Annotated in this window: 209 protein-coding genes, 4 tRNA genes, 1 other RNA gene, 1 pseudogene and 1 riboswitch (2 of these 216 only partly in view); of the genes and pseudogenes, 84 read left to right on the forward strand and 131 right to left on the reverse strand. The window is 64.1% G+C overall.

All coding sequences use genetic code 11. The features are described 5' to 3' along the window. A protein-coding gene (locus PJ259_RS10995) for an NAD(P)/FAD-dependent oxidoreductase (protein WP_059315945.1) crosses the window boundary here: on the forward strand, window positions 1-148 show its end. It extends 1,145 nt beyond the left edge of the window; the window shows 148 of its 1,293 coding nt (coding positions 1,146-1,293); its start codon lies off the left edge, out of view; it ends in the stop codon at window positions 146-148. 62 nt (window positions 149-210) lie between these two features. Here PJ259_RS10995 and PJ259_RS11000 read toward each other — a convergent pair whose 3' ends face one another. Then, window positions 211-2,403, reverse strand: coding sequence for a DUF1631 domain-containing protein (locus PJ259_RS11000; RefSeq protein WP_271655765.1), 2,193 nt, complete (start codon window positions 2,401-2,403; stop codon window positions 211-213). A 286-nt stretch (window positions 2,404-2,689) separates the two neighbouring features. Between PJ259_RS11000 and nadC the strand changes: the two genes are divergently transcribed. Continuing rightward, window positions 2,690-3,538 carry a carboxylating nicotinate-nucleotide diphosphorylase gene (gene nadC / locus PJ259_RS11005; RefSeq protein ID WP_271655766.1) on the forward strand — a complete coding sequence of 283 codons (849 nt, stop codon included), beginning with the start codon at window positions 2,690-2,692 and terminating at the stop codon, window positions 3,536-3,538. 118 nt (window positions 3,539-3,656) lie between these two features. Further along, on the forward strand, window positions 3,657-3,878 hold the full coding sequence (locus PJ259_RS11010; RefSeq protein WP_059315947.1) for a hypothetical protein: 222 nt from the start codon (window positions 3,657-3,659) through the stop codon (window positions 3,876-3,878). A 201-nt stretch (window positions 3,879-4,079) separates the two neighbouring features. On the opposite strand, the gene purU is transcribed toward PJ259_RS11010, so the two are convergent. After that, complete coding sequence (gene purU / locus PJ259_RS11020) at window positions 4,080-4,931, reverse strand: formyltetrahydrofolate deformylase (protein WP_271655768.1); 852 nt, start codon at window positions 4,929-4,931, stop codon at window positions 4,080-4,082. A 298-nt stretch (window positions 4,932-5,229) separates the two neighbouring features. Here purU and mvaT point away from each other — a divergent pair, with 298 nt between their 5' ends. After that, window positions 5,230-5,613, forward strand: a complete 384-nt coding sequence (gene mvaT / locus PJ259_RS11025) for a histone-like nucleoid-structuring protein MvaT (protein WP_059315949.1) — start codon at window positions 5,230-5,232, stop codon at window positions 5,611-5,613. A 255-nt stretch (window positions 5,614-5,868) separates the two neighbouring features. Here mvaT and sbcB read toward each other — a convergent pair whose 3' ends face one another. Further along, window positions 5,869-7,323, reverse strand: a complete 1,455-nt coding sequence (gene sbcB / locus PJ259_RS11030; RefSeq protein WP_271655769.1) for an exodeoxyribonuclease I — start codon at window positions 7,321-7,323, stop codon at window positions 5,869-5,871. A gap of 106 nt (window positions 7,324-7,429) precedes the next feature. Here sbcB and PJ259_RS11035 point away from each other — a divergent pair, with 106 nt between their 5' ends. From PJ259_RS11035 to PJ259_RS11045, 3 genes are read left to right on the forward strand one after another with little or no spacing between them, the layout of a single operon-like run. Next, on the forward strand, window positions 7,430-8,623 hold the full coding sequence (locus PJ259_RS11035; RefSeq protein ID WP_237140534.1) for a DUF4350 domain-containing protein: 1,194 nt from the start codon (window positions 7,430-7,432) through the stop codon (window positions 8,621-8,623). Then, window positions 8,620-9,615, forward strand: coding sequence for an AAA family ATPase (locus PJ259_RS11040; protein WP_059315951.1), 996 nt, complete (start codon window positions 8,620-8,622; stop codon window positions 9,613-9,615). The genes PJ259_RS11035 and PJ259_RS11040 overlap by 4 nt, the downstream gene beginning before the upstream one ends. Then, complete coding sequence (locus PJ259_RS11045; protein WP_271655770.1) at window positions 9,612-10,424, forward strand: hypothetical protein; 813 nt, start codon at window positions 9,612-9,614, stop codon at window positions 10,422-10,424. The genes PJ259_RS11040 and PJ259_RS11045 overlap by 4 nt, the downstream gene beginning before the upstream one ends. Here PJ259_RS11045 and PJ259_RS11050 read toward each other — a convergent pair. Then, window positions 10,409-10,771 carry a PilZ domain-containing protein gene (locus PJ259_RS11050; protein ID WP_059316936.1) on the reverse strand — a complete coding sequence of 121 codons (363 nt, stop codon included), beginning with the start codon at window positions 10,769-10,771 and terminating at the stop codon, window positions 10,409-10,411. The two genes, PJ259_RS11045 and PJ259_RS11050, sit on opposite strands and share 16 nt — an antisense overlap. Before the next feature lie 56 nt (window positions 10,772-10,827). Next, the gene (locus tag PJ259_RS11055; protein WP_059315953.1) at window positions 10,828-11,214 is read right to left on the reverse strand and encodes a tetratricopeptide repeat protein; all 387 of its coding nucleotides are present in this window, start codon (window positions 11,212-11,214) and stop codon (window positions 10,828-10,830) included. A gap of 338 nt (window positions 11,215-11,552) precedes the next feature. Between PJ259_RS11055 and pyk the strand changes: the two genes are divergently transcribed. Next, complete coding sequence (gene pyk / locus PJ259_RS11060; RefSeq protein WP_059315954.1) at window positions 11,553-13,004, forward strand: pyruvate kinase; 1,452 nt, start codon at window positions 11,553-11,555, stop codon at window positions 13,002-13,004. A 115-nt stretch (window positions 13,005-13,119) separates the two neighbouring features. Here the strand turns inward: pyk and PJ259_RS11065 are convergent, their stop codons facing one another. Beyond that, window positions 13,120-13,290: a hypothetical protein gene (locus PJ259_RS11065; protein ID WP_271655771.1), complete on the reverse strand. Its 171-nt coding sequence runs from the start codon at window positions 13,288-13,290 to the stop codon at window positions 13,120-13,122. A gap of 124 nt (window positions 13,291-13,414) precedes the next feature. Between PJ259_RS11065 and PJ259_RS11070 the strand changes: the two genes are divergently transcribed. Further along, window positions 13,415-16,030 (forward strand): DEAD/DEAH box helicase, encoded by a 2,616-nt coding sequence (locus PJ259_RS11070; protein WP_271655772.1) that lies wholly within the window; start codon window positions 13,415-13,417, stop codon window positions 16,028-16,030. A gap of 87 nt (window positions 16,031-16,117) precedes the next feature. On the opposite strand, the gene PJ259_RS11075 is transcribed toward PJ259_RS11070, so the two are convergent. Then, the gene (locus tag PJ259_RS11075) at window positions 16,118-16,585 is read right to left on the reverse strand and encodes a phosphate-starvation-inducible protein PsiE (protein ID WP_059315956.1); all 468 of its coding nucleotides are present in this window, start codon (window positions 16,583-16,585) and stop codon (window positions 16,118-16,120) included. 319 nt (window positions 16,586-16,904) lie between these two features. Between PJ259_RS11075 and PJ259_RS11080 the strand changes: the two genes are divergently transcribed. Next, entirely contained in the window at window positions 16,905-17,711 is an 807-nt protein-coding gene (locus PJ259_RS11080) for a SirB1 family protein (RefSeq protein WP_271655773.1), read from the forward strand. Window positions 17,712-17,741: 30 nt separating this feature from the next. On the opposite strand, the gene PJ259_RS11085 is transcribed toward PJ259_RS11080, so the two are convergent. The 3 genes from PJ259_RS11085 to PJ259_RS11095 form a co-directional block, all read right to left on the reverse strand. Next, the gene (locus tag PJ259_RS11085; protein WP_271655774.1) at window positions 17,742-18,431 is read right to left on the reverse strand and encodes an LrgB family protein; all 690 of its coding nucleotides are present in this window, start codon (window positions 18,429-18,431) and stop codon (window positions 17,742-17,744) included. Then, window positions 18,424-18,807, reverse strand: a complete 384-nt coding sequence (locus PJ259_RS11090; RefSeq protein ID WP_059315959.1) for a CidA/LrgA family protein — start codon at window positions 18,805-18,807, stop codon at window positions 18,424-18,426. Before PJ259_RS11090 ends, PJ259_RS11085 begins: the two co-directional genes overlap by 8 nt. 112 nt (window positions 18,808-18,919) lie before the next feature. Continuing rightward, window positions 18,920-19,369, reverse strand: coding sequence for a flavodoxin (locus PJ259_RS11095; protein ID WP_059315960.1), 450 nt, complete (start codon window positions 19,367-19,369; stop codon window positions 18,920-18,922). A 220-nt stretch (window positions 19,370-19,589) separates the two neighbouring features. Between PJ259_RS11095 and PJ259_RS11100 the strand changes: the two genes are divergently transcribed. The 4 genes from PJ259_RS11100 to PJ259_RS11115 all read left to right on the forward strand — a co-directional run bounded on the left by PJ259_RS11100 (window position 19,590) and on the right by PJ259_RS11115 (window position 21,586). Beyond that, a complete protein-coding gene (locus tag PJ259_RS11100) occupies window positions 19,590-20,150 on the forward strand; it encodes an antibiotic biosynthesis monooxygenase (RefSeq protein WP_271655775.1) in 561 nt (186 codons plus the stop codon). A 93-nt stretch (window positions 20,151-20,243) separates the two neighbouring features. Then, window positions 20,244-20,942 carry a dihydromonapterin reductase gene (gene folM / locus PJ259_RS11105; RefSeq protein ID WP_271655776.1) on the forward strand — a complete coding sequence of 233 codons (699 nt, stop codon included), beginning with the start codon at window positions 20,244-20,246 and terminating at the stop codon, window positions 20,940-20,942. Between the two features lie 15 nt (window positions 20,943-20,957). Further along, entirely contained in the window at window positions 20,958-21,251 is a 294-nt protein-coding gene (locus PJ259_RS11110; protein ID WP_059315963.1) for a DUF1244 domain-containing protein, read from the forward strand. Beyond that, window positions 21,248-21,586 carry a HopJ type III effector protein gene (locus PJ259_RS11115; protein WP_271655777.1) on the forward strand — a complete coding sequence of 113 codons (339 nt, stop codon included), beginning with the start codon at window positions 21,248-21,250 and terminating at the stop codon, window positions 21,584-21,586. The genes PJ259_RS11110 and PJ259_RS11115 overlap by 4 nt, the downstream gene beginning before the upstream one ends. 59 nt (window positions 21,587-21,645) lie before the next feature. On the opposite strand, the gene lpxC is transcribed toward PJ259_RS11115, so the two are convergent. The 17 genes from lpxC to rsmI all read right to left on the reverse strand — a co-directional run bounded on the left by lpxC (window position 21,646) and on the right by rsmI (window position 40,042). Then, the gene (gene lpxC / locus PJ259_RS11120) at window positions 21,646-22,560 is read right to left on the reverse strand and encodes a UDP-3-O-acyl-N-acetylglucosamine deacetylase (RefSeq protein ID WP_059315965.1); all 915 of its coding nucleotides are present in this window, start codon (window positions 22,558-22,560) and stop codon (window positions 21,646-21,648) included. Between the two features lie 109 nt (window positions 22,561-22,669). Further along, on the reverse strand, window positions 22,670-23,851 hold the full coding sequence (gene ftsZ / locus PJ259_RS11125; RefSeq protein WP_271655778.1) for a cell division protein FtsZ: 1,182 nt from the start codon (window positions 23,849-23,851) through the stop codon (window positions 22,670-22,672). A 54-nt stretch (window positions 23,852-23,905) separates the two neighbouring features. After that, window positions 23,906-25,150, reverse strand: coding sequence for a cell division protein FtsA (gene ftsA, locus PJ259_RS11130; RefSeq protein ID WP_007162051.1), 1,245 nt, complete (start codon window positions 25,148-25,150; stop codon window positions 23,906-23,908). A 16-nt stretch (window positions 25,151-25,166) separates the two neighbouring features. After that, entirely contained in the window at window positions 25,167-26,021 is an 855-nt protein-coding gene (locus PJ259_RS11135) for a cell division protein FtsQ/DivIB (protein WP_059315967.1), read from the reverse strand. A 65-nt stretch (window positions 26,022-26,086) separates the two neighbouring features. Next, window positions 26,087-27,502 carry a UDP-N-acetylmuramate--L-alanine ligase gene (gene murC, locus PJ259_RS11140; RefSeq protein ID WP_217265999.1) on the reverse strand — a complete coding sequence of 472 codons (1,416 nt, stop codon included), beginning with the start codon at window positions 27,500-27,502 and terminating at the stop codon, window positions 26,087-26,089. A gap of 34 nt (window positions 27,503-27,536) precedes the next feature. Next, window positions 27,537-28,607, reverse strand: a complete 1,071-nt coding sequence (murG, locus tag PJ259_RS11145; RefSeq protein WP_271655779.1) for an undecaprenyldiphospho-muramoylpentapeptide beta-N-acetylglucosaminyltransferase — start codon at window positions 28,605-28,607, stop codon at window positions 27,537-27,539. Further along, a complete protein-coding gene (ftsW, locus tag PJ259_RS11150) occupies window positions 28,597-29,796 on the reverse strand; it encodes a putative lipid II flippase FtsW (RefSeq protein WP_156429007.1) in 1,200 nt (399 codons plus the stop codon). The genes murG and ftsW overlap by 11 nt, the downstream gene beginning before the upstream one ends. Continuing rightward, window positions 29,796-31,139, reverse strand: coding sequence for a UDP-N-acetylmuramoyl-L-alanine--D-glutamate ligase (gene murD / locus PJ259_RS11155; protein ID WP_271655780.1), 1,344 nt, complete (start codon window positions 31,137-31,139; stop codon window positions 29,796-29,798). The genes ftsW and murD overlap by 1 nt, the downstream gene beginning before the upstream one ends. 5 nt (window positions 31,140-31,144) lie before the next feature. Beyond that, complete coding sequence (gene mraY / locus PJ259_RS11160) at window positions 31,145-32,227, reverse strand: phospho-N-acetylmuramoyl-pentapeptide-transferase (RefSeq protein WP_059315971.1); 1,083 nt, start codon at window positions 32,225-32,227, stop codon at window positions 31,145-31,147. Then, window positions 32,227-33,594, reverse strand: a complete 1,368-nt coding sequence (locus PJ259_RS11165; RefSeq protein ID WP_271655781.1) for a UDP-N-acetylmuramoyl-tripeptide--D-alanyl-D-alanine ligase — start codon at window positions 33,592-33,594, stop codon at window positions 32,227-32,229. Before PJ259_RS11165 ends, mraY begins: the two co-directional genes overlap by 1 nt. Beyond that, entirely contained in the window at window positions 33,587-35,056 is a 1,470-nt protein-coding gene (locus PJ259_RS11170; protein WP_271655782.1) for a UDP-N-acetylmuramoyl-L-alanyl-D-glutamate--2,6-diaminopimelate ligase, read from the reverse strand. The genes PJ259_RS11165 and PJ259_RS11170 overlap by 8 nt, the downstream gene beginning before the upstream one ends. Further along, a complete protein-coding gene (locus tag PJ259_RS11175) occupies window positions 35,053-36,741 on the reverse strand; it encodes a peptidoglycan D,D-transpeptidase FtsI family protein (RefSeq protein WP_420480522.1) in 1,689 nt (562 codons plus the stop codon). Before PJ259_RS11175 ends, PJ259_RS11170 begins: the two co-directional genes overlap by 4 nt. Window positions 36,742-36,800: 59 nt before the next feature. Further along, on the reverse strand, window positions 36,801-37,094 hold the full coding sequence (ftsL, locus tag PJ259_RS11180; protein ID WP_059315975.1) for a cell division protein FtsL: 294 nt from the start codon (window positions 37,092-37,094) through the stop codon (window positions 36,801-36,803). Further along, window positions 37,091-38,032 (reverse strand): 16S rRNA (cytosine(1402)-N(4))-methyltransferase RsmH, encoded by a 942-nt coding sequence (gene rsmH, locus PJ259_RS11185; RefSeq protein ID WP_271655783.1) that lies wholly within the window; start codon window positions 38,030-38,032, stop codon window positions 37,091-37,093. The genes ftsL and rsmH overlap by 4 nt, the downstream gene beginning before the upstream one ends. A 2-nt stretch (window positions 38,033-38,034) precedes the next feature. After that, a complete protein-coding gene (mraZ, locus tag PJ259_RS11190) occupies window positions 38,035-38,490 on the reverse strand; it encodes a division/cell wall cluster transcriptional repressor MraZ (protein ID WP_059315977.1) in 456 nt (151 codons plus the stop codon). A 288-nt stretch (window positions 38,491-38,778) separates the two neighbouring features. Further along, window positions 38,779-39,134, reverse strand: an RNA gene (rnpB, locus tag PJ259_RS11195) — RNase P RNA component class A. Window positions 39,135-39,196: 62 nt separating this feature from the next. Then, window positions 39,197-40,042, reverse strand: a complete 846-nt coding sequence (gene rsmI, locus PJ259_RS11200) for a 16S rRNA (cytidine(1402)-2'-O)-methyltransferase (protein ID WP_059315978.1) — start codon at window positions 40,040-40,042, stop codon at window positions 39,197-39,199. Between the two features lie 123 nt (window positions 40,043-40,165). Between rsmI and PJ259_RS11205 the strand changes: the two genes are divergently transcribed. The 4 genes from PJ259_RS11205 to PJ259_RS11220 are packed head-to-tail and all read left to right on the forward strand — an operon-like array spanning window position 40,166 to window position 43,519. Beyond that, a complete protein-coding gene (locus PJ259_RS11205) occupies window positions 40,166-41,953 on the forward strand; it encodes a penicillin-binding protein activator (protein ID WP_271655784.1) in 1,788 nt (595 codons plus the stop codon). Further along, window positions 41,950-42,324: a YraN family protein gene (locus PJ259_RS11210; protein WP_059315980.1), complete on the forward strand. Its 375-nt coding sequence runs from the start codon at window positions 41,950-41,952 to the stop codon at window positions 42,322-42,324. Before PJ259_RS11205 ends, PJ259_RS11210 begins: the two co-directional genes overlap by 4 nt. A gap of 32 nt (window positions 42,325-42,356) precedes the next feature. Next, the gene (locus tag PJ259_RS11215; protein WP_059315981.1) at window positions 42,357-42,950 is read left to right on the forward strand and encodes a phosphoheptose isomerase; all 594 of its coding nucleotides are present in this window, start codon (window positions 42,357-42,359) and stop codon (window positions 42,948-42,950) included. Continuing rightward, window positions 42,947-43,519: a BON domain-containing protein gene (locus tag PJ259_RS11220; RefSeq protein WP_059315982.1), complete on the forward strand. Its 573-nt coding sequence runs from the start codon at window positions 42,947-42,949 to the stop codon at window positions 43,517-43,519. The genes PJ259_RS11215 and PJ259_RS11220 overlap by 4 nt, the downstream gene beginning before the upstream one ends. Before the next feature lie 64 nt (window positions 43,520-43,583). Here the strand turns inward: PJ259_RS11220 and PJ259_RS11225 are convergent, their stop codons facing one another. Further along, complete coding sequence (locus tag PJ259_RS11225) at window positions 43,584-43,820, reverse strand: DUF2171 domain-containing protein (RefSeq protein ID WP_059315983.1); 237 nt, start codon at window positions 43,818-43,820, stop codon at window positions 43,584-43,586. A gap of 147 nt (window positions 43,821-43,967) precedes the next feature. Here PJ259_RS11225 and PJ259_RS11230 point away from each other — a divergent pair, with 147 nt between their 5' ends. After that, the gene (locus PJ259_RS11230) at window positions 43,968-44,621 is read left to right on the forward strand and encodes a sulfite oxidase-like oxidoreductase (RefSeq protein ID WP_059315984.1); all 654 of its coding nucleotides are present in this window, start codon (window positions 43,968-43,970) and stop codon (window positions 44,619-44,621) included. A 26-nt stretch (window positions 44,622-44,647) separates the two neighbouring features. Here the strand turns inward: PJ259_RS11230 and PJ259_RS11235 are convergent, their stop codons facing one another. Further along, window positions 44,648-45,052, reverse strand: a complete 405-nt coding sequence (locus PJ259_RS11235; protein WP_271655785.1) for a hypothetical protein — start codon at window positions 45,050-45,052, stop codon at window positions 44,648-44,650. Continuing rightward, window positions 45,049-46,269 (reverse strand): N-acetylmuramoyl-L-alanine amidase, encoded by a 1,221-nt coding sequence (locus PJ259_RS11240; RefSeq protein WP_271655786.1) that lies wholly within the window; start codon window positions 46,267-46,269, stop codon window positions 45,049-45,051. Before PJ259_RS11240 ends, PJ259_RS11235 begins: the two co-directional genes overlap by 4 nt. 279 nt (window positions 46,270-46,548) lie before the next feature. Here PJ259_RS11240 and osmE point away from each other — a divergent pair, with 279 nt between their 5' ends. The 11 genes and pseudogenes from osmE to PJ259_RS11290 all read left to right on the forward strand — a co-directional run bounded on the left by osmE (window position 46,549) and on the right by PJ259_RS11290 (window position 58,222). Then, window positions 46,549-46,887 carry an osmotically-inducible lipoprotein OsmE gene (osmE, locus tag PJ259_RS11245; RefSeq protein WP_059315987.1) on the forward strand — a complete coding sequence of 113 codons (339 nt, stop codon included), beginning with the start codon at window positions 46,549-46,551 and terminating at the stop codon, window positions 46,885-46,887. 193 nt (window positions 46,888-47,080) lie between these two features. Further along, a complete protein-coding gene (locus PJ259_RS11250) occupies window positions 47,081-47,602 on the forward strand; it encodes a hypothetical protein (protein ID WP_271655787.1) in 522 nt (173 codons plus the stop codon). A gap of 228 nt (window positions 47,603-47,830) precedes the next feature. Then, complete coding sequence (gene ilvD / locus PJ259_RS11255; RefSeq protein ID WP_271655788.1) at window positions 47,831-49,666, forward strand: dihydroxy-acid dehydratase; 1,836 nt, start codon at window positions 47,831-47,833, stop codon at window positions 49,664-49,666. Window positions 49,667-50,119: 453 nt separating this feature from the next. Then, window positions 50,120-51,313, forward strand: a complete 1,194-nt coding sequence (locus tag PJ259_RS11260; RefSeq protein WP_231356057.1) for a maltoporin — start codon at window positions 50,120-50,122, stop codon at window positions 51,311-51,313. A gap of 65 nt (window positions 51,314-51,378) precedes the next feature. Next, entirely contained in the window at window positions 51,379-52,407 is a 1,029-nt protein-coding gene (locus PJ259_RS11265) for a sugar ABC transporter substrate-binding protein (RefSeq protein WP_271655789.1), read from the forward strand. A gap of 103 nt (window positions 52,408-52,510) precedes the next feature. Then, on the forward strand, window positions 52,511-53,593 hold the full coding sequence (locus PJ259_RS11270; protein WP_059315992.1) for an ABC transporter permease: 1,083 nt from the start codon (window positions 52,511-52,513) through the stop codon (window positions 53,591-53,593). After that, on the forward strand, window positions 53,593-54,360 hold the full coding sequence (locus tag PJ259_RS11275; protein ID WP_085984308.1) for an ATP-binding cassette domain-containing protein: 768 nt from the start codon (window positions 53,593-53,595) through the stop codon (window positions 54,358-54,360). The genes PJ259_RS11270 and PJ259_RS11275 overlap by 1 nt, the downstream gene beginning before the upstream one ends. A 242-nt stretch (window positions 54,361-54,602) precedes the next feature. Further along, window positions 54,603-55,571 (forward strand): annotated as a pseudogene (locus PJ259_RS22900) (cache domain-containing protein); the annotation flags it as partial. Window positions 55,572-55,715: 144 nt separating this feature from the next. Next, window positions 55,716-56,429: a methyl-accepting chemotaxis protein gene (locus tag PJ259_RS22905; RefSeq protein WP_420480523.1), complete on the forward strand. Its 714-nt coding sequence runs from the start codon at window positions 55,716-55,718 to the stop codon at window positions 56,427-56,429. A 112-nt stretch (window positions 56,430-56,541) separates the two neighbouring features. Beyond that, the gene (locus PJ259_RS11285) at window positions 56,542-57,900 is read left to right on the forward strand and encodes a nucleobase:cation symporter-2 family protein (RefSeq protein WP_059315995.1); all 1,359 of its coding nucleotides are present in this window, start codon (window positions 56,542-56,544) and stop codon (window positions 57,898-57,900) included. A 121-nt stretch (window positions 57,901-58,021) separates the two neighbouring features. After that, entirely contained in the window at window positions 58,022-58,222 is a 201-nt protein-coding gene (locus tag PJ259_RS11290) for a hypothetical protein (protein ID WP_059315996.1), read from the forward strand. On the opposite strand, the gene PJ259_RS11295 is transcribed toward PJ259_RS11290, so the two are convergent. Continuing rightward, a complete protein-coding gene (locus PJ259_RS11295; RefSeq protein ID WP_271655791.1) occupies window positions 58,219-58,713 on the reverse strand; it encodes a DUF523 domain-containing protein in 495 nt (164 codons plus the stop codon). The two genes, PJ259_RS11290 and PJ259_RS11295, sit on opposite strands and share 4 nt — an antisense overlap. 32 nt (window positions 58,714-58,745) lie before the next feature. Further along, the gene (locus tag PJ259_RS11300; RefSeq protein ID WP_059315998.1) at window positions 58,746-59,378 is read right to left on the reverse strand and encodes a 2OG-Fe(II) oxygenase; all 633 of its coding nucleotides are present in this window, start codon (window positions 59,376-59,378) and stop codon (window positions 58,746-58,748) included. 178 nt (window positions 59,379-59,556) lie between these two features. Here PJ259_RS11300 and PJ259_RS11305 point away from each other — a divergent pair, with 178 nt between their 5' ends. Next, the gene (locus tag PJ259_RS11305) at window positions 59,557-60,294 is read left to right on the forward strand and encodes a DUF2059 domain-containing protein (protein ID WP_271655792.1); all 738 of its coding nucleotides are present in this window, start codon (window positions 59,557-59,559) and stop codon (window positions 60,292-60,294) included. A gap of 6 nt (window positions 60,295-60,300) precedes the next feature. Here the strand turns inward: PJ259_RS11305 and PJ259_RS11310 are convergent, their stop codons facing one another. After that, a complete protein-coding gene (locus PJ259_RS11310) occupies window positions 60,301-61,239 on the reverse strand; it encodes an alpha/beta hydrolase (RefSeq protein WP_059316000.1) in 939 nt (312 codons plus the stop codon). A 182-nt stretch (window positions 61,240-61,421) separates the two neighbouring features. Between PJ259_RS11310 and PJ259_RS11315 the strand changes: the two genes are divergently transcribed. From PJ259_RS11315 to PJ259_RS11330, 4 genes are read left to right on the forward strand one after another with little or no spacing between them, the layout of a single operon-like run. Then, window positions 61,422-61,892 carry a MarR family transcriptional regulator gene (locus PJ259_RS11315; protein ID WP_059316001.1) on the forward strand — a complete coding sequence of 157 codons (471 nt, stop codon included), beginning with the start codon at window positions 61,422-61,424 and terminating at the stop codon, window positions 61,890-61,892. Between the two features lie 3 nt (window positions 61,893-61,895). Then, the gene (locus PJ259_RS11320; protein WP_271655793.1) at window positions 61,896-63,350 is read left to right on the forward strand and encodes an efflux transporter outer membrane subunit; all 1,455 of its coding nucleotides are present in this window, start codon (window positions 61,896-61,898) and stop codon (window positions 63,348-63,350) included. A gap of 16 nt (window positions 63,351-63,366) precedes the next feature. Then, entirely contained in the window at window positions 63,367-64,578 is a 1,212-nt protein-coding gene (locus PJ259_RS11325; protein WP_059316003.1) for an efflux RND transporter periplasmic adaptor subunit, read from the forward strand. Between the two features lie 51 nt (window positions 64,579-64,629). After that, window positions 64,630-66,156 (forward strand): DHA2 family efflux MFS transporter permease subunit, encoded by a 1,527-nt coding sequence (locus PJ259_RS11330; RefSeq protein WP_059316004.1) that lies wholly within the window; start codon window positions 64,630-64,632, stop codon window positions 66,154-66,156. A 55-nt stretch (window positions 66,157-66,211) separates the two neighbouring features. Here the strand turns inward: PJ259_RS11330 and PJ259_RS11335 are convergent, their stop codons facing one another. From PJ259_RS11335 to PJ259_RS11345, 3 genes are read right to left on the reverse strand one after another with little or no spacing between them, the layout of a single operon-like run. Then, window positions 66,212-66,586 carry a c-type cytochrome gene (locus PJ259_RS11335; protein ID WP_271655794.1) on the reverse strand — a complete coding sequence of 125 codons (375 nt, stop codon included), beginning with the start codon at window positions 66,584-66,586 and terminating at the stop codon, window positions 66,212-66,214. Continuing rightward, window positions 66,583-67,395 carry a bifunctional DNA-formamidopyrimidine glycosylase/DNA-(apurinic or apyrimidinic site) lyase gene (gene mutM / locus PJ259_RS11340; RefSeq protein WP_271655795.1) on the reverse strand — a complete coding sequence of 271 codons (813 nt, stop codon included), beginning with the start codon at window positions 67,393-67,395 and terminating at the stop codon, window positions 66,583-66,585. The genes PJ259_RS11335 and mutM overlap by 4 nt, the downstream gene beginning before the upstream one ends. A 26-nt stretch (window positions 67,396-67,421) precedes the next feature. After that, window positions 67,422-68,246, reverse strand: coding sequence for an HDOD domain-containing protein (locus tag PJ259_RS11345; RefSeq protein ID WP_167348588.1), 825 nt, complete (start codon window positions 68,244-68,246; stop codon window positions 67,422-67,424). A 220-nt stretch (window positions 68,247-68,466) separates the two neighbouring features. On the opposite strand from PJ259_RS11345, the gene PJ259_RS11350 reads away from it, so the two are divergent. Then, window positions 68,467-69,006: a type 1 glutamine amidotransferase domain-containing protein gene (locus PJ259_RS11350; RefSeq protein WP_271655796.1), complete on the forward strand. Its 540-nt coding sequence runs from the start codon at window positions 68,467-68,469 to the stop codon at window positions 69,004-69,006. A 301-nt stretch (window positions 69,007-69,307) separates the two neighbouring features. On the opposite strand, the gene PJ259_RS11355 is transcribed toward PJ259_RS11350, so the two are convergent. The 8 genes from PJ259_RS11355 to PJ259_RS11390 form a co-directional block, all read right to left on the reverse strand. Further along, window positions 69,308-69,898, reverse strand: a complete 591-nt coding sequence (locus PJ259_RS11355) for an LON peptidase substrate-binding domain-containing protein (protein WP_059316009.1) — start codon at window positions 69,896-69,898, stop codon at window positions 69,308-69,310. An 88-nt stretch (window positions 69,899-69,986) separates the two neighbouring features. After that, complete coding sequence (locus PJ259_RS11360; protein ID WP_271655797.1) at window positions 69,987-70,694, reverse strand: PqiC family protein; 708 nt, start codon at window positions 70,692-70,694, stop codon at window positions 69,987-69,989. Window positions 70,695-70,779: 85 nt separating this feature from the next. Next, a complete protein-coding gene (gene parC / locus PJ259_RS11365) occupies window positions 70,780-73,032 on the reverse strand; it encodes a DNA topoisomerase IV subunit A (protein ID WP_059316011.1) in 2,253 nt (750 codons plus the stop codon). A 140-nt stretch (window positions 73,033-73,172) separates the two neighbouring features. Further along, on the reverse strand, window positions 73,173-75,071 hold the full coding sequence (gene parE, locus PJ259_RS11370) for a DNA topoisomerase IV subunit B (RefSeq protein ID WP_271655798.1): 1,899 nt from the start codon (window positions 75,069-75,071) through the stop codon (window positions 73,173-73,175). A 7-nt stretch (window positions 75,072-75,078) separates the two neighbouring features. Then, complete coding sequence (locus PJ259_RS11375) at window positions 75,079-75,687, reverse strand: YqiA/YcfP family alpha/beta fold hydrolase (RefSeq protein WP_271655799.1); 609 nt, start codon at window positions 75,685-75,687, stop codon at window positions 75,079-75,081. A gap of 84 nt (window positions 75,688-75,771) precedes the next feature. Beyond that, the gene (cpdA, locus tag PJ259_RS11380) at window positions 75,772-76,578 is read right to left on the reverse strand and encodes a 3',5'-cyclic-AMP phosphodiesterase (protein WP_423815105.1); all 807 of its coding nucleotides are present in this window, start codon (window positions 76,576-76,578) and stop codon (window positions 75,772-75,774) included. 139 nt (window positions 76,579-76,717) lie between these two features. Beyond that, window positions 76,718-77,173 carry a DUF1249 domain-containing protein gene (locus PJ259_RS11385; RefSeq protein ID WP_059316015.1) on the reverse strand — a complete coding sequence of 152 codons (456 nt, stop codon included), beginning with the start codon at window positions 77,171-77,173 and terminating at the stop codon, window positions 76,718-76,720. Beyond that, complete coding sequence (locus PJ259_RS11390; RefSeq protein ID WP_059316016.1) at window positions 77,164-77,784, reverse strand: NUDIX domain-containing protein; 621 nt, start codon at window positions 77,782-77,784, stop codon at window positions 77,164-77,166. The genes PJ259_RS11385 and PJ259_RS11390 overlap by 10 nt, the downstream gene beginning before the upstream one ends. A 198-nt stretch (window positions 77,785-77,982) precedes the next feature. Between PJ259_RS11390 and PJ259_RS11395 the strand changes: the two genes are divergently transcribed. After that, window positions 77,983-78,732 carry an RsiV family protein gene (locus PJ259_RS11395; protein ID WP_271655801.1) on the forward strand — a complete coding sequence of 250 codons (750 nt, stop codon included), beginning with the start codon at window positions 77,983-77,985 and terminating at the stop codon, window positions 78,730-78,732. 239 nt (window positions 78,733-78,971) lie between these two features. Here the strand turns inward: PJ259_RS11395 and cytX are convergent, their stop codons facing one another. Then, complete coding sequence (gene cytX, locus PJ259_RS11400; protein ID WP_271655802.1) at window positions 78,972-80,234, reverse strand: putative hydroxymethylpyrimidine transporter CytX; 1,263 nt, start codon at window positions 80,232-80,234, stop codon at window positions 78,972-78,974. Between the two features lie 441 nt (window positions 80,235-80,675). After that, window positions 80,676-82,553, reverse strand: coding sequence for a phosphomethylpyrimidine synthase ThiC (gene thiC / locus PJ259_RS11405; protein ID WP_271655803.1), 1,878 nt, complete (start codon window positions 82,551-82,553; stop codon window positions 80,676-80,678). 102 nt (window positions 82,554-82,655) lie between these two features. After that, a riboswitch (TPP riboswitch) is annotated at window positions 82,656-82,782 on the reverse strand. Between the two features lie 109 nt (window positions 82,783-82,891). Here thiC and PJ259_RS11410 point away from each other — a divergent pair. Next, window positions 82,892-84,388 (forward strand): TolC family outer membrane protein, encoded by a 1,497-nt coding sequence (locus PJ259_RS11410; RefSeq protein WP_271655804.1) that lies wholly within the window; start codon window positions 82,892-82,894, stop codon window positions 84,386-84,388. Here the strand turns inward: PJ259_RS11410 and waaA are convergent. The 3 genes from waaA to PJ259_RS11425 are packed head-to-tail and all read right to left on the reverse strand — an operon-like array spanning window position 84,334 to window position 88,643. Further along, the gene (waaA, locus tag PJ259_RS11415; RefSeq protein WP_271655805.1) at window positions 84,334-85,599 is read right to left on the reverse strand and encodes a lipid IV(A) 3-deoxy-D-manno-octulosonic acid transferase; all 1,266 of its coding nucleotides are present in this window, start codon (window positions 85,597-85,599) and stop codon (window positions 84,334-84,336) included. The genes PJ259_RS11410 and waaA overlap by 55 nt on opposite strands. Before the next feature lie 45 nt (window positions 85,600-85,644). Then, on the reverse strand, window positions 85,645-87,429 hold the full coding sequence (locus PJ259_RS11420; protein WP_271655806.1) for an IlvD/Edd family dehydratase: 1,785 nt from the start codon (window positions 87,427-87,429) through the stop codon (window positions 85,645-85,647). A 32-nt stretch (window positions 87,430-87,461) separates the two neighbouring features. Continuing rightward, window positions 87,462-88,643: a fumarylacetoacetate hydrolase family protein gene (locus PJ259_RS11425; protein WP_271655807.1), complete on the reverse strand. Its 1,182-nt coding sequence runs from the start codon at window positions 88,641-88,643 to the stop codon at window positions 87,462-87,464. Between the two features lie 108 nt (window positions 88,644-88,751). Here PJ259_RS11425 and PJ259_RS11430 point away from each other — a divergent pair, with 108 nt between their 5' ends. Next, window positions 88,752-89,699 carry a LysR family transcriptional regulator gene (locus tag PJ259_RS11430; RefSeq protein WP_271655808.1) on the forward strand — a complete coding sequence of 316 codons (948 nt, stop codon included), beginning with the start codon at window positions 88,752-88,754 and terminating at the stop codon, window positions 89,697-89,699. A 166-nt stretch (window positions 89,700-89,865) separates the two neighbouring features. After that, window positions 89,866-91,230: an MFS transporter gene (locus PJ259_RS11435; protein ID WP_271655809.1), complete on the forward strand. Its 1,365-nt coding sequence runs from the start codon at window positions 89,866-89,868 to the stop codon at window positions 91,228-91,230. Here the strand turns inward: PJ259_RS11435 and PJ259_RS11440 are convergent. Next, window positions 91,227-92,513 (reverse strand): MFS transporter, encoded by a 1,287-nt coding sequence (locus PJ259_RS11440; protein WP_271655810.1) that lies wholly within the window; start codon window positions 92,511-92,513, stop codon window positions 91,227-91,229. The genes PJ259_RS11435 and PJ259_RS11440 overlap by 4 nt on opposite strands. Window positions 92,514-92,738: 225 nt before the next feature. Then, a complete protein-coding gene (locus tag PJ259_RS11445) occupies window positions 92,739-93,623 on the reverse strand; it encodes a LysR family transcriptional regulator (protein ID WP_271655811.1) in 885 nt (294 codons plus the stop codon). Window positions 93,624-93,708: 85 nt separating this feature from the next. Between PJ259_RS11445 and PJ259_RS11450 the strand changes: the two genes are divergently transcribed. The 4 genes from PJ259_RS11450 to PJ259_RS11465 all read left to right on the forward strand — a co-directional run bounded on the left by PJ259_RS11450 (window position 93,709) and on the right by PJ259_RS11465 (window position 97,085). Beyond that, window positions 93,709-94,041, forward strand: coding sequence for a DMT family transporter (locus PJ259_RS11450; RefSeq protein ID WP_068383440.1), 333 nt, complete (start codon window positions 93,709-93,711; stop codon window positions 94,039-94,041). Window positions 94,042-94,102: 61 nt separating this feature from the next. Next, complete coding sequence (locus tag PJ259_RS11455) at window positions 94,103-95,278, forward strand: FAD-dependent oxidoreductase (RefSeq protein WP_271655812.1); 1,176 nt, start codon at window positions 94,103-94,105, stop codon at window positions 95,276-95,278. Continuing rightward, the gene (locus tag PJ259_RS11460; RefSeq protein WP_271655813.1) at window positions 95,275-96,090 is read left to right on the forward strand and encodes an aldo/keto reductase; all 816 of its coding nucleotides are present in this window, start codon (window positions 95,275-95,277) and stop codon (window positions 96,088-96,090) included. Before PJ259_RS11455 ends, PJ259_RS11460 begins: the two co-directional genes overlap by 4 nt. Before the next feature lie 98 nt (window positions 96,091-96,188). Then, the gene (locus PJ259_RS11465) at window positions 96,189-97,085 is read left to right on the forward strand and encodes a hypothetical protein (protein WP_059316030.1); all 897 of its coding nucleotides are present in this window, start codon (window positions 96,189-96,191) and stop codon (window positions 97,083-97,085) included. Between the two features lie 13 nt (window positions 97,086-97,098). On the opposite strand, the gene PJ259_RS11470 is transcribed toward PJ259_RS11465, so the two are convergent. After that, window positions 97,099-97,842 carry a TIGR00266 family protein gene (locus PJ259_RS11470; protein WP_271652900.1) on the reverse strand — a complete coding sequence of 248 codons (744 nt, stop codon included), beginning with the start codon at window positions 97,840-97,842 and terminating at the stop codon, window positions 97,099-97,101. A 204-nt stretch (window positions 97,843-98,046) separates the two neighbouring features. Here PJ259_RS11470 and PJ259_RS11475 point away from each other — a divergent pair, with 204 nt between their 5' ends. Continuing rightward, window positions 98,047-100,404, forward strand: coding sequence for an FdhF/YdeP family oxidoreductase (locus PJ259_RS11475; RefSeq protein WP_271652901.1), 2,358 nt, complete (start codon window positions 98,047-98,049; stop codon window positions 100,402-100,404). 299 nt (window positions 100,405-100,703) lie between these two features. Here the strand turns inward: PJ259_RS11475 and PJ259_RS11480 are convergent, their stop codons facing one another. From PJ259_RS11480 to PJ259_RS11510, 7 genes are all read right to left on the reverse strand, one after another. Further along, a complete protein-coding gene (locus PJ259_RS11480) occupies window positions 100,704-101,012 on the reverse strand; it encodes a chaperone modulator CbpM (RefSeq protein ID WP_017640778.1) in 309 nt (102 codons plus the stop codon). After that, window positions 101,012-101,956, reverse strand: a complete 945-nt coding sequence (cbpA, locus tag PJ259_RS11485) for a curved DNA-binding protein (protein WP_271652902.1) — start codon at window positions 101,954-101,956, stop codon at window positions 101,012-101,014. The genes PJ259_RS11480 and cbpA overlap by 1 nt, the downstream gene beginning before the upstream one ends. A gap of 64 nt (window positions 101,957-102,020) precedes the next feature. Then, entirely contained in the window at window positions 102,021-103,028 is a 1,008-nt protein-coding gene (locus PJ259_RS11490; protein WP_271652903.1) for a transporter, read from the reverse strand. 117 nt (window positions 103,029-103,145) lie between these two features. Continuing rightward, window positions 103,146-104,648: a lysine--tRNA ligase gene (gene lysS, locus PJ259_RS11495; RefSeq protein WP_059316036.1), complete on the reverse strand. Its 1,503-nt coding sequence runs from the start codon at window positions 104,646-104,648 to the stop codon at window positions 103,146-103,148. Window positions 104,649-104,716: 68 nt separating this feature from the next. Next, window positions 104,717-105,812 (reverse strand): peptide chain release factor 2 gene (prfB, locus tag PJ259_RS11500; RefSeq protein ID WP_271652904.1). Its coding sequence is split into 2 segments (ribosomal slippage): window positions 104,717-105,739 and window positions 105,741-105,812, totalling 1,095 coding nucleotides; the frame shifts between segments, so codons are not numbered across the junction. A gap of 99 nt (window positions 105,813-105,911) precedes the next feature. After that, the gene (locus tag PJ259_RS11505; RefSeq protein ID WP_059316037.1) at window positions 105,912-107,534 is read right to left on the reverse strand and encodes an MFS transporter; all 1,623 of its coding nucleotides are present in this window, start codon (window positions 107,532-107,534) and stop codon (window positions 105,912-105,914) included. Window positions 107,535-107,643: 109 nt separating this feature from the next. After that, window positions 107,644-109,317, reverse strand: a complete 1,674-nt coding sequence (locus PJ259_RS11510; RefSeq protein WP_271652905.1) for a GMC family oxidoreductase — start codon at window positions 109,315-109,317, stop codon at window positions 107,644-107,646. A gap of 146 nt (window positions 109,318-109,463) precedes the next feature. Here PJ259_RS11510 and PJ259_RS11515 point away from each other — a divergent pair, with 146 nt between their 5' ends. Beyond that, the gene (locus PJ259_RS11515) at window positions 109,464-110,366 is read left to right on the forward strand and encodes a LysR family transcriptional regulator (RefSeq protein ID WP_271652906.1); all 903 of its coding nucleotides are present in this window, start codon (window positions 109,464-109,466) and stop codon (window positions 110,364-110,366) included. 3 nt (window positions 110,367-110,369) lie between these two features. Here the strand turns inward: PJ259_RS11515 and PJ259_RS11520 are convergent, their stop codons facing one another. Then, on the reverse strand, window positions 110,370-111,071 hold the full coding sequence (locus PJ259_RS11520; RefSeq protein WP_271652907.1) for a tellurite resistance TerB family protein: 702 nt from the start codon (window positions 111,069-111,071) through the stop codon (window positions 110,370-110,372). A 192-nt stretch (window positions 111,072-111,263) separates the two neighbouring features. Between PJ259_RS11520 and PJ259_RS11525 the strand changes: the two genes are divergently transcribed. Beyond that, entirely contained in the window at window positions 111,264-111,734 is a 471-nt protein-coding gene (locus PJ259_RS11525) for a nuclear transport factor 2 family protein (RefSeq protein WP_271652908.1), read from the forward strand. A 37-nt stretch (window positions 111,735-111,771) separates the two neighbouring features. On the opposite strand, the gene PJ259_RS11530 is transcribed toward PJ259_RS11525, so the two are convergent. From PJ259_RS11530 to PJ259_RS22910, 14 genes are all read right to left on the reverse strand, one after another. Further along, a complete protein-coding gene (locus tag PJ259_RS11530) occupies window positions 111,772-112,875 on the reverse strand; it encodes an NADH:flavin oxidoreductase/NADH oxidase (RefSeq protein ID WP_059316042.1) in 1,104 nt (367 codons plus the stop codon). A gap of 299 nt (window positions 112,876-113,174) precedes the next feature. After that, a complete protein-coding gene (gene recJ, locus PJ259_RS11535; RefSeq protein ID WP_271652909.1) occupies window positions 113,175-114,896 on the reverse strand; it encodes a single-stranded-DNA-specific exonuclease RecJ in 1,722 nt (573 codons plus the stop codon). Further along, entirely contained in the window at window positions 114,896-115,435 is a 540-nt protein-coding gene (locus PJ259_RS11540; RefSeq protein WP_271652910.1) for a YaeQ family protein, read from the reverse strand. Before PJ259_RS11540 ends, recJ begins: the two co-directional genes overlap by 1 nt. A 186-nt stretch (window positions 115,436-115,621) precedes the next feature. Next, complete coding sequence (gene thrC, locus PJ259_RS11545; protein ID WP_271652911.1) at window positions 115,622-117,031, reverse strand: threonine synthase; 1,410 nt, start codon at window positions 117,029-117,031, stop codon at window positions 115,622-115,624. A 46-nt stretch (window positions 117,032-117,077) separates the two neighbouring features. Next, window positions 117,078-118,382 carry a homoserine dehydrogenase gene (locus PJ259_RS11550; RefSeq protein ID WP_271652912.1) on the reverse strand — a complete coding sequence of 435 codons (1,305 nt, stop codon included), beginning with the start codon at window positions 118,380-118,382 and terminating at the stop codon, window positions 117,078-117,080. Between the two features lie 107 nt (window positions 118,383-118,489). Then, window positions 118,490-119,215, reverse strand: coding sequence for a thioredoxin fold domain-containing protein (locus PJ259_RS11555; RefSeq protein WP_271652913.1), 726 nt, complete (start codon window positions 119,213-119,215; stop codon window positions 118,490-118,492). Between the two features lie 225 nt (window positions 119,216-119,440). Beyond that, the gene (gene xerD, locus PJ259_RS11560) at window positions 119,441-120,331 is read right to left on the reverse strand and encodes a site-specific tyrosine recombinase XerD (RefSeq protein WP_271652914.1); all 891 of its coding nucleotides are present in this window, start codon (window positions 120,329-120,331) and stop codon (window positions 119,441-119,443) included. Beyond that, a complete protein-coding gene (locus tag PJ259_RS11565; protein ID WP_059316048.1) occupies window positions 120,328-120,741 on the reverse strand; it encodes an acyl-CoA thioesterase in 414 nt (137 codons plus the stop codon). The genes xerD and PJ259_RS11565 overlap by 4 nt, the downstream gene beginning before the upstream one ends. A gap of 66 nt (window positions 120,742-120,807) precedes the next feature. After that, window positions 120,808-121,158: a 50S ribosomal protein L19 gene (rplS, locus tag PJ259_RS11570; RefSeq protein WP_007160957.1), complete on the reverse strand. Its 351-nt coding sequence runs from the start codon at window positions 121,156-121,158 to the stop codon at window positions 120,808-120,810. A 42-nt stretch (window positions 121,159-121,200) separates the two neighbouring features. Continuing rightward, entirely contained in the window at window positions 121,201-121,938 is a 738-nt protein-coding gene (gene trmD, locus PJ259_RS11575) for a tRNA (guanosine(37)-N1)-methyltransferase TrmD (RefSeq protein ID WP_059316049.1), read from the reverse strand. 3 nt (window positions 121,939-121,941) lie between these two features. After that, the gene (gene rimM, locus PJ259_RS11580; RefSeq protein WP_271652915.1) at window positions 121,942-122,478 is read right to left on the reverse strand and encodes a ribosome maturation factor RimM; all 537 of its coding nucleotides are present in this window, start codon (window positions 122,476-122,478) and stop codon (window positions 121,942-121,944) included. A 5-nt stretch (window positions 122,479-122,483) separates the two neighbouring features. Beyond that, window positions 122,484-122,732 (reverse strand): 30S ribosomal protein S16, encoded by a 249-nt coding sequence (rpsP, locus tag PJ259_RS11585; protein WP_059316051.1) that lies wholly within the window; start codon window positions 122,730-122,732, stop codon window positions 122,484-122,486. Window positions 122,733-122,981: 249 nt separating this feature from the next. Next, on the reverse strand, window positions 122,982-124,361 hold the full coding sequence (gene ffh, locus PJ259_RS11590) for a signal recognition particle protein (protein WP_059316052.1): 1,380 nt from the start codon (window positions 124,359-124,361) through the stop codon (window positions 122,982-122,984). A gap of 175 nt (window positions 124,362-124,536) precedes the next feature. Next, entirely contained in the window at window positions 124,537-124,623 is an 87-nt protein-coding gene (locus PJ259_RS22910) for a hypothetical protein (RefSeq protein ID WP_108582491.1), read from the reverse strand. Window positions 124,624-124,780: 157 nt separating this feature from the next. Here PJ259_RS22910 and PJ259_RS11595 point away from each other — a divergent pair, with 157 nt between their 5' ends. Then, a complete protein-coding gene (locus PJ259_RS11595; protein ID WP_059316053.1) occupies window positions 124,781-125,581 on the forward strand; it encodes a cytochrome C assembly family protein in 801 nt (266 codons plus the stop codon). A 188-nt stretch (window positions 125,582-125,769) separates the two neighbouring features. Beyond that, on the forward strand, window positions 125,770-127,074 hold the full coding sequence (locus PJ259_RS11600) for an MFS transporter (protein ID WP_271652916.1): 1,305 nt from the start codon (window positions 125,770-125,772) through the stop codon (window positions 127,072-127,074). 63 nt (window positions 127,075-127,137) lie between these two features. Here the strand turns inward: PJ259_RS11600 and purT are convergent, their stop codons facing one another. From purT to PJ259_RS11615, 3 genes are all read right to left on the reverse strand, one after another. Continuing rightward, the gene (purT, locus tag PJ259_RS11605) at window positions 127,138-128,319 is read right to left on the reverse strand and encodes a formate-dependent phosphoribosylglycinamide formyltransferase (RefSeq protein WP_271652917.1); all 1,182 of its coding nucleotides are present in this window, start codon (window positions 128,317-128,319) and stop codon (window positions 127,138-127,140) included. 21 nt (window positions 128,320-128,340) lie between these two features. Continuing rightward, the gene (locus PJ259_RS11610; RefSeq protein WP_059230141.1) at window positions 128,341-128,538 is read right to left on the reverse strand and encodes a DUF1289 domain-containing protein; all 198 of its coding nucleotides are present in this window, start codon (window positions 128,536-128,538) and stop codon (window positions 128,341-128,343) included. A gap of 77 nt (window positions 128,539-128,615) precedes the next feature. Then, window positions 128,616-129,203, reverse strand: a complete 588-nt coding sequence (locus PJ259_RS11615; protein ID WP_271652918.1) for a CoA pyrophosphatase — start codon at window positions 129,201-129,203, stop codon at window positions 128,616-128,618. Between the two features lie 127 nt (window positions 129,204-129,330). On the opposite strand from PJ259_RS11615, the gene PJ259_RS11620 reads away from it, so the two are divergent. Together PJ259_RS11620 and PJ259_RS11625 are read left to right on the forward strand one after the other, a co-directional pair. Further along, window positions 129,331-129,885 carry an NUDIX hydrolase gene (locus PJ259_RS11620; RefSeq protein WP_059316058.1) on the forward strand — a complete coding sequence of 185 codons (555 nt, stop codon included), beginning with the start codon at window positions 129,331-129,333 and terminating at the stop codon, window positions 129,883-129,885. A gap of 86 nt (window positions 129,886-129,971) precedes the next feature. Continuing rightward, window positions 129,972-130,445, forward strand: a complete 474-nt coding sequence (locus PJ259_RS11625) for a L,D-transpeptidase family protein (protein ID WP_423815097.1) — start codon at window positions 129,972-129,974, stop codon at window positions 130,443-130,445. Between the two features lie 238 nt (window positions 130,446-130,683). Here the strand turns inward: PJ259_RS11625 and PJ259_RS11630 are convergent, their stop codons facing one another. The 4 genes from PJ259_RS11630 to PJ259_RS11645 are packed head-to-tail and all read right to left on the reverse strand — an operon-like array spanning window position 130,684 to window position 134,134. Further along, window positions 130,684-131,838, reverse strand: a complete 1,155-nt coding sequence (locus tag PJ259_RS11630) for an ABC transporter ATP-binding protein (RefSeq protein ID WP_059316060.1) — start codon at window positions 131,836-131,838, stop codon at window positions 130,684-130,686. A gap of 10 nt (window positions 131,839-131,848) precedes the next feature. After that, window positions 131,849-132,508, reverse strand: coding sequence for an ABC transporter permease (locus PJ259_RS11635; RefSeq protein ID WP_271652920.1), 660 nt, complete (start codon window positions 132,506-132,508; stop codon window positions 131,849-131,851). Window positions 132,509-132,511: 3 nt separating this feature from the next. Beyond that, window positions 132,512-133,414, reverse strand: a complete 903-nt coding sequence (locus PJ259_RS11640; RefSeq protein WP_271652921.1) for a glycine betaine ABC transporter substrate-binding protein — start codon at window positions 133,412-133,414, stop codon at window positions 132,512-132,514. Between the two features lie 9 nt (window positions 133,415-133,423). Next, window positions 133,424-134,134: an ABC transporter permease gene (locus PJ259_RS11645; protein WP_271652922.1), complete on the reverse strand. Its 711-nt coding sequence runs from the start codon at window positions 134,132-134,134 to the stop codon at window positions 133,424-133,426. Window positions 134,135-134,853: 719 nt separating this feature from the next. Between PJ259_RS11645 and PJ259_RS11650 the strand changes: the two genes are divergently transcribed. From PJ259_RS11650 to PJ259_RS11665, 4 genes are all read left to right on the forward strand, one after another. Beyond that, window positions 134,854-135,045 carry a hypothetical protein gene (locus PJ259_RS11650; protein ID WP_156428972.1) on the forward strand — a complete coding sequence of 64 codons (192 nt, stop codon included), beginning with the start codon at window positions 134,854-134,856 and terminating at the stop codon, window positions 135,043-135,045. Window positions 135,046-135,358: 313 nt separating this feature from the next. Then, the gene (locus PJ259_RS11655) at window positions 135,359-136,408 is read left to right on the forward strand and encodes a glycoside hydrolase family 5 protein (RefSeq protein ID WP_271652923.1); all 1,050 of its coding nucleotides are present in this window, start codon (window positions 135,359-135,361) and stop codon (window positions 136,406-136,408) included. 297 nt (window positions 136,409-136,705) lie between these two features. Then, window positions 136,706-137,881: an acyltransferase family protein gene (locus tag PJ259_RS11660; protein WP_271652924.1), complete on the forward strand. Its 1,176-nt coding sequence runs from the start codon at window positions 136,706-136,708 to the stop codon at window positions 137,879-137,881. Between the two features lie 96 nt (window positions 137,882-137,977). Continuing rightward, window positions 137,978-139,561, forward strand: coding sequence for a peptide chain release factor 3 (locus tag PJ259_RS11665; RefSeq protein WP_059316066.1), 1,584 nt, complete (start codon window positions 137,978-137,980; stop codon window positions 139,559-139,561). A gap of 80 nt (window positions 139,562-139,641) precedes the next feature. On the opposite strand, the gene rmuC is transcribed toward PJ259_RS11665, so the two are convergent. From rmuC to recC, 4 genes are all read right to left on the reverse strand, one after another. After that, complete coding sequence (rmuC, locus tag PJ259_RS11670) at window positions 139,642-141,207, reverse strand: DNA recombination protein RmuC (protein WP_059316067.1); 1,566 nt, start codon at window positions 141,205-141,207, stop codon at window positions 139,642-139,644. Between the two features lie 73 nt (window positions 141,208-141,280). Continuing rightward, complete coding sequence (gene recD / locus PJ259_RS11675) at window positions 141,281-143,362, reverse strand: exodeoxyribonuclease V subunit alpha (protein WP_271652925.1); 2,082 nt, start codon at window positions 143,360-143,362, stop codon at window positions 141,281-141,283. Further along, window positions 143,355-147,017, reverse strand: a complete 3,663-nt coding sequence (recB, locus tag PJ259_RS11680) for an exodeoxyribonuclease V subunit beta (RefSeq protein ID WP_271652926.1) — start codon at window positions 147,015-147,017, stop codon at window positions 143,355-143,357. The genes recD and recB overlap by 8 nt, the downstream gene beginning before the upstream one ends. Continuing rightward, window positions 147,014-150,445, reverse strand: a complete 3,432-nt coding sequence (gene recC, locus PJ259_RS11685) for an exodeoxyribonuclease V subunit gamma (protein ID WP_271652927.1) — start codon at window positions 150,443-150,445, stop codon at window positions 147,014-147,016. The genes recB and recC overlap by 4 nt, the downstream gene beginning before the upstream one ends. A gap of 182 nt (window positions 150,446-150,627) precedes the next feature. Between recC and PJ259_RS11690 the strand changes: the two genes are divergently transcribed. Next, entirely contained in the window at window positions 150,628-151,125 is a 498-nt protein-coding gene (locus PJ259_RS11690) for a hypothetical protein (protein ID WP_271652928.1), read from the forward strand. A 13-nt stretch (window positions 151,126-151,138) separates the two neighbouring features. Here the strand turns inward: PJ259_RS11690 and yacG are convergent, their stop codons facing one another. The 5 genes from yacG to pilB all read right to left on the reverse strand — a co-directional run bounded on the left by yacG (window position 151,139) and on the right by pilB (window position 155,935). Continuing rightward, a complete protein-coding gene (yacG, locus tag PJ259_RS11695; RefSeq protein WP_007160931.1) occupies window positions 151,139-151,336 on the reverse strand; it encodes a DNA gyrase inhibitor YacG in 198 nt (65 codons plus the stop codon). Next, on the reverse strand, window positions 151,333-151,944 hold the full coding sequence (gene coaE, locus PJ259_RS11700; protein WP_271652929.1) for a dephospho-CoA kinase: 612 nt from the start codon (window positions 151,942-151,944) through the stop codon (window positions 151,333-151,335). Before coaE ends, yacG begins: the two co-directional genes overlap by 4 nt. Next, window positions 151,941-152,813 (reverse strand): prepilin peptidase, encoded by an 873-nt coding sequence (locus PJ259_RS11705; RefSeq protein ID WP_271652930.1) that lies wholly within the window; start codon window positions 152,811-152,813, stop codon window positions 151,941-151,943. Before PJ259_RS11705 ends, coaE begins: the two co-directional genes overlap by 4 nt. After that, window positions 152,813-154,030 carry a type II secretion system F family protein gene (locus PJ259_RS11710; RefSeq protein ID WP_271652931.1) on the reverse strand — a complete coding sequence of 406 codons (1,218 nt, stop codon included), beginning with the start codon at window positions 154,028-154,030 and terminating at the stop codon, window positions 152,813-152,815. The genes PJ259_RS11705 and PJ259_RS11710 overlap by 1 nt, the downstream gene beginning before the upstream one ends. 210 nt (window positions 154,031-154,240) lie before the next feature. After that, entirely contained in the window at window positions 154,241-155,935 is a 1,695-nt protein-coding gene (pilB, locus tag PJ259_RS11715; protein WP_271652932.1) for a type IV-A pilus assembly ATPase PilB, read from the reverse strand. A gap of 212 nt (window positions 155,936-156,147) precedes the next feature. On the opposite strand from pilB, the gene PJ259_RS11720 reads away from it, so the two are divergent. Together PJ259_RS11720 and PJ259_RS11725 are read left to right on the forward strand one after the other, a co-directional pair. After that, on the forward strand, window positions 156,148-156,585 hold the full coding sequence (locus PJ259_RS11720; protein WP_271652933.1) for a pilin: 438 nt from the start codon (window positions 156,148-156,150) through the stop codon (window positions 156,583-156,585). 42 nt (window positions 156,586-156,627) lie between these two features. Continuing rightward, window positions 156,628-158,082, forward strand: a complete 1,455-nt coding sequence (locus PJ259_RS11725) for an O-antigen ligase family protein (RefSeq protein WP_271652934.1) — start codon at window positions 156,628-156,630, stop codon at window positions 158,080-158,082. A gap of 317 nt (window positions 158,083-158,399) precedes the next feature. Here PJ259_RS11725 and PJ259_RS11730 read toward each other — a convergent pair whose 3' ends face one another. After that, window positions 158,400-159,398 carry an SDR family oxidoreductase gene (locus tag PJ259_RS11730; RefSeq protein ID WP_271652935.1) on the reverse strand — a complete coding sequence of 333 codons (999 nt, stop codon included), beginning with the start codon at window positions 159,396-159,398 and terminating at the stop codon, window positions 158,400-158,402. Between the two features lie 291 nt (window positions 159,399-159,689). Between PJ259_RS11730 and PJ259_RS11735 the strand changes: the two genes are divergently transcribed. The 6 genes from PJ259_RS11735 to cyoE all read left to right on the forward strand — a co-directional run bounded on the left by PJ259_RS11735 (window position 159,690) and on the right by cyoE (window position 164,942). Continuing rightward, window positions 159,690-159,765, forward strand: a tRNA-Thr gene (locus PJ259_RS11735). Window positions 159,766-160,171: 406 nt separating this feature from the next. Next, window positions 160,172-161,095 carry a ubiquinol oxidase subunit II gene (gene cyoA / locus PJ259_RS11740; RefSeq protein ID WP_059316077.1) on the forward strand — a complete coding sequence of 308 codons (924 nt, stop codon included), beginning with the start codon at window positions 160,172-160,174 and terminating at the stop codon, window positions 161,093-161,095. Window positions 161,096-161,098: 3 nt separating this feature from the next. Then, window positions 161,099-163,087, forward strand: coding sequence for a cytochrome o ubiquinol oxidase subunit I (cyoB, locus tag PJ259_RS11745; RefSeq protein WP_271652936.1), 1,989 nt, complete (start codon window positions 161,099-161,101; stop codon window positions 163,085-163,087). Window positions 163,088-163,090: 3 nt separating this feature from the next. Next, entirely contained in the window at window positions 163,091-163,705 is a 615-nt protein-coding gene (locus tag PJ259_RS11750) for a cytochrome o ubiquinol oxidase subunit III (protein ID WP_059316079.1), read from the forward strand. Continuing rightward, a complete protein-coding gene (cyoD, locus tag PJ259_RS11755) occupies window positions 163,705-164,043 on the forward strand; it encodes a cytochrome o ubiquinol oxidase subunit IV (RefSeq protein WP_059316080.1) in 339 nt (112 codons plus the stop codon). Before PJ259_RS11750 ends, cyoD begins: the two co-directional genes overlap by 1 nt. A 14-nt stretch (window positions 164,044-164,057) precedes the next feature. Then, window positions 164,058-164,942, forward strand: coding sequence for a heme o synthase (cyoE, locus tag PJ259_RS11760; protein WP_271652937.1), 885 nt, complete (start codon window positions 164,058-164,060; stop codon window positions 164,940-164,942). Between the two features lie 70 nt (window positions 164,943-165,012). On the opposite strand, the gene PJ259_RS11765 is transcribed toward cyoE, so the two are convergent. The 11 genes from PJ259_RS11765 to rluD form a co-directional block, all read right to left on the reverse strand. After that, window positions 165,013-168,927, reverse strand: a complete 3,915-nt coding sequence (locus tag PJ259_RS11765; RefSeq protein WP_271652938.1) for a pilus assembly protein — start codon at window positions 168,925-168,927, stop codon at window positions 165,013-165,015. Then, on the reverse strand, window positions 168,924-169,538 hold the full coding sequence (locus PJ259_RS11770; RefSeq protein ID WP_271652939.1) for a pilus assembly PilX family protein: 615 nt from the start codon (window positions 169,536-169,538) through the stop codon (window positions 168,924-168,926). The genes PJ259_RS11765 and PJ259_RS11770 overlap by 4 nt, the downstream gene beginning before the upstream one ends. Beyond that, window positions 169,535-170,323 (reverse strand): PilW family protein, encoded by a 789-nt coding sequence (locus PJ259_RS11775; RefSeq protein WP_271652940.1) that lies wholly within the window; start codon window positions 170,321-170,323, stop codon window positions 169,535-169,537. The genes PJ259_RS11770 and PJ259_RS11775 overlap by 4 nt, the downstream gene beginning before the upstream one ends. A gap of 3 nt (window positions 170,324-170,326) precedes the next feature. Continuing rightward, a complete protein-coding gene (gene pilV / locus PJ259_RS11780; RefSeq protein ID WP_271652941.1) occupies window positions 170,327-170,923 on the reverse strand; it encodes a type IV pilus modification protein PilV in 597 nt (198 codons plus the stop codon). Then, window positions 170,924-171,457, reverse strand: a complete 534-nt coding sequence (locus PJ259_RS11785) for a GspH/FimT family pseudopilin (protein WP_271652942.1) — start codon at window positions 171,455-171,457, stop codon at window positions 170,924-170,926. Between the two features lie 344 nt (window positions 171,458-171,801). Further along, a tRNA-Lys gene (locus PJ259_RS11790) sits at window positions 171,802-171,877 on the reverse strand. A 5-nt stretch (window positions 171,878-171,882) separates the two neighbouring features. Then, window positions 171,883-171,959 (reverse strand) — tRNA-Pro (locus PJ259_RS11795). 10 nt (window positions 171,960-171,969) lie between these two features. Then, window positions 171,970-172,045, reverse strand: a tRNA-Asn gene (locus PJ259_RS11800). Window positions 172,046-172,207: 162 nt separating this feature from the next. Beyond that, on the reverse strand, window positions 172,208-174,772 hold the full coding sequence (gene clpB, locus PJ259_RS11805) for an ATP-dependent chaperone ClpB (RefSeq protein WP_059316086.1): 2,565 nt from the start codon (window positions 174,770-174,772) through the stop codon (window positions 172,208-172,210). Between the two features lie 130 nt (window positions 174,773-174,902). Further along, entirely contained in the window at window positions 174,903-175,634 is a 732-nt protein-coding gene (gene pgeF, locus PJ259_RS11810; RefSeq protein WP_271652943.1) for a peptidoglycan editing factor PgeF, read from the reverse strand. Then, window positions 175,631-176,590, reverse strand: coding sequence for a 23S rRNA pseudouridine(1911/1915/1917) synthase RluD (gene rluD, locus PJ259_RS11815; protein ID WP_271652944.1), 960 nt, complete (start codon window positions 176,588-176,590; stop codon window positions 175,631-175,633). The genes pgeF and rluD overlap by 4 nt, the downstream gene beginning before the upstream one ends. Window positions 176,591-176,778: 188 nt before the next feature. Between rluD and PJ259_RS11820 the strand changes: the two genes are divergently transcribed. Beyond that, the gene (locus tag PJ259_RS11820; RefSeq protein ID WP_271652945.1) at window positions 176,779-177,804 is read left to right on the forward strand and encodes an outer membrane protein assembly factor BamD; all 1,026 of its coding nucleotides are present in this window, start codon (window positions 176,779-176,781) and stop codon (window positions 177,802-177,804) included. A 107-nt stretch (window positions 177,805-177,911) separates the two neighbouring features. On the opposite strand, the gene PJ259_RS11825 is transcribed toward PJ259_RS11820, so the two are convergent. Continuing rightward, window positions 177,912-179,534 (reverse strand): NAD+ synthase, encoded by a 1,623-nt coding sequence (locus PJ259_RS11825; RefSeq protein ID WP_271652946.1) that lies wholly within the window; start codon window positions 179,532-179,534, stop codon window positions 177,912-177,914. A 131-nt stretch (window positions 179,535-179,665) separates the two neighbouring features. On the opposite strand from PJ259_RS11825, the gene PJ259_RS11830 reads away from it, so the two are divergent. Genes PJ259_RS11830 through PJ259_RS11840 form a run of 3 tightly spaced genes read left to right on the forward strand, consistent with a single transcriptional unit; the run spans window position 179,666 to window position 182,815 of the window. Then, complete coding sequence (locus PJ259_RS11830; protein ID WP_271652947.1) at window positions 179,666-179,914, forward strand: PP0621 family protein; 249 nt, start codon at window positions 179,666-179,668, stop codon at window positions 179,912-179,914. After that, window positions 179,898-181,472 (forward strand): sensor histidine kinase, encoded by a 1,575-nt coding sequence (locus PJ259_RS11835; protein WP_271652948.1) that lies wholly within the window; start codon window positions 179,898-179,900, stop codon window positions 181,470-181,472. Before PJ259_RS11830 ends, PJ259_RS11835 begins: the two co-directional genes overlap by 17 nt. Window positions 181,473-181,474: 2 nt before the next feature. Next, window positions 181,475-182,815, forward strand: coding sequence for a sigma-54-dependent transcriptional regulator (locus PJ259_RS11840; protein WP_271652949.1), 1,341 nt, complete (start codon window positions 181,475-181,477; stop codon window positions 182,813-182,815). On the opposite strand, the gene thiO is transcribed toward PJ259_RS11840, so the two are convergent. Continuing rightward, window positions 182,816-183,919: a glycine oxidase ThiO gene (gene thiO, locus PJ259_RS11845; protein WP_271652950.1), complete on the reverse strand. Its 1,104-nt coding sequence runs from the start codon at window positions 183,917-183,919 to the stop codon at window positions 182,816-182,818. 88 nt (window positions 183,920-184,007) lie between these two features. On the opposite strand from thiO, the gene PJ259_RS11850 reads away from it, so the two are divergent. The 8 genes from PJ259_RS11850 to PJ259_RS11885 all read left to right on the forward strand — a co-directional run bounded on the left by PJ259_RS11850 (window position 184,008) and on the right by PJ259_RS11885 (window position 191,289). Further along, the gene (locus PJ259_RS11850) at window positions 184,008-184,541 is read left to right on the forward strand and encodes a GspH/FimT family pseudopilin (RefSeq protein WP_271652951.1); all 534 of its coding nucleotides are present in this window, start codon (window positions 184,008-184,010) and stop codon (window positions 184,539-184,541) included. Between the two features lie 101 nt (window positions 184,542-184,642). Continuing rightward, window positions 184,643-185,113, forward strand: coding sequence for a GspH/FimT family pseudopilin (locus PJ259_RS11855; RefSeq protein WP_271652952.1), 471 nt, complete (start codon window positions 184,643-184,645; stop codon window positions 185,111-185,113). Continuing rightward, complete coding sequence (gene pilV, locus PJ259_RS11860; RefSeq protein WP_271652953.1) at window positions 185,082-185,678, forward strand: type IV pilus modification protein PilV; 597 nt, start codon at window positions 185,082-185,084, stop codon at window positions 185,676-185,678. The genes PJ259_RS11855 and pilV (PJ259_RS11860) overlap by 32 nt, the downstream gene beginning before the upstream one ends. Next, complete coding sequence (locus tag PJ259_RS11865) at window positions 185,647-186,435, forward strand: PilW family protein (protein WP_271652954.1); 789 nt, start codon at window positions 185,647-185,649, stop codon at window positions 186,433-186,435. Before pilV (PJ259_RS11860) ends, PJ259_RS11865 begins: the two co-directional genes overlap by 32 nt. Beyond that, complete coding sequence (locus PJ259_RS11870) at window positions 186,432-187,001, forward strand: pilus assembly PilX family protein (RefSeq protein WP_271652955.1); 570 nt, start codon at window positions 186,432-186,434, stop codon at window positions 186,999-187,001. The genes PJ259_RS11865 and PJ259_RS11870 overlap by 4 nt, the downstream gene beginning before the upstream one ends. Before the next feature lie 9 nt (window positions 187,002-187,010). Further along, entirely contained in the window at window positions 187,011-190,514 is a 3,504-nt protein-coding gene (locus tag PJ259_RS11875; RefSeq protein WP_271652956.1) for a pilus assembly protein, read from the forward strand. Continuing rightward, on the forward strand, window positions 190,511-190,819 hold the full coding sequence (locus PJ259_RS11880; protein ID WP_271652957.1) for a PilY2 family type 4a fimbrial biogenesis protein: 309 nt from the start codon (window positions 190,511-190,513) through the stop codon (window positions 190,817-190,819). Before PJ259_RS11875 ends, PJ259_RS11880 begins: the two co-directional genes overlap by 4 nt. Then, window positions 190,816-191,289 (forward strand): type IV pilin protein, encoded by a 474-nt coding sequence (locus PJ259_RS11885; RefSeq protein ID WP_271652958.1) that lies wholly within the window; start codon window positions 190,816-190,818, stop codon window positions 191,287-191,289. The genes PJ259_RS11880 and PJ259_RS11885 overlap by 4 nt, the downstream gene beginning before the upstream one ends. A 22-nt stretch (window positions 191,290-191,311) precedes the next feature. Here PJ259_RS11885 and ispH read toward each other — a convergent pair whose 3' ends face one another. From ispH to murJ, 6 genes are all read right to left on the reverse strand, one after another. Further along, window positions 191,312-192,256, reverse strand: coding sequence for a 4-hydroxy-3-methylbut-2-enyl diphosphate reductase (gene ispH / locus PJ259_RS11890; protein ID WP_271652959.1), 945 nt, complete (start codon window positions 192,254-192,256; stop codon window positions 191,312-191,314). Window positions 192,257-192,290: 34 nt separating this feature from the next. After that, window positions 192,291-192,737: an FKBP-type peptidyl-prolyl cis-trans isomerase gene (locus PJ259_RS11895; protein ID WP_059316102.1), complete on the reverse strand. Its 447-nt coding sequence runs from the start codon at window positions 192,735-192,737 to the stop codon at window positions 192,291-192,293. After that, window positions 192,730-193,233, reverse strand: coding sequence for a signal peptidase II (gene lspA / locus PJ259_RS11900; protein ID WP_271652960.1), 504 nt, complete (start codon window positions 193,231-193,233; stop codon window positions 192,730-192,732). Before lspA ends, PJ259_RS11895 begins: the two co-directional genes overlap by 8 nt. Further along, a complete protein-coding gene (gene ileS / locus PJ259_RS11905; protein ID WP_271652961.1) occupies window positions 193,226-196,060 on the reverse strand; it encodes an isoleucine--tRNA ligase in 2,835 nt (944 codons plus the stop codon). The genes lspA and ileS overlap by 8 nt, the downstream gene beginning before the upstream one ends. Before the next feature lies 1 nt (window position 196,061). Next, window positions 196,062-197,009 carry a bifunctional riboflavin kinase/FAD synthetase gene (gene ribF / locus PJ259_RS11910; protein ID WP_271652962.1) on the reverse strand — a complete coding sequence of 316 codons (948 nt, stop codon included), beginning with the start codon at window positions 197,007-197,009 and terminating at the stop codon, window positions 196,062-196,064. A 90-nt stretch (window positions 197,010-197,099) separates the two neighbouring features. After that, window positions 197,100-198,638, reverse strand: a complete 1,539-nt coding sequence (murJ, locus tag PJ259_RS11915) for a murein biosynthesis integral membrane protein MurJ (RefSeq protein ID WP_059316106.1) — start codon at window positions 198,636-198,638, stop codon at window positions 197,100-197,102. 243 nt (window positions 198,639-198,881) lie between these two features. Here murJ and rpsT point away from each other — a divergent pair, with 243 nt between their 5' ends. Then, entirely contained in the window at window positions 198,882-199,160 is a 279-nt protein-coding gene (rpsT, locus tag PJ259_RS11920) for a 30S ribosomal protein S20 (RefSeq protein WP_059316107.1), read from the forward strand. A 96-nt stretch (window positions 199,161-199,256) separates the two neighbouring features. On the opposite strand, the gene proB is transcribed toward rpsT, so the two are convergent. From proB to rplU, 4 genes are all read right to left on the reverse strand, one after another. After that, on the reverse strand, window positions 199,257-200,375 hold the full coding sequence (gene proB / locus PJ259_RS11925) for a glutamate 5-kinase (protein WP_271652963.1): 1,119 nt from the start codon (window positions 200,373-200,375) through the stop codon (window positions 199,257-199,259). A gap of 15 nt (window positions 200,376-200,390) precedes the next feature. Then, on the reverse strand, window positions 200,391-201,602 hold the full coding sequence (gene cgtA, locus PJ259_RS11930) for an Obg family GTPase CgtA (protein ID WP_059316109.1): 1,212 nt from the start codon (window positions 201,600-201,602) through the stop codon (window positions 200,391-200,393). A gap of 265 nt (window positions 201,603-201,867) precedes the next feature. Continuing rightward, window positions 201,868-202,128, reverse strand: coding sequence for a 50S ribosomal protein L27 (gene rpmA / locus PJ259_RS11935; protein ID WP_059316110.1), 261 nt, complete (start codon window positions 202,126-202,128; stop codon window positions 201,868-201,870). Window positions 202,129-202,154: 26 nt separating this feature from the next. Further along, on the reverse strand, window positions 202,155-202,469 hold the full coding sequence (gene rplU, locus PJ259_RS11940) for a 50S ribosomal protein L21 (RefSeq protein ID WP_007160791.1): 315 nt from the start codon (window positions 202,467-202,469) through the stop codon (window positions 202,155-202,157). A gap of 399 nt (window positions 202,470-202,868) precedes the next feature. Between rplU and PJ259_RS11945 the strand changes: the two genes are divergently transcribed. Together PJ259_RS11945 and PJ259_RS11950 are read left to right on the forward strand one after the other, a co-directional pair. Beyond that, window positions 202,869-203,843 carry a polyprenyl synthetase family protein gene (locus tag PJ259_RS11945; protein WP_059316111.1) on the forward strand — a complete coding sequence of 325 codons (975 nt, stop codon included), beginning with the start codon at window positions 202,869-202,871 and terminating at the stop codon, window positions 203,841-203,843. 135 nt (window positions 203,844-203,978) lie between these two features. After that, on the forward strand, window positions 203,979-204,233 hold the full coding sequence (locus tag PJ259_RS11950) for a hypothetical protein (RefSeq protein WP_059316112.1): 255 nt from the start codon (window positions 203,979-203,981) through the stop codon (window positions 204,231-204,233). A 4-nt stretch (window positions 204,234-204,237) separates the two neighbouring features. Here the strand turns inward: PJ259_RS11950 and PJ259_RS11955 are convergent, their stop codons facing one another. The 6 genes from PJ259_RS11955 to PJ259_RS11980 form a co-directional block, all read right to left on the reverse strand. Continuing rightward, window positions 204,238-204,855, reverse strand: coding sequence for an FKBP-type peptidyl-prolyl cis-trans isomerase (locus PJ259_RS11955; protein ID WP_271652964.1), 618 nt, complete (start codon window positions 204,853-204,855; stop codon window positions 204,238-204,240). A 40-nt stretch (window positions 204,856-204,895) separates the two neighbouring features. After that, window positions 204,896-205,054: a DUF2256 domain-containing protein gene (locus PJ259_RS11960; protein WP_271652965.1), complete on the reverse strand. Its 159-nt coding sequence runs from the start codon at window positions 205,052-205,054 to the stop codon at window positions 204,896-204,898. A 90-nt stretch (window positions 205,055-205,144) separates the two neighbouring features. After that, window positions 205,145-205,450 carry a DUF6482 family protein gene (locus PJ259_RS11965; RefSeq protein WP_271652966.1) on the reverse strand — a complete coding sequence of 102 codons (306 nt, stop codon included), beginning with the start codon at window positions 205,448-205,450 and terminating at the stop codon, window positions 205,145-205,147. Between the two features lie 144 nt (window positions 205,451-205,594). Continuing rightward, entirely contained in the window at window positions 205,595-206,083 is a 489-nt protein-coding gene (locus PJ259_RS11970; protein ID WP_017640865.1) for a TIGR00645 family protein, read from the reverse strand. Between the two features lie 80 nt (window positions 206,084-206,163). Further along, complete coding sequence (locus PJ259_RS11975) at window positions 206,164-206,505, reverse strand: PA4575 family protein (protein ID WP_007160783.1); 342 nt, start codon at window positions 206,503-206,505, stop codon at window positions 206,164-206,166. 162 nt (window positions 206,506-206,667) lie between these two features. After that, window positions 206,668-209,112 (reverse strand): Lon protease family protein, encoded by a 2,445-nt coding sequence (locus PJ259_RS11980; protein ID WP_059316114.1) that lies wholly within the window; start codon window positions 209,110-209,112, stop codon window positions 206,668-206,670. A gap of 228 nt (window positions 209,113-209,340) precedes the next feature. On the opposite strand from PJ259_RS11980, the gene PJ259_RS11985 reads away from it, so the two are divergent. The 3 genes from PJ259_RS11985 to PJ259_RS11995 all read left to right on the forward strand — a co-directional run bounded on the left by PJ259_RS11985 (window position 209,341) and on the right by PJ259_RS11995 (window position 211,154). Next, on the forward strand, window positions 209,341-209,685 hold the full coding sequence (locus PJ259_RS11985; RefSeq protein ID WP_059316115.1) for a hypothetical protein: 345 nt from the start codon (window positions 209,341-209,343) through the stop codon (window positions 209,683-209,685). A gap of 69 nt (window positions 209,686-209,754) precedes the next feature. Beyond that, a complete protein-coding gene (locus PJ259_RS11990; RefSeq protein WP_059316116.1) occupies window positions 209,755-210,618 on the forward strand; it encodes an EamA family transporter in 864 nt (287 codons plus the stop codon). A gap of 41 nt (window positions 210,619-210,659) precedes the next feature. Continuing rightward, the gene (locus PJ259_RS11995; protein ID WP_271652967.1) at window positions 210,660-211,154 is read left to right on the forward strand and encodes a gluconokinase; all 495 of its coding nucleotides are present in this window, start codon (window positions 210,660-210,662) and stop codon (window positions 211,152-211,154) included. Window positions 211,155-211,171: 17 nt separating this feature from the next. Here the strand turns inward: PJ259_RS11995 and PJ259_RS12000 are convergent, their stop codons facing one another. The 9 genes from PJ259_RS12000 to PJ259_RS12040 all read right to left on the reverse strand — a co-directional run bounded on the left by PJ259_RS12000 (window position 211,172) and on the right by PJ259_RS12040 (window position 221,036). After that, the gene (locus PJ259_RS12000) at window positions 211,172-211,966 is read right to left on the reverse strand and encodes a thymidylate synthase (protein ID WP_017640870.1); all 795 of its coding nucleotides are present in this window, start codon (window positions 211,964-211,966) and stop codon (window positions 211,172-211,174) included. Between the two features lie 127 nt (window positions 211,967-212,093). Further along, a complete protein-coding gene (locus tag PJ259_RS12005; protein WP_059316118.1) occupies window positions 212,094-212,990 on the reverse strand; it encodes an ABC transporter permease subunit in 897 nt (298 codons plus the stop codon). Beyond that, window positions 212,987-213,895 (reverse strand): ABC transporter permease subunit, encoded by a 909-nt coding sequence (locus tag PJ259_RS12010; protein ID WP_059316119.1) that lies wholly within the window; start codon window positions 213,893-213,895, stop codon window positions 212,987-212,989. Before PJ259_RS12010 ends, PJ259_RS12005 begins: the two co-directional genes overlap by 4 nt. After that, window positions 213,892-215,046, reverse strand: coding sequence for a polyamine ABC transporter ATP-binding protein (gene potA / locus PJ259_RS12015; protein ID WP_059316120.1), 1,155 nt, complete (start codon window positions 215,044-215,046; stop codon window positions 213,892-213,894). The genes PJ259_RS12010 and potA overlap by 4 nt, the downstream gene beginning before the upstream one ends. Window positions 215,047-215,100: 54 nt before the next feature. Further along, a complete protein-coding gene (locus PJ259_RS12020; RefSeq protein WP_169853377.1) occupies window positions 215,101-216,159 on the reverse strand; it encodes a polyamine ABC transporter substrate-binding protein in 1,059 nt (352 codons plus the stop codon). Window positions 216,160-216,307: 148 nt separating this feature from the next. Further along, complete coding sequence (locus PJ259_RS12025; protein WP_059316122.1) at window positions 216,308-217,405, reverse strand: polyamine ABC transporter substrate-binding protein; 1,098 nt, start codon at window positions 217,403-217,405, stop codon at window positions 216,308-216,310. A gap of 105 nt (window positions 217,406-217,510) precedes the next feature. Next, a complete protein-coding gene (locus PJ259_RS12030; protein ID WP_231355976.1) occupies window positions 217,511-218,869 on the reverse strand; it encodes an aspartate aminotransferase family protein in 1,359 nt (452 codons plus the stop codon). A gap of 22 nt (window positions 218,870-218,891) precedes the next feature. After that, window positions 218,892-220,250: a glutamine synthetase family protein gene (locus PJ259_RS12035; protein ID WP_017640877.1), complete on the reverse strand. Its 1,359-nt coding sequence runs from the start codon at window positions 220,248-220,250 to the stop codon at window positions 218,892-218,894. Between the two features lie 36 nt (window positions 220,251-220,286). Beyond that, window positions 220,287-221,036: a gamma-glutamyl-gamma-aminobutyrate hydrolase family protein gene (locus PJ259_RS12040; RefSeq protein ID WP_271652968.1), complete on the reverse strand. Its 750-nt coding sequence runs from the start codon at window positions 221,034-221,036 to the stop codon at window positions 220,287-220,289. A 405-nt stretch (window positions 221,037-221,441) separates the two neighbouring features. Here PJ259_RS12040 and PJ259_RS12045 point away from each other — a divergent pair, with 405 nt between their 5' ends. After that, window positions 221,442-222,818, forward strand: coding sequence for a glutamine synthetase family protein (locus tag PJ259_RS12045; protein ID WP_007160769.1), 1,377 nt, complete (start codon window positions 221,442-221,444; stop codon window positions 222,816-222,818). 255 nt (window positions 222,819-223,073) lie between these two features. Next, a complete protein-coding gene (aguA, locus tag PJ259_RS12050; RefSeq protein ID WP_271652969.1) occupies window positions 223,074-224,171 on the forward strand; it encodes an agmatine deiminase in 1,098 nt (365 codons plus the stop codon). Between the two features lie 60 nt (window positions 224,172-224,231). On the opposite strand, the gene PJ259_RS12055 is transcribed toward aguA, so the two are convergent. After that, window positions 224,232-225,584, reverse strand: coding sequence for an OprD family porin (locus PJ259_RS12055; protein ID WP_271652970.1), 1,353 nt, complete (start codon window positions 225,582-225,584; stop codon window positions 224,232-224,234). An 840-nt stretch (window positions 225,585-226,424) separates the two neighbouring features. Next, window positions 226,425-226,709, reverse strand: partial view of a sensor domain-containing diguanylate cyclase gene (locus tag PJ259_RS12060; protein ID WP_059316127.1) — the 3' portion only. The gene runs 693 nt beyond the window's last position; the window shows 285 of its 978 coding nt (coding positions 694-978); its start codon lies off the right edge, out of view — the gene reads right to left on this strand; it ends in the stop codon at window positions 226,425-226,427.

A 226,709-nucleotide genomic window follows, 5' to 3' on the forward strand; every position in this document is an offset into this window, starting at 1 on the left:
GACCCTGGAAGGCTGGCTGGCGCGGACCTTCTATGTCTCGCTCTACCGGATGCACCAGGTCGCCCTCTATGGCCCACTGCGGGCCCTGGCGCTGTTTGCCGGCGATCACCTGAGACGCAAGACCGAGCCACGCCTGAAGCTGCACTGAGCCCTTGACTCAGGCATAAAAAAAGCCGTCCTTGGGACGGCTTTTTTCATTCCACAACCGCTTCAGGACGGCGACTGACCACGCAGGTTGCCGATCACCGAGGTCATGGCGCGATCGAACAGCAGGGCATCGTCGAGCAGCCGTACCCGGCCTTCCTGGTAATCCAGCGCCAGTTCCTCGCGAGTGCGATCCAGGACCTTCATGCCGGTGCGATTGACGAACACCAGCCGCCCCATGGGGCGAATGACCGCGGCCAGCTTGCAGCGCAACTTCTGCTCGACGTCGAGGATTTCCAGCCAGGCGCCAACCGACAGGTTATCCACCCACTCCAGGGACTCGGCGGTCAGGCCTGCGATCCGTTCGCCTGCCCGCGGCAGCTCGAAGGGTTCGTCGGCAGGGACCGGCGTCGGCGCGGCCGCCACCACATCCGGAGTCGCCGACGCTTCCGCCAGCTCGGGGCGCGTCTGCTGAAAGGTCTGTACGTGCAGGGACTCGAGCTCGGTGAAGAATTCAGAGGTGGAGAAGGGATCGAAGGCCGCGCTGGCCAGGCCTTCGCGCAAGGCCTTGAGCAGACCGGGCACCATTTCCAGCAGCCGCTGCCGTGAGGCCACGTCGTGGTGCGGCTGGATGCTCCAGATCAGATCGTCCATGGTCTTCAGGGCCGCGCGCCATTCGCTGGAGTCGTAGCCCTGCTTCAGGCAGGTCAGTAACAGCACCTGGCTCCAGGCCTCGCGCAACACGCGCTGCACGGCGCCTGGCAACTGATGCTCCTGCAGGCGCTGACTCAGCACGTGCTCCACCTGCAACCGGGCGATCTCGGCACGGGCCCGGCCTTCCTCGGCGTCACGGGTGCGCTGTTCCAGCAGCTCGCTACGGCGCTGTTCATCGCTGACATAGGCCATGAAGTCGGCCAGCAATTCGGCAAAGATTTCTGGATCGTCGACGAAGTCGCTCAACAGGCGCTGCACGATCTGCTCGATCTTCTGATAGAGACCGTCGCGCTGCAGATCGCTTTGTTCACCCCAGCCCAGGGAGGCCGCGGCGATCTCGTTGAGCAGGCGGCGCGCCGGATGGCTGCCACGGCTGAAAAAGGTCTTGTCGAGGACCGCCACCTTGAGCATGGGAATCTGCAGACGGGCGATCAGGGCCTTGAGCGAGTCCGGCAGGGTGAGGTCATCGAGAATGAATTCGAACAGCATCGCCACCAGATTGATGACGTCTTCGTCGACCTGCCCCACCACGCGCTTTCGACCCGAGCGCTCGCTGATGCGGCCCAGCGCCACGCCCAACTGCGCCTTCAGGTCGTAACCGTCCAGGGACTGACTGGATATCTGCTGTTGCAGGTGCGACAGCAGACGCATGAGGTCGTAGCTGGTGATGACCTGGCCATCGCCGGTCGCGGCGCCCTCGTCGCTGGCTCTTCCGCCCCCCAGGGTGGCACTGCCCGGGGATCGCAATTGGGCCAGCAGGCCCTGCAGGGTGCCGAAGAGCTCCTGACCATCGTCTTCGCTGTTGACGTGGGCCGACGTGCGCCCGCTGTACCCCTTGGACGAGCGGCCCGGTACCTGCTGCGGAATGGCCTTGAGCTGGGGCAGTACCCCGGCATCGACCAGTTGCCGATTGGATTCCGCGTACAGCTGACCAAGGCCATTGAGCACGAAGCGCTCGAACAGCTTGTAGATGATCAACTTGACCTTGATGTCGGTGTCGAGATCGCGGCAGGCCTCGACGAAGGCCTCGCACAGGCGGCGCGGTCCCAGGGGATGAGTCGCGTCATCCAGCTTGCTGGACAGCTGGGTGTTGAATCTGATGGTCAGGTGGCTGATGGCCATGGCGTTGTTGCTGAGCGCCTTGGCCACCATGGTGTCCACCGCCACGCTCTCTTCCAGGGCGTCGTTCTGCACCAGACTCAGGTCTTCGTAGGAGACGCTGTCCAGGCGCATCTCTGGCTTGCTGCCAACGAGATTGTTCAGCGCGGCGAAGCGTTCGAAATATTGCTGGAGAAAGCTGCGCTCGATGCTCTTGCGTCTCAGGCGCAGATCACGCATCGCTTCGAAGTAGAGGCTTTGTTCCTGGTTGCTGCCGGCCCGATCGGCCATTTCGAAGAGGGCATCGTCGGCATTGTCGAACAGCTGCTGCAAAGAGGTGTTGAGTCGCTGAGCGGCGCGATCCCTGACCGGTAAAAGCACAGCAGGCAATCGGGAAGAAGATTCCCCGAGCGCCTTGAAATGAACCACATTTACGTCGTTCTGCACCACCGCCTCCCACAACCGTCCTTGCGTTCGGCTGAATCGCGTTCCACTACAGGAGCATTGAACAACGTTGGCCGCCCTGGCCGCGAGGTGAAACGTTGTCGATGTGCCATTATTTGCTCTGCAACGGCATCGACCAATCGGCATCTGCGCAGTACATGACCGGGTTCACAAGGCACCTGTCAGCCAGCGCCTGCCCTTCGAATGATTCAACGTTGTCTATCTCAGATCGTCAACCTCCCCTAAAGTTGCCCGTCCGCTTCCTGCAGCCCCCTATCGGAGTCCCTCAATGTCCAGCGCTACCCTGTCCGATCTTGCCCAGGTCATCACTGAAAACGTCGCCGCAGCCCTGCGCGAAGACGTTGGCAGCGGCGATCTCACGGCGGGCCTGATTCCTGCCCAGCAGCACGCCCGGGCGCGCGTCATCACCCGAGAAGCGGCGGTCGTGGCAGGCAGCGCCTGGGTCGACGAGGTGTTCCGCGTCCTGGATCCGCAGGTGACCGTCAGCTGGCAGGTGGCGGATGGTGACCGGGTCGCCCCTGACCAGGTGCTGTTCGAACTCCAGGGGCCGGCGCGGGCCCTGCTCACCGGCGAGCGCAGCGCCCTCAACTTCCTGCAGCTGCTGTCCGGCACCGCCACCCGCTGCCGGCACTATGCCGACCTGGTACAGGACACGGCCGTGCGCCTGCTGGACACTCGCAAGACCCTGCCTGGCCTACGCCGCGCCCAGAAATACGCGGTCACCTGCGGCGGCTGCTACAACCACCGGATCGGGCTGTTCGACGCCTTCCTGATCAAGGAAAACCACATCGCCGCCTGTGGCGGCATCGCCCAGGCCGTGGATGCCGCTCGCCACTTGGCACCGGGGCGCCCGGTGGAGGTCGAGGTGGAGGATCTGCAGGAACTGGAACAGGCCCTGGCCGCGGGTGCGGACATCGTCATGCTGGACGAACTGAGCCTGGCCGACATGCGCACGGCGGTGGCCCTGACCGCCGGCCGGGCCAAGCTGGAGGCCTCCGGGGGCGTCAACGAAGACACCCTGCTCGGCATCGCCCAGACCGGCGTCGACTACATTTCCATCGGCACCCTGACCAAGGACGTCAAGGCGATCGATCTGTCGATGCGGATCCTCGCGTGAGCGGGATAGGCAAAGGGCGTCGCGGCGGCTAGACTCCGCAGCCGCGCCAAGCGCGCACCGGCTTCGAGCGGTCCCCGCGACCGCTCGCCCCTCGCGATACTCGAACAAGATCGAACCCGTGACCAAAGATCAACTGCGCGCTGAACTGGAACGCCAGGCCCAGCGCTATCAAGATGTCTACGGTGGCGAAATCGTCACCTACGCCGCTCAGCCCAAACCCGATCGCAAACCCTGGAAGAAGCGTCCTACCGTGCAGGACGAAGTATTCGCCTCGGAAGTGCGCAAGATCGCCGACCACAAGGCCAAGACCGCTGCCGAGGCGACCGCTCAGGACGACTGAGCGGAGCCTTTGGAATGCGCGTCATCTGGCGCTGCATCCGCGTGGCCTGCCGACGCCTGTAGCTGACGCCAGAGCGCGGCCGCTGCGCTGAAGTCCGCGCCGTCCTCGTCCGTCATGGCCTGCAGGTCATAGCGGGCGAGGCAGCCTTCGCCCAGGCGCGGCGGCGGCTCCGCAGTGCCGGGCGCCGCCTGGAGATCGCGGTCAGTCGAAGATGACGGTCTTGTTGCCATGAACCATGACCCGCTCTTGCAGGTGGTATCTCAGCCCGCGCGACAGCACCATCTTCTCGACGTCCTTGCCCAGCCGCACCATGTCCTCGACATTGTCTCTATGGCTGACACGTTCCACGTCCTGCTCGATGATCGGACCGGCATCCAACTCTTCGGTCACATAGTGGCAGGTGGCGCCGATCAGCTTCACGCCCCGCAGCGCGGCCTGGTGATAGGGCTTGGCGCCGACGAAGGACGGCAGGAAGCTGTGGTGGATGTTGATCACCTGATGGGCGTAGCGGGCGCAGAGATCGGGCGGCAGGATCTGCATGTAGCGCGCCAGCACCACGGTATCCGCCTGGTGCAGATCGATCAGCCGCGAGACCTCGTCGAAGGCCGGCTGCTTGTTGGCGGGATCGACCGGCACATGGAAAAAGGGAATACCGTGCCATTCGACCATGCTACGCAGGGTGTCGTGGTTGGAGATGACACAGGGAATCTCGCAATCCAACTCGCCGCTGTGCCAGCGGTGCAGCAGGTCCGCCAGGCAGTGGGATTCGCGGCTGGCCATGAGCACCACGCGCTTGCGCTGGGCCGAGTCGGTGATCCGCCACTGCATGGAGAACTCTCGCGCGATGGGCGAGAAGGCCTGGCGAAAACCTGCCAGATCGAAGGGCAGTGAATCGGCGCGGATCTCATGGCGCATGAAGAACCAGCCACTCTCCGTATCCGAATGATGACTCGCTTCGGTAATCCAGCCGTTATAGGTCGCCAGGAAGTTGCTGACCTTGGCCACGATACCTACCCCGTCCGGACAGGCGATCACCAGACGAAACGTTTGCATAGCACAACCTCGAGCGAAAAGGGGCTGCATTCTAGGCGCAGTCGCTGGCAGCGTCGAGCGGCGCCGGGCTCCGCACACAGGCCCCAGGAGACCAGTGGATAATCGAAAGCGGCCAGTCGTCACCTGACAAGTTCCATGGATATTCCGTTTAAAGTTGCAGGCGACTTGGCAAATCCATTAATGCCGCACTCAAATGACTAATGAACGCCTATATCCAAGACCGTTTACTTATCCCGATAGCCAATCTATGATTGCTGCAGACTTTCACCTCTGCATCATTTCAGAACAAAGGCCGTTTATGTCACTCATCAATGAATACCGCCAGACCGAAGAAGCCATCAAGGAACTGCAGGAGCGCCTGAAGTCGCTGCAACAGGATGACAAACTGCAGCGCGAACTGGAGTTCGAAAAGAAACTGCGTTCGCTGATGGGTGAGTATCAGAAGTCCCTGCGCGACATCATCGGCATTCTCGACACCGAAGCCAAACCCGCGCGTCAGGCTCGCACCAACAAGGCCAGCAACACTGCCACCCCCAAGCGTGCGCGCAAAGTTAAGCAGTATAAGAATCCGCACAATGGCGAAGTGATCGAAACCAAGGGCGGCAATCACAAGACCTTGAAAGAGTGGAAGGCCAAGTGGGGCTCCGACGACGTCGAGTCCTGGGCTACCCTGCTGGATTGATCGGAGAACGCCGGCTTGCCGGCGTTTTTCTTGCCTTCTTACCAGCGCTACGGCCAGTGCAGGGCCTCAGGCGCCAGCAATACCTGCTCCTACCCTGCGCACGTTCAGCAACCTGCTCAAACCTCCACCTACTCGTGCCCATTCCCTAGTCTGCCAGGGTGGCGAGCAGGATTAGGCAGATCACCTCATCGGTTTGCCGATCCAAGCCCTTTCTTTATCCGTGCTTCTCTTGATCGGTGACAAAGCGCCGCGACTTTAGGTCGCAGTGGTAACGTCGCTATCCAGTTGCTGAATCAGGCTGCGCACATGAGCGGACCAGGCATCGAGAATGGGTAGCACATCGACGGACACTTCAAGACGCAATTGTTCGCTCAAGGCAAGGAATTGACTACAGGTCATATGTCCTTGTCCGGCTTCGCTCAGCAATCGCTGCCGACAGAATTGCCGCCAGCGTATCCCCTCTTCCGCCGTCAGCAATTCAGGAAAGTTACGTGCGCGGTAGCGAAAGAACAGTTCCGGATGACGCTCATCCTGAAAGGCCCAGGTTCGAGTACCAAGTTGCTCGGCGGAACAATGACGAACTTGATCGCAGAGTTGCCGTTCCTCAGCCGCGATGAAACCGTCATACAGTCTTAGCTCGGCGTCCTGTTCCTGCTCGGAAAAACCGGATGGTTCGCTATAGATCGCCTGCACCTTGGGCTGCCAATTCGCACGCTGATCGAGAATCCGGCGAACGGTGCGCCAGACGGCGGCCAGATCGAACTGCAGGCGTTCCGTGTCCGCAGGACGCAGGACGCTGAAGGGCGCCAGGATCGGGCACTTGTTGATCTGCACCAGCTTGAGGGGGACCGGCAGTTCGCCTTCGGCGAGGGCATCGCGCCGAGTGTAGAGGCGCTGGCGCAGATTATCGGCATCGAGGTCGAACAGCGGATCCGGCGCTGCGCCGAGATCACAGACGATCAACGCGTTGCGGTTGACCGGATGCCAGGCCAGCGGCAGGACGGGAGCAAGAAAGTGACGCTCGGCGCTGAAGCGACCGGAGACATGCAGCAAGGGCTCGAGCAGACGAATGCGTGCGAGTGCCGCCTTCTTCTGACGCTGCGTCCAGAGATAGTCGTAGAGCCGCGGCTGGCGCTGCCTGACCAGCCGTGCCAGGGCGAGGGTCGCACGGACATCGGCCAGGGCGTCGTGCGCCTGGCTGTGCTCGATGCCGTTGGCCAGGGTCAACCGGTCGAGGCGCAGGGACAGCCGCTGGTTTTCCTCGGGCCAGGTGAGGCCCTCCGGGCGAAAGGCATAGACTGCCCGGATCAGGCCCAGCACATCCCAGCGACTGTTACCCTGCTGCCACTCACGGGCATAGGGATCGTGGAAGTTGCGGTACAGGCTGTGCCGCACCATTTCGTCATCGAAGCGCAGGTTGTTGTAGCCAACGGTGCAGGTGCGCGGGCGGCTGACTTCGTCATGGAGACGCTGCACGAAATCTCGCTCGCGCAGCCCCAGGCGCTGCAGGGTAGCCGGCAGGATACCGGTGACCAGGCAGGCCGAGGGATGCGGGAGGACATCCGGGCTCAGCTGGCAATGCAGATTGAGCGGTTCGCCAATTTCATTGAGTTCAAGGTCGGTACGAACCCCTGCAACCTGCAACGGACGATCCCGCCGCGGATCGATCCCCGTGGTCTCGAAGTCGTACCAGAAGATACTGTCAGTCACACCGCCCTCCTCTGGAATGGCCGCAGTCTAGCATCGCCAAGCGTCTTGCTCCCGATCGCCCGCACCCGCTAGGCTCTGGACTTATCCCCCTGTATTGCCACCACCCATGCGTTCAGTCGATCGGCTCTCCCTTCGCGCCAGATGCCGATTCATCGGTAGCCGCCTGAGCGTCGCGTTGTGGGCGCTGACGCTGTCCGCTGCCTGCCTCGCCCAACAGCCGCCCCTGTCCTGCCCGCTACCGCCACAGGCCGACAGCGGACCGGCCAGCCTGCGACTCATCCATCAGGCAGTCGACAGCCGCACCGCCCGCCAACTCGCCACCCAGCTCGCCGCAGCGAACGCGACCGATGCCGACCCGCTGTCCCTGGCGGCGGCCTATCTAAGCCACTTCGGTAGCCTGGTCCGGCGCAGCCGTCCCGAGCAGCTCGCCGAACTCCCAATGAGCGGGGGCGTGCGACTCTGGCTGGCCGGCAATCCACCGCTGTCGGAACAGGATGCCGAAAGGCTGCTGGACTGGGTCGCGTCGGGAGGGCGGCTGGTGGCCATTGCCGATGACAGCACCCTTGCCCTGACGGCGACCCTGGGCGTGCGCCCCATGCCGACCCGGGAGCTGAGTGGCGCCGCCCAGCCGATCATGGCGCTGCCACTCTGGCCCAATCTGACCCAGCTCTACCTGGCCGAGGACGATGCCCCTGCCTACCTGGGCTTCGACGACAGTCGTCATCTGTTCGATGTCGGCGATCAGGCGGTGGCCTGGGCGAGCAGCGCCAGCGCCACCCATCTGCTGCTGCTGCCCTGGGGCGACGGCAGCGTCACCCTGCTGTCGGATACCGAGCTCTGGAGCAACGCCCGGCTCCCTCAGTACGACAATGCCTGGTTGCTGTGGTACCTGACCCAAGGCGCGCCGGTGACCCTCGTTGCCCCGGCACCGCCCGTCCCCCTCTGGCTCGAAGTCCTGCAACGCGGCGGCCTGGCAGTCGTGCTACTGGGTCTGGCGCTGGCCTTCTGGTGGCGACAGCGGGAGACCCACCCTGCAGGGCGCGGGGCGGAGCTGATCAGCGTCCTGCAACGCGATATCCAGCGCGAGGTACAACGCCGCCGCCCGGAACTCGCCGACCAGGGGGTGGCCGAGCGCTGGCAATATCTCGCCCGCCTGAGCGGCCTGAGCACCCGGGTAGTGGGCGAAGCGATGCGTCCCAGCCCTGCGCGCCTATCCGGTCGAGACTTCACCCGCCGTGTCGCTCAGTTGCGCCACCTGCGCCTGGCCGTGCGTCCCACCGTTCTTGAGGAATCCCGATGACCGACACCTCCCCTTCCGACGCTGCCCCGGCGGACGCTGGCGAAACGGGCGTCAAGGCCCGCGCCCTGACCCGCCTGCAGGCCCTGCGCCAGGCCCTGCTCAAGGTGCTGCCGCAGCAGGATGCCGCCGTGGACGGATTGCTCGCCACCCTGCTGGCCGGCGGTCATCTGCTGCTGGAAGGCCCGACCGGGGCCGGCAAGACCCTCCTGGCCCGGACCCTGGCTGCCAGCCTGGAGGCCGGCTTCGCCCGATTGCATTGTCATCCCGCACAGAATCCGGCCGACGTGGCGGGCGAAATCGTCATGGACAGTGGCAGCGACAGCGCCCGTCTGCGCCGCGGACCGCTGTTCAACTCCCTGGTGCTGATCGAGGACCTGCACCGCGCGCCGGCCCCGGTCCTCACTCTGCTGGACGATGCCCTGCAGGGCCGCCAGCTGAGCCTGGAAGGCCGCCAGGTGCCTCTGCCCACGCCCTTCATGGTGATTGCCACCCGCGCGCCGGGCAGCGACCTGCCCCTGGCAATACGCGATCGCTTCCTGGTGCAACTGCGCCTGGAGTGGCCGGCCGAGCCTCAGGAGCTCGCCGCCTTGCGCCAGGCCGTACAACTGGGCCACGCCGATCCCTTGGAGGCGGCGGCCCTGCGCCCTCTGCTGCAAGCGCGGGACTTGCCAGCCCTGCAGCGCCTGGTAGCAGCCCTGCCGATAGCGGAGCCGGTGCTGGAGCATGCCTTGCGTCTGGTGCGCCTCACCCGGGAATGGCCAGCTTTCGAGCAGGGCGCCGGACCGCGGGCGGCGCAAGCACTGCTGCGTCTCGCCCAGGCCCAGGCCTTCCTGCGGGGCGGCGACAGCGTCGCCGCCGAGGATGTACGTACGCTGCTGCCCGCCGTGCTGCGGCCACGCCTGCGGCTGACGCCGGAGCGGGAATTCGAGGGTGACAGCCTCGACGGCCAGATCCTCAAATTGCTGGGACAGTGTCCGGCGCCGCGTCCATGATCGCGCGTCGCCACCTCCCGCTGGCGCTGGCCAGCCTGGCCCTGATCAGCCTGATCCTCGGTCTGGCCGCGCCACCGTCGTGGCAGGGACTGCCCGCGGCAGGCGCGGGACTGCTCCTGGCCGTTGCCTTGCTGGAGCGCCTGCGCCCACGCTGGCGAGGGCTAGGCCTCTGGCAACGTCCGCCGGCATGTCCTAGCCTGACCCAGGCACGGCGCCGCTCTAACACCACCCTGCACCTGCTGATCGCGAATCAGGCCCCGCACGGACAGACCGCCTGGCAAAGCGACCGCGACCAGGCCCTGGGCTTCTGGCAGAGTCTCGCGGCCAGTGGCAACGAGGTGCGCCTCTACGGCTTCGATCCCGAATTGCGCCTCGTCGCGGCGGCTACGCCAACCCGCGCACTGGACTCATCGGTCACCCTCGACCCTGCCTCGGGCCCGGCGGGCGATCTCAAGGCAGCACTGGCACGACTCTGCAGCCAGGCGCGAGCCGGCAGTATCCTGGTGGTGGTGGCACCACTGGAAGAAAGCACGGTGGACTGGCTTGCCCGGCTGGATCTGCAGCGACGCGGCCTGGCGCTCTGGCTGGTCGGCACCTCGCTGCGGCAAGTGGCGGAGCCCGGCGAGATTCGCGATTGGCGTAGCGCCTGGCGCTATGCCGAGGCCTGGCAGGCGCAGATCCGCAGTGAGCGACTGGCCGCGCGGCTAGGTAGACGGGGGATCCGCTGGCTAGCGGCCAGCGAAACGGCGGATCTGCACATCCGCCTGCTGCGACTCTGGGAAGACGACGGCCTTCAGATCGCCGACTGAGACAGGCGGCCGAAGGTGAAATAGTGCTGCAGCACGCCGATCAGTTCGGCGAATTCGGCCGGCGGCTCGGCGACGCTGAAGCCGGAATCGTAGTTGCCCGGGGTCACGTCTTCGTTGCTCCACTGGCAGCGAGCGTCGAAATCGACGAAGTGCAGCTGCCCATCCTGGCCTGGAATCTTCAGCCGAAGTTCGAAACTCGCGTTCACCAGCATGGGCAGCTGACTGATCATCAGGAGCCCTTCCCGGGAGATGTTGCCGATATAGCCCATGGGCTTGTCGGTGAAACGGTTGAACACCTTCAGGTAGTAGGGCAACTGATGGCGTTCGATACGACGATTCTGAGTCATGGTGCGATTCATCCTGCACACGGTAAAGCCACTTTACCGACAACGTCCTGGAAAGCTCAGCGCTGCGGTAGGTTTCGCACCGGTTGGGGCGTCGCAACGGCCGTTCCGCCATCTAGCCCCATTTGGCGCAGGGTGTCCAGTCGGGCCTGGGCCCGAAAGGCGTATTCACTGGCCGGATAGCGGGCCTGGATGAAACGATAGGTCTGGGCGGCGTCGCCGTACAGCTGCTGCTGCTCCAGGCACTGACCACGCAGCATGGACATCTCCGGCTGCAGCCAGGGCCGCGCCCGCCCCTTGCGCTCGGCCTGGGAGATCTGCAGCAGAGCGTTGGTGCAGTCGCCTTCGGCATAGGATTTGTAGGCGGCATCGAGATAGGAATTCATCGAAACGCTGGTACAGCCGGTGAGGCCGAGCAGCAGGAACAGGCAGAGATAAGGGCGCATGGAAAGTCCTCCTGTTCGCTAGATCGGCGCCGAGGCCAGCTTCTTGAGGCCAAACGACCATTGGTGTGACGAACCTGTAAAAAGCCGTCATGTGCTGGCCACTCGACGGCGCTACAATGAAGCGCGCTCCGTGTTCTACGTCGACTCGTCGCCGAGGACCTGTTCACCATCTCGCGAGCTAGAGGCAAACAAAGTGAAAATGCTTGAGGAAGCGAGTTTACGAAGGGTAAATGAGCACTCCGAGGGCATTTTCAACGTCGTTTGGCCGACGCGCAGCAGATCGTGAACAGCTTCTGAGGTGTCGACTCATGATTGCAATCCGCTAAAGGAAAGACTGCATGATTTATCGCCGTACCAAGATCGTCGCCACCCTAGGCCCGGCCAGCAATTCTCCGGAAGTCCTCGAGCAGCTCATCATCGCCGGCATCGACGTCGCCCGCCTGAACTTCTCGCATGGAACGCCCGACGAGCACCGTGCCCGTGGTCAGCTGGTACGGGATCTCGCCGCCAAGCACGGTCGTCACGTCGCCCTGCTCGGCGATCTCCAGGGTCCGAAGATCCGTATCGCCAAGTTCGTCAACAAGCGCATCGAACTCAAGGTCGGCGATCCCTTCCGCCTGTCCATCGCCCATCCCCGCACCGAAGGCACCGAAGAAGTGGTCGGCATCGACTACCCGGGCCTGGTCACCGACTGCCGCGTGGGTGACGAACTGCTGCTGGACGATGGCCGTGTGGTCCTGCGCGTAGAAGGCATGACCGCTACCGAACTGCACTGCACCACCTTGATCGGCGGCCCACTGTCCGATCACAAAGGCATCAACCGACGCGGTGGTGGCCTCACGGCGCCGGCACTGACCGACAAGGACCGCGAAGACATCAAGCTGGCTGCCTCCATGGAGGTCGACTACCTGGCCGTGTCCTTCCCGCGTGACGCCGAAGACATGAACGAAGCCCGGCGCCTGATGGAAGCCGCCGGCGGCAAGTCCTGGCTGGTGGCCAAGATCGAACGCGCCGAAGCCGTGGCCTGCGACGAAGCCCTGGACGGCCTCATCCATGCCAGCGACGCCGTGATGGTGGCCCGGGGTGATCTAGGTGTGGAAATCGGCGACGCCGAGCTGGTCGGCATCCAGAAGCGCATCATTTCCCACGCCCGTCGCCTCAACAAGGCAGTGATCACCGCGACCCAGATGATGGAATCGATGATCAGCAGCCCGATGCCGACCCGTGCGGAAGTCTCCGACGTAGCCAACGCCGTGCTGGATAACACCGACGCCGTGATGCTGTCCGCCGAGAGCGCCGCCGGCCAATACCCGGTGGAAGCGGTCAAGGCCATGGCGCGCGTCTGCGTCGGCGCCGAGAAGCAGCCCACCAGCAAGCTGTCCAGCCACCGCCTGGGCCAGACCTTCACCCGTTGGGACGAGAGTATCGCGCTGGCCTCCATCTACGTGGCCAACCACTTCCCCGGCGTGAAGGCCATCATCAGCCTGACCGACACCGGCTACACCCCGCTGATCATGTCGCGCCTGCGCTCCTCGGTGCCGATCTTCTCCTTCGCGTCCAGCCGCGCCACCCAGGCCCGCACCGCGCTGTTCCGCAACGTGCACACCATCCCCTTCGACCCGACCACCATGCCGGCGAACAAGGTGAGCCAGGCGGCGGTGGACGAGCTGCTCAAGCGCGGTATCGTCGAGCACGGCGACTGGGTGATCCTGACCAAGGGCGACAGCTACACCAAGCGTGACGGCACCAACACCATGAAGATGTACCGCGTGGGCGACCTGCTGGTCTGATCCCGCCACCGGTACTCGACCGGTGCCAACGACGAAAGCCCCGAACAGGTGACTGCTCGGGGCTTTTTCATGGGTAGGGCTAAAGGTCGCCTGGGATCGGCAAGAGCTGGCAGGCCTAGAAACCGCCAAAGGCGAGGTAGGCAAGGTGCAGGGCGGCTGCGCCCAGCACGCCCAGGCTGCAGACGATAAGGATGCAGCGCTGCAACGAGCGCAATCGCCCTTCTCGCCGGGCCTGCAGGCGGCTGGCCGTGATCAGGGCTACGCTGGCTAACGGTTGTTCACGCATCGTCCCACTCCTCACCCCATTAAATGCACTATATTCTCATTCTCACATAGATCAAGGGAGTCCGACGAGCGTCCGGCCGACTGTGGCAGAATAGCCGGTTTGGTGCGAACAGCCTGGGTGAACGATGGCGTTACGTTTCGAACGGCTCAAGTGGCAGGACTGGAAAGGCGCCTTCACGGAGCGCAACTACGAGCGCGGCCGGCGGCTGGCGCTGGATGGGCTGGTGCACCTGCGCTCGGCGGTCAAGGGCCAGCTCTATGCGGAGTGCAGCAGCCCAGCGGGGCCTGCCTATCGCCAGGCGATCAGCCTGCGCCCGGGTGAGACCGCCTGGCGCGTCGACGCTCGCTGTACCTGTCCGGTCGGCCGCAATTGCAAGCACGCGGCTGCCGCCCTCATCGAACTCGAACGGCTGCAGCGCAGCGAGGCCGAACTGCCGGCCACGCCGGTGGCCAATCCGGAGTTACCGCAACCGGTACTGACCCTCGGCAGCCATACCCAGATCGATTACGACCGCCATATCGGCAAGATGCGGCCCACGGTGCGCCATCGCGCCGCCCTGGCGTTCGCCTATGGCCCGCGGCGGCTGTTCGGCCCCCTGCCCCGCACCCCTGATTCCAGCTACCCCGCGCGCCAGCTGCAGGCGGAACAACGCTGGCGGCAGACGCTGCTTGACCATGGCCTGCGCCTGGCGACCCGGCGCAGCGCCGCGCTGCCAGACGACAGCGGCGAGATGTTCGAACTGCCCGACGACCCCGCCTGGCTCAGATTCGTGCAGCAGGTCATCCCCCGCCTGCGCGAGGCCGGCTGGCAGATCGAGGCTCACCCGGAATTCACCTTCGACCTGACGCCGGTAGAAGGCTGGTACGGCCATCTCCAAGAGGTGGAAGATCAGACCACCACCAGCGGTCTGTTCGACGTCGAACTGGGCATCCGCCTGGGCCAGCGCCGCGTCAGCCTGATTCCGTTGCTGATCGACGCCATTCGCCGCGAGCCTTCCCAATACGAGCCGGCGATGCTGGCCAAACGCGCCGACGACGAACCCGTCCTGCTGCGTATCGATCCACCACGCCTGGCGGGCCAGCAGGGCCGGGTGCAGCGGGTCGCCGTGCCCCTGGGCCGGCTCAAGCCAATCCTGCAGATCCTTGGCGAGCTCTATGCCACGGATCGCCTCACCAGCGAGCGGGCCCTGCGCCTGCCGCGCCTCGACGCCGCCCGCCTGGCGGAGCTGGATGAGCGCCTGCCGCTGGAATGGGAAGGCGGCGAACGCCTGAGAAGCTTTGCCGAGCGCCTGCGCAGCTATGCAGCCGAGCCGGTGGTCCTGCCCGACACCCTGCATGCCGAATTACGCCCCTATCAGCGCGAGGGCGTGGCCTGGCTGCAGGCGCTGCGGGAACTGGAAGTCGGCGGCATCCTGGCCGACGACATGGGCCTGGGCAAGACGTTGCAAACCCTGGCGCACATCCTCGTCGAACAGGCGGCAGGACGGCTGACCGCGCCGGCACTGATCGTCATGCCCACCAGCCTGATTCCCAACTGGCAGGACGAGATCGCCCGCTTCGCGCCTGGTCTGCGCGTACTGACCCTGCAAGGCAGCGCCCGCAGCAGTCGCTTCGACCGCATACCCGAACATGACGTGGTGCTTACCACCTACGCCCTGCTCCCCCGTGATGCCGAGCGCCTGGCCGACTATGACTTTCACCTGCAGGTACTGGACGAAGCCCAGTCGATCAAGAATGCCGCCACCAAGGCCGCTCAGGCGGCGCGACACCTGCGGGCCCGCCATCGCCTCTGCCTGACCGGTACGCCGCTGGAAAACCACCTGGGCGAACTCTGGTCGCAATTCCACTTCCTGATGCCCGGCTGGCTGGGGGACGAGAAAGGCTTCAAGCAGGCCTATCGCATCCCGGTGGAGCGCGAAGGTGATGTGCAGCGCCTGGCAGCGCTCAAGGCCCGGGTGCGGCCCTTCATGTTGCGCCGCACCAAGCAGCGGGTCGCCAGCGAATTGCCGCCCAAGACCGAGATCGTCCAGCTGGTCGAACTGAGCACGGCGCAACGCGAGCGCTACGAAGACCTACGGCTGCTGCTGGACGAACGCGTCCGCGCCGAGATCGCCCGTCAGGGGATCGGCCGCAGCCAGCTGCTGATCCTCGATGCCCTGCTGCGCCTGCGCCAGGTCTGCTGCGATCTGCGGCTGGTGCCCAACGAAGACGACAGCGTGGCCAAGCCCTCGGCGAAGCTGGCAGCCCTGAACGAAAGGCTCGACGCCCTGCTTCCGGGGGGCAGCCGCGTGCTGGTGTTCTCCCAATTCACCAGCATGCTCGACCTCATCGCTGCTGATCTCGACCAGCGCGGCATCGAGTACGTCACCCTGACCGGCGAGACCCGCGATCGGCGCACCCCGGTGCAGCGTTTCCAGAATGGCGAGGTACCGGTGTTCCTGCTCAGTCTCAAGGCGGGTGGCAGCGGTCTCAACCTGACCGCTGCCGACACGGTGATCCACTTCGATCCCTGGTGGAATCCGGCGGCCGAGCAGCAGGCCAGCGACCGTGCCTATCGGATCGGTCAGGATCGCCCGGTGTTCGTCTACAAGCTGATCGCCCGTGGCACCCTGGAAGAACGCATCCAGCAGCTACAGCAGGAAAAGGCGCGTCTCAGCGCCGGCATCCTCAGCGAGAACAGCGGCGACTGGCGCCTGACCGAAAGCGATCTGGCCCAGCTGCTGGCGCCGCTGGACCGCTAGGCTTCAGCCGGTTGGTCGTTCTGACGGCGCGGTACCTGGCTTGGCCAGCCGCGTCGCCAACGGCGAAGCGGATAGGTGCTGCGCACGCTACTTGTCGCCCTCGCCCACCACATCGCCCGTCGCATCGAGCACCTTGCTGGAAGGAAACTTGTTCGAAGCGACCCTGACCGCCAGCACCGAAAGCGACAGCAGAAAGATCCCACCGCAGAGATACAGCAGGCCGATATCAGGCGGCCGATGGTGCGACACATCGCCGATCAGATAGCGGGTCAGGGCGGTGATGGCGATGTAGAGCAGAAACCGGATGGGCAGGTGATTGGTCTTGAAGTAGATGCCCACCATGGCACCCAGCTCCAGATAGATGAAGAGCAGGAGAATGTCATCGATGCTGGCCTGCCCCTTGTCGACCATACCCATGAAGGCCATCACCGAGGCCCAGGCCGTGGCTGCCCCGATGGCGAACAGACCAAAGTAGTGGAAACCTTCCACCATCAGGTTGCCGAGCGAATTCGCCCCGTCATGCATGCGTTTGCGGCTGCTATCGGCCCATTTCATATACGCTTACTCCATTCAGGCACTGGGACTACCAGGCCTGCTAGCCAGCAGATCGCGGAAAGGTGTGAACTGGCAACGTCAGGTCGCTCTTGAAGAGAATGCCGACCCGGACGACCCGGCGATGACGCGTCCAATGGCTTAGCCATTCGCTCAGGGATTCGCCCATGCTGGAATTCCCGTTCTCAAGGCTGCTCTGGCACCAGCTCGCTCTTATAGCGAGAAGCCGGACGGTCGACCAGTGCGCGACTGTCGCAGACTGGACGGCCAGGCGCCGGCAGGCTAAAACCTGAGAGAAAGCCCAAAGGGCCTGGAGTCTATCTTGGAACCGCGTCTTTCTTGCCTCGCCTGCCTGGACCGGCCCGACCCTCGGCTGCTGGAAGCCGCGCTCTGGATCGCGGCTGAGCACCATCAGGAGGTCGATCCTCACGCCCTGCTGCATTCACTGGACGATCTGGCCCTGCACCTGCTCGCCACCCTGGATGGCGATGCCAGTCACTCCGAGCTTGCCCAAGAATTGTTACGACATTTGTGCGACGCCGGCTTTCGCGCGGCCGATTGGCCATTGAATCCGACCGCCGCCCTGCTCGACGAAGTCCTGACGCGCCGCCGCGGGCAGCCCCTATCGATCGCCCTGGTGGCACTGGAGCTGGCCCGGCGCTTGGAAATCGATCTGCAGGGCATCGGCTTTCCCGGCCATTTCCTGTTGCGCGTCCCGGGAGCGGATCACCTGCTCGAACCCTTCGGTGGGCGGCGCCTGTACATGAACGACTGCCGGCAGCTGCTGGTGGAGCAATTCGGCCCCGCCGCGCAACTGCAGGCGAGCTACCTGGCGCCACTGGGTCCGCGGCAGATGATGCAGCGGCTTTCGCGCAATCTGCGCGAATTGCATCGCCAGGGCGAGCAACCGTTGGCAGCGCTCAAGGATGCCCAGCGGGTCATTGAACTGGGGGCGGTAGGTGTCATCGATCACCTGGCGCGCGCCGATCTATATCGGCAACTAGAGTGCCCCCAGGCCGAGCGCTACGACCTGCAGCACGCCCTGCTGATCAGCGAAGACGAAACCGAAAGGGAGCAGGTGCGGCGGCGCCTGGAACAGCTCGGCGCGCCTTCCGCCACGCTGCACTAGGTTCCGCACGAAACGTCATCGACATCCGACCTAACCGCGCAGCAACCAGAGCACCAGCTGGGCCCCCAGCAGATTGCTCAGACCCGCCAGCACCATGACCAGCCCGGCCACGGTGCCCTCTTCCAGACCAACCTCGTAGGCCTTGCTGGTGCCCACGCCATGGGCGCCCATGCCGAACAGGGCGCCGCGGGCCAGCGCCGACTTGAGTGGCAACAGCTTGATCAGCAGGCTACCGAGGATGGCGCCACCCAGCCCGGTGATCATCACGAAGGCCGCGGTCAATTCGGGGACGCCGCCCACGGTGGCGGACATCGGCATGGCGAAGGGGGTGCTGATGGAGCGCGGCAGCATGGACAGCAGCACCCGGTCGTCCAGCAGCAGCAGCCGGGCCAGCAACCAGGAGCTGCCGATGGCCACGCCACTACCCACGCAGAGTCCGGCCAGCAGCGCCTGCCAGTAACGCGCCAGGAGCCGGCGCTGTTGCCAGATCGGCACCGCGAAGGCCACCGTCGCCGGTCCCAGCAGGGTGATCAGCCAACGGCTGTAGTGGGCATACTCGGCATAGCTCACCTGCTGCCAGAGCGTGGCGGCATAGAGCAGCACCGTGACGAAGATGATCGGACTGACCACATACCAGCGCAGACGCGCATAGAGCAGGCGGCTCACCACGTACCCGGCCACCGTCAGCAACAGCCAGAAGAGCCCGGGCAGATCAAGCATCGCGACGCCCCCGACGGCGGAACATCCAGTCCACGGTATAGGCGGTGGCGACCATGGTCAGTACGGTACTGAGCAGAATCGCCAGCAGAATGCGCACGCCCTCCTGCCGGAGCAGGGGGCCGTAATCGAGCAGACTCAGCAAGGCGGGAATGAAGAACAGCAGCATTTCGCCCAGCAGCAGGCGCACCCCATTCTGCAACCACTCGGGCTCGACGATGCGCGCGGCCAACAGCAACAGCAGCATGGCCAGACCTACTACACCGCCCGGTACCGGCAAGGCGAAGGAGGTCGCCAGCCAAGTACCGACGCCCCACAGCGCGCCCAATCCGCACAGCTCCAGAGCCAGGCGCAGATATCTATTCACCCAGGGCTCCATCTCAAATCATCATCAGGCGCTCAAGGATACCGAGGCTGAGGTGACGAGGACAGCCGACCGGGCCCAGCGGCGGGATCAGGGCGAGTAAAGCAGCTTTGCTCACTGGGCAAGATCAGCCCAGCGCGGCGATGACCTCGGCGATCCAGCCCTCGGCGTCTTCGTCCGGCGTCACCGTCTCGCTGGCATCGATGCGCAGCATGGGCAGCAACTCATGCAGTCCCAGCTCGGCGAACAGCTCCTGCATCAGCTCGCCACCGCCGCAATAGGTGTCGCCATAGCTGGAATCACCCAGCGCCAGCACGGCACCTGGCCGTCCCTGCCAGGGCGGCAGGCGATCGCGCAGCTGGAAGTACAGTGACTCCAGGTTGGCGGGCAGCTCGCCCATGCCCGTGGTGGAAGTGATGGCCAGCAGGGCCTCGGGCGCGAAGGCCTCCAGACTGGCGAGATCGGCATTCGGCTGGTGCCAGACCTCATGGCCCGCCGTGGCCAGACGCGCCTTCACCTGGCGCGCGATATCTTCCGCGGTGCCGTATACCGAGCCATTCAACAATGCGACTTTCATACAAACCTCTTGCGTGGAATCCCACCCAGTATGCCTGGCGCGACTGTCGTTGGCGCTCCGTCTGCGCCGCTGCTCCGCTGGCAACCACCGCTGCTGCCAAGGGTCTGAAGGCTTGTTATGCTAGCGCCGCCTGCTACCCCAGGCGTTTTCGCCACCTGCCCGCCTACCCGGCGGCGTGACGGCATCTGGCCTATCCGGCCTGATCGCCCGGAGTTAGAGCATGAATCAGCCTGTTACCCTCATGGTCGCGCGGCGCGTGGCGGCCGGCCAATACGACGCCTTTCTGGTCTGGTTGCGCGAAGGCGAAGCCCTGGCCACTGCCTATCCCGGCTATCTCGGTTCGGGTGTCCTGACCCCGCCACCGGGCGATAACCTGGTACAGATCATCTTTCGTTTCGCCTGCCCCCAGACCCTCGACGAGTGGGAACACTCGGACACGCGGCGCCTCTGGCTGGAGCGGGGCCAGGGACTGTTCGAAGCCCCCCAGGCACGCCGCGCCCAGGGCATGGACGACTGGTTCGGTGCCGGTATCCAGCCGCCACCGCGCTGGAAGCAGAGCATCGCCGTCTGGCTGGCGTTCTTTCCCATCTCGCTGCTGTTCAATGCCGCCTTCGGCGATCACCTCGCCCATCTGCCGTTGCTGCCGCGTATCCTGCTGAGCACCCTGATCCTCACCCCGGTCATGGTCTGCGTCTTCATTCCGCTGATTACCCGGGCGCTCAAGGGCTGGCTGCACAACGCCTCCTCGCGGACCAACGACTGGCGCAGCAGCGCCCGCTAGATCGCAAGGGATCGGCCTGCATCCTGACGAGCCGAATGCGTACAATGGCGGCCAGCCCTCTGGCCGCTTCGCTCATCAGGATCGGGTACCCTCATGTCCGCAACCCTTCCCCTTCTGGTCACCGGTGCCAATCGCCGCGTCGGTCTCGCCTTGACCCGCCGGCTACTGGCAGAAGGTCAGCCCGTCATCGCGGTCTACCGCGACGATCCGGGGCCCCTGCGCGACCTCGAAATCGAAGCCTATCAGGTCGATCTGGCGGAAGAGTCGCAGCGCGATCTCCTGCTGCAGCAGTTGCATGAACGCCACCGGGCATTGCGCGGTATCGTGCACAACGCCTCGGTCTGGGCCGAAGACAGCCTGGACAATCTACGCCTGCTCTATCGCCTGCACCTGGAAGCGCCCTACCACCTCAACCTGGGCCTGCAGGAGTTGCTGCTGGCTGCGCCGCGCGCCGACATCATACATATCGGTGACGACAGCGCGACCCGGGGCAGTCGCAATCACATCGGCTACGCCGCCACCAAGGCCGCCCTGCACAACCTGACCCTGTCCTTCGCCGAAGCCCTGGCGCCCACCGTTCGGGTCAACACCATCGCCCCAGGCCTGCTGATTTTCAAGGAAGGCGCAGACGAGGCCTATCGCCAGGCGACCCTGGACAAGGCGCTGCTGGATTTCGAACCCGGCGCCGAGCCTATCGTGGATACCGTGCTCTATCTGCTGTCGACCCAGTACGCGACCGGCAGCACCTTTACCGTCAACGGCGGGCGCCACCTGCGCCACGGCCGACGCTAGCAAGAGGAATCAGCCATGACCGAACAAGACCGCCTGGAACTGGAAGCCGCCGCCTTCCGTACCCTGGTCCAGCACCTGCGCAAGCGCACCGATGTCCAGAACATCGACCTGATGAACCTGTCCGGTTTCTGCCGCAACTGCCTGTCCAAATGGTACAAGGCCGCCGCGGATGACAAGGGCCTGGAGCTGAGTCTCGATGACGCCCGCGAAGCCGTCTATGGCATGCCCTATGCCGACTGGAAAGCCCAGCACCAGACCGAAGCCACGCCAGCTCAGGCAGCCGCCTTCCAGGAGCAGCAGAGCAAATGACCGACCTGTCCAGCTTTCGCGCCAGCCTGGCCAGTGGCGATCATACCTTCGCCGACACCCTGGCCTTTGTCACCGAGCACTACCACTACCAGCCTACCGCCTTTCGCAACGGTGACGTCGACAATGCCGCCGGCCAGAACGAAGGCTCCTGCAAGACCCTGGGGTTGGCCACACTCGAAGGCCTGAGCGATCAGGAAGCCCTGTTGGCCTTTGGCGAGCACTATCGCAGTGTGCTGCAGACGCCCGAGGGCAGCGACCACGCCAACATTCGCGCACTTCTCGCCAACGGCTTGGCCAAGGTGCACTTCCAGGGCGAACCCCTGAGTCGTCGCTAGGGTTTCTCGCGGCCATAAAAAAAGCCCTGCGGATGCAGGGCTTTTTTGTAGAACCGTGCTCAGACGGCAGCCGCGGGTCTCATATAGGAAATGGGTGCCAGACCGGAATCTTCGAAGGTGACCACTTCCCAGGCATCACGGTCGGCCAGCAGCGCACGCAGCAGACGATTGTTCATGGCGTGGCCGGACTTGTAGCCGCGGAACTCGCCGATGAGGCTCTTGCCGAGCAGATACAGGTCACCGATGGCATCGAGGATCTTGTGCTTCACGAACTCGTCTTCATAGCGAAGACCGTCTTCGTTCATCACACCCTTCTCGTCCACCACGATGGCGTTGTCCACGCTACCGCCCAGGGCCAGGTTGTGCGAGCGCAGGAATTCCAGATCGCGCATGAAGCCAAAGGTACGGGCACGACTGACTTCCTTGAGGAAGGAGGTGCTCGAAAAGTCCACCGAAGCTTTCTGGGTACGGTTGTTGACCACCGGGTGATCGAAATCTATTTCGAAGGTCACCTTGAAGCCATCGAAAGGCACAAAGGTGGCGCGCTTGTCACCGTCGACGACGGTCACTTCCCGCTTGATGCGAATGAACTGCTTGGGCGCTTCCTGTTCCTGCAGACCCGCGGACTGGATCAGGAACACGAAGGGGCCGGCGCTGCCGTCCATGATCGGTACTTCGACCGCGGACAGCTCGACGTAGGCATTGTCGATACCCAGACCGGCCATGGCCGACAGCAGGTGCTCAACGGTACCCACCTTGACACCGCTGTCACTGAACAGGTTGGTCGACATGGTGGTTTCACCCACGTTCTCGGCCCAGGCCGGGATTTCCACGACCGGATCGAGATCGGTGCGACGGAACACGATTCCCGTATCGACCGGAGCCGGCTTCAGGGTCAGGTAAACCTTCTCCCCCGAGTGCAGGCCTACGCCAGTGGCGCGAATGGTGTTCTTGAGGGTGCGTTGTCTAATCATGCCAGGGCCGCTCGGTCGCAGGGTGCGAATGGTGTTCAACGAAGTCGCGATGATAGCAGATGCGAAAATCGATGCCCACTAATCACACCCTGGCTTGTGATATACCCGATCAATCAGCCTGACGACGCAGGAAGGCCGGGATGTCCAGGTAATCCAGGTCGTCGTTGGGATTGACCTTGGTCGCCGCTGCCGAGCCGCCATGATTCTGGCTGCCACGACCGGAGCGCATCGAGGTCGGGTACTTGAGGTCGTCGTAGTTGACCGGACTCGCTTCCTGACGTGCAGCGGCCAAGGTCTGAGCGGTGTTGTCCACCACCTTGACCGGCTTCTCGATGCGCGCACCCAGGCCGGTGGCGACCACGGTGACATGCAGCTCGTCGCGCATTTCCGGATCGATCACCGCGCCGACCTTGACGGTGGCGTGCTCGGACGCGAAGTCCTCGATGATCTCACCCACGGCGGCGTATTCACCCAGGGACAGGTCTAGGCCGGCAGTGATGTTGACCAGGATGCCACGGGCGCCGTGGAGGTTGACGTCTTCCAGCAGCGGGTTGCGGATGGCCGCTTCGGTGGCTTCACGTGCACGGTTCGGACCGCTGGCGTGACCGGTACCCATCATGGCCATGCCCATCTCGCCCATCACGGTCTTGACGTCGGCGAAGTCGACGTTCATCAGGCCGGGACGCTGCATGATGTCGGAGATACCACGGACGGCGCCGGCGAGAACGTCGTCAGCCTTGGCGAAGGCAGCCAGCAGGCTGGCGTCCTTGCCCAGAATGGTCAGCAGCTTCTCGTTGGGGATGGTGATCAGCGAGTCGACGCATTCGGACAGGGAACGGATACCTTCGTCGGCGACCTGCATGCGCTTGCGGCCTTCGAAGGGGAAAGGACGGGTGACCACGGCAACGGTCAAGATACCCATTTCCTTGGCCACCTCGGCAATGATCGGCGCAGCACCGGTACCGGTGCCACCGCCCATGCCGGTGGTGATGAAGACCATGTCGGCGCCTTCGAGGACTTCGGCGATGCGCTCACGATCTTCCATGGCCGCCTGGCGGCCGATTTCCGGGTTGGTGCCAGCACCAAGACCCTTGGTGACACCCGGGCCGAGTTGCAGCACGGTACGGGATGTGACGTTCTTCAGGGCCTGGGCGTCGGTATTTGCACAGATGAATTCGACGCCTTCAACACCGCTTTTGACCATGTGGTTAACGGCGTTGCCACCGCCACCGCCCACGCCGATGACTTTGATCACGGCGCTTTGTGGAATGTTGTCTACGAGTTCGAACATGGTCCCCTCTCTTTCCTTTCGGATCTTCGCCTACTGCCGCGGTTTAATTGTGAATTACAAGTTGCCCTGGACCCAACGCTTCATGCGTTCCAGGACTGTGGATTTGGTTTCGCTGCTATATCCGCCAGAAACAACCGGCAGGGGATCGGTCTGCTTTTGCAAACCATAGAGCAACAGGCCGACGCCTGTGGAATAGATCGGGTTGCTGATTACATCAGTCAGACCCTTGACCGTCTGGGGCACCCCCAGGCGTACCGGCATATGGAAAATCTCTTCCGCCAGTTCGACCGCGCCTTCCATCTTCGCGGTACCACCGGTGAGTACGATCCCTGCGGGGATCAGATCCTCGTAACCACTGCGGCGCAGTTCCGCTTGCACCAGTGTGAATAGCTCATCGTAACGGGGCTCGACCACTTCCGCGAGGGCCTGACGCGACAATTCTCGCGGCGGACGATCACCCACGCTGGGGACCTTGATGGTTTCACCCGGGCCAGCCAGCTTTGCCAGGGCACAAGCATACCGAATCTTGATTTCTTCGGCATATTGCGTCGGGGTTCTCAAGGCCATGGCGATGTCATTTGTGACTTGGTCGCCAGCAATAGGTATCACCGCCGTATGGCGGATGGCGCCTTCGGTAAAGATGGCAATATCGGTAGTGCCGCCACCGATGTCCACCAGGCAAACGCCCAATTCCTTTTCATCATCTGTCAGCACCGAATAAGCCGAAGCCAGCTGCTCCAGAATGATGTCGTCAACTTCCAGTCCGCAGCGCCGTACGCACTTCTCGATGTTCTGCGCGGCATTGACGGCGCAGGTCACCACATGGACCTTGGCTTCCAGTCGGACGCCAGACATCCCCAGGGGCTCACGCACGCCTTCCTGGTTGTCGATCACATAGTCCTGGGCCAGGGTGTGCAACACGCGCTGATCGGCAGGAATGGCCACCGCCTGGGCGGCATCGAGTACCCGCTCGATGTCGGCGGGGCTCACTTCACGGTCGCGGATCGCCACGATGCCGTGGGAATTCAGACTGCGGATGTGATTGCCGGCAATGCCGACGAAGGCCGAATGGATTCGGCAACCGGCCATCAGCTGGGCTTCTTCGATGGCCCGCTGGATGGAGGCAACGGTGGATTCGATGTTGACCACCACGCCTTTCTTGAGCCCGCGCGACGGATGGGTGCCGATCCCGACGATCTCGATCTGACCATCGGAAGACACCTCGCCGACCAGAGCCACGACCTTGGAAGTGCCGATGTCGAGGCCGACGATCATCTTGCCGCTTTGCACGCTTGCCATAGTAAAAAACTTCTCCTCAATGCTTGGCCGGTTCGGTCACGGGGGTGGCAGCGATAGCGGGATCACGCCAGGCCACGGCCAGACCGTTCGGATAACGCAGATCGATCCGCGCGATATTGTCCATCTGTGCCTTGAGCACCTGATCGTACAGGCGCATGAAGCGCCGCATCTTTTCCACCAGCTGGTCGCGGCCGAACACCAGTTCCAGGCCCTGACCGGTGGTGAGGTACCAGCTGCCGCGCTCCTGCATTTCCAGGCGCGCCACGGTGTAACCGAGCGGCCGAAGCATTTGGCTGAACATCTGGTACTGCTGCATCACTTGCTGCTGGGCCCGCTTGGGGCCGTACAGTCGCGGTAGATTGTCATAGTTGGCCAGATCCTGTGGGGCAAAAGCCTCACCCTGGTTATTCAGCAGCGCCTCGTCACCCCAACGGGCGATGGGCATCTGCTCTTCCAGGCGGATGCTGATCTCGTCAGGCCAGACCCGACGCACCTCGGCATGGGCGATCCAGGGCATGGTTTCCAGTTCGTGGCGCATGTCGGCCAGGTCGACCTGGAAGAAGGTGGTACCCACGAAGGGAGCGATGCGCTGCTGCACCGCCCCCTGACTGATATAGGACAGATCGCCCTTGACGCTGACCTTGGCGATTGGCCGGTCGGCATAGGGCAACAGCTTCTGGGCCCCTTCGTAGGTGCCAAAGCCCAATCCCAGCAGCAGGAACGGCCAGAGGATGCGCTTGAGCAGGCCCAGGCTTGGGCGCGGCAGGCGCGTCGACAGCGGCTCTTCGGCGACCAGGCGACTGGCGCCCCGCTGCTCGACATTGCGCGAACGGCCGAAGCCGGGCTGGTTGTGACGTAGGGTGGCGACCAAGGTTCAGCCCTCCACGTGCGCGCCGGCAGCAGGAACTGCCAGCAATAGGTTGGATGGATGACGGCTCATGCCGAACTCCCGGCGGTCGCGGCGGTGGCGAACAGCGGGTGGTTGAGCAGTTGTGGCGCCAGCGCACCGATGTCGCCCGCGCCCTGGCACAGCAGGATGTCGCCTGGGCGCAGCAGCGGCTTGACCAGCGGGGCGATGTTGCTGCCACGCTCCACATAGATCGGATCGAGCTGGCCGCGCTGGCGAATGCTGTGGCAGAGCTGACGGCTGTCCGCCCCGGGGATCGGCTCTTCGCCGGCCGGATAGACTTCCATCAGCAGCAGGACGTTGGCATCGGCCAGGACCTGGACGAAGTCCTCGTAGAGATCTCGGGTGCGGCTGAAACGGTGGGGCTGATAGACCATCACCAGCCGGCGCTCGGGCCAGCCACCGCGTACGGCCTTGATCACCGCGGCGACTTCGCGCGGGTGGTGACCGTAGTCGTCGACCAGCATGACGCTGCCGCCAGCGACCGGCAGTTCGCCGTAGACCTGGAAGCGCCGCCCTACCCCTTGGAAGCCGGACAGACCATTGAGAATGGCCTCGTCGCTGACGCCTTCATCGGTGGCGATGGCGATGGTGGCCAGGGCGTTGAGCACATTGTGCACGCCCGGCATGTTGACCGAGACCGCCAGCGGCGCACGCCCCTCACGCAGGACGGTGAAATAGGTGCGCATGCCTTCCTGGCGGATATCCACGGCGCGTACGTCGGCGTCTTCGGCGGTGCCGTAGGTGACGGTGGGACGAGCGACCTGGGGAATGATCTCGCGCACCACCGGGTCGTCGACGCAGAGCACGGCCAGGCCATAGAACGGCAGGTTGTGCAGGAAATCGACGAAGGTGCGCTTGAGCCGATTGAAGTCACCTTCGTAGGTGCTCATGTGGTCGGCGTCGATGTTGGTGACCACGGCGACCATGGGCTGCAGGTGCAGGAAGCTGGCGTCGCTCTCATCGGCCTCGGCGACCAGATAACGGCTGGTGCCGAGCTGGGCGTTGGTGCCGGCGGCGTTCAGACGTCCCCCGATGACGAAGGTGGGATCCAGACCCTCAGCGGCGAACACCGAGGCGATCAGGCTGGTGGTGGTGGTCTTGCCATGGGTGCCGGCGACGGCGATGCCATGGCGATAGCGCATCAGCTCGGCGAGCATCTCGGCGCGAGGCACCACGGGAATGCGCTGTTCGAGGGCAGCGGACACCTCGGGATTGGATCTATTGATGGCGCTGGACACCACCAGCACATCGACCTGATCCAGGTTTTCCGCGCGATGGCCGATATAGATGCGCGCACCGAACTGCTGCAGACGTGCGGTGACCGCGGACTCCTTGAGGTCAGAGCCCGAGACTTCGTAACCCAGATTCAGCAGCACCTCGGCGATACCGCACATGCCGACGCCACCGATACCGACGAAATGGATGCGCCGAATGCTGCGCATGCGCCGAACCTCGGCCTGAATGGCACTTTGCGACTTAACCACGGGCAACCTCCAGACAGGCGTCGACGACGGCACGGGTCGCATCGGGTTTGGCCAGGGCACGGCTGCTAGCGGCCATGTCGGCAAGACGTTCGGGATGCATCAGGACCTCGGTAAGCTGCGCGGCGAGATCCGCCGGGCGGGTGGAATGTTGGGGCAGCACCACACCGGCACCGGCACGTTCCAGGAAGCGGGCGTTGCTGGTCTGGTGGTCGTCGATGGCGTGAGGCAGCGGAATCAGCAGCGCCGGCAGGCCGGTGGCCGTCAGCTCGGCGACGGTCAGGGCGCCGGCCCGGCAGATCACCAGATCGGCCCAGGCATAGGCAGCGGCCATGTCGGCGATGAAGGGCTGGACATCGGCCTCCACCGCGGCATTGGCATAACGCTCGGCGGTCACCTCGGCATGCTGGCGGCCGGCCTGGTGGCGCACATTGGGCCACAGACCAGCAGGCAACTGGGCCAGGGCCTCGGGCAACAGCTTGTTGAGCGGCTCGGCGCCCAGGCTGCCGCCCAGCACCAGCAGGTTGGCGGCGCGCTCTTCCAGTGGTGCGCGGGTCACCGGGGCGAAGAGCTCGGCGCGCACCGGATTGCCGGTAGACAGGCGCTTGGCGGAGGCCGGGAAGGTATCGGTGAAGCCTTCGCACACGCGCGCGGCTAAGGGCACCAGCAGGCGATTGGCGGTGCCGGCATGGGCGTTCTGTTCGTGAATCACCAGCGGAATATTGCACAGCTTGGCTGCCAGGCCACCGGGACCGGTGACAAAGCCGCCCAGGCCCAGTACGCAGATCGGCTTGAGCCGGCGCATGAGACCTATGGCCTGCATCAGGGCGCCGCTGAGTTGCAGAGGCGCCTTCACCAAGGAGCGCATGCCCTTGCCGCGCAGACCGGTGACTGGAATGTGGTGCAAGGTAATGCCGGCCTTGGGCACCACATCGTTTTCGATACCGCGCGGGGTACCCAGCCAGTGGACAGTATAGCCGCGGGCTTCGAACTCGCGGGCGCAGGCCAGCGCCGGGAAGACGTGCCCGCCGGTGCCACCCGCCATGATGAGGACATTAGCGGACATCAGCGAAATCCTCCTCGGTGAATTCCACATCCTCGGTATCCGCGAGCGTTCGCCGTTCCCACTCGATGCGCAGCAACAGCCCCATGCTCACGCAGCAGATCACCAGGGAACTGCCGCCATAGCTGAGGAAAGGCAATGTCAGGCCCTTGGTCGGCAGCAGGCCGACGTTCACCCCGATGTTGATCAGAAACTGACCGATCCAGAGCATCGACAGACCATAGGCCACATAGGCCGAGAAGAACTGCTTGGACTGCTCGGCCCAGTGGCCGATGAACAGGCCACGGACGCAGACGAAGAGGAACAGGCCGACGGTGGCCATGGCGCCGATCAGCCCCAGCTCTTCGGCCAGCACGGCGAAGAGGAAGTCGGTGTGGGCTTCGGGCAGATAGAACTGCTTCTGGATGCTGTTGCCCAGGCCCAGACCGGTCCAGCCGCCGCGACCGAAGGCGATCAGCGCTTGGGTCAGCTGGTAGCCGGAACCGAACTGGTCGGCCCAGGGATCGGTAAAGGTGATCAGGCGCTGCATCCGGTAGGACTGGGTCTGCACCAGGACGAACACCGCCAGTACCGCCAGGGCGACCATCAGCATGAAGCGGAACAGGCCGACACCGCCGAGGAACAGCATGGCGCCGGCGGCACCCATCATCACCACGGTAGCGCCGAAGTCGGGCTCGCGCAGCAGCAGCATGGCCATCGGCAGGAGCACGATGAAGGGCTTGAAGAAGCCGGCCCAGGTATGGCGCACCTCGTGCTGACGGCGCACCAGGTAACCCGATAGATAGAGCACCACGAAGACCTTGGCGATCTCCGAGGGCTGCACGTTGAAGATGCCGAAGCCGATCCAGCGCAACGAGCCGTTCACCTCGCGACCGATGCCGGGCACCAGAACCGCAACCAGCAGCAGGAAGGCGATGATCAGCAGCGGAAAGCCGAAGCGCTGCCAGGTGGCCATGGGGATCAGCATCACCACGCCGCAGGCAACGAAGCCGATGGCCAGGTAGACCAGGTGGCGATACATGAAATACAGCGGATTGCCGGATTGAGCCGCGGCGACCTCGGACGAAGCCGAGGTCACCATCACCAGGCCAAGGCCGAGCAGTAGCAGGCAGCCAGCCAGCAGCGGGAAGTCCAGGTCGATGCCGTGGCGGCTGGCCAGCGGCGAGGGATAGGGACGCAGCAGGCTGAGAATCATGACAAGCCCTCCACGGCCTGGGCGAACAGCCGTCCGCGTTCCTCGAAGTTGCGGAACATGTCGAGACTGGCACAGGCCGGCGACAGCAGCACGGCATCGCCTGGCTGGGCCAGGCTGCGGCTTTCGCGTACGGCTTCCTCCAGCGTAGCGACGTGCACCTGCTTGACCGCTGGCGGCAGTATCTCGGCGATCCGCGCGGCATCGCGTCCCAGCAGTACCACGGCGCGGCAATGGCGACCGATGGGTTCGCGCAGGGCGCTGAAGTCGGCGCCCTTGCCATCGCCACCGGCGATCAGTACCAGTTGGCCGGCGATGTCGTCGCCCAGGCCTTCGACGGCCGCCAGGGCAGCGCCGACATTGGTCGCCTTGGAATCGTTGTAGTAGCTGACGCCTGCGACCTCACCCACCCACTGGCAGCGGTGCTCCAGACCAGGGAAGGCACGCAGCGCCTCCAGCATGGGCGCCAGCGGCAAGCCGGCGGCCTGACCGAGCGCCAGCGCGGCCAGCGCATTGCTGTGATTGTGAGTGCCACGGATCTTGAGCTCCTCGACATCCAGCAGGTTGTCGAAGGCCAGCGCCAGATAGCGGCGCCCCTCCTCCTCGCGAATGCCGAAGGCACGAAAATCCGGACGCCCCAGGCCAAAGGTCAGGCAGGGCACGCCCTCGCCGATCAGTGGCCGCGACAGCGCATCGTCGCGATTGACCACCACCTGGCGGGCGCCCCGGAAGATGCGGTGCTTGGCCTGGTGATAGGCCGGCATGCCGGTGTAGCGATCCATGTGGTCTTCGCTGAGGTTGAGCACCGTGGCCACCTCGGCGTCCAGCCGCTCGCAGGTCTCCAGCTGGAAGCTCGACAGTTCCAGCACATAGAGCTCGACGTCATCGGCCAGCAGATCCAGTGCCGGAGTGCCCAGGTTGCCACCCACGGCAACGCGCTTGCCGGCGCGCCGGGCCATGTCACCGACCAGGGTGGTGACAGTGCTTTTGGCGTTGGAACCGGTGATGGCAACGAGGGGCGCGCGGGCATGGCGCACGAAGAGATCGATGTCGCCGGACAGCCGCACACCACGGGCAGCGGCCTGTTGCAGGGCAGGCGTTTCCAGCGCCAGGCCTGGACTCACATAGAGCTCGGCAGCCCGGGCGAGGAAGTCGACGTCCAGCTCACCGCAGCGCACCTCGATCCCGGGGTACTGGGTTCTCAGGGTCTCCAGTTCCGGCGGCTGTTCCCGCGTGTCGGCCACGGCAAAGGGCACGCCCCGGCGCGCGAGAAAGCGCACCAGCGACATGCCACTCTTGCCGAGGCCGACGACGATACGGAACTGGTCGGAAGCGATGAGCACTGCGGTTACCTCAGTTTCAGGGTGGCGAGACCGAACAGCACCAGGATCACGGTGATGATCCAGAAGCGCACGATGACCCGCGGTTCGGGCCAGCCCTTCAATTCGAAATGGTGGTGGATCGGCGCCATGCGGAAGACGCGCTTGCCGGTCAGCTTGAAGGAGGCGACCTGGATGACCACGGAGAGGGTCTCCATGACGAAGACGCCGCCCATGATGAACAGCACCACTTCCTGACGGACAATCACGGCGATGGTGCCGAGGGCAGCGCCCAGTGCCAGGGCACCGACGTCACCCATGAAGACCATGGCCGGATAGGTGTTGAACCAGAGAAAGCCCAGGCCCGCCCCGATCAGGGCGCCGCAGAAGACGATCAACTCGCCGGAGCCTTCCACATAGGGAATCAGCAGGTAGTCGGCGAATTTCACGTTCCCCGACAGGTAGCAAAAGATACCCAGGGCGCCGCCGACCATTACGGTGGGCATGATCGCCAGGCCATCGAGACCGTCGGTGAGGTTGACCGCGTTGCTGGAGCCGACGATGACGAAGTAGGTCAGCACAACGAAGAAAATCCCCAGCGGGATTTCGATGTTCTTCAGCAGGGGCAGGATCAGCGTGGTTTCGATGGGCGCCTTGGCCGTGACATAGAGGAAGATTGCCGCCCCCAGGCCGAACACCGATTGCCAGAAGTACTTCCAGCGGCTTGGCAGACCCCGGGAGTTCTTTTCGATCACCTTGCGATAGTCATCGACCCAGCCAATGGCGCCGAACAGGAAGGTCACGGCCAGCACGGTCCAGACATAACGATTGTGCAGGTCGGCCCACAGCAGGGTGCTGATGCCGATGGTGGTCAGGATCAGGGCACCGCCCATGGTGGGGGTGCCGGATTTGGACAGGTGCGACTGGGGGCCATCGTTGCGTACGGCCTGGCCGATTTGACGGATCTGCAGGGTGCGGATCATCCAGGGGCCGAGCCACAACGACAGCATCAGGGCGGTCAGGACGCCCAGAATGCCGCGCAGGCTGAGGTATTGGAAGACAGCGAAGCCCTTGTAGAATTGTTGCAGGAACTCCGCCAACAGCAGCAGCATCAGTGTTTCTCCTCGGTGTTGATAGCGCAGAGCGCGGCGACGACCTTGTCCATCGCGGCGCTGCGGGATCCCTTGATCAGCAGGGTGGTTCCGGCCCGGTCCTCGTCCGCCAGGGCCTCGATCAATTGTTCGCGATCGGCGAAATGCCGGGCCTCGACGCCATAGGCGCGGGCCGCATGGGCCATCGAAGGACCGACGCTATAGAAGGTGTCCACCTTGCCGCGGGCATGCTCGCCCACCTCGCGATGGCCCTGTTCGGTCCATTCGCCCAACTCGGCGATATCGCCCAGGACCACCACGCGACGACCCGGCAAGGCCGCCAGCAAGTCGATCCCGGCTTTCACCGAAGCGGGGTTGGCGTTGTAGCTGTCGTCGATGACCTGTGCGCCGCGCTGGCTGGTGCGGGTCAGGGTGCGTCCCTGGACCGGTGCCGCAGCGGCAAGGCCACGGGCAACGATGGTCAGGTCCAGGCCGAGGCTGAGCGCTGCAGCGGCAGCGGCCAGCGCATTGCCGACGTTGTGGGCACCCAGCATCTGCAGGGTGATGCGCGCGTCGTCTTGCGCAGTGTGCAGGATGAAGCTCGGACGACCCTGGCTATCCAGGCTCACCTCGGTGGCGCGGACGTCGGCGCGGGCATCCAGGCCGAAGGAAAGGATCTTGCGACCGGCCGCGCGGCGCTGCCAGGTTTCGAACGCCGCGTCGTCACGGTTGAGCACCACGGTGCCCGCCTCGCCCACGCCTTCGATGATCTCGCCCTTGGCTTCGACGATGCGGTCGACACCGCCGAATTCGCCCACATGGGCCTGGCCGGCGTTGGTAATGATAACGACATCCGGGCGTGTCAGGCTCACGGTATAGGCAATGTCCCCCACATGGGAGGCGCCCAATTCGATGACGCCAAAGGCGTGCTCGGCAGCGAGTTGCAGCAAGGTCAGGGGCGCGCCCAGATCGTTGTTCAGATTGCCCTGGGTAGCCAGGGTGGCACCTTGCTGACGCAGGATGGCGGCGAGCAGTTCCTTGACCGTGGTCTTGCCACTGGAGCCCGTCACGGCGGCAACCTGACCCTGGAACAGGTCGCGATTGAAGGCACCCAGGCGACCCAGCGCCAAGCGGGTATCGGCCACCACCAACTGGGGTAGATGGACCTCGGGCACGGCCCGCTCCACCAGGGCTGCCGCAGCGCCCTGGGCGGCCACGTCGGCCAGATAGGCATGACCATCGAAGCGTGGCCCGGCCAGGGCGACGAACAGCTGCCCGGCCACGGCCTTGCGACTGTCGGTGCCAACGCCGTCGAACAGGGCATCGGCGCCCAGCAGATTGCCGGTCAAGGCCTCGGCCACTTCGGTAAGGGTGAAGGATCTAAGCATGCTGTCGCTCCCAGGCGGTCAGGGCCCGCTCGGCCTGGTCGAGATCGGAAAAGGGATGCCGGACCCCAGCGATTTCCTGGTAGGGCTCATGGCCCTTGCCGGCCAGCAGGACGATGTCGTGCGGATTCGCCTCGGCGATCGCCTGGGCGATGGCCGCCTCGCGACGCCCGGCGAAGCGCACCTGATGGGGCTGCTGGAAGCCCGCACGGATGTCGGCGACGATGGCGGTGGGATCTTCAGTACGCGGATTGTCGTCGGTCACTACCACCTGATCGGCCAGCCGCTCAGCCAGCGCGGCCATTTCCGGTCGCTTGCCACGATCGCGGTCGCCGCCGCAGCCGAACACGCAGATCAGTCGGCCCGAGCTACTGACATGGGGCCGCAGCGCGGTGAGTACCTTGTCCAAGGCATCGGGAGTGTGGGCGTAGTCCACCACCACCAACGGCCGCCCAGCGCCACCCAGGCGCTGCATGCGCCCGGCAGGCCCCTGCAGCTGCGGCAGGATGGCGAGGATATCGGCCAGTGGATGACCCAGGCCCAGCAAGCCACCGATGGCGGCCAGCAGGTTGCTCAGGTTGAAGCGCCCGATCAACTGACTGCGCAATTCGCCCGTGCCCTGGGCGGTGACCAGACGTGCCCGTACACCGTGATCGTCGAATCGTGGATCCTGGCAATAGAGGCTGGCAGCCGGATCACTCAGGCTGTAGGTCAGGGTCGTGGCCGAGCTGGCGCGACTCGCCAGCTCGCGCCCGAAGGCGTCGTCCAGATTGAGGACGCGGGTGCCAAGCGCCGGCCAGGCGAACAACTGGGCCTTGGCTTCGCCATAGGCTTCCATGGTGCCGTGGAAATCGAGGTGGTCGCGGGTCAGATTGGTGAAGACCGCGACCTTGAAGGCCAGGGCGGCCACGCGCCCTTGAGCCAGGCCATGGGACGAGACTTCCATGGCGACGGTGGAAGCGCCCCCCTCGGCCAGCTCGGCCAGGGTCGCCTGCAACTTGAGGGCATCCGGGGTGGTGTGGCGGCCTTCAGCGAGAGCGCCATAGAAGCCGTTGCCCAGGGTACCGACGATACCGCAGCGCTGACCGAGCAGGTCACAGGCCTGGGCGATCAGCTGGCTGACACTGGTCTTGCCATTGGTGCCGGTCACGCCAACCAGGGCCAGGCGCTGACTGGGTTCACCATGGAAGCGCCCGGCGATGGCGGACAGCTGCTCGGCAAGGCCCTCGATGGCTATCATCGGGATATCCAGGGCCGGGAGCGCCGGAGCGTCTTTCGCCTCATAGGCGATGGCGGCAGCCCCCTGCTCGCCGGCGGCCGCGACATGAGCGCGGCCATCGCTATGGGCACCGGGAATGGCCAGGAACAGAACGCCTGGGCGGACTTCACGGCTGTCCAGGGCCAATCCAGCGATCTCGACGACGGGACAGCTGACGGCCAGCAACTCGGGCAGTAGGCGGCTCATCGGTCACGCTCCCCTACCAGCAGGGGCTTGGCCGCGGCCTGGGCCTGCTGTACCGGCAGCGGCTGGAGGTTGTCCGGCTGGATGTTCATCAGGCGCAGGGCACCGGACATCACGCGACTGAATACCGGAGCCGAGACCACGCCACCGTAGTAGCCACCCTTGCTCGGGCGATCTATCACCACCACTGCTGCCAGGCGCGGATTGCTGGTGGGGCCGAAACCGGCGAACAGCGAGCGATAGGAATTCTCGGCATAGCCGCGGGTACCGGTGCTGGTCTTGCGCGCGGTACCGCTCTTGCCGGCGACGTGATAGCCAGGCACCTGGGCACGGAAGGCCCCACCGGGCGCTTCCACGACCTGTTGCAGCATGCCTTGCAGGGTCTTGGCAACGCGCGCGTCCACTGCCTGATCGCTGTCCGGCGCCTTGTCCAGACGCACCATGGACAGGGGCACCGAGCGACCGTCGTTGGCCAGCACCGAATAGGCATGGGCCAGCTGCACAGCGGTCACCGCCAGGCCGTAACCATAGGACAGGGTCGCCGTCTCGGCCGGACGCCAGGTGCGATGGTTGGGCAGGTTGCCGACCCGCTCGCCGGGGAAGCCCAGACCGGTGTCCTGGCCCAGCCCCACGGCGCGCATGGCGTTGTAGATGTTCTCACCGCCGACGTCGAAGGCGATCTTGCTCATGCCGACGTTGCTGGACTTGATGAGGATGCCGGTCAGGTCCAGGGCGCCATCGCTGTGGGAGACGTCCTTGATGGTGTAGCGACCGATCTGCAGCGAGCCGGGATAGACATTGACCTTGTCACTAGGCTTCCAGCGACCGCTGGCCAGCGCCGCGGTCATGGAGATCGGCTTCATCACCGAGCCGGGTTCCATGACGTCGATCATCGCCCGGTTGCGCATGGCAGCCGGTTCGAGCGTGCGTCTGTTGTTGGGGTTGTAGGTGGGCATGTTGACCATGGCCAGGACCTCACCGGTCTTGACGTCGACGATGGTCAGGCTGCCCGCCTCGGCTTCGAACTGGGTCAAGGCATTGCGCAGCTCGCGGGCGGCGAGATACTGCAGGCGCAGGTCGATGGACAACGCCAAGGTGTTGCCCGGCTTCGCGTTCTTGGCCACCTGCACGTCCCGAATCAGGCGACCACGGCGATCCTTGACCACCTGCCGACGGCCCGGCACGCCCGACAGCCATTCGTTGAAGGCCAGCTCGATGCCTTCACGTCCGTGATCGTCTATGTCGGTGAAGCCGACCACGTGGGCTGCCACCTCGCCAGCCGGATAGAAACGGCGAAATTCCTCGATGTCGTAGACCCCAGGAATCTTGTGCGCCTTGACCTGCGTCATCACCGCCTCGCCCTGCTCGGGCGTCAGGCCTCGGGCCAGGTAGAGGAATTCCTTGCTGGCGTTCTGCTCTATGCGCTTGGCCAGATCCGCACGGGGCTGGCCAACGGCGTCGGCCAGGATCGCCCAGCGATCTTCAGCGCCGAGCAACTCCTTGGGATTGATCCACAGGGTGGTGACCGGCGTGCTGACCGCCAGAGGTTCACCATTGCGATCGGTGATCAGGCCGCGATGCGCTGGAATGGGAATGGTGCGGACACTGCGTGCGTCGCCCTGGCCCTTGAGGAAGGCCCGGTCGATCACGTGCAGATCGACGATGCGCCAGATGATGGTGCCGACCATGACCAGCAACAGCCCGATAATGAGGCTGAAGCGCCAGGGCAGGCGCGCGACCAGGCCTTTCACGGATTGACCATCCGGATTTCGGTCGGGTCGGGGATACGCATTTGCAGTTGGCCGCTGGCCAGGGCCTCGACCCGGCTGTGGGCGGTCCAGGTGCTCTGCTCCAGCAGCAGCCGACCGTACTCGGCCTGGGCCTTGTCGCGGATGGCCATCTCGCCATAGAGGGTGTTGAGCAGCTGGCGATTCCAGTGGGCACTGTAGGCCACGGCCACCGCCGAGAGCAGCACGCCCACGAAAAGCACCAGCATGACGCTGCTGCCCAGGGGCAGCTTCTTCACGAAGAGGCGGCTCATTTCAGTTTCTCGGCGACGCGCATCACGGCGCTGCGGGCCCGGGGGTTCGCCGCCAGCTCGCCTTCGCCGGCATAGACCGGCTTGCCGAGCAGGCGCAGCGAGGGCTCGAACACGGTTGCCCGGATGGGCAGGTCGCGCGGCAACTGGTCGGCCTCGCCCTTGGCCAGCCGGCGCATGAACTGTTTGACGATACGGTCTTCGAGGGAGTGGAAGCTGATCACCACCAGCCGACCACCTACGGCCAGTTGCTCGTAGGCCGCCTGCAGCCCCTGCTCCAGGTCGCTCAGTTCGCGATTGATGTAGATGCGCAGCCCCTGGAAGGCACGGGTGGCGGGATGTTTGCCCTTTTCCCAGGCCGGATTGGCCTCGGTGAGCACCTTGGCCAGATCGCCGGTGCGCTCGAAGGGCTGGACTTCGCGACGCTGCACCACGGCGCGCGCCATGCGCTTGGCGAAGCGCTCTTCGCCGAATTCCTTGAACACCTGGGCGATGTCGGCCTCGGAGGCGCTGGCGATCCAGGCTGCGGCGCTCTGGCCCCGACTCGGGTCCATGCGCATGTCCAGCGGACCGTCCTGCATGAAGCTGAAGCCGCGCTCGGGATCGTCGAGCTGTGGCGAGGACACGCCCAGATCCAGCAGCACACCATCGACCTGGCCGGACCAGCCACGACTGACGAGTTCATCGCCCAGTTCGGCGAAGCTGCGCTGGACGATCTCGAAGCGCGAATCCTCGACAGCCAGGGCCTGGCCGGCAGCGATCGCCTGCGGGTCCTTGTCGAACCCCAGCAACCGCCCTTCCTCACCCAGCAGGCGCAGCACGGCCCGGCTGTGTCCGCCGCGGCCAAAGGTGCCGTCCAGATAACGACCGGCAGGCTGGATCGCCAATGCCTGTACGGCCTCGTCCAGGAGAACGGAGACGTGGTGGAAGACTGGGTTCATGGTCACAGGATCAAATCGCGCATTTCATCCGGCATACCGCCGGGTTCCTTAATTGCCTGCAGATCCGCGTCGCACACGGCACTCCAGGCATCCTCATCCCATAACTGGAACTTGTTCAGCTGCCCGACCAGCATCACGCGCCGGTCGAGCTTGGCGTATTCACGCAGGCGCGGCGGTACCAGGAAGCGGCCACTGCCGTCGAGTTCCAGATCCACCGCATTGCCGATCAGCAAGCGCTGTAGGCGACGAGTCTCCTCCCGTAGCGAGGGCAACTGCCGCAGCTTGCTTTCGATGATTTCCCATTCAGGTAGCGGATAGACGCAAAGGCAGGGGTCGACAGCATCGATCGTCACGATGAGCTGGCCGGCACAACGCTCCAGCAGCTCGTCACGATACCGACTCGGCATCGCGGCGCGCCCCTTGGCGTCGAGACTGATGGCGTTCGCTCCCCGGAACAATTTCGCGTCCTCTAATAGGCTGTCCTTGCCATTAAATCCCACTTCGCCCCACTTCGTACCACCGGCCGCCACTATATTGAGGAGGGCCGCTTTCAGTCAAGGTAAGCGAGGGGGTTCCCAGGCCGTGTGGGACGCGGATTTCAAGCAAATTGCACCTGGTCACGACCAGGACGGACGACATTGATTTCCGACAAACGGAAATCAAGTCAATTGATTGGCTCAATTGATTAAAGTGATTTGTGAAGAAGGGGTCACAGACCCGGGCGCAGCGGCCCGAGAGGGAGGGGGTGCGAGAGCCGACCTGTAAGCCGGGTTCTGTCGAGAACAGTCATTCCTCTGGGACAACCATCGCTGATTGCCTCTAGCGACCTACCCGAATCCAGCGCGGGCCACGCCTATGGATTCCTATTTGGTCTTGCTCCAGGTGGGGTTTACCTAGCCACGAACTGTTGCCAGCCGTGCGGTGCGCTCTTACCGCACCTTTTCACCCTTACCGGCGCTTGCGCGCTTAGGCGGTTATTTTCTGTGGCACTTTCCGTAGGCTCACGCCTCCCAGGCGTTACCTGGCACCTCGCCCTATGGAGCCCGGACTTTCCTCCCTCGCAACCCTTGCGGGTCACGACAGCGACTGCCCGGTCGGCTCTCGCGGCGCAAGGGTATAGAGACTGGTGCCGGATAACAAGGAAAGATGCCCACAAAATCCCGCTTACTCGGCCTTGCGTTCCAGCGCCAGCTGATAGAGCAGGTTCTTGCGCGCACCGGTGATTTGCGCTGCCAGGGCGGCAGCGCGCTTGACCGGTAGCTCGGCCAACAACAGATCCAGGATGCGCAGGGTCTCGGCATCGACTTCGGCGTCTTCCGGCGCCGTCCAGCCAGCCACCAGCAGCACGCACTCGCCACGCTGTTGATCCAGATCCGCGCGGATCCAGGCCTGCAGCTCCCCGGCGGGCAGGCCGCGCAAGGTCTCGAACGTCTTGGTCAGTTCGCGTCCGAGCACGACGTGGCGATCAGGTCCGAAGATGGTCACCAGGTCGGCCACGCAATCGTCGAGGCGATGGGGCGCCTCGTAGAAGATGAGCGTTCGCGGGTCCTCGCGCAACGCCGCCAGCCGCCCCTGACGACCCACCGCCTTGGCTGGCAGGAAGCCTTCGAAGCTGAAGCGATCCGAGGGCAGACCGGCCGCCGAGAGCGCGGCGATCAGGGCGCAGGCCCCGGGAATCGGCGAGACCCTGATCCCCTGGGCGCGCGCCGCCCGCACCAGGTGAAAGCCCGGGTCGGAGATCAGCGGCGTGCCCGCATCGGAAATCAGGGCGACGTCCTCCCCCGCCAGCAGCCGGGTGATGAAGCGCCCCCCCGCATCCCTTTCATTGTGATCGTGGCAGGCCGCAAGAGGCGTCTCGATGCCGAAATGGCGCAGCAGGCGCGCCGAATGACGGGTGTCTTCGGCGGCGATCAGGGCCACATCGCGCAGGACCTTGAGGGCGCGGGCGGTGATGTCGTCCAGGTTGCCGATGGGCGTGGCAACCACATAAAGAGTACCCGGCGAAATCATGATGAAACCTGACAGACTGGAAATAGCCCAACAGTGTACGCCGCTCTCGCCCTCGGCGTTCGCAGCGCCTGGGTGCTGTGAGACAATCGCCCCCTTTCCAGACAATTGCTCAGGAACCACCGCATGAAGTTCCGCCTGCGTCCGCTGCTCTGCGCCACCGCCTTCGCCCTGCTCGCCGCCTGTAGCAGCACGCCCACCACGAGCAGTCTCGGGGCGCTGCCTGAGCCCAGCCAGGCCAGCATCGAACAACTGCTGAACCAGGCTGGCGCCAGCCAGTCCGAGCAGGCGAACCTGTTGCGCCTGACCGCGGCCGACAAGGCCTATGCCCAGCAGAACACCCGCGAAGCGCGCCAGATTCTGGGCTCCATCAATCTGGAAGGGCTCAAGCCGGCGCAGCAGATGTTCGCCCAGACCCTGCTGGCCCAACTTGACCTGCTCGACAAGCAGCCGGCCCAGGCGCTCAAGCGCTTCGACCACCCGAGCTTCGCGCAACTGGGCGAGCTGCCGGCGCAGCAGCAGATCCGCAGCGGCCTGACCAAGGCCGATGCCCAGGCCGCCAATGGCCAGCCGCTCGCCGCCGCCCAGGAACGCATTTTCATTGGCCCGCTGCTCGAAGGCGACGCGGCCCATGACAACCGCGAGCAGATCTGGCAACTGGTGACCAGCCTGCCGGATGCGCAACTGCGCCAGAGCGTCAAGGATGCCGACCTCAATGGCTGGTTGGCCCTAGCTGCCATTACCCGTGGCAACCTGGCGCTGGATCAGCAGCTCGCCGCCATCGAGGAATGGCAGAAACAGCATCCGAGCCATCCCGCCGCGCGACAGCTGCCTGACGACTTGGAGCGCCTGAAAACCCTGGCGCGCGAGCCGCTCAATCGTGTCGCCCTGCTGCTGCCCCTGCAGGGCCAACTCGCGGGTGTCTCTCGTGCGCTGCAGGACGGCTTTATGGCCGCCCGCTACGAAGCCTTGGCCGCCGGCCAGGCCGCGCCGGCCGTGACCGTCTATGACAGCACCCAGATGGGCTCGCTGGACGCCTTCTACCGCCAGGCCCAGGCTGCCGGTATCCAGCTGGTGGTCGGTCCGCTGGAAAAGAATCTGGTCAAGCAGCTGAGCGACCGGCCGCAACTGCCGCTCAACACCCTGGCACTGAATTATGGTGACAGCCAGGGCGCCCAGCCGCCGCAACTCTTCCAGTTCGGCCTGGCCGCCGAGGACGAGGCTCGCGAAGCCGCGCGCCGTGCCTGGGCCGACGGCAAGCGCAGTGCCGGCGCCATGGTGCCCCAGGGCGAATGGGGTGCCCGCGTGCTGGCCGCCTTCCAGAACGAGTGGCAGCAACTCGGGGGTCGCCTGGTCGCCGCCGAACGTATCGGCCAGCCCGTGGAAATCGCCAATCGCATCACCAGCCTCCTGCAGATGCGCCAGGGCATGGATTTCATCTTCCTCGCCTCGACGCCGGCCCAGGCTCGCCAGATCAAGCCGATCCTGGTCTACCAGAACGCCCGCGATCTGCCGGTGTATGCCACCTCCAATCTCAACAGCGGGGTCAACGAGCCCGGCGTCAACCAGGACCTGAACGGCATCCTGTTCTGCGAAACCCCCTGGCTGCTCGATCCGAGCAACCCGCTGCGCGCCAAGATCACTGCCCAGTGGCCCCAGGCCGGCAGCAGCATTGGTCGGCTCTATGCCATGGGCGCCGACGCCTACCTGCTGGCCCTGCATCTGCAGCAGCTCAAGGCGCTGCCCAACTCCGAATTGCCCGGCCTGTCCGGCAACCTGAGCGTGGCGGCTGATCAGCGCGTGGTGCGCCACCTGCCCTGGGCGGAATTCCGCAACGGCGTGGCCCAGCCGCTGCCGGCCAACAATGCGCCGCTGCCGGCCACCAGCGTACCGCCGTCGCTCAGCACGCCGTGAAGCAGGCCCCGCACCTCCAGCGCGGTCAGCAAGGCGAAGACCGCGCCCTGCAGTTCCTGCAGACGCGCGGATTGCGCCTGATCGCCCGCAACTGGCGCTGGCGCGGTGGTGAGCTCGATCTGGTCATGCTTGACGGCGATACAGTAGTATTCGTCGAGGTACGCGCCCGTCGGCACACCGCCTGGGGCGGCGCCGCGGAAAGCATAGATGCCCGCAAGCGGCAGCGACTGGTCAACAGCGCTGCCCTCTTTCTGCAATCCGAAGCGCGCTGGGCCAAGCGGCCCTGCCGTTTCGACGTGATCGCGATCGGCCCCGGGGCCGACGCATCCCCTCAGGCACTCGAATGGATCACCCAAGCCTTCGAGGCCTGAGGCCCTCCACTGCATAGGTCAAAGATATCGCGATGGACACCCACGCCCGCATCCAGAAACTCTTCCGGGACAGCATCGAAACCAAGCGTCAGGCCATGGAAGTCCTGATTCCTCATATCGATCTGGCCAGCCAAGTCATGGTTGCGGCCCTGCTCAACGAAGGCAAGATCCTCACCTGTGGCAACGGCGGATCCGCCGGCGATGCCCAGCATTTCTCCTCGGAACTGCTGAATCGCTTCGAGCGCGAGCGCCCCAGCCTGCCGGCCCTGGCCCTGACCACCGACAGCTCGACGCTGACGTCCATCGCCAACGACTACAGCTACAACGAGGTGTTCTCCAAGCAAATCCGCGCCCTGGGTCAGCCTGGCGACATCCTCCTCGCCATCTCCACCAGCGGCAACTCGGCCAACGTGATCCAGGCGATCCAGGCCGCCCACGACCGCGAGATGACCGTGGTCGCCCTCACCGGCCGCGACGGCGGTGGCATGGCCTCCCTGCTGCTGCCCGAGGACGTCGAGATCCGCGTGCCCGCCAAGGTCACCGCCCGCATCCAGGAAGTGCACCTGCTGGTGATCCACTGCCTGTGCGACCAGATCGATCAGCAACTGTTTGGAAGCGAAGAATGAAAAAAGCTCCTCTGCTCGCCATCCTGGCGCTGTCCTTTGCCGTGGTCGGCTGCAGCAACGTGGTCACTGCCAGCCGCGACAAGCCCATCGACGACAACCGCGGCACCCGCACCCTGGGCAGCACAGTGGATGACGCCCTGATCGAGACCAAGGCCGCGGTCAACATCTCCAAGGCCAACTCCGACCTGGCCAGTTCGCACATCGTGGTGGTGAGCTACAACGGCGTGGTGCTGATCGCTGGCCAGACGCCGCGAGCCGACCTCAAGGCCCAGGCCGAACAGGCCGTACGCAGTGTGCAGCGGGTCAAGACGGTCCATAACGAGCTTCAGGTGACGGGCAACTCCTCGCTGCTGGCACGCAGCAACGACTCCTGGTTGACCACCCGCATCAAGGCCCAGATGTTCGCCGACGAGGACATCCCAGGCTCGCGCATCAAGGTGGTCACGGAAAACGGCATCGTCTATCTGCTGGGCCTGGTGACCCAGCAGGAAGCCAATCACGCCGTACAGCTGATCCAGAGCGTTTCGGGTGTCCAGCGCATCGTGAAGCTGTTCGAGTACATCAACTGATCGTATTCGCCGCCCAACAAAAAGCCCCGCCAATGCGGGGCTTTTTGTTGGGCGGTGGCTGGCGTCAGGCGGCCTGCCACTCACGCTCGGCTTCGTCGCGGGTCTTGCTCAGGCGTACCTGGCTGCCTTCCACGGACTGGACCCAGCTCAACGGAATGTAGTGATGCTTGCCATCGGCATCCTGATCGCGCTTGGTCAGCTTGATGCGATCGGCGCCTTCCATATGATCGACGGTGCCCACGTGCTGGCCGTCCGAACCGACAACTTCCGCATGCTCTTTGATCTGGGTTGCATCTACCATGGTGGTTCTCCGGCAGGTTAAGAAAAAGGAGGCCGCTCTTTCAGCGCCTGCAGGATAGGAGGCATGAAGCGCCGTCTGGGTTCGCCCTCTGCCGACGAAAGGCCATCATCATGGTCACAGCCCCATGACCATCGAGAGGATTCGCCAATGAGCGATGAGCCAAGCAAGCTGACCCGCTCCAAGGAGCGCTGGGCACAGGAGGGGCGCTTCCTGACCGGGCAGAGCGCACGTCCGGAAAGCGAACGCCTGCCCCCCGGCCAGCATCGCGTCAGCAACTGGCCGGTTCTGGATCTGGGTGTACGGCCGGAGGTCAGCCACGAGCGCTGGCAACTGGCGGTCACCGGGGCGGTCCGCAGGACGCTGCGCTGGAACTGGGATACCTTCGCGGCCCGAGCGACCACCCAGGCGGTCAGCGACATGCATTGCGTCACCACCTGGTCGCGTTACGACAATCGCTGGATCGGCCTGCCGGTCAGCGAGCTGCTGGAAGAAGTGCAGCCACGGGAAGACGCCACCCATGTGCTGTTGCACAGCTACGACGGCTACATCACCAATCTGCCCCTGGCCGACTTCGCCGCGCCCGGCGCCATGCTGGTACACAGCTGGGAGGGCCAGCCCCTGACGGCCGAGCACGGCGGCCCGGTGCGGGCATTGATCCCGCACCTCTATCTGTGGAAAAGCGCCAAATGGCTCAGACGCATCGATTTCCGCGTGGGCGATACGCCCGGCTTCTGGGAAATGCGCGGCTACCATGACCGTGGCGACCCCTGGCAGGAGCAGCGCTACTCGGACGACAGCTGATGGCACCAGAGCCTTTGACTAGGTTCCTAGGGTGCCGCCGGGGCCAGTTGCAGCTCTACGGGCTCGCCGGGATTGAGGCTGCGGATCCGGAACTCGTCACGCTTGAGACTGAGGATTTCCGTGGGATAGGTGATGCCTTCCTCGATGAGGTTCAGGCCCTTCTCGGTCCGCGTCCAGCGCCCCAGGGAGGGCTGGCTGCTCGGTGAGGCCATCACCAGGGTGCCATCGCTGAGGAAGACGTACAGCATGCCGGGTTCGATGCTGTTGCTGGTCTTGATCTGCCAGACCTTGTTGACGAAGCTTTCCTGGGTGCTGCCCGTCTTGTCGCCACCGCCCTGGACATAGCCGATCAAGCCGGCCACCACGCACAGCGCTCCTATCACCAGCACCACTGCGCGCCAGTAACGACGCGCCTTGTCTTGCAAACTCATGTCACTCCTTGGGTGTTCTTGAGACTGGCCAGGTAGGTACCCAGCGGTGGGCGCTCCTGGAAGTAGCCATGCAGACCAGCAAAGATCGAATCGGCCAGCTGCTTCTGGTGACGGCTGTCGAGCAGCCGCCGGCAGTCGCGGTCATTGGAAATGAAGCCCGTCTCGACCAGGATCGAGGGGATGTCCGGTGATTTGAGCACGGCGAAGCCAGCCTGCTCCACCCGTTTCTGGTGCAGATTGGTGATGCTCGACAATTGCCCCAGCACCTTCTGGCCCAGGTCCAGACTCGACGAGATGGTGGCATTCATCGACATGTCCAGCAGCACCCCCGCGAGCATGGGGTCACGGCCCTTGAGGATCTCGTTGGCACCGATCAGGTCGACGTTGTTCTCGCTATCGGCCAGGAAGCGCGCCGTGGTCGAGGTCGCGCCACGCTCGGACAGGGCATAGACCGAGGCGCCATAGGCGGTACGCCGCGGTGCGGCATCGGCATGCACCGATACGAACATGTCGGCGTTGTAGCTGCGCGCCACCTCGACACGCTTGCGCAACGGCACGAAGAAGTCGTCGTTGCGCACCAGTTTGGCCTTGAAGCCCTTCTGCAGATTGATCCGGCGCGCGAGATTCTGCGCCACGATCAGGGCGATGTCCTTTTCCCGATCACCGCGCGCACTCAGGGCGCCAGGGTCCTTGCCACCGTGTCCGGCATCGACCACGACCATGATGTCGCGCCCCGAGGCCAGGCCCCTGCCCCGCTTGACCTCCAGCGGCGGCTCGGCATCGACCGGCTTGCGCGCTGCCACGACCGGTGCCCCGGCACGCTTGAGATCGAGCACCAGGCGATTGGCCGCGCCCTCGCCGGGGCCGAGGACGAAGCTTTCCATCTCCACCGGATGGGCCAGCTCCAGCACCACGCGAGTGTCCTGGGGACCATATTGAGCACTGCGGACGGCCCGCACGGGCGAACCTTTCAGCGCCAGGTGATTGAGTACCGCAGGCGCCTGGGTGTCGGCGAGATCGAGAATGATGCGATCCGGCGCAACCAGGGTGAAGGTCTTGTAACGCACCGGCCCGGTGAGATCGAAGACCAGGCGGAGCTTGTCGGCGTCCTGCCAGGCCCGGGCACCCTTGAGTTGCTGACGGGCGGCAAATGCCGGCAACCCGACAGGCAAGGTCATGCCAGCCAGGATCAGATTGAGCAGACGACGGCGATTCATGGAGTCCTCGCGAGAAACGAGAAACGGCTGGGAAGTTACAACATAACGCTAAAGATCGCCTGCCACCTGACGCCTGTCAACTGCCGTTTAGACAAAATATTCCTTTGAAAACCGTGGCATAGCGTTCGTTTGCAGAATCAGCTTTAGATACAGTCACTTGCCGTCGCCAAAGGGGCCGGCGTCAGAAAGGCAAAGCGCAAGAAGTGCGACGGAAAGCGAATTTATCGGCGCCGTCATCGTCGAAGTGTCAGGCACTTCCGCCTTTGAAGGGATCACACCATGAACAAGAAGATTGCAGTCGCGGCCGCCCTGCTGGCCGGCACCGTCCTGGCGGGCTGCTCCTCGGTAAAGAACACGGCCGACTACACCGTGGGTCGCGTCGAATTTCGCGAGCAGCCCCTGGTGAAACAGATTGAAAAGGGTATGCCCAAGGCTGACGTCCTGCGTATCGGTGGCACCCCGTCGAGCACCTACACCCGCAAGTATCGTCCGGGTACCTGCAACAACTATGTCCTCAACAAGGACGGCAAGGAGCAGGTCTATTCGATCGGCTTCGACAGCATGAACCGTGTTGACAGCAAGGACTTCGAGACCTGCGAAAGCGCAGACCGCGCCTGAGTGAGGGAGCTGACCGGCCAACCAGGCCGGGTGTCCTGAAGGGCGCTGGCGGCGTCTGATGGACAGGATGGGCGAGTGGCAGCACCATTGGCCCTCGCCATCCCCGACCGTTGCGCCGACGTCATGCACTGCGGATCGACGCATGCTCGGCCAGCGCCGCCAGGCTCTACCCATCGTTCCAAGGAATTCAGGCATGTCCAGACGTCACCTCATACTCACAGCTGCGGTGCTTTCCCTGACTGGCTGCGGTGGCTATGACTACAGCTGCGATGCGGCCAAGACCGCCGAAATGGTTCGTCAGCAATACGCCCAGACCATCAACGAAATCTACGCGGACGACATCACCGCCGGGCAGCCCGCGCTGGAAGCCGGTCAGGTCTCGCTGGTCGACATCAAGACCCAGGAAGAGCCATCGGACAGTGGCGACGCAGGCTTCTACACCTGCAACGCGACCGTCGAAGCCACCTGGCCCAAGGCCGCCCTGGAGCGCCTGGCACCTGCCGCCGCCCAGTTGGCCAGCGTCGGTGCCATCCTCGAAAATGGTCATCTGCGCCACGCGCTCAGCTATGAGTCTTCCCTGGAAGGCAGCGAGAAGCAGCGCGTCGACATCACCCTGCCCGAGGCCGTGGAGTTGAGCCTGAAGACCCTGGCGGGCCAGGAGCCCATGGACGAATACCTGGAAGACGCCCCCGACGGCGAACAGGAAGCGCCCTGAGCCACCGGCGCCCGCGCTGCTGTGCAGCCCTGGCGCCCGCGTGTATGATCGACTTTCCCCTCGCCAGCATCCTCCGGCGGGTTCGTGAGCCCTGGTGCCCCTGTGGTGATCCCGCACGGCGTCGCCGCCCTCCGGCCCGGCATTCGTCACTCCGCGTTTGCACCGTGCCCCGCCTGCGCTCACGATGATCAGAACCGTGACCTAAAAGCCGCCTCGGAGAGACGCTTCATGCCTGACTATCGTTCGAAAACCTCTACCCAGGGCCGCAACATGGCTGGCGCCCGGGCGCTCTGGCGCGCCACCGGGATGAAGGATGAAGACTTCAAGAAGCCGATCATCGCCATCGCCAACTCCTTTACCCAGTTCGTACCCGGCCACGTGCACCTCAAGGACCTCGGTCAGCTGGTCGCTCGCGAGATCGAAAGGGCCGGCGGCGTGGCCAAGGAATTCAACACCATCGCCGTGGACGACGGCATCGCCATGGGCCACGACGGCATGCTCTATTCGCTGCCGAGCCGCGAGATCATCGCCGACGCCGTGGAATACATGGTCAACGCCCATTGCGCCGATGCGCTGGTATGCATCTCCAACTGCGACAAGATCACCCCCGGCATGCTGATGGCCGCCTTGCGCCTGAACATCCCGGTGGTGTTCGTCTCCGGCGGCCCCATGGAAGCCGGCAAGACCAAGCTGGCCAGCCACGGCCTGGACCTGGTGGATGCCATGGTCATCGCCGCCGACAGCTCGGCCAGCGACGAGAAGGTCGCCGAATACGAACGTAGCGCCTGCCCCACCTGTGGCAGCTGCTCGGGCATGTTCACTGCCAACTCCATGAACTGCCTGACCGAGGCCCTGGGCCTGGCCCTGCCGGGCAACGGCTCGACCCTGGCCACCCACGCCGATCGCAAGGAGCTGTTCCTCCAGGCTGGCCGCACCGTCGTCGAGCTGTGCCGCCGCTACTATCAGGAGAACGACGAGTCCGCCCTGCCGCGCAACATCGCCTCCTATGCGGCCTTCGAGAATGCCATGACCCTGGATATCGCCATGGGCGGCTCGACCAACACCATCCTGCACCTGCTGGCCGCTGCCCAGGAAGCCGAGGTGGACTTCGACCTGCGCAATATCGATGCCCTGTCGCGCAAGGTGCCGCAGCTGTGCAAGGTGGCGCCGAACATCCAGAAGTACCACATGGAAGACGTGCACCGTGCCGGTGGCATCTTCAGCATCCTGGGTGAACTGGCCCGTGGCGGCCTGCTCCACACCGACCTGCCCACGGTACACAGTCGCACGCTGGGCGAAGCCATCGAGAAGTGGGACATCACTCTGACCCAGGACGAGGCGGTGAAGACCTTTTTCCTTGCCGGTCCGGCGGGTATCCCGACCCAGGAAGCCTTCAGCCAGGCCACCCGCTGGGACAGCCTGGACGATGACCGCGCCGAAGGCTGCATCCGCAGCGTCGAGCACGCCTACTCCCAGGAAGGCGGTCTGGCCGTGCTCTACGGCAACATCGCCCTGGATGGCTGTGTGGTGAAGACCGCCGGCGTGGACGAATCCATCCATGTGTTCGAAGGCAACGCCAAGGTGTTCGAGAGCCAGGACGCGGCGGTACGCGGCATCCTGGCCGACGAGGTCAAGGCGGGCGACATCGTCATCATCCGCTACGAGGGTCCCAAGGGCGGTCCGGGCATGCAGGAGATGCTCTACCCCACCAGCTACCTGAAGTCCAAAGGGCTGGGCAAGCAGTGCGCCCTGCTCACCGATGGCCGCTTCTCCGGTGGCACCTCGGGCCTGTCCATCGGCCATGCCTCGCCGGAAGCGGCTGCGGGCGGCGCCATCGGCCTGGTGCGCGACGGCGACAAGGTACTCATCGACATCCCCCAGCGCAGCATCAACCTGCTGGTGAGTGACGAAGAGCTCTCTCATCGCCGCATCGAGCAGGACAAGCAGGGCTGGAAACCGGTCCACCCCCGTACCCGCCGCGTCACCACGGCGCTCAAGGCCTATGCGCTGCTGGCCACCAGCGCCGACAAGGGCGGCGTGCGCGACAAGGCGCTGCTGGGCTGACCGCTGTACCCGGGCGACGGCGCCTGCCGTCGCCCTTCCCTACTGATCCGCTCCTGTCTCTTTCTTTCCGGCCCCCGCCCTAGCTCCGCCTTCTCGCTGCACCTCCTGACCTTACCGCAGCCATCTGCCACGACGCCCATTCCAGAGGGATTCACCGTTGCTTGGCTTGCTAATTTTGTAGAAGCGCAACCTGTGATTCAGCTCACACCTAGCGATTCGCGAGCCGCTAGGCCGTTGAGTGATCAAAGGCTACCCTCCGTCTGCCGCTGAATTGATTCAGCGATAAGTTTGTAGTCAGGTTGAGCCCCAATGGTCACACCTATGCTGATCTTCCGCTGGAGCACGGCGGGTCAGGTGTAGGCCAGGCACGCGTCACACAACAACAATAAACAGGGAACATAAATGAATAAGAAAAAGGCTATGCCCTTGGCTAGGGTTTCGGTCGCCTCCTTGATGAGCACCCTTCTGCTGATTCCTTCGGCACACGCCCTGGAAACCATCGGGTACTTCCGTACCGGGCTCGGCGATTCCTCCGGTTCTGACTCCATGCGCTGCTTCAAGCTGCAGGGCGCGCAGTCCAAGTACCGCCTGGGCAACGAGTGCGAACAGTACGGCGAACTGGCACTCAAGCAGGACGTCCTGACCCTCAACGACGGCTCGGCAGTCGGCGTATACGGAATGGGCAGCTTCTTCAACCGCTACGACCGCACCCCGACCTTCAACGGGGACAATGGCGAGATCCGTGCCGTCCAGGCCTATGCCTACTGGAACAACATCGCCGCGCTGAACGGCGGTAATCTCTGGGCCGGCCGCCGTTACTACAAGCGGAACGACATCCACATCTCCGACTTCTTCTACTGGAACCAGAGCGCCACCGGCGGCGGTATCGAGGACGTCAACATCGGCGGTCTCAAGTACAGCCTGGCCTTCTCGCGCAAGGACAACCAGAACCAGAAGGACTTCCAGAACCGCCTCGACTTCAACGTCGCCGGCTTCAACACCAATCCGAATGGCTCGCTGGAAATCGGCGTCAGCTATCTGGACAAGCCCACCAATCAGCCCAATGCCAACAGCGGTGTAGCGGTCACGCTGCAACACAAGCAGGCCAACTTCATGGGTTGGGGTGGTGTGAACACCTTTGCCGTGCAGCGCGGCCAGGGCCCGGGCACCGCCTTGGGCAGCACCGGCGATCCGACCCTGAGCAGCGCCGACGTCTCCTATCGCGTCGTCGACTTCTTCGACTGGCAGATCAGCCGCTACTGGGGTGGCCAGATCGCCGCGGTCTACCAGAAGGACGAACGTCCCAACGGCAATGACCTGCGCTGGACCTCGCTGGGTGGCCGCCTGGTGTACGGCATCACCGACCAGTTCAAGTTCTCCACCGAGCTGGGCCATGATCAGGTGCAGGCTCCCGGCGGCACCCGCAAGCTGACCAAGCTGACCCTGGCGCCCACCTGGTCGCCCAAGGGCCCGGAATTCAAGACCCGTCCGGAGTTCCGCCTGTTCTATACCTATGCGGCCTGGAACCGGGCAGCGCAGCAGGCAGCCGATGATTTCGACGCCGGCTCCGCGCTGTCGAGCACCGGTACCTTCGGCAACGACCTGCACGGCTCCAACATCGGCTTCCAGATCGAGCAGTGGTGGTAGCCATCCTCCGCCGCGACCGGCGTGCTGCCGGTCGCGTTCTCGTCCGCGAACCTGAGCGCACAACAATGAAAAGAACCGTCTCCCTTTCCGCCTTCACCGGCTGCCTGCTGGCCGCCGCCCTGGCCAGCGCCACCGCCCAGGCGGCCCCCGTGTCCGCCTGCCTCATCACCAAGACCGATACCAACCCCTTCTTCGTCAAGATGAAGGAAGGTGCCAGCGCCAAGGCCAAGGAGCTGGGCATGACGCTCAAGGCCTATGCCGGCAAGATCGATGGCGACAGCGAAAGCCAGGTGGCGGCCATCGAGACCTGCATCGCCGATGGCGCCAAGGGCATTCTCATCACCGCCTCGGATACCAAGGGTATCGTCCCCAATCTGCAAAAGGCCCGCGAGGCCGGTCTGCTGGTGATCGCCCTGGATACCCCCCTGGACCCGGTGGGCGCCGCCGACATGACCTTCGCCACCGACAACCTGCTGGCCGGCAAGCTGATCGGCCAGTGGGCTCGGGAGACCCTGGGCGACAAGGCCAAGGACGCCCGGGTGGCCTTTCTCGACCTGAACGCCTCCCAGCCCTCGGTGGACGTCCTGCGCGACCAGGGCTTCATGCTCGGCTTCGGCATAGATCCCAAGGATCAGAACCGCATCGGCGACGAGACCGACTCGCGCATCGTCGGCCACGACGTGACCAACGGCAACGAGGAAGGTGGGCGTGCAGCGATGGAAAATCTGCTGCAGAAGGACCCGACCATCAACGTGGTGCACACCATCAACGAACCGGCTGCGGCCGGTGCCTACGAGGCGCTCAAGGCCGTGGGTCGCGAGAAGGACGTGTTGATCGTCTCCATCGACGGCGGCTGCCCGGGCGTGCACAACGTGGCGGACGGCGTCATCGGCGCCACCTCTCAGCAATACCCGCTGCAGATGGCCGCGCTGGGCATCGAGGCGATCAAGACCTTTGCCGACACGGGCAAGAAGCCTACCGCCACCGAAGGCAAGAGCTTTGTCGACACCGGCGTGAAGCTGGTGACGGACAAGCCGGTACCCGGCATCCAGTCCATCGACAGCAAGACCGCCCTGCAGAAATGCTGGGGCTGATGCCAGTCGTCTAGCCTGAGCAGACCGGTCGCCCCGCCTGAGCGTTTTCGCCTCGGCGCGGGCGACCGACTCTCGGCTGCTTTCCCGCTATCAGGAGATTGCCATGAGCGATCCGACCTCGCCCTCCTCGTCCGGCCAGCCCTTCGAACAGGTGCTCAAGCACAGCGCCACGGAAGTCGCCTCCTTCGCCCGTGACGAGCGCAGCCCACTCGTCAAATTCCGCCACTTCCTGCATTCGCGTCCTTCGGCGGTCTCGCTGCTGGTGCTGCTGTTGTCACTGGGCATCTTTGGCGCCCTGCTGGGTGGCAAATTCTTTTCCGCCTTCGCCCTCACCCTGATCCTGCAACAGGTCGCCATCACCGGGATCGTGGGCGCGGCCCAGACCCTGGTGGTGATCACCGCCGGCATCGACCTTTCGGTGGGCGCCATCATGGTGCTGTCCTCGGTGGTCATGGGCCAGTTCACCTTTCGCTACGGCCTGCCGGTGGAGCTGTCGATCCTCTGCGGCCTGGTGGTGGGCACCCTGTGCGGCATGGCCAACGGCTGGCTGATCGCCCGCATCAAGCTGCCACCCTTCATCGTCACCCTGGGCATGTGGCAGATCGTGCTCGCGGCCAACTTCCTCTATTCGCGCAACGAGACCATCCGCGCCCAGGAAATCGGTGCGACGGCGCCCCTGCTGCAGGTGTTCGGTGACAACTTCCGCCTGGGCGGTGCCGTCTTCACCTATGGCGTGATCGCCCTGGTGGTGCTGGTCGCCCTGCTCTGGTACGTGCTCAATCACACCGCCTGGGGCCGACATCTCTATGCGGTAGGCGACGATCCCGAGGCCGCGGCGCTGGCCGGGGTCAACGTCAGGCGCATGCTGATCACCGTGTACGGGCTGTCCGGACTCATCTGCGCCTTCGCCGGCTGGGTCCTGATCGGCCGCATCGGCTCGGTCTCGCCCACCGCCGGCCAGTTCGCCAACATCGAGTCCATCACCGCCGTGGTGATCGGCGGCATCTCGCTGTTCGGCGGGCGCGGCTCGATCCTCGGCATGCTGTTCGGCGCTCTCATCGTCGGCGTCTTCGCCCTGGGCCTGCGCCTGCTGGGTACCGACGTGCAATGGACCTATCTGCTGATCGGCACGCTCATCATCGCGGCCGTGGCTATCGACCAATGGATCAGAAAGGCGGCCAGCTGATGACTACCGAACCCCTGCTGATGGCACGCGGCCTGGTGAAGCGCTATGGCCGCGTCACCGCCCTCGACCATGCCGACTTCGACCTGCTGCCCGGCGAGATCCTGGCGGTGATCGGTGACAACGGCGCCGGCAAGTCCTCGCTGATCAAGGCCATCTCCGGTGCCCTGCGCCCGGACGAGGGCGAGATCCGCTTCGAGGGCCAGCCAGTGCAGTTCGCCTCGCCCATCGCCGCGCGGCGTGCCGGCATCGAGACGGTCTACCAGAACCTGGCGCTGTCGCCGGCGCTGTCCATCGCCGACAACCTCTTTCTTGGACGCGAACTGCGCAAGCCGGGGCTGCTGGGCACCCTCTGCCGGACCCTGGACCGCAAGGAAATGGAGCGCATCGCCCGGGAAAAACTCTCCGAACTGGGATTGATGACCATCCAGAACATCAACCAGGCGGTGGAAACCCTTTCCGGTGGCCAGCGCCAGGGCGTGGCCGTGGCCCGGGCGGCGGCCTTCGGCTCCAAGGTCATCATCCTCGACGAGCCCACGGCAGCGCTGGGGGTGAAGGAATCGCGCAAGGTGCTGGAGCTGATCCTCGATGTGCGGGCCCGCGGCATCGCCATCGTGCTGATCTCGCACAACATGCCCCATGTGTTCGAGATCGCCGATCGCATCCACATCCATCGACTGGGTCGCCGGCTGACGGTGATCGACCCGCGCGAGCACTCCATGGCCGATGCGGTGGCACTCATGACCGGTGCCCAGACGGTGGCCGCCTAGTCGACTTCGACTGACCAGGCATCCTCCCGGGTCTTCCAGCCGGCAGTCGCCTTGGAAGACCTGGGAGGGGCCGCCTACCCAGACGCGGATCGTCGCTTCTGCGACGAAAATCTGACCGAACGCTCAAGTTATCGCGTACCGGCACCGATAAAGCCTGAATAATTATTTCGGAGCTATACGCCGTGCCTGCCTTGTCGTTGAAACAGAAACTCTCGTTGTCTGCCACCGCGGCCGTGCTGGTGGTGGGTGTAGGTCTGACGACCATCAATTTCTTCAACACCCGTGCGGCCCTCGAAGCCTCCACGGTCGAACAGCTGAAGACCGTCAGCTTCGTCTTCAATGGCGGTGTCCGTCAGTGGTTCGACGGCAAGGCCGCCGCGTTGCGCGCCCTGGCGGCGGACACCCAGGAGACGAACCTTCCGGCCGGTCTCAATCAGGTCAAGCGTTCCGGCGGTTTCGACAACGTCTTCTACGCCCGCGGCGATGGCAGCCAGGTCAATGCCAACGGCGCCCAGTTGCCGCCGGACAACAACGACCCGCGCAAATGGCTGTGGTACCAGCAGGCGATGCAGAATCCCGGCAAGGTGTTCTTCTCCATACCCACGGTGGCGGCGGCGACCAAGCAGAACGTGCTGTCCCTGGGCTGGGCGTTGCAATCCGGTGGCAACACCAGCGCCATCCTCGGCGCCGACGTCAGCATCAGCGACATCCTCGATCAGCTCAAGCGGGTGCAGCTGCCGGGTGCCGGCAGCGCCGTACTGGTCAACGGTCAGAACATCGTGCTGGGGCATGAAAACACCGCCCTGCTGGCCAAGCCGCTCACCGAGCTCTATCCCCAGCTCACCGCGGACACCCTCCAGCGGCTGGCCCAGGCGCCCGGTGAGCGCTATATCGAGACCAACGCCGGCCAGCGGCTCTATGCCGCGCCCATGAATCGCGACGGCGAGACCCTGGTGATGATCGTCGATAGCGGCGTCCTGCTGGCACCGCTACAGCGGCAACTCTGGATCAGCATCGCCATCCTGGCCGTGGTGCTGGGTGGCTCGCTGGTGCTCATCAACCTGCTGTGCAGCTATCTGCTGCGGCCGCTGGGCGTGGTCTCGAACGGTCTGCAGGTGATCGCCGATGGCCAGGGCGACCTGACCCGGCGCATCGCCGTACAGAGCAACGATGAAGTCGGCGGCCTCGCCGGCCACTTCAACCAGTTCGTGGCCAGTCTGCACGGCTTGATCGGCGGCGTGCGCCAGCATGCCCAGAGCGTGGACGCCGAATCGCAAAAGGTCCTGCAGCGCAGCGCCGCGGCCACCCAGGAACTGGGGCGTCTGCAGCAGGAGATCACCCTGGTCGCCACCGCCGTGACCGAGATGTCTTCCGCGACCCAGGAGATCGCCCGCAACGCCGAGCAGACCGCCGAGGCCATCCGGCAGTCCTCCGACAGCACCACCCAGGGCCTGACCCTGGTGCAGACCAGCAAGCAGTCCATCAACAGCCTGGCCCAGGAAGTGGATGACGCCACCCGGGTGATCGGCGAGCTGGATCATCACTCGCAGGCCATCGCCAAGGTCCTCGACAGCATCCAGAGCATCGCCGAGCAGACCAACCTGCTGGCACTGAACGCGGCCATCGAAGCAGCCCGGGCCGGCGAGCATGGCCGTGGCTTCGCGGTGGTCGCCGACGAGGTGCGGACGTTGTCGCAGCGCACCCAGGCGTCGACGCGGGAGATCAACGAGACCATCGGCACCCTCCAGCAGATGACCCGCCAGGCGGTGCAGCGCATGGACAGCAGCATGGCCATCGCCGAACGCAGCGTCGCCGACGTGGAACGCGCCTCCAGCGCCCTGGAAGAGATCGCCCAGAGCGCCGGCATCATCGCCGAGATGTCTCTGCAGATCGCCACGGCGGCCGAGGAACAGACCTCGGTCACCGAGGAGATCACCCGCAACGTGATCACCATCAAGGGGCTTGGCGATACCCTGGCCAGCGGCGCCGAGGATTCGGAGCGGCAATCGCGCTCCCTGCAGCATCACGCCGCCGACCTCAACCGCGACGTGGCGCGCTTCATCCTGTAAGGCACCCGGGACACCTGCGGGCGACCAGCCAACAGGTGTCCCCTGGCCGAAGATCCTGCGCTCCGGGGCGGGCATCCGGTAAGATCGGCGCTTTTTCCGCGACGACCCGCCCATGTCCCAGTCTCCTCGCTCCGAACTGCTCTATGGTCCCCAGGACCGACCTCGTCCGCTGCCCGCCTTGCTGGCCGCCATCCAGCACCTGCTGGCGATCATCGTGCCCATCGTCACCCCGGGACTGCTGATCTGTCAGGCCCTGGGCGTCTCGCCGCGCGACACCAACCTGATCGTTTCCATGTCGCTGGTGATCTCCGGCATCGCCACCTTCGTCCAGTGTCGGCGCTTCGGGCCATTCGGCGCCGGCCTGCTGATCGTCCAGGGCACCAGCTTCAACTTCGTCGGCCCACTGATCGCCGGTGGCGCCCTGATGGTCAAGAACGGTACCCCGGTGGAAGCCGTGATGGCGGCCATCTTCGGCGTGGTCATGGCGGGCTCCTTCGTCGAGATGGGCGTGTCGCGGGTGCTGCCCTTCGTCAAGCGCCTCATTACCCCGCTGGTGACCGGCATCGTGGTGCTGATGATCGGCCTGACCCTGATCAAGGTCGGCCTGATCAGCATGGGCGGCGGCTTCGCGGCCCTGGGCAACGGCACCTTCGCCAATGGCGAGAACCTGCTGCTGTCGGGCACCGTGCTGGCCACCATCGTGGTGCTCAATCGCATCCCGCTGCGCGGCCTGCGCAGCAGCGCCATCGTCGTCGCCCTGTTGCTGGGCTATGCCCTGGCGGCCTGGCTGGGACGCCTGAATTTCACCGGCATGCATGACGCCGCCTGGGTGCAGATCCCCCTGCCACTGCACTTCGGCCTGGGCTTTTCCTGGTCGCTGTTCGTGCCGCTGCTGGTGATCTACCTGGTGACCTCGCTGGAGGCCATCGGCGACATCACCGCCACCAGCAAGGTCTCGCGCGAACCGGTGGAAGGCCCGCTGTGGATGAGCCGGATCAAGGGCGGGGTGCTGGTCAACGGCGCCAACTCGCTGCTGGCCGGACTCTTCAACACCTTTCCCAGCTCGGTGTTCGCCCAGAACAACGGGGTGATCCAGCTGACCGGTATCGCCAGTCGCCATGTCGGGCTGTGGATCGCCGCCATCCTGGTGCTGCTGGGCCTGTTCCCGGCGGTGGCCGGGGTGATCCAGGCGGTGCCCGAGCCAGTGCTCGGGGGCGCGGCCATGGTGATGTTCGGCGCGGTCGCCGCCTCGGGGATCAACATCCTTGCCGGCGTCGAACTGGACCGCCGCGCGCTGCTGATCATCGCCGTATCCCTGGCGCTGGGCCTGGGCATCTCCCAGGTGCCGGAATTCCTCGCCCATATGCCCGCCGGCCTGCGCGCGGTGCTGGAATCCGGCGTCGCCACCGGCGGCCTGTGCGCCCTGCTGATGAACTGGTTCCTGCCAGAAACGCCCAAGGCCGCCGACTAGACGGCCTTTTTCATCCGGGGGCTGAAGTTCCACGCAGGGGTGCCGATAGCCTGGGCAAGTCACCTGTGGACTCGCCGCGATCGTCGTTTCGACCGTGGGCGACCCACCCAGCAGAGCGCCCATGATCAGCCCGGATGTTCCTGTCGTTAAGGTACCGCTGCGCGAATATGCCGCCTTGGCGCGTGCCATGGGCGCCACCGTCTTTGCCCAGAACCTCGAGAAGCAGCCGGGCGAACTGGTCGGCTGGCGCTTTCCCAAGGGCTGCTTCGTGCAGAAGGCGCACTTCCAGATACTGCTGGGCCGCCAGCCGGAGACGCTCTAGCGAGGGTCTTCCTGGGCGGCCAGAAAACGCTGGGCCGCCGCCAGCTCGGTCTCGTTGAATACGGCGACACCCGCGCGTTTCAAGGCGGCTGCCGTGACGCCCTCACCTGCCACCCGGGTGCCGCTGAAGGTACCATCGTAATTTTCCAGATTGCCACAGGAAGGGCTGCGCGCCTTGAGCACGGCCAGGCGGATGCCATGACGCGCGACCAGTTCGAGCGCGGCCTCGGCGCCGGCAACGAACGCCGCGGTCACCTCCTCTCCCGTTTCGGTCACGACCGGCAGCCGGCCATCCAGCACGGCGCCACCCTGGCCGCCGGGGATCTCGGCGGGCGGACGCGGGGTGGGCAGGCCACCCGCCACTTCCGGACAGAGCGGCACGATGCGTCCCTCCTCCTGCCAGACGCCAAGCAGATCGAAGGGGCCATGGGCGCCACCGTCGTAGCGCACCCGATGCCCCAGCAGGCAACGACTCACCAGTATCTTTTCCATGCGTCCCTCCTGGTCAGACGCCAGTCCACTGTCTAAGCCTGCAGCGGATTCTCGCCGCGGCGGCGGAACCAGCCAGTGAGCGACAGCCGTTCGCGGGTGGCCGGCAGGACCTCGTGGGGCAACTGGCCGGAAAGAAAGCAGACCAGACTGCCGCCCAGGGGCAGGACGTCCTGCTGACGCTCCTGGTCGAGATAGAGGCGCAGCTCACCGCCCTGCTCCGGCAGCCAGGCATCGTTGAGATAGAGCACCAGGGAGACCATGCGCCGGTCATCGTCGCGGAAGCGATCCAGATGCCGGGCATAGAAGGCGCCAGGCGGATAGAGAGCGAAGTGGCTCTCGTAGTCTTCCAGGCCCAGGAACAGGGTGCGATTGAAGGCCTCGCGCAGGGTGTCCATCAGGTGCAGATAGCGCTGCACGCCCGGATGGGCATCGTCCGGCTCCAGCCAGGCGATGTGATCGCCACGGACCCCTTCGCGGATCAGCGGGCTGTCGCCGCGACCGATGCCGGCGCGCTCCAGTTCGCCGCGGGCATGGCGCAACCGGCACTCGGCCGCCAGCTCGGCGGTGAGATCCAGGGGCAGGAAGATGCTCTGCCGCGACCAGCCATGCTCGGCGAGATCGTCGACGATACGTTGCAGCAGGGGATGCTCGGGATGCAGAGCCATCACGAAAACCAGGCTAACCGGGCCAAGCCGGCGGGATGCCGAGTGTAAGAGAAGTCGGCCGCGCCTGCGCGCCTCCCTCGACCAGGCGACGAATGCCCGGGGTGAGCGCCTCGACAGCCAGCCTGGGGTTGCCGACAATGGCGGACTTTTCGGCTCCGCGCCGCTGCCCGAGGTGTCCATGCGCGTTCTGTTCGCTTCCCTGCTTTTCGCCATCAGCCTGCCCGCCCTGGCCGACGATACGGTCAGTCTCTATCAGGCCGCGGGTTGGCCCGAGCAGCGCGGACACTTCCGCGATGCCCTGCAGGCCGCCCAGCAGCGCTATCAGAACAGTCTGCCGCCGGCGCTCTACCAGAGCTTGGTCGACAACAGCAACAAGCGCTATACCGCCGCGGCCATCGACCAGCGTGCCCTGGCCGCGCTGCGCCAGAGTCTGCCTGCCGACGGCCCCGCGCTGCAGTTCTTCCAGTCGCCGGTGGGGCGCAAGGTGGTCGCCGCGGAAATCGCCGCCACGCGCAGCGATCAGCTGGCGAAGAATGCCAACGGCGTGCCCCAGGTGCAGGCCAGTCCTGCCCGTCGCGCCCAGGCCAAGCGCCTGGCCAGCGCCCTGCCCGTGCGTGAAGCCGGCGCCGAGGTCAGCGTGGCCCTGGCTGGCCTTGCGGCCGACAGCCTGAGCTCGATGCTGCCTGGGCTGATGGGGCAGCAGCAGTCGGGTGGGATGATCGAGCAGCAGCGGCAGCGATTCATCCAGCAGATGAATGCCGGTGATTTGGAAAACACCCTGCTCTATGTCTACCGTACCCTGAACGACAACGAACTCGGCCAGTTCGCCGACTTCGCCAGCTCGCCCAACGGCAGCGCCTACTACCGGGCCGCCGTGGCCGCGCTACGCGCCGGCCTGGGTAGCGGCGGTCAGTAAGGCTATTCAGGCGAGACGCTCGTCCAGCCAGCGGAAGTAGCGCTGGCGCAGGCTTGGCGTCTCGTTGACCAGATGGTGTCGCGCCTCCGGCAGGCGCAGCACCTCGGGCCGGGCGAACTTGGCCTCCAGCACCCCCAGGTTATGCCGCCAGTCGACGGTGAAGTCCTGCTCGCCCTGGATCACCAGGGGGCTACGGGTGCTGGCCGGCGCGCCTTCCAGTTGTGGAATCCAGCGCGCCAGGGCACCTACCCACTGAGCCGGCAGTTCCCGCGGTTGCAAGGTGTCCTGCTGCAAGAAGTCAAGGAAGGCTGGATCGCCGGAATTCACCGAGAAGCGTCGTGGCAGGGCACGCACGAAGGGCTTCACCAGCCGATAGGTCCACAGCCCCTGGCGCCAGGCATGGGGCCTGATCAGTGGTGCCAGCAGCACCGTCTCGCCCAGCTCGGGCGCGGGATCGCCCCTCAGCAGATAGTCCAGCAGGATGGCGCCACCGGTGCTCTGGCCCAGCAGGTGCCAGGGTTGCGGCAACGCTAGACGCCGCGCCTCGGCGATCAGCGCGGCCAGGGCGACCTGGTATTCGGCGAAGTCGTTGATGCTGGCGCGGGCGCCGCTCGACAATCCATGCCCGGGCAAGTCGCAGGCCAGCACCGCCAGCTGCCGTGACAGGGCCCAGTCCACCACATGGCCATAGAGACCCATGTGATCGTAGTAGCCGTGCAGCATCAGCAGGCTGCCGCGTGGCTCAGGCGGCCACCAACCCTGAACCGCGAGCTGGTAGCTGCCCGCTGGTAGGGCGCCCAGCGCCACCGTGACTCCGGGGTGCACCAGGCTGTCCGCCAAGCGGTAATGGGCGCGATAGCCCTGGTGGTCGGCATCCGCCGGCAGGTCGCGGCGCAGGGGCACCAGGGCTTGGCGCAGGCGGTCTAGATCGAAGTCAGGCGTCATAGGTCGGTTCAAACTAAAGTTACCCCCATGATCGGCGTCCGGGCCGCTACAGGACAAGGGTTCGCCAAAGGACTTTTCCAATTGTTTCAAAATGCGCAACGCTCCCCTGCGCAAAGGTGTCTGAATATTTCACTGCCTAGGCAGTATTCTGGATGCGCTTGATTGCCTGGGCAGATACTGCAATGTCACATTTCGACCGAAGCAACTTTCCACTGCGCAACTCCGTAGGCCATTTGATCCACCTCGCGAACCAGTACAAGGATCGCGTGCTGGACAGCCACCTCGCGCCTTACGACATTACTGCTGCCCAGTTCAAGGTGCTGCTGCTGCTGGCCCGCGACCAGACCGACACCCCGGCCGAACTCAGCCGTTGCCTGTCGCTCGACAGCGGCGCCATGACCCGCATGCTCGATCGCCTGGAAGCCAAGGGCCTGCTGCGCCGGGTGCGCAGCCTGAGCGATCGTCGCCAGGTGCGGCTGGAGCTGACCGAACAGGGCCAAGCCCTGAGCAGTGAACTCATGCAGATCGGCGTGGATGCTCTCAATGACCTCACCCACTGCCTGGACCGCCAGGAGCTGGATGACCTCGAACGCCTGCTACGCCGACTGCTCGGCCCCTCCGGCCTGTTGCCGGCGCCCTCTGGAGACCTCTGATCCATGACCTTTCGCCTGCCATTGACCGCCCTCTGCGCCGCCCTGCTGCTGGCCGGCTGCGTGTCGTCCGAAGGGCTGAACACCCAGGGGCACGCCGTGGATCCGACCACCCTCAAGGGCGACGCCACCTTTGCCGGCGATCGCCTCTCCCCTGTCCAGTGGCCGAGCGCCGACTGGTGGACGCGGCTGGGCGATCCGCAGCTCGACAACCTGATCCGCGAGGCCCTGCGCGACAGCCCTTCGCTGCAGGAAGCCGATGCGCGCAGCCGCCAGGCCGATGCCGCGGTGCTCGCCGCCGATGCCAATCGCTATCCACAGATCGACGCCAATGCGGGCGTGACCCGCTCGCGTCTGGCGCGGCCAGACGATCCGGTCGGCCAGGGTGACCGTTACAGCACCTTGCGCCAACTCAATGTGAGCGGCAGCTACAGCTTCGACCTCTGGGGTGGTCAGCGCGCCGCCTGGGAAGCCGCGCTCGGCCGCGCCCGAGCCGGTGAGGTGGATCGCCAGGCCGCACGCCTGACGCTGGCCGCCGACGTCAGCCGCGCCTACAACCAGCTAGGTCTGGCCTATGCCAATATGGACGTAGCCCAGCAGGACCTGGAGCGTACCCGTGGCATGCTCGACCTGGCCCAGCGCCGGGTGGATGCCGGCCTCGACAGCGACTACCAGCTGCAGCAGACCCAGAGCCTGGAAGCCAGCGCGGCGGCGTCCCATACCGCGGCTGAACAGCAGGTGCGCACGGCCCAGATCCGTCTCGCCGTGCTGTTGGGCAAGGGGCCAGACCGTGGCACCGAGATTCCACGGCCCAAGCTGATCGCCCCCGCCGCGGTGAACCTGCCTGCCCAGTTGCCGGTCGAGCTGGCCGGGCGTCGTCCGGACCTGATCGCCGCCCGCTGGCGGGTGGAGGCCGCGAGCAAGGACATCGTCGCCAGCAAGACCAACTTCTATCCCAACCTGGACCTGACAGTGGCCGCCGGCAGCAAGGCCATCCTCGGCGACGCCTTGCTCGGCGGTCCGGCGCGCTTTTTCAACGTCGGCCCGGCGCTGTCGCTGCCGATCTTCGATGCCGGTCGTCGCCGCGCCGATCTCGCCAGCCGTGATGCCGACTATGACCTGGCGGTGGCCCAGTACAACCGGACCCTGGTGCAGGCACTGGGCGACATCGCCGACGCCATCACCCGCCAGCGCTCGCTGGACCAGCAGATCGTCGAACAGCAACGGGCACGGGACATCGCCAAGAGCTCCTTCGACATCGCCATGCAGCGCTATGGCGCCGGCATCGGCAACTACCTCGATGCCCTGACCGTGGAGCAGCAACTGCTGCAGACCGAACGTCAGCTGGCCAGCCTCCAGGCCGACCGCGTCGACAGCGGCGTGCTGCTGATGCAGGCCCTGGGTGGCGGCTTCCAACCGTCCAAACTGCCGCCGGCGCCCGCCGCCGCGGCCACACACTGATACCGAGAGCCCGACCATGGCCGATTCCGCCGCAACCCCCAACGACAATGCCCAGGAGCAGAAGCCGCAGCGCTCCGGCAAACGCAAATTCCTCCTGCTGCTCCTGCTGCTGGTGGTGATCCTGGCCGGCGTGGGTGTCTACTGCTACCACCTGTTCTATGGCCGCTTCCATGCCGATACCGACGATGCCTACGTCAACGGCAACCTGGTGCAGATCACGCCCCAGGTCGTTGGCACCGTGACCCGCATCGCCGTGGATGATGGCGACTACGTCCGCCAAGGCCAGCCGCTGGTGGAATTCGATCCCAGCGACACCGCCGTCGCCCAGCAGAGCGCCGAGGCCAACCTGGCCAAGACCGTACGCCAGGTGCGCGGCCTGTACAGCAACGTCGACAGCTACAAGGCCCAGGTGGCCGCCCGGCGCGTCGAGGTCGAACGGGCCCGCGCCGACTACGCCCGCCGCCAGCAACTGGCCAAGGGCGGCGCCATCTCCAAGGAAGAACTGGCCCATGCCCGCGACACCCTGGTGTCGGCGCAGAGCTCCCTGACCTCCGCCCAGCAGCAACTGGACACCAACCAGGCACTGGTGGACGACACCGAGATCGCCTCGCACCCGGACGTCAAGGCCGCCGCCGCCCAGCTGCGCCAGGCCTACCTCAACCATGCCCGCAGCACCCTGGTGGCGCCGGTCAGCGGCTATGTCGCCAAGCGCTCGGTACAGGTCGGCAGCCGCGTGCAACCCGGCGCGGCCTTGATGGCCGTGGTGCCGCTGGACCAGATCTGGATCGACGCCAACTTCAAGGAAACCCAGCTCGCCGAGATGCGCATCGGCCAGCCGGTGGAGATCCACTCCGACCTCTATGGCGACGACGTGCGCTATCGCGGCGTGGTGGAAAGCCTGGGCGTGGGCACTGGCAGCGCCTTCTCGCTGCTGCCGGCGCAAAACGCCACCGGTAACTGGATCAAGATCGTCCAGCGACTGCCCGTGCGTATCCGCCTGGAAGGCGACAACCTGGACAAGCATCCGCTGCGCATCGGCCTGTCGACCGTGGTCGATGTCGACCTGCACGACCAGGACGGCGCTCGCCTGCCTACCACCACGCCAAAGCAGCCGCGCTACAGCACCGACGTCTACGATCACCAGTTGGCCGATGCCGACCAGCTGATCCAGCAAATCGTCCACAACAACGGTCCGGCGGCACGCGCCGCGGGCGTCGCCAAGCGCTGAGGCCCTGGAGGCTCGGTCATGAGCCCCCCCGCCCCCTTCTGGTAATCCGTCATGAGCGATAACGCCTTTCGCCCGGCGAGCCTGGTCCTCGCCACGGTAGGTCTTTCCCTGGCCACCTTCATGCAGGTGCTCGACACCACCATCGCCAACGTCGCCCTGACAACCATCTCCGGCAACCTCGGGGTAAGTTCGGAACAGGGCACCTGGGTCATCACCGCCTTCGCCGTGAGCAACGCCATCGCCCTGCCGCTGACCGGCTGGATGGCGCGCCGCTTCGGCGAGGTCAAGCTGTTCATGGCCGCCGTGGTGCTTTTCGTCATCACCTCCTTTCTCTGCGGCATCGCCACCTCGATGCCCGAGCTGGTGATCTTCCGCGCCATGCAGGGTTTCGTCGCCGGCCCGCTCTACCCCATGGCCCAGACCCTGCTACTGGCGATCTTTCCGGCGGCCAAGCGGGGCATGGCCCTGGCGCTCCTGGCCATGGTGACGGTGGTGGCGCCCATCATCGGGCCCATCGCCGGCGGCTGGATCACCGACAACTACAGCTGGCCGTGGATCTTCTTCATCAACATCCCCATCGGCATCTTCGCCACCCTGGTGGTCTGGAGCCAGCTGGGCAAGAAACCGGAAAAACTGGTGCACCAGCCCATCGACTACGTCGGGCTGATCCTCCTGGTGCTAGGCGTGGGCGTGTTGCAGGTGGTGCTGGACAAGGGCAACGACCTGGACTGGTTCGAATCCAACCTGATCTGCCTGGGCGCGGCCTTTTCCGCCGTGGCGCTGACCGCCCTGGTGATCTGGGAGCTGACCGACAAGCATCCCATCGTCAACCTGCGGCTGTTCCGCTATCGCAACTTCAGCTTCGGCACCCTGGCGCTGGTGCTGGGCTATTCGGGCTTCTTCGGCATCAACCTGCTGCTGCCCCAGTGGTTGCAGACCCAGCTCGGCTACACCCCGGTGTGGGCGGGCCTGGCGGCAGCGCCCATCGGCATCCTGCCGGTGATCCTCTCACCGCTGGTGGGCAAGTTCGCGCACAAGACCGACCTGCGGCTGCTGGCCGGGGGCTCCTTCCTGGTGATCGGGGCGTCGTGCTTCATGCGCGCCACCTTCAACAACGAGGTGGACTATCGCCACATCGCCGAGGTACAGACCTTCATGGGCCTGGGCGTGGCGCTGTTCTTCATGCCCACCACCAGCATCCTGCTGTCCAGCCTCAAGCCGTCGGAGCTGGCGGACGGCGGCGGCCTGGCGACCTTCCTGCGGGTCCTGGGCGGCAGCTTCGCCTCCTCCCTGACCACCTGGCTCTGGCAGCGCCGCGCCATCCATCACCATGCCCAGCTGACCGAGGACGTCACCGCCTACAGCCCGGCCACCCAGCATTACCTGGACGCCCTCGGCGGTCCGTCGCAGCAGGCCTATGCCCAGCTGGACAAGGTGGTGGAGAGCCAGGCCTACATGCTCTCCACGGTGGACTACTTCACCCTGCTTGGCTGGATCTTCATGGGCCTGTTCTTGATCATCTGGCTGGCCAAGCCGCCGTTCGCGGCCAAGCCGGGCGCCGGTGGCGGCGATCACTGAGCAGGGGCCCTACGCAGTTTGCTCACCACCCAGCCGGTCGCCAGCCCGCTGACGATCAGGGTGCGCTGTGTTGGGTCTGCAGGTAGTCGGCGATATCGCGCAGATCCTCGGCATCGCCGATGCCCCAGAACCTCATCTTGGTGCCCGGCACCTTCTGCTCGGGATCACGCAAGAAGGCCGCCAGGGCCTCGCGATCCCAGGCGAAGCCGGCCTGGCGCATGGCCTCGGAGTAGTGGTAGCCCGGGAGGCTACCGGCCTGGCGACCGAAGAGGTCGTTGAGCTGGGGACCGAAACCGGATTGAGCGTTCGGCCCTACCGAATGGCAGTTATGGCAGCGCCGCTGGAAGAGATTGCGGCCATTATCGGCGTCGGCCCAGGCCAGTTCACTGCCGAGCAATGCCAGCACGGCCAGCCCAGCCAGGCCCTTCATCGCTGGCATTTCCGGCAATAGACGCTGGCGCGCTGGCCCAGGCGGATCTCCTGCAGGCCCGTCCCACAGACCTTGCAGAATTCGCCCTTGCGCCCATAGACGAACAGCTCCTGCTTGAAATAGCCCGGCGCCCCGTCGCCCCCGATGAAGTCACGCAGGGTGGTGCCGCCGCTCTCGATGGAACGCGCCAGTACCTTCTTGATCTCGACGGCCAGGCGATCGTAGCGCGCTCGGGAAACGCTGCCGGCCGCCCGGCGGGGGTCGATGCCGGCGGCGAACAGCGCCTCGGCGGCGTAGATATTGCCTACCCCCACCACCACGGCGTTGTCCATGATGAAGGGCTTGACCGCCATGCTGCGCCCACGTGACAGCTCGAACAGTCGACCGCCGTCGAAGGCATCGGTCAGGGGCTCGGGCCCCAGCTTGCTGAGCAGCACATGAGCATGGGGATCCTGGGTCCAGAGCAGCGCACCGAAACGGCGCGGATCGGTGTAGCGCAATGACAGCCCGGACTCCAACTCGATGTCGACATGCTCGTGCTTGGCCGGTGGCTGATCCGCCGGCACCAGGCGCAGGCTGCCGGACATGCCCAGGTGGCCGATCAGGGTGCCGCTCTCGGCGCGAATCAGCAGGTACTTGGCACGCCGCTCCACGGCCTCGATGCGCTGACCGGAGAGGCGCACGTCCAGGTCTTCGGGGACGGGCCAGCGTAGCCGACCATCGCGGACGATGACTCGGCGCACGCGCTGACCGACGACATGGGGCTCGATGCCCCGGCGAGTGGTTTCGACTTCAGGTAATTCGGGCATGGAGATCCAGGACTATTGCAGGTGCCTTAGTAATTGATCCGGCCACTGCCCATTTCAAGGATCGTCTCCTTGAGCGACTCGAAGTCGTACTCGGACAGGCCGACGTGATCCAGCACCCGCGGCGCGATGGCCTGCCACTCGTGATCCTCGTCCTGGCCGCCCAGGGCGCGATAGCAGCGGCAGATGTGCTCGGCCATCTTCAGCAGCGCCAGCAGATTCTTGATCTGGATGTCGGTGGTCGAGTCCTCGTCGAAGACGGACTGGGCATTGTGATGGTTGGCGATGGCCTGGCCCACGTGCTCCGGCAGGCGCCAGGACCGCGAGATGAAATACCCCACCACGGCGTGGTTGGTGTTGAACATGCGGTTCTCCACGTCCACCACCCGTACCTGCTCGTTGACGCTGGCATAGGCCTCCTCCAGCACCGCCATGTAGCTGGGGAAACGCTTGAGCATCAACGGGATGCCGCAGTTGTGGAACAGACCCAGGGCATAGGCTTCGTCGGGGGTCGGATAGCCGGTCTTCTTGGCCAGGCTCAGGCAGGTCTCGGCTACATCCTGGGCGGTATCCCAGAAGCGGTTGAGAATGACGATGGTCTCGTCGGTGAGCTCCCCCTTGATCGACTGGGCGTTGATCAGGTTGATGACCGACTGGCTGCCCAGCAGATTGACCGCCCGCTGGATCGAGGTGATGCGATTGCTCAGGCCGAAGTACGGCGAGTTCACCAACTTGAGCAAGGCGCCCGACAGCCCCGGGTCCTGGCCGATCAGACGGGAAATGACCTTGAGATCCGGGCTGGGCATGAGCTGTTCGAGCTGCAAATCCACCATGATCTGCGGCTGCGGAGGAATGCTGATGCCTTGCAGAGCCTGACGGATCTGCTCCTCGGTCAGCTGAGGGGACGCTTGGGACATGGAGGCTACTCTGCGATGGATGTCGCAAATTTACTCTGCGCCGTCCGCCGATGCCATCGGGCGCGACGAAGGAACTTCAGGGGGGTAAAGCGAGACGGATTTAGGAGCGCTGGCAAAAGGCTAGCCCGACCGAATTCCAATCGAGGTATCCGCAACCATGGCTACATCCCTGAACGGCAAGAAAATCGCCATCCTGGTCACCGACGGCTTCGAGCAGGCCGAGCTCACCGGCCCAAAAGAGGCCTTGGAACAGGCAGGTGCCCAGACCCACATCATCTCCGCCGAGAGCGGCCAGGTGCAGGGCTGGGACGGCACCGAGCCGGCCGACAGCTTTCCGGTGGACCTTACCTTCGCTGAGGCCAATGCCGGTGACTATGACGCCGTGCTGTTGCCCGGGGGCGTGGTCAACGCCGACACCATCCGCATCGACACCCAGGCTCAGCAGCTGACCAAGCAGATCGCCGATGCCGGCAAGCCGGTGGCCGTCATCTGCCATGGTGCCTGGCTGCTGATCTCCGCCGGCCTGGTGCAGGGCAAGACCATGACCAGCTGGCCCTCGCTGACCGACGACCTCAAGAACGCTGGCGCCACCTGGCAGGACCAGGAGGTCATCGTCGACGGTCAACTGGTGAGCAGCCGCAAGCCAGACGACATTCCGGCCTTCAATCGCGAGTTCATCAAGCTGCTCGCAGGCTGATACCCGGGGAATGGCACTTTGATCTCATAAGACGGAACTATGGCAAAGTGCCAGAGTCTTATCGAGTGCCCCCAAAGCACTTTTAGCCCGCCCTGCCCGGCGGGCTTTCTTTTGCCCGCCGTTTGGCCTGGAAGCCTGAGTCGGGCTTGCGAGCCAGGTTTAGACCGCCCTACAAAACGCTAAAGAAACGAAGGGGACTCGCGCCCGCGTTTACATCAGGTAACTGAGCAGTGTCCTGGGGCGACCCAGGCTATTGAGCCAGGGCGTTTTCAACAGCGCCGCGGATCATGGACAGGCTTTCTCAGGCCTGGAAATCGTCCTGCAGATCCACCAGATGGCGTTCAATAGCGGCCAGGCGCTGGCCCTGATCGCTCATGCCCAGCCAATCCAGCTTGAGATGGGCCTCGAACGGCAGCAGGTAGGCCAGCTGGCAGCCCAGCGCCTGACGGTCGGCGACCTGGCCGCCCATGTCCAGACTGGCCACCAGGGGATGCTGGGCCAAGGCCGCCAGCAGCGCCATCAGATCGGCGTCGGCATCGCGCAGCGGCTGGGGATCGGTTTCAGCCAGCCACTCCACCTCGCCCACCACCAGGTGATCGGCCTGTTCTTCCTGGCTCAACAGGCGAAAGCGCCGACCGCCTTCGATGCGAATGCCCAGGAGACCATTGCTCTGTTGCTGCCAGTCGCGGATCAGCGCCTCGCAGCCAAAGGCACCCAGCCGGTTCGGCGCGGCACCGGTCTCGCGGCCTTCGAGGATGGTTACCACGCCAAAGCTGCTGCCCTGCTTGAGGCAGCGGCCGAGCATGTCCAGATAGCGGGCTTCGAACAGTTGCAGATCGAGACGGCAACCGGGAAACAGGGTGGTGTTCAGCGGAAACAGGGGCAGCGTCATGAAACCTCCGAGGCCTGATGGTCCTGCTGGATAGAGCGTCGAGCGCCGTCGGCTGCTCCCGCGCGGCGACGCGCGGGGCCTTGCCGGCTCAGAAGCGGTAGACCTCGGCGCCGGTGCGAATCGGCACCACGGCTGGCAACGTTGGCCGGGCCTGGGCCTCTTCCACGAGTTTCTTCGGTTCCTTGCGTGCGACCTCGCTGTCGCGCCGACCACGCTGGGCGACCTTGGTGAGATCCGTGGCGAGACGCGCGGCCAGTTGCTGCAGCAACTCGCCTTGCGCCCGCACCTGGGCGGCACGATCACCGCCCTGACGCCCTTGCAGGTGTACCACCTCGGTGTCCAGCAGGCGCCCCTGGCCGTCACGCAATTGCCAGCTGGCGTCCAGGGCAGCGGGAGCCTGGTCCCCGGCGTCGAGGCGGGTCACTACCAGCTCCACCCGGTATTGCGGATCGAAGCCCTCGGGCTGCTCGCCCACCACGACCCGACCGCTGTTCAAGCGGCTGGCGAGCTGGCGTTGCAGCAACTGGCGTACGTTGGCGTCGAGCGGACCGGCCCAGTGATCGCGGGTGGTCTTGAGGCTGCCGTCAGGCTGGCGCTCCAGCAGCACGTCACGCTGCAGGTAGTCGGCCAGTTGCAGGTTTTCGATCCACACCGCAAGGCCACGCGCGCTGCTCGCAGGCGCACGCGCGTTACCGCCGTCGAGTTGATAGTAGTGGCTGGGGCCAAGGCTGGCACAGCCGCCGAGGCCGGCCAGCAGGCCAACGAGCGCCAGCCTGGCGAGACACATCCGTTTCATCGAGGCTCTCTCTCGACGGGCGCCATGGCCCGGCGAGTCCTGGTCGAAAAAATCCGGCCTATGCTAGCGGCTGACCGCAGGCGGCTCAAGTTTCCACCTGCAGCGAGTCCACCCGCTGGAAGCCACGCGGCAGCTTGTTGCCTCGCCGCCCGCGCTCGGCACGGTAATGTTCCAGGTCGCTGCCCTTGAGGGTATAGGGCCGCTTGCCCGCCTGCAGGGTGAGGGACGCGCCGGCCGGGACCACGGCCAGATCGACTACGTATTCCTCACGCTTGGCCACCCGCTCGCCAGGAATGGAAATCAGCTTGTTGCCCTTGCCCTTGGCCAGCTGTGGCAGCTCGGTGATGGCAAATACCAGCAGGCGCCCCTCGTTGGTGACCACCGCGATGGAGGTGTCCTCCAGGGAGGCCACCGGCTTCGGAGACAGCACCTTGGCGCCGTTGGGCAGGCTGATCAGCGCCTTGCCGGCCTTGTTCTTGGCCTGCAGGTCCTCGCCCTTGACCACGAAGCCGTAGCCGGCATCCGAGGCCAGTACATAGAGGCTGCTGTCGTCCGGCAGGAGCAGACACTCGAAGCTGGCCCCTGGCGGCGGCGTCAGGCGTCCGGTCAGGGGTTCACCCTGGCCACGCGCCGACGGCAGGGAGTGAGCCGCGACCGAATAGCTGCGTCCGGTGGAGTCGATGAAGACGGCGAACTGATTGGAGCGCCCCAGGGCTGCCGCCTTGAAGCCGTCGCCGGCCTTGTAGGACAGCCCGGTCGGATCGACATCATGGCCCTTGGCCTGGCGCACCCAGCCCTTCTCGGACAGCACCACGGTCACCGGCTCGGTGGGCATGAGTTCGGTTTCGGACAGGGCCTTGGCCTCGGCACGCACGACGATGGGCGAGCGACGAGCGTCGCCGTAGGTCTCGGCGTCCTTGATCAATTCGTCGCGGACCAGATTGCGCAGCTTCTTGTCGCTGCCCAGCAGGGTCTGCAGGCGCTTCTGCTCCTTGAGCAGCTCGGCCTGTTCGCCACGGATCTTCATTTCCTCCAACCGCGCCAGCTGGCGCAGGCGGGTTTCGAGGATGTAGTCGGCCTGGTCCTCGGAGAGCTCGAAGCGGGCCATCAATGCCTGCCTGGGATGCTCTTCGGTACGGATGATGTGGATCACCTCGTCCAGGTTGAGAAAGGCGATCAACAGGCCGTCCAGCAGGTGCAGGCGGCGGTTGACCTTGTCCAGGCGGAACTGCAGGCGGCGGCGCACCGTGCCGATGCGATAGATCAGCCACTCCTGGAGGATCTGCCGCAGGTCCTTGACCTGGGGCTTGCCGTCCAGGCCGATGACGTTGAGGTTGACCCGGTAGCTGGATTCGAGATCGGTGGTGGCGAACAGGTGCTGCATCAGTTCGTCGGCATCGATGCGGTTGGAGCGCGGCACGATGACGATGCGGGTCGGGTTCTCGTGGTCCGACTCGTCACGCAGGTCGGCCACCATGGGCAGCTTCTTGGCCTGCATCTGGGCGGCGATCTGCTCCAGCACCTTAGAACCGGAGACCTGGTGCGGCAGTGCGGTGATGACCACGTCGCCGTCTTCACGGCGGTAGACGGCACGCATGCGCACCGAGCCGCGCCCGGTCTCGTAGATTTTGCGCAGGTCGGCGGGTGGCGTGATGATCTCGGCTTCGGTGGGGAAGTCCGGACCCGGCACATGCTCAAGGAGTTCGGGAATCCCGGCGATGGGATCGTCCAGCAGGCGCACGCAGGCAGCCGCCACCTCACGCAGGTTGTGCGGCGGGATATCGGTGGCCATGCCCACGGCGATGCCGGTGGTGCCGTTGAGCAGCAGGTTGGGCAGGCGTGCCGGCAGCACCGCCGGTTCGTTCAGGGTGCCATCAAAGTTGGGCACCCAGTCCACGGTGCCCTGCCCCAGTTCATTGAGCAGCACCTCGGAATAGCGCGACAGCCGCGCCTCGGTATAGCGCATGGCGGCAAAGGACTTGGGATCGTCCGGCGCGCCCCAGTTGCCCTGGCCGTCCACCAGCGGATAGCGATAGGAGAACGGCTGGGCCATGAGCACCATGGCTTCGTAGCAGGCCGAGTCGCCATGGGGGTGGTACTTACCGAGCACGTCACCCACGGTACGGGCGGATTTCTTGTGCTTGGCGTCGGCGTCCAGGCCCAGTTCGCTCATGGCATAGATGATGCGGCGCTGGACCGGCTTGAGACCGTCGCCGATGTGCGGCAGGGCACGGTCCATGATGACGTACATGGAGTAGTTCAGGTACGCCTGCTCGGTGAAGTCGGCCAGCGAACGGCGTTCGACGCCATCCAGGCTCAGGTCGAGGGGTGCACTCATGGGAATCCTTTGGTGTTACGTCTTTGATCGGGGGGCCCGGTCCATCGCGGTCATGGACCGCTCCTACAGGTGCTCGATACACCTGTAGGAGCGGTCGCTGCGGCGAACCGCCATGACCGTGATAAGCGCAGCCAACATATTTAGAGCAGCACTTCGGCGCGATCGCCCTTGGATTCCAGCCAGCTCTTGCGGTCGCTGGACCTCTTCTTGGCCAGCAGCATGTCCATCATCTCGAGGGTGCCGGGCACGTCCTCGAGGGTCAGCTGCACCAGGCGGCGGGTGTTGGGATCCATGGTGGTCTCGCGCAGCTGCAGCGGATTCATCTCACCGAGGCCCTTGAAGCGGGTGACCTGGGGCTTGCCGCGCTTCTTCTCCGCCGCCAGGCGATCGAGGACGCCGTCACGCTCGGCCTCGTCGAGGGCGTAATGGACCTCCTTGCCCAGGTCGATGCGGTACAGCGGCGGCATGGCTACATAGACATGGCCGGCGTCCACCAACGGGCGGAAGTGCTGCACGAACAGGGCGCACAGCAGGGTAGCGATGTGCAGGCCGTCGGAGTCGGCATCGGCGAGGATGCAGATCTTGCCGTATCTCAGCCCGCTCAGGTCGGCGCTGCCGGGGTCGATGCCGATGGCCACGGCGATGTCGTGCACCTCCTGGCTGCCCAGCACCTCGCTGCCGTCCACTTCCCAGGTGTTCAGGATCTTGCCGCGCAACGGCATGATGGCCTGGAATTCCTTGCTGCGCGCCTGCTTGGCGCTGCCGCCGGCGGAGTCGCCCTCCACCAGGAACAGCTCGGATCTCATCGGATCCTGGCCGGCGCAGTCGGCCAGCTTGCCGGGCAGCGCCGGCCCTTGCGTGATCTTCTTGCGCTCGACCTTCTTGCCCGCCTTGAGGCGGCGGCCGGCGTTGTTGATGGCCAGTTCGGCGATCTGCTGACCCAGCTCGGGATGGGCATTGAGCCAGAGGCTGAACGCGTCCTTGACCACCCCGGCGACAAAGGCAGCCGCCTCGCGGGAGGACAGCCGCTCCTTGGTCTGGCCGGAGAATTGCGGCTCCTGCATCTTCATCGAGAGGACGAAGGCGATGCGCTCCCAGACGTCTTCCGGAGCCAGCTTGAGGCCGCGCGGCAGCAGGTTGCGGAATTCGCAGAACTCCCGGATGGCATCCAGCAAACCCTGGCGCAGGCCATTCACATGGGTGCCGCCCTGGGCGGTGGGAATCAGGTTGACGTAGCTTTCCTGTACCGACTCGCCACCCTCGGGCAGCCAGAACAGCGCCCAGTCCACCGCTTCCCGGGCCGAGGCCAGGCTGCCGTGGAAGGGGGCCTCGGGCAGCCGCAGGGCATCGCCCACGGTGTCGATCAGATAGGATCTCAGGCCGTCCTCATAATGCCACTCGGTGCGTTCGCCGCTGGCTTCGTCGTGGAAGCTCACGGCCAGGCCCGGGCAGAGTACTGCCTTGGCCTTGAGCACGTGCTTCAGGCGGCTGACGGAAAACTTGGGGGCATCGAAGTACTTGGGGTCCGGCCAGAAGTGCACGCTGGTACCGGTGTTTCTCTTGCCAACGCTACCGACCACGGCCAGTTCGCTGGCCTTGAAGCCGTCGGCGAAGGCCATGGCGTATTCGTTGCCCTCACGCTTGACGCGTACTTCGACACGGGTCGACAGAGCGTTCACCACGGAAATGCCCACACCGTGCAGGCCGCCGGAGAACTGGTAGTTCTTGTTGGAGAACTTGCCCCCGGCGTGCAGCTTGGTGAGGATCAGCTCGACACCGGAAACGCCCTCTTCCGGGTGAATGTCCACCGGCATGCCGCGACCGTCGTCGATCACTTCGAGGGAGTTGTCGCCGTGCAGGATCACCTGCACCTGGCGCGCGTGACCAGCCAGGGCCTCGTCCACGCTGTTGTCGATGACTTCCTGGGCCAGGTGGTTGGGCCGGGAGGTGTCGGTGTACATGCCAGGGCGCTTGCGCACCGGATCGAGTCCGGAGAGGACTTCGATGGCGTCGGCGTTATAGGCGTTCTGCGTGGCCATGGGGTCTCTATTCGAAGGTGTTGAAATCCAGCTCGCGCCAGAGCGCCGGGTCGAAGCCGGCCAGCTCGAGTAGCAGCGGCAGCTGGCGGTGGAAGCCCTGGAAGCCGTGGTCGCCACCCTGTTCGATGCGCAGGGTGCAGGCGCCGTAGTAGCGTTCGGCATCCCGGTAGTCGAGGGTCTCGTCACCGGTTTGCAGCCAGACGTGAAAGCGCTCGGGATCTGCCGGCGCTGCGACTTCCTGCGCGCTCAGGGCTTCGACGTGGGCCTCGGTGAGGGTCCAGGTCTCGCCGGTATGGTGATTGCGTTGGGGGCCGAGATAATGCTCCATGAAGCGCCAGGGCCGGACTGCCGGGTTGATCAGCACGGCCTTGAGCCCATGGCGCTCGGCCAGGACGGTGGCATAGTAGCCGCCCAGGGAGCTGCCGACCAGCAAGGGGGCGTCCAGCTCGGCCAGCTCGCGCTCCAACAGCGCGAAGGCTGCACCGGCATCGTTGGGCAGCGCCGGGGCGCGCAGGTGGTCCGCCAGGCCAAGGTGGGTCATGTAGGCGGTCAGCTGCCGGGCCTTCAAGGACGCGGGCGAGCTGTTGAAACCATGGATATAGAGGATCGACGGCATCAGGCCGCTCCTACTGGATAAAAATACAGGCAAAGAGTACCCGGTTTCGACCTCCGCGACCAAGGCAGCCGACCGGCGTCAGACCTAGTAGCCTGCCGCGCTGTGATCCACGGTGAAGGCATGCTGTTGCAGACGCGAGACACCGGTCTCCAGCTCGCCGTCGGGCAGCAGGCGCAACCAGCGATAGCCAGGGGCCTGGTCGCCCGCCTTGAACTCCTGGCTGCCCGGTTCGAATTGCAGGCCGGTGGACGGCGAGGCCAGCAGCCGCACGCCATTGCGCAGCTGATCGAATTCCTGGTGGATATGCCCCCAGAGCACCACCTTGACCTGTGGGTGACGATCCAGCACGGCAAACAGCTCGTCCGGCCGGTTCAGGCCCAGAGGTTCCATCCAGCCACAGCCTACCGGCACCGGGTGATGGTGCAGGCAGATCAGCGCCGGACGCTCGGGCGCCGCGCTCAAAGCCTCGTCCAGGGTAGCCAGCTGTGCCTGCTCCAGCTCGCCGAAGACGCAACCGCGCACGGTGCTGTCGAGCAGGATGAGGCGCCAGGCACCGAGATCGGTGACGGTGTCCAGAAAATCGCGGTCGCCACAGGCCTTGGCCATGGGCGCGTTTTCGTCGTGATTGCCGGCCAGCCAGCGCATCGGCGCAGCGAGGGGTTTGGTCAGTTCGCAGAACCGCTGATAGGAGGCTACCGAGCCGTCCTGGGAGAGGTCACCGCTAGCCAGCAACAGATCGATGCGTGGCTGCTCCTGCACCACCTGAGCGACCACCTGTTGCAGGCTGGCTGCCGTGTCGATACCCAGCAACCGTCCATTGGCACGGGCAAACAGATGACTATCGGTCAGCTGGACAACGAGAGGAGCGTTGACACTATCCGGCAAACTCACCAAAGCCTCCTAGGCATAAGGGGACAACGAGCGCAGGCAGGGTGCAGAAAAGTTCCCGAGAACTTGCGTGCATGCTTCACATTTTCGCAGCTTGAACGGCGCGAGGGAAGCCGCAGCTGTCAGCGTTGCGCTCTGGTGCTCATCGCTGCAGGATCGGTTCAGCTTCATGGCCACAGGCCAGGCAGTGACTCAGCCATTCGCCGAGAAACAGATTGAGCTGGTTCTTCTCGTCAGGCTGATGCATAGCCTGGTTGGGATAGGGATAGCGCCCGAGCAGGTGCCGGGAGGCACCCGCCGACACCACTTCCGCCATCCGCGCATCGTGATAGACCCGCACTTCCAGTTCAGGAACCGGCAGCCAGGGCAGCCCCAGCTCCTGGCGGACCCGCAGGGCCGTCGTGTAGGGACAGGCCTCGGTGACCTCCAGCGCGAGCACCCCCAGCGGGCGCTCGCCTTGTGACAGCATGACGCGACGCGAAACCATGGCTTCGCGCATCTTGGGCAGAAGCCGCATCAGCCGCACGTAGTTGGCCTCGCACGTGGCCTGCAGGCCCGGCAGGTCAACTCGATAGCGATCTCGCAGTTTCAGCCCCATAACCCCCGTACCTCGGCGCGATTGAGCGCCAACCATTGCAGGGCGATGATTGCCGCTGCGTTATTGATTCGACCGTCGCGAACCCCGGCCAGTGCCTCGTCCAGCGACCAGACATGGACGCGAATGTCCTCGCCCTCCTCCTCCAGACCATGGACGCCACCGGCGTCCGCGGTGCTGCAGCGACCCAGGTAGAGATAGACCTGTTCGTCACTGCCGCCGGGCGAGGGGAAGTAGGTGGAGATGGGCCAGAGCGATTGCAAGGTCAGCCCGGCTTCTTCCTCGGCTTCCCGATGAGCGACCGCCTCGACGGCCTCGCCCTGCTTGTCCACCAAGCCCGCCACCGGCTCAAGCAGCCAGGGATGAGCGGTCTTTTCCATGACGCCGACGCGAAACTGTTCGATCAGCACCACCTCGTCGCGCACCGCATCGTAGGGCAGCACGCAGACGGCATCCGGGCGCACGAAGACCTCGCGCTCCAGTTCAGGGCCGAGGTCACCGGAGAACTGCCGGTGGCGCAGCCGGAAACGGGCCATGCGGTAGAAGCCCTGGAAGCAGATCTCGCGACTCAGGATCTCAACGGCAGGCACCTGGGATTCGTTGGCTTCGTTCATGGGCGCTCCAGCGCTGGTAAAAGGTCATCAGATCATCCTAGCGTGCCGCCTGCGCTCGTGCAGCCCCTGACGAGACAAGTCGCGAAACGGGCAACAAGCCAGGAAACCTCTGCCCGGGCCTGGCAAACTTATGGGTCCAGACGGGTTCGAAAGCCGTCGCACTCCGCTTCAACGAAGGTTTCAACGACAAGGAATCCCATGCGTATCCGCCCGCTCCTCCTGCTCGCCGGTCTGCTACTTGGTGGTTGCCAAAGCGTCTTCGGCCCCAACCTGGACAAACCGCTCACGCCCCGCCACCAGGCCTGGGAGCATCGCCCCGCCGGTTGCCAGGGCGAAGAATGCCCGCTGATCAACATCGACTACGTGGAATTCGGCGAACCGGCGCTGGACGCCCTGGTGCAGCGTCACCTGCTGGGCCTGGCACGGGCCGAGCCGGGGGCACCCATTCCCACTTCGCTCGCGAATTATGAGCGGGACTTCCTCAGCCAGGCCCAGCCACGCTGGAGCAGCTATCTGCAGGCCAAGGTGCGCGAACAGCATGACGGCCTGGTGATCATCGAGTTCTCCAGCTATCTGGCCAATGGCGGCGCCCATGGCCTGGCCGGGCGCGACTTCGTCACCTGGGATCGCCACCTCGATCGGCAGATCACCTTGGGCGACATGCTGGTTCCCGGGCAGGAAGGCGAATTCTGGCGACTGGCGCAGCTGTCACGCGAGGCCTGGATGGTCAGCAACGGCGTCGGCGATGCCGAGTTCCGCCAGCAATGGCCCTTCCTCAAGACCAACAACGTGGCCCTGGACTTCGGCGCCCTGACGCTCAAGTACGACATCGGCAGCATCGCGCCCTACGCCATGGGCCATCCGGAGCTGAAGATTCCCTATCCCAAGCTCAACGGCATCCTCAAGGGTGAGTATTTTCCGGGGCGCGGGAAGAGTCGCCAGCCGTAGTCCGCCTTGTTGGGCTTCGACGGTGGAGCCGTCTCAGCCCAATCTACGGAGTCACCTCGGACCGCAACCGACGTAGGTTGGGCTGAGCGCAGCGAAGCCCAACAGGCCCTATTCAGCAGGGCACTGTTGGGCTTCGACGATGGAACCGTCTCAGCCCAACCTACGAGAGCCATGCGCGCCTGACGGGTATGCAATGGGCGTAGGTTGGGTTGAGCGCAGCGAAGCCCAACGGCCGGACCCTAAACTCGCTTCAACCCCAACAGCGCCTGTGCGGTACCGGCCACCACGATGGCCGGCAGGGTCGCGCCCCAGGCCGGGAGCAGCGTTGGCAACAGGTGGTAGACGGCCACACCGAGGGCCCAGGCGACCAGGGACTCCAGGCGCAGTGCCCGTACCTGCTGCGGAGCCTTGCGGCGGCGCAGCAGGAAATGATCTACCAGCACCACGCCGAACAGCGGCGCGAACACCGAGCCGATCAGCAGCAGGAAGTGCTCGTACTGCGCCAGGGGGACCAGCAGCGCCAGCAGGGTGCAGAGGATGCCGATGGCCAGGGTCAGCTGCCAGATCTTCACCTGAGCCAGGAACCCCGTCGCCACAGCTGCCGAATGATAGGCGGCGAAGGCGTTCTCAGATTCGTCCAAGAGGATCAGCAGCAGTGGCAGCCCCAGGCCGGCCACGGCCAGGGCGCGCAGCAGGGCGTCGGCTTCACCGCCGCTGGCGAAGGCCAGGGTGTAGGCGAAGCCCAGGCCCATCAGCCAGAGGTTGCCGCAGAAATAACCCAGCATGACGCCCCGCCCGGCGCTGCGTCCGGTGCGGGCGAAACGGGTGTAGTCGGCGATCACCGGCAGCCAGGACAGCGGCATGGCCACCACCAGATCGAAGCCGAGGGCCTGGGTCAGGGAGCCATCGCCCGTGCGCTGCCAGAGCGCGGCCAGGTCGGCGCGCAGGAACAGGTCCAGGGTCAGCCACCCGCAGGCGCCCAGCAGCAGCCAGATACCCCAGCGGCTGAGGAAACGGCGCACGAAGGTCAGCGGACCGGCCACCGCCAGCGCCGTGGCCAGGGCGCCGAAGACCAGGGTCCAGAGCACCGGCGAGGCCCAGTCCTGCAGGCCCCAGCTGCCCAGCAGCACGCTGGCCGCCTCACGCATCACCACCAGTTCGAAGGCGCCCCAGCCGATCAGTTGGGTGATGTTGAGCACCGCCGGCAGCAGGGCACCGCGCTGGCCGAGGCTCTGGCCCAGGGCGGACATGCCGGCCAGGCCGGTATCGCTGCCCACCAGGCCGGCGGCCGCCAACAGCAGCACCCCGACCCCGGTGCCCAGCACCAACACCAGCAGGCCGTCGGCCAGGCCGAGACCGGGTGCCAGCAGCGCGCCGGCCTGGGCCACCATGAGGCCGATACCGAGGGAGAACCAGAGGGTGAAGAGATCGCGTCCGCCAAGGATGCGGCGGTCGGCCGGAACGGGGATGGTGGGGGTGTAGAGGCCGGGGGCCTGGGCCATGATAGGTCTCGTGAGCAAGGGGTTGAGGACGCCCAACGTCGTTGGGTGACGCTGGGCATTGTTGGGCTTCGCTGCGCTCAGCGCCAACCTATGGAAACGGCGTGCTGGCCTGGCGGACGCAGGTTGGGCTGAGACAGCTTTATCGTCGAAGCCCAACGTTGCAGGGTGACCTGGGCATCGTTGGGCTTCGCTACGCTCAGCGCCAACCTACGGTGGTTTGTCTGGAACCGTAGGTTGGGTTGAGACGGCTCTATCGTCGAAGCCCAACGGTACGAGGTCGACCTGGACAACGTTGGGCTTCGCTACGCTCAGCGCCAACCTACGGTGGTTTGTCTGGAACCGTAGGTTGGGTTGAGACGGCTCTATCGTCGAAGCCCAACGTTGCGGGGTCGATCTGGACAACGTTGGGCTTCGCTGCGCTCAACCCAACCTACGCAAGCCCTAGACCTGCTTGTAGATCACCCCTCCTTCGTCCTTGAAGCGCGCGGCCTGTTCCTGGAAGCCGGCCTCGATGGCCTTCTGCTCGTCGGTCAGGCCGTTCTCCTTGGCGTAGTCGCGGACTTCCTGGGTGATCTTCATGGAGCAGAACTTGGGGCCGCACATGGAGCAGAAGTGCGCCACCTTGGCCGAGTCCTTGGGCAGGGTCTCGTCATGGAAGGCACGCGCCGTGTCCGGGTCCAGGCCCAGGTTGAATTGGTCTTCCCAGCGGAATTCGAAGCGCGCCTTGCTTAGTGCGTTGTCGCGGATCTGGGCGCCGGGATGCCCCTTGGCCAGGTCGGCGGCATGGGCGGCGATCTTGTAGGTGATGATGCCGGTCTTGACGTCGTCCTTGTTGGGCAGGCCGAGGTGCTCCTTGGGCGTCACGTAGCAGAGCATGGCGCAGCCGAACCAGCCGATCATGGCGGCGCCGATGCCGCTGGTGATGTGGTCGTAGCCAGGGGCGATATCGGTGGTCAGGGGGCCGAGGGTATAGAACGGCGCCTCGTCGCAGCACTCCAGCTGCTTGTCCATGTTTTCCTTGATCAGCTGCATGGGCACGTGGCCCGGGCCTTCGATCATGGTCTGGACGTCGTGCTTCCAGGCAATCTTGGTCAGCTCGCCGAGGGTTTCCAGCTCGCCGAACTGGGCGGCGTCGTTGGCATCGGCGATGGAGCCCGGACGCAGGCCGTCACCCAGGGAGAAGCTCACGTCGTAGGCCTGCATGATCTCGCAGATGTCTTCGAAGTGGGTGTAGAGGAAGTTTTCCTTGTGATGCGCCAGGCACCACTTGGCCATGATGGAGCCGCCGCGGGAGACGATGCCGGTGACGCGCTTGGCGGTCAGGGGCACGTAGTGCAGGCGCACCCCGGCATGGATGGTGAAGTAGTCCACGCCCTGCTCCGCCTGCTCGATGAGGGTGTCGCGGAACAGCTCCCAGGTCAGTTCTTCGGCGACGCCATCGACCTTTTCCAGAGCCTGGTAGATGGGCACGGTACCGATGGGGACCGGCGAGTTGCGGATGATCCACTCGCGGGTCTCGTGGATGTGCCTGCCGGTGGACAGGTCCATCACGGTGTCGGCGCCCCAGCGGATGCCCCAGGTCAGCTTCTCGACCTCTTCCTCGATGGAAGAGCCCAGGGCGCTGTTGCCGATGTTGCCGTTGATCTTCACCAGGAAGTTGCGGCCGATGATCATCGGCTCCAGCTCCAGGTGGTTGATGTTGGCCGGGATGATGGCGCGGCCGCGGGCCACCTCGTCGCGGACGAACTCGGGCGTGATCTCCTGGGGAATGCTGGCACCGAAGCTCTGGCCGCGGTGCTGGTTGCCGAGTAGGCCGGCGGCACGGGCCTCCTGTAGCTTCATGTTCTCGCGGATGGCGATGTATTCCATCTCCGGGGTAACGATGCCCTGGCGGGCATAGTGCATCTGGGAGACGTTGCGCCCGGCCTTGGCTCGACGCGGCTGGCGCGCCAGGTCGAATCTCAGGGCGGCGAGGCTTGGATCGGCGAGCCGCGCCTGGCCGAATTCGGAGGAGAGGCCGGCCAGCAGTTCGGTGTCACCGCGCTCTTCGATCCAGCGTGAACGCACGTCCGGCAGGCCCTTGCGCAGGTCGATGCGGGCGGCCGGGTCGGTGTAGGGACCGGAGGTGTCATAGACGAACACCGGGGCGTTCTTTTCACCGCCGAACGCGGTGGGGGTATCGGCGAGGGAGATTTCCCGCACCGGCACGCGAATGTCGGGACGCGAGCCAGTCAGATAGACCTTGCGCGAATTGGGCAACGGCTGGGTGGACTGGCGGTCGACGCGGGTAAAGTCGGTGACGTTGTTCTGCTTGTTCATCGAGGCTCTCCTGGTGGGCGCGTTGCCGAGGGAAGAACCTGGACGAAGGGGTGGGCACGCAGGAAGACGCAAGCCCGGACGGATGGCGACCATGGAGACGAATGCGGACGCCCTCTTGTTCCCTACGCAGGTTGACGCACCGCCATGCGGCGCGCCTAGCCTGATCAGGTTCAACGGGATCCGGGACTACCCGATCTCAGCGCCTCGTAGCGCACCCCGACAAGAACGCGGCCAGTGTAAACCCAGACTGGCAGAAACTTCGACCGCTATTTCCTCTCCTATGGCGGATTCGGACGAAGTCACTACACTGGCCCGGTCCCTCAAGGAAGGCTCCAAGAATGCGAAGATTCCTGCTGCTCGCGGCGCTCTGCACCACGGCCGGTCTGGCCCAGGCCCAGGTGGCCGGCAATGGCCTGCTCGACGTCTACCGCGAGGCGCTGGACAACAACGCCGACCTGGCCGCCGAGCGCGCCGGTCTCGGCGCCCAGCGCGAAGCGGTGCCCCAGGCACGGGCCGGCTTGCTGCCGCAACTCGGCCTTGGCGCCCAGTTCAACGACACCCACACCAGCCTGGAGCTGAAGGACAATCCCGCGCTGGGCGTCCAGGGTGGCCGCTACAGCAGCGATCGCAGCAGCCAGCTGATCCAGGCCACCCTCAGCCAGCCACTGTTCCGTGCCGACCGCTGGTTCCAGCTCAAGGCCGCCCAGGCCGCCACCGAGCAGGCCGAGCTGCAGTTTTCCGCCGCCCAGCAGCAACTGATCCTGCAGACCGCCGAGGGCTATTTCAGCGCCCTGCGCGCCCAGGACGCCCTGGCCACCGCCCGTGCCGAGGAAAAGGCCTTGTACCGCCAGCTGGACCAGTCCCGCGAGCGCTACAAGGTCGGCCTGACCGACGACACCGACGTGCTCCAGGCCCAGGCCAGCTTCGACAATGCCCAGGCCAACCGCTCGCAGAGCGAGCAGCAGGTGGCGGACGCCTTCCAGGCCCTGACCCGTCTGACCGATCGTGACTACGGCAGCATCGCCGGCATTCGCCACGACCTGCCGATCCTGCCGCCGCAGCCCAACGATGCTCGCCAGTGGGTGGACACCGCCATGCGCCAGAATCTGCAGCTGCTGGCCGCCGGCCAGGGCGTGAACGCGGCGCAGGAAACCCTGCGCCAGCGTCGCGCCGGACACCTGCCGACGGTGGATGCGGTGGCGCGCTACAGCCACAGCGACAACGATGCGGTGAATCTGCCCAACGCCGAGCAGCTGGCGCTGTTCGGCAGCCCGGTCAACAGCCGCAGCATCGGTATCCAGGTGGAGCTACCGCTGTACAGCGGCGGCGCCACCAGCTCCCAGGCGCGTCAGGCCTACCAGCAGCTGGACCGGAGCGAACAGCAGCAGGAAAGCCTGCGCCGCCAGGTGGTGCAGAACACCCGCAATGCCCATCGGGCGATCAACACCGACATCGAGCAGGTGCGGGCCCGACGGCTGTCCATCGCCTCCAGCCAGCGCGCCCTGCGCGCCACCGAGATCGCCTACCAGGTGGGCAGCCGCACCATCGTCGACGTGCTCGACGCCCAGCGGCTGCTGTACAACGCCGTGCGCCAGTACAACGATGCCCGCTACAACTACATCCTGGATACCCTGAGACTCAAGCAGGCGGCCGGCACCCTGGCGCCCAACGACCTGCTGGCGCTGTCGGGCTATCTCGACCCCCACTACGACCCGGATCGCGACTTCCTGCCGCCGGACCTGGCCAAGACCCGCGCCGACGTCCTGCCGGCGCGCTCGGCTCAGGGCGTGAGCAATTTATCCAGTCCGGAGAGCAGGCGCTCCAGCGCGCCCTGATTGGCGGCCAACACCGCCAGACCCGCCTGCCGGCGCCGCTCGGCTTCCGCCGGTTCGGCCCACAGTCGGGCCACGGCGGCGGCGATGGCCGAGGCTTCCGCTACTGTTTCCAAAGCGCCGGCGTCGCGCAACTGGGCGACGATGTCGAGGAAGTTGAATACGTGCGGACCGCTGAGCACCGGCACCCCCAGGGCCGCCGGCTCCAGCGGATTGTGGCCGCCACGCTCGATCAGGCTGCCACCGACGAAGGCCACGTCGGCCAGGGCGTAGAGAAACAGCAGCTCGCCCATGGTGTCGCCTAGCAGGACCTGGGTCTGCGGTTGCACCGCCTCCCCCGTCGAGCGCTGGATCACGCTGAAATCTTCGCGGCGCACCTCGGCCAGTACCTCGGGAAAGCGCTCGGGATGACGCGGCACCAGGATCAGCAGGGCATCGGGGCATGCGGCCAGCAGTTGGTGATGGGCCTGGAGCAGGATCTCGTCTTCACCGGCATGGGTGCTGGCGGCGATCCACACCGGGCGATGGCCCCAATCCTGGCGCAGGTCAGCCGCGCGGGCCGGCAGCTCGGGATCGATGCGCAGGTCGAACTTGATGGAACCGGTCACCGTGACCCGCTCGGCACGGGCACCGAGGGCCCGGAAGCGCTCGGCTTCCACCGGCGTCTGCACCGCCAGCCACGCCAGCTCCGCCAGCATCGGCGCAGTCACTCCGCCCAGTTTTCCGTAGCCACGGGCGGAACGCTCGGACAGCCGGCCATTGGCCAGGGCGATGGGAACGTCGCGGCGCGCCGCCTGGTGGATGAGGTTGGGCCAGAGTTCGGTTTCCATCACCACGCCCAGGCTGGGCCGCAGCCGGTCGAGGAAACGCCCGGCCAGCCCCGGCAGGTCGTAGGGCAGATAGCAGTGGTGGACATCGCTACCGAACAGGGCGCGAATGCGCTCCGAGCCGGTGGGCGTCATGCAGGTCACGGTGATCGGCAGCTGCGGATGGCGCTGGCGCAGGGCGCGGATCACCGGCGCGGCGGCAATGCTCTCCCCCACCGACACCGCATGCACCCAGATGCCGCCGGGAGGTACCTCTGGCAAGCCCAGCGCCAGGCGTTCGCCGATGCGTTGCCGATAGGCGGGGGCCTTGCGCCCGCGCCAGAGCAGGCGCAGCAGGATGAAGGGCAAGGCCAGGGTAAAGATCAGGCTATAGAGGGTACGGTTCATGGCGGCAGAGCTTAATGAAGCAAGGCCGCCAGCGCGAGCCCGATCCTAATGCGAATGCCGTGGCGTCCCGCCTTCGCGGGCGATCACCTTGAGGTGCAGGGTGGCCGGTTCCAGGCAGCCGCCGGTGGAAAGCTGCCCCACCAGTTGCCGATAGAGCTCCTGCCAGGGGGTCTGGGCCGGCGGCAGGTTGGGCGTCCATTCGGCGCGGCGGCGCGCCAGCTCGGCATCATCGAGCAGCACATCGACGCTGCGGGCATTGAGGTCCACGCGCAGCCGGTCGTTGGTCTTGAGCAGGGCCAGGCCGCCACCCACCGCCGCCTCCGGCGACATGTTGAGGATCGAGGGGCTGGCCGAGGTGCCGCTCTGGCGCCCGTCACCCAGGCACGGCAAGGAGTCGATGCCCTTCTTGATCAGGGCCGCTGGCGGCGCCATGTTGACCACCTCGGCGCTGCCCGGATAGCCCACCGGACCGGCGCCGCGGATCACCAGGATGCAACGCTCGTCGATGTCCAGGGCCGGGTCGTCGATGCGCGCGTGATAGTCCTCGGGGCCCTCGAAGACGATGGCTCGTGCCTCGAAGCTGTTTTCCTTGCCAGGTTCGGCCAGGTAGGTCTGGCGAAAGGCCTCGCCCACCACCGACATCTTCATGATGGCGCTATCGAAGAAATTGCCACTGAGCACGATGAAGCCGGCGCGGTACTTGAGCGGCGCCTCATAGGGCTGGATCACGGCGGGATCCGAGCTGGCGGCCCCCTCGGCGATGGCACCGATGGTCTTGCCGGAAACGGTCAGGCATTCGCCGTGCAGGCGACCGGCCTTGAGCAGTTCATGGAGCACCGCCGGCACGCCGCCGGCGCGGTGGAAGCCCTCGCCCAGGTACTTGCCGGCCGGCATGCAGTTGGCCAGCAGCGGGATGTCCTCGCCCAGGCGCTGCCAGTCGTCCAGCGACAGTTCCACGCCCATGTGGCGGGCGATGGCGATCAGGTGCGGCGGGCAGTTGCTGGAAGCACCCAGGGCCGAAGCCACCACGATGGCGTTCTCGAAGGCCTCGCGAGTCATGATCTGCGAGGGGCGGACGTCGTCCAGCACCAGCTGGCAGATACGCGTGCCGGTGGCATAGGCCATCTGGCCACGTTCGCGATAGGGCGCCGGGATACTGGCGCAGCCCGGCAGCGACATGCCCAGCGTCTCGGCCAGGGCATTCATCGACAGGGCCGTGCCCATGGTGTTGCAGTGGCCCACGGAGGGTGAGGCGGCGGTGGTCAGGGCCATGAAGCCCTCGTAGTCGATCTCGCCGGTTGCCAGCAGGTTGCGCGCGTGCCAGAGCACCGTGCCGGAGCCGATCAGCTCGCCCTTGAAATGGCCGTCCAGCATGGGGCCGCCGGACAGCACGATGGCCGGCAGGTCGGTGGTGGCCGCAGCCATCAGGCAGGCCGGGGTGGTCTTGTCGCAACCGGTGGTGAGCACCACGCCGTCCAAGGGAAAGCCGTGCAGGATCTCCACCAGGCCAAGGTAGGCCAGGTTGCGATCCAGGGCCGCGGTGGGGCGCCGACTCTGCTCGGCGATGGGGTGCACCGGGAACTCCATGGGGATGCCGCCCGCGTCGCGGATACCGGCCTTGACCCGCTGGGCCAGTTCCAGGTGATGACGATTGCAGGGCGTGAGGTCGCTGCCGGTCTGGGCGATGCCGATGATCGGCCGGCCGGACTGGAGTTCGTCACGGGTCAGGCCGTAGTTCATGTAGCGCTCGACATAGAGCGCGGTCATGTCGGCGTGGGCAGGATCATCGAACCATTGCTGGCTGCGCAGCGGGCGTTTGGCGGAAGTCATGATGGTCTCTAGTTGTTATTAGGAAAGAGCGGTTAGCGGCCCAGCAGGCCGCGGGCGGCCAGGTTGTGCATCAGGGCACCGAGGCCGAAGCGCCAGGCCGGGGCCTGGTCGCTGGTGGTCACCCTATTGTGCAGGGTTCCCAGCAGCGGGCTGGCGATGCTCACCACGTCACCCACCTTGTGGGTGAAGCCGCCGCCCGGGGCGTCACGGTCCTGGGTCGGGGCGAACAGGGTGCCGAGAAACAGCACGAAACCGTCGGGATACTGGTGGTTGGCATTGAGGGTCTGGGCGGCGAGATCGGTGGGATCACGACTGATCTGCGCCATGGAGCTGCTGCCATTGAGGTGAAAGCCGTCTTCGCCCTGGACTTCCAGGGTCACCACGCACTGGCGGACCTGGTCGAGATCGAAGGTCTCGTCGAACAGGCGGATGAAGGGCCCCAGGGCGCAGGAGGCGTTGTTGTCCTTGGCCTTGCTCAGCAGCAGGGCGCTGCGGCCCTCGATGTCGCGCAGATTGACGTCGTTGCCCAGGGTGGCGCCATGCAGGCGACCGCGGCTGTCCGCCACCAGCACCACCTCGGGCTCGGGATTGTTCCACTGGGACACGGGGTGAATGCCGATGAGGCTGCCACTACCGACCGCGGCCAGCACCGGCGCCTTGGTGAAGATCTCGGCGTCCGGCCCGATGCCCACCTCCAGGTACTGCGACCACATGCCCTTCTCGATCAGCAGTGCCTTGAGCGCCTGGGCGCGTGGACTGCCCGGCTCCAGGCCCTGCAGATCCGCGCCGATCACCGCCTGCACCTGCTCGCGGATGGCCACGGCGCGCCCGGCATCGCCGCCGGCCTGCTCTTCGATCACCCGTTCCAGCATGCTGGCGGCAAAGGTCACCCCGGCGGCCTTGATCACCTGCAGATCGGCCGGCGGCAGCAGGTGCAGGCGGCCCGGATCGGCCTGTTCGCCGCTGTTGGCCAGCAGGTCATCGAGGCTGCCGAGGTAGCGCCCGGGGGTATCGCGCAGGGTCTGCAGCGGCGCCTCTTCCTCGAACAGGGCGCTCAGCGTGGCGAAGCGTGCCGAGACATCGAAGACGCCGTCTTCGCGCAGCACCACGGGCGAGGGACCGGCCAGCGGACCGGGCACCCAGGCACGGCCCACCAGGGTGCCGGCCAGGCCATCGGCGGGAAGGGTATTGGCAGGCGAAAGACGAAGGGGCATGGGCAGGACTCCAGGGTTGATGGGTCCACGCTAGGCAGCCAGACTGATAAACTCAAATGGGCTTATCTCATCATTCGATAACCAATGCTTATCGCCCAGGAGGCGTCCTTGTCCGAGCCGTCGTTCAGCCAGATCTGCCACTGGCTCAAGTTTCGCCACCTGCTGCTGATCGACACCCTGGGCCGCACCCGCAACATGCACCTGGCCGCGCAGCAGATGAACCTCAGCCAGCCGGCCATCAGCAAGATGCTCAAGGAGATCGAGCACCTGCTCGGCTTCGCCCTGTTCGAGCGCCAGCCGCGCAGCATGCCGCCCACCGCCCTGGGCGAGCACGTGCTGCGTTACGCTCGAGTGGCGCTCAACGATGCCCGCGACTTCGCCGAGCAGATCGACAGCCTGAGACGCGGCGGTCACGGCCAGCTCAAGGTCGGTGGCATCTTCGCTGCCACGGCGGTGGCCCTGCCGCAGGCCATCGTCGAGATCAAGCAGCGCTGGCCGCTGCTGGCCATCGAGGTGGTGGAGCAGACCAGCGATCACCTGATGGAGATGCTCGACGACAAACTGCTGCACCTGGCGGTGGCGCGTTTCACCGACGAAGCCCAGGCCCAGCGTTTCGACTTCCAGCCCCTGGCGCCGGAGCCCTTCCGTTTCGTGGTCAACGCCGATCATCCGCTGGTGGGCAGCGGCCCCGTCGGCCTCGACCAGGTGCTGGCCTGGCCCTGGATCCTCTATCCCAAGGGCACGCCGATTCGCGGGCGCATGGAGCGGGCCTTCGCTGCCGCCGGCCTGCCGGTACCGAGCAACACCATCGACACCATCTCCATGCAGACCTTTCTCCAGGTGCTGCGCGCCGGCCCCATGATCGGCATGCTGCCCGAGGCCATGGTCGAGCCCTATCTCGCCAGCGGCGCGCTCAGTGCCCTGGAGCTGCCCCTGCACCTGCCGGCGCAGGACTACGGCATCCTCACCCGCAAGGGCGAACCCCTCGGCGAGGCGGCCCGGGAATTCGCCGCCATCCTGCTGAGCCACGCCGGTCGCGAGGAGTCCGCAACCTAGACAGCTCGATAACGCGCCGTTATCGAATGATCCGCAAATGCCATTGGGAAAGAATCGCTCCCGCTCCTAGAGTGGCCAGGCGATTCAGACGGCCATCCTGCACCCCCGGCCGCCTTCGACCTCTTCAATAACAACAACGGGCCCCAAGGCCCCGAAGGTCATTCCCATGTTCGAAACCACCGCTCCCCAGGGCGCCGCTGGCGACGCCTTCGAAGAACGTACCTACCGCAAGGTGGTGCTGCGTATCCTGCCGATCCTGCTGCTGTGCTACATCGCCGCCTACCTGGACCGGGTCAACGTCGGCTTCGCCAAGCTGGACATGCTCGACGATCTGGGCTTCAGCAACACCGTCTACGCCCTCGGCGCCAGCATGTTCTTCTGGGGCTATTTCCTCTTCGAGGTTCCCAGCAACCTGCTGCTGCACCGCTACGGCGCGCGCTTCTGGATCGCCCGCATCATGCTGACCTGGGCCATCGTGTCCATGGCGGTGGCCTTCACCCAGCCGCTGGCGCACGCGCTGGGCATGCAGTCGAGCACGCTGTTCTATACCCTGCGCTTCCTGCTCGGCATCTGCGAGGCAGGCTTCTTTCCCGGCGTGGTGCTCTATCTCAACTACTGGTTCCCGACCCAGCGCCAGAGTCGGGTGATGTCCGGTTTCCTGGTTGCCCTGCCCTTCAGCCTGAGCTTTGGCGGCGTGCTCTCCGGCTGGCTGATGAGCAGCCTGCACGACTGGCACGGCCTGGCCGGCTGGCAGTGGATGCTGTTGGTGGAAGGGGTGCCCTCGATCATCATGGCGGTGGTGGTGTTCTGCTGCCTGAGCGACAACATCGACAAGGCGCCCTGGCTGGACGCCCGGGAAAAGGCCCTGCTCAAGCGCAACCTGGACCAGCACAACGCCGGCAAGGCTTCACGGCTGAGCGAGGTCTTTCTCAATCCGCGGGTCTGGCTGCTGGTGTTCATCCTGCTGACCTTCAACACCGGCTTCTATGGCCTGGCCTTCTGGATGCCCTCGATCATCAAGAACGCCGGGGTCAGCGGCAGCCTGCAGATCGGCCTGCTCACCGCCATCCCCTACAGCGTCGCCCTGGTGGTCATGCTGCTCAACGCCCGTCATTCGGCGCGCACCGGTGAGCAGCGCATGCATGCGGCGGTACCGGCCTTCGTCGGCGCCCTGGGGCTGGTGCTGAGCGCCTGGTTCATCCACAACATCGTGCTGTCGATCTTCTTCCTCACCGTGGCCGCCTCGGGGCTGCTGGCGCTGATGCCGATCTTCTGGTCGCTGCCCGGCACCCTGCTCTCCGGCGTCGCCGCGGCGGCGGGCATCGGCATGATCAACGCCATCGGCAACCTCTCCGGCTTCACCGGGTCCATGATCACCGCGACCATGGAAACCCTCACCGGCGACATCAACAACGGCACCTATGTGCTCGGCGCCTGCCTGTTCGTCAGCGGCCTGCTGATCCTGGCGATCCCGGCGTCGATGCTGCACCGGGCGCCGACCGCCGTGCCGCTCGACCTCAAGACCGCCTAGCCGGCCTCGGGCACGGCCGAGCGCCCGGCTCCCGCGGCGCTCGGTCGCCCGATCCCCAGCGCCATCACCGCCGCGACGATACCGGTCAACCCAGCCAATACCAGGGCCTCCTGGTAGGAACCGAAGTGCTCGCGCAAGGCCCCGGCGAGAAAGGCCGCGCAGGCGGCGCCGAGCATGTGGCCGCAGAACACCCAGCCGAATACCACCGGCGCGCTCTTTTCGCCAAAGCTCTGGTTGGTCAGCTTGACCGTGGGCGGCACGGTGGCGATCCAGTCCAGGCCGTAGAAGATGCCGAACAGCAGCAGTTGCTCGGGAGCGAAGCCGGAGAACGGCAGGTAGATCAGCGAGAGCCCGCGCAGGCTGTAGTAGACGAACAGCAGGCGACGCGGATCGTAGCGGTCGGTCAGCCAGCCGGAGGCGGTGGTGCCCACCAGGTCGAAGATGCCCATCAGCGCGAGGATGCCGGCGGCCTGCACCTGGGACAGGCCGTGGTCGTGGCCCATGGCGATGAAGTGGGTGCCGATCAGGCCATTGGTGGTGAAGCCGCAGACGAAGAAGGTCAGGAACAGCAGCCAGAAATCGCGCCGGCGGCTGGCCATGACCAGGGTGCCAAGGGTCACGCGAAACAGGTTGCCCGGTGCGGAGGCCGCTGGCGCCTGGTAGTCCGTTGGGGCGCCATGGGGCCGCAGGCCGACGTCCGCCGGACGCTCCGGCAGCAGCCAGGCCACCAGCGGGATCAGGGCGGCGCTGGCCACCGCCACGGTCAGCACCACGGTCTGCCAGCCTTCCTGACTGGCGAGATGGGCCAGCAGCGGCAGGAACACTAGGTTGCCGGTGGCGGTGCTGGCGGCCAGCAGGCCCATCATCAGGCCCCGGCGGGCGACGAACCAGCGATTGACGATGGCGGCCCCCAGCACCATGGCCACGCAACCGGTACCCAGGCCGCTGAGCACGCCCCAGGTGGCGACCAGGTGCCAGGGCTCGCGCATCAGGGTGCTCAGGGCGGTGGCCAGGCTGATCAGGGTCAGGCCGCCGAGCAGGGTGCGACGGATGCCCAGGGTCTGCATCAGGGCGGCGGCGAAGGGCCCGATCAGGCCATAGAGAAAGATGCCGATGGCGGCGGAAAGCGAGACCGTCTCGCGACTCCAGCCAAAGGTCTCCTGCAACGGCAGCAGCAGTACGCCAGGCGTGGACCTCACCCCGGCCGAAACCAGCAGGGCGAGAAAGATCAGCGCCAGGACGATGAAGACGTAGTGTTGGCCGAGGGCGGGGGTTGTGGTCATGGCGATCATCCCGGATCAAGGAGGAATGACCCGAGTATCGCAGCGCTCGCCCCTTGGCGCTGGTCAAGCTGCCCCACGGATTCGGCCAGAATATGGCTTTCATGGGAAGAGGCCATGGGCGAGCGCTGAGGCTTCGTCATGTTGGGCTTCGCTTTCGCTCAGCGCCAACCTACGGGCGCTCCGCGTAGGTTAGGTTGAGCGAAAGCGAAGCCCAACACATCGATTTCAACCAATCGCCCGCAACTCCTCCGCCAGCCGCTGGGCCAGCCAGCGCGCCGCCGGCCCCGGCGCGGCATTGCGGCGCCAGGCCAGCTCCACCACCAGCGCCGGCGGCACCCAGTCGCAATCCAGCTCGGCCAGCAACCCCTGGTAGGAGGGATAGCGCGCCACGTGCCGCGGCAGCCAGCCCCAGCCCAGGCCGCGCATCAGCAGTTCGGCGAGCAGATAGAAGCTGTCGGCGCGCCAGACCTGGGGCGCGATCTGCTCGCCACCGGGATAGGGATTCTCCAGCGGCGCGATGAGCAGCTGACGATGGCGGGCCAGTTCGCGTCGCCCTACCCCACGCTGGCTGGCCAGGGAATGCTGGGCGCCGCAGGCGGTGACCTGGGCGACATCACCCAGGGCCTGGCGCTCCAGGGCCTGGGGCATGTGCTCATGGCGAAACAGCAGGCCGAGGTCGGCCTGGTCGGTCAGCAGCTTGCGCGCCACATCGCCCTGGGCGCCGCTGGTGAGCTGGACTTCCAGATGCGGGAAGGCCGCGGCCAGGGCGTCCAGCGCATCGAGCACCGGCTGGTAGGGCATGGCTTCGTCCAGCGCCAGGCGCAACAAGGGCTCCTGACCGGCGCAGAGGGCCTGGGCACGGCTGTCCAGCCGCTGGCATTGACGCAAGACCTCCCTCGCCTCCTCCAGCAAGGCCAGACCGGCCGCGGTGATGACCGGTGTGCGGCCATTGCTGCGCTCGAACAGCGCGACGCCCAGATCGCTCTCCAGCAGAGCGATGGCGGTGCTCACCGCCGACTGCGCGCGTCCCAGACGGCGCGCCATGGCGGAGAAGCTCGCGCCCTCGGCGACGCCGACGAAGATCTCCAATTGCTCCAGATTCCATTGCACGACCCATCTCCTCGACGGATAGGTATCAACTTTTACCTATCGCAGATTAAGCGAAGAATGGGCGCATTCGACAGGAGGAATCATCATGAGCGGATACATCTACCTGGCCATCGCCATCGCCGCCGAAGTCGTCGCCACCACCTCAATGAAGGCCATCAGTGGCTTCAGCAAGCCACTGCCACTGTTTCTGGTCATCACTGGCTACGGCCTGGCCTTCTGGATGCTGACCCTGGTGGTACGCAGCATTCCCGTGGGCATCGCCTACGCCATCTGGGCCGGCCTGGGCATCGTGCTGGTCAGCATCGCCGCGGCGGTGCTCTACGATCAGAAGCTGGACCTGCCGGCCATGCTGGGCATGGGGCTGATCGTCGCCGGGGTGGTAGTGATCCAGCTGTTTTCCGGCAGCACCGGGCATTGAGACCAGCGGCGGCGAGGAGCGTGTAAAATCACTCTTTTGCCGATTACCCAGCAGGCCGTTCATGTCCCAACCCTGGTCCACCGATATCCTCATCGTCGGCGGCGGCGTCGCCGGCCTCTGGCTCAACGCCCGTCTGCGGCGCGCCGGCTACGCCACCGTGCTGGTGGAGACCGGCGCCCTGGGCGGCGGCCAGAGCGGCAAGTCCCAGGGCATCATCCACGGCGGCACCAAATATGCCCTGACCGGCATGCTCACCGGTGCCTCCGAGGCCATCGCCGACATGCCGCGACGCTGGCGCGAGAGCTTGGCCGGCAGCGGCGAGCTGGATCTTTCCAGCGTGCGCCTGCTCTCCGAAGCCCACTACCTCTGGTCGCCTGGCAGCCTGGCCGGCAACCTCACCAGCTTCTTCGCCAGCAAGGCGGTGCGCGGCCGGGTGGATGCGGTCAAGGGCGACGAACTGCCCCCGGCCCTGCGCGACCGCGCCTTCAAGGGCAAGGTCTATCGCCTGGCCGAGCTGGTGCTGGATGTGCCCAGCCTGGTCGCGCGCCTGGCCGAACTGGCCGGCGACAGCCTGCTGGCCGGGCATGACCTCCAGCCCCTGCGCGAAGAGGGCGAACTGACCGGTCTGGTAGTAGACGGCCAGGCCATCCGCGCCCGCCGTATCGTGCTCACCGCCGGCGCCGGCATGGCCGACCTGCTCCAGGCGCTCCACCTCGAACAGCCGGCCATGCAGCGCCGACCGCTGCACATGGTGGTGGTCAAGGGGGCCATGCTCAAACCCCTCTATGCCCACTGCCTGGGCGGCGGTCCCAAGCCGCGCCTGACCATCACCAGCCACCCCACCGCCGACGGCCAGTGGCTGTGGTACCTGGGCGGCGACCTGGCCGAGGCCGAGGGCGTGGCCCGTGAGCCAGCGGCGCAGATCGCCACGGCGCGGGAAGAACTGCAACGCCTGCTGCCCTGGATCGATTTCGCGGGCGCCCAGTGGGCGACCCTCCGGGTGGACCGTGCCGAGCCGGCGCAATCCGGGCTGGTGCGGCCCGACAACGCCTTCCTCGCCGAGGAAGGCCGCCTGCTGGTGGGCTGGCCGACCAAGCTGGCGCTGTCGCCGGACCTGGCCGACCGGGTCCTGGCCCATCTCGACCGTGACGGTATCCGGCCGGGACAGCATCCCACCCTGCCCGCCCACCCGCAGCCGCCAGTGGCCGCGCCCTTCTGGGAGGAATTGCTGCCATGAGCCTGCGCGATCTGCACGGCCTGCACCGCGCCCTGGGTAGCACCGGTCTCCAGATTTCCCCTCTAGGTCTGGGTACGGTCAAGTTCGGCCGCGACCAGGGCGTGAAGTACCCCAATGGCTTCACCATCCCCGACGACCGCACCGCCGCCGACCTGCTGAGCCTGGCCCGCGAGCTGGGCATCAATCTGCTGGACACCGCTCCCGCCTATGGTCGCAGCGAAGAACGCCTGGGCCCGCTGCTGCGCGGCCAGCGCCAGCACTGGGTGATCGCCAGCAAGGTCGGCGAGGAGTTCGAAGGCGGGCTGTCCAGCTTCGACTTCAGTCCGGCGCACACCCGTCGCTCGGTGGAACGCAGCCTGAAGCGCCTGGAAACCGATTGGCTGGACCTGGTACTGGTGCACTCCGACGGCAACGATCTGAGCATTCTCCAAGACAGTGGCTGCTACGAGACCCTGGCCGAGCTCAAGCGCGAAGGCCTGATCCGCGCCTTCGGCTTTTCCGGCAAGACCGTCGCCGGCGGCCTCAAGGCGTTGGAGACCGGCGATTGCGCCATGGTCACCTTCAATCTCAACGAAGACGCCGAGATCCCGGTGATCCAGGCCGCTGCCACTTTGGGCAAGGGCATCCTGATCAAGAAGGCCCTGGCCAGCGGCCATGCGGTGCTGGGCGCCGGCCAGGATCCAGTGCGGGCAAGCTTCGCCCGGGTCTTTGGTGAGCCAGGGGTGACCAGTGCGATAGTCGGCACTATCGATCCCCTGCACCTGTCACATAATGTCCGTACCCTGGCCGAAGTGATCACCGCTCGGCCCTGATCCAGAGCCCTTCGCTGAACCCTTGCTTCCGTTCGCTGGACGCCCCATCCGGTCGCCCCGGGTCGCGCGTCCGCGGCACACAACAACAGGAGTCGGCCATGCCCCAGCTCATCGCCCGCCACAACCCCAAGGCGTTCAAGACCCTATCGCTCGCGGTGGAGGCCAATCACGACGGCCTCAGCTACCAGGCCCTCGGCCAGCCGCTGAATTTCAGCGAGATGCTGGAGCGGCGCCAACCGATCGAGATCGCCGACGCCCAGCAGTTCAGTGCCAAGCTCGCCAACCTGGGCGTCTCGGTCCGCCTCACCCTCAACTGGCAGGGCCAGGACCACTGGCTGCTGGTGCGCCAGCGCCGGCCCGATCGCGGCGACGTGGTGCTCAAGCTGATCTCCGGTTATATCCCGACCCACGAACTGGCCCTGCCGCTGCTCACCGCCGTGCAGGAGGTGGCCGAGGAATGCCTGATCGAGACGCCGCGCGGCTGGCTGGCCGGACGCTTCGCCGACACCTGGCTGCCGACGCCCTATGCCCCCGCCCTGCCCTATCGCGAGGACGTGGCCTTCCGCCTGACCCCGCGCTCGGGGGCGGCACGGCCAGTGCGCTGCGGCAGCCTGGCGCTGCTGGAGCGTCCGCGCGCCTATGTGCATACCCCCACCGCCTCGCTCCAGCTGGTCTATGACCTGTTGCTGGAGCTGCCCAAGGAGTGCAAGGCGCCAAGCCTGTTCCACGTCGACGAGAAGATCGAGAACGGCCAGTTGCTCGCACGTCTCGCCCGCCAGCGCCCGGATCTCTATCTGGTCGCCCTGGACGACGGCAAGCCCACCGGTGAGCTCTATACCCTGTCCGCCGGCCAGCGCCTCCCAGTGTCGACCCGCGGCCTCTGGCTGTCGGAAAGCTTCGCCCGCCAGGACGGCTGGCTGGTCCATGACAGCCGGGTGCGCTGGCGCGACTGGCTGGAGCGCATGGCACCGCAGAGCGCCCTGCAGCGGGCCTAGGACACGAGAGGAATCAGTCGCCCCCCGCGCGGCGTTCACCGGTGACGCCGCCGGCCGCGGCCTGGACCCGGCCGGCTAGCCGCGAAAAGGGCAGCGTCTGGATCCAGACCGTGCCATGGCCGCTCAGGGTCGCCAGCACCAGACCCTCGCCGCCGAACAGCATGCTGCGCAGCCCCCCGGCCAGCTTGATGTTGTAGTCGATGCCACTGGTGAAACCCACCAGGCAGCCGGTATCCAGGCGCAGCGTTTCGCCCCTTAGCTCCTTGCGGATCACCGTGCCCCCGGCATGCACGAAGGCCATGCCATCGCCTTCCAGCCGCTGCAGGATGAAGCCCTCGCCACCGAAGAAGCCGGCGCCCAGGCGGCGGGTGAAGGCCACGCCGATGCGAGTACCCCTGGCGGCACAGAGAAAGGAATCGCGCTGGCAGAACAGGGTGCCGCCCAGGGCCGCCAGATCCAGCGGGACCACCTGGCCCGGATAGGGCGCGGCAAAGGCGACGTGGCGCTTCTCCCGGCCCTCATTGGTGAAATGGGTCATGAACAGCGACTCCCCGCCAAGCATCCGCTTGCCGGCGCCCCAGAGCTTGCCGAGCAGCCCGGCAGAGCCATCGCCCATACGCGCGGTGAAATCGATGTCGGCCTCCATGTAGGTCATGGCACCGGCCTCGGCGATAACCGTCTCGCCGGGATCGAGACCGATCTCCACGGCCTGCAGGGATTCGCCGAGGATGCGATGGTCGAGGATATGGCTGGCCATTATGGGCTTTCTCGGTAGCTGCGGAAGCGTCCAGCCTAGCAGTCACCGGCCGCCTTGGCGCGCCTCTTCAGGTCACTGAACGGCGCTTCGCTGTCGGCTCGCACTCGTCGGCCCGGCAGCCAGACGGTGGAACGCCAGTCCGCTTCCAGGGTTCCCCTCTAGGTACCCGCCGGCTTCCTGTCCGGCTCAGTTCCAGAGGTGAACATGACCAAGCAATCCGCCCACTCCCCCGCTCAACCCCTGCACGGCACCCAGGAGCACGGCAGCGCCGGGGGCTGGGGTGCGCTCAATGCCGTGACCCAGCACCTGAGCCGCCAGAAGGTGTTGATGCGCGGCAACAAGGCATTGCTGACCATGAACAAGCCGGGTGGCTTCGACTGCCCGAGCTGCGCCTGGCCTGATCCGAAGACCCCGCATACCTTCGAATATTGCGAGAACGGCGCCAAGGCAGTGGCCTGGGAGGCCACCCGCAAACGCACCACCCCGGAATTCTTCGCGGCCCATACCCTGACCGAACTGCGTACCTGGACCGACCATGACCTGGAAGACCAGGGCCGCCTTACCCACCCCATGCGCTACGACGCCGCCAGCGACACCTACCGCCCGGTGAGCTGGGCGGACGCCTTCGCCCAGATCGGTGCCGAACTGCGCGCCCTGGACGATCCCTGGAAGCTGGAGCTTTACACCTCGGGCCGTTCCTCCAACGAGGCCGCCTTTCTCTACCAGCTGTTCGGCCGGCTCTACGGGATGAACAACTTTCCCGACTGTTCCAACATGTGCCACGAGACCACCACCACCGCCATGCCGGAGAGCATCGGCGTCGGCAAGGGCACCCTGGACCTGGAGGATTTCGCCCAGGCCGACGCCATCTTCATCATCGGCCAGAATCCCGGCACCAACAGCCCGCGAATGATGAGCGAGCTGCACGACGCCGTGCACCGCGGCGTGCCCATCCTCACCTTCAATCCGCTGCGGGAAAAGGCCCTGGTGCGCTTCGCCTCGCCACAGGCCGTGCGCGACATGGCCTTGCCGGGTGGGGGCGTGGCCATCAGCTCCCAGTACCACCAGGTGCGTATCGGCGGCGATATGGCGGCCATGCAGGGGCTGTGCAAGGTCGTCATCGAGGCTGACGACGAGGCGCGCCGCAGTGGTGCCCCCCGCATCCTCGACGTGGCGTTCATCGAACAGCATTGCGTCGGCCTGGAAGCCTTCGCCGAACACTGCCGAGGGCTGAGCTGGGAGCGCCTGGAACGCTATTCCGGCCTGACCCAGGCGGCCATGAGGGAAGCGGCCAAGGTCTACATGAAGGCCGACCGGGTGATCGCCTGCTGGGGCATGGGCGTGACCCAACACCGCCGCGGTGGCGATGTCCTGCAGCAGATCATCAATCTGTTGCTGCTGCGTGGCAACGTCGGTAAGCCTGGCGCGGGGCCCTGCCCGATCCGAGGTCATTCCAACGTCCAGGGCGACCGCACCGTGGGCATCTACCAGAAACCCAAGGAGCCCTTCCTGGCCCGCCTCGACCAGGCCTTCGCCTTCCGCGCGCCGCGCGAGGGCGGTCATGACGTGGTGGAATGCTGCGAGGCCCTGCTGCGCGACGAGCCCCAGGCCTTCATCGGCCTGGGCGGCAACTTCTTCCGCGCCATTCCTGACATCGAGCGGGTAGCACCCCATGTCACCAACCTGCGCCTGACGGTACAGATCGCCACCAAGCTCAACTGGAGCCATACCCTACACGGCCGCAGCACCTTCCTGTTGCCCTGCCTGGGCCGCACCGAACGCGATGTGCAGGCCAGCGGCGTGCAGACCATTACCGTGGAGGACTCCATGTCCATGGTGCATGGCTCCACCGGCAGCCTGGAGCCGGCCTCGCCGGAGTTGCTGTCGGAGATCGCCATCGTCGCCGGCATCGCCAAGGCGACCCTGGGCGAACGCCATCCCCATATCGATTGGGACGCCCTGGTCGGCGACTACGCGCTCATCCGCGACAAGATCGAAGCGGTGCTGCCCGAACAATTCGCCGACTACAACGCCCGCATCGAACAGCCCGGAGGTTTCCGCCTGCCCAATGCTGCCCGTGAGCGACAGTGGGATACACCCAACGGCAAGGCCAACTTCCTCTTTCCCGGCGACGTGCTGGACGAGGACGACAGCCCGCCGGATGCCGAACACCTGCAGCTGATGACGATCCGCAGTCACGACCAGTTCAACACCACCATCTACTCCAATCGCGACCGCTACCGCGACATCGACGAACGCATGGTGGCCATGCTCAGCCCAGAGGACATGCGCCGCCATGAGGTGCAGGAGGGTGATTTCATCGACTTCATCGGCGCCGCCCTGGACGGCATCTCACGCCGCGCCGGCCCCTTCAAGGTCATCGCCTACGACGTACCGGCCGGTTGCTGCGCGGCCTACTACCCCGAAACCAACGGCCTGGCACCCCTGGCCAACCACGACACCCGCAGCCATACCCCGGCGTCGAAGTCTCTGCCGGTGCGGATCGAGCGGCTCAGTCAGGAACAGGCGATGCAGCGACGCGGGTTGATTGCGGCGGGATAGTTTCATTAGGTGTTAGTGCGAAGGACATCGCGGCCATGGGCCGCTCCTACATAGGCCGATGCTCCTGTAGGAGCGGTCTCTACGGCGTCCCGGCATGGCCGTGATTAGATAGAAACCTTACGCTGGAAACCGCTATCCGGCTCCCTTACCCCAACCCTCTCCCAGAGGGAGAGGGGGCGCTTCGGTGCAGACGGGAGTTCCGTAGGTTGAGTTGAGCGCAGCGAAGCCCAACAACCAGACACGCCTCCACTGTTGGGCTTCGCCGATGGAATCGTCTCAACCCAACCTGCGCAGGCCGGTCAGACGTCTCGCAGTTCTCCGGCGAAGCGCTCCAGCCGTCTACGCAGGCGCTGGTTCTCGCGGCGCAGCTCTTCTACCTCATCCAAAAGGTGCAGGGCCAGGGCGGTCGCGGACCAGTCCAGGTCCAGCTCGTGACGCAGGCGTACAGCGCGGCGGGCGCGGTGCAGGGCGCCGGTGTCGAAATGCCACTCGGCCGGGCGCTTGCCGCGCTGGGGCGCCAGGATGCCGTGCTCGACGATCTCCACCACCACGGGCTCGCTCACCTCGCAGAGCACGCAGAATTCCTGCAGGACGATCAGACTGCTCATCAGACTTTCCTCCAGTCTTGGCGGGGATCGAAGGCCGCCCGCTCGGCCAGTTGGCGCCACAGCGCCTGGGTTTCTTCATCGCCCTTCGGTGGCATCACGACCTTGAGCAGGGCATGGAGATCGCCCTGCCCTGCCTTTCCAGCCAGGCCCTTGCCTCGTACCCGCAGGCGGGCGCCGCTCTGGCTGCCAGGCGGAATGCTCAGCATGATCTGGCCATCCAGGGTAGGCACCTGCACCTTGGCGCCCAAGGCGGCTTCCCAGGGGGCAAGGGGTACGCTGACCACCAAGTCCTGACCGTCGACGTCGAACAGCGGATGAGGCACCAGCCGGATGACCAGGTACAGATCGCCTGCCTCCGCGCCCCCCATGCCCGGCTCGCCCTGCCCTTTCAGGCGGATACGCTCGCCGTCGGTGCTGCCGGCGGGAATCTTGACGTTGAGGGTCTTGGTGGTCTCGCCGACGCGCCGGCCCAGCTCGTCGCGCTGCGGCAACGAAAAGCTCAGCGGCTTGGTACTGCCGGCCTGGCTCTCTTCGAGAAACAGTGGCAGTTCAAGCTCGATGTCGCGGCCACGGCGAGCGAAGCCACCTTGCTGCGAGCGTCCGGCAGCGCCGAACAGCGACTCGAAGAAATCGGAATAGTCCTGGCCAAAGCCGGCGTGGGGATCGCTGTAGTCGGCGCCCGACCCCGGCTGCCAGTCTGGCGGCACCTGGAAGCGCTCGCCTTGCTGCTGATAGCGGCGAACCTGATCGTATTCGGCGCGCTTGTGTGGATCGCGCAGGACGTCATAGGCCTCGGCCACCTCCTTGAAGCGAGCCTCGGCATCGGCCTCCTTGCTCACGTCCGGGTGGTACTTGCGCGCCAGCTTGCGATAGGTGGTCTTGAGGGTCTTGTCGTCGACGTCGGGGGCGACGCCGAGCACCTCGTAGTAGTCCTTGAAGTCCATCGCGGTCTCCAGTGGGGGTTCCCCTACAGACCGCGCGGCGCCTGCAACGGTTGCATGACGCCGGTCAGTCGCCGCGCTTGCGAAAGGCCAGGCTGCCGGCCAGCACCGTGAAGGTCGCCACCAGCGCCACCAGGATCCAGAAGCCGTGGGGCGAATCGGAGAGCGGGATACCGCCGACATTCATGCCGAAGAAGCCGGCGATGATGTTGATCGGCAGGGCCAGCACCGTGACCAGGGTCAGGGTGAACAGGGTGCGGTTGGTCTGCTCGGCGGAGGCGGCGGCGATCTCCTCCTGCAACAGCTTGAGACGCTCCACCAGGGCGGCGAGGTCGTCCAGCACCCGGTCGAATTCCTCGGTGGCCTCGCGCAGGGTCTGGATGTCGTCGCGGCGCAACCAGGCGGGCGGCCGGTTGAGCAACCGCAGCAGCGAGCCTGGTTCCAGCGCCAGCAGGCGCTGCAGGCGTACCAGGGCGCGTCTCAGGCTGCCGAGTTCGGCGCGACTGGCGGACAGCCGCTGGGACAGCAGCCGATCCTCGATGGCGTCCACCTTGACCGTGGTATCGCGGATGATGCCGGTCAGCACATCGGCCTGGTCGCGCAGCAGATGAACCAGCAGTTCCAGGGTCGAGCCGAAGCCCTCACCACGACGCACCGCATGGCGCAGGCGATCCACCGAGCGCAGTGGCTGGGCCCGGGCGGTCACCAGCAGTCCCGGGCGGGCGCAGGCCCAGAGGGTGGCGACGTCCACCGAGACCTGACCGTAGGCCAGGGTTACATCGTTCACTACCCCCAGCAGGGTGTCGTCGGCCGGCTCCAGGCGGGTCGAGTGGGAACCGGCGTGCAGGGATTCGAAGAACTCCTCCGGCAGCCCCAGGTGCTCGCGCATCCAGCGCTCGGCGGCGGCGTGGGCCAGGTTGAAGTGCAGCCAGCGAAAGCCACCCTCTTCCGCGTCCCAGGGATCTTCCGGCGCCATGGTCAGCGCCCGCCCCGGCTGACCGGAGGTGAAATGGTAGGCGTAGAGCAGCCCCAGCCGTTCGGCGGCCGGATGCAGGGGGATCAACGTATTGGTCATGACTACCTGCGGAGGAACGCGACATCAGGGCTCTGTTAGCAGGTCCGGATGAACCTTTGATGACAGAGCCCCGAGTCAGCAGGTGCCAGCGGCGCCCCCGGAAAGGAGGCGCGGCGCTTATTGCGGACGCATGTGCGGGAAGAGGATGACGTCGCGGATCGACGGCGAGTTGGTCAGCAGCATCACCAGGCGGTCGATGCCGATGCCCTCGCCAGCGGTGGGCGGCATGCCGTATTCCAGGGCGTTGATGAAGTCGGCGTCATAGTGCATGGCCTCGTCGTCACCGGCGTCCTTTTCCTGGACCTGCAGCATGAAGCGCTCGGCCTGGTCTTCGGCGTCGTTGAGCTCGGAGTAGGCGTTGGCGATCTCGCGGCCGCCGATGAACAGCTCGAAGCGATCGGTGACGCTGGGATTATCGTCGTTGCGGCGCGCCAGCGGCGAGACCTCGAAGGGGTACTCGGTGATGAAGTGCGGCTGCTCCAGCTTGCTCTCCACCAGCTCCTCGAAAATCATCACCTGCAGCTTGCCCAGGCCTTCGTGGCCGAGGACCTTGGCGCCGGCCTTCTTGGCGATGGCGCGGGCCTTCTCGACGTCCTGCAGGTCTTCCGCGGTGATGTCCGGGTTGTACTTGAGGATGGAGTCGTACACCGACAGGCGCACGAAGGGCTCGCCGAAGTGGAACACCTTGTCGCCATAGGGCACGTCGGTGGTGCCGAGCACGGCCATGGCCAGTTCGCGGAACAGTTCCTCGGTGAGGTCCATGTTGTCGCGGTAATCCGCATAGGCCTGGTAGAACTCGAGCATGGTGAACTCGGGATTGTGCCGGGTCGAGACGCCTTCGTTACGGAAGTTGCGGTTGATCTCGAAGACCTTCTCGAAGCCACCGACCACCAGCCGCTTGAGGTACAGCTCCGGCGCGATACGCAGGAACATGGCCATGTCCAGGGCGTTGTGGTGGGTCTCGAAGGGCTTGGCCGCCGCGCCGCCGGGAATGGTCTGCAGCATGGGCGTTTCCACTTCGAGGAAACCCCGCTCCATGAGGAAGCGGCGGATGTGGGCGATGACCTGGGAGCGCACGCGGAAGGTCTGGCGGACCTCCTCGTTGACGATCAGGTCGACATAGCGCTGGCGATAGCGCAGCTCGGTGTCGGTCAGGCCGTGGTGCTTGTCGGGCAGCGGGCGCAGCGACTTGGTCAGCAGGCGCACGTCGCTCATGTTGACGTAGAGATCGCCCTTGCCGGAGCGGGCCAGGGTACCTTCGGTGGCGATGATGTCGCCCAGGTCCCAGGTCTTGACCGCTTCCAGGGTCTCGGCCGGCAAGGTCTTGCGGTCGACATAGACCTGGATGCGCCCGCTGGTGTCCTGCAGCACCATGAAGGCACCGCGGTTGAGCATGATGCGGCCGGCTACCTTGACCTTGATGCCTGCGGCTTCCAGCTCTTCCTTGGTCTTGTCGGCGTACTGCTGCTGCAGGTCACCGGCCAGGCTGTCGCGACGGAAGTCGTTGGGGAAGGGAATGGCCTGCTGGTCGCGCAGCGTGGAAAGCTTTTCCTTGCGCTGGGCGATCAGCTTGTTGTCTTCCTGTTCCTGGGCTTGGGGGTCTAGGGGTTGTTCGCTCATGTCTGCTGTTTACCTGGGGAGTGCTTGCCATAGGAGCGGCCATGGCCGCTCCTACAGGAAATGATGGATTAAACGCCCTGCTTGAGGCTGGCTTCGAGGTATTCGTCCAGATCGCCGTCGAGCACCTTGTCGCAATCGCTGCGTTCCACGCCGGTGCGCAGATCCTTGATCCGCGAGGCGTCGAGCACATAGGAACGGATCTGGTGGCCCCAGCCGATATCGGACTTGGAGTCTTCCAGGGCCTGGGACGCGGCATTGCGCTTCTGCATTTCCAGCTCGTACAACTTGGCCCGCAGCATCTTCATGGCGGTGTCCCTGTTGGCATGCTGGGAGCGCTCGTTCTGGCACGCCACCACGGTATTGGTGGGCACGTGGGTGATCCGCACCGCGGAGTCGGTGGTGTTCACGTGCTGGCCACCCGCGCCCGAGGAGCGGTAGGTGTCGACGCGCAGATCGGACGGGTTGATCTCGATGTCGATGTTGTCGTCGATCTCGGGAGAGACGAACACCGCGGTAAAGGAGGTGTGGCGACGGTTGCCCGAGTCGAAGGGACTCTTGCGCACCAGGCGGTGCACGCCGATCTCGGTGCGCAGCCAACCGAAGGCGTACTCGCCCTTGATGTGCACGGTAGCGCCCTTGATGCCGGCGACTTCACCTTCGGACAGCTCGACGATCTCGGCGCTGAAGCCATGCTGGTCGGCCCAGCGCAAGTACATGCGCAGGAGCATGTTGGCCCAGTCCTGGGCCTCGGTGCCGCCGGAGCCGGCCTGGATGTCCAGGTAGCAGTTGTTGGGGTCCATCTCGCCGCTGAACATGCGGCGGAATTCCAGCTTCTCGAGGATGCCACGCAGGCGCTCCACCTCGGCCGCCACGTCATCGACCGCGCTCTGGTCTTCCTCTTCGGCCGCCATTTCCAGCAGGTCGCTGGCATCGGCCAGGCCGCCGGTCAGCTCGTCCAGGGTGCCGACCACCTGCGCCAGCTGGGCGCGCTCGCGGCCGAGATTCTGGGCGTACTCGGGCTTGTTCCAGACGTTGGGGTCTTCGAGCTCACGCTCCACTTCGACCAGACGATCCTGCTTCAGATCGTAGTCAAAGATACCCCCGAATGGTCTGGGTGCGGCTGGTGAGGTCCTTGATGCTGGTGACGATCGGGTTGATTTCCATGGGGGAAACACTCGCGAGAAAAGCTGTGGAAAAGCTCGCGAGTATACCCCAATCGGCGGCGAAACTCAGCGGGCGGCGGGGTACGCCGCCCGCTGCGTCTCAATCGGCGTCGAGGTCGCGGTGGCGGGTTTCCGGCAGGCACAGCAGGCCCACTATCAGGCTGACGCCGGTGATCAGCACCGGGTACCAGAGGCCGTAGAAGATGTCGCCGGTATAGACCACCAGGGCAAAGGACACCGTCGGCAGGAAGCCGCCGAACCAGCCGTTGCCGATGTGGTACGGCAGCGACATCGAGGTGTAGCGGATGCGGGTGGGAAACAGCTCCACCATCAACGCCGCCAGCGGTCCATAGCAGAGGGTGGCGATGAGGATGAGGGCGAAGATCACCGCCACCACCATGGGCTTGTTGACCTGCGCCGAGTCGGCCTTGGCCGGATACCCGGCGGCCTGTACTGCGGCGCGCAGGGCCGGCTCGTCGTAGCCGACGATGACCTTGTCACCGACGTTGACCTGCACCGCGTCCCCTGGTGCCGCGGCCACGCTGCTGTAGGGCAGGCCACTCTTGGCCAGCAGTGTCTTGACCCGGTCGCAGGGACTGTCGAAGCGCGCCTTGCCCACCGGGTCGAACTGGAAGGTGCAGGTGGCCGGATCGGCGGTGACCACGATGGGGGCCTGCTGGCTGGCCTGGTAGATCTGCGGGTTGGCGTAGTGGGTCAGGGCCTTGAACAGCGGGAAGTAGAGCACCGTGGCCAGCAGCAGGCCGAGCATGAGGATCGGCTTGCGCCCGACCTTGTCCGACAGCCAGCCGGCGATGACGAAGAAAGGCGCGCCGAGGATGACGCTGACGATCAGCAGGTTGTTGGCCAGCACCGGGTCCAGTTTGAGGGTCTGGGTGAGAAAGAACATCACATAGAACTGCGACAGGTAGAAGGTCACCGCCTGGCCGCCATTGATGCTGAACAGGGCGATCAGCACCACCTTGAGGTTGCTCCAGTTGGTGAAGGAATCACGGATCGGCGCCTTGCTCTGCTTGCCCTCGGCCTTCATGCGCAGAAAGGCTGGCGACTCGTGCATCGACAGGCGGATCCAGGTGGAGATCGCCAGCAGGAAGATCGACAGCAGGAACGGCAGGCGCCAGCCCCAGACCTCGAACTGGTCACCGGTCAGGTAGCGGCAGACCAGGATCACCACCAGCGACAGCAACAGGCCCAGGGTCGCGGTCGATTGCAGCCAGCTGGTGTGGGCGCCGCGCTTGCCGGGCGGCGCGTGCTCGGCGATGTAGGTGGCGGCCCCGCCGTATTCGCCACCCAGGGCCAGGCCCTGCAGGAGGCGCAGCAACACCAGGATGATGGGCGCGGCCACGCCGATGCTGGCATAGGTAGGCAGCAGGCCGACACCGAAGGTGGCGATGCCCATGAGGATGATGGTGGCGAGGAAGGTGTACTTGCGCCCGACCATGTCGCCCAGGCGCCCGAACACCAGGGCGCCGAAGGGCCGCACCACGAAACCGGCGGCGAAGGCCAGCAGGGCGAAGATGAAGGCGGTGGTGTCATTGACGCCGGCGAAGAACTGCTTGCTGATCACCGCTGCCAGGGCACCATAGAGAAAAAAGTCGTACCACTCGAAGACGGTCCCCAGGGACGAGGCGAAGATCACCTTGCGTTCTTCGCGGCGACTGCTGGCCGCGCTGGGTTGTACCCGGGGTTGGGCATAGTCGGACATCGCACGTTCTCCTGACCCGGGATCGCCGGGCTGATTGTTGTTATGGGCGACAGCTACTACGGTGGAAACGGCGGGAGGCCCCGCCGTCGGTGAAACCAGCTAATAGAAACTAGGCAGCCGAGACCCGCTCGGGTCGGGCCAGCGCCGCGGGCAGCTCGGTCACGCCCTGCTCGCGGGCCTCGGCCAGCATGAAGGTCGCCGCCTGCTCGGCGATCATCAGCGTCGGCGAACAGCTGTTGCCCGAGACCAGGGTCGGCATGATGGAAGCATCGGCCACCCGCAGCCCAGGAATGCCATGCACCCGCAGGCGCGCATCGACCACGGCGTAGGCGTCCTGCCCCATGCGGCAGGTGCCGGAAGGGTGAAAGATGGTGGTGCCTATGGCGCCGGCGGCCTGCTGCAACTCCTCTTCGCTCTGGTAGGCCGGGCCCGGCAGATACTCCTCGGGTCGATAGGCCGCCAGTGCCGGCGCGGCGGCGATGCGCCGGGTCAGGCGGATGGCGTCGGCGGCCACCTTGAGATCCTCCGGCGCGCTGAGGTAGCGCGGCTGGATCAGCGGCGCGGCCTGGGGGTCGGCGCTGCGGATGGCCACCTGGCCACGGCTGGCCGGTCGCAGGTTGCACACCGAGGCGGTAAAGGCGGGAAAGCCGTGCAGCGGCTCGCCGAAGCGCTCCAGCGACAGCGGCTGCACGTGATACTGCAGATTGGCCGAAGGCTGCTCCGGATCGGAACGGGCGAAGGCGCCCAGTTGGCTTGGCGCCATGGCCAGGGGACCACTGCGGCTCCAGAGATACTCCAGGCCCATGCCCAGCTTGCCCCAGAGACTGCCGGCCAGGGCATTGAGGGTCGGCACGCCATGCACCCGATAGATCAGGCGCAGTTGCAGATGATCTTGCAGATTGCCGCCGACCCCTTCCAGCCGATGCTGGACACCGATGCCCAGCCCTTCGAGCAGGCCGCGCGGACCGATGCCGGAACGCTGCAACAGGGTCGGCGAGCCGATGGCGCCGGCGCAGAGCACGATCTCCCGGCGCGCCACCAGGCGCTGGGGCTCGGCCTGGCCCGGCAGGCGCGCCAGCACCGCCCGCGCCCTGCCCTCCTCCAGCAGTACCCGCTCCACCTGGACACCCGTCAGCACCTGCAGATTGGCGCGCTGGCGGATCGGCTTGAGAAAGGCCTTGGCCGCATTCCAGCGCACCCCATTGCGCTGATTGACCTGGAAATAGCCGCAGCCTTCATTGTCGCCGGTGTTGAAGTCCTCTACCGGCTCGATGCCAGTCTGGTCGGCCGCACTGCGAAAGGCGTCGAGCAGCGTCCAGTGCAGGCGCTGGCGCTCCACCCGCCACTCGCCCCCTGCGCCATGAAAGGCCGAGGCGCCATCGCAGTGATCCTCCATCCGCTTGAACAGCGGCAGCACGTCCTGCCAGCCCCACCCCGGATTACCGGCGGCGGCCCAGCCGTCATAGTCACGGGCCTGGCCACGCATGTAGATCATGCCGTTGATGGAGGAGCAACCGCCCAGCACCCGACCGCGCGGATAATTGAGCGTCCGGCCGCCCAGGCCAGCTTCCACCTCGGTCTTGAAGCACCAGTCGGTGCGCGGATTGCCGATGCAGAACAGGTAGCCGACCGGAATGTGGATCCAGGGATGGTTGTCGCGCCCGCCCGCTTCAAGCAGCAGTACGCGATGGGCCGGATCGGCGGACAGTCGATTGGCCAACAGGCAGCCGGCCGGACCGGCACCGACGATGATGAAGTCATATTCCGCAGCAGGACCGGGCATGACGTTCCCTCGCTTTTTTGTTGTTGTGGTCCCTATCCTAGTGTCGTCATCCGCGAACAACAGTCGCAGAAAACGGGCAACGGCTGTGCATTTCTGAACAGCGCCCAGCAAGCGGCCGGTCAGACAGGCACCGACGAGGAAACAGGATGTTCGATTGGAACGATCTGCGGGTTTTTCTGGAGGTCCAGCGCCATGGCCGCCTGCTCACCGCCGCTCGCAGCCTGGGCGTCAGCCATGCCACCGTCGCCCGTCACCTGGAGGCGCTGGAACGCGCCCTGGGCAGCCAGTTGCTGGTGCAGCAGGCCAGCGGCTATCAGCTCACCCCCGCCGGCCAGGCCCTGCTGGCGCATGCCCAGGCGATGGAAGAAGCCGCGCTGCTGGCCCAGGAGGCCGTGACCCAGAGGCTCAATCCGCTGGGCCAGGTACGGGTCGGGGTGACCGAAGGCCTGGGCACTGGCTTTCTCGCCCAGCGCCTGGGGGCGCTGCTGCGCGATTATCCGGGTCTGGAAGTGGAGCTGGTCTCGGTGCCGCGCTTCGTCAGCGTCACCAACCGCGAAGCGGACATCGCCATCACCCTGGAAAGGCCCACCGCCGAAGGCCTGATCGGCCGGCGACTGACACCCTATCGCCTGAGGTTCTATGCCAGTCGCGCCTACCTGGATCGAGCACCAGCGCTGGATGCCGAAGCCGACCTCGGCGAACAGGCCTTCATCGGTTACGTCGACGACCTGCTGTACACCCGTGAACTGCAATTCATCCAGGGACTCTGCCCCGAACCGCGCATCGTCTTTCGCAGCACCAGCGTCATCGCCCAGCGCGAGGCCGCTTGTGCCGGCATCGGCATCGCGGTGCTGCCCTGCTACCTGGTGGCTCAGAACACCCCCTTGGAAGGCGTGCTCCCGGAGCGGTCCTTCACCCGCGAGTACTGGATCTCGACCCACCGGGAGTTGCACCGCTCAGCGCGCCTGCGCGTGGTCTGGGATTTCCTGTTGCACCTCTGCGCGGCGGAGCGAAGCGTCCTGCTGGGCGATGAACGCCCGCTCCCCTAGCCGTCAGACCGCCGCGGCCTCACGCTCCAGTTCGGCCCGCAGGCCCGGTTCCAGGCGCAGCTGGCGCGCCAGTTCGTCCAGGTAAGCCTTTTCCATGTACTGCTGATCGTCGATCAGCATCAGGCTGGCCAGGTACATCTCGGCAGCCATCTCCGGTGTTTCGGCTGCCGCGGCGACCTTGGCCGGATCCAGCGGTTGTTCCAGTTCCCGCTGCAACCAGCTGCGCAACTCGGGATCGTCATCCACCTTGGCCATCTCGGCCTCGATGGCCTGGCGCTCCTGGTCATCGACATGACCATCGGCCTTGGCTGCCGCGATCAGGGCGATCAGTACCGCTCGGCCATGGGCCTCGGCTTCGTGCTCGGGCACCCGATCCACGGTGCGAGGCTCGGCGGTCTGCGTACCCTGCGCCTGATTGGCTTGCCAGGACTGATAGGCCTTGTAGGCAGCCATGCCAAGTGCCGCCAGCCCGCCGTAGCCAATGGCCTTGCCGCCCAGGCCACGGCCGCGCTTGCTGCCCAGCAGGGCCGTCAGGGCGCCGGCGGCCAACCCGCTGCTACCCAGGCCCGAGAGCAGGCCGCCCAAGGGGTCCTTGCCCGCCGACGGCGTACCGGCACCCGGCCGCGTGGTCGACTGGCCGGTCTTCTTGGCCAGGGCCTGCTGGCCGGCCCTGAGCAACTGATCGAGCAAACCGCGGGTATTCATGGACAACCTCCACAAGAGACAGGGTTCAGGCTGTTGTGACCGCTCCCCTTGCCCTCCGGCTCCCGGCACCTGCTTACCGGATGTTGCAATCCCGAGGCCCGCATCGACCTGGTCGATACAAAATATTTCTGACTGACAGTTGCACTGGGCGCTACTCTTGCGTCTTCCCCTTGCAGTTGCCGGAGACACCCCATGCGTTCGCGTCTGGCTGTGCTGTTCGCGCTTTCGCTCGCCCTTACCGCCGGCCAGGTTCAGGCCGCCGCCGAGGACGCCCGCCTCATCGCCAATCGCTATCTCGATGCCTGGAACGATCACGACGCCGAGGCCGCCAGCGCGCTGCTCGATCCCAAGGTGCAGTATTTCGACAGTGGTGCTGCCACCACCGAGACCAGCCGCACCCAGGCCCGTGACCGCATCGTCAAGGTCACGCTCAAGGCCGTGCCCGATCTGCAGGTAAAGATGGTGCACAAGCCGGTGATCGGTCCGCGCAGCATCGCCTTCGAATGGGAACTGACCGGCAACCGCGTTACCGCCACCGGCAAGCAGCCGGTGAAGATCCGCGGCGCCAGCATCATGAAGATCCGCGACGGCCGCATCTGGTACCTGGGCGACTACTACGACAGCGACGCGCTGGAAGCCCTGCTGCGACCGGTCAAGCCCTGAGGCAGGCAGCCATCCGAATGGGTGGCCGCCTTTCGGTCTACTCCGCGCCGAACGGCTTGCGCAGTGGCGTATCCCGGTGCGCGGCACGCACGTACTGGGGTGGCCAGGAAACCTTTTCGCGCAGGGACTCGGCAGCGTTGAGCGGCCAGTAGGGATCGCGCAGCAGTTCGCGGGCTAGCAGCACCAGATCGGCCTGCCCGGTACGCAGCACGTGCTCGGCCTGGGCCGCATCGGTGATCATGCCTACCGCGCCACTGGGGATGTCGGCTTCCTTGCGCACCCGCTCGGCGAACTGGGTCTGGTAGCCGGGCCCGGTAGGAATGTCCGCCTGGGCTGCGGTGCCACCGGAGGAGACGTCGATCAGGTCGACGCCTAGCGTCTTCAGCCGGCGTGCCAGCTCCACCGTCTCGTCGACATCCCAGCCGTCTTCTACCCAGTCAGTGGCGGAAACCCGCACGAACAACGGCAACTCTTCCGGCCAGACCGCGCGTACATCGGCGGTGACTTCCAGCAACAGGCGAATGCGATTCTCGAAATTGCCGCCGTAATCGTCCTCACGGCGATTGGAGAGCGGCGAGAGGAACTGGTGCAGCAGATAACCGTGGGCGGCATGGACCTCGGCAACCTTGAAGCCGGCCGCCAGGGCGCGCTCGGCGGTCTCCACGAAGGCCCGGCGGACGCTGGCGATATCATCGCGATCCATGGCCGTGGGCCGGGTGTGCTGCGGATCGAAGGCGATGGCCGAGGGCGCCACCGGCACCCAGCCGCCCTCGGCGATGGGCACGCTGCCGTGCTTGCCGAGCCAGGGCTGCCAGGTACTGGCCTTGCGCCCGGCGTGGGCCAGCTGGATGCCGGCGACGCTGCCCTGGCCTTCGATGAACTGGGTGATGCGCCGCAGGGGCTCGATCTGCTCATCCTTCCACAGGCCCAGGTCCTGGGGCGTGATGCGCCCGTCGGCGGTGACCGCGGTGGCTTCGAAGATCACCAGACCGGCGCCACCGGTGGCGCGGCTGCCGAGGTGGACCAGATGCCAGTCGTTGGCGAAGCCGTCTTCGCTGGAGTACTGGCACATCGGGGAGACCACCACGCGATTGGGCAGGGTCAGCTGACGCAGGGTCAGGGGCTGGAACAGGAGACTCATGGCGGACCTCGTCTAGTCGGGATTCACGGCATTGGAGTACGCCCGACCAGAATAGATCGCCGATCCGACAGGGCTCGTCTGAAAAGTAGCCGAGCCAAGGTCAGGCAAGGCGCAACGACCAACGGGAGTAACGGCCAACGGCTGGCCCGGAGGGTGAGCGCCAGCGAATCAAATCAGCGAGGAAGCGGATCGGACTCGCGCTCGAGTTTACGAGTGGTAAATGAGCATTCCGATCGGACTGGCGAACCAGCTGATTTTTAACGCAGCATCACCGAGCGCAGGCACCTTTCAAACGAGACCTAACGCGGCGCCAGGTGCACCACCAGCAGTTGCACGCTCTCGTTGCCGCGAAACTCGTTCACGTCCAGCCGATAGGCCAGCTCGGCCCAGCGGATGTTGGGATCGGGCCAGGTGTCGCGATCGATGTTGAAGGCGATGCCGTCCAGCTCCGGGCCACCCTCCTCGCTGCGCAGGGTCAGCTTGAGATGCCGCTCCTTGAGCAGTCGCTGGGAGAGGATCTCGAAGGTGCCATGGAACAGCGGTTCAGGAAACTGCTGGCCCCAGGGACCGGCCTGACGCAGGGCCTGGGCCAGGTTGAGCTGGAACTCGGCAGGCGCGAGGCAGCCGTCGGTCTGCAGTCGCCCGCTGAGGTCGTCGGCTTGCAGGTGGCGCCGCACCTCGGCGTCGAAGGCGGCGGCAAAGGTCTCGTAGTGCGCCTGGGGCAGGCTGAGGCCGGCGGCCATGGCGTGACCACCGAACTTGGTGATCAGTCCCGGATGGCGGGTCGCCACAGCGTCCAGGGCATCGCGGATGTGCAACCCGGCCACCGAACGCGCCGAACCCTTGAGCATGCCGGTGCCGCTGCCGTCATCGGCAAAGGCGAGCGCGGGGCGGTGATACTTTTCCTTGAGGCGCGAGGCGAGGATGCCGATCACGCCTTGGTGCCATTCCGGATCGAACAGGCAGAGACCGAAGGGCAGATTGTCTTCCGGCAATTCCTTGAGCTGCTTGAGCGCTTCGCGCTGCATGCCCTGCTCGATGCTCTTGCGGTCCTTGTTGAAGTCGTCCAGTTGCTGGGCGTATTCCTGCGCCAGCTGCGGGTCTTCGCAGAGTAGCAACTCGATGCCGATGGACATGTCGTCCAGGCGCCCGGCCGCATTGAGGCGCGGCCCGAGGATGAAACCGAGGTCGCTGGAGGCCACCTTGCCCGGCTGACGCCCGGCCACTTCCAGCAGTGCCTTGAGCCCTGGCCGTGCCCGGCCGGCGCGGATCCGCATCAGCCCCTGGTGCACCAGGATGCGGTTGTTGGCATCCAGCGGCACCACGTCGGCGACGCTACCCAGGGCCACCAGATCCAGCAACTCGGCCAGATTGGGCTCGGCCAGGCCCTGACGGGCGAACCAGCCGCTCTCGCGCAGGCGGCTGCGCAGCGCCAGCATCACATAGAAGATCACCCCGACCCCGGCGATGCACTTGCTGGGAAAGGCGCAGGCCGGCTGGTTGGGATTGACGATGGCGTCAGCGGCGGGCAATTCGGCGCCCGGCAGGTGGTGGTCGGTGATGACCACCTGCAGCCCGGCCGCCTTGGCCACGGCCACCCCATCCAGGCTGGAGATGCCGTTGTCGACGGTGAGCAGCACCTCGGGTTCGCGCTGCAGGGCCACGGCGACGATCTCGGGCGTCAGGCCATAGCCGTACTCGAAACGATTGGGTACCAGGTAGTCGACCCAGGCGGCGCCCAGCCGGCGCAGGGCCAGCACGCCCACGGCGCTGGCGGTGGCGCCATCGGCGTCGAAATCGCCGACGATGAGGATGCGGCGGCGCTCTTCCAGGGCGCGGGCCAGCAGCTCCACCGCCGCCTCGATGCCCTTGAGCTGGTGATAGGGCACCAGCCGCGCCAGGCCCTTGTCCAGTTCTTCCGGCTGGGTCACGCCGCGCGCGGCATAGAGCCGGGTGAGCAGCGGTGGCAGGTCGCCCAGGTCGGGCAAAACCGCCGGCAGCGGGCGAGGCTCCAGGCGCATCAACGCTCGCCCAGCAGCCATTCCAGCTGCAGTTCGTGCTGGCCACGGTCGTCGGTGACGAACAGGGTGCCTTCGCTGATCATCACCTGCCAGGCGATGCTGCGCGGCAGATCGCGGGCCAGCTCGGCCAGGGGCTCGGCGGGCACGGCGGCGATGTGCAGGTTCTTCAGCGTCTTGACCGCATCCACCACCTTGTTCTGCCAGACACGCAGGTTGCCGTAGGCCAGCAGGCTGGTACGTTCGGTGCGACGGCTGCACCAGGTCAGGCGCTCGGCATCGGGCTGCCCGACCTCGATCCAGTGCAGTACCCGGCCATCGAGACTCTTTTCCCACAGCGCCGGCTCGTCGACATCGGACAGGCCGCGCCCAAAGGCCAGCTGCTCGTTGTACCAGAGCGCAAAGGCCAACAACCGTACCACCAGCCGCTCCTCGGTCTCGGAGGGATGCCGCGCCACGGTCAGGCGCAGATTCTCATAGACCCCACGATCCAGATCGGTGAGGTTGAGTTCGACTTTATAGGGCGTGGCTTGCAGAGCCATGGGCGGGTCACCGGCAGGGAAAGCCGGGCATTGTACCGGAAAAGGCCGAGGGACTTGGGACCTTGGATCCGTAGGTTGAGCTGAGCGCAGCGAAGCCCAACAAAGACGATTCGCGTCCGACTTTGTTGGGCTTCGACGATGGAGCCGTCTCTGCCCAACCTACGGTCGTAGGTTGGGCAAACTACCCTACAGCGGCTGACCACGCTTGCCGTGGCGGGCGACGAAGGCCTGGACGGCGGCGAGGTCGTTGGGCAGCACGGTGCAGCGCTCTTCGCGTTGCAGCAGGTCGGCCAGGTGGGTCGGCAGGCTCAGCGTTGCGCCGATGCCGGCCTTTTCCACCGCTTCGGGGAATTTCACCGGGTGGGCGGTACCCAGCACCACCATGGGGGTGGCCAGGCTGCGGCGGCATTCGCGAGCGGCGCGCACGCCAATGGCGGTGTGCGGATCCAGCACTTCGCCAGTAGCCGCATAGACCTCGGCGATGGTGGCGCAGGTCTCTTCGTCGCTCACGGCCAGGGAGTCGAACAGCTTGCGTGCCTCGGTCCAGCGATCATCCGCCACAGACAGGGTGCCGCTGCTACGGAAATTCGCCATCAGCTCGGCCAGGGCCAGGCCGTCGCGACCGTGCAGGTCGAACAGCAGTCGCTCGAAGTTGGACGACACCATGATGTCCATGGACGGCGACAGCGAGGCCTCCAGTTGCTGCTTGTCATAGCGGTTGCCCGACATGAAGCGGTGCAGGATGTCGTTGCGGTTGGTCGCCACCACCAGCTGGCTCACCGGCAGGCCCATGTTGCGCGCCAGGTAGCCGGCGAAGATGTCGCCGAAGTTGCCGGTGGGCACGGAGAAGGCGATGGAACGCGCCGGGCCGCCCAGCTGCAGGGCCGCATGGAAGTAGTAGACGATCTGGGCCATGATCCGCGCCCAGTTGATCGAGTTGACCGCCACCAGCGGTGCGCCCTTGAGGAAGCCTTGGTCGGCGAAGCTGGCCTTGACCATCTCCTGGCAGTCGTCGAAGTTGCCTTCGATGGCGATGTTGTGGATGTTGTCGCCCAGCAGCGTGGTCATCTGCCGACGCTGCACCTCCGACACCCGCTGGTGCGGATGCAGGATGAAGATGTCCACGTTCTCGCAGCGCTTGCAGCCTTCGATGGCCGCCGAGCCGGTGTCGCCGGAGGTAGCGCCCATGATCACCACGCGCTCGCCGCGCTTGGCCAGTACATGGTCGAGCAACCGGCCGAGCAGCTGCAAGGCGAAGTCCTTGAAGGCCAGGGTCGGGCCATGGAACAGCTCCAGCACCCACTCGTTGGCGTCCAGCTGGCGCAGCGGCGCGATCGAACTGTGGGCGAAACCCGCGTAGGTCTCTTCCAGGATGGCCTTGAATTCGGCATCGGCGATGGAGCCGGCGACGAAGGGCTTCATCACCCGGAAGGCCAGCTCGTGATAGGGCAGACCGGCCCAGGAGGCGATCTCCTCCAGGGAAAACCGCGGCAGGTTCTCCGGTACGTAGAGACCACCATCACTGGCGAGACCCGCCAGCAGCACTTCTTCGAAATTCAGCGCGGGCGCCTGGCCGCGGGTACTGATGTAACGCATGACTCGACCTCGGGAAAGACGGCGGCGCCGGGCGCCGCCAGGCTGCTCAGTTCAGGTGCTCGACACGGATGCGGACCACGTCGCCGACGACGTCGTCCAGGGCTTCCAGGGCGGCGATGGCCTCGACCATGTGACGCTCGATCACGCGATGGGTGATGAGGATCATGGGCACCAGGCCGTCATGCTCCTCGGCTTCCTTCTGCATGATGGACTCTATGTTGATGCCGCGTGCCGACAGGATGCTCGCCACCTGGGCCAGCACGCCCGGGTGATCCTTGGCCTGGATGCGCAGATAGTAGGCGCTCTCGCAGGACTCGATCGGCAACACCGGATGGTCGGACAGCGCATCGGGCTGGAAGGCCAGGTGCGGCACGCGGTTTTCCGGGTCGGACGTCATGGCGCGGACCACGTCCACCAGGTCGGCCACCACCGCCGAGGCGGTAGGCTCCTGGCCGGCTCCAGCGCCGTAGAACAGCGTCGAGCCGACGGCGTCGCCATTGACCATCACCGCGTTCATCACGCCGTTGACGTTGGCGATCAGCCGATCGGCCGGGATCAGCGTCGGGTGTACCCGCAGCTCGATGCCCTGGTCGGTGCTGCGCGCCACGCCCAGGTGCTTGATGCGATAGCCCAGCGCCTCGGCGTAGCCGACATCGGCGGTGGTCAGCCGGGTGATGCCCTCGGTGTAGGCCTTGTCGAATTGCAGCGGGATGCCGAAGGCGATGGACGCCAGGATGGTCAGCTTGTGGGCGGCATCGATGCCTTCCACATCGAAGGTCGGATCGGCTTCGGCATAACCCAGCGCCTGGGCCTCGGCCAGGACGTCGGGGAAGGTGCGACCCTTCTCGCGCATCTCGGAGAGGATGAAGTTGCCGGTGCCGTTGATGATGCCGGCCACCCAGTTGATGCGGTTGGCCGCCAGGCCTTCGCGCAGCGCCTTGATCACCGGGATGCCACCGGCCACCGAGGCCTCGAAGGCGACTATCACGCCCTGCTCGCGCGCCTTGGCGAAGATCTCGTTGCCGTGGACCGCGATCAGCGCCTTGTTGGCGGTGACCACGTGCTTGCCATTGGCGATGGCGCGCAGCACCAGCTCGCGCGCCAGGGTGTAGCCGCCGATCAGCTCCACCACCACGTCGATCTCGGGATTGTCGACCACGGCCAGGACATCGGCGGTGATTGGCGTGTTGCCGGTATCGCAGTGAGGATTCGGCCGGCGCTGGGCGATCTGCGCCACCTCGATACCCCGTCCGGCACGCCGGGCGATTTCCTCGGCGTTGCGCTTGAGTACGTTGAAGGTCCCGCTGCCCACGGTACCCAGACCACAGATGCCTACTTTGACCGGCTTCACACCCTTATCCCCATGTCGTGTGGCGCCGCTCCGCAGCGCCGTTGAAATCTCTGTCGCCGCGCCAGGCCCTGTACGAAAGTGCCCGCGCTTGATGCGTCGTGCAGAACCTAGCGGGCGCTGATTGCCGCCTCCGCCAACTGGTCTGCCGGCTGATAACCCGGAATCATCTGGCCGTCGGCCAGAATGATCGCCGGGGTGCCCTGGATGCCCATGTTCTGCCCCAGCGCGAATTGCTGAGCGACCGGATTCTGGCAGCTTTCGGACTTGACCTCATGCCCGGTGAACATCTGGTTCAGCGCGGTAGGCTTGTCCTTGGCGCACCATACCGCTTCCAGCTGCTTGGACCCCGGCGAGCCCATGCCCTGCCGCGGGAAGGCCAGGTAACGCACCTCGATGCCGCGCTTGTTCAGCTCGGGCACCTCGGCGTGCAGCTTCTGGCAATAGGGGCAGGTGGTGTCGGTGAAGACGGTGATGTGCGCCTTGGTCTCGCCCTTGGCGGGATAGACGATCATCTGGTTGCGATCGAGGCCGTTGATCTGCCGCGCCACGGCGACGTTCTCGGCCTTCTCGGTCAGGTTGGAGGCCTTGCCGTCCTTGACCTGGTAGAGATAGCCCTGCATGACGAACTGGCCGTCGCCGCTGGCATAGAGCACCCGACCGCCCTTGAGCTGGACCTGGTAGAGGCCTTCCAGCGGGCTCTTGGCGATGGACTCGATGGCGAGATTGGGTTGCAGCGCGGTCAGGCTCTGGCGAATGGCCTGCTCAGGTTCGGCCTGAGCCAGTTGCACGCCGAGCCCCAGGCAAGCGGCGAGCAACAGTTGGGAAATACGCATGGTTGACTCCTGTTGAGACGCCGGCAAGCCTACCACAGACCTGCCGGCTACGGCGGTCCCGCCCCAGGGCGGGGCTTCAGAAGTATCTACGCAATTTTGGCGGCGCTTTTGATCCCTGAGCGGCGTTGCCGCTCCTCGCCATAGCCCTGCTATGACTCGTCCCGGCGCCTGGCTCAGAAACCAAAATCACTCGCCAATTCTTGCGCGAACTTCTGAAACACCGCCCTAGCCGCGCGGATGGTGCTGGGCGTGCAGTTGCTGCAGCCGCACCCGGGCGACATGGGTATAGATCTGGGTGGTGGACAGACTGGTATGGCCGAGCAGCATCTGCACCGTGCGCAGGTCGGCGCCGTGGTTGAGCAGGTGGGTGGCGAAGGCGTGCCTGAGGGTATGCGGCGACAGCGAGGTGCGGATGCCGGCCACCTGGGCATGCAGCTTGATGCGGTGCCAGAAGGTCTGCCGGGTCATGGGCGTACCTCTCTGGCTGGGGAAAAGGATGTCACCGGGCTGGCCGCCCAGCAGTAGTGGTCGCGCGGTCTTGAGATAGTCCTCCAACCAGGCGATGGCCTCTTCACCCAGGGGAATCAGCCGTTCCTTGCTGCCCTTGCCGAACACCCGCAGTGAGCCCTCGCGCAGGTTGATCTCGTCCAGGGTCAGGCTGATCAGCTCGGTCACCCGCAGTCCGGTGGCATAGAGCACCTCGAGCATGGTGCGATCGCGCAGGCCCAGGGTGTCCTCGGTATCCGGCGCGGCCAGCAGGGCTTCCACGTCCGCCTCGGACAGGCTCTTGGGCAGCGGCGCGCCCAGCTGCGGCATGCTCACCAGCAGCGTCGGGTCCTCGGCGACCCGCCCCACGCGCACGGCATACTTGTAGAAGCTGCGCAGGCCGGAGAGGAAACGCGCGGTGGAACGCGCCTGGTAGCCTTCGCTCAGCCGCCAGCCGAGGTGATCGAGCACGGCGTCGCGCCCCAGACTCTCCAGGGTCAGCCCCCTGCCCTCCAGCCAGCGGGCGAAGGCCAGCAGATCGGTGCGGTAGGCGCTGCGGGTATGGGGCGACAGCCCCTTCTCCAGCCACAGGGCGTCGAGGAATTCCTCGATCAGCCGCTCGGCGCTCACGCGGCGAATCCGGGCAGCACCGGCGTCGGCTTGCCCTCGTCGTCGACCGCGACAAAGCTGAAAGCACCGTTGATGGCGCGCTCGCGCCCTTCCGCCAACATGCCCTCGACGAAGACCTCGACCTGCACCTTGATGCTGGTATTACCGACCTTCACCACCCGCCCGATCAGTTCGACGATGGAGCCGGCGGGAATCGGATGATTGAAGTCGATGCGATCGGTGGAGACCGTCACCAGCGGCTTGCGGCAGAAGCGCGTCGCGGTGATGAAGGACACCTCATCCATCCAGGCCAGGGCAGTGCCGCCGAACAGGGTGTGGTGATGATTGGTGGTGGGCGGGAACACCGCCTTGGCCACCCGGGTTTCCGATAGCGCGGTGCGCCGCTGGATTTCCGCTTCGCGGGTCGTCATGTCTTACCTCGAACCTCAGAAACGAAAAAAAGCAGCCGAAGCTGCTTTTTTCTGGTCACGCCGCGATCAGGAAAGCTTTTCCTTGATGCGGGCAGCCTTGCCGGACAGTTCGCGCAGGTAGTACAGCTTGGCCTTGCGCACGTCACCGCGACGCTTGACGCTCAGGCTGTCGACCAGCGGGCTGTAGGTCTGGAAGGTACGCTCGACGCCAACGCCGTTGGAGATCTTGCGTACGGTGAAGGCGCTGTTCAGGCCGCGGTTACGCTTGCCGATCACCACGCCTTCGAAGGCCTGCAGACGCTGACGGTCGCCTTCCTTCACCTTAACCTGGACGATCACGGTGTCGCCGGGGGCGAACGCCGGGATTTCCTTGTTCATCTGCTCAGCTTCGATCTGGGCAATGATTTTGTTGGTCATGTCACTCTGCTCCTAAGACGGGCCGCGGCCCGCCATCGATACCTAACTATCGTTCCGCTGACGAAGGTATTCCGCCAACAGGTTCTGCTCTTCTCCAGAAAGCGAGCGGCCATCCAGAAGATCGGCGCGTCGCTCCGCAGTGCGTCCCAGGGACTGCTGCAGGCGCCAGCGCCGGATATGCTCGTGGTTACCACTGAGCAACACGTCGGGTACGCGACGGCCCTCGTACACCTCGGGTCGGGTGTAGTGCGGGCAATCGAGCAGGCCGTCGGTAAACGAGTCCTGCTCGGCGGAATCCACATGCCCCAAGGCTCCGGGCAGCAGTCGCGTAACCCCATCGATCAGCACCATGGCCGGCAATTCACCGCCGGACAGCACATAGTCGCCAATCGACCATTCTTCATCCACGTGCGTCTCGATGAAACGCTCGTCGATGCCTTCGTAACGCCCGGCGATGAGGATCAGATGCTCCTCCTGCGCCAGTTCCCGTACCGCCGCCTGGTCGAGCTTGCGACCCTGGGGGGACAGGTAGATCACCTTCGCCGCCGAATCACCCTTGGCATCGGCCAGGGCGCGCTCCAGCGGCTGGATCTTCATGACCATCCCGGGACCGCCGCCAAAGGGCCGGTCGTCCACGGTCTGGTGGCGATCCTCGGTATAGCTGCGCGGGTTGTAGCAGGTCAGTTCCAGGAGCCCCTGCTTCATCGCGCGACCGCTCACGCCATAGGCGCTCACGGCCTCGAACATCTCGGGAAAGAGGCTGATGACATCGATACGCATGGATTAGAAATCCGCGTCCCAGTCGACCTGCATCTCGCCCTTGGCCAGATCCACCGCCAGCACGTACTGGTCAGGCAGATAGGGCAGTAGACGCTCACGATCGTCGAGGCTGCCAGCACTGGGCTTGACCACCATGACGTCGTTGGCCCCGGTCTCCAGCAGATGATCCACCACACCCAGCCACTGGCCTTCGCGATTGATCACCTTGAGACCTTCCAACTGATGCCAGTAATAGTCGCCGGCGCCCAGCTGGGGCAATTCACTACGCGGCACGCAGATCTCGAAACCGGCCATGAGACGGGCCTCTTCGCGATCATCCAGGCCCTGCAGACGTACCGTCAGAACCTTGCCGTGCAGCCGACCGCCGAGCACCTTGACCTGCCGGATCTCGCCTTCGCGCCGCAGCGTCCAGGTCCGATAGTCCAGCAGATTGTCGAGCGGATCGGTAAAGGAGTAGATCTTGAGCTCACCGCGTACGCCGAAGACCGAAACTATCTTGCCCAGGACCACCAGGTCGGGGGCGGAGGTCGGCGTACTCATGGTCTTCAGGCGGTAGCCTGAGCGCTCTTGAGCAGCTGAGCAACGCGCTCGGACGGCTGGGCGCCCTGCGACAGCCAGTAGCTGGCACGCTCTTGATCCACCGACAGACGGATTTCGGCGCCGCTGGCGATCGGGTTGAAGAAACCGATGCGCTCGACGAAGCGACCATCACGCGCATTGCGGCTGTTGGTCACGGTCAGGTGGTAGAAGGGGCGCTTCTTGGAGCCGCCACGGGCTAGACGGATGGTTACCATTGAACTTCGTTCCTGTAGTCGGTGCTTGAAACAGTGGGCACGCTGGGCCACATGGCCCGAAAGGCCGCATATTCTAAGGGCTGCCACCCTTTTTGCCAATGGCTTTTGACGGCACTTCCGGCATCGGGGCGGACTGAAGGCTCGGACAACGGCGCCGAGCCACTCGCGAAGGCGCATCAATACTGGTGCCACTGCCCTTCGCAGAGTTCTTTCCAGGGCCGACCGTCTGGCGACGGGCGGCACCGGGGATCACATCTTGGGCATGCCACCGCCGGGCAACATGCTGCCCATGCCGCGCATCATCTTGGCCATGCCGCCCTTGGCGGTGACCTTTTTCATCATCTTCTGCATCTGCTTGTGCTGCTTGATGAGACGACCGACGTCCTGCACCTGGGTACCCGAACCCAACGCGATGCGTTTCTTGCGCGAGCCGCTGATCATCTCCGGATCACGGCGCTCGGCCGGGGTCATGGAGTCGATGATGGCTTCCATCTGCTTGAAGTGCTTTTCCGCCGCGCCCTGGGCATTGCCCATCTGCTGGATGTTCATGCCACCCATCATGGTCGGCAGCTTGTCCATCAGCGAACCCAGGCCGCCCATGTTTTTCATCTGGCGCAGCTGGTCGCGGAAATCCTCGAGATCGAAGCCCTTGCCCTTCTTGAGCTTCTTGGCCAGCTTGTCGGCCTTTTCCCGATCCAGCGTCTGCTCGGCCTGCTCGATCAGCGAGAGGACGTCACCCATGCCAAGGATGCGCGAGGCGACACGGTCAGGGTGGAAAGGATCGAGGGCTTCGCTCTTCTCGCCCATGCCGATGAACTTGATCGGCTTGCCGGTGATGTGGCGAACCGACAGGGCGGCACCACCACGGGCGTCACCGTCGACCTTGGTCAGGATCACGCCGGTGAGCGGCAGGGCATCGTTGAAGGCTTTGGCGGTGTTGGCGGCGTCCTGGCCGGTCATGGCATCGACCACGAACAGGGTCTCGGCCGGCTTGGTGGCGGCGTGGACCTGCTGGATCTCCGCCATCATCTCGCTATCGATGTGCAGACGACCGGCGGTATCGACGATGACCACGTCGATGAACTTCAGCTTGGCTTCGCGGATGGCGGCCTGGGCGATATCCACCGGCTTCTGACTGATGTCGGAGGGGAAGAAGGTGACCCCCACCTCCCCGGCCAGGGTTTCCAGCTGCTTGATCGCGGCCGGACGATAGACGTCGGCGGAAACGACCATGACGGTCTTCTTCTTGCGCTCCTTGAGGAAGCGCGCCAGCTTGCCCGCGGTGGTGGTCTTGCCCGCACCCTGCAGACCAGCCATGAGGATGACTGCCGGTGGCGCCACGTTGAGCGCCAGGTCTTCGTTGGCCGCGCCCATGATGGCTTCCAGCTCGGCGCGAACGATCTTCACGAAGGCCTGGCCCGGGGTCAGGCTCTTGGATACCTCGGTACCGACCGCCCGCTCCTTGACCCGGTTGACGAACTCCTTGACCACCGGCAAGGCGACGTCCGCCTCGAGCAGCGCCATGCGCACCTCGCGCAAGGTGTCCTTGATGTTGTCTTCGGTGAGCTTGGCCTTGCCGGTAATGTGGCGCAGGCTTTGGGACAGGCGGTCTGTGAGATTCTCGAACATGCGGACATCCAGGGCAGAAACGGCGGCTGACCGACAAGTATAACGAAAGAGCGCCGCGCCAGGGATAGCCGCTGGGGCCTGTACCGCGTGAATCCGTCAGCAGTGCCCGCGTCGGCGAGAAGCCGAGGAAAGGAAGACAGGCACCGGCGCCAAGGCCGGTACCCGAGGGATGGGGTCAGAAAATCAGCGAGAAGATGCCGATGACCACCACCAGGCCGATCAGGAAAATGATGCCCATGGTACCGCCGAGAAATTTAAGCATGGTCGCGACCTCTTCAAGATATGTACCTCATGGGACCATCCATTGGCGGCCAGGGTTCGGCCGGGTTGTCCGGCAGGCGCCAGGGCGTGCCTCAGACTTTCTGTGCCGCCCTGTCTGTGCCACACTCGCCTGCTTTCCGCCCTGCTGAAACCGGACCATGCACGCCCTGCTGCCCACCCTTTTGGCCGCCGCCCTCTATCTGCTCGCGACCCTCTACCAGGGCAGTTGCCTGCTGCGCAAACAGCCGTCGAGCAAGCCCCTGGTCCTGGGCGCCGGCATCCTGGCCCTGCTGCCTCACGCCCTGGCTGTCTACCTGCAGCTGATCCTCGAACCGACCCTGAGCCTGGACTTCTTCGACGCCTCCAGCCTCATTTCGGCGACTGCCATCGCGCTGATGCTGATCGGCTGCCTACGCATGCCGCTGCAACCGCTGCTGGTGCTGATCTATCCCCTGGGTGCGGTGACCGCGCTGCTGGCCGAGTTCGTGCCGCCCGGCACGGTCACGCCGCTGGACGTATCGCCCAAGATCGTCGTGCACGTACTGCTGTCGATCATCGCCTATGGGCTCTTCACCCTGGCGGTGCTGCAGTCCTGCCTGGTGCTGTTGCAGAACCATCAACTCAAGAACAAGCACCCCTCGGGACTGATCCGCAGCTTTCCGCCGCTACAGACCATGGAAAGCCTGCTGTTCGGCTTTCTCTGGGCTGGCTGGGTGGTGCTGTCACTGGCGCTGATCTCCGGCTGGTTCTTTGTCGAGGATATGTTCGCCCAGCACCTGATCCACAAGACGGTGCTCTCCTGCATCGCCTGGGTGGTGTTCGGCATCCTGCTGTGGGGCCGCCATCGCCTGGGCTGGCGCGGCCATACGGCGATCCGCTGGACGCTGCTGGGCTTCATCCTGCTGATGCTGGCCTACTTCGGTAGCAAGCTGGTGCGGGAATTCATCCTGCATCGTTGACAGTCGTCATTCCGCTACCTGCATAATCAGGCGACCGAACCACGTTCGGCGCGACCCGGCCAACAGCCAGGTCGCGCCCGGCACGTCATAACAGGTCGTCACGCCCGTCCCCACCCTCGGACAGCCGCTGCCCCATCGGGCCGCTCCGGCAGACGCCTCCTACAAGAACGACTGCCCGGTAACCCTGCATGTCCACGACCGCTGCCGCCTTCGACGCGCCCACCTCCGTGCCGCGCAACTCCCCCACCCGCGTGGCCACCGCCAGCTTCATCGGCACCGCCATCGAGTTCTACGATTTCTATGTCTATGCCACGGCCGCGGCCCTGGTGATCGGCCCGGTATTCTTTCCCCAGGGCGCGGGCATGGCCCAGACCCTCAGCGCCTTCATCACCTTTGGCATCGCCTTCCTGGCGCGCCCCCTGGGTTCGCTGCTGTTCGGCCACTTCGGCGACCGCATCGGCCGCAAATCCACCCTGGTGGCCTCGCTGCTGCTGATGGGCATTTCCACCACCCTGATCGGCCTCCTGCCCGGCTACGCCAGCATCGGCGTCTGGGCGCCCATACTGCTGTGTCTGCTGAGATTCGGCCAGGGCCTGGGACTGGGTGGCGAATGGGGCGGGGCGGCGCTGCTGGCCACCGAGAACGCCCCGCCCGGCAAGCGCGCCTGGTTCGGCATGTTCCCCCAGCTCGGCCCCTCCATCGGCTTCCTCATGGCCAACGGCCTGTTCCTGGCCCTGGCGCTGCTGCTGGACGACGAGCAGTTCCGCGCCTGGGGCTGGCGCATTCCCTTCCTGCTCAGCGCGCTGCTGGTGGTGGTCGGCCTCTATGTGCGGCTGTCGCTGCACGAGACGCCGGTGTTCGCCGAGGCCATGGCCCGCCGCGAGAAACTGCGCCTACCCATGGTCGAGACCTTCGGCAAGCACGGCAAGGCGGTGCTGCTGGGCGCCCTGAGCATGGTCGTGTGCTACGCCCTCTTCTACATCTCCACGGTGTTCTCGCTGAGCTATGGGGTGAAGAATCTCGGCTACAGCCGGCAGGAATTCCTCGGCCTGCTGTGCATCGCGGTGCTGTTCATGGCCCTGGCCACGCCACTGTCTGCCTGGCTGGCCGATCGCTTCGGGCGCAAGCCGGTGCTGGCGGTGAGCGCCATCGCCGCGCTGCTGTCCGGCTTTGCCATGGAGCCGCTGCTGACCCACGGCTCCAGCCAGGCGGTGGGCCTGTTCCTGGCGCTGGAGCTGTTCCTGATGGGCATGACCTTCGGCCCCATGGGTGCCCTGCTGCCGGAAATCTTCCCGACCCAGGTGCGCTATACCGGTGCCTCGGCCGCCTACAACCTGGGCGGTATCCTTGGCGCGTCGCTGGCGCCCTATGCCGCGCAGCAACTGGTGGAAGCCGGCGGCCTGAGCTGGGTGGGCGGCTACGTTTCGGCAGCGGCGGCCATTAGTCTGCTGGCGGTGCTCTGCATGCGCGAGACGCGCGACCAGTCGCTGTAGAACGGTTTTCAGCGCATGAAAAAGGGCCCTGCGGGGCCCTTTTTTTGTGGCGCGAGGACGGCGTTACAGCTCGACCTTTACCGCCTGGGAAGCACGTACGGCCTTGGCCCGCGCAGCTTCGATGCTTTCGTCCCGAGCCAGTGCCACCCCCATGCGACGCTGGCCCTTGACCTCAGGCTTGCCAAACAGCCGCAGTGCGGTATCGGGCTCGGTCAGAGCCGCGCCCAGATTAGCGAAGGCGGTCTGGCGCGACTCGCCATCCACCAGGATCACCGCCGAGGCCGAAGGGCCGAACTGGCGGATGGTGGGGATCGGTAGGCCGAGAATGGCGCGGGCATGCAGGGCGAATTCGGACAGGTCCTGGGAGATCAGGGTCACCAGGCCGGTGTCGTGGGGGCGCGGCGAGACCTCGCTGAACCAGACCTGGTCGCCCTTGACGAACAGCTCCACGCCGAACAGGCCGCGACCACCCAGGGCCTCGGTAACGGAGCGGGCGACCCGCTCGGATTCGGCCAGGGCCTTGTCGCTCATGGCTTGGGGCTGCCAGGACTCGTGGTAGTCGCCCTTGACCTGGCGATGGCCCACCGGCGCGCAGAAGGCGGTACCACCAACATGACGCACGGTCAGCAGGGTGATCTCGTAGTCGAAGTCGACGAAGCCCTCGACGATCACCCGGCCCTTGCCCGCCCGTCCGCCTTCCTGGGCGTATTGCCAGGCGGCCTGCAGCTCATCGGCGCTGCGCAGCAGGCTCTGACCCTTGCCGGAAGAGCTCATGATCGGCTTGACCACGCAGGGATAGCCCAGCGCCTCGGCGGCGGCGGCGTAGTCTTCGTAGGTATCGGCGAAATGATAGGGCGAGGTGGGCAGGCCGAGTTCCTCGGCGGCCAGACGACGGATGCCTTCGCGATTCATGGTCAGCTGGGCCGCGCGGGCGGTGGGCACCACGGTATAGCCCTCGCCTTCCAGCTCCACCAGGGTGGCGGTGGCGATGGCCTCGATCTCAGGCACGATGAAGTGTGGCTGCTCGCGCTCGATCACCGCACGCAGGGCGGCGCCGTCGAGCATGTCGATGACGTGGCTGCGGTGGGCGACCTGCATGGCCGGGGCATCGGCATAGCGATCCACGGCGATGACTTCGACGCCCAGGCGCTGCAGCTCGATGACGACTTCCTTGCCCAGTTCGCCGGAGCCGCAGAGCAGCACGCGGGTGGCGCTGGGGGACAGGGGGGTACCGATACGGGGCATGACAGATCTCTCCGGCTGATATCAGGTCAGGAAGGCCGCACCGCCCGCCCGCGCACGCTCGTCGCAGCGCAGCAGCACCTCGCGGCGCTCGGCATCGCTCATGGACATCCAGCGGGTGATCTCGGCGGCGCTGCGTTGGCAGCCGATGCAGATGTCCTGTTCGTCCAAAGCACAGACATGGACGCAGGGCGAACGCACGGGTGAGTCGGCGGTGGTCATGCGGCTTCCCTCGAATGGCCGCGCATTGTGCCCGTTAATGCCCGACTTGGCATGTGCCTTTACCTTGTCGATGCCGCTCAATCCCGCTTGGGCGGTGCCTTGAGCTTGATCCCGGCGTCGTACAGCAGGTTGACCAGTTCGACGATGATCACCGCCGTCAGCCCCCAGATGCGGTGCTCGCCATACTGATAGCTGGGCACCTGCCAGCGCAGGCCATCGTGGTCGACCCTGAGGGTGTAGTCCGGCGGCACCTCGCAAAAGAACTGCAGGGGCACGGTGAAGATCGCGGCGATCTCGGCTTCGCTGGGAATGTATTCGAGCTGATCGGGAATCAGGGCGACGATGGGCGTCACCGCCAGCCCATAGCGTGACACCAGCGGGCTCAGCGGGGCGATCACCTCTACCAGACCGGGCGGCAGGCCGACCTCTTCCTGGGCCTCGCGCAGCGCGGTGGCGACCAGGTCGGCGTCCTCGGGATCGCGGCGACCACCGGGCAGGGCCACCTCTCCGCCATGGGTGGACAGGTTGCTGGCCCTCAGGGTGAGCAGCAACTCGGGATGCTCGCCGCGGATGATGGGCACCAGCACCGCCGCTTCCCGATACTTCTCGGTGCCGCTCAGGGTGCGCGGCTGATAGTGACGCAGGCGCTGGAGCAACTCATCCACGCCGGAACTCTCCCTTGGTCATCGTATCCTCCGGATCATGGCACGCCCGCCGGGCAATCCCAAGCCCAGCCATCGCTTGCGGCTCCCGGGATCACCCCGGCACACTGCAGCAAAACGAGGATAAGCCATGAAGCATTGCAACCACTGCGGCGGACTGCTGGAAGAGCGCATTCCTGCGGGCGACAACCGGATGCGCCTGGTCTGCAGCCAGTGCGGCGCGGTGCATTACCAGAATCCGCGGGTGGTGGCCGGCTGCCTGGCGACCTGGGAAGGCCGGGTGCTGCTCTGCCAGCGCGCCATCGAACCGCGACGCGGCTACTGGACGCTGCCGGCGGGTTTCATGGAGAACGGCGAGACCACGCTTGAGGCCGCGGCCCGCGAAACCTTCGAGGAAGCCGGCGCCCAGGTGCGAGGCCTGGAGCTCTATACGCTCTTCGATCTGCCGCACATCGATCAGATCTACATGCTGTTCCGCGCCGAACTGGTCGACGGACGCTTCGGCGTCGGCGAGGAGAGCCTGGACGTACGCCTTCTGGACGAAGCCGACATCCCCTGGTCGTCTCTGGCTTTTCCGACCATCAAGCGAACACTAGAATGCTTTTTCGCTGACCGCCGTCAGGGCGACTTTCCGCTGCGCCATGAGGGCATGGCACCCATGGTGGTCGAGCGCAAGCCTGCCTGAGCCTTTCCGAGGATCTTCCCGACATGCGTCCGTTGCACCTGTTGTTGGCGCTCTGCTATGTGCTGTGCGGTTCGTTGCTTCCCCAGTTGGCTCAAGCCAGCACCAGCGTCACGGTGATCCGCCAGCCGGCCGCGCCGTTGATCGACAAGGTGCTGGTGATCAAGTCGCGCAATCAGTTGCAGCTGCTCAGCGGCAATACCGTGATGAAGTCCTATCGCGTCTCGCTGGGCAAGAATCCCCGTGGCCCCAAGCTGCGCGAGGGCGACCAGCGCACGCCGGAAGGCTTCTACTGGATCGACTGGCGCAAGACCAGCGACAAGTTCAACCTGGCCATGCACATCTCCTATCCCAACCGGGAGGATCTGGCCCGTGCACGCCAGGCTGGCGTGCCCCCCGGCAGCATGATCATGCTGCATGGCACGCCCATCGACGAGGAATACCCCGAGTGGTATTTCAACTCGCTGAACTGGACCAATGGCTGCGTCGCGCTGACCAACCACGATATGCGCGAGGTCTGGGGGCTGGTCAAGGATGGCACCATGATCGAGATCCGCCCCTGAGAGCCTATCCAAAGGCTGCTACGCGTCGGCCAAACCGCGTTGAAGAGGCCCTGGGTCGCCAGCCCGACCTGGGCGGCCCCGTCGCAATACTCATTTACCCTTCGTAAACTCGCGCGCGAGCCCGGTCGAGCGCGAGTCCGACCTGCTTCCTCAGGTGTCTTCGCGGGGCCGCCCAGGCCTTGTTTGGCTCTAGCTCGCGAGCCTTTGAGCAGACTCCGCGCCGATAGGCTTCCCTGCCCTACCCCGCCACCTGCTCCGCGGGCGAGACGATGCTGGTCTTGCCCCGCGACCGGCCGCTGCTCAGGTAGTCCGCGATGGATTCCTGGGTGACTTCGCCGAGGAAGTCGTTGTCGGCGCTGAGTACCGGCAGCCAGGAAGTGTTGAACTGGTACATGCGTGACAGCAGGATGCGCAGGTGCTCGTCAAAAGCCGCGGTCGCCTTGAACGGGGTGACGAAGGGCGCGACCGGACCGCTCTGACCGCGCAGGTCACGGCGCCGCACATAGCCCAGCCCCTTGTTGGCCGCATCGGTCACCACCAGGTAGCGGCGGTCGTGCTCTTCCATCAACTCCACGGCGTCGCCGATCAGGGTCTCGGCCTGGATGGCGGGTGCATTGTCGGCGGCGTCTTCGGCGCGGATCAGCAGCAGACGCTTGAGGGTGCTGTCCTGACCGACGAAGTTGCTGACGAAGTCATCCTTGGGATGCGCCAGCAGGGTGTCCGGATGATCGAACTGCACCAGGCGCCCGCCGCGGAAAACGGCGATCTTGTCGCCCAGGCGGATGGCCTCGTCGATGTCGTGGCTGACCATGATCACCGTCTTGTTCAGCGCCCGCTGCATCTGGAAGAACTCGTTCTGGATGGCGTCGCGATTGATCGGGTCCACCGCGCCGAAGGGTTCGTCCATCAACAACAGCGGCGCCTCGGCTGCCAGGGCGCGAATCACGCCGATGCGCTGCTGCTGGCCGCCGGACAGCTCGCGTGGATAGCGCGAGAGATACTGCTTGGGTTCGAGCTGCACCATGCTCATCAGCTCGGTGGCGCGCTCGCGGCACTTCTTCTTGTCCCAGCCAAGCAGCTTGGGCACCACGGTGATGTTTTCCTCGATGGTCATGTTGGGAAACAGGCCGATCTGCTGGATCACGTAGCCGATATGCCGCCGCAGGGTTACCTCGTCGATGCCGGTGGTGTCCTCGCCATTGATCAGCACCCGCCCCGAGGTGGGCTCGATGAGGCGATTGATCATCTTCAGGGTGGTGGTCTTGCCGCAGCCGGAGGGGCCCAGGAAGACGCAGATCTGGCCTTCTTCGACGGTGAGGCTTACGGCATCCACCGCGGTCACGTCCTTGCCATGCTGCTTGAAGGTCTTGGTCAGGCGGTCGAGTTCGATCATCTGGGATTCCTTAATGAGCGCTGCGCAGGCCGCGCGGAGTGAGGCGACGTTGCAGCCACTGCAGGACGAGGTCGGCGACGATGGCCAGCAGGCTGACCAGCACGGCGCCGACGATGAGCGTGGCCATGTCACTGCGGCTGATGGAGGTAAGGATGAGCACCCCCAGGCCACCGGCGCCGATGGTGGCGGCGATGGTCATGACGCCGATGTTCATGACCACGGCGGTGCGCACTCCGGCGAGGATCACCGGCAGGGCAATGGGCAGTTCGACCATGCGCAGGCGCTGCCAGAAGGTCATGCCGATGCCAGCACCCGCCTCGCGAATGCCCGGCTCGACGCTGGTCAGCGCCAGGTAGGTATTCCTCAGGATCGGCAGCAGCGAGTAGAGAAAGACTGCGGTGATGGCGGGCAGCGGACCGAGTCCCTGGCCGAACTTGGAATAGAACGGCAGCAAGAGGCCGAACAGGGCGATGGACGGCACCGTCATGACCACCGTGGCCAGCGCCTGCAGGGGACCGGCCAGCCAGGGATAGCGGGTCATGAGGATGCCCAGGGGTACCCCCACCAGGATCGCCAGGGTCACGGCGACGCCTACCAGGGTGATGTGCTGGCGGGTCAGCTCGAGTACCTGCAGCCAGTCGATATGATTGAAGGAGGTGACGAAATCCATGGGTCATTGCCCTCCGCTTAGGGGGTGCTGGGCGAGGAAATCGCGGGCCACCTGGGCTGGCGTCTGTCGCTCGATGTCCACCTTGGCGTTGAGCTGGCGCATGGTGGCCTGGTCCAGGCTTTCGGCCAGGGGCTTGAGCAATGCGGCGAGATCGGGATGCTTAGCCAGGTACCGGGCGTTGACCACCGGCGCTGCGGTGTAGTCGGGGAAATAGCCCTTGTCATCCTCCAGCACCTTGAGCTTGAAGGCATCCAGGCGGCCGTCGGTGGTGTAGACGAGGCCCGTGAATACCTGGCCATTGCGCAGGGCGGTGTAAACCAGCCCTGGATCCATCTGACGGATGTCGTCGCGGGTGTACTTCAGCCCATAGGCCTTCACCAGCCCGGCGAGGCCGTCGGAGCGATTGGCGAATTCGATGTCCAGGGCCGTCAGGTGCTGCTTGCCGGCTTCGGCTTCGAGCAGCCGGGCCAGGTCACTGATACTGTTCAGCTCGGGATGCTGCTGGGCGACCTTTTCCGGCAACGCCAGCGCATAGGTGTTGTTGAAGCGGGTGGGAGCGAGCCAGGCCAGGCCGACCTTGGCGTCCAGCTGCTTGACTCGCTGGTAGGAGGCGTCCTTGTCCAGGCGCTCGGTGATGTGGTTATAGGCGACCAGCGAGGTACCGGTGTATTCCCAGGTGAGGTCGAGCTGGGCGTTCTTCACACCGTTCCAGGCGATGGTGCTGCCCAGACCGCCGACGATTTCCGGCTGATAGCCGTGCTGGGCCAGATACTGGCCGGTGAGTTCGCCAAGGATGGCCTGCTCGGTAAAGACCTTGGCACCGATGCGGATCGGGTCGGCCTGGGCAGCACTGGCCAGGATGAGACCGAACCAGGCCGCGCCGAGGGCGATAAGCAACTTTTTCATCTCGTCTCCTTAGCGGGCCAGGCCGCGTTCCAGCCAAAGGCGGCTGGCGAGCAGCACCAGACCGTCGAGCAGCAGCGCCAGCAGCGCGGTGGCAGCGGCACCCAGCAGCAGCTGGGGCTGGTTCTCCAGGGCAATGGCGGGAAAGATCAGGCTGCCCAGGCTGTTGGCGCCGATCAGGAATACCAGTGGCGTGGTACCGACGTTGATCGCTAGGGCAACCCGCACCCCGCCGATGATGATGGGTACCGCATTGGGCAGCTCCACCTTGGTCAGCACCTGGGTAGGCGTCATGCCGATGCCGGTGGCGGCCTCCTTGAGCGAGCCCGGTACGTTCTTCAGGCCCTCGTAGGTGTTACGCACGATGGGCAGCAGCGAGGCGAGAAACAGTGCCAGGACCGCGGGACCGTCACCGATGCCGACGATGCCCAGGGCAATGGCCAGCACCGCCAGCGGCGGCACGGTATTGCCGATGTTGAACACCTGCATGAAGCGTTCGGCACTACGGGCGAAGCGGGGCCGACTGAGCATTACCCCGGCCGGTATGCCCACCAGCAGGGCAAGAACCATGGAGACGGCCACCAGGTAGAGGTGAGCCTGGAGATAGAACAGCAGATCCGCGCGATAGGTACCGAGGGTATCCCTACCGATCCAATGCACCAGCAGTGCCAGGATCACCACTCCCACGGCCGTGCCGAGCAGGAGGGTCTTGAACTTCGCCATGTCAGGCTCCTTCAACGGGCGGACAGGCCGCATGCCTTCCGATTGCGGACCTCGCGACAGGAGCGAGGCGCAGGACGGCTGTCCGGGTTCAGGGTCGAGACACAGCAGGGCATGGCGGGTATGCCGGCTGGACCAACGGGGCACTGCGGATCTCGGATCTGCCTAGCCCTTGGGTGTCGCTCCCTGGGGAACGACATGGCGCCTTGCCTCGACCGAAGAGATTGACGCCCATCGCAGTCGATAGTTCGCCAGCTCCTTTTCAGGCTAACCCAATAGACTCACTCAATGTCAACCCGTTGGCGATAACCGCTTCGCTTGAGCTCCAAAAACGCCTGAATGAAGGGCTTCGCGTGATCCCGGCAACAGGAGCCCGATCTAGAGCGGCCGGCCAGTTTGTGACAATAAATTTAATGCTCTGACTGTTAGCCAGCTGGCAAGACACGCAAGACATCCATCACAACTTCCCGGGCAACCCGCTTCGGTTTCGTGGAAGAGCACACAGGCAAGGTGACGTATGGTCATCCCTGAAACATCTTTCTGTGAGCCAGTGCGGCGCCGAGCGTTTGACAGCCCTTTATCATTCTGACGAGTGGCTGACGCTTTGAGGGAACATTCAGCCCAACCAAGGTCCATAGGTGGCCCAGTGATAGCACCAAGTGTCGTTTCTGGTACCGCTATAAAAACAGACTATTCATCGAGCTAACTTCAAAGGGAACGTTATGAATGACATGACGGCTTGTGCATCGTTGGACTCCGCTACTCTGTCTTCTGCCCCCGTCCTGCTGCTGCAACCCAAAGTGGAAAATTGGGTGGTGGTGTATGCGCACGGTGGCCTGATCGCCGACTTCGATGACGAGGCTTCAGCCCGCCGCGAAGCCGAGCAGTGGGCTGGAATCTGCCTGCGTCGCTAAAGACCGCTATCGGATGACCTGCCTGCGCCGTCAACGGACGGAAAAGCAGTCACAGGCAGCTCATCACTCGCCACAGCGCTCTCTCCCCCTCTTCAGTAGTACTTGCCCGCTAGGCGACCCACCGCCGGGGTCCATGCTGCCCAGGCTTTACCCAGCTCGCATTTCCAACGCTTTCGCCCGGCCGTAACGTTGTCTGGCGCACCTTCTGAGCGTTGCGCTGCAACTTCCCTGCGACTCTTCAGGCCTCATGGCGGATCGGGCATTCGCTGCCCGTCATTCCTACCGTCTGCCGTCACTGTCCGGGACCTTGCCGATGACGTTACGCCTGAAACTCGCCTGCACCGCCTTATTCGTCCTTCTCTCCTGCCTGGTGACCGCGCCGGCCGCCCAGGCCGAGCCTCGCGATTTCCCCACCGACCTGGTCGGACTGAATTTTTCCGGAGCCGGCTTCGCTCCCCACGTGTTGCCGGGCAAACCCGGGACCAACTACTTCTTCCCCGATGCCGGTCATTACCGGCGCTGGTCGGCCAAGGGCATCCGGGTGATCCGCTTCCCGGTCATCTGGGAACGTCTCCAGCCTCGCCTGGGGCAACCGCTGGATCCTGTCTATGCCAAGCTGATCGACCAGACCCTGGATCACGCCAAGCGCTATCGCATGAGCGTGATCCTGGATCTGCACAACTACATGAGATACCGCGGCCAGGTCATTGGCAGCGCGGCCGTGCCCTACCCGGCCTATGCCGATGTCCTGCGACGAATCGCCCAGCGCTGGCACGCCCATCCCGCCCTCGCTGCCTACGACATCATGAACGAGCCCCACGATGCCGTTGAGCAGTGGCCGATCGCCGCGCAGCACGGCATCGATGCAGTACGGGACGTGGATCGCGCGCGGCCGATCCTGATCGAGGGCAATGGTTGGTCCAGCAGCTATCTCTGGCCGCGCTACAACGCCAAGCTGCTCGGGCTCAAGGATCCGGCGGACAACCTGATCTATTCGGCGCACGTCTATTTCGACAATGACGGCGGTGGCAAATACCTCAGGAAGGACATGACCGACTTCGATCCGGACGTCGGCATCCGCCGGGTCGAGCCGTTCATCACCTGGCTCAAACAGCATGGCAAGCGCGGCCATATCGGCGAATTCGGCGCCCCAGACAACGACCCGCGCTGGCTGGCGGCAATGGACCGGCTGCTGGCCCGTCTGCGCAAGGAATGCATTCCGGCCATGTACTGGGCAGCCGGCCCCAACTGGGGCGACTACCCCCTGGCGATCGAGCCGGTCAAAGGCAAACCCCGCCCGCAATGGGCGGTACTGCAGAAGTACGTGAAACCTGCCAACTGCGCCGACGTAGGTCCTCGCTAAGGCGGGGCGCCCTTGGCCAAGCCAGACGGCGCCTGCTGCCACTCATCAGCGACTTGCCTAGAAATAGGTGACTCAAGTCACAAAAGTCATGGCCATGGACGGCCTGCACAGAACTTGCTGGCTCTCTGCGATCAAATTGTTACAGCAAGTAATAGTTCGACTATTAAGACGCTTGCACGATCAAGAGCTAGGATGCCATGTCACCGTTAACTTCTCCGCTCCCTCCTCTTTCCCTTTCCCCTTAGCGGCAGCGCTGCCTCCGTTCGCCTCTTCCGGCTCTACCGTCAGGGAATTCCCATGGAAAGATTCGTCGCTTTGGATAGCTTTCGCGGTCTATTGGCCGTCGCCGTTGTCCTCTTCCACACCTATGTCGCTCAGGCTGCCTCGGAAAATCCGCTGATAGCCAACGCCTACCTGTTCGTCGAATTCTTCTTCGTGCTCAGTGGCTTCGTGCTGATGCACACCTACGAGACCCGCCTGCGCACCCTGGACGACTATCGCGACTTCACCATCAGTCGCTCGGCGCGCATCCTGCCGCTGCATCTGGCCATGCTCGGCCTCTATGTCCTGCTGGAAACCGGGCGACTGCTGGCGGAAAAGCTGGGCATCAGCTTCAACGATCCGGCCTTCAGCGGGGCCACCGGGCCCGAGCAATTCCTGCCCAACCTGCTGCTGCTGCAATCCTGGCTGGGGGAAGCCATCACCGGCTCCTTCAACTACCCCTCTTGGAGCATCAGCATCGAGTACTACCTCTATCTGCTGTTCGGCCTGCTGGTCCTCAAAGGCCAGGGGCACCAGCGCCAGTGGTTTCTGGTGATCGCGCTGCTGGCCTTCGTGCAGCTGCTGTTTCCCGTCCTGCCACTGAAGACCGAGATCTTTCGCGGCCTGTCGTGCTTTTTCGCCGGCACCTGCACCTATCGCCTCTATGCCTGGATGAAGACGCACAACCAGGGGCAATTCGGCGGCACCCTGCTGGAGGTAGCCTGCCTGGTCGCCGCCGCGGCGGTGATGACCTCCGACCTGCCGGTGGCCAAGAAGGGGGTGCTGGCCAGCCTGGTGTTCTGCCTGACTATCCTCACCTTCGCCTTCGAGCGTGGCCTGGTCTCCAGTGTGCTGCATCAGCGTTTCTTCGTGCGCCTGGGCGTGCTGTCCTACTCCATCTACCTCTGCCACGCCGCCGTGATCTTCGTGTTCAAGAGTGCCTTCATCGTGCTGGGCAAGCTGCTGCACCAGGATCTCACGGTGGTGGCGCCCTCCCATGACGTGCCGGTGCCCTTCATGATCCGCTACATCGCCACTGGCAGCCCCGTACTGGACAATCTGGTGGTGCTGCTGGAGCTGGGCGTGGTCTTCGCCCTGGCCTGCCTCACCCACAGATACATCGAGATCCCGGGAATCGCACTGGGCAAGCGGCTGGTACGCAAGAGACGCAACACCTCGTTCTGCGACGGCAAGATCCAGCCGCAGCCCTAATGGGCAACGCAGGCAGCCCCCGCCGACACCGAGCCGGCGGAGGCTGCCTTCTGCTATACTCCGCCCCCACTTTTTCGTTCCCGCCCAGGTTCATCCATGACCACCCAGGCCGCCGAAGTCGCCAAGCGCCGTACCTTCGCCATCATCTCCCACCCCGACGCGGGCAAGACCACCATCACCGAGAAGTTGCTGCTGATGGGCCAGGCCATCGCCGTCGCGGGCACGGTGAAGTCGCGTAAATCCGACCGCCATGCGACCTCCGACTGGATGGAGATGGAAAAGCAGCGCGGCATCTCCATCACCACCTCGGTGATGCAGTTCCCCTACCGCGAGCACATGATCAACCTGCTCGACACCCCCGGCCACGAAGACTTCTCCGAAGATACCTACCGCACCCTGACCGCGGTGGACTCGGCGCTGATGGTGCTCGATGGCGGTAAAGGCGTAGAGCCCCGGACCATCGCGCTGATGGACGTCTGCCGCCTGCGCGATACTCCCATCGTCAGCTTCATCAACAAGCTCGACCGCGATATCCGCGATCCCATCGAGCTGCTCGACGAGATCGAGGCGGTGCTCAAGATCAAGGCCGCACCCATCACCTGGCCGATCGGCAGCTATCGCGATTTCAAGGGCGTCTATCACCTCTCGGACGACCGCATCTACGTCTACACCCCCGGCCATGGCCACGAGCGCATCGCTACCAAGACCATCGACAAGCTGGATTCCGACGAAGCCCGCGCCCACCTAGGCGATCTCTACGACCGCTTCGTCGAGGAACTGGAGCTGGTGCAGGGCGCCTGCCACGAATTCGACGGCGAGGCCTTTCAGCGCGGCGAGATGACCCCGGTGTTCTTTGGTACCGCCCTAGGCAACTTCGGCGTCGACCAGGTGCTCGACGCCGTGGTCGACTGGGCACCACGCCCGCTGTCGCGCGCCGCCCACGAGCGTGTGGTGGAACCGGTGGAAGAGAAATTCTCCGGCTTCGTGTTCAAGATCCAGGCGAACATGGATCCCAAGCACCGTGACCGTATCGCTTTCATGCGCATCTGCTCGGGCAAGTACGAGAAGGGCATGAAGCTGCGCCACGTGCGCATCAAGAAGGACCTGAAGATCGCCGACGCCCTGACCTTCTTCTCCAGCGAGCGCGAGCACCTGGAAGAAGCCTTCGCCGGCGACATCATCGGTCTGCACAACCACGGCACCATCCAGATCGGCGACACCTTCACCGAAGGCGAGCTGCTGGGTTTCACCGGCATCCCGCACTTCGCCCCGGAACTGTTCCGCCGGGTGCGCCTCAAGGACCCGCTGAAATCCAAGCAGCTGCGCCAGGGTCTGCAGGAGCTGGCCGAGGAAGGCGCCACCCAGGTGTTCTTCCCCGAGCGCAACAACGACATCGTGCTGGGCGCGGTGGGCGTGCTGCAGTTCGATGTGGTCGCCAGCCGCTTGAAGGAAGAGTACAAGGTGGAGTGCGCCTATGAGGCCATCAACGTCTGGTCGGCGCGCTGGATCGAGTGCGACGACAAGAAGAAGCTCGAAGACTTCAAGACCAAGGCCTACGAGAACCTGGCCGTGGACGGCGGCGGGCACCTCACCTATCTGGCGCCGACCCGCGTCAACCTGGCGCTGATGGAAGAGCGCTGGCCGGAGATCAGATTCCGCGCCACCCGCGAGCACCACTAAGGGCTACCTCCCTGGCCGGCGTTCCTCTTGCCGGCCAGCGGCCCATACCCTTCCTCACCGGGCGCTCTGCCCCACCGCCGTCAGCTACGGTCCTCCAGCTCCACTACATTGAGCTCCAACTCCGCCCGCTCGGTCCACTGGCCATCCAGCTCGGTGCGGACCGCCACGCCCAACTCCTTGAAGTCGGCCACCTGCTTGACCAGGTTGCCCGGGCCGCCCACCAGCTGACCGCAGGCCTTGCGATAGGCTTCGCCGGCCTTGTCCAGACTCTTGCCGATGCCGTCCATGCTGCCGAGAAAGGTGCGCAGCTTGTCGTAGACCTTGGCCGCGCGCTCGGCCAGTTCGGCGGTGTGGCGGTTCTGGTCCTCGAAGCGCCAAAGCTGGCGGACGATGTTGAGGCTGGTCAGCAGGGTGGTCGGCGTGGCCACCAGCACGTTCTGCTCGATGGCGCGCTGGAACAGGCTCTCGTCGGCCTTGAGCGCCTCGACGAAGGCCGATTCGATGGGGATGAAGAGAAAGACCATCTCCGGCGAATTCAACCCCGGCAGGCTGAAGTATTCACGATCGGCCAGCTCACGGATGCGGTCGCCCACCGCGCGCACGTGCTCGCCAAGGGCCAGGCGGCGCTCACCCTCGTCCTCGCTGTTGACGTAGCGGGTATAGGCGTTGAGCGACACCTTGGCGTCCACCACCAGATGCTTCTTCTGCGGCAGATGGACCAGGACGTCCGGGCGGCGGCGACCGGTCTCGGTGGTGAAGCTGCGTTCGCGGACGAAATCGCGACCCTCGCGCAGGCCCGAGCGCTCCAGCACGTTTTCCAGGATGAGTTCACCCCAGTTGCCCTGGGCCTTCTTCTGACCGCGCAGGGCGGTGGCCAGGTCATGGGCCTCCTGGGTGATCTGGCGGTTGAGCTCCTTGAGGTCGAGCAGTTGCTGGCCGAGCGCGGCCTGCTGCTGCACATCCTTGTGGTGGATGTCCTCGACCTTGGCACGAAAGCCCTCGATCTGCTCACGGAACGGTCGCAACAGGGCGTCCAGCGACTGCTGACTGTGCTGGGCGAAGGCCTGGCCCTTGGCGTCGAAGATGCGCCCGGCCAATTGCTCGAATTCCAGCTTGAGCTGCTCGCGACTTTCGCGCAGCAGCTGGTGCTGTGCCTGGAAATGTTCTTCTTTCTGCTCCAGCGTGGTCTTCAGGGTGGCGTGTTCTTCGGCCAGGCGTGCATGGCGCTCCTGCACCTCGGCGTACAGTTCCTGCTCGCGGTGCTGGCGCTCGCGTAATTCAGCGAGCTGCTCCTGGCTCCCCTGCAGCTGGGCGCGGGTGGCCTCGGCCAGGGCGTGTTGTTCGGCGGTCTGCAGCTGGGCCTGGCGGGTCTGCTGGCGCAACTCGGCCTCCAGTTGCCGATTGGCCTCCAGCTGGCGCTGCAGGGTGGCGTTGCGTTCGCGCTCGGCGCCCAGCTCCACCACCTGGCGCCCGTTGGCCAGTTCGGCGCGCTGCAGGTCGTCGCGCAGCATGTCGTAGCGCTCGGCGGCGCTGTCGATCTGCTGCTGCAGATAGCGCTGGCGCCCGGTCAGCCAGACGGCCGAACCCGCCCAACCGGCGAGCAGCAAAAGAGGAAGCACAAGGGAAACGAAAGGCAGGGAAGTCATGGCGCTCTCATTGCGGACGGCTCCCCTCACCTTAGGCAGGCACAGGAGGAGCGTCCAGCGTTTATCTGTACATTTACACAGTATTTCGCAAATCCAGGTCCAGGCCACTGACGCGGCGGACCCGGCGTGCCACCGCCTCGGCGAAGATGCCGCCGCGGGCCTCGATCAGGGTGAAATCATCGCGCGCCCGGGTGATGCCGGTATAGACCAGCTCCTTGGTCAGCACCGGGCTGAGCTGCTCAGGCAGCAGCAGCGCGGTATGGGCGAATTCCGAGCCCTGGGACTTGTGCACGGTCATGGCGAACACCGTCTCCACTGCCGATAGCCGGCTGGGCAAGACAAATCTCAGGCCGCCGCTACCATCGCCCCGGGGGAAGGCGACCCTCAGCACCTTGCGCCCGGGATGGGTGGCATCGGGCAGACAGAGGGTGATGCCGATGTCGCCGTTCATCAACCCCAGGCTGTAGTCGTTGCGTGTCACCAGCACCGGGCGGCCTTCGTACCAGCCGTGCTCACTCGAGAGCAGGCCGGCCTCCAGCAGGGCACTGGCGATGCGCAGGTTGAGACCTTCGACGCCCCAGGGGCCCTTGCGCACGGCGCAGAGCAGCTGGAAGTCGTCGAAGGCGGCCAGCACCTGGCCGGCCCAGCGTGTCCAGGCCGGGTCCTCCAGCACGGTGTCGAGCTGGGGCCGGGTCTCCTGCAGGACCTGCAGATAATGACGATAGCCGCGGGCGCGCCCGCGCCCTTCCAGCACCAGGCGTTCCAGGGCACGATCCTCCGGGCCCTTGAGCAGCACGCGATGAAGATCGGCGTAGCCGCCGTCGACCAGCACCTGCTGCGCACCCGGGCCGTCCTGGGCGTTGACCCGACGGGCCAGTTGACCGATGCCGCTGCCGGCACCGAAGCGCCGCGAGCGCCTGAGCATCACCACCTGCTGCGCCAGGGCGTCACCCTGGTCGTCGCCGACCGTCAGCGACGTCTGGGCCAGCGACTGGCCACTCACGGCTTCCAGCCAGGCGCGGGTAGCCGGACTGTAGCGTCCGGCCTCGGCATCCCGACAGAGATCGCCCAGCACCGCGCCCGCCTCCACCGAGGCCAGCTGATCCTTGTCACCCAGCAGGACCAGGCGTGCCCTGGGCGGCAAGGCCGCCAGCAGGCTGGCCATCATTTCCAGATCGATCATCGAGGCTTCGTCCACCACCAGCACATCCAGCGGCAAGGGCTGCCCGCGGTGATGACGGAAGTGCCGGGTGTTGGGGCGACTGCCCAGCAGCCGGTGCACCGTGGTCACCCCGGTGGGGATGTGCCGACGCAACTCGTCGTCCACCGGCAGGCGACTGACCTGGCCGCCGATGGATTCGGTGAGGCGCGCAGCCGCCTTGCCGGTCGGTGCGGCCAGGCGAATGCGCAGGGGGCGACCGGCCGCCACCGCGGGCGCCTGGAGCAGCGCCAGCAGCCGCACCACCGTGGTGGTCTTGCCGGTGCCGGGGCCGCCGGTGATGATGCTGAAGGCGCCGCGCACCGCCAGGGCGCAGGCCAGTTTCTGCCAGTCGGGTTCGCCACCCGCATCGGGATCCGGCGGAAACAGCCGGTCGAGGCGCTCCGCTAGATCCGCCGGCAGCGGCTCGGGAGTGGCCAGGCGCTGGCGCAGGCTGGCAGCCACCTCGCGCTCATAATTCCAGTAGCGGCGCAGATAGAGGCGATCGCCCCCCAGTACCAGTGGCCGCTCCGGCGCGCTGCCGTCGCCATCGACCAGCACGCTGGCCAGCAGCGCCTGGCGCCAGGCCTCCAGGCTCTGGCCCTGGAGCAGTTGCGAGGGCAGCAGCGAGCTGCGCGTCTCGTCACCCTCGGGCGGCAGCGACAGGGCGGCATCGGGATTGCGCAGGGCGGCAGCCAGATCCAGGCAGACATGCCCATGGCCGAGCTGATGGCTGGCCAGTGCCGCGGCCAGGAGCACCGCCGCCTCGCCGTCCGCTTCGAGCTCACCGAGAAAGGTGGTGAAGGCACGATCGACCTGGCGCAGCCAACCGCGCTGCACCCAGAGTTCCAGCAGGCGGAAGAGGTCGTCGCGCTGACGTAGCGGCGCCAGCTCGCCTTCCGGCACCAGGGAGGCCAAACGCAAAAGACGTTGGGTAGCCGTGCTGAAATCAGACATTGGGGTTCTCCGCACCGCTGAACAGCAGATCCAGGGTTTCGATCAGAGCCGCGGAGGGACGCTCGACGAAGACGCCGTGCCCAGCCGGATCGCACCCGCGCAGGAAGAGGTAGACGGCACCACCGAAGTGACGCTCGTAGCTGTAGTCGGGCAGCCGCGCCTTGAGCAGCCGATGCACCGCCAGGCTGTAGAGCACGTATTGCAGGTCGTAGCGCTTGGCCAGGACGGCGGCCTCCATGGCCGCGCGGGTATAGGCACCGGCCTCGGCGCCCAGCCAGTTGGACTTGTAGTCCACCACGAAATAGCGCCCCTCGTGTTCGAAGACCAGGTCGATGAAGCCCTTGAACAGGCCGTTGAGCTGGCCCGGCTCGAGCACCGGACGGGCCTGGCCGCCCTGGGTACCGCGGCGAACCAGGTCATCCAGGCGCTCCAGGTCGACACCGTGGGTGGCGAACCAGAATTCCATCTCCACCTGGTAGCGCGTCAACTCGCCCAGGCGCTGGGTGCCGCCCGGCAAGGGGAGCGGCAGGGCCAGCAGCTGACGTAGCCAGCTCTGCAGGATGGGAATCCAGTGATTCCAGCCGCGCCGCTGGCAGCGCCGGGCGATCAGGTCGTCCAGCCGCTCGGGCGCCACCTGGATGGCGGCGAAGCCTTCTTCGCCGACCCACTCCAGCAGGCTGTGCAAGAAGGTGCCCGGGCCGGGACCACGAGGAAAGCGATGCAGATCCTCGCCGCCGGCCGGCTGACGGGCTTCGTCCGGGGCGAGCCGATCATCGTCGAACAGCTTTTGGGCCGCGGGGGTATCCAGGTCCAGCTCCAGGTTGAGCTGGCCCTCCTCCCGCGCCTCACCCAGGCGCGTGCCGATGCGCAAGGCGCTGTAAGAGGCGATCCACCAGTCCTCGCGGGCCGCGCGACGGGCCGTCAGCGCCTTGAGGGTCACGGGCGCCTCGCGCGCCTCCGGCAGCCGCACGGGACTGGCCTCGGGCAGCGGCAGGATGAGGGTGTCGGGTTGCGCACCGATCAGCGTCGTCAGGGCGGCGCCCAAGGACGCCGAACTCGCCAGGGGCTCGCCACCGGTAGCCAGATAACCCAGGGCGCTGCGAGCGAAGCCGGAGTCCTTGCTGCGGCCGCGCTTGAGATCGGCCACCCCGACCCAGCAGGCATGCCGGGCACGGGTCAGGGCGACATAGAGCAGCCGCAGGTCCTCGGCCAGACGCTCGTCGTCGGCGCGGGCCAGTTCCTCGGCGGAGGGTTTGAAGGTGCGGCGCACCTGCCCCAGGTCGTCGTGATAGCGCAGCGGCAGGGTAGCGCCCTCCTCGGCGCGATAGGCGCAGGCGAAGGGCAGGAACACCAGCGGGTATTCCAGTCCCTTGGACTTGTGCACCGTCACCACCTTGACCAGCTCGGCGTCGCTTTCCAACCGCAGGATCTGCTCGTCGGCAGCGCCCTGGGCGGCCAGCTGCTCGGCCAGGTGGCGGATCAGCGCCTGTTCGCCGTCCAGTTCGCCAGCGGCGCGCTGCAGCAGTTCGGCAAGGTGCAGCAGGTTGGTCAGTACCCGTTCGCCATCGGCACGGGCCATCAGCCGCTGCGGCAGCCGGAAGTCCTGCAGCAGGCGGCGCAGCATAGGTAGCACCCCCTGGCCACGCCAGAGCTGGCGATATCCGCGGAATTGCAGCACCCGCGACTCCCAGGCCTGCTCGTCGTGGTTGAGGGCGTCCAGTTCGGCCAGCGGCAGGTACAGGGTCAGGCTGCCCAGGGCCGCGCGCAGGCGACGATCCACATCGGGCTCGGCACAGGCCTTGAGCCAGTCCAGCAGGCAGCGGGCTTCCTGGGCGGTGAACACCGAATCCTTGTCCGACAGATAGACGCTGCGCACCCCACGGCGCACCAGCGCCTGGCGTACTGCCTGGGCCTCGCTGCCGGCGCGCACCAGGATGGCGATGTCGGCCGGCCGCAGGGGCACCAGCTCGGCGTCTTCACGGCGAAAGCCGGCCTTGCCCTCGGCCGCCAGGCTCAGCAGTCGGACGATCTCGCTGGCGGTGCTCTCGGCCAGGGTGGCGCGATAGGCGGTACCGGCCAGGGGCTCGTCGCCCGCCAGCTGCCAGAAGGTCAGGGCCGCGGCAGGTACGCCGTCGATCTCCAGCGCCTCGCGCCGTCCCTGGGCACGGACCGGCTCGAAGGGTACTGGATTGTCCTCGCCCTGGCGGAACAGAAAAGCCGCCCGGGGCGCCGTGGCCTCGCCATGCTGGAATACCTGGTTGACCGCCGCGACCATGGCGGCGGTGGAGCGGAAGTTGGTGTCCAGCGAATGCAGGTGGCCGGCGTTGGCGCGGCGGGCTTGCAGATAGGTATGGATATCGGCGCCGCGGAAGGCGTAGATGGCCTGCTTGGGATCGCCGATAAGAAACAGCCCGGCGCCCTCTCCCCTCCCGTAGACGGTGCTGAAGATGCGGTACTGCACCGGATCGGTGTCTTGGAACTCGTCGATCAGCGCCACCGGGAACTGCTCGCGGATCAGCGCCGCCAGCCGCGCCCCGGCGCTATCGGCCTGCAGTGCCCGATCCAGACGGGTGAGGATGTCGTCGAAGCCCAGCTCGGCGCGGCGCAGCTTTTCGCGCTCGAATTTCTGCTGCACCCAGGCGGCAGCATGCTCCAGCAAGGGCACCTCGGGGCTGGGCAGCTCGGCCAGTTGCATGGGCAAGCGCGCCATGGCCGCCAGCGCCGGATGATCCGGCGGGCTGGCCTTGGTCCAGGCCTCGGCGAAGCCCTCCTCGGTCAGCCGGATGAAGCCGGTGCCGATATCGAGGTCTTCACTGGCAGGGTCCTCCGCCCAGGCACTCAGCTTGTCGCACCAGGGACCGAAGAATCGCTTCTGCAGCTTGCGCCCATCGACCACCTTGGCGTCGCAACCGGCCTGGCAGAGATCGCGCAGTTCTTCCGCCCACCGGGCCCAAGGCGCCTTGAGCCTGGCCAACCGCACCTGGTGTTCGGCCAGGGCAGTGGTCAGCAGCGTGGCAGGCTCGCCCTGGGGTGCGCCCAAGGCCTCGCTCAACAGGGGCCGCAGGCGCGCGGCCAGGGCGCGGGGTTCACCCCAATGCTCGATCACCCAGTCCAGCGCTTCCCCTTTGAGGGGATAGCAGAAGCGCCGCCAGTAGTCGCGCACCACCTGGGCCAGCAATTCGCTCTGGTCCTGCTCCAGGTTCTGCACGAAGAGACTGCCGCTGTCGAAGGCGTGCTCGCGCAGCATGCGCTGGCACCAGCTGTGGATGGTGGAGACGGCCGCCTCGTCCATCCACTGGGCGGCGATGTCCAGGCGCCGAGCGCAGTCCGCCCAGGCCTCGGCGGGAAAGTCCTCGCGCAACTCGGCGAGCAAGGGATCGGGCGCCGCGATCTCGTCGCGAAAGAAGCGCGCCGCCTCGGCCAGGCGATGGCGAATACGATCGCGCAACTCCTGAGTGGCGGCCTCGGTAAAGGTCACCACCAGGATCTGCGGCGGCAACAGGTCGCGGCCAAAGGCCGTCTCGGAGGTGCCGTGGCCGAGCACCAGGCGCACATAGAGCGCAGAAATGGTGAAGGTCTTGCCGGTGCCGGCACTGGCTTCGATGAGCTGATTGCCCTGCAGCGGAAAGCGCAAGGCGAGCGGACGCTGACTCATGCCTGCCCCTCCCCGCTCACGACCTGCCAGCCGGCCGTATGGACCGGCGCATAGAGGGTCTGGCACCACCCATCGAATTCCTCGTCGGCGAGCAGCGCGGCGAAGTCCGCATATTGTCGGCGCAGCGCCGGATGGGTCGCCACCTCGCCCTGATAGGCCTGCTCGGCCGCGGCCAGGGCCTTGTCCGGGTCATTGGCTAGCCAGGCGAAGGCGGTGCGCGGTGCCACCGGCAGCGGACGCCGCTGCCCCAGGGCCCAGGCGTCCAGTAATTCGTTCAACTGACGGCGGGCCAGCTCGACGTCCAGCGGCGCCAGCAGCAGGGTCAGATCGGTCGCCACCACCGCCGTGGTCAATTGCAGGCCACCCGCCGCGGCAACCAGGTGTTGCACCCAGGGTCGCAGCAGCCGATGCCATTTGCGGGTACGGGTGCTGCCCAGGCCATTGGCCTGAGCGGTCAGCGCCAGTAGTCCCGCGGGCCCTCGGCGCAGGCGTTCGAGGTTGGCCACCAATTGCAGCTCGCGATGTTCGATATCCAGGGTCACGGCCTCTTCCAGGGATTCGGGCCAACGCATTATCAAGGCCTCAACCTGGGCGACCACGGCGGGCAGCGGCTCGCGCAACGCCTGTCCGGCTCGTTCGCCAAAGCCGGCCAGTGGCAGGCGACCACTGCCGCGCAAGCGCTCCGCGGCGGCCATGAGCGCCTGGTCGGCCTCAGCCGGCGCAGCCAGTGCCGCCTCCAGCAGCCCTTCTCCCAACTGGTAGCGGGTCAGGGCGTCCAGGCCAAAGGGTTCCTCGTCTTCCGCCGGCGCATCGGGCGCCTCGAAATGCACCTTGAGTCGATTGGCGAAGAACAGGTCCACCGGCCCCCGCAGAAAGCGCGCCAGGTCGTCGAGGCCCAGGGGCTCTTCAGGTACCAACGGTGGCAGCAGGGCGTCCTCATTACGCGTGGTGCGGTCATGCACGCCCAGCCATTCGGTGGCAAAGCTGAAATACCCACGCTCGCCGCGAAAATAGCGGGCGCTGAAGGGTTGCAGCGGATGTTCCTGAGTCAGGGCCGCCAGCAGGCGCTCCGGCTCCTCCTCATGCCCTGCCAGCCGCCAACCGGCCTGGAGATGGTCACGCAACTGGGCGACCAGCACCGACGGCGGGCGCTCGCTGTTGTCGCGAATGCTGCGCCCCACCCAGCTGACATAGAACTGATCGCGTGCCGAGAGCAGCGCCTCCAGCAGCAGATAGCGATCATCCTCGCGCCGCGAGCGGTCACCGGGGCGATAGTCCTGGGCCATGAGATCGAAATCCAGCGGCGACTGGATGCGCGGATAGGCGCCATCGTGCATGCCCAGCAGACAGACCACCCGGAAGGGAATGGCGCGCATGGGCATCAGGGTGCAGAAATTGACCGCCCCGGCGAGAAAGCGCTGGGCCAGGCCCCCACTGTCCAGTCCGGCCAGCCAGGCCTCGCGGACCACGGTGAGTGGCAGCTCTTCGTCCAGAGCCACGTCCTCGCACAGTTCGAGCCAGCGCTCGCGCAGATTTTCCAGCTGTTCCAGCAGGTACTCGTCATGCTCGTCCTGGGCGCTGAAGAACAGCGCCAGCAACGCCTGCAGGCGGGCGCCCCACTCCGCCGGTCGAGCCGGCTGGGCCAGCGCCGCCTGGGCCGCGTCCAGCGCATCGAGCAGATCCACCAGCGGCCCGACCAGCGCGGCATCCAGACCGCCCACCTCGTCGAAGGGTTCGATATCGCCCAGGGCCGCGCCACTACCCACGGCATAGCCCAGCAGCATGCGCCTCAGGCCAAAGCGCCAGGTGTTCTGCGTCAGGCCTTCAGGCAGGTCGAGACGACTGCGTTGCTCGGCATCCAGCCCCCAGCGCACGCCGGCGCCCTCCAGCCAGAGATGCAGGGTCGGCAGATCGCCCTCACGCAGGCCGAAGCGAGCACGCACCGCCGGCACGTCCAGCAGGTCGAGGATCTCGCTCAGGGCGAAGCGGCTGTCGGGCAATTGCAGCAGATGCTCCAAAGCGATCAGCAACGGCTGGAAGCCACGCTGGTGCTGGTCGGCCAGGCTGAAGGGGATGAAGCGCGGATCCTGGCGGTCGAGCTGACCGAACACCGCACGGATGTGCGGCGCATAGGCATCGATGTCCGGCACCATGACGATGACGTCGCGCGGCCTCAGGCTGCCATCGCTATTGAAGCGCGCCAGGAGCTGATCGTGGAGGATCTCCACCTCACGCTGCGGGCTATGAGCCACATGGAAACGCATGGACCTGTCCCGCGCCGGATCAACTGCCGGCCAGCGTTCGCGGGTCTCGGTCAGCGGACGCAGCTCGAGAATATCGTCCTGCAACTGGCCGAGCAGATGCTGGGGTTCGGTCTCGGCGAAGAGATCGATACGGCCGCCGTTGAGGTCTTCGAACAGCCGACGATAGCCGTCAGGCTCGTCGAATTCGTCCAGCAGGTGGATGTAGTCGCGGCCCTGCTTGCCCCAGCTCGCCAGCAGCGGCTGACCGTGCTGATGCAGCGCCTCGGCATCCAGGGTCTGGGGCATGCCCGGCTTGCGCTGCTGGCGCCGATAGTTCTGCCGCAGCAGATCCTGGTCAGCGACGATGTCGGACCAGTGATGGCGACAGGGATTGTGCACGCAGAGCAGCACCTGGCTGAAGCGCGCCAGCGCGGCCAGGGCTTCGAGGGTCTGCGCCGGGATCGCCGACAAACCAAAGATCACCACCCGCCGCGGCAGACCGGCCGGCGCTTCGGTGGCCGCCCGCATCACCTCCAGAAAGCGCCGGTGCACTCCGGCCCGGCTGCGGGCCAGGCCGCCGTCGCCCACATCGGCCAACAGCGCCCGCCACAGCTGCGCCTGCCAGCGACAGCTCTCGGGCAGGGGGCGCCGACTGTCACGCAGGCTGGCCAGCAGATCGCGGCCCGCTGCCCAGTCGTTGAGCCAGTCGGCGCGGTAGACCTGGTAGCCGTCATAGAGATCGGCCAGACGCTCGGCCAACTGGTATCTCTTGCGCAGATCGCCGTCATCGTCGAGAAAACGCCGCAGTGCGGCGAAGTCGGGCTGCATGAGCAGGGTCGGCAAGAGCCGCATCAGGCGCCAGGTCAGGGGCGCGCGATCCAGCGGCGAGGATGGCGGTACCTGGTCACGGCCCAGCACCTGGCGATAGGTGCGCCAGAGAAAGGCCGCCGGCAGTTGCACTTCCAGCGCCGCGGCCACCCCGCAGCCGCCCTCGTCGTCGCCACGCGGATCTTCGGCCAACGCCAGCTTGAGCCACTGGGCGATGCCATTGCTCTGCACCAATACCTGTTCGTTTTCCAACGGCGCCAGGGGATACCGCCGCATCCAGCCGACCGCCAGGCCGCGCAGCTCTTCGAGCCGATTGCCGTGTACCACCATGAATCCGGGAGTGAGCGCCTCGGACATCCTACGCCTCGCTGTTCGCTGTCTGCGGCCAGGGTAAGGATCACCCGCGCCGGATACCAGTCCGCAATGTGCCTACCGACGCATGACGCAGCGCACAGCCGCTCCTGTCTCCCTGCCTGAAACGAGGTTCCAGCCGGTAGACTCAGCCTCTATCGGCCGCCGGCCATCGACAGGATGTTTTCATGCGTTTCCTCGTTGCCCTTCCCCTGCTCCTGGGCGCTGTCCTCGCCCATGCCGATAACGGCGAACCCGTCGACTGCTCCAGCCTGCAGGCCCAGCTGCCCCTACCCCTGCTCCAGCAGACCTCCGGCCTGCCCCTGGCCTATGCCCGCCAGATCGCCGGCGGCTGCGCCTTCACCGACCGCGACACCGGCCAACCGGCCAACTACCTGCTAGGCCTGTCGGCGGGCTACGAAAATGGTGGCAGGGCGCTGCCCAAATTACGCCGGCAGGTGCAATCGCTCAGTGAGCAACTGGAGTGCAAGGCCATCGACGGCCTCGGCGAAGGCGCGAGTGCCTGCAGCAAACCGCTGCTGGGCACCCAGGTGTTCTTCATCAAGCGCGACCGCATCCATACGGTAACGGCGTCGAGTCCGCTGGAATACGAGAAACCCGAACTGGCGACCAAACTGCGCCAGGCAGCCCAGGCCACAGCCCAGGCGTGGGCGCAACGGCTATGAGGGAAGGCGCGTCCTAGTGGCCGCGCCGATTGAGGTCTTCCGAGTAGAGATCGTCTTCCAGCTCATTGCCCGGGATGGCATGTTCTTCCGCCGCCCAGGCACCCAGGTCGATCAGTTTGCAGCGGTCGGAACAGAAGGGCCGATTGGCGCTCTTCTCGCTCCATTCCACGGGTGCGCCACAGGTGGGGCAGTCCACGGTGAGAGTGCTCATGCTTGGCCTCCGTCAAGGGTCAGATAAAAGGAATGCAGGCGCTCCACTTCGGTGTGGAGCGTGGCGAGATCGCCGTCGTTGCAGATGACGTCATCCGCCTTGGCCAGGCGCTCGGCCCGCGGCAGCTGCGCCGCCAGGATGGCCCGCACCTGGGCTTCGTCCACTCCGTCACGGCGCATGGCTCGCTCAAGCTGCAGCGCTTCCGGCGCGTCTATCACCAGCCCGCGCCGGACCAGCGCCCGTTGCCCGGATTCGAACAGCAACGGCGACACCAGGATGGCGTAGGGCGACTCGGCCCGAGCCAGGGCCGCCAGGATCTCCTGGCGAATGAGGGGATGCAGCAGGGCTTCGAGCCAGCGCCGCTCGGCCGGATCGGCAAAGATCGCGGCCCGAAGCGCCGCCCGGTCCAGGCTGCCATCCGGCTGCAAGACAGCCGATGAAAAATGCCCGGCGATCTCGGCCAGCGCCGGTCGTCCTGGCTCGACCACCCAACGGGCGGCCTGATCGGCGTCGACACAGGTGATGCCCAACTGGGCGAAATGCTCGGCAGCGGCGCTCTTGCCACTGCCGATGCCCCCGGTCAGGCCGAGGGTCCAGGCAGAAGTCATCGGAATCCGGCGAAGTTCAGGTACAAGCTGGTTATTTGATCACCCCAGAGCAAGGCAATCCACCCCGCCACGGCCAGATAGGGACCAAAGGGCAAGGGCGTGCTGGTTTCCGCCCGCCGTAGGCGCAAGGTGATGACACCCAGGACGGCACCCACCAGCGACGACAGCAGGATGGTCAGTGGCAGGATCTGCCAACCGCCCCAGGCGCCGAGCAGCGCCAGTAACTTGAAGTCGCCATAGCCCATGCCCTCCTTGCCGGTCACCAGGCGGAACAGCTGGAACACCAGCCACAGACTCAGATAGCCCGCCACTGCACCCCAGATGGCATCGCCGAGGCTGGTGAACAGCCCGAATTGATTGGCGATCAACCCCAGCCACAACAACGGCAGCACGATGACATCCGGCAACAGCTGGTGATCGGCGTCGATCAGACTGGCCGCCAGCAGGCCCCAGGTCAGCAGCAGAAAGGCCCCGCCCTGCCAGGTCACGCCCAGATGCCAGATGACCCAGGCGGACAACAGTCCACAGGCGAGCTCAACCAACGGATAACGCGGGCTGATGGAGGCTTCACAACCCTTGCAGCGACCGCGCAGAAGCAGATAACTCACCACCGGCACGTTTTCCCAGGGCCGCACGGCGCGCTGGCAATGGGGGCAACGGGAAGCGGGTCGCGCCAGATTGAAAGGCGCTCCCGCCGGCTCGGGCGGCAATTCCAGCACCTCACGCGCCTCCGCCTGCCAATCCCGCCTCAGCATCACCGGCAACCGATAGACCACTACATTGAGAAAGCTGCCTACCAGCAACCCCAGGATCAGCGCGCACAGCGCCGCGGCCAGCGGCGCGCTAGCCAAAAACTCCAGCAGCGCCATCAGACCACCGAGCCGAGCTGGAAGATGGGCAGGTACATGGCGATGATCAGACCACCCACCAGAACCCCGAGGACCGCCATGATCATTGGCTCCATCAGGGTGGTGAGATTGTCGACCATGTTGTCGACCTCGTCCTCATAGAAGGTCGCGACCTTGGACAGCATCTCGTCCAGGGAACCCGACTCTTCACCGATGGCCGTCATCTGGATGGCCATGGACGAGAACACCCCGGTAGTCCGCATGGAAAAGTTGAGCTGCATACCGGTGGAAACATCGCCCTTGATCTTCTCCACGGCATTGCGGAATACCACATTGCCGGTCGCACCAGCCACTGAGTCCAGGGCATCCACCAGCGGCACACCTGCCGCGAAGGTGGTAGCCAACGTGCGGGCATAACGGGCGATGGCTGACTTGTAGAGAATCGAGCCGACAAGAGGAATTTTTAGCAAACCACGATCCGTCGCGTCGCGGAATTTTTCCGACTTCTTGTAGAAGTGGCGCAGGACGAAAGCGAGTACGAAGAGTCCGCCAAGTACTAGCAACCACCATTCCTGCAACGCTTCAGAAATGGCGATAACAAACAGCGTGAAGGCTGGCAACTGAGCGCCAAAGCCTTCGAACACAGACTGGAATTGCGGCACTACCTTGATCAGCAGAATAGCCGACACGATCACCGCGACCACGATGACTGCCGCCGGGTAGGTCATAGCCTTCTTGATCTTCTTTTTCAGCGCTTCGGTCTTTTCCTTGTAGGTCGCTACCCGATCCAGCAAGGTCTCCAAGGCACCGGATTGCTCACCGGCATCCACCAGATTGCAATAGAGGTCGTCGAAATACTGCGGCTGCTTGCGCAAGGAGTTGGCCAGGCTGTTACCCGCAGCGACATCCTGCTTGATGTCGTCGACCATCTTGCGCATGTTGGGATTATCGAAGCCCTCGCCGATGATGTCGAAGGCCTGCAGCAGAGGTACCCCTGCGGTCAGCATGGTCGCCAGCTGTCGAGTGAACAAGGCGATATCCATGGGCTTGATCTTCTTGCCCTTGCCGAACAGCGACACCGACTTCTTGCGCACCCGGGTCGGATTGATGCCCTGCTTGCGCAACTGCGCCTTGATCAAGGCAGGATTCAAGCCCGTCATTTCGCCCTTCACCTTGGTCCCTTTGCGATCGGTCCCCTCCCAGGTGAAGCTGCCCATCTTGATAGCTTTATCGGCCATAGCCTCGACTCGTCAACGCTTGGCCCGCCTCGGCGGACCCGTCAAAAGAATGCTCTAAAGAGAGCCGGTTGCGGCTTTAAAGGCAAGCCTCACGCCAAATGCCAGCGCACTAGGCAATCCGTGATGCCAAAGCCTTATGCACGGCCACCAGCCTACGCTCCTATCAAGTCCCCTCTCCCTCTGGGAGAGGGCTAGGATGAGGGAAAGCCCCTAGTCCTTGGTCACCCGATTGATCTCTTCCAGACTGGTAATCCCCTGCATAGCCTTCACCAGTCCCGACCGCCGCAGATCATTGAAACCTTCCATCCGCATCCGCGCCGCGATCTCGATGGAGTTGCCCTCCTCCATGATCATCTGCTGTAGCGCCGGGGTGACCTTCACCACCTCATAGATACCCACGCGTCCACGATAACCCGCATTGCAGTCCTCGCAGCCGATAGGCTGATAAAGGGTAAAACTGCCGATCTCTTCCTCGCGGAAGCCTTCAGCCAGCAATGCCTCACGCGGCACCTCATGGATTCTCTTGCACTTGTTGCACAGCTTGCGCGCCAAGCGCTGGGCGATGATGAGGTTGACCGAAGTCGCCAGATTGAAGGCGGGCACCCCCATGTTCCGCAGACGGGTCAGGGTTTCCGCCGCGCTGTTGGTGTGCAAGGTCGACATCACCATGTGGCCGGTCTGGGCCGCCTTGATGGCGATCTCCGCCGTTTCCAGGTCACGAATCTCACCGACCATGATCACGTCGGGATCTTGACGCAGAAAGGCCCGTAGCGCTTGGGAGAAATCGAGCCCTTGACGCGGATTGACGTTGACCTGGTTGATGCCTTCCAGGTTGATCTCCACCGGATCCTCAGCAGTGGAAATATTGATGTCCTCGGTATTGAGAATATTTAGGCCGGTATAAAGAGAGACCGTCTTGCCCGAACCGGTCGGCCCGGTCACCAGGATCATCCCCTGCGGCTGCTTGAGCGCCTGCAGGTAAAGTTCCTTCTGCATATCCTCGTAGCCCAGGGCATCGATCCCCATCTGAGCGCTGGAGGAATCCAGAATCCGCATCACGATCTTCTCACCCCAAAGGGTGGGCAAGGTATTGACCCGGAAGTCGATGGACTTAGTCTTGGATACCTTGAGCTTGACCCGGCCATCCTGGGGCTTGCGTCGCTCGGAGATATCCATATTGGACATCACCTTGAGCCGCGCCGAGATCCGCGACACCAGTTGCACCGGCGGTCGCGCCGCCTCGTGCAGAACGCCATCGGTACGAAAACGGACCCGGTACATCTTTTCATAGGGCTCGAAGTGCAGGTCGGACGAGCCCTTCTTGATGGCGTCGAGCAGCATCTTGTTGACGAACTTCACCACGGGCGCATCGTCAGCGTCAGTACCAGCTACCGCCTCCTGCGGTCGCTCTCCTCCTTCGGTTTCCAGATCAAGGTCAAGATCGGACAACTCCAAACCGCCGGTTCCCGTATCCAGATACCGCTCGATGGCTTGGTGCAGCTTGTCGTCCTCGACCAGCACCACCTCAACCGCCAATTTGCTGCCAAAGGATACATCGTTGATGGCTTGCTGATTGGTCGGGTCAGAGAGTGCAATGAAGAGCTTATTACCTCTTCTGCTCAGAGGCAGGAAGTGATGCTGTTGCATCAGCTTCTCGTTGACGATGTCCTTGGGTAACTGCTCTTTGTCAATGGCCGACAGATCGAGAAAGGGCACGCCAAATTCTTGGGCTGCTAGCTCAGCCAAAGGTCGGCTCTGCACCAGCCGCTGCTGAACGAGATAGGTCACCAGCGGAACCTTGCTCTGCTTGGCCTTGATCACTGCTTGCTGGGCCGCTATCTCCGCTAGTAACTGCGCATCCACCAGTTGCCGCGCAAGCCCCGACAGCATTACCGTCTCGCTCATCGTCATTCCTACCTTTGGCTACAACAGGGTTTATAGCACCCCTAAGACCGCCCGCAAAATGGCGCCAGGTAGCTGACATTTTTTGTCACCACCTGCCCCTTTATTGATGCTCATTGCGAAGAAAACGTGCTGCAGTCGCCATTTTCCGTTGGCACGGCCTATGCTTAAGCCCTGACAGGCACGTTGGCCTGATCCAACCTCGGAGATTTGGAATGAAAGCTCAAAAAGGCTTTACCTTGATCGAACTGATGATCGTAGTGGCGATCATTGGTATTTTGGCGGCGATTGCGATTCCGGCTTATCAGGATTATGTCGCGAAAAGCCAGGTGACTAGTGGTTTAGCAGAAATTACAGGCGCTAAAACCGCCTATGAAACTGCCGTAAATGAAGGACAGGCCACCGGGTACTATACCAATGCAAATATGGGCCTAGCAGGCTCTACCAATCGCTGCGGCACCATTGCGGTAAATGCTCCGACTGCAGGGGCATCCGCTACGGCGCTGACCTGTACTCTCACAGGTAATCCTGTTGTAAATGGAGCAGTCATTCAGCTCGGGCGTACAACCGCTGGCGCTTGGACTTGTAATATAGCTTCTCGACCTACCGGCTGGAAGGCCTCGTTCCTGCCCAGCGCCTGCACCGCCAGCTAATAAGATATCTAACCAATGCCCCAGTAATGGGGCATTTTCATTATGAAAAAATACATAAAAAAAATACTCTTAAAAAAACATCAAATAATATCAATATTTTTCCTTGCAGCATTCACCTCTTCAGCACTGATAATTTACACCCCGAAATACAACTGGCACAACCAACAAAGAGTAATGCAACTTTTTTTTGTCGCTACTTGCTCAATCTACTACCTATTAAAAATCAAAAAAATCGAGTTCAACGGACTCAGTTCGATTGCATTTATTTTCTCACTGGGACTAGTATCCTGCGTACTATCCAGCCAGACGGCCTGGGCACTGAAAGAGTGGGCGCTATATTTAGGACTTTTTTTGACAATCCTAGCGACCTATCATCTATCCAAAAAACATAAAGCTCTATATGAGAGTGTGTTTTACATTGCACTAATTACAGGCTTTTTGCTTGCCTCTCAATTCATTATATATTACACAAGCGCCTTCATTAGCGGCGTCAAAAACCTGGATCCCGGCTTGTTATTTCCCGGCTTTGACAATCCGCGCTTCCTTGCACAATTCCAAATCATACTGATACCACTACTGGCCTCCTTACACCCCCATTTAAAAACCCAAAGCCAAACTTTGGGGAATGCGATCCTAGCAACGCTAACAGTCCACTGGTGTATTGCCTACACTCTCGGAGGCAGAGGGTTTTTCGCAGGGATATTTTTTGCAAATCTTATAGCATGCCTTATCATAAGATCCGAAAAAAAAGTAATAATAACACAGCTAAAAACCGCAATAATCGGCTTTCTATTGTACGCATGCTTATTAAAAATCATACCGTGGATATTAGGGGTTTCAAACACTGAGAATTGGGGTTACAGCCCTCTTCGAGCCGATCTCACCGGCCGGGGAACTCTATGGAAATCCGCCTGGGAAAGCGCACTATCACATCCATTTTTTGGATTGGGGCCCATGGGCTTGGCAAGCAATCCCAATACAATTGCAGCACATCCCCATCAAGCGCTTTTGCAATGGTTAGCAGAATGGGGCGCACCTGCAACAATGGCGACCTGCATTCTAACTATAAGCGCAGGCTATCATTACATTGCCGCCTTAAAAAAAAGAACACCGGGCAATTTAGAGAAAGGAGCAATTGTAGCCCTATTAGGAGCAGTAGCATTATCACAAGTAGATGGCGTGGTCGTCATGCCTTACATACAAACCTGGCTAGCGCTCCTCGTAGGAATTCTAATGGCAAAGCATCCCCAAGAACCAAAACCCCCACCAAGAAAAAATTTAATCAGAATAATAAAAGCCTACGCTCTTTTTTCAGTAATTATAATTACAAAAATAATAATTTTAGAGGCACCTACAGTCCCGGAATCAGAAGAACATTATTATAAAATTCATATAGACGGACCAAAGCCACGCTTCTGGTCTCAAGGATGGACAACCGAACCCCATCAAACTCAACAAAGCGAAGCCAATCATGGATATAAAAACACACAAGATTAACAAATAATACCATGCCATTAGGAGGGAGCAGAGGTACGATAATCCAACCACAACCAAGCCCTTCAACGTATTACGCGACAACTACAGCAGCCAGTTCACGCACAAATCCAGCAGAATGTGAGGATTTATTACTATTACCTCCAGCGCCTGTTGAATAACTGCCATCCTACCGCCTGCGCCCATCTCATAGAGCCTTACTTAAACAAGCTTTCTAATTAATTAGAAAGCCGGAGCATTACCACGCTTAGGCACTACCAGCCTCAAAGAGGCATTATTACTTCCCCATAAGCTACTAACTGAATGCTCCCAGACAACATCTACGGCATCCCCTTTCCCCCAAATGCCCCCACCACCGTCCCCGTACTAAAACTCGCATCCTCCTCCGCCAGCGCCACATAGAGCCCCGCCAACTCCGCCGGCTGCCCTGCCCTTCCTAGCGGCGTGTCCTGACCGAACTCCTTCATCTGCCCTTCCAATTGCCCACCAGCTACCTGTAGCGGCGTCCATACCGGACCCGGCGCCACGGCGTTGACGCGGATGCCCTTCTTGGCCAATTGCTTGGCCATGCCCTTAGTGAGGTTGAGAATGGCGGCCTTGGTTGAGGCATAGTCGATCAGTTCTTCGCCAGGATCGTAGGAATTCACCGAGACGGTATTGATAATGCTGGCGCCTGGCGGCAGGTGTGGGATGGCGGCCTTGCTGAAGCGGAAGACGTGATAGACGTTGGTCTTGAAGGTCCGGTCGAATTGCTCGTCGGTGATCTCGAGGATGTCCGCCTTGCTCTGCTGATAGGCCGCGTTGTTTACCAAGAGATCCAGACCGCCGAGTTGCTGAATGGCCTTGTTCACGACGTCTTCGCAGGCCTCCTGGGTACGGATGTCAGCCGGCAGGGTGATGGCCTTGCGGCCGGCCTCGGTGATCAGCTTGACCACCTCCTGGGCGTCGGATTCTTCGGAAGGGTGATAGTTGATGGCCACATCCGCCCCCTCGCGGGCGAAGGCGATGGCCACGGCGCGACCGATGCCGCTGTCGCCACCGGTGATGAGGGCCTTGCGCCCGGCCAGACGGCCCGAGCCGTGATAGCTGGTCTCGCCATGGTCGGGACGCGGTTCCATCTTGCTGGTCAGCGCCGGCCACTCCTGGCGCTGTTCCTTGAAGGGCTCACGGATGTACTTGGTGCGCGGGTCCTGCAGCGGCCTAGCAGGGCGAGGCGCGCTGGTGCCTTCCTGGGCGACGGCAGCGCCTGAAGCAGCGGCGGCAAGCCCTACGGCGGAGCCGACAAGGACATTACGACGAGTGAGGGAGTAATCGGTCATCGTGGCTCTCCGCATTGGCAGCTATCGGCTGGCAGGATCATTGGGGTAAAGCTGTGGCAAGGCTGGCTCCGCGAAGGATTAGGTATGACGACTCCCGCAAAGGTTTCCCGAATGGACTTCGCTCCTGACCGCTGACCTCTCCTCTCAACAATTGCGTAAGGCCGAGAGGCATTGGCGAATTGCGAAATCCGGAGCAGGCAGCAGTGCGACACATCGCCACAGGCCTTCATGCACACTCAATAACCAGGCTTGCACAGCAGATAACCGAAGACTTATCATTGAAAGCTTCGTGCCGGTGTAGCTCAGTTGGTAGAGCGGCGCATTCGTAATGCGAAGGTCGTAGGTTCGACTCCTATCTCCGGCACCATCCTTCTGCTTCTTCCTCGCCCTGTCTTTTCAAAGCCTTCAAGGCCTTAGCCGCCTTGGGCCGCGCTTTTTTGCGCCCTTCCCCAACCTGAACCTTGCCTGCTGGCCAACCGGACAAGCCCGATCAAACTGGCGACTCCCTGCTGCTCAGCTACTCTTACCCAGTGCATGACAGTGCCTTACACCGCCTGATTTCGGCTTTCTTGACGGTCGGCAATAGCTGAACAGCGGCTGACCAAAGGGTCGAATATCCAGCCCCTCTGTGGCACCATACCGCGCTGCGAAATCCCGCAATTTCTGCAATCCATCAGCCTGCCGCACGGATGCCTGTCCGTTGCGGAGCATGAGGCTGGCGACAGGCACGTTGAGAGAATAACCACGATGAGCCGCTCTACTGAGGTCGTGAGATGAAACTAACGAAGTATCTAAAACCAACCGGTTGGCTTCTGGCCGGTGCCGCCGCGCTGCTGCTCAGCGGGTGCGACGCCGTGCTGCTGGATCCGAAAGGCTCCATCGGCGTGCAAGAACGCAACCTCATCTACACAGCGTTCGGCCTCATGCTGATCGTGGTGATCCCGGTCATCGTGATGACCTTCCTGTTTGCCTGGAAGTACCGCGCGACCAACAAGGACGCCAAGTACACCCCGAACTGGGCTCACTCCTACAAGATCGAAGCCGTGGTCTGGCTGGTCCCCCTGGCGATCGTGGTGTTCCTGAGCATCCTGTCCTGGAAGACCTCCCACGAACTGGATCCCTTCAAGCCCCTCGACCATCCCGAGCAGCCGCTGGTGATCGAAGCGGTCTCGATGGACTGGAAATGGCTGTTCATCTACCCGGAGCAGGGCATCGCTTCGGTGAATGAAATCGCCATCCCGGTCAATCGTCCGGTGCAGTTCAAGATCACCTCCGAGTCGGTCATGAACACCCTGTCCATCCCGGCCCTGGGCGGCATGATCTACGCCATGTCCGGCATGCAGAGCCAGCTGCACCTGATCGCCGATCATCCCGGCGAGTTCGAAGGCCGCTCGGCCAACTACAGTGGCGCTGGCTTCTCCGACATGATCTTTGCCGTGCACGCGGTACCCACCGCCGGTGATTTCGACGCCTGGGTAAACAAGGTCAAGCAGTCGGGTGGCAAGACCCTGGATCAGGCGAGCTACACCGAGCTGGCCAAGCCCAGCGAGAAGCAGCCGGTCGTTTACTACTCGACGGTCGAGCCGGATCTGTTCAGAACGGTCATCAAGAAGTTCATGAAGTCCGACTTCAGCAAGCAGACTGATCACGTGATGGACATGAGCCAGCACGGCGGTCAACACGGTACCGAGGAATAAGTCATGTTCGGTAAATTAACTCTCGCGGATATTCCGTATCACGAGCCGATCATTCTCGTAACCTTCCTTGCGGTCGCCCTGGGCGGCCTGGGATTGGTGGGAGCGATCAGTTACTTCGGCAAGTGGGGCTACCTCTGGAAAGAGTGGCTGACCACCGTCGACCACAAGAAGATTGGCGTGATGTACTTCATCGTCGCCCTGATCATGCTGCTGCGCGGCTTCTCCGACGCCATCCTCATGCGTAGCCAGCAGGCCATCGCCTCTGGCGGGGCCGAGGGCTACCTACCACCTCATCACTACGACCAGATCTTCACCGCCCACGGCGTGATCATGATCTTCTTCGTGGCGATGCCCTTCGTGGCCGGCCTGATGAACGTGGTGACACCGCTGCAGATCGGTGCCCGCGACGTGGCCTTCCCCTTCCTGAACTCGCTGAGCTTCTGGCTGTTCGTGGCCGGCGCCGTGCTGATCATGATGTCGCTGTTCGTGGGCGAATTCGCCGCGACCGGCTGGGTGGCCTATCCGCCGCTGTCAGGCATCAAGTACAGTCCAGGCGTAGGGATGGACTACTACATCTGGGCCCTTCAGCTTTCCGGTATCGGGACGACCCTGACCGGCGTCAACTTCTTCGTGACCGTGCTGAAGATGCGTACCAAGGGCATGACCCTGATGCGCATGCCGATCTTCACCTGGACCTCCTGGTGTACTGCCATCCTGATCATGGCAGCCTTCCCGATCCTGACCGTTACCCTGGCACTGCTGACCCTGGACCGTTACCTGGGCTTCCACTTCTTCACCGCGGAAGCCGGCGGCAACCAGATGATGTACACCAACCTGATCTGGGCCTGGGGCCATCCCGAGGTATACATCCTGATCCTGCCGGCCTTCGGCGTGTTCTCGGAAGTGACCTCCACCTTCAGCAAGAAGCGTCTGTTCGGCTATGTGTCGATGGTCTGGGCAACGGTAGCCATTACCGTGCTGTCCTTCATCGTCTGGCTGCACCACTTCTTCACCATGGGCTCGGGCGGTAACGTCAACGCCTTCTTCGGCATCGCGACCATGATCATTGCGATCCCGACGGGTGTGAAGATCTTCACCTGGCTGTTCACCATGTACCAGGGCCGCATCCAGTTCACCTCGCCGATGCTCTGGACCCTGGGCTTCATCGTGACCTTCAGCATCGGCGGCATGACCGGCGTTCTGCTGGCGGTACCGGGTGCCGACTTCGTGCTGCACAACAGCCTGTTCCTGATCGCCCACTTCCACAACGTGATCATCGGCGGCGCCGTGTTCGGCTACTTCGCCGGCATGATCTACTGGTTCCCGAAGGTCTTCGGCTTCAAGTTGAACGAGAAGCTGAACAAGCAGGCCTTCTGGTGCTGGCTGATCGGCTTCTATGTCGCCTTCATGCCGCTGTACATGCTGGGCTTCATGGGCATGACCCGTCGTCTGAACCACTATGACAACCCCGACTGGCACCCCTTCCTGGTGACCGCCGCCATCGGCGCCGGCATCATCGCCCTGGGGATCCTGAGCCAGCTGTGGATGTTCTACGTCAGTATCCGCGATCGTAATCTGCCGGAGAACATGGACGTGACGGGCGATCCGTGGGATGGCCGTACCCTGGAATGGTCCACCTCTTCCCCGCCGCCCTTCTATAACTTCGCTGAAGTGCCGGAAGTGCACGACATCGATGCCTACTGGGGCATGAAGGAAAAAGGCATCACCGAGAAGAAGGATGCGGACTACAAGCAGATCCACATGCCGCGCAATACCGGCGCCGGCATCGTGATCAGCCTCTTCGCCCTGATCCTTGGCTTCGCCCTGATCTGGCACATCTGGTGGCTGGCCATCGCCAGCTTCGTGGGCTGCATCGTCACTGCGGTCGTCCGCAGCTACGACGAAGATGTCGACTACTACGTACCAGCGGAAGAAGTGGCACGCATCGAAAACGCGCGCATTCAGTCCCTGGCGAAATTGAAGCAGGCCTAACCAATGGCGAATCAAGTTATGCATAACGAAGTCGCCCATGCCGAGGAGCATGGGCACCACGACGCCGGATCGATGAAGACGTTCGGCTTCTGGTCCTACCTGATGACCGACTGCATTCTGTTCGGGACGCTGTTCGCGACCTATGCAGTACTGAGCGGGGCCCATGCTGATGGCCCCTCCCAGAAGGACATCTTCGAACTGTCGTTCGTCCTGGTCGAAACCTTCCTGCTGCTGTTCTCCAGTATCACCTATGGCTTCGCCATGATTGCCCAGCACCATGGCAGCAAGGGTGGCGTCTTGGGCTGGCTGGCGGTCACCTGGCTGTTCGGTGCCGGCTTCATCGGCATGGAAGTCTATGAGTTCCACCATCTGATCGAAGAAGGCTACGGTCCGGATCGCAGTGCCTTCCTGTCGTCGTTCTTCGCGCTGGTCGGCACCCACGGCCTGCACGTGAGCTCGGGTCTGATCTGGATGATCGTGTTGATGCTGCAGGTCGCTTCCAAGGGCCTGACCACCACCAATGCCACCCGCCTGTCGTGCCTGAGCCTGTTCTGGCACTTCCTGGACATCATCTGGATCTTCGTCTTCACCATCGTCTATCTGATGGGGGTGCTGTAATGGCGCACGACCATAACGCCCACGGGCATACCGCCGAAAGCCATGGCACTTTCAAGAGCTACATGGTCGGCTTCATCCTGTCGGTCATCCTGACGGTCATTCCCTTCGGCCTGGTGATGTTCCCCACCTTCTCCAAGGGCGCGACCCTGGCGATCGTGGTGATCATGGCGGTGGTACAGCTGCTGGTGCACCTGTACTTCTTCCTGCACCTGAACACGTCCGAAGAGCAGCGTTGGAACGTGATCTCCTTTGGTTTCACCGTGGTCATCGTCGGTATCGTGGTCGTGGGATCCCTGTGGATCATGTACCACATGCACCACAACATGATGATCCACTGAACCGGGCCGACGTAATGATCAAGAAGTACCTTCTCGTGACCAAGCCGGGCATCATCTTCGGCAACCTGATCTCGGTTGCCGGCGGGTTCTTCCTGGCTTCCAAAGGAAGCATCGACCCGCTGTTGCTGCTGGCGACGGCTATCGGGGTGTCGTTGGTCATTGCTTCTGGCTGTGTGTTCAACAACGTGATCGATATGGACATCGATCAGAAGATGGAAAGGACCCGCAATCGTGCCCTGGTCCAGGGCACGATCTCCTCGAAGGTGGCGCTGGCCTATGCCACCCTCCTCGGCCTGGCCGGGGTGGGGCTGCTCTACGTGGCGACCAACCTGGTCGCCACCGCCTTCGCGGTGATGGGGTTCGTGGTATACGTGGGGCTCTACAGCCTCTGGCTCAAGCGCGCCTCGGTCCACGGTACCCTGGTCGGCAGCCTGTCCGGTGCCGCTCCGCCGGTGATCGGTTATTGCGCCGCCAGCGGCCAGTTCGACAGCGGCGCTGCGGTGCTGCTGCTGATCTTCTGCCTCTGGCAGATGCCGCACTCCTACGCCATCGCCATATTCCGTCTCAAGGACTACACCGCGGCCTCGATTCCAGTGCTGCCGGTGGCCAAGGGCATCTCGGTGACCAAGCGTCACATCGTCTGGTACACCGTAGCCTTCCTGGCCGCCACCCTGCTGTTGACCGTGCTTGGTTATGCCGGCTACGTCTACCTGGCAGTGGCCGCCGTGATCGGCGCCTGGTGGCTGCGCCTGGCCTTCATGGGCTATCAGGCCGAAAATGACGTGCAGTGGGCCCGCAAGCTGTTCGGGTTCTCCATCATCGCCATCACCGCGCTGTCCGTGATGATGTCGGTGGATTTCCAGATCCCGGGTGACGTGCTGGTAACCTACGCGCGTTGAGACGCCCCGCTCCATGAAAAAGCCCGGCCTAGTGCCGGGCTTTTTCATGCCTTTGTAAAAACTGTGGTTGCTAGTCTTGGTTGGTAATGACGCGCCAAGTCTGGCGGCGACTGGGCGGCGACTTTCCAGGCAGACCGCCTTCCTGGGCTCTGCCATCACTACCATACATGGCCGTATCAGCCAGGGTACCTTCTAGGCTGAACCGACCGTCACCGTAGAGGAAAGGCACTATGCCACCAAGCAGACCGTCCAATTGAATACGTCCATAGACCGTGTCGAGTCCAAGATTGAATAGGCCACTGTTATTACCGCCGGTATAGGGGTTCAGGGCATAGAGGTAGGTGGTAACTCCAGCGGTACAGGCATCGGTACTAGGTATCAAGGAGCTCATTAACAGGGTGCTGTTGAATAGCTGGGGCTTGTTGATTACCAATTCGCCATTCAGAGGTAGATTAAGGTACCAACCTTGTTTGCCGTTGGCAGCCGTGGTGGAGTCATAGCTCACCACTGTCGTGGAAACAGTGTTCGCAGTACTGCTTACACTGGAACCGGCAGATCCGGTGTAGCTGATGCGTTGGTCGGTGCCCAAGGTCTGCTGCTGCAAGTTGGCGATCGTCAGCACCGGGGTACTGCCGGCTGCCGAACCATCGGTCTGGCGGTCCCAGATGCCATAGAGCGTCATGGCCTTGCTGGTGTTGGCGAGGGCGTCGCTGGCCTCGAGATATTTGCCGGTACCAAAGAGCACCAGATGTCCCGTTCCACTGGGGTGAGCCACCACTGAAGGACTGGCGGTGATGGGCTGGACGAAGTTGGTGGTGCCGGGCGCCACGCTGCTGGCCTGGGCGGTATAGAGTGGCCGCCCCCCGAAGGCGACACGGAAGTTGTCCGCTGCGGCCGTTGCGGTTAGGGAGGTGCCGATCAGATCGAAGCGCCAGAGATTGCCGTGGAGGTCACCGGCATAGGCGTAATCGGCAATCAGGTCGCCATCGACATCGGCCACGAAGGGCGAACTCAGGCCGTTGGGTGTGGCGATATTATCGCTGGCCGGCAAGGCCTTGATCAGGCTGCCGTCGGCCACGTTCATTACATAGAGCACGGCGTTGTCCTGGGCACTGTTGTAGCCATTGCTGACCACCACGCCCCAGCCGCCGGTATGCAGCCGGGTAATGACGGGCTGGGCGTAGGTGAAGCCCAGGTCCTTGTAGCTGGCGTCGGCGTCAGACTTTTCCCAAAGCAGCACCGGAGCATTTGGATTGGTGATGTCCAGCGCAAAGATGCCCCGCCCTCCCCCGCGCAGCGTGCCGATCAGTACCGTGCGCCAGGCCCCGTTGAAATAGACGTCCCCCACCACCGGCGTATTGTCGACATAGGACTGATGCCCGCCGCCGTTGTAGCTGCGCTCGGTCAGCCGGTTGAGAGTGCCGATGACGGCGCTGGGAACGAAGGCATAGACCTCCTGCCCCTGGTCGTTGAAGGCATGCAGCATGCCGTCGTTGGCACCCACATAGATACGTCGCTCACGGGCTGCATTGGTAGTGCGGAACGTGGCGTAGGAATTGTCGCCGACAGTCGCGTTCATCAGGGCGATGGGACTATTGGGACTGTCCACTACCACCGGTGAAGCATTCACGATGTCACCGAGGATATGGCTGCGCGGCCGGAACGCCGGCGTAGCCCCGGGAGCTTCCTGACCGCGATCTCCGCGAAGATAGTCCACCCGGCGACTGCCATAGGTGTCGGTGGCACCACCGGAGGTCCGGTTTAGGCTGGTCTGCTGGCTCGCGCTCAGATTCGCCCACGCGAAATCGGTCAAGGTACCACCCTTGGCCATATAGATTTTGCGCGTGGCAAAGGTGCTATTGCCGGTCGCGAAGCGGGTATCGAGATCTTGAGCTGCACTCCAGATTCGCGTACGGGTCGTGGCGGTACGCTGGTACTTTATGACATCTCCGCTCCAGTCCGCGCTGGAAAAGGAAGGCGCATAGGTAAAGAGCGCAGTGGTGTCACCTACCTGAGTAGGGGATACCGTCTGGCTGGCACCGACACTGGTGGACTGGGTGATCCGCGTAACGACCTTACCAAGGGAGGTAATCAGATCGCTGGCGTTTTCCGCGCTGAAGAACTCCCCCCGCGAGTTGATTGCAGCGTGCCAGAGATCGTAGACATTGTTCTGATTGACCGAATTATCCGCGCCGGCCACCGGCCAGGACGTGGTACCCGCTGCTAGTCCGGAATAACCTCCGGAAAAGGTATCTCCGCCCCAGGCCGGATTGACCAGGGCGCTGCTCAGCCCGATACCGACATAGAAGCCGGTCAGGTGCTGCCAGATCGCCGGATCGTTGCGCGGATTCCAGTAAGGGGAGAGCGTTCGGGTGCCCTGGGCCTCGTTAGTGCTGACTGTATTGTAGGGGGGCACCTTGTTGTCCAGGCCAGGCTGGGCATCAGTACGCCAATAGAGAAAGGCAAGATCCGCCAGGGTACTGGCCGTACCGTCTTGAAACGGTGCCTGAGGGGAGTATTGCTGCCCGTCTGGAAGGGTTGCAGCAGTGCCATCGACGTTGCCGGAATTCAGCGCGGAATTCCAGATGCCATCGGTGACCACCAAACTATAACTGGCGCGACATCCGTAGACCGGCGCTTCGCTGGTGCCAGGCTGAAAGGCATAGGGACTCTCATTGCCCGTAGTCTTGAGCAATTCCCCGACACGAGCAACGGCCTGCAGCAAGGGTGTGCTCTGGTTGTAGTAGACGTCGCCCAACCAAGTAAAGAAGGCAGCCCGATGCGCCCCGGTGAAGGGCCGTAAGCGATTGTCGTAAGCCGTCGAACTCGTGTTGCTGATACCACGGCAGTTGGCATTGGCCGTCACCAGAATGCAGCTATCACTGGTCCCCAGAGCCTGCCAACCAAGGCGGAGATTTTCCGAAGCATCCGCCAATGCCAGGTTTGTCGACGTCTGAGCCGCCAACGCTCGACTGCGATAGAAGGAATACCAATTGGCGAAGTTCTGCCGTTCGTCCGTGCCGTTGGGGCCGGAAGTGGCGCCGACCAGTACTCGCCGATAGCAGCCTTCGGTCTGCAGGGTAGCAGGAAGACAGGTACTGAGCGTCGTATCGTAGAGATAGTAATAGGCCTGTACGCCGGTGATAGCAGCAGAAATATTGGTATTGGCCGTGACCGTGTAGTTGACCGAGGAAATCAGCCCAAGGAAATCATAGTTCACATTACGAGCGCAGGTGACATTGCTGTAGGTAACGGCTGACGTGTTGGCGATGCTCGCCAAGCAGCCACCATTGAGCGCCCTCCCCGTGAGCAATCGCTCGAGCAAGGAGGCATCGCTAATGCTGACCTGGGCGCCGTTGATGTTCTCAGTGAAGCCGGTACCCAACAAAATGTTGAGCAGTGTGAGGGTGCCATAGGTCGAGCTGGTTCCATGGTAGGTGCCGCTACTGAAAAAATCCTGGGAAGGATTCTCTGCCAACATGCTCGGACTATTGTTCTGCAGCCCCGGATTTCCGTAAGAACTGCCCCGCGCCACATTGGGATCGGTAGTGACCAGATTGGGGTTGTAGCTCCAGCTCACGCGATAGTCGCTGGCCAAATTAACGCTACCCAGACTGGAGCGGTAGCCATTGACATAGGCGCTGGTGAAGCTGGTGCTCAGCCGCGTACGGGTCAGGCCACCAGCAGTGCTATAAGTAACCGCATAGGGTGCCGGATAGGTGATCGACGGGTTGTAATAGAGGCTGTTGAAGGCCGCGGACTTAGCTCGACGAGTCGGTCGGATGGCGTCGGTATTGGAGGCATCGGGCACTACCGCCATTTGCATACTGGTGGAATTATCCAAAGTAACGAACAGATTGGCGCCAACACTGTTAGCCAGGAATAGTGGCTGCTGACTGAGATTCAAGGCCGCGGCCTGAGCAATCGGCGCGGTCAGGGTCACCAGCAGGGTTAGGGACCCAGCACCTGACACGGCTCGCCTCATGGTACCTCCAGCAAGACGACACTCTGCAGAATGACCGGGAAGCGTCCGCCCCTGTCTTGAGCGACAGCAGTGACCCGAAACAGGTTGGTGGCCGGCGCGGAGACGTCGACCGAGTTGCTGCCGATAGCCGTTACCACCCAGCGCGGCGTCTGCACAAAAGAAGCACTGCCGTCGGAACCCCGATACGCCACGGTACGCGGCGTGGGTGCCAGAGGATCGCTTTGATTTGCCTGCAGCGCCGCGGCGGCCCAGGCCTGGGTCAAGGCACTGGTATTAAGGTCGCTGACCTTGGTCAGGATACAGAGGTCACCGCTAGGGGTTTTGGCGAACGCCTTGCTCAAGGTGGGCACGCTGTCGAGGCAGCTGGCGAAACCTGCACTGAACGCCGTGAAGGATGGCTGCTGACTGAGCGCCACCAATCGCCGCTCACCTTCGCGCAACGCCGCCTCCGCAGCATTGAAGGCCTGGGTGTTTTCCAGGGCAGCGCCGCCACTGCGGGCCTGCAGCAAGGTCTGACGCATGCTGGAGGCAGCCAGCAGCGACAGCAGCAATAACATCACCAGAGCGATCAGCAAGGTCGCACCGCGTTGCCTGACGCTGACTCGACTCATAGCGCAAGATTCCTCAGGGTGACGGTACTCTGCAGTATCTGCATGGGTCGACTGGTGTCAGCGATCTGTAGCCCTGTCAGGGTTTGCCAGTTGGCAGCCGCGTTGCTGGCCACGTCACTGGGTAGCGCCTCACGGGTGTTGAGTAGCGCCGCATAACGCACCGCGGGCGCATCCGCCTTGGGTGGAATGGACCAGCGGAAGTCCTGCAACCCCTGCACCAGCACCTCGCTACCTTTGAAGGTTAGAATGCCCTCTCGTTCGCTCCAGACCGTGCATCTCAGCGTGCCATTGCCTGGGATATCGCTTGCCGTGTATCGCAGCTTTATCAAGATATTACCGCCGGTGTTGAGATTCACCCGAGGAATGACATTACCCAGGCAATCCAGGTCCTTGCCGTCCAGCGCCCCCTGATAGCGAATGCAGACCCCGGTAGGCACCTCTACGCTGTCCGTAGTCGCGCCAATGGTAACGCCAGGGTCAAAGACAGGGCATTTGATGCCATCGACTAGATCTTCCTTGGAGTCAATCCTGGGAAAGGCCGCCTCCAAATTGCCCTGATAGCGGATGTCGGCGCGGAAGCCGGTGCGCGCGAGTTGCCGATCAAGTACCTGCAAGGTCAACTGGGCATTGTTGCGATTGCCGGTCTGGCCTTGCTGGAAGAGAAAACTGCGCTTGTTGTTGATATAGATCTGCGAGACGCCCAGCACCAGGAAGGTACCCACGGTCAGGGCGATCATCATCTCGATGAGTGAAAAACCCTTCTGTCCACGCGATATGATGAGCATGGCCTACAACTCCGAGCGCAAGGCGTAGTAGCAGACGCCCTTGGGACAATTCAGCGAATCGCTGCTGACGTCCTGCCAGGCCACCACCACCATTACCGGTGCCACCGCCGTGGTCTCGCAGGCCTTGAGCGGTGTGGTATTGCCGGAGGGATCGGTGGACGGTAGCGGCGGTATGCCGGACGCCGGACAGACTGCAAAACTGCTGGCGATCAGAGCGTCCGTGACCGGCAACAAGGCTTTCACCTGATTCAGCCAGCAGCCCAGATCCTGCCCCGCCACCGTTTCGCCTCCCGCGGATCGATCCCGGTTTAGGCAGGTCTTGCCGGCATCCAGCGCCCTGGTGCGGAAATTAGTCCCGGGCTGCTTGATATAGGCCCCGTCGATCTTGACCTTGTCACTGGCCACTAGCTGATCGCGATTGCTGCGCATGAGTTCAAGCAAGTCATTGGCCAGTACCATGGCGTTACTGCGCTGCACCGAATCCTGAGACAGTGCCACGCTGCGCGTCTGCAGGGCCACCATGCCAAGTACGCCGATGCAGATGATCACCAGGCTGACCAGCACCTCGATCATGCTGAATCCACACTGCTGGCGCCTCATCTAGCTGCACCCCACGGTACTGGGACGATTAGGCACGTAGTCGATCACGCTCAGCACTCCACCCTGGCTGAGCGTGAATTGCTTGCCCTGGGTGAGTGCATTGGTAGCGCAGACGCGAATGGTGGCCTCGCCAGTCAATTTCAAACTGCCGTTGGGCTGGAAGGTCAGACTGGCGAGCGGAGTGCCGCCCACGGCTCCGGTCCCATTGACGCCGTTGCCCAATCCGCCACTGTACTGGCGCAAGACCTCCGCAGTCGGTAGCACGACCGTCTTGGCCGTAGTGATCTTCAGTGCACCCATCCAACCATTGGCATCTTCTGGATCGGTGGTGACGATGACATTCACACCCCGACTCATGGCCTCACTGCGCGCGTAATAAAGGGCACGCTGCAATTCCCCAGCCGCCGCCTGGACTCGATTACTCTGCACCAGATTGGCAAAGCCAGGTGCCGCCAGCGCCGTGACGATGCCCAGCAGCGCTACGACCACCAGTACTTCGATGAGAGTGAAACCCAAGAGGCGTTTTGACTGCATCCCCGCCGCCTAGAAACCCGTTGTCTCACCTGAGCGTAGCCAGCCTACAAAGCGTCGTTACTACCGAATATCGGCTCGATAGGCGTGAGATGTCGCTTGAATCAAGGGGTTCGATGGAGATGGCCGGGTTAGAGCGCTGCGCGAAAGGAAAAGGGATTTTCAGCAAGAGAACAGGAAAGCTTTACTCGCTTGTCCCGGCACGAAAGCCATTGCTGAGTGATGACGAATCGGCGGCGAATGGCCTGCCCCGCCGCTTCATTCGAACGTGGCGCAGGTGAACAACATACAGAAAAGGCTGCCCCAGAAACGCAAAAACCCTCCTTGCGGAGGGTTCCTGGTAGAAATGGTGGGTCGTGTAGGATTCGAACCTACGACCAATTGGTTAAAAGCCAACTGCTCTACCAACTGAGCTAACGACCCAAATATGGTCGGGGTAGGGGGATTCGAACTCCCGACATCCTGCTCCCAAAGCAGGCGCGCTACCGGGCTGCGCTATACCCCGAAACTGGAAGTGGCTCCGCGACCTGGACTCGAACCAGGGACCCAATGATTAACAGTCATTTGCTCTACCGACTGAGCTATCGCGGAACTTCGGTCTTCCAACCCCGCTTACCGTAAAGCCCTTCAGGCTTTGCCGTAAGTGAGGTGCGCCATTTTACGGAAGTAGAAACAGACGTCAACACCTAGCCTGCTGTTTTTTCACAAATTTATGTAGAAAGCCGGGCGACCTTGAAGTCGCCCGGTGTTTTCCTAGGCAAAGACGATCTCGTCATCCTCCACACTGCCCTGAATCCGGCTGCCCGGCGCGAAAGCGCCAGACAGGATGCGCTGGGCCAGCGGGTTCTCGATCCAGCGCTGGATAGCCCGCTTCAGCGGACGCGCGCCGTAGACCGGGTCGTAGCCCACCGCGACCAGCTTGTCCAAGGCCTCGGGCGTCAGTTCCAGCTGCAGATCGCGCTCGGCCAGTCGCTGCCGCAGGTGCTGCAACTGGATCTCGGCGATGCCGGCGATCTGCTCGCGGCCCAAGGGCTCGAACACCACCACCTCGTCGATCCGGTTGATGAACTCGGGGCGGAAATGGCTCGCTACCGCATCCATCACCGCCGCGCGCTGGGCGTCGGGGTCGCCGACCAGTTCCTGAATCTGCGCCGAGCCCAGGTTCGAAGTCATGACGATCACCGCGTTACGGAAATCCACCGTCCGGCCCTGGCTGTCGGTCAGACGGCCGTCGTCCAACACCTGCAGGAGGATATTGAAGACGTCCGGATGGGCCTTCTCCACTTCGTCCAGCAGGACCACCGAATAAGGTTTGCGCCGTACGGCCTCGGTCAGGTAACCGCCCTCCTCATAACCGACATAGCCGGGCGGCGCACCGATCAGCCGAGCCACGGAGTGCTTCTCCATGAACTCGGACATGTCGATGCGCACCATGGCGTCTTCGGTATCGAAGAGAAACTCCGCCAGCGACTTGCATAGCTCGGTCTTGCCCACCCCGGTCGGGCCGAGGAAGAGGAAGGAGCCGCTGGGGCGATTCGGATCGGACAGCCCCGCCCGCGACCGGCGCACGGCATTGGCCACCGCGGTGACCGCCTCGTCCTGGCCGATCACCCTGTTGTGCAGGGCGTCTTCCATGCGCAAGAGCTTGTCGCGCTCACCTTCGAGCATCTTGCTGACCGGGATGCCGGTCCACTTGGAGACCACCTCGGCGATCTCGTCTTCGGTGACCTTGTTGCGCAGGAGCTGGTTGGCCGGCTTCTCGTGCTGGTCGACCATCTGCAGGCTGCGCTCCAGATCGGGGATGGTGCCGTACTGCAGCTCGGCCATACGGTTGAGGTCACCCTTGCGACGGGCTGCCTCCAGCTCGATGCGTGCCTGTTCGATGCGCTGCTGCAGCTGGGCAGAGTCCTGCACCTCGGCTTTCTCGGCCTTCCAGATCTCTTCCAGGTCGGCGTATTCCTGCTCGAGGCGGGCGATGTCTTCGTCGAGCTTTTCCAGACGCTTGCGCGCGGCCTCGTCCTCTTCCTTCTTCAATGCCTGGCGCTCCACCTTGAGCTGGATCAGCCGGCGGTCCAGACGATCCAGCGCCTCGGGCTTGGAATCGATCTCCATGCGGATGCGGCTGGCGGCTTCGTCGATCAGGTCGATGGCCTTGTCCGGCAGCTGGCGATCGGTGATGTAGCGATGGGACAGCTTGGCCGCGGCGATGATGGCGCCGTCGGTGATGGCTACCTTATGGTGCACCTCGTAGCGCTCCTTGAGGCCACGCAGGATGGCAATGGTGTCTTCTTCACTCGGCTCATCCACCAGCACCTTCTGGAAGCGCCGCTCAAGGGCCGCGTCCTTCTCGATGAACTGGCGATACTCGTCGAGGGTAGTGGCACCGACACAATGCAGCTCGCCACGGGCCAGGGCCGGCTTGAGCATGTTGCCGGCATCCATGGCGCCCTCGGCCTTGCCGGCGCCGACCATGGTATGCAGTTCGTCAATGAACAGGATGATGCGGCCTTCCTGCTTGCCCAGTTCGTTGAGCACACCTTTCAGACGCTCCTCGAACTCGCCGCGGAACTTGGCACCAGCGATCAGGGCACCCATGTCCAGCGCCAGCAGGCGCTTGTCCTTGAGGCCGTCAGGCACCTCGCCGTTGATGATGCGCTGGGCCAGGCCTTCGGCGATGGCGGTCTTGCCGACGCCAGGCTCGCCGATCAGCACCGGGTTGTTCTTGGTCCGGCGCTGCAGGACCTGGATGGTGCGGCGGATCTCGTCGTCACGGCCGATCACCGGATCGAGCTTGCCGTCCTCGGCGCGCTTGGTGAGGTCGACGGTGAACTTGTCCAGGGCCTTGCGGCTGTCCTCGGCATTGGGGTCGTTGACCGCTTCGCCACCGCGCAGGTTGTTGATGGCGTTCTCCAGCGCCTTGCGCGAAACGCCCTGCCCCAGCAGCAACTTGCCGAGACGGGTGTTCTCGTCCATGGCGGCGAGCAGGACCAGTTCACTGGAGATGAACTGGTCACCCTTCTGCTGGGCCAGGCGATCGGCCTGGTTGAGCAGACGCGCCAGGTCCTGGGAGAGATTCACGTCGCCCGTGGGCGTCTGGATCTTGGGCAGCTTGTCCAGCTCTTCGGCCAGGGTCTTGCGCAAGCTGGCGAGATCGAAGCCGACCTGGCGCAGCAGCGGGGAAATGGAACCACCCTGCTGTTCGAGCAGAGCGGAGAACAGGTGTAGCGGCTCGATGGCCGGATGGTCATGGCCGACGGCCAAGGACTGGGCATCCGCTAGGGCGAGCTGCAGTTTGCTGGTAAAACGGTCTATACGCATGGGCAAGGTCCTATCTGAAACGCGGGACAGCGCGGCAGACGGCGCTTTCGATTACCCGCGGGAATGACCTTTAGATAGGGGCGATGCGTAACGATTCAAGCCAAAGAGGCTTGACATCCCGAAAAAAGACCTAGGGATTGATCCAGATCAGGCTAGCGAAGCGACCCGTGCGAGAGGCATGCCGATAGGAAAAGAAGCGCTGGTGATCAGCGAAGGTATCGAAGCCGCCGCCATATACCGCAGTGATGCCCTGGGCAGCGAGCCGCAGGCGAGCCAGGGCGTAGAGATCACCCAGGTACTTGTCTCCGCCTCGCGCCATGAAGCAGCGTTCCGCCTCGGCGTGCTGGGCGATGAAAGCCTCGCGTACCTCGGCGCCCACTTCGAAGCTGGCCGGCCCAATGGCCGGGCCCAACCAGACCAGCACCTCGGCGGGCGCTACCTCCAGGCTGGCGGCGGCAGCTTCCAGTACGCCACCGGCCAGACCGCGCCAGCCGGCATGAGCCGCCGCGACGCGCGAACCATCGCGGCGACAGAACAACGCCGGCAGGCAATCCGCGGTCATCATGGTCACGGCAACGCCGGGCGTCTCAGTCCACGCGGCATCGGCGCACAGCACCCGAGCCGGATCGGCCTCGACCACGTCGGTGCCGTGCACCTGTTCGAGCCAGGCCGGCTGGCAGCCAAGCGCCTCGCCCAGGCGCCGACGATTTTCCGCGACTGCCGCCGGATCGTCGCCGACGTGGTTACCGAGGTTGAAGCTAGCGAAAGGCGGCTGGCTGACACCACCGGCACGGGTGGTGACGCAGGCCTGGACGCCGACCGGCGCCGGCCAGTCCGGCCGCAGCCAGTCAGCGCCTGTCACTCGAAGGACTCCCGGTCCTGGCGCAACAGATCGAGCAGCCAGACCAGATCTTCCGGCAGCGGCGATTCCCAGCGCAGACGCTCACCAGTCACCGGATGATCCAGTTCGAGAAAGCGGGCATGCAGCGCTTGGCGCGGAAACTCGCGCAGGGTCTTGATCAGGGTCGGATTGGTCGCTGGCGGAATCTTGAAGCGACCACCGTAGACCGGATCGCCTACCAGGGGGAAACCGACGTGGGTCATGTGCACGCGGATCTGGTGGGTCCGGCCGGTCTCCAGCTTGACCCGGGTATGGGTATAGGCGCGGAAGCGCTCCAGCACCCGGTAGTGACTGACGGCGGGCTTGCCACCGGCGATCACCGCCATCTGCTGACGCCGCTGCGAATGCCGACCAATGGGGGCATTGACCGTGCTCCCGGCGACGATCACCCCGGCGACGATGGCTTCGTAGATGCGGCTCACCGACCGCGCCTGCAGCTGGGCGACCAGGTGGGTATGGGCCTCCAGGGTCTTGGCCACCACCATGAGACCGGTGGTGTCCTTGTCCAGGCGATGGACGATACCGGCGCGCGGCACGCTTTCCAGTCCCGGCACATGGTGCAGCAAGGCATTGAGCAGGGTGCCATCGGCGTGGCCAGCGGCCGGATGCACCACCAGCCCGGCCGGCTTGTCGAGCACCAGCAGGTGATCGTCTTCGTAGACGATGTCCAGCTCGATGTCCTGGGCAACCCACTCGCCCTGGGCTTCGCGCTCGGCACGCAGTGCCAGCTGGGCCCCGCCGTGCACGGTGTCACGTGGGCGCAGCACGGCGCCATCGACGGTCAGGCTGCCATCCTTGATCCAGGTGGCGAGACGCGAGCGGGAGTGTTCGGCGAACAACTGGGCAGCGACCTGATCGAGGCGCTGGCCACCAAGTTCGTAGGGGACTTCGGCATTGAGAACGATGGATTCGGACATGGATCTGCGCGGGCAATGGCGGGGCTTTTGGAATCGGCCCGACCCTGTGGTTAAATACGGCGACTTTTTTGCCCCGGCATTCCGGGTCGATCATCATAACAGGACGGTTCCGGCCCCGTCACAGGCTAGGTGAGTGCCTTCCGCCCTCATCCCTGCACCGCCGACCGTTTCGGGGAATCCAAGCCGCCATGCAATTGAAGCACCTGCTGCTGGTCACCAGCCTAGTCCTCACCGCCGCCTGCTCCTCGAAAGCGCCCGAGGTTCCGGAAAACATGCCGGAAGGCGAGCTCTATACTCAGGCTCAGCGCGATATCTCCAACAGCAGCTACACGGACGCCATTAGCAAGCTGAAGGCCCTGGAGTCGCGCTATCCCTTCGGTCGCTATGCCGAACAGGCCCAGCTGGAGCTGATCTACGCCAACTACAAGAATGGCGAGCCCGAGGCAGCGCGCACGGCGGCGGATCGCTTCATCCGCCTGCACCCGCAGCACCCTAATGTCGACTACGCCTATTACATGAAGGGCGTGTCTTCCTTCGAACAGGACCGCGGCCTGCTGGCGCGCTTCCTGCCGCTGGACATGACCAAGCGTGATCCGGGCGCGGCGCGTGACTCCTTCAATGACTTCGCCCAGTTCGCCAGCCGCTTCCCCAACAGCCGCTACGCGCCGGACGCCAAGGCGCGCATGGTCTACCTGCGCAACCTGCTGGCGGCCTACGACGTGCATGTCGGCCACTACTACCTGACCCGCAAGGCCTATGTGGCCGCCGCCAACCGCGGCCGCTACGTGGTCGAGAACTTCCAGGGCACGCCGTCCGTGGGTGACGGCCTGGCGATCATGACCGAAGCCTACAAGCACCTGGGCCTCAACGACCTGGCGGCCACCAGCCTGGAAACCCTCAAGCTCAACTACCCGGACAACGTCAGCCTCAAGGATGGCGAATTCCAGCTGCGCGAGCCGGACGACAAGGATCAGCAGCGCTCTTGGCTGACCCGCGCGACCCTGGGCCTGATCGATCGCCCGAGCGATCCGCTGCCGCCCGGTGAGACCCGTGCCAGCCAGGACATCCAGCGCAAGTACCAGGAAGAGCGTGACAACCTGGCGCCCGAGCTGCGCATCGTCGACCCGGCCGAAGCCGAAAAGGCCGGTGGCGCGACGCCGGCTCCGGCCAAGCGTTCCTGGTTCAGCCGCCTGACCTTTGGTCTGTTCGACTGATCCAGCACCAGACGTGAAAAAGGGGAAGCCAGTGGCTTCCCCTTTTTATTGCGTCAGCTTCTGATCGTGAAGACTGACGCCGGATCAGAAATCCGGCGCCACGTATCCTAGTCGCCTATCCGCCAGCCCGAGGTGATGGGATAGCGCCGGTCACGACCGAAGCCGCGTTCGGTCACGCGCGCCCCGACTGCCGCCTGTCGTCGCTTGTACTCGTTGAGATCTACCAGGCGAAGCACCTTGCACACCATTTCCTCATCGAAACCGGCGGCGACGATATCCGCCGCCGACAGATCCTGCTCGACATACAGCCGCAGGATCTCGTCGAGCACCGGATAGGGCGGTAGCGAATCCTCGTCCTTCTGATCCGGCGACAGCTCCGCCGACGGTGGCCGGTCGATCACCCGCTGGGGAATCACCTCGCCATGGCGATTACGGTACTTACAGAGACGGAACACCAGGGTCTTGGGCACGTCCTTGAGCACATCGAAGCCACCGGCCATATCGCCATAGAGAGTGGCATAGCCCACCGCCATCTCACTCTTGTTACCGGTAGTGAGCACCAGATAGCCCTTCTTGTTGGAAATGGCCATCAGCAGGGTGCCACGACAGCGCGCCTGCAGATTCTCTTCGGTGGTGTCCCGACCGAGCCCGGCGAATTCGCCGGCGAGGGTCTGCTGGAAGGCTTCGACCATGGGTGCGATGGGCAGGACGCTGTAGCGCACCCCCAGCGTCTTGGCCTCGGCCTCGGCGTCTTCCAGGCTGATCTGGGCGGTATAGTGGTAGGGCATCATCACCGCCTCTACCTGCTCCGCGCCCAGGGCATCCGCAGCGACCGCCAGTACCAGGGCCGAGTCGATGCCGCCGGACAGGCCCAGCAGCACCCCCTTGAAGCCGTTCTTGCGCACGTAGTCGCGCACGCCAAGCACCAGGGCGTCATAGACGCTGGCCTCCAACGAAGCCAACGGTGCGAGCTCCGCAGGCTGCGTCTTCAGGTCCCTATCGAAGACCACCGGATAGAGTCCCTCGACGAAGGCGGGTGCCCGCTGGCTGACCTGGCCCTGGGCATCCACCACGAAGGAGTGGCCATCGAACACCAGCTCGTCCTGCCCCCCTACCTGATTGACGTAGACCACCGGCATGCCGCCTTCGCGGGCACGTTCGCCTACCACGGCTTCACGCTCCAGCTGTTTGCCGCCATGGAAGGGCGAGGCGTTGAGGTTGAGCATCAGCCGCGCCCCGGCCGCTCGCGCCTTGGCCATGGGCTCGGCGAACCAGATGTCTTCGCAGATGGTGACGCCAATGGGCACGCCCTGATAGTCGAATACCGCGGCACTGTCGCCTGGCTCGAAATAGCGCTTTTCATCGAACACCTGATAGTTGGGCAGTTGCTGCTTGCGATAGAAGGTCAACTCGGCGCCGTCACAATAGACCGCACAGGCGTTGAAACGGCGCCCCTCCTCCAGCCAGGGAAAGCCCACCAGCACATGGATGCCGGCGATCTCCTGACGAATTCGCTGCAGACCCTGCTCGATCCGGCGCTGCATGCTCGATCGCAGCAGCAGATCTTCCGGCGGATAGCCACACAGCGACAATTCCGGGAAAACGATGAGCTCGCCCTGCCACCGATCACGGGCCTCATGGGCCGCGGCGATGATCCTTTCCACGTTGCCGTGGATGTCGCCGACCTTGAGGTTCAATTGCGCCATCACGACCTTCAGCAGCTGACTCATGCACTCTTCCTTGCCCGATTTATCCCCACATTTTCCCGCATGCAGCGAAGCGGGACAATCGATGCCATAGGGGGCTCACCCGCTGCGGCGGCCCTGCTAAACTTCCCGTTCCTTCACGCTGCGAGATCGCCATGGGTCTGCTTCGCCTGCTGTTGTGGCTCGTCCTCCTGGGCGCGCTGTTCTGGATGATCAGGCGCTGGTGGCGCGGCAAGACGCAGACGCCGGCTGGCAAGTCGCGTCAGCTGCCGCCCCAGGCCATGGTGCGCTGCGCCCATTGCGGGGTCCATGTGCCCCAGGAAAGAGCCCTGGCCGATGGCGAAGGCCAGCGCTGGTATTGCAGCGCCGAACATCGCCGGTTGCAGCATGAGCAACGCAGCTGATCCAGGCATCCTGAGAGCCGACGCGGTCCTGCGGCTCTACCATCTCTACCGCATCGTCATCGGCCTGGCACTGGTGGTGCTGATCTCCAACGACCTGGATCAACACTGGCTGCGCACCGTTGATGGCCACCTGTTCCGCCAGGCCAGCTGGGCCTATCTCGCCACCAACGCCGTGCTCGCGGTCGGCCATCGACTACTGCGCGGTCGCGCCTTCACCCTGGCGTTGATCGATATTCTCGCCCTCGGCGGGCTGTTCTTCCTCGCTGGCGGCATCGCCAGCGGCATGGGCAGCCTGCTGGTGGTGACCGTCGGGGTGTCCAATGTCCTGATCCGCGGTCGACGCGGCCTACTGATCGCCGCCCTGGCCGCCATCGCCCTGCTGCTGGCGACCGGCTATCTCGACCTGCGCCGCGGCGACAGCGGCAGCGGTTACGTCCAGGCGGCTGGCCTGGGCACCCTCTGCTTCGCCACGGCGCTGCTGGTACAGGGACTGGTCCGGCGCTTGCTGGACAGCCAGGCCCTGGCCGAAACCCGGGCCACCGCCGTAGCCGAGCTGGAGGCCCTCAACGCCCTCATCCTCGAGCGCATGCGCACCGGCATCCTGGTCTTCGATGCCGAATACCAGGTGCTGCTGGCCAATCCAGCAGCCCGTCGCCTGCTGGGCGTGGACGACGAAGACACCATCACGCCGCTGACCCTAGGGCTGGCCCAGCGGCTGGAAGAATGGGAGCGCAATCCCAGCATCCGCCCCGCACCCTGGCGCGCCTATGCCAACGGCCCGCTGCTGCAGCCCAGCTTCGCACACCTGCAGCAGGGCGAAGGCGAGCGGGTCCTGACCTTTCTCGAAGACGTCTCGCGCATCGCCCAGCAGGCCCAGCAACTCAAGCTCGCCTCCCTTGGCCGCCTCACCGCCGGCATCGCCCACGAGATCCGCAATCCGCTGGGCGCCATCAGTCATGCAGCGCAATTGCTGCAGGAGTCCGAAGAGCTGACCACGCCGGATCGGCGCCTGGCGCAGATCATCCAGGACCAGTCGCGGCGGATGAATCGCGTGGTGGAAAACGTCCTGCAGTTGTCCCGCCGCCGGCAGTCGGCGCCGCAGCTGATCGACCTGCGCTACTGGGCACACCGCTTCGCCGGTGAGCTGCGCCCTACCCTGCCCGCCGGCCAGACCCTGCACGTCAAGACCGAGCCCGGCACCCTGCAGACGCACATGGACCCCCACCAGCTGGGCCAGATCCTGACCAACCTGGTGCAGAACGGCCTGCGCTACAGCTGCCAGAAGCACGGCATCGGCCAGGTCTGGCTAAGCACCTACCGCGACCCGGAAAGCGATCTCCCCATCCTCGAAGTGGTCGACGATGGGCCGGGGGTTGCCGCCGAACAGCTCGATCACCTGTTCGAGCCCTTCTTCACCACCGAGAACAAGGGGACCGGACTTGGCCTGTACATCTCCCGCGAGCTTTGCGAGAGCAACCAGGCCAGACTTGGCTATCATCCCTTGGCGAATGGCAGCTGTTTTCGCATCACCTTCGCCCATCCCCGCACAATGAGCTGAGCATGGCCCGACAGAAAGTCCTGATCGTCGACGATGAACCCGATATCCGCGAACTCCTGGAAATCACCCTGGGGCGGATGAAGCTCGACACCGCCAGCGCCAAGAACATCACCGACGCGCGAGCCATTCTCGAACGGGAAAGCTTCGACCTCTGCCTGACCGACATGCGCCTGCCGGATGGCTCGGGCCTTGAGCTGATCAATTTCATCCAGCAGCGGATGCCGCAATTGCCGGTGGCCATGATCACCGCCTTCGGCAGCCTGGAAACCGCCGTTCAGGCCCTCAAGGCCGGCGCCTTCGACTACCTCACCAAGCCGGTGGACCTGCCGCGTCTGCGCGAGCTGGTGGGCACGGCGCTGCGCCTGTCCGGCCCTACCCCGCCAGCACCCGGTGCCAGTGAAACCCAGCTGCTGGGCGAATCCCCGCCCATGCGCGCCTTGCGTGGGCAGATCGCCAAGCTCGCCCGCAGTCAGGCGCCGGTCTACATCAGTGGCGAATCGGGCAGCGGCAAGGAGCGCGTGGCACGCCTGATCCACGAGCAGGGTCCGCGCGCGGGTCGGCCCTTCGTGCCGGTCAACTGTGGCGCCATTCCTTCCGAGTTGGTGGAAAGCGAATTCTTCGGACATCGCAGGGGCAGCTTCACCGGCGCCATCGAGGACAAGCAGGGCTTGTTCCAGGCCGCCCAGGGCGGCACCCTGTTTCTCGACGAGGTGGCCGATCTACCGCTGCCGATGCAGGTCAAGCTGTTGCGCGCCATCCAGGAAAAGGCCGTGCGCCCAGTTGGCAGCCAGCAGGAAATCAGCCTGGACGTGCGCATTCTCAGTGCTACCCACAGGGACCTCGCCGCCGAAGTCGCCGCCGGCACCTTTCGCCAGGATCTCTACTACCGCCTCAACGTCATCGAGCTGCAGGTGCCTGCCCTGCGCGAACGTCGCGAGGATATCGGCGCCCTGGCCACCCACATGCTCGAACGCCTGGCACGGGATGCGGGGCTCGCCCCGGCCACCCTCGGCGACGATGCCCTGGCCAGACTCAAGAGCTATAGATTCCCCGGCAACGTGCGCGAACTGGAAAACATGCTGGAACGGGCCTACACCCTGTGTGAAGGCGATGTCATCCGGCCGGCCGATCTGCGCCTGGCCGATGCGCCAGCGGCCACCGCTACCGGCGAAGCCAGCCTGGCCAACATCGCCAATCTCGAAGACCACCTGGAATCCATCGAGCGCCAGCTGATCATGCAGGCACTCGAAGAGACCCGCTGGAATCGCACCGCCGCCGCGGAGCGCCTGGGCCTCTCCTTCCGTTCGATGCGCTACCGCCTGAAAAAGCTTGGCATCGACTGATCAGCCCGCCGCCAGCCGCGTGCCTGGCGCATAGGGTGCCGGATCGATGATTGGCGTGCGTTCGGTGAGCAGATCGGTCAGCAACTGACAGGAGGCCGGCGCCAGCACCAGGCCGTTGCGATAGTGCCCGCAGTTGAGCCACAACCCGGGCAGCTCCGGCACCGGCCCAATGAAGGGCACGCCATCCGGCGACCCTGGCCGCAGTCCTGCCCAGTGCCCCACCGGCGCCTGGCCGGCCAGCGCCGGCAGCAACTCGGCGGCCGAAGCCTGCAGGCTGGCCAAGGCCTCGGCGGTTGGCGTCTTGTCGAATTCGGCGTGTTCCAGGGTGCTGCCGATCAGGATATGACCATCGCGCCGCGGTATAGCGTAGCGGCCCTTGGCCAACACCATGCTGGTCAGAAAGCCCACTGACTGGCGATACAGCAGCATCTGTCCCTTCACCGGCCGTACCGGCACCGCCAGCCCCAGGGTCTGCAGCAGCTCACCACTCCAGGCGCCCGCACAGACGACGACCGACTCGGCATGGATGGCCTCGCGCGCCGTCTGCACCCCTGTTACGCGCTCGCCCTGGCGCAGGAACCCGGTCACCGGCGACTCGCTCACCAGCGTCACATTCGGCACGCGCCGGAGGGCTTCGTGCAGGGAGCGCACCAGCCGGGGATTGCGCACATTGGCCACTCCCGCCATGAAGACCGCTCGCTCATAACCCGGCCCCAGCACCGGCACCCGCCGCCGTACCTCCTCGACCGATACCAATGCCAACGGCCGCACATTGCGCCGCGCCCAGTCCAGCGCCTCGGCCTCGTCGTCCAGGTCGAGCCAGTACAGCCCGGTGACCTCGACCTCGGGATCCACGCCCGTCTCCTGCCGCAACCGCTCACCCAGCACCGGATAGAAATCCTGCGACCAGTGCGCCAGCGCCGTCACCGCCGGCTGATAGCGCCAGGGATACAGCGGCGAAACGATCCCGCCGCCCGCCCAGGACGCCTCCCGCCCCGGCTCGCCCCGCTCGACCACCACCACCCGCCGACCGCTCAAGGACAGGTGATAGGCCGACATCAGCCCTATCGCGCCGGCTCCAATCACAGCTACATCAAAGATCACGTCACACCCCAGCCATTGCGCTTTGACGATCCCCCGCAAAATTGCCAAAACTTGCGAATGCCAGGACGGCAATTCAAGGAGATCAGGAATGACATCCATCGTCGCATATCGTCATCAATTCGGTTTGACGCTCATCGAACTCTGCTTCGTTATCCTGCTGCTGGTGATCGGAGCCTGCATTGCCATGCCTGCGCTCCAGGCGCAGGTCGATCGACACCGTCATACAAGCACGCTACTTACCCTGAGCACTCAACTCGACTACGCGCGCCAGCAAGGTGTGCAACGCGGTCAGCGCATACGTGTCTGTCCATTCGGCAACACCGGACACTGTGGTACGGATTGGAGTCTGGGCTGGCAGATTCTGGATGAGAAGGACCAGTTACTTCTCAGCACCTCTCTCTCCCACAGGCGCCAGCGCCTGCTGCTGTCTTCACCCAGCGGGACAGCCATCGTTTATCAAGGCAATGGCACCACGCAAATGGGTAACGGTACCTTTGTGCTTTGCAGCACCAAGGGCCAACCACTCTGGGCGCTGGTGATCAATCGCCAGGGGCGACTGCGGCAACGCAGCCCCGAAGCTTATGATCGTGCGCGCTGCAATGAACTGTCAGGCCAGACGTGACCGATCGTCAGAGGTAGACTTCCGGCAGTCCAGAGGGGGTGTTCCGTCCTGTATCGACTTTGACACACTGTTCTGCTAAGGCTGTCGTCAAGGAAGATCCGATGCACTATCGAGCGTCTCGTGGCATCACCCTGGTGGAGTTGCTGGTGGTGATCGCTCTGGTCGCGATAGTCGCCAGCTTCGCCGCGCCAAGCTTCACTGGATCGCTGCGCAGCAACCGAGTGAACGCAGCGCTTTCCGAATTCAACGGACTCTTCCAGTACGCCCGTACCGAAGCCCTGACCCGCGCGGCTTCTGTCGAGCTAGCGCGCAACGGTGATACCTGGAGTGTGACCACTGGTAGCCAAACCCTACGCCAGGTGACCTTGAGCCGTGTCACCGTAGCGACCAGTGCAGCGACCATCACCATTCGCGCCAATGGCACCTTGAACACCAGTCTCGTGGCTTTGTTTTGTGCAGATGATCAAGCCGCTAGGGCGCAAAAACTGTTGATTGACCGGACCGGTCGCTCGCGAACCCTGGCCCAAGGAAAGGACGAGGATGGCAAAGCGCTCACCCAATGCACGCTGTAGACGCGCTAAAGGCTTCAGCATGATCGAAGTGCTGATTGCCATGGTAGTGATCTGCATTGGTGTCCTCGGCATGGCAGCCTTGCAGGGCAAAACCCTGCGCTATACCAATGAGGCGGGTAACCGTAACGCCGCGGCGATGCTTGCCGCCGATCTCATAGAGATGATGCGTAGCAATCGAGGGCAGCTAATCGGCAGTGATGGAAAGCTCGCCACCGACTCCGCTTATTTGAAAGCGGCTGGCAACGATTTCCCTACCACACGCACCAGTAATTGTCGTAATGCGAACGGCTGTACGCCGAGCCAGCTGGCCGAGGATCAGCTGGCTGGCTGGGTGCAACAGGTACGCCACACCCTGCCTATAGGCGACGACGATGAGCTGTTGAAAAATCAGTACGTCATCTGCGCGACCCAAAACCCCACTGCCGCCACGCCCTGTTCGCAGACCGGTTCGGCCATCCTTATTCAACTCGCCTGGCTGGGCAAGGATGCCTGCCCGTCCGGACAAACCTGCCTCTCACTGGACGCTGACCACCGTGAATACTACCGCATCAGCTTCCAGCCCTGAGATTCGCAGCGGCGCGACGATCCCACGACGCTATCGAGGCATCTCGCTGATCGAATTGCTCATCGCCCTGGCGCTGGGCAGTTTTCTGATCATTGGCGTGACTCAAGCCTTCCTTAACGGCCGCCTGCACGCGCTCAGCCAAAGCAATCAGCTCGGCAATCAGGAAAACAGTCGCTTCGCTCTGATGCTGCTCGAACAGCATTTGCTCAAGGCGGGTTATCGCGCCAAAGCTCAGGATTCGCGCGAGCTGGTCTTTCCCCCTCTGGCGGCGGCCAACGGCTGTCCGGCGTTCGAGAGTCGCCAGAGCATCGTACCCACAGCAGACGGTCTGGGCGTTTGCCTGCGCTATCAGCGACGCAGCAAAACGGAGCTGGATTGCCTCGGCAATCAGATCGACGTGGCCACCGCCATCGTTACTCGCATTGGACGCGATGCCAGCAGCAATGCGCTGGTGTGTGCCGCCCAAGGTCAGCCGGCGCAAGCATTTGTCACCGGCATCAGCGATATCCAACTCGTCTACGGCGTCGACAAGAATGCCGATCGCCTGGCCGATACCTTCATCGCCAAGCCTGCTGCCGGTAGCGATCTGGTAGCTGTCAGGGTCGCGATCCTGCAGCGCAGTGACAGCGCCCAGGTAGCACTCGGCAAGCAGGAATACTTCTTTCCGCTCGATGCCACTGAGGCCACCACAGCTCCCGACAATAGCCTCTATCGCTCCGTGCAAAGCACCGTCACGCTAAGGAATCTCACACCATGAAGCGTTCTACCGCTACACGGCAGAAGGGCGCGGTCCTGCTGATCGCCATGATCATGCTGTTGCTTGTCACCCTGCTGGCCATCACCGGTATGCGCAATACCGTGGTGGAGGAGAAGCTCGTTGGCTATTCCCGCGATCGTCTTGCCGCAGTCAATGGCGTCGACTCGGCCCTACGCGAAGCTGAGACACGGCTGGCTCTCAATCTAGGACCACCTAGCACCACCTCCAATTGCAGCGACAAGACCAAGATTTGCTTAATGGCCTCGCTACCCAAGGACCTCAAGGTCAATGACTGGGATTGGTGGCGCAAGGATGAGAATGCCCTGGCCTACCAAGGCAACGGCAGTGAGGCCACCGAGCTCTATCGGCTCAATGAACAACCGCGCTGGCAGGCGGCCGTCATAGGTTTCGATCCACCCAATTCCAATGGCCTCGTCGAGGTCACTGATGTCATTGAGCGCAGACGTGGTATCGGTCCGTACTACTACCAGATCAATGCCACTTCTCCTGGCTATTCCTCGCGCCTGACGGCAACTGGGCAGTCCACCGATGTGCAGCGCTACTAGGAGTTGAAGATGTTTGACGCACGGCTCATTCGGTATGCCTTTCTGTCTCTACTAGGCACGCTACCTGTCCAAGCCGCACAACTGGTGCCCAGCAGCCAACCACTGTTTCTTAACCAGTCGGTGGCCCCCAATATCTTCGTGACGCTGGATGACTCGGGCAGTATGACCTGGGGCTTTGCGCCTGACTCGCGTAATGCCTATGACCGGCGATACTTCAAATCAAAAAGTTATAATGCCATTTACTACGATCCTGCGGTGGACTATCAGGTACCTAAACAGGTTACCTTTCAGAATGGAGCATCGCAGGTAACCGACTACCCTACTCCAGACTTCAACGCGGCTTGGCGCAACGGCTTCATTGGCCAAAACTCAGGAACAGTCAACCTGTCCTGGAATTATAGAGCGACTATCGAATACGACTATTATCGCCAGACCAACCGCGAGGCCGCCTATACGGCAGGAAACTTCTACAACTTCAACAGCTCCCGCTGCAACCCCAGCAATGATAGTCACATTCGCACGGAAAGCTGTTATGACGCCGGCACGCTCGACACCGAAGAGAAGAGGACCAACTTCGCCATCTGGTACTCCTACTATCGAACGCGCGAGCTTGCCACTCAGTCATCTGCAAGCTTGGCTTTCTACAGGTTACCAGAAAACATTCGCCTGACTTGGCAGACGCTCAACTCAGACTGCAACTCGCTGGGCGAAGGTACGAAAACCCAGAGATGCTACGAAAATTTCCTGCGCCAGTTTTCAGGGAAGCATCGCGAGAACTTCTATAGCTTCCTGAAGAACTTCAGCAGCAACGGCGGTACGCCGCTCAAATCAGCCATGGTGCGCGCCGGAAACTTCCTTTACGACGACACAGTGAACGGCCCTTATGCGGAAAAGCCTGGAGAGTCCATAGGAAACAAGTATTCCTGCCGTGCCAGTTACCACCTATTAATGACCGATGGCATCTGGAACGATGGCAGCATCAACGGTGAGCAGGACTTCGACAGTCAAAACAAAGCTCTTCCAGATCGTCGAACCTACACGCCCCGCCTGCCCTTCAGTGACAAGAGCGCTGGAAACTACAACAACAGGACCCTGGCCGACTTGGCATTTTACTATTGGTCTAACGATGCAAGAGATGATATTGGCAATAACGTAAAGCCCTACATTCCTTTCGCATCCAAGAAAGATGTCAAGGACTTGACCGACGCCGAGTATTTCGATGCTCGCAATAACCCAGCCACGTGGCAACACCTGGTCAACTACACCATCGGCCTGGGCTTGAGTGGCAGCCTTACCAAGGATCCCAGATGGGAAGGATCGACCTACGCTGGCGGCTATGGAAAGCTGATAGCGGGCACGGCAAATTGGCCAAACGCGACGTCCAACGATGCGGACAACAATGTCTACGATCTTTGGCACGCAGCCATCAACTCGCGCGGTGAATTCTTTGCAGCGGACACGCCAGACAGTTTGGCTAATGCCTTTCAGACGGTCCTGAGTCGTATCAACGACCGCCAGACCTCTGCAGCCGCCGTAGGTGCGCTTTCGGGACGCCTTACCAAAGACAACGAACTGTATTACGTACGCTTCGACAGCAATGATTGGAGCGGGCAACTACTCAAGTACAAGATCGATAATGCTACCCAGGATCCGGTAGTGGATTGGGATGCTCGCGAACTGCTGAATGGCGCCAGCTCCCGCAATATAAAATTCGCCAGTAAAAAAGCGCTTGCTCAACTCAAGTGGACCAGCCTCACCGCTGAGCAACAACGCTTGCTAAGTCTGGACGACAACGGCACAGTCGATAATCTGGGGGAGGCCCGCCTCAACTATGTGCTTGGCGACCGTAGCCAGGAATCCGGCGGAAAATTTCGTGAACGTAAATATCTGCTGGGCGATATCATTGGCTCTTCTCCTGTCGTGGTCGGAGAAGCCGAGAGCCCTGACCTGCTGATAAATGATCTAAACCGTGTGGGCGGCGTCAATAACTACAGCGACTTCATTACTGCGCAGCAATCCCGTAAGAAGCGTATCTATGTGGGCGCGAATGACGGGATGCTGCATGGCTTCGACAAGGACGGCAAGGAGGCCTTCGCCTTTGTACCCTCTGCTGTCTTTGGCAATCTGCGCTGGCTATCCTCGCCCCGTTACAAGGGCAATATGCATCGCTACTTTGTGGATGGAACACCGGTAACAGCTGAAATAGTAGTAGACGGCCAGTGGCGCACCATTCTTATCGGTACGCTGAGAGCCGGCGGCACCGCCTTGTTCGCGCTCGATGTAACCAAGCCAGGGGAGGAAAAACTGCTCTGGGAGTTCAGCGCAGCCGATGACGCTGATCTCGGCTACACCTTTGGCGAACCTACCGTCAGCAAACTCCACGATGGCAGTTGGGGCGTGATTCTAGGCAATGGTTACGGAAGTCAGAACGACAAGGCAGCGCTACTGGTCTTGGATGCGGCGACCGGTAAGCTACTGAAAAAACTTACGCCTAATACCGGCAGTAGCGTCAATGGCCTGTCCATGCCGCGTGTTATTGACATCAACGGCGACCTGGTCGCCGACTACGTATATGCCGGAGATCTACAAGGTAACCTGTGGCGGTTCGACCTCTTCGGCACGGGCACGGATTCGCTGAAAGCCTTCAATGCCGACGGCACGATCAAAAACGGTGCTATCGGCGATTGGCGGATCGCCTTCGGCGGAAAGCCGCTGTACAGGGCCGTGGTCAAGGATGATCAGGGCATTGACGTGGCTCAACCTATCACCGCACCGCCTTCGCTGGTCCTGCATCCTTTGCAAAGGGGCTACGTCGTTGTCTTTGGTACTGGCCGCTATGTCACTAACGACGATGCGACTCCCAAGACCAACACCAGCATGAGCCTCTATGGCATCTGGGATAACCGGATGAATCCCGAGACCGATGATGCCTCTACTACGACTACCTTGAGCAGAAATGATCTGGTGGCCCAGACCCTCACGGCGGCTGCAACCGCAACCTTCAGCGATCCTGACGAAACGGGCTCCAATCGAGAATACCGCCGTCTCAGCAGCAATACGGTTCAGTGGTATGGGACAGATGGCACTATCGCCAAGCGCGGTTGGTATATCGATCTGAAGGACGGTAACACTCGCGAAGGCGAGATGCTGATTCACGAGATGCGCGTGCGCGCCCGGGTGATACTTGCCAATACCGTGATTCCAGAGAGTGACCCTTGCAAGCCAGGTGTCAGTAGCTGGTTGATGGCTTTCGATGGCGCTACCGGCGGCGCGACTCGCTTCAATGTGCTGGATCTGACGCGGAATCGAAGGGTCAATGACCGGGACAGTTTCACGGGCCAGATAATTTCGGTGGTTCGCAATGCTGGCTTCGGCTCACCTACGGTTATCGGTGATCGTATTTACGGTAACAGCCCGGATGGGCTGCAGAGTCCCGAAATGTTCACTACTGGCCCAGATAGCCGAGGGCGCCAGACCTGGCGTCTCCTCGACGAGGAGGACGATCAACAATGAAGCTGCGCTATCTTCCCCTTGCAGGCTTGCTATGTGCAGTGGGAACTGCAAGCGCTGCGTCCTTTGAGGCGGCTGGGGTAATCCAGCGTGTCGATGTCGAACACAACCTGATCGAAGTCGACGACCAGCTTTATGAGCTATCCAATCAGGTTACCGAGAGCAGCAACCCAGGTGCAGGCCCCGCACTATTCCAGCTTCGTGCCGGGATGAGCCTGAGCTTTTCCGGCGACACCGGCGTCCGGCCAGTCATAAAGTCACTCTACATTCATGATCCGCGCGAATACATCGACTCGCAAAGGCCATGAAGCGTGGAAAAGGCTTTACGTTGATCGAACTGCTGATTGCCGTGGCGATAGTCGCCATCCTGGCGGCTATCGCCTATCCCGGCTATCAGGAATACATTCGCCGCGCTAACCGGGCAGAAGGTCAAAGCCTGCTGCTAGATGCAGCTGCGCGGCAGGAGCGCTTCTTCGCGCAAAACAACACCTATGTAACCAGCCAGACCAATCTTGCCCAATTACAGCTCAAGAACACGACCACTTCGGGCACTGGAGCCGGGAAAAGCACGGTGGCAAGTTCGGAAACCGGCAAATATCAACTGGCAGTCAGTAGATTGGATGGCGATGGCGGTTACACCCTGACGGCCACCCAGCAATTTGGAGACGAAGCGCGCTGCGGCAATCTCACCCTCAATGCCATAGGCATCAAGGGGCGGAACATAACGGCCACAAGTAGCGCAGGATTAGCGAAAAGCGTGCAGGACTGCTGGCGCTGAAATAGCCAGCGCCAGCGATGTCCTATACCGCCTTCACCCTGAGCTCCCGCGGCAGGGTGAAGGTGATGTTCTCCGGCTCGCCTTCCAGCTCCACTTCGCCAGTGGCACCCCAGCTCTGCAGCCGGTCGATGACGCCGCGCACCAGGACTTCGGGAGCCGAGGCGCCAGCGGTAACGCCGATACGCTGCACGCCTTCGAACCAGCCCTGTTGCATATCCTCGGCGCCATCGATGAGATAGGCCGGGGTGCCCAGGCGTTCGGCGAGTTCGCGCAGACGGTTGGAGTTGGAGCTGGTGGGGCTGCCCACTACTAACACCACGTCGCTCTCCAGCGCCAGGGTCTTTACCGCGTCCTGGCGGTTGGTGGTGGCGTAGCAGATGTCGTTCTTGCGCGGGCCGTTGATGTGCGGAAACTTGGCACGCAGGGCATCGATCACAATGCGGGTGTCGTCCATCGACAGGGTGGTCTGGGAGACGTAGAACAGGGCTTCGGGATTGCGCACCTCTAGCTTTTCCACGTCCTCTTCGTCTTCCACCAGGTAGATGGCACCGCCAGCGCGGTCGTCGTACTGGCCCATGGTGCCCTCCACCTCCGGATGCCCGGCGTGGCCGATGAGGATGCATTCCTGGCCGTCGCGGCTATAGCGCGCGACTTCCATGTGCACCTTGGTTACCAGCGGGCAGGTGGCATCAAACACCTTGAGGCCACGCTCGGCGGCCTCGCGGCGCACGGCCTGGGAGACACCGTGGGCACTGAAGATGAGAATGACGTCGTCCGGCACATCGGCCACGTCTTCGACGAAGATGGCGCCGCGGGCGCGCAGGTTGTCGACCACGAACTTGTTGTGCACCACTTCATGACGCACATAGATGGGCGGACCGAAAACATCCAGCGCCCGGTCGACGATGTCGATGGCGCGGTCCACGCCGGCGCAGAAGCCGCGGGGATTGGCGAGCTTGATCTGCATAGGCTCCTCTGCCCGCTTCACGGGCGGCGGTAGATCAGTGGGAGACGGCAGGTTCGATGGCCAGGATTTCCACGTCGAAGGTCAGCACACGGCCGGCCAGCGGGTGGTTGAAGTCGATGACCACCTGCTCGTCGTCGTAGCTCTTGACCACGCCAGGCATCTCGCCACCGGCGGCATCGCTGAAAATGATCAGCAGACCGGGCGACAGCTCCATGTCACTGAAGTCGTCGCGTGCCATGGTCTGCAGGTTGCCGTCGTTGGGCTGTCCAAAGCCGCGCTCCGGCGGGACGGTCAGACTGGTTTTGGCACCGGCTTCAAGGCCGAACAGCGCTTGCTCGAAACCTGGCAACAGGTTGCCGTCCCCAACGGTGAAGGTGGCCGGCGCCTTATCGAAGGTGCTGTCCACCACGTCGCCATTCTGCAGCTTGATGGCGAAATGCAGGGTGACCCGGGTGTCCGGGCCGATGGTGATCTCAGCCATGGGCTTCCTCGGGCGTTTTCTTGCGGAACATATCCAGGGCCAACATGATGGCGCCAACGGTAATGGCGCTATCGGCCAGGTTGAAGGCCGGGAAGCGCCACTCCTGACGCCAGTGCACCAGGATGAAGTCGACGACGTGGCCTAGGACCATGCGGTCATAGAGATTGCCCAGGGCACCGCCGAGGATCAGGGCCAAGGCGATCGCGGTCCAGGTATCGTTGCGCAGGCGCTTGAGCCAGACCACCAGCACCACGCTCACTACCAGCGCGATGCCGGCAAAGAACCAGCGCTGCCAGCCTGAATGGTCGGCCAGGAAGCTAAAAGCCGCACCGGTGTTGTAGGCCAGGGTCCAGCTGAACAGGTCGGTGATGACCGGCACCTGCTGGTAGAGCGACAGGTTGTTCTGGAAATAGGCCTTGCTTAGCTGATCCAGCAGGATCACCACCACGCTCAAGACCAACCAGGGCAAGGCGCCGAAACGCTGCGTGTCACGCATGCTCGCGCACCTCGCCCGCTCCATAGACGTTGGTCACACAACGCTCGCAGATCTCTGGATGCGCGGCGTCCTGGCCGACGCTGTGGCTGTGATGCCAGCAGCGGGCGCATTTGGGTGCCTCGGACTTGCGGACGACCAGCTTGAGGCCGCTCAGCTCGCTGGCGACGGCGCCTTCCGGAGCCTTTTCCAGCGGCTGGACAGCTGCCTGGGAAGAGATCAGCACGAACCTGAGCTCGTTGCCCAGGGCCTCCAGTACGGTCTGCAGGGCGCTGTCGGCATAGAGGGTGATCTCCGCCTGCAGGCTACCGCCCAGGGTCTTGGCCGCGCGCTGGTTCTCCAGCTCCTTGTTGACCGCGGCCTTGACCGCCATGACCTGATCCCAATAGGCGCGATCAAGGGACGCACCTTCGGGCAGGGCGAAGAGGCCGTCATACCAGGTGGTCAGCATCACCGACTCTTCCCGCTGGCCTGGCAGGTACTGCCAGATCTCGTCGGCGGTAAAGGACAGGATGGGCGCGATCCAGCGCACCAGGGCCTCGGCGATGAGGTACAGCGCGGTCTGGCAGGAGCGCCGCGGCAGGCTGTCGGCCCCAGTGGTGTACTGGCGGTCCTTGATGATGTCCAGGTAGAAACCGCCCAGTTCCTGTACGCAGAAGTTGTGCACCTTCTGGTAGACGTTGAGGAAGCGGTACTCGGCGTAGGCCTGTTCGATTTCCTGCTGCAGCAGCAGGGCGCGATCCACCGCCCAGCGGTCCAGGTCGATCATGTCCTCGGGGGCGACCTGGTTGACCGCCGGATCGAAGCCGGACAGGTTGGAGAGCAGGAAGCGCGCGGTATTACGGATGCGGCGATAGGAGTCGGCGCTGCGCTGCAGGATCTGGTCGGAGACCGCCATCTCGCCGGTGTAGTCGGTCGAAGCGACCCAGAGGCGCAGGATGTCGGCGCCCAGGCTGTCGATGACCTTTTGCGGAGCGACCACGTTGCCCAGCGACTTGGACTGCTTACGGCCCTGCTCGTCCACGGTGAAGCCGTGGGTCAGCAATTCCTTGTAGGGGGCATGGCCGTCGATGGCGCAACCGGTCAGCAGCGAGGAGTGGAACCAGCCACGGTGCTGGTCCGAGCCCTCAAGGTAGAGATCGGCCGCCGGACCCTGCTGGTGCGCCAGTTCGGCATGGGAGCCGCGCAGCACGTGCCAGTGGGTGGTACCCGAGTCGAACCAGACGTCGAGGGTGTCGCGGCTCTTGTCGTACTGGCTGGCTTCTTCGCCAAGCAGTTCGACCGGATCGAGCTTGAACCAGGCTTCGATGCCTTCACGCTCGACGCGCTGGGCGACCTCCTCCATCAGCTCGACGGTGCGCGGGTGCAGCTCGCCGCTTTCCTTGTGGGTGAAGAAAGGAATCGGCACACCCCAGTTGCGCTGACGCGAGATGCACCAGTCGGGACGACCGGCAATCATGCCGTGCAGGCGCGCCTGGCCCCAAGCGGGGACGAACTGGGTCTGCTCGATGGCTGCCAGAGAACGCTCGCGCAGGGTAGCGCCTTCGTTGGGCTGCTTGTCCATGCCGACGAACCACTGGGCGGTAGCGCGATAGATCAGCGGGGTCTTGTGGCGCCAGCAGTGCATGTAGCTGTGATTGATCGCCTCGTGCTTGAGCAGGGCACCTGCCTCCTCCAGCGCGGCGACGATGGCCGGATTGGCCTTCCAGATGAACTGGCCACCAAACAGCGGCAGCGACTCGACATAGACACCGTTGCTCTGTACCGGATTGAGGATGTCGTCGTTGCTCAAGCCGTACTGCTTGCAGATGCGGAAGTCGTCCTCGCCATAGGCGGGCGAGCAATGTACGACACCCGTGCCCGCGCCCAGCTCGACATACTCGGCCAGGTAGATGGGTGACAGCCGCTCATACAGCGGATGGCGGAAGTTGATCAGCTCCAGGGCGGTACCCGGCGCGGTGGCGATCACTTCCCCCTGCAGGCCATAGCGTGCCAGGCAGCTTTCCACCAATTCCTCGGCCAGCAGCAGCTGGCGATCGCCCACATCCACCAGCGCATAGGTGAATTCCGGGTGCACGTTGAGCGCCTGGTTGGCCGGGATGGTCCAGGGGGTGGTGGTCCAGATGACGATGGCGGTGGGCTTGGCTAGCGCGTCGAGGCCGAAGGCGGCCGCCAGCTTGTCGGCATCGGCGACCGGGAAGGCCACGTCGATGGCGTCGGAACGCTTGTCCTGGTACTCCACCTCGGCCTCGGCCAGGGCCGAGCCGCAGTCGAAGCAGAAGTTGACCGGCTTGAGGCCCTTGAAGACGAAGCCCTTCTTGACCAGTTCGCTCAGGGCGCGGATCTCGCCAGCCTCGTTGGCGAAGTTCATGGTCAGGTAGGGATTGCTCCAGTCACCCAGCACGCCCAGGCGGACGAAGCCGGCCTTCTGCTCTTCGATCTGCTCGCTGGCATAGGCGCGGCAACGCTCGCGGGTCAGGTCCGCCGGCTGATTCTTGCCAAAGGTAGTCTCCACCTTGTGCTCAATGGGCAGGCCATGGCAGTCCCAGCCCGGCACATAGGGGGCGTCATAGCCGGCCAGGGTCTTGGAACGGGTGATGATGTCCTTGAGGATCTTGTTCAGCGCATGACCGATGTGAATGCTGCCGTTGGCATAGGGCGGACCGTCATGCAGGATGAAGGTCGGCCGGCCCTTGCCGATGGCGCGCAGCTTCCCGTACAGGTCGATGTCCTGCCAGCGCTTGAGCGCTTCCGGCTCGCGCTGCGGCAGGCCGGCTTTCATCGGGAATGCCGTTTCCGGCAGGTTGAGCGTCGCTTTGTAATCGGTCATGTCAGTCCAGGCTCGTTGACGGTTGCCCCTGCCAGTAGGCGCGGGCCGTGGCGACGTCCGCTTCGATCGCCGCCTTGAGGGCCTCCAGAGAGGCGAATTTCTGTTCGTCGCGGACCTTCTGCACGAAGGTCACGCTGAGGTGGCGACCATAGAGGTCGCCGGAAAAGTCCAGCAGATGGATCTCCAGGTGCGGACGGCCATCGCCCTGCACCGTCGGTCGCTGGCCGATGTTGGCCACGCCCGGTACCACCCGCCCATCGATCAGGCTGCTGACCAGATAGACGCCGCGCAACGGCGGCCGGCGCCGCTTGAGTTGGACGTTGGCGGTGGGCCAACCCAGCTGGCGTGCCAGCTTCTGGCCGTGCAATACCCGGCCCGAGAGGCTGTAGGGTCGCCCCAGCATACGCGCGGCCAGGTCCAGATCACCGTCGTCCAGCGCCTGACGAATCAGGGTGCTGCTCACCCGCAGACCATCGAGCTCGACGGTAGTGGCGGCTTCCAGGGTGAACCCATGGTCGCGGGCGGCCAGATTCAGAAAGGTGAAGTCGCCTGCGCGATCACAGCCGAAGCGGAAATCGTCGCCGATCTCCAGATGCTTCACCCCTAGCCCCTCCACCAGCACCTGCTGGACGAAGGCCTCCGCGGACAACTCGCGCAGCCGCCGGTTGAAGTTCAGGCAGAGCACGTTGTCGACGCCATGGCGCGCAAAGCATTCCAGCTTCTCGCGCAGGCGGGTCAGGCGCACCGGCGCGATGTCGGGCAGGAAGAATTCACGCGGCTGAGGCTCGAAGATCACCACGCAACTGGGCACTCCAAGCTCCGCCGCCCGCTCACGCAGCCGCGCGAGGATGGCCTGGTGCCCCAGGTGAACCCCGTCGAAGTTGCCGATGGTGGCAACGCAGCCCTTGGGAAAGGCGTCGAGATGATGGAGACCGCGAAACAGCTGCATGGGTAGGTATTGCTCAGAAATTAATCGATTATATCCGGATGCCCGCCTTGAGGACAGGCGCACACCCGGTCTCGTGCAATCCTCTGACCGTTACAGCAAGGCCCGTCGATTGAAGTCGCGTACACGGAAACCAAGCAGGAAGAGACTGGCGAAATAAGCCAGCACGCCTGCCGCGACCAGACCGCCCAGCCGCAGCAGCCGCTGCCACATCAATCCCTCGCTCCAGCTCGGCAAAATCTGCATCAGACCGAACAGCACCGCGCTCATGATCGCCACGGCAATCAGCAACCGTAGCAGGAAGCCCGTCCAACCCGGCTGGGGCGTAAACAGGTTATGGCGGCGCAACTGCCAGAATAAAAGGCCTGCGTTGAGACAGGCCGCAAGACCAATGGCCAGCGCCAGACCGACATGCTGCAGCGGTCCGATCAGGATCAGGTTGAGCACCTGGGTCACGGCCAGGGTGAAGAGCGCGATCTTCACCGGCGTCTTGATGTTCTGCTGGGCATAGAAGCCCGGCGCCAGCACCTTGACCAGGATGATGCCAAGCAGGCCCACGGCATAGGCGACCAGTGCCCGTTGGGTCATCAGGGCGTCATGGGCATCGAAGCGACCGTACTGGAACAGGGAAACGGTCAGCGGCTCGGACAGCAGCGCCAGGGCCGCGGAACAGGGCATCACCAGCAGGAAACACAGCCGCAGCCCCCAGTCGAGCAGCCGCGAATACTCCTGGCGGTCGGCCTTGGCATAGGTACGCGACAGGGCTGGCAGCAGGATAGTCCCCAGGGCCACGCCAAGCACCCCCGAGGGTAGCTCCATGAGACGGTCGGCGTAGTACATCCAGGACACGGAACCGGCGACCAGGAAGGAAGCGAAGATGGTGTTGATGATCAGCGAGATCTGGCTGACCGAGACCCCGAGGATCGCCGGCCCCATCTGCCTAAGCACACGCCAGACACCGGTATCACGCAGATTCAGGCGCGGCAGCACCAGCATGCCGATGCGCTTGAGGTGCGGCAGCTGATAGAGGAACTGCGCCAGACCGCCCGCCAGCGTCGCCCAGGCCAGGGCCATGATCGGCGGGTTGAAATAGGGTGTCAGGAACAGCGCGAAGATGATCATGCTGATGTTGAGCAGGGTCGGCACGAAGGCCGGCACGCTGAATCTGTTCCAGGTGTTGAGCACGGCGCCGGCCAGCGAGGCCAGGGAGATCAGCAGGATGTAGGGAAAGGTCACCCGCAGCAGGTTGGAGGTGAGAGCGAATTTTTCCGGGGTGTCGGCGAAACCGGGCGCGGTGATCCAGATCACCAGGGGTGCCGCCAGCATGCCGAGCACCGTGACCACGGCCAGCACCAGGGTCAGCAGGCCGCTGACGTAGGCCAGAAAGGTCCGCGTGGCCTCCTCGCCCTGCTGGGCCTTGTATTCGGCCAGGATGGGCACGAAGGCCTGGGAGAAAGCGCCTTCGGCGAAGATGCGGCGCAGGAGGTTGGGCAGCTTGAAGGCGACGAAGAAGGCATCGGTGGCCATGCCGGCGCCAAAGGTTCGGGCGACGATGGTGTCACGCACGAAACCCAGCACGCGGGACAGCATGGTCATGGAGCTGACGGCGGCCAGGGACTTGAGCAGATTCATGGCTTGGGAAGGACTCGGTGAACGCAGCGGGACGTGACGAAGAAGGCCCCTGGGCGCAGTCGCGCAATGGGCACAAGCGATCGAGTGTAACGACGCACTTCATCGGCGACCAGCCGGATATCCATCCAGACAGCCTTGACAGGCGGCGCCAGGGGCGTCAAGATTCGCGACCTTAATTTAGCTCTGTACTCGCTACAGAGTTCGCTCTGTACCCAATACAGTCTTTTTCGAAGGAGCTCCACGGTGGCTAACTCCCCCTCCGCCAAAAAACGCGCCAAACAGGCTGAGAAGCGTCGCAGCCACAATGCGAGCCTGCGCTCCATGGTGCGCACCTACATCAAGAACGTCGTCAAGGCGATCGACGCCAAGGACCTGGAAAAAGCCAAGTCCGCTTATGTTGCTGCCGTTCCGGTCATCGACCGCATGGCCGACAAGGGCATCATCGACAAGAACAAGGCCGCTCGTCACAAGAGCCGCCTGAACGCCCACATCAAGGCCCTGGCTACCCCAGCCGCTGCCTGATAGGCGTTCGAATAAAAAACCGGCCTAGGCCGGTTTTTTATTGCCTGCGATTCGTCAAACCTGACACCTCCGGGGAGGCGCCAGGACCTTCAAGCCTCAGACCAGGACCAGATTATCCCTGTGGATCAGCTCGGGCTCATAGACATAGCCCAGCTCGACGACGATGGCATCCGAAGGCCGACCCAGGATGCGCCGTGCTTCGGTCGCACTGTAGTTGACCAGACCGCGCGCCACTTCGCGCCCGTCCGGGCCGACGCAGGCGACCATCTCGCCACGACGGAAACTGCCTTCCAGCTCTTGCACGCCTACGGGCAGCAGACTGCGATGCCCGCCCACCAGCGCCTGAACCGCACCCGCATCCAGGCGCAGGGTGCCACGTACCTGCAGGTGGCCAGCCAGCCACTGCTTGCGCGCCGCTACCAAGCCGCGCTCGGGCGACAGCAGCGTTCCCAGCTGCTCGCCCTGCTGCAGGCGACTGAGCACCTGCTGGATACGCCCGCCGACGATAACGGTATAGGCACCGGAACGCGCCGCCAGACGGGCAGCGCGCAGCTTGGTCTGCATGCCGCCACGACCCAGGGCACCCCCGGTACCGCCGGCAACCAGATCCAGGGCAGGATCGTCGGCCCGCGCCTCGCTGATGAGACTGGCGTCAGGGTTGTTGCGCGGATCGGCGTCGAACATGCCATCGCGATCGGTGAGGATAACCAGTAGATCGGCCTCGACCAGATTGGCCACCAGCGCGGCCAGGGTATCGTTGTCGCCGAAGCGGATCTCGTCGGTGACGACGGTATCGTTCTCGTTGATCACCGGCACCACGCCCAGGCTCACCAGGGTGCGCAGGGTGCTGCGGGCATTGAGATAGCGCTTGCGATCGGACAGGTCGTCATGGGTCAGCAGGATCTGCGCGGTCTGCACCTGGTGCTCGGCAAAGCTGGATTCCCAGGCCTGCACCAGCCCCATCTGCCCCACCGCCGCCGCCGCCTGCAACTCATTGATGGCAGTTGGGCGCTGCGCCCAGCCGAGTCGACTCATGCCGGCCGCCACCGCACCAGAGGACACCAGCACCAGCTCGATACCCGCCTGGTGCAGGGCCACCATCTGCTCGACCCAACCGGCCATGGCCCCACCATCCAGACAACGACCGTCGTCGGTCAGCAGGGCACTGCCGATCTTCACTACCCAGCGCTGGGCGCCAGACACCTGATCACGCATGGGCAAGCTCCTTTCTTACCGTACGTAGAAGATTTCCGGACCGTCACCGTCGTCTTCGTCATCGAAGTCGTCATCGGCATCGTCCACCGCCTTGACGCCGGAGCGTCGCAGGGCACGCTGATCATCCAGCGCTTGCAACCGCGAGCGCGCCTCGTCCTCGATCCGCTGATCGAGCTCCTGCAGCGCCTCGGCATAGGCCGGATCCTCGGCGATGCGCAGGGAGCGCTCGTCCAGGTACTGCATGATCGCCTGGCAAAGCTTCTCGGTCCCCTCACGCTCCAGCGCGGAGATGACGAATACCGGCCCCTTCCAGTCCAGGTGCTCGACGACCGCCTGCAGGCGCTCCTCGCGCTCGTCGTCGAGCAGCTGATCGGCTTTGTTCAACACCAGCCAGCGATCGCGTTCGCCCAGCGCCGGACTGAACTTGGTCAGCTCGTTGATGATGGTCTCGGCGGCTTCAGCCGGATCGCTTTCATCTAGCGGCGCCATGTCGACGAGATGCAGCAGCAGCCGGGTCCGCGCCAGGTGCTTGAGGAAGCGGATCCCCAGACCGGCGCCCTCGGAGGCCCCCTCGATCAACCCCGGAATGTCGGCAACCACGAAACTCTTGAAACGACCCACGCTGACCACACCCAGATTCGGCACCAGGGTGGTGAAGGGATAGTCCGCCACCTTGGGCTTGGCGGCCGACACCGCACGAATGAAGGTGCTCTTGCCGGCATTGGGCAGGCCGAGCAGACCGATGTCCGCCAGCACCTTGAGCTCCAGCTTGAGATCGCGCTCTTCGCCAGGCTTGCCCGGCGTGGTCTGCCGTGGCGCACGGTTGGTACTGGACTTGAACCGGGTATTACCCAGACCGTGCCAGCCACCCTGGACCACGCGGATGCGCTGGCCGGGCTGAGTCAGGTCGCCAATGATTTCCTGGGTGGCTGCATCGATCACCGTGGTACCGACGGGCACCGGCAGCACCAGGTCTTCACCCTTGGCACCGGTGCACTCGGTGCTGCCGCCCTTCTCACCGTTCTGCGCGGTGAAACGGCGGGTATAACGGTAGTCGACCAGGGTGTTGAGGTTGATGTCGGCTTCGAGCCAGATCGACCCGCCGTCGCCACCGTCACCGCCATTGGGGCCACCCTTCTCGATGAATTTCTCCCGGCGGAAACTCATCATGCCGTTGCCGCCGTCACCCGCTTTTACGTGTATGGATACTTCATCGACGAATTTCATCTGGACCTCCCGCGCTCGCGGGCCGCTGCAAACAAGGAACTAGTGTGGTGTTTCAGAAGTTCGCGCAAGAATTGGCGAGTGATTTTTTGACCTGGGCTAGGCGCCGCGACGAGTCATAGCAGGGCTATGGCGAGGAGTGGCAACAACACCCAGGCCGAAAAAGCGCCGCCAAAATTGTGCAGGTAATTTCTGAAACACCACACTAGCTTAACTACAAACGAAAAAGCCCCGTCGGGTAGACAGGGCTTTTCTTTCGTCACGAGCCTTAGGCGGCGGCGACGATGCTCACGTAACGACGACCAAAGGCGCCCTTCACGTCGAACTTGATCACGCCGTCCACTTTCGCGAACAGGGTGTGATCCTTGCCGAGGCCCACGCCGTAACCAGCATGGAACTGGGTGCCGCGCTGACGCACGATGATGTTGCCGGCCTTGACGACCTGGCCGCCGTACAGCTTCACGCCAAGGCGTTTGCTTTCGGAATCGCGACCGTTACGAGTAGAACCACCCGCTTTTTTGTGTGCCATGAGTCAATTCTCCGGTAAAGGCGAGATCAGGCCTGAATGCCAGTGATCTTGATTTCAGTGAACCACTGACGGTGGCCCTGACGCTTCATGTGGTGCTTACGACGACGGAATTTGATGATGGTGACCTTGTCGTGACGGCCCTGGGCAGTCACTTCGGCGGTCACTTTGGCACCATCAACGACCGGCAGACCGATCTTGACGTCGTCACCGTTGCCAACCAGCAGAACCTGGTCGAAGGTGACGGTTTCACCGGTGGCGATGTCGAGCTTCTCGACCTTCAGGTATTCGCCTTCGGCGACCTTGTATTGCTTGCCACCAGTAACGATAACTGCGTAGGACATGGTAAATCTCCGTTAAACCTGCTCACCCGGTGCTTTATAAGAGGAATCGTCGACCGGCATGGCTGCACGGGACCGGAAGGAGCGCCGCGCAATTGCGTAAGACAGGGGGTTAACCCTAGGAATGTTCAGGGCCCGCGATTCTACGCAAGCAATGACCAAGAGGCAAGAGCCGCCAGGCCGTGCCTTGACACGCCCCCACCCCACCCCTAGCATGCCGCGCAACCTCGTTCAGCGGCCATGCCGGGTCGGTGCCCATCCGAATCGGCAGGAGCGGCGAGCCGCGGGAGCGCGATGGCATTCCCTGGGATGGCACTTTGGCCGGTCCCTAGGGCATAGTCTGGCGGTCATGCGCCATCCGGCCGCCTGAATATTGCCCGGACCTCCAGTGGACACCTCTCAATGACGCAGCAATCCCAGTCCTTCTATCGCGTGGTGACGGACGATTTCGCCGCCGTAGACGGCATCATCCGCCAGCAGCTGACCTCGCGCGTGCCGCTGGTCGAGAAGATTGGCGACTACATCGTCTCCGCTGGCGGCAAACGCCTGCGTCCGCTCCTGGTGCTGCTGGCCGGCAAGGCGCTGGGGCGCGCCGATCATGACCTCCAGCTGCTGGCGGCCACCATCGAATTCCTGCACACCTCCACCCTGCTGCACGACGATGTCGTCGATGCCTCGGGGATGCGCCGCGGCCGCTCCACCGCCAATGCCCTCTGGGGCAACGCCCCCAGCGTCCTGGTCGGCGACTTTCTCTATGCCCGCTCCTTCGAGATGATGGTGGCGCTGGGCTCCATGGAGGTGATGCGCATCATTTCCCAGGCGACCCGCGTCATCGCCGAAGGCGAGGTGCTGCAGCTGTCGAAGATCCGCGACGCCAGCACCACTGAAGAAATCTACATGGAGGTCATTCGCGGCAAGACCGCCATGCTCTTCGAAGCCTCCACCCACAGCGCAGCGATCCTGGCCGGCGCGAGCGCGGAACAGGCCGAAGCCCTACGCCGTTATGGCGATCACCTGGGCGTGGCCTTCCAGCTGGTAGATGACCTGCTCGACTACCAGGGTGATGCCGTGGCCCTGGGCAAGAACGTGGGCGACGACCTGGCCGAGGGCAAACCGACCCTACCGCTGATCGTGACCATGCGCGAAGGCAATGCCGAACAGGCTGCCTTGGTGCGCCAGGCGATTCGCCAGGGCGGCAGCCAGGACCTGGAAAGCGTGCGCGCCGCCGTCGAAGCCGCTGGCGCTCTGGACTATACCGCTCGCAAGGCGCAGGAATTCGCCGAGCGTGCCATTGCCTGCCTGGACGCCCTCCCCGCCAGCCCCTACCGCGACGCCCTGGCCGACCTGGGTCGTTTTTCGGTGGCCCGCACCCACTGAGGTTCGTCACCGACAGAGCAAGCCCGCCGTCGTCAGACTGCGGGCTTTTTCATGTCAGACCAAAAAAGGCAAGCAATGGCTTGCTATTTATTGAATAAGAATTATTCTCATAAATAGCCCTCAGGAGCCCTTGCCATGACCTATCTCATCGACGCCTGGCTGGACCGGCCTCAGCCCTATCTACGCATTCTCAATCGGGAAACCGGCAAAGTCTGCGCGGAGCTGGACGAAACCGCCTTGGAAGAACTCAAGGATCTCGGCGAACTGGATCTGCACAGCCTTACCTCCAGCGAACCGCGGGTGGTGAAGGAGCAGATCCGCCAGGTCTTCCTGTTCAGCTACGCCCTGGCGCTGCGCCCGGAAAACGACGGGCTGCGCCTGGACTGCTGAAAATCTAGAGGACGTCGAGAAGCTCGACGTCGAACACCAGCACGCTATGTGGCGGGATACCGCCGACGCCCTGGGTGCCATAGGCCAGCTCGCTGGGCACATGCAGGCGCCACTTGCTGCCAGCCGGCATCAGCTGCAGGGCTTCGGTCCAACCGGCGATCACGCCACCGACCGGAAACTCGGCTGGCTGGCCGCGCTGGTAGGAGCTGTCGAACACGCTGCCGTCGATGAGGGTGCCGTGGTAGTGGGTACGCACCTGGTCTTCACGGGTAGGCGTGGCGCCCTCGCCCTGGGTGAGCACCTCGTACTGCAGACCGGACGGCAGCACCACGACACCGGGGCGCTCGGCGTTGGCCTTCAGGTAGTCGACGCCTTCCTGGGCCGCGGCCGCTGCCTTGGCTTGGGCTTCCGCCTGCATACGCTCGCGAATGACGCGGAAGCTGGCGTTCAGCGCCTCTACATCCACCCGGGAGTCCTGGCCGTCGAAGGCCTCGTTGAGACCGGCGAGCACGGCCGCCAGCTGCATGCCGGGGACCGGATTCTGACGCAGCTGATCGCCCAGCTGGCGGCCGATGCCATAGCTGACGCGGGCTTCGTCGGTATCGAGCAGGATGTCGTTCATAGCAGTTTTCCATCATGAAAAAGGAGCCGAGCCTAGCACATCAGCGGCTCGGCTCGCCGCCGCCCTGGGTGCCGCGCTGCCGTCGACAGCGCTCGGAGCAATAGCGCACCTCGGCCCAGTTACGCTCCCACTTCTTGCGCCAGGTGAAGGGGCGCTGGCAGACCGGACAGAACTTGGTGGGCAGATCGCCCTTCTTCATAGGGATTCCCCTGCGTCGAGACGCACCAGCAAGTCATCGGCTGACCGCCTCAGTGCCTACCGTCGCTGCAGTGCCGGGCGGCGCCCTCGCTCAAGAAGCGTTCCGGTAATTCAACGGGATCTTCAGCGGCTCGGCCGAACGTGGCGCCATACCGACCATCTCGTCGTAGGCGCTGTGCTGGATGAGAAAGCACGGCAGCGCCGGCAGATCAGCCAGCAGGCGTCGCGCCTGGGCGGCCGAGCCCAGGCGATAGAAGTGGCCATCACGCCCGGTCAGCCGTGTACGACCGGCCTGGGTGTGCACTTCGAGTACATAGAAGCCGCCCTCGATGGACAACAGATTGAGTTCACGAACCTCACCGGCCTGGGCGCGCTGGGTCAATTCCGGCAATTGCATGGAAACCTCCGGGTCGAGATCGGCAACCGGGATGGTGCCGAACGGCTGCTGTGAGCATTCGACAACCTAGGACAGGCAAGCGCAGCGGCGCAATCCACAAAGCGTAAGCGGAGATGCCCGGAACGGACGAGCGGCTGCCCTACCCTAGTGCTTGGTCAGACGATCCAGGTAGCCCATGGCAAAGGCCGACACCACGAACACCAGATGGATGATCACGTACCACTTGAGGTATTCGGGATTGGTGTTCTGAGCGTCCATGAAGATGCGCAGGAGATGGATCGAGGAGATGGCGACGATGGAGGCGGCCACCTTGTTCTTGAGCGAACCCGAATCCATCTTGCCCAGCCAGCTGAGCTTTTCCGAACCTTCGTCGATATCCAGCTGGGACACGAAGTTCTCATAGCCGGAGATCATCACCATGACCAGCAGACCACCCACCAACGCCATGTCGATGAGCGACAGCACCAGCAGGATCAGCTCGGCCTCGGTGGACTCGAAGATATGCGGCAGGACGTGGAAGACTTCCTGAAAGAACTTCAGCGCCAACAGGACCAGCGCCAAGGACAGCCCCAGATAGATGGGAGCCAGCAGCCAGCGGGAGGCGTAAAGGGCTTTTTCGATCAAACGTTCCATGCAGACTCGCTCGGATTACCAGGGCCGGGCGAGTATACCGGGGCGTTGCAGGCGGACCAATGCGGCAGGTTGTACCTGACTCAGGCGTCGGGGCCGACCTGAAAACGCACCTGCTGATGGGCGCGCTCGCCGTTCATCTTGCGCAGCTCGCTTTGCATGTGCAGGCGCCAGATCTGGGTCTCTTCGACCTGGATGTAGCCCTGCTCGACCAGATTCTCGGCAATGGCGGTCATGACGCCTTCAGCGGCCTTGGGACCATGGAAGGGGCCCTGCGCCTTGATGGCGGTAGGCTGCTGACCGTTGAGGCCAGCGGCGCACAGCAGGGTCCAAAGGCCCTGCTCCTGACCGAGCGGCTTGATTTCGCATTCGATACGGGTGACGAGGCCCAGGCAGGGGCGGATCAGGGTAATGGTGCGGGACATGGCGTCATCCTCTCGAAGCGCTCGATGCTCGCCGGTCCTAGGGCCAGAGGTATCCACAGAGGCTGTGGACAACCCTGTTGGTCAACAGGGGGCAAGCGGGTCTGGGCGCCGTGCTACTTGGGCTACGACGCCTTGTACAAAATCCGACCCGCCCCCTGGACCTCAGTTCTCCTCCGCTTCGTTGTTTTTCCCTTTTGCCTGGGAGTTATCACTGAGTTTGTCGGCCAGTTCATCTTCCAGCTCGAGCTCGGCGATTTCCTTGAGACGCTGCACCACACGGGCATTCACGCTGCCATCGGGGAAGCGGCCCTTGGCATCGGGCGCACCGGCAGGCTCACCCACCAGCAGCGACAGGGCCTCGTCCGCCTGACGTACGGCATAGACATGGAACAGCCCCTCGCGGACCGCTTCCAGCACCGTTTCGTCGAGCATCAGATTGGTCACGTTGGCGCGTGGGATGATCACGCCCTGCTCGCCGGTCAGGCCACGGGCCTTGCAGAGGCGGAAGAAGCCTTCGATCTTCTCGTTCACACCACCGACTGGCTGCACTTCCCCGAACTGGTTGATGGAGCCGGTGATGGCGAAGCACTGCTTGAGCGGTGTGCGCGACAGCGCGGAGATCAGGGTGCAGGCCTCGCCAAGGGAGGCACTGTCGCCATCGACATAGCCATAGGACTGCTCCAGGGCGATGCTGGCCGAGATCGACAGCGGAAATTCCTGGGCATAGCGACTCCCCAGGTAACCGGTCAGGATCATCACGCCCTTGGAGTGGATGGGCTGGCCCAGGCTGACCTCGCGCTCAATGTCGAGAATGCCGCTGGCGCCCGGGTAGACGGTGGCGGAGATGCGCGCCGGCATGCCAAAGGCGGAGTCGGCCACTTCCAGCACCGTCAGACCGTTGCACTTGCCCACCGCGGCGCCCTGGGTGTCAATGAGGATAAGCCCGGTGAGCATGTCGTCCAGCACCCGGGCGCAGACGCGTCCGGTGCGGGTTTCCTTGGCCTTGAGGGCGCGCTCCACATGGCCCTTGTCGGTGCGCTCGTCACCGGCCAGATGGCGGATGAAATCGGCTTCGCTGACCAGCTGGAAGAGATCGCCAATGCGCGCCGACAGCCGCCCCTGGTGTTCGGCCAGCCGGGCGCTGTAGGTGGCCAGACGCGCCACCGCGGCCGAAGTCAGAGGCGCCATGCCCTCTTCCGAGGTGCGCGTCTTGAGCAACTGGGCGAACTGCTCCAGGCTCTCGTCGCGCAGCGGCAGCTCTTCATCGAAGTCCACCAGCACCCGGAACATCTCCTGGAAGTCCGAATCCAGCTCTTGCAGGGTGTAGTAGATGTTGCGCGAGCCGATGATGATGACCTTGAGCTGCAGCGGAATCTGCTGCGGCGCCAGGCTCATGGCGGTGAGTCGCCCCAGCTCGGCCAGCGGCGACTCCATCTTCAGCTGGCGTGAATGCAGGGCACGCTTGAGCGCGTCCCAGACGAAGGGCTCGGTCAGCAGCTTGTCCGCCTCGACGATCAGGAAACCGCCATTGGCGCGATGCAACGCACCCGGGCGCAGCTGGCGATAGTTGGTGTAGAGCGCCCCCTGGTCGGACTGGTATTCGATGCGGCCGAAGAGGTTGTCGTAGGTCGGATGGGGCTCGAACACCACCGGGGCGCCCCCGGTGACATGGTGGCCGATGATGAGATTGGGCTCGTACTGCTCGCGCAGTTCCTTGCGCCGCTGCATGTCGGGCTTGGCGTCGTCGGCCAGCTGCTCGACCACCGTCTTGAGCAGATCCACCTGCATGGCCTGCAGATAGGCACAGACGCCGGGGTTGTCGTTGTACTTCTCCGACAGCGGCGCCAGGAGCGGCTGCAGGGCCTGGATGATGGTGTCCTCGTTCAGCGCCCGCAGCTGGTTGCTCGACTCGCGCCGCCATTGCGGCAGGCTGGACAGCTCTTCGTTGAGACGTTCTTCGAGACTGGAGATATCGGCGTGAAAGCGTTCGCGCTCGGCCTCGGGCAGCTGGGCGAATTCGGCTTCATCCAGCGCCTTGCCCTCCTTCATCGGCGTGAAGGCGACATTGTTGGCATCGCGATAGAGGGCGATCTCCTTTTCCAGCGCGAGCTTTTCCACCACGTCCAGGGCCTGGTCGTAGCGCTGATTGAACGCGCGCTCGATGGCGTTCTTCTTCTGTTGGAATGCCGGATGCTCGAACACCGCCGGAAAGGTGGCCAGCAGGTTGTCGATGAACTGCGCCATGTCGGCCACGAAGGCCTCGCCTTCACCAGGTGGCAGTTCCAGGGCGCCGGGAGCGCGCGGCTCTTCGAAATGATTCAGGTACACCCAGTCGTTCGGCGTGGGCTGGCGTTTGGCTTCGGCCTTGAGGTAGCGCTGAACGAAGGAGAAGCGGCCGGTGCCCGGCTCGCCCATGACGAAGACGTTGTAGCCGGGCCGGGGCATGGCCACCCCGAACTGCAGCGCCTCTACCGCACGCTCCTGGCCCAGGATGCCGCGGAAGGGTTCGAGCTGATCGGTATCGGCGAAGGAGAATTGTTCGGGAGCGAAAGGGCGGGTCAGCTCATCGGGAGCGAGCCGGAGACCGGCCGCGACGGGATCGTGCATCGTAAGTCCTTGTCAGGCATGCAGGCAGTGTCCGCATTCTGCGACCGGGATGACAACCGAGGCAAGGCAAGTAGCGCGCCGCGGTCGCTTTCGGCAGCGCGTCTCGAACACACGACTGCAACGTCCGTCGGTATTTTTCAGTGGCAGCGTTTTTTGACGAATTTCTCACCAGCCGCCAACTAAGCTCTGTTCATGGGGATCAGTCGTAGGATCCCGTGAGGAGGCCCGATGGCTGTCTCTCGTCGTTTCATACCGTTGTTCGCCCTGCTGTCCGCGCTCGCGGCCTGTACCAGCTATCACGACCAATTGATCGCCAAAGGCTATCCGCCGGCCTATGCCGACGGCTTCAGCGACGGCTGCCAGACCGGCAAGCAGGCGGTCAACGGCATAGGGTACGAGCACAAGGATGCGCGCCGCTTCGCCGCGGAGAAGCCCTATCAACAGGGCTGGGACGCAGGCTACGCACAGTGCGTGCAGGTGGCCCAGCGCGAAGAACAACAACGCTTCATGGACCAGGTTCGGGAAAACCGCGAAGGCGCCGAGCAACTGCACCTGCGCTCCAAAACACGTTGAGGTCACAGCCAACCTTGCAGCGTGGATAGGATGACCTATGCTGGCGGGCCCGCTTGTCGAGCCCTGCTGATGTCTGCCCGTTCGCCGCTGTTCGCCGTCGCCCTGCTGCTGGTCGCCATGACCTCCATCCAGACCAGTGCGAGTCTGGCCAAGACCCTGTTCCTGCGCCTCGACCCGGTCGGCGTTACCACCCTCCGCCTGATCTTCGCCGCCCTGGTGCTGCTGATCGTGTTGCGGCCCTGGCGCAACTTTCGTCGCGAGGCCCTGGGCAGCCTGCTGGGCTATGGTGTCGCCATGGGTGTGATGAACCTGACCATCTACATGGCCATGCAGCGGCTGCCGATCGGCATCGCCGTCGGCCTGGAATTCGTCGGCCCTCTGGTGGTGGCCTTGTGTGCGCTGCGCCGCTGGCTGGACCTGTTATGGATCGTCCTGGTGGTCGCCGGCCTGGCCGTGCTGTTGCCGTTCGGCCACAGCGCCTCGGCGTTGGACCCTCTGGGTACCGCCCTGGCCCTGGGCGCCGGTGCCTGCTGGGCCCTGTACATCGTGCTGGGCAAGCGCGCGGGCGCGGTCCATGGCACTGCCACGGTAGCCTTTGGCGCCACCATCGCCGCCCTGGTCATCCTGCCCATCGGCATCCTGCACAGCGGCAGCAACCTCTTGATACCGGAAATCTGGCCGTTGGCACTGGCCCTGGCGCTGATGTCCACGGCCATCCCCTACGCCCTGGAAATGGTCGTATTGACCCGCCTGCCCGCCTCTACCTTTGGCACCCTGATGAGTCTGGAGCCCGCGCTGGGCGCGCTCTCCGGCTGGGTATTCCTCGGCGAGATCCTCGGCGTCGCCCAGTGGTTCGCCCTCGCCTGCATCATCGTGGCATCGATCGGCGCCACCTGGAGCAGCCGCCTGACTCCGGAGCAAACGCCGCTCTAGGGACTCTATAACGAGGCGAACCCTCAAGCGGAGTGCCGACGATGATCTATCTGATAATGGGCGTTTCGGGTAGTGGCAAGACTACCCTGGGCGAACTCCTGGCCAGCCGGCTGGGCTGTCGTTTCGACGATGCCGACACCTTTCACAGCCAGGCCAACAAGGACAAGATGGCCAAAGGCATCGCCCTCACCGACGAGGATCGCTGGCCTTGGCTGGATGCCATCCACGATGCCATGCAGCAGGCGCGAGCCGAGGGCACCACCCGGGTGTTCGCCTGCTCGGCGTTGAAGAAGGTCTATCGCGATCGCCTGCTGAACGGTCTCGAAGGCGTGCGCCTGCTGTTTCTCAAGGGCTCCCCGGAGCTGCTCGCCGAGCGTATCGGCAGCCGCCGTGGGCACTTCTTCGATCCCAAGCTGTTGCAGAGCCAACTCGATACCCTGGAAGCACCCGACCACCTGGAGGCCCAGGTACTGGACGTACGCAAGCCGCCTGAGCAACTGGTGGACGAGGTGCTGGAGCACGACCGCAGCGCCTGAGCGCAGCGGTTACGGCGTCAGACCGCGACCGGTGCCTTGATGTGCGGATGGGCCTGGTAGCCTTCCAGCTCGAAATCCTCGAAGCGGAAGGCAAACAGGTCCTGGACCGCCGGATTGAGCTTCATGGTCGGCAGCGGCAGCGGTTCGCGGGTCAGCTGCAGATCGGTCTGCTCCAGGTGATTGGCATAGAGATGGCAATCACCTCCGGTCCAGATGAATTCGCCAGGCTGCAAACCGGTCACCTGGGCGACCATCAGGGTCAGGAGCGCATAGCTGGCGATGTTGAAGGGTACGCCGAGGAAAATGTCGGCGGATCTCTGATAGAGCTGGCAGCTCAGGCGGCCGTCGGCGACATAGAACTGGAACAGTGCATGGCACGGCGGCAACGCCATCTCGTCCACCAGCGCCGGGTTCCAGGCCGAGACGATCAGCCGGCGTGAATCGGGCTTGGCGCGGATCATGTCCACCACCCCGGCGATCTGGTCGATATGGCGACCATCCGGTGCCGGCCAGCTGCGCCACTGGTAGCCGTAGACCGGTCCCAGCTCACCGTTCTCGTCGGCCCATTCGTCCCAGATGGAGACGCCGTTGTCCTTCAGGTAGCGGATATTGGTCTCGCCCTGCAGGAACCACAGCAGCTCATGGATGATGGATCGCAGATGACATTTCTTGGTGGTGACCAGGGGAAAGCCCTCGGCCAGGTCGAATCTCATCTGGTAGCCGAAGACGCTGTAGGTCCCGGTGCCAGTGCGGTCGCTCTTGAAGGTGCCGTGTTCACGCACGTGGCGCATCAGGTCGAGGTACTGTTTCATGGCGGGAGCGCTACCTGGCAAAAGCCAAATGGTATCAAATCGCGCCCTGCGGGAGCGGTCGCGCTTGTCGCAGCCAGCAGCGGGGCACAAAAAAGCGGCCCGAAGGCCGCTTCTCGTCGCTTAGCTGTTAGCTGTTGGCCGGCGGCGCCGTGAGGGTCGCTGTCTCGCGTTCGCGCTGGGTGATCTCCGAGGCCGTGGCGTCCATGGCCTCCTGCAGCCCCTGCAGGCGCTTCTTCTCGGCACGCCGGGTGAAATACCAGGCGAAGAAGGTGAACAGCGAGACCGCCAGCAGGATTAGGCTGGCAATGGCATTGATCTCCGGCTTCACGCCCAGGCGCACCGCGGAGAACACCTCCATGGGCAGCGTAGTGGAGCCGGGACCGGACACGAAGCTCGCCAGCACCAGGTCGTCCAGCGACAGGGCGAAGGACATCATGCCACCCGCCGCCAGCGACGGCGCGATCATGGGAATGGTGATCAGCAGGAACACCTTCCAGGGGCGTGCGCCCAGGTCCATGGCCGCCTCTTCGATGGACAGGTCCAGTTCGCGTAGGCGCGAAGACACCACCACCGCCACATAGGAGGCACAGAAGCTGGTGTGGGCGATCCAGATGGTGGTCACGCCGCGGTCCTGCGGCCAGCCGATCAGCTGCGCCATGGAGACGAACAGCAGCAGCAGCGACAGACCGGTGATCACCTCGGGCATTACCAGCGGCGCCGTGACCATGCCGCCGAACACGGTGCGGCCACGGAAGCGTGGGATGCGGGTCAGCACGAAGGCCGCCAGGGTCCCGAGGATCACCGAGGAGATGGCCGTGTAGAAGGCGATTTCCAGGGAGCGGAACACCGCACTCATCAGCTGGGTGTTGTCCAACAGGCCGACATACCACTTCACCGACCAGCCACCCCAGACGGTCACCAGGCGTGACTCGTTGAAGGAGTAGATGACCAGGATGACCATCGGCAGGTAGATGAACAGCAGCCCGAGCACCAGCATCAGGTTGGTGAACTTGAGGCCTCTCATAGCTTGCCCTCCAGTTCCTTGGCTTGGTTCCTGTTGAACAGCACGATGGGCACGATCAGGATCAGCAGCATCACCACGGCCAGCGCCGAGGCCACCGGCCAGTCACGGTTGTTGAAGAACTCCTGCCAGAGCACGCGGCCGATCATCAGGGTCTCCGGGCCACCCAGCAGCTCGGGAATGACGAATTCTCCCACCGCCGGAATGAACACCAGCATGCAGCCGGCGATGATGCCATTCTTGGACAGCGGCACGGTGATCTTCCAGAAGCTGGTGAAACGGCTGGCTCCCAGGTCGCCAGCGGCTTCCAGCAGGGTCAGGTCGTGCTTCACTAGGTTGGCGAACAACGGCAGGATCATGAACGGCAGGTAGGAATAGACGATCCCCAGGTACACCGCGAAGTTGGTGTTGAGCATCTGCAGTGGACTGCTGATGATCCCCAGATTCATCAGGAAGCTGTTGATCAGGCCGTTGGTGGAGAGCAGGCCCATCCAGGCATAGACGCGGATGAGGATGGCGGTCCAGGTCGGCATCATGATCAGCAGCAGCAGCACCGTCTGCTTCTCGCGACTGGCGCGGGCGATGGAATAGGCCATGGGATAGCCGATCAGCAGGCAGATCAGGGTGCTGATACCGGCCATCTTCAGCGAGCCGAGATAGGCATCCAGATACAGCGGATCGTCGGCGAACATCATGTAGTTGCCGAAGTTGAGCGCGATATCCAGTTGCTGATCGGCGTAGCTGAACAGCTCGGTATAGGGAGGAATGGCCACGTCCGCTACCGAGAAGCTGATCTTGAGCACGATCAGGAAGGGCAGCAGGAAGAACAGGAACAGCCAGACGAAGGGCACGCCAATGGTCAGGCGGCGGCCATCCAGCAGGCGCTTGAGCAAGGGAGGTCTGGTCATGCTTGCAGTACCACGCCGCTGTCGTCTTCCCAGTACACCACCACGGCGTCATCCCAGGTGGGTCGCTTGCCGAGCCGCTCGGCGTTGGCGATGAAGCACTGCACGATGGGCCCGGTCCCCAGCTTGACGTGATAGACCGAGTGCCCGCCCAGGTAGGCGATGTCGTGCACGGTACCGCTGCACCAGTTGTAGTTGGGATGCTCGTGATCGGCCGGCAGGCTGGTGCCCATCAGCAGTTTCTCGGGACGCAGGGCGAAGGTGACCTGCTTTTCCTGGGCCCGGGTGCTGATGCCGTGACCGATGTAGATCGGCCGTTCCAGCTGCGGGCTGTGGATGATGGCGTGGTCGGCGCCATCGTCGGTCAGCTCGCCGTCGAAGATGTTGACGCTACCGATGAACTCGCAGACCAGCCGGCTCGCCGGGGTCTCGTAGATGTCCATGGGGCTGCCCACCTGGGCGATCCAACCCAGGTGCATGATGGCGATGCGCTCGGCCATGGTCATGGCCTCTTCCTGGTCGTGGGTCACCATGACGCAGGTCACGCCCACGCGCTCGATGATCTCCACCAGTTCCAGCTGCATCTGCGAACGCAGCTTCTTGTCCAGGGCGCCCATGGGTTCGTCGAGCAGCAAGAGCTTGGGCCGCTTGGCCAGGGAGCGTGCCAGGGCTACCCGCTGGCGTTGGCCACCGGAGAGCTGGTGCGGTTTGCGCTTGGCGTACTGGGTCATGTGCACCAGCTTGAGCATCTCGGCCACGCGTGCGTCGATCTCGGCCCTGGGCAGCTTGTCCTGCTTGAGACCAAAGGCGATGTTCTGCTCCACGCTCATGTGCGGGAACAGCGCATAGGACTGGAACATCATGTTGATCGGCCGCTCGTAGGGCGGCATGTCGGTGATGTCCACGCCATCGAGGAAGATGCGCCCTTCGCTGGGTCGCTCGAAGCCGGCCAGCATGCGCAGCAGGGTCGACTTGCCCGAGCCCGAGCCGCCGAGCAGAGCAAAGATCTCGCCCTTGTTGATGGTCAGGGAGACGTCGTCGACAGCGACGGTTTCGTCGAACTTCTTGGTGACCCGGTCGATCTTGACCAGGACTTCCTTGGCTTTCTTGTCGCCGGTGGCGGCTTTCTTGAAGGCACTGGTGGCGGTCGCCATGTACATCTCCCCAGGAAAATCGGGGACCGGCCTGGCCGGTCCGCTTAGCGTTGGTTATTTGCCGGACTTGACCCGCGTCCAGCTACGGGTTTCCAGGCGCAGGAGTTGCGGGGGCAGCTCCTTCATGACGTAAAGCTTGTCCATCACCGCTTGTGGCGGATAGACGGTCTCGTCCTGCCGCAATTCGGCATTCATCAACTCGCCTGCCTTGGGATTGGGGTTGGCATAGCCGACATAGTCACTGACCTTGGCAATCACCTCGGGCTGCAGCAGATAGTTGATGAAGGCATGGGCCTCCTTCACGTTCTTCGCATCCTTGGGGATGGCCAAGAGGTCGAACCAGAGGTTCGCACCCTCCTTGGGAATCGCGTAGCCGATGTTGACGCCCTTCTTCGCTTCCTCGGCACGCGAGCGCGCCTGAAAGACATCACCGGAATAACCGAAGGCCACACAGATGTTGCCGTTGGCCAGATCCGAGATGTACTTGGAGGAATGGAAATAGGTGATGTACGGCCGCACCTTGAGCAGCTGTGCCTCGGCCTTCTTGTAGTCGTCAGGGTTGGTGCTGTTGGGGTCGAGTCCCAGGTATTGCAGTACTGCCGGATAGACCTCATCGGGCGAATCCATGAAGGAGACACCGCACTTGCTCAGCTTCTTGAGGTTCTCGGGTTCGAACAGGATGGCCCAGGAATCCAGCTTGTCGGTTCCCAGCGCAGCCTTGACCTTGTCGACATTGTACCCGATGCCGTTGGTGCCCCACAGGTAGGGAACGCCGTATTGATTGCCCGGATCACTCTTTTCCAGTTGCTTGAGCAACGCCGGATCGAGGTTCTGCCAATTCGGCAGCTGGCTCTTGTCCAGCTTCTGGAAGGCGCCCGCCTTGATCTGCTTGGCCAGGAAGTTGCTCGAAGGCACCACCACGTCGTAGCCGGTATGGCCGGCCAGCAGCTTGCCTTCGAGGGTTTCGTTGGAATCGAAGACGTCATAGACCGGGGTGATACCGGTGGCCTTCTGGAAATCCTCGAGCGTGGTCTCGCCGACGTAATCGCTCCAGTTGTAGACGCGTACCGTCGGCTCGGCGACAGCAGTTCCCATGACGGTCAGGGTGGTCATGGCCAGCAGGGTTTTACGCAACGAAAGCACGGGCGGCTCCTTTCATGGTGGGCATCGGGGCGACACCCTTTCAGCGGTCCATACAGACGTACGGCACGCCGGAGCAACCCCGGCGTGCCGTCCTTTTATCCGCACATGGCGGCAGACATCACTTACCGGACTTGATGGTGGTCCAGGTGCGGGTCATCAGACGCTGGGTCTTGGCCGGAAGATCCGGGAAGGCGTACAGCTTGCTCATGGTTTCCTGGGTCGGGTAGATGCCCGGGTTGGTGCGGATCTCTTCGGCTACAAGCGGAGTCGCCTCTTTGTTGCCGTTGGGATACTGCACATAGTCGCTGACCGCAGCGATCACCTTGGGCTCCATCAGGTAGTTGATGAACTTGAGCGCGCCCTCGGGATTCTCGGCATCCTTGGGAATGGCCATGGTATCGAAGAAGGTACCAGCGCCTTCCTTGGGAATGTTGTAGGCCACGGTCACACCGTTCTTGGCATCGGCCGCGCGGGCCTTGGCCTGGGCGATGTCGCCGGAATAACCGACGGCCACGCAGACGTTGCCGTTGGCCAGGTCCGAGATGTACTTGGAGCTGTGGAAATAGGTGATGTACGGACGGACCTTGAGGAACAGCTCCTCGGCCGCCTTGATCTCCTTGGGATCCTGGCTATCCGGCTTGTAGCCGAGATAGTGCAGGCCGGCGGGAATGATCTCGGTGGGCGAATCCAGTACCGCCACGCCGCAGCCCTTGAGCTTGGAGAGGTTCTCCGGCTTGAAGATCAGGTCCCAGGAATCCACCGGCGCATTATCGCCCAGGGCCGCCTTGACCTTGGCCGGGTTGTAGCCGATGCCGATGGTGCCCCACAGGTAGGGGATGGCGTACTGGTTGCCCGGGTCGCTGACTTCCAGGGTCTTCATTAGCTGCGGATCGAGATTCTGATAGTTGGGCAGCTTGGATCGGTCCAGCGGCTGGTAGACGCCGGCCTTGATCTGCTTGGCCAGGAAGGAGTTGGACGGCACCACCACGTCGTAGCCGGAACGGCCGGCCAGCAGCTTGGCCTCGAGGGTTTCGTTGCTGTCGTAGACGTCATAGACCACCTTGATCCCCGACTCCTTCTCGAAGTTGGCGATGGTGTCTTCGGCAATGTAGTCGTTCCAGTTGTAGACGTGCAGGACCTTGGGGTCCGCCGAGGCGTTGCCGGCGAAGAGACCGGCCAGGCTCAGCGCTAGAAGAGTCTTGCCAAAAACATTCATGCGGTGGTGCTCCTCAAGTCATCGTTGGTCTTTTGATTCGGTGCGCGGCCAGCGCCCGCGCGCAGTCTGGCAAGGTCCGCCGCTAGGCTCAAGCCTTGCCGGCCATTAGCCACGTTGACGCAGCACCGCATGGGTCTGATCGAGACTCAGGCGCGCCAGGGTGACGAGCTCGTCGATGGACTCCGGCGTGATGACCAAGGGCGGGGCGATGATCATCGTATCGCCCACCGCACGCATGACCAGACCATTGCGGAAGCAATGCTCGCGGCAGAGCATCCCCGCCCCACCCTCGTACCTGGTTCGCGTCTTCTTGTCGCGCACCAGCTCCAGCGCCGCCACCATCCCGACGCCGCGGGTCTCGCCCACCAGCGGGTGGTCCGCCAGCTCCGCCCAGCGTTTCTGCAAATAGGGTGCCGTGGCGCTGCGAACCCGGTCGACGATGCCCTCGTCACGCAGGATGCGGATGTTTTCCAGGGCCACGGCAGCCGCCACCGGATGCCCTGAATAGGTAAAGCCGTGATAGAACTCGCCGCCCTCGTCCAGCACCTTGACCACCTCGTCGCGCACTACCACGCCACCCATGGGCACGTAGCCCGAGGTGAGACCCTTGGCGATGGGCATCAGGTCCGGGGCGTTGCCGTAATACTGGCTGCCGAACCATTCGCCGGTACGGCCGAAGCCGCAGATGACCTCGTCGGCGATGAAGAGGATGTCGTACTTATCCAGGATCTGGCGCACTCGCGGCCAGTAGCTTTCGGGCGGGACGATCACCCCGCCGGCACCCTGGATGGGCTCGGCGATAAAGGCGGCGACACGTTCTTCGCCGACCTCGAGGATCTTCCGCTCCAGCTGATCGGCCGCCCAGACGCCGAATTCCTCCGGACTCATCTCGCCGCCTTCACCGAACCAGTAGGGCTGCGGGATATGCACGATGTCGGGCAGCAGACCGCCCTGCTCGTGCATCGCCGCCATGCCGCCCAGGCTGGCGCCGGCCATGGTCGAGCCGTGGTAGCCATTCCAGCGGCCGATGACCACCCGCTTCTCCGGCTGGCCCTTGGTTGCCCAGTAATGGCGCACCAGACGCAGCACCGTATCGTTGGCCTCCGAGCCCGAACCGGTGAAGAACACGTGATTCATGCCTTCCGGTGCCAGCTCGGCGATGGCCTTGGCCAGCTCCAGCACCGGCGGGTGGGCGGTCTGGAAGAACAGATTGTAGTAGGGCAGCTCACGCATCTGGCGACTGGCCGCCTCGACCAGCTCTTCACGCCCGTAGCCGACGTTCACGCACCAGAGCCCGGCCATGCCGTCGAGGATGCGCTGACCCTCGCTGTCCCAGAGGTGCACGCCCTCGGCACGGGTAATGATGCGTGCGCCCTTCTCGTTGAGCTGGCGATAATCGGTGAAGGGCGCCAGCAGGTGCCGGCGACTCAGGTCCTGCCAATGGGCGGTGGTAAAGGTAGTCACGAAGCCTCTCCTTGAATCGCGGTCAGACGCTGAGCAGCAGGAATTCCCGCTCCCACGAACTGATCACGCGCTTGTAATTCTCATGTTCGGCGCGCTTCACCGCGACGTAGCCACGGGTGAAACGACTCCCCAGATAACGCTCCAGGGTGGCCGACTGCTCCATGCGCTCCAGGGCGGCTTCCAGGGTCAGCGGCAGGCGCAGGTTGCGGCGCTCATAGCCGCGGCCTTGTACCGGAGCACTGGGCGAGACGTTCTCGACCATGCCCAGGTAGCCACACAGCAGGCTGGCCGCCAGGGCCAGATAGGGGTTGGCATCGGCCCCGGCCAGGCGGTTTTCCACCCGACGATTCTGCGGATCGGAATCCGGTACCCGCAGGCCCACGGTGCGGTTCTCTTCACCCCACTCCACGTTGACCGGCGCCGAGGTATCGGGCAGGAAGCGGCGGAAGGAGTTCACGTTGGGCGCGAACAGCGGCAGCGCCTCGGGAATGTATTTCTGCAGACCGCCGATGTGGTGCAGGAAGAGCTCGCTCATGCTGCCATCGGGGTTGGAAAACACCGTCTTGCCGGTCTTGAGATCCACCACGCTCTGGTGCAGGTGCATGGCGCTGCCGGGCTCGCCGGTCATGGGTTTGGCCATGAAGGTGGCGGTGACGTTGTGCTTGAGCGCGGCCTCGCGCAGGGTGCGCTTGAAGACGAAGATCTGGTCGGCCAGGTGCAGCGGATCACCGTGACGGAAGTTGATCTCCATCTGGGCGGTGCCTTCTTCGTGGATCAGGGTATCCAGATCCAGCTCCTGGGCCTCGCACCAGTCGTACATGTCTTCGAACAGCGGATCGAATTCGTTGGCCGCATCGATGGAAAAGGATTGGCGCCCCGTTTCCTGGCGGCCTGAGCGGCCCACCGGAGGCTGCAGCGGATAATCGGGGTCGTCGCTGCGCTTGGTCAGGTAGAACTCCATTTCCGGCGCGACGATGGGCTGCCAGCCGTGCTCGGCATAGAGCTTGAGCACCTTTTTCAGCAGATTGCGCGGCGACAGCTCGATGGGGATGCCGCGCTTGTCGTAGGTATCGTGGATCACCAGGGCCGTGGGCTCCAGCGCCCAGGGCACCAGGAACACCGCGCGATCGTCCGGGCGACAGTGCATGTCGATGTCGGCCGGGTCGAGCAATTCGTAGTAGATGTCGTCGTCGACATAGTCCCCGGTCACGCTCTGCAGGAGCACACTCTCCGGCAGGCGCATGCCCTTTTCATTGAGGAACTTGGCGGTGGGGGAAATCTTGCCGCGGGCAATGCCGGTCAGGTCGGCTACCAGGCATTCCACTTCAGTGATCTTGCGTTCTTTCAACCAGGCGGTCAGCCGGTCAAGCGGGGTGCTCATAAAGACCTCGAAGGTTCGAGCGGGGGATAGAGAACATCAGCGATGGGCAGCGCGCTCCTTGCAGGCACTCCCGAACGCCTGGAACAGGGCAAGGTACACGGGATGACTGCGCACCTGCCATTCCGGGTGCCACTGCACGCCACAGGCGAAGGCCTGGGCCTCATGGACCGAGACGGCCTCGACGAGGCCATCGGGAGCCAGCGCCTCGGCACGCAACCCCGGTGCCAGGCGCTCGATGCCCTGGCCATGAATGGAATTCACCTCGAAGCGCGCCGGCAGGTCCAGGGCCTCGAACAGGCCACCCGGCTGAACCTCGACCGGGTGGTGCAGGCCATAGTGCTCCTCCAGGGTTTCGCCGCGCTCGCGGTGATCCATGAAGGGCCCTGCCTCGTGCACCTTCTGGTGCAGGCTGCCGCCAAAGGCCACGTTCATTTCCTGGAAGCCCCGGCAGATGCCCAACACCGGCACACCGGCCGCCACGGCCGCACGCAGCAGTGGCAGGGTCACGGCATCACGAGCCGCATCGTGCAGGGTACCGGACTCGCTGGGTGCGCCCTGGTAGTGTTGCGGCTCCACGTTGGACGGCGAACCGGTGAACAGCAGACCGTCCAGGCGCTGGACCAACGCCTCGGTTGCGATCAGATCGGCTAGCGCGGGAATCACCAGCGGCATGCCTTCGGCCCCCTCCACCACCGCACGCAGATACTTGTCGCCCGCGATATGGAAAGGATGCAGACCTAGTTGTCGGGTACAGGCTGTGACACCAATGAGCGGCAGCGCAGACATGGGACACCGGGGTGATCAGGATCACCCGAGCCTAGTCTTGTTCGTTATTTTTCACAACCACCGCCAAAAAGTTTCGAGATTCTGCACAGAAGCAGCGAAACAGAGGTCCTCGACTGCCCGTGAGTGCGCCAAAAACAGGCACCTCCGCACCACCCTTGAGCGCCGCTGCCGCCAGTTGACTTTGGTCCGCCTTTCGGATTGACTCCAGGGTGGTAACTCCGCTGATTGATATTTTTAACAGGGGCGCTGGCAAAGCGTCGGAGCGCAGGCGAGACCGTACTCTCAGGTCGCTGTCGGATCGACAGCGGGCACTCGTGCCCTCACTGCGGTTGGCCCACTGGGCAAACAGGCGCGTCAGGCGCTAACCGTTTTGTCGAGCGCAGCCAAAAGCAAAGGTGTTTCATCATGTCGGTACCCCCGCGTGCCGTTCGTTTGGATGAAGCGACCGACTTCCTCAGGGAACATCCTGAGGTTCAGTTCGTCGATCTTCTGATTGCGGATATGAATGGCGTGGTGCGTGGCAAACGCATCGAGCGCAACAATCTGCCCAAAGTCTTCGAGAAAGGAATCAACCTCCCCGCTTCGCTGTTTGCCCTCGACATCACCGGCTCCACCGTCGAAAGCACCGGTCTCGGTCTCGACATCGGCGATGCCGACCGCGTCTGTTTCCCCATCACCGACACCCTCTCCATGGAGCCCTGGCAGAAGCGCCCCACTGCGCAACTGCTGATGACCATGCACGAGATGGAAGGCGAGCCCTTTTTCGCCGATCCCCGCGAGGTCCTGCGCCAGGTCGTGCAGCGCTTCGACGAACTCGGACTCACCGTCTGTGCCGCCTTCGAGCTGGAGTTCTATCTGATCGATCAGGAGAACATCAACGGCCGTCCGCAGCCACCGCGCTCACCCATCTCCGGCAAGCGTCCCCAGTCGGTCCAGGTCTACTCCATGGACGATCTGGACGAATACGCCGACTGCCTGCAGGACATCATCGACGGCGCCCGCGCCCAGGGCATTCCGGCCGACGCCATCGTCGCCGAATCAGCGCCAGCGCAATTCGAGGTCAACCTCAATCACGTCGCCGATCCGATCAAGGCCTGCGACTACGCCGTGCTGCTCAAGCGTCTGATCAAGAACGTCGCCTACGACCATGAAATGGATACCACCTTCATGGCCAAGCCCTACCCGGGCCAGGCGGGCAACGGCTTGCACGTGCATATTTCCCTGCTGGACAAGGAAGGCCGCAACATCTTTGCCGGCGAGGATCCCGAGCAGAACGCCGCATTGCGTCACGCCATCGGCGGTGTGCTCGAGACCCTGCCCGCCTGCATGGCCTTCCTCTGCCCCAACGTGAACAGCTATCGCCGCTTCGGCTCGCAGTTCTTCGTGCCCAATGCACCGAGCTGGGGCCTGGACAACCGTACCACCGCCCTGCGCGTGCCTACCGGTACACCGGAAGCGCACCGCATCGAGCATCGGGTAGCCGGCGCCGACGCCAACCCCTACCTGCTGCTGGCCGGTGTCCTGGCTGGCGTGCACCACGGTTTGACACGACAGATCGAGCCCGGTCCGGTGACTGAGGGCAACTCCTACGAGCAGCACGAGCAGAGCCTGCCGAACAACCTGCGCGATGCCTTGCGCTACCTGGACGACAGCTCGGTGATGGCGGAGTACATCGATCCGAAGTACATCGACATCTTCGTCGCCTGCAAGGAGCACGAGCTGGAGGAGTTCGAACACTCCATCTCCGACCTCGAGTACAACTGGTACCTGCACACCGTGTAGGCGCATGCCTGTCGACCGGCCCCGCGCCGGTCGGCAGGCACCTGCGCTGCGTACCGCCCGCCCCGAGCCTGGTCGATCGCCCCATCGCTCGCCGCAACACCCTCGCCGACGCTCCTACCGTTACAGGAGATAAACTGCGGACCTCGAACGTTTCCCGCCGTACTGCGCCAGCCCGCCCGCGCCTTTGCGCCTGAGGCGATCTGCCGGCACTTTTCCCTTTCAGCCCCCCGAAGACTCTGGATGGAGAGCCTCGCCATGACTACCCTCACCACGCCGCGTGCCGACGGCTTCCACATGCCGGCCGAATGGGCCGACCAGCGCCAGATCTGGATGGTCTGGCCCGAGCGCCCCGACAACTGGCGCCTCGGCGGCAAGCCCGCCCAGGCGGCCTTCACCGCGGTCGCCCAGGCCATCGCCCGCTTCGAGCCGGTCACCATCGGTGCCTCGGCGCAGCAGTACGAAAACGCCCGCGCCCGCCTGCAGCATCCCAATATCCGGGTGGTGGAAATCAGCAATGACGACGCCTGGTGCCGCGATACCGGCCCGACCTTCGTCAGCGATGGCCAGGGTGGTGTGCGCGGAGTGGACTGGAGTTTCAATGCCTGGGGCGGCCTGGACGGTGGCCTCTACTTCCCCTGGCAGCGCGACGACCAGGTAGCGGGCAAGATCCTGGCAATCGAGAATCTTTCGGGCTACCGCACCCCGGATTTCGTTCTCGAAGGCGGCTCCATCCATGTCGACGGCGAAGGCACCCTGATCACCACCGAGGAATGCCTGCTCAACGCCAACCGCAATCCACACCTGGATCGCGCGCAGATCGAGCGTTATCTGAGCGACTACCTGGCGGTGGACAAGGTCATCTGGCTGCCCCACGGTCTCTACAACGATGAAACCAACGGCCACGTGGACAATTTCTGCTGCTACGTGCGCCCGGGCGAGGTGCTGCTGAGCTGGTGCGACGACCAGGCCGACCCCAACTACAGCCGCTGTCGCGAGGCGCTGGCCGTGCTGGAGCGCGAGACCGATGCCCGTGGCCGCACCTTCAAGGTGCACCGCATCGTCACCCCGGGTCCGCTGTTCGCCAGCGAGGACGAATGCCGCGACGTGGACGCCTGCCTCGGCACCCAGCCACGTCGTGCCGGCGAGCGCCTGGCGGCCTCCTACGTCAACTTCCTGATCGTCAACGGCGGCATCATCGCACCGACCTTTGGCGTTCCCGAAGATGCCGAGGCGCTGCGTACACTGCAGGCCTGCTTCCCGGAGCACGAGGTGGTGCAGGTGCCTGGCCGCGAGATCCTGCTGGGCGGCGGCAACATCCATTGCATCACCCAGCAGCAGCCAACCGGGCGCTGATTGCCGACGGAAATGAAAAAGCCCGTCTTGCGACGGGCTTTTTCTTGACCTGGACGCGGCTTAGAGCAGCGGCAGGGTGTAGCTGAGGATCAGACGGTTTTCGTCGACATCGCGCTGGCTGGCGGCCGCCAGATCGGTACGGTACATCGCGTTACGCCAGGTGAGGCCCAGACCTTTCAGCTGACCTTCCGGAATGACGTAGCTGACAGTCAGGTCGCGTTCCCATTCCTTGGCGTCACCCGCGGCAGTGCGGATGTTGTCGCCACGCTGATAGATGACGCCAGCAGTCAGGCCTTTGGCGCCCAGCTGAGCGAAGTCATAGGAGTAGCGAGCTTGCCAGGTGTCTTCGCCCGCGCGGGTGAAGTTGTTGACCTGGATGTCGGTGATGGTATAGGTCGAAGCACCACCCGCCTCGTTCAGATACGGGAAGTTGCTGTCGCCGCTGGTGCTCTGGTAGCCCAGGCCCAGGGTGTGACCATAGATGGAGTAGGTGAACAGGCCGCTGTAGAGACGGTTGTCCACTTCACCACGGGTACGGGTGCCGCCATAGTAGCCAGTGGAACCATACAGGGCGCCTTGGGTATCGGCGTCCTTGTTGTTGCCATCGCCCTTGCTATTGAAATAGCGCAGATCGGTCTTGAAGGTGCCATCGCCCAGTTTGGTGCTGTGGACAAGGCCCAGGAAATGCTGGTTGTAGAAGTCTTCCAACTGACCGAAGTAGTACTGCAGGGTCAGGTCTTTGGTGACCTTGTAATCAGCCCCGATGAAGTTGAACTTGTTGCTGTCACGCGCCGTGGCACCGCTGTTGGAGCCAGCGATGGACAGTTGGTCCTGATCGGTGGAGTTACGGTTCTTCGCACTCTGCAACTGGCCGCCGGTCAGGGTCAGGTTCTTGATGTCCTTGGACGTCACCTGAGCGCCTTGATAGGTCTGCGGCAGCAGACGACCATCGTTGGAGACCACCACCGGCAGCTTCGGCATCAGGGTGCCGTAACGGAATTCGGTTTCGGAGATCTTCATCTTGGCGGTAGCGCCCAGGCTGCTGAACTCGTCGACGGCGCTGTTATCGGTATCGCGCGGGAACATGCTCCCGTTCTGCACACTACCACCATTGGCGCCGGTAGCCTTGCCACCGCTGTCCAGGCGCAGACCCAGCATGCCGACCGCATCGACGCCGAAGCCGACGGTGCCTTGGGTGAAACCCGACTGGTAGTTCAGCATGAAGCCCTGACCCCAATCCATCACGCGAGAAGGATTGGCGGTACCGTTACGGTTGTCTGTGTTGATGTAGAAGTTACGCAGACTAAGCGTTGCTTTGCTGTCTTCGACGAAGCCGGCAGCTTGAGTGGCGGCAATGAGGGACAGGTTCAGACAGGCCGCGGAGACCGCGACCACCAGTGGCTTCTTGACCATGAGTGCTCCAGGGGTGAATCGTTGTTATGCAGCCACCAGCGGTGTCAGCGCCTGCTGGTGGTATGCCCGACGGGCCGTGCGGAAGGGAAAGCTAGAGGGCTTTTGTTTCATTTTCGAGAATTTTCCCAAGCCTGGTCGACTTTTGAGTTGCGACCTCCAGCACAGGACCTCTGCTACCGTCTTCCACGTTGCGAAAGCTAATTGCAAAAAAGCATTTCGTCTAGCAATACGTGGTCGAAAAACCGCCCTAAGGTCTTCCCCTGTAACCGGTCGGTCATGAACAAGGGGAACCTGTTCTTCCGCACCTGTGGTAAAGACGAATCTTTTCCCTGATATCTTCGACCCCTTCCCTTCCCGGACGCTCTGGGACGGTAGTTTCGCGCTCTATCTCAGCGCTTCAGAAAGCACACGTCCTGATCTACCACACTCTAAATCGATTAGAGTTCTGTATATATTTCAATGGCTTGCAGCTGTTTTCCATCGACTATCAGGCTGATCCCTACAACCGAAGGCATTCTTGCCTTACCTGCCGGTAAGAGTGTCCGCGTGGAACCACGCTCGTCTGGTTACGAAAAGGTCCGAAAGTCTATTCATGACGTTGGTCAATTCATGCCGAGCGCCGGCCTATGAAGCAAAGGCGTCGATACTGACGGCAGGCGAGGAAGGCGCCAGCTAACGGGCGATGTCGCTCTTGAGACGCGTCAAGATCGAGCGCGGGAGTAGAACGTAGAAAGGCCTGCCAGGCTGCAGGCCCTTTACCGGGCAACCGCCCTGCTAGAGCGGTCGGGAGAGCTGGTCAGCGCAGCGAAGCCAAGGACAGCAGTGCCTGGCAACGGCGTGCTAGCCCTGAACCACCTGGTCCTTACCCTGGCGCTTGGCTCGGTACATGGCCTCGTCAGCGCGAACATAGAGGGTATCCAGCGACTCATCCTCTTCGCGCAGGACGGTGACCCCCTGACTGATGGTAACCTTCAGTGGACCTTCAGCAGTGGGCACCGCCAGTTGCCGGACGGCACGCTGCAGGCGGCTGCCTATTTGCAGCGCGAGGTCGCTGTCACACCCCGGCAGCAACAGGGCGAATTCTTCACCACCGATGCGGCCGAAAAGATCACCGCGACGGGTAGT

It is taken from the genome of Pseudomonas sp. JBR1 (genome assembly GCF_028198185.1).
GTDB lineage: Bacteria > Pseudomonadota > Gammaproteobacteria > Pseudomonadales > Pseudomonadaceae > Chryseomonas > Chryseomonas oryzihabitans_E.

Bases quoted from the DNA above. Each gene is read 5' to 3' on its own strand.
- nadC (WP_271655766.1), top strand. From the start codon at position 2,690: ATGTCCAGCGCTACCCTGTCCGATCTTGCCCAGGTCATCACTGAAAAC.
- purU (WP_271655768.1), bottom strand. From the start codon at position 4,931: ATGCAAACGTTTCGTCTGGTGATCGCCTGTCCGGACGGGGTAGGTATC.
- mvaT (WP_059315949.1), top strand. From the start codon at position 5,230: ATGTCACTCATCAATGAATACCGCCAGACCGAAGAAGCCATCAAGGAA.
- PJ259_RS11035 (WP_237140534.1), top strand. From the start codon at position 7,430: ATGCGTTCAGTCGATCGGCTCTCCCTTCGCGCCAGATGCCGATTCATC.
- PJ259_RS11040 (WP_059315951.1), top strand. From the start codon at position 8,620: ATGACCGACACCTCCCCTTCCGACGCTGCCCCGGCGGACGCTGGCGAA.
- PJ259_RS11045 (WP_271655770.1), top strand. From the start codon at position 9,612: ATGATCGCGCGTCGCCACCTCCCGCTGGCGCTGGCCAGCCTGGCCCTG.
- PJ259_RS11050 (WP_059316936.1), bottom strand. From the start codon at position 10,771: ATGACTCAGAATCGTCGTATCGAACGCCATCAGTTGCCCTACTACCTG.
- PJ259_RS11055 (WP_059315953.1), bottom strand. From the start codon at position 11,214: ATGCGCCCTTATCTCTGCCTGTTCCTGCTGCTCGGCCTCACCGGCTGT.
- pyk (WP_059315954.1), top strand. From the start codon at position 11,553: ATGATTTATCGCCGTACCAAGATCGTCGCCACCCTAGGCCCGGCCAGC.
- PJ259_RS11065 (WP_271655771.1), bottom strand. From the start codon at position 13,290: ATGCGTGAACAACCGTTAGCCAGCGTAGCCCTGATCACGGCCAGCCGC.
- PJ259_RS11070 (WP_271655772.1), top strand. From the start codon at position 13,415: ATGGCGTTACGTTTCGAACGGCTCAAGTGGCAGGACTGGAAAGGCGCC.
- PJ259_RS11075 (WP_059315956.1), bottom strand. From the start codon at position 16,585: ATGAAATGGGCCGATAGCAGCCGCAAACGCATGCATGACGGGGCGAAT.
- PJ259_RS11085 (WP_271655774.1), bottom strand. From the start codon at position 18,431: ATGCTTGATCTGCCCGGGCTCTTCTGGCTGTTGCTGACGGTGGCCGGG.
- PJ259_RS11090 (WP_059315959.1), bottom strand. From the start codon at position 18,807: ATGGAGCCCTGGGTGAATAGATATCTGCGCCTGGCTCTGGAGCTGTGC.
- PJ259_RS11095 (WP_059315960.1), bottom strand. From the start codon at position 19,369: ATGAAAGTCGCATTGTTGAATGGCTCGGTATACGGCACCGCGGAAGAT.
- PJ259_RS11100 (WP_271655775.1), top strand. From the start codon at position 19,590: ATGAATCAGCCTGTTACCCTCATGGTCGCGCGGCGCGTGGCGGCCGGC.
- folM (WP_271655776.1), top strand. From the start codon at position 20,244: ATGTCCGCAACCCTTCCCCTTCTGGTCACCGGTGCCAATCGCCGCGTC.
- PJ259_RS11110 (WP_059315963.1), top strand. From the start codon at position 20,958: ATGACCGAACAAGACCGCCTGGAACTGGAAGCCGCCGCCTTCCGTACC.
- PJ259_RS11115 (WP_271655777.1), top strand. From the start codon at position 21,248: ATGACCGACCTGTCCAGCTTTCGCGCCAGCCTGGCCAGTGGCGATCAT.
- lpxC (WP_059315965.1), bottom strand. From the start codon at position 22,560: ATGATTAGACAACGCACCCTCAAGAACACCATTCGCGCCACTGGCGTA.
- ftsZ (WP_271655778.1), bottom strand. From the start codon at position 23,851: ATGTTCGAACTCGTAGACAACATTCCACAAAGCGCCGTGATCAAAGTC.
- ftsA (WP_007162051.1), bottom strand. From the start codon at position 25,150: ATGGCAAGCGTGCAAAGCGGCAAGATGATCGTCGGCCTCGACATCGGC.
- murC (WP_217265999.1), bottom strand. From the start codon at position 27,502: ATGCGCAGCATTCGGCGCATCCATTTCGTCGGTATCGGTGGCGTCGGC.
- murG (WP_271655779.1), bottom strand. From the start codon at position 28,607: ATGTCCGCTAATGTCCTCATCATGGCGGGTGGCACCGGCGGGCACGTC.
- mraY (WP_059315971.1), bottom strand. From the start codon at position 32,227: ATGCTGCTGCTGTTGGCGGAGTTCCTGCAACAATTCTACAAGGGCTTC.
- PJ259_RS11165 (WP_271655781.1), bottom strand. From the start codon at position 33,594: ATGCTTAGATCCTTCACCCTTACCGAAGTGGCCGAGGCCTTGACCGGC.
- PJ259_RS11170 (WP_271655782.1), bottom strand. From the start codon at position 35,056: ATGAGCCGCCTACTGCCCGAGTTGCTGGCCGTCAGCTGTCCCGTCGTC.
- PJ259_RS11175 (WP_420480522.1), bottom strand. From the start codon at position 36,741: ATGGTCGGCACCATCATCTGGCGCATCGTCGATCTGCACGTGATCGAC.
- ftsL (WP_059315975.1), bottom strand. From the start codon at position 37,094: ATGAGCCGCCTCTTCGTGAAGAAGCTGCCCCTGGGCAGCAGCGTCATG.
- rsmH (WP_271655783.1), bottom strand. From the start codon at position 38,032: ATGAACCCAGTCTTCCACCACGTCTCCGTTCTCCTGGACGAGGCCGTA.
- rsmI (WP_059315978.1), bottom strand. From the start codon at position 40,042: ATGATTTCGCCGGGTACTCTTTATGTGGTTGCCACGCCCATCGGCAAC.
- PJ259_RS11205 (WP_271655784.1), top strand. From the start codon at position 40,166: ATGAAGTTCCGCCTGCGTCCGCTGCTCTGCGCCACCGCCTTCGCCCTG.
- PJ259_RS11215 (WP_059315981.1), top strand. From the start codon at position 42,357: ATGGACACCCACGCCCGCATCCAGAAACTCTTCCGGGACAGCATCGAA.
- PJ259_RS11220 (WP_059315982.1), top strand. From the start codon at position 42,947: ATGAAAAAAGCTCCTCTGCTCGCCATCCTGGCGCTGTCCTTTGCCGTG.
- PJ259_RS11225 (WP_059315983.1), bottom strand. From the start codon at position 43,820: ATGGTAGATGCAACCCAGATCAAAGAGCATGCGGAAGTTGTCGGTTCG.
- PJ259_RS11230 (WP_059315984.1), top strand. From the start codon at position 43,968: ATGAGCGATGAGCCAAGCAAGCTGACCCGCTCCAAGGAGCGCTGGGCA.
- PJ259_RS11235 (WP_271655785.1), bottom strand. From the start codon at position 45,052: ATGAGTTTGCAAGACAAGGCGCGTCGTTACTGGCGCGCAGTGGTGCTG.
- PJ259_RS11240 (WP_271655786.1), bottom strand. From the start codon at position 46,269: ATGAATCGCCGTCGTCTGCTCAATCTGATCCTGGCTGGCATGACCTTG.
- osmE (WP_059315987.1), top strand. From the start codon at position 46,549: ATGAACAAGAAGATTGCAGTCGCGGCCGCCCTGCTGGCCGGCACCGTC.
- PJ259_RS11250 (WP_271655787.1), top strand. From the start codon at position 47,081: ATGTCCAGACGTCACCTCATACTCACAGCTGCGGTGCTTTCCCTGACT.
- ilvD (WP_271655788.1), top strand. From the start codon at position 47,831: ATGCCTGACTATCGTTCGAAAACCTCTACCCAGGGCCGCAACATGGCT.
- PJ259_RS11260 (WP_231356057.1), top strand. From the start codon at position 50,120: ATGAGCACCCTTCTGCTGATTCCTTCGGCACACGCCCTGGAAACCATC.
- PJ259_RS11265 (WP_271655789.1), top strand. From the start codon at position 51,379: ATGAAAAGAACCGTCTCCCTTTCCGCCTTCACCGGCTGCCTGCTGGCC.
- PJ259_RS11270 (WP_059315992.1), top strand. From the start codon at position 52,511: ATGAGCGATCCGACCTCGCCCTCCTCGTCCGGCCAGCCCTTCGAACAG.
- PJ259_RS11275 (WP_085984308.1), top strand. From the start codon at position 53,593: ATGACTACCGAACCCCTGCTGATGGCACGCGGCCTGGTGAAGCGCTAT.
- PJ259_RS11285 (WP_059315995.1), top strand. From the start codon at position 56,542: ATGTCCCAGTCTCCTCGCTCCGAACTGCTCTATGGTCCCCAGGACCGA.
- PJ259_RS11290 (WP_059315996.1), top strand. From the start codon at position 58,022: ATGATCAGCCCGGATGTTCCTGTCGTTAAGGTACCGCTGCGCGAATAT.
- PJ259_RS11295 (WP_271655791.1), bottom strand. From the start codon at position 58,713: ATGGAAAAGATACTGGTGAGTCGTTGCCTGCTGGGGCATCGGGTGCGC.
- PJ259_RS11300 (WP_059315998.1), bottom strand. From the start codon at position 59,378: ATGGCTCTGCATCCCGAGCATCCCCTGCTGCAACGTATCGTCGACGAT.
- PJ259_RS11305 (WP_271655792.1), top strand. From the start codon at position 59,557: ATGCGCGTTCTGTTCGCTTCCCTGCTTTTCGCCATCAGCCTGCCCGCC.
- PJ259_RS11310 (WP_059316000.1), bottom strand. From the start codon at position 61,239: ATGACGCCTGACTTCGATCTAGACCGCCTGCGCCAAGCCCTGGTGCCC.
- PJ259_RS11315 (WP_059316001.1), top strand. From the start codon at position 61,422: ATGTCACATTTCGACCGAAGCAACTTTCCACTGCGCAACTCCGTAGGC.
- PJ259_RS11320 (WP_271655793.1), top strand. From the start codon at position 61,896: ATGACCTTTCGCCTGCCATTGACCGCCCTCTGCGCCGCCCTGCTGCTG.
- PJ259_RS11325 (WP_059316003.1), top strand. From the start codon at position 63,367: ATGGCCGATTCCGCCGCAACCCCCAACGACAATGCCCAGGAGCAGAAG.
- PJ259_RS11330 (WP_059316004.1), top strand. From the start codon at position 64,630: ATGAGCGATAACGCCTTTCGCCCGGCGAGCCTGGTCCTCGCCACGGTA.
- PJ259_RS11335 (WP_271655794.1), bottom strand. From the start codon at position 66,586: ATGAAGGGCCTGGCTGGGCTGGCCGTGCTGGCATTGCTCGGCAGTGAA.
- mutM (WP_271655795.1), bottom strand. From the start codon at position 67,395: ATGCCCGAATTACCTGAAGTCGAAACCACTCGCCGGGGCATCGAGCCC.
- PJ259_RS11350 (WP_271655796.1), top strand. From the start codon at position 68,467: ATGGCTACATCCCTGAACGGCAAGAAAATCGCCATCCTGGTCACCGAC.
- PJ259_RS11355 (WP_059316009.1), bottom strand. From the start codon at position 69,898: ATGACGCTGCCCCTGTTTCCGCTGAACACCACCCTGTTTCCCGGTTGC.
- PJ259_RS11360 (WP_271655797.1), bottom strand. From the start codon at position 70,694: ATGAAACGGATGTGTCTCGCCAGGCTGGCGCTCGTTGGCCTGCTGGCC.
- parC (WP_059316011.1), bottom strand. From the start codon at position 73,032: ATGAGTGCACCCCTCGACCTGAGCCTGGATGGCGTCGAACGCCGTTCG.
- parE (WP_271655798.1), bottom strand. From the start codon at position 75,071: ATGGCCACGCAGAACGCCTATAACGCCGACGCCATCGAAGTCCTCTCC.
- PJ259_RS11375 (WP_271655799.1), bottom strand. From the start codon at position 75,687: ATGCCGTCGATCCTCTATATCCATGGTTTCAACAGCTCGCCCGCGTCC.
- PJ259_RS11385 (WP_059316015.1), bottom strand. From the start codon at position 77,173: ATGGGGCTGAAACTGCGAGATCGCTATCGAGTTGACCTGCCGGGCCTG.
- PJ259_RS11390 (WP_059316016.1), bottom strand. From the start codon at position 77,784: ATGAACGAAGCCAACGAATCCCAGGTGCCTGCCGTTGAGATCCTGAGT.
- PJ259_RS11395 (WP_271655801.1), top strand. From the start codon at position 77,983: ATGCGTATCCGCCCGCTCCTCCTGCTCGCCGGTCTGCTACTTGGTGGT.
- cytX (WP_271655802.1), bottom strand. From the start codon at position 80,234: ATGGCCCAGGCCCCCGGCCTCTACACCCCCACCATCCCCGTTCCGGCC.
- thiC (WP_271655803.1), bottom strand. From the start codon at position 82,553: ATGAACAAGCAGAACAACGTCACCGACTTTACCCGCGTCGACCGCCAG.
- PJ259_RS11410 (WP_271655804.1), top strand. From the start codon at position 82,892: ATGCGAAGATTCCTGCTGCTCGCGGCGCTCTGCACCACGGCCGGTCTG.
- waaA (WP_271655805.1), bottom strand. From the start codon at position 85,599: ATGAACCGTACCCTCTATAGCCTGATCTTTACCCTGGCCTTGCCCTTC.
- PJ259_RS11420 (WP_271655806.1), bottom strand. From the start codon at position 87,429: ATGACTTCCGCCAAACGCCCGCTGCGCAGCCAGCAATGGTTCGATGAT.
- PJ259_RS11425 (WP_271655807.1), bottom strand. From the start codon at position 88,643: ATGCCCCTTCGTCTTTCGCCTGCCAATACCCTTCCCGCCGATGGCCTG.
- PJ259_RS11435 (WP_271655809.1), top strand. From the start codon at position 89,866: ATGTTCGAAACCACCGCTCCCCAGGGCGCCGCTGGCGACGCCTTCGAA.
- PJ259_RS11440 (WP_271655810.1), bottom strand. From the start codon at position 92,513: ATGACCACAACCCCCGCCCTCGGCCAACACTACGTCTTCATCGTCCTG.
- PJ259_RS11450 (WP_068383440.1), top strand. From the start codon at position 93,709: ATGAGCGGATACATCTACCTGGCCATCGCCATCGCCGCCGAAGTCGTC.
- PJ259_RS11455 (WP_271655812.1), top strand. From the start codon at position 94,103: ATGTCCCAACCCTGGTCCACCGATATCCTCATCGTCGGCGGCGGCGTC.
- PJ259_RS11460 (WP_271655813.1), top strand. From the start codon at position 95,275: ATGAGCCTGCGCGATCTGCACGGCCTGCACCGCGCCCTGGGTAGCACC.
- PJ259_RS11465 (WP_059316030.1), top strand. From the start codon at position 96,189: ATGCCCCAGCTCATCGCCCGCCACAACCCCAAGGCGTTCAAGACCCTA.
- PJ259_RS11470 (WP_271652900.1), bottom strand. From the start codon at position 97,842: ATGGCCAGCCATATCCTCGACCATCGCATCCTCGGCGAATCCCTGCAG.
- PJ259_RS11475 (WP_271652901.1), top strand. From the start codon at position 98,047: ATGACCAAGCAATCCGCCCACTCCCCCGCTCAACCCCTGCACGGCACC.
- PJ259_RS11480 (WP_017640778.1), bottom strand. From the start codon at position 101,012: ATGAGCAGTCTGATCGTCCTGCAGGAATTCTGCGTGCTCTGCGAGGTG.
- cbpA (WP_271652902.1), bottom strand. From the start codon at position 101,956: ATGGACTTCAAGGACTACTACGAGGTGCTCGGCGTCGCCCCCGACGTC.
- PJ259_RS11490 (WP_271652903.1), bottom strand. From the start codon at position 103,028: ATGACCAATACGTTGATCCCCCTGCATCCGGCCGCCGAACGGCTGGGG.
- lysS (WP_059316036.1), bottom strand. From the start codon at position 104,648: ATGAGCGAACAACCCCTAGACCCCCAAGCCCAGGAACAGGAAGACAAC.
- PJ259_RS11505 (WP_059316037.1), bottom strand. From the start codon at position 107,534: ATGTCCGACTATGCCCAACCCCGGGTACAACCCAGCGCGGCCAGCAGT.
- PJ259_RS11510 (WP_271652905.1), bottom strand. From the start codon at position 109,317: ATGCCCGGTCCTGCTGCGGAATATGACTTCATCATCGTCGGTGCCGGT.
- PJ259_RS11515 (WP_271652906.1), top strand. From the start codon at position 109,464: ATGTTCGATTGGAACGATCTGCGGGTTTTTCTGGAGGTCCAGCGCCAT.
- PJ259_RS11520 (WP_271652907.1), bottom strand. From the start codon at position 111,071: ATGAATACCCGCGGTTTGCTCGATCAGTTGCTCAGGGCCGGCCAGCAG.
- PJ259_RS11525 (WP_271652908.1), top strand. From the start codon at position 111,264: ATGCGTTCGCGTCTGGCTGTGCTGTTCGCGCTTTCGCTCGCCCTTACC.
- PJ259_RS11530 (WP_059316042.1), bottom strand. From the start codon at position 112,875: ATGAGTCTCCTGTTCCAGCCCCTGACCCTGCGTCAGCTGACCCTGCCC.
- recJ (WP_271652909.1), bottom strand. From the start codon at position 114,896: ATGCGCCTGGAGCCTCGCCCGCTGCCGGCGGTTTTGCCCGACCTGGGC.
- PJ259_RS11540 (WP_271652910.1), bottom strand. From the start codon at position 115,435: ATGGCTCTGCAAGCCACGCCCTATAAAGTCGAACTCAACCTCACCGAT.
- thrC (WP_271652911.1), bottom strand. From the start codon at position 117,031: ATGCGTTACATCAGTACCCGCGGCCAGGCGCCCGCGCTGAATTTCGAA.
- PJ259_RS11555 (WP_271652913.1), bottom strand. From the start codon at position 119,215: ATGCGTATTTCCCAACTGTTGCTCGCCGCTTGCCTGGGGCTCGGCGTG.
- PJ259_RS11565 (WP_059316048.1), bottom strand. From the start codon at position 120,741: ATGACGACCCGCGAAGCGGAAATCCAGCGGCGCACCGCGCTATCGGAA.
- rplS (WP_007160957.1), bottom strand. From the start codon at position 121,158: ATGACCAACAAAATCATTGCCCAGATCGAAGCTGAGCAGATGAACAAG.
- trmD (WP_059316049.1), bottom strand. From the start codon at position 121,938: ATGCGTATCGATGTCATCAGCCTCTTTCCCGAGATGTTCGAGGCCGTG.
- rimM (WP_271652915.1), bottom strand. From the start codon at position 122,478: ATGAGTACGCCGACCTCCGCCCCCGACCTGGTGGTCCTGGGCAAGATA.
- rpsP (WP_059316051.1), bottom strand. From the start codon at position 122,732: ATGGTAACCATCCGTCTAGCCCGTGGCGGCTCCAAGAAGCGCCCCTTC.
- ffh (WP_059316052.1), bottom strand. From the start codon at position 124,361: ATGTTCGAGAATCTCACAGACCGCCTGTCCCAAAGCCTGCGCCACATT.
- PJ259_RS22910 (WP_108582491.1), bottom strand. From the start codon at position 124,623: ATGCTTAAATTTCTCGGCGGTACCATGGGCATCATTTTCCTGATCGGC.
- PJ259_RS11595 (WP_059316053.1), top strand. From the start codon at position 124,781: ATGCACGCCCTGCTGCCCACCCTTTTGGCCGCCGCCCTCTATCTGCTC.
- PJ259_RS11600 (WP_271652916.1), top strand. From the start codon at position 125,770: ATGTCCACGACCGCTGCCGCCTTCGACGCGCCCACCTCCGTGCCGCGC.
- purT (WP_271652917.1), bottom strand. From the start codon at position 128,319: ATGCCCCGTATCGGTACCCCCCTGTCCCCCAGCGCCACCCGCGTGCTG.
- PJ259_RS11610 (WP_059230141.1), bottom strand. From the start codon at position 128,538: ATGACCACCGCCGACTCACCCGTGCGTTCGCCCTGCGTCCATGTCTGT.
- PJ259_RS11620 (WP_059316058.1), top strand. From the start codon at position 129,331: ATGAAGCATTGCAACCACTGCGGCGGACTGCTGGAAGAGCGCATTCCT.
- PJ259_RS11630 (WP_059316060.1), bottom strand. From the start codon at position 131,838: ATGATCGAACTCGACCGCCTGACCAAGACCTTCAAGCAGCATGGCAAG.
- PJ259_RS11635 (WP_271652920.1), bottom strand. From the start codon at position 132,508: ATGGATTTCGTCACCTCCTTCAATCATATCGACTGGCTGCAGGTACTC.
- PJ259_RS11640 (WP_271652921.1), bottom strand. From the start codon at position 133,414: ATGAAAAAGTTGCTTATCGCCCTCGGCGCGGCCTGGTTCGGTCTCATC.
- PJ259_RS11645 (WP_271652922.1), bottom strand. From the start codon at position 134,134: ATGGCGAAGTTCAAGACCCTCCTGCTCGGCACGGCCGTGGGAGTGGTG.
- PJ259_RS11650 (WP_156428972.1), top strand. From the start codon at position 134,854: ATGAATGACATGACGGCTTGTGCATCGTTGGACTCCGCTACTCTGTCT.
- PJ259_RS11655 (WP_271652923.1), top strand. From the start codon at position 135,359: ATGACGTTACGCCTGAAACTCGCCTGCACCGCCTTATTCGTCCTTCTC.
- PJ259_RS11660 (WP_271652924.1), top strand. From the start codon at position 136,706: ATGGAAAGATTCGTCGCTTTGGATAGCTTTCGCGGTCTATTGGCCGTC.
- PJ259_RS11665 (WP_059316066.1), top strand. From the start codon at position 137,978: ATGACCACCCAGGCCGCCGAAGTCGCCAAGCGCCGTACCTTCGCCATC.
- rmuC (WP_059316067.1), bottom strand. From the start codon at position 141,207: ATGACTTCCCTGCCTTTCGTTTCCCTTGTGCTTCCTCTTTTGCTGCTC.
- recD (WP_271652925.1), bottom strand. From the start codon at position 143,362: ATGTCTGATTTCAGCACGGCTACCCAACGTCTTTTGCGTTTGGCCTCC.
- recB (WP_271652926.1), bottom strand. From the start codon at position 147,017: ATGAGTCAGCGTCCGCTCGCCTTGCGCTTTCCGCTGCAGGGCAATCAG.
- recC (WP_271652927.1), bottom strand. From the start codon at position 150,445: ATGTCCGAGGCGCTCACTCCCGGATTCATGGTGGTACACGGCAATCGG.
- PJ259_RS11690 (WP_271652928.1), top strand. From the start codon at position 150,628: ATGCGTTTCCTCGTTGCCCTTCCCCTGCTCCTGGGCGCTGTCCTCGCC.
- yacG (WP_007160931.1), bottom strand. From the start codon at position 151,336: ATGAGCACTCTCACCGTGGACTGCCCCACCTGTGGCGCACCCGTGGAA.
- coaE (WP_271652929.1), bottom strand. From the start codon at position 151,944: ATGACTTCTGCCTGGACCCTCGGCCTGACCGGGGGCATCGGCAGTGGC.
- PJ259_RS11705 (WP_271652930.1), bottom strand. From the start codon at position 152,813: ATGGCGCTGCTGGAGTTTTTGGCTAGCGCGCCGCTGGCCGCGGCGCTG.
- PJ259_RS11710 (WP_271652931.1), bottom strand. From the start codon at position 154,030: ATGGCCGATAAAGCTATCAAGATGGGCAGCTTCACCTGGGAGGGGACC.
- pilB (WP_271652932.1), bottom strand. From the start codon at position 155,935: ATGAGCGAGACGGTAATGCTGTCGGGGCTTGCGCGGCAACTGGTGGAT.
- PJ259_RS11720 (WP_271652933.1), top strand. From the start codon at position 156,148: ATGAAAGCTCAAAAAGGCTTTACCTTGATCGAACTGATGATCGTAGTG.
- PJ259_RS11725 (WP_271652934.1), top strand. From the start codon at position 156,628: ATGAAAAAATACATAAAAAAAATACTCTTAAAAAAACATCAAATAATA.
- PJ259_RS11730 (WP_271652935.1), bottom strand. From the start codon at position 159,398: ATGACCGATTACTCCCTCACTCGTCGTAATGTCCTTGTCGGCTCCGCC.
- cyoA (WP_059316077.1), top strand. From the start codon at position 160,172: ATGAAACTAACGAAGTATCTAAAACCAACCGGTTGGCTTCTGGCCGGT.
- cyoB (WP_271652936.1), top strand. From the start codon at position 161,099: ATGTTCGGTAAATTAACTCTCGCGGATATTCCGTATCACGAGCCGATC.
- PJ259_RS11750 (WP_059316079.1), top strand. From the start codon at position 163,091: ATGGCGAATCAAGTTATGCATAACGAAGTCGCCCATGCCGAGGAGCAT.
- cyoD (WP_059316080.1), top strand. From the start codon at position 163,705: ATGGCGCACGACCATAACGCCCACGGGCATACCGCCGAAAGCCATGGC.
- cyoE (WP_271652937.1), top strand. From the start codon at position 164,058: ATGATCAAGAAGTACCTTCTCGTGACCAAGCCGGGCATCATCTTCGGC.
- PJ259_RS11765 (WP_271652938.1), bottom strand. From the start codon at position 168,927: ATGAGGCGAGCCGTGTCAGGTGCTGGGTCCCTAACCCTGCTGGTGACC.
- PJ259_RS11770 (WP_271652939.1), bottom strand. From the start codon at position 169,538: ATGAGTCGAGTCAGCGTCAGGCAACGCGGTGCGACCTTGCTGATCGCT.
- PJ259_RS11775 (WP_271652940.1), bottom strand. From the start codon at position 170,323: ATGCTCATCATATCGCGTGGACAGAAGGGTTTTTCACTCATCGAGATG.
- pilV (WP_271652941.1), bottom strand. From the start codon at position 170,923: ATGAGGCGCCAGCAGTGTGGATTCAGCATGATCGAGGTGCTGGTCAGC.
- PJ259_RS11785 (WP_271652942.1), bottom strand. From the start codon at position 171,457: ATGCAGTCAAAACGCCTCTTGGGTTTCACTCTCATCGAAGTACTGGTG.
- clpB (WP_059316086.1), bottom strand. From the start codon at position 174,772: ATGCGTATAGACCGTTTTACCAGCAAACTGCAGCTCGCCCTAGCGGAT.
- rluD (WP_271652944.1), bottom strand. From the start codon at position 176,590: ATGTCCGAATCCATCGTTCTCAATGCCGAAGTCCCCTACGAACTTGGT.
- PJ259_RS11820 (WP_271652945.1), top strand. From the start codon at position 176,779: ATGCAATTGAAGCACCTGCTGCTGGTCACCAGCCTAGTCCTCACCGCC.
- PJ259_RS11825 (WP_271652946.1), bottom strand. From the start codon at position 179,534: ATGAGTCAGCTGCTGAAGGTCGTGATGGCGCAATTGAACCTCAAGGTC.
- PJ259_RS11830 (WP_271652947.1), top strand. From the start codon at position 179,666: ATGGGTCTGCTTCGCCTGCTGTTGTGGCTCGTCCTCCTGGGCGCGCTG.
- PJ259_RS11835 (WP_271652948.1), top strand. From the start codon at position 179,898: ATGAGCAACGCAGCTGATCCAGGCATCCTGAGAGCCGACGCGGTCCTG.
- PJ259_RS11840 (WP_271652949.1), top strand. From the start codon at position 181,475: ATGGCCCGACAGAAAGTCCTGATCGTCGACGATGAACCCGATATCCGC.
- PJ259_RS11850 (WP_271652951.1), top strand. From the start codon at position 184,008: ATGACATCCATCGTCGCATATCGTCATCAATTCGGTTTGACGCTCATC.
- PJ259_RS11855 (WP_271652952.1), top strand. From the start codon at position 184,643: ATGCACTATCGAGCGTCTCGTGGCATCACCCTGGTGGAGTTGCTGGTG.
- pilV (WP_271652953.1), top strand. From the start codon at position 185,082: ATGGCAAAGCGCTCACCCAATGCACGCTGTAGACGCGCTAAAGGCTTC.
- PJ259_RS11870 (WP_271652955.1), top strand. From the start codon at position 186,432: ATGAAGCGTTCTACCGCTACACGGCAGAAGGGCGCGGTCCTGCTGATC.
- PJ259_RS11875 (WP_271652956.1), top strand. From the start codon at position 187,011: ATGTTTGACGCACGGCTCATTCGGTATGCCTTTCTGTCTCTACTAGGC.
- PJ259_RS11880 (WP_271652957.1), top strand. From the start codon at position 190,511: ATGAAGCTGCGCTATCTTCCCCTTGCAGGCTTGCTATGTGCAGTGGGA.
- PJ259_RS11885 (WP_271652958.1), top strand. From the start codon at position 190,816: ATGAAGCGTGGAAAAGGCTTTACGTTGATCGAACTGCTGATTGCCGTG.
- ispH (WP_271652959.1), bottom strand. From the start codon at position 192,256: ATGCAGATCAAGCTCGCCAATCCCCGCGGCTTCTGCGCCGGCGTGGAC.
- PJ259_RS11895 (WP_059316102.1), bottom strand. From the start codon at position 192,737: ATGGCTGAGATCACCATCGGCCCGGACACCCGGGTCACCCTGCATTTC.
- lspA (WP_271652960.1), bottom strand. From the start codon at position 193,233: ATGCGTGACACGCAGCGTTTCGGCGCCTTGCCCTGGTTGGTCTTGAGC.
- ileS (WP_271652961.1), bottom strand. From the start codon at position 196,060: ATGACCGATTACAAAGCGACGCTCAACCTGCCGGAAACGGCATTCCCG.
- ribF (WP_271652962.1), bottom strand. From the start codon at position 197,009: ATGCAGCTGTTTCGCGGTCTCCATCATCTCGACGCCTTTCCCAAGGGC.
- murJ (WP_059316106.1), bottom strand. From the start codon at position 198,638: ATGAATCTGCTCAAGTCCCTGGCCGCCGTCAGCTCCATGACCATGCTG.
- proB (WP_271652963.1), bottom strand. From the start codon at position 200,375: ATGCGTGATCAGGTGTCTGGCGCCCAGCGCTGGGTAGTGAAGATCGGC.
- cgtA (WP_059316109.1), bottom strand. From the start codon at position 201,602: ATGAAATTCGTCGATGAAGTATCCATACACGTAAAAGCGGGTGACGGC.
- rpmA (WP_059316110.1), bottom strand. From the start codon at position 202,128: ATGGCACACAAAAAAGCGGGTGGTTCTACTCGTAACGGTCGCGATTCC.
- rplU (WP_007160791.1), bottom strand. From the start codon at position 202,469: ATGTCCTACGCAGTTATCGTTACTGGTGGCAAGCAATACAAGGTCGCC.
- PJ259_RS11945 (WP_059316111.1), top strand. From the start codon at position 202,869: ATGACGCAGCAATCCCAGTCCTTCTATCGCGTGGTGACGGACGATTTC.
- PJ259_RS11950 (WP_059316112.1), top strand. From the start codon at position 203,979: ATGACCTATCTCATCGACGCCTGGCTGGACCGGCCTCAGCCCTATCTA.
- PJ259_RS11955 (WP_271652964.1), bottom strand. From the start codon at position 204,855: ATGAACGACATCCTGCTCGATACCGACGAAGCCCGCGTCAGCTATGGC.
- PJ259_RS11960 (WP_271652965.1), bottom strand. From the start codon at position 205,054: ATGAAGAAGGGCGATCTGCCCACCAAGTTCTGTCCGGTCTGCCAGCGC.
- PJ259_RS11965 (WP_271652966.1), bottom strand. From the start codon at position 205,450: ATGCAATTGCCGGAATTGACCCAGCGCGCCCAGGCCGGTGAGGTTCGT.
- PJ259_RS11970 (WP_017640865.1), bottom strand. From the start codon at position 206,083: ATGGAACGTTTGATCGAAAAAGCCCTTTACGCCTCCCGCTGGCTGCTG.
- PJ259_RS11975 (WP_007160783.1), bottom strand. From the start codon at position 206,505: ATGTCCCGCACCATTACCCTGATCCGCCCCTGCCTGGGCCTCGTCACC.
- PJ259_RS11980 (WP_059316114.1), bottom strand. From the start codon at position 209,112: ATGCACGATCCCGTCGCGGCCGGTCTCCGGCTCGCTCCCGATGAGCTG.
- PJ259_RS11985 (WP_059316115.1), top strand. From the start codon at position 209,341: ATGGCTGTCTCTCGTCGTTTCATACCGTTGTTCGCCCTGCTGTCCGCG.
- PJ259_RS11990 (WP_059316116.1), top strand. From the start codon at position 209,755: ATGTCTGCCCGTTCGCCGCTGTTCGCCGTCGCCCTGCTGCTGGTCGCC.
- PJ259_RS11995 (WP_271652967.1), top strand. From the start codon at position 210,660: ATGATCTATCTGATAATGGGCGTTTCGGGTAGTGGCAAGACTACCCTG.
- PJ259_RS12000 (WP_017640870.1), bottom strand. From the start codon at position 211,966: ATGAAACAGTACCTCGACCTGATGCGCCACGTGCGTGAACACGGCACC.
- PJ259_RS12005 (WP_059316118.1), bottom strand. From the start codon at position 212,990: ATGAGAGGCCTCAAGTTCACCAACCTGATGCTGGTGCTCGGGCTGCTG.
- PJ259_RS12010 (WP_059316119.1), bottom strand. From the start codon at position 213,895: ATGACCAGACCTCCCTTGCTCAAGCGCCTGCTGGATGGCCGCCGCCTG.
- potA (WP_059316120.1), bottom strand. From the start codon at position 215,046: ATGGCGACCGCCACCAGTGCCTTCAAGAAAGCCGCCACCGGCGACAAG.
- PJ259_RS12020 (WP_169853377.1), bottom strand. From the start codon at position 216,159: ATGACCACCCTGACCGTCATGGGAACTGCTGTCGCCGAGCCGACGGTA.
- PJ259_RS12025 (WP_059316122.1), bottom strand. From the start codon at position 217,405: ATGAATGTTTTTGGCAAGACTCTTCTAGCGCTGAGCCTGGCCGGTCTC.
- PJ259_RS12035 (WP_017640877.1), bottom strand. From the start codon at position 220,250: ATGAGCACCCCGCTTGACCGGCTGACCGCCTGGTTGAAAGAACGCAAG.
- PJ259_RS12040 (WP_271652968.1), bottom strand. From the start codon at position 221,036: ATGTCTGCGCTGCCGCTCATTGGTGTCACAGCCTGTACCCGACAACTA.
- PJ259_RS12045 (WP_007160769.1), top strand. From the start codon at position 221,442: ATGTCGGTACCCCCGCGTGCCGTTCGTTTGGATGAAGCGACCGACTTC.
- aguA (WP_271652969.1), top strand. From the start codon at position 223,074: ATGACTACCCTCACCACGCCGCGTGCCGACGGCTTCCACATGCCGGCC.
- PJ259_RS12055 (WP_271652970.1), bottom strand. From the start codon at position 225,584: ATGGTCAAGAAGCCACTGGTGGTCGCGGTCTCCGCGGCCTGTCTGAAC.